The organism is Intrasporangium sp. DVR (assembly GCF_040365325.1).
Taxonomy (GTDB): Bacteria; Actinomycetota; Actinomycetes; order Actinomycetales; family Dermatophilaceae; genus Intrasporangium.
Map to the genome: position 1 here is coordinate 57,672 of NZ_BAABZW010000019.1, position 227,976 is coordinate 285,647.

Consider the following 227,976-nt stretch of genomic DNA (forward strand, 5'->3'; position numbering starts at 1 on the left):
GCCGCCACGACCTCCATCCGTCCCGGCACGGAGGGGGGCACCGCCAGCGCGGCCTCGACCTGCGCCGGGGTGAAGCCGATCGACATGAGACCCACGGCGGCGAGGGCGGTGTTGGCGACGTTGAAGCCCCCGGGCAGATGGGACACGAGCGCGAGGGACAGGTCTCCCGACCGGTGCCTGAGGCTGAACGGCTGCCCGTGAATGCTGTCGGCATCGTCATCCGCACCCCGGGGCGTGGCGACCCAGTCGTCGTCGGACCGGACGTCGAGCCCGGCCTCGGACCGCGTCATCGGCCGGGTCGTCAGCGTCGTCAGGGGGACGGTCGCCTGCGCGACGAGGCGGCGCCCCCAGTCGTCGTCGACGCACACAACTCCCGCACGTGACCGGCTCGGCGTGAACAGGTCGGCCTTCGCCGCGAAGTAGTCGTCCATCGACCGGTGGTAGTCGAGATGGTCCTGCGACAGGTTGGTGAACAGCGCGACGTCGTAGACCACTCCATCGACCCGGTGCTGGTCGAGTGCGTGGCTGGACACCTCCATGACGCACGCATCCACCCCCCGCTCACGCATGAGGGCGAGGAAGGCGTGCAGGTCGGTGGCCTCCGGTGTCGTGTGGGCCGAGTCCAGGCGCTCGTCACCGATGCGCGTCTCGATCGTGCCGATCAGACCGGTGCGGCGACCGAGGGCACGCAGGGCCGACTCGAGCAGGTAGGCCGTCGTCGTCTTGCCGTTGGTGCCCGTGATCCCGATCATCGTGAGGTCAGCGCCGGGCTCCCCGTAGACGGCCGCGGCGACCTGCCCCAAGCGGGCCCTGGGCTGGTCGACGACGAGGACCGGCACGCCGAGCCGGTGCTCGTCCTGATCCCCCGGCTCTCCGCCCGTCTGCGCCGTCTCCCGCGCGCTTTGCCGGATCACGGCCGCGCCTGCCTCGTCGGTGATGACGGCCACCGCACCGAGACGCACGGCATCGGTGGAGAACTCCGCCCCGTGCACGTTGAAGCCCGGCAGGGCGGCGTAGAGGTCTCCGGGCCGAACCACACGGCTGTCGAGCGAGACGCCGGTGACGAGCGCGTCCGATGGGGACTGCAGGGCGGCGCCGATCAGCTCGGCGAGGGCGCGCAGGGACACGCCCGACGTCGAGGGTCGGATCAGGTCAGGTGGCACGTCACCCCAACTTACAGGCCATCGCGCCGGGCCCGGGCGTCGCTCAGCACGTCGGGGTCGGAGGTCGAGAGGCGCTTCTCGGGCCAGACCCGGTAGTCGAGGTCCGACGGCGTGCTCGGCGGGGTGTTCTCCCGCTGCAGCAGGTAGGTCATGACCTGGTTGAAGACAGGTCCCGCGAGCGCCCCACCGAACATGCCGGCCTGCGGCTTGTGGATGAACACCGCGACGACGTACTTGGGTTTCTCGGCGGGGGCGTAGCCGATGAACGATGCGGTGAAGCCGTTGTAGCGGCCCAGCTTGTCGTCATAGCGGTCGGCGGTGCCGGTCTTGCCGGCGACGCGGTAGCCCGCGATCCGCGCGTCGCTGGCAGTGCCGTTCTCGCCCGTGACCTCCTCGAGCATGCGACTCAGCTGGGTGGCGGTCCGGTCCGACAGCACGCGGGCCCCCTTGCCGGCTTGAGCCGGCACGAACGTCCCGCTGTCGTTGTAGACGCCCTCGACGAGCGAGAGCGGCATCCGGACACCACCGTTGGCGACGGCCGCGAAGACGCTCGCAGCCTGCACGGCCGTCAGGGCGTATCCCTGACCGAAGAGGACGGTGTAGCGCTGCGGCGCATTCCAGTCGCTCGCCTTCGCCAGCTGCCCGCTCGACTCGCCCCAGAAGCCGACCTCCGTCTTCCGGCCGACGCCGAACGAGCGGTACGTCTGCTCCATCCGAGCCGCCGGCACCCGCTCCCCCACGAGGATCGTGCCGATGTTCGACGACTTGGCGATGACACCGGTCGCGGTCAGGTACTCGGTCGCGTGGTCCTCGTGGTCCTTGAACTTCATGCCGGCGCGCGGCAGCCGGTTGGGGACGATGACGCCCGTGTCCGGGGTGACGACCCCGTGCTCGAGGGCGGCAGCCATCGTCATGAGCTTGCCCGTCGAGCCCGGCTCGAACGCGTCCTCGAAGGCGTGGTTGCGCAGGCTCGCCTTCGTCGCCCTGGACAGGTCGTTGGGATCGAACGTGGGATAGCTCGCCGCGGCCCGGATCTTGCCCGTGGCCACCTCGACCACGACAGCGGTCCCCGTCTCTGCCTTGACGGCGGTCACCTGCTTGGCGAGCGCGTTCTGCGCGTACCACTGGATGTCGGAGTCGATGGTGAGCCTGACGTTGCGACCATTGGCCACCGGTTGGTCGACCCGTTGCGACCCGGGGATGACCGCGCCGTTCTGCGCCCGCTCCGCGATCGTCGTGCCCGCTCGGCCGGCGAGGGTGGCGTCGAGCATCAGCTCGATGCCGCCACCGGGCGTCTGGTCGGACTGGTTGACGTAGCCGACGAGCTGGCCAAGCGCCATGGACGTCGGGTAGAGGCGCCTGCTCGTGCGCTCCGCAGCCACGCCAGGCACGCGGAGTGCCTGGATCTCACGCCACACGCTGGGGGCCACGTCCTTCTTGACGATGACGTAGCGCGTGTCGGGCTTCGTGAAGAGCGTGGTCAGACGCGCGACGTCGAGGCCGAGCTTCGGGGACAGGTCAGCCGCGGCCTGGTAGACCCCCTGCCAGCCGCACTCGCCCTTGACCTTGACGTAGCACTGGATGGCCACGGGGTCGGCCGACACGGTGAAGCGTTCGACGCTGTCGGCAAGGACCTGGCCCTTGGTGTCCAGGATCTGTCCGCGCATCGCGGGCGTGTACTGCTTGACCGAACGCTTGGACAGCGCCGCCGCCTGGGTGGCCGACGCGTCGAACGCCTGGATCCTGAGCAGCTGCGCCGCAAACAGGGTGAAGACGAAGAGCACGACGATGAACATGGCCCGCGCCCGACCGCGAGGGTTGGCCGCCGAGATCCGCAGCCGGCGGGGCCGGCGCGGGCCCCGCGGGCCCCGCGGGCCGTTGCCACGTCGCGGGGCCGGTCCCCGCCCACGTGGGGTCGGCGTCGAGGAGCGGGAACCCCGCCTCGGGGCCCCGCCCCCTTGCCGTGTCGCGCGTCGGGGGACGTCACCCTGCGACGCCCGCTGCGGCTTGGCGGCCCCTTGACCGGCTCGCGCCGACACCGGTTTGGGCCGCCCCGGTGCCGCGCCACGGCCGGCGCCTCCGTCGGCGCCACCGGCTCCGCGACCGGACACACGCGCCTGACGCGAGGGGGCTGGGCGCCCGGACGTCGCCCGGCCACCGGAGGTCGCAACGGCGCCCGCGCGCCCGGACCGAGCAGGGGCTCCGGCACGGCCGCCCGCTGATGGTCGAGAGTTCGTCACGGCTCACCTCGTGGCGGTCTGGGTGGGTGTTGTCGGGCGTGGGCTGCTCTGGATGGAGGTCGGAACCGTTGTCGGGCTCGGGCCCAGTGTCCCGGTCGACGTCGCCGACGCCGTGCCGCTCGGGATCGTCGGCGTGGCGCCTCGAGTCCTGCTCGCCGTCGGTTGCGGTGTCGCGGGGGCCGGCGTGCCGGTAGCCGGGCGCGAGGCGGCATCGCCGGCCGTCGTCGGGGCTGGTCTGGGCTTCGGCCTGGCCACGGGGGTCGGACTCGTCACGACGGTGAGCGCCAACGCCTTGGTGGCCGGGTAGGCGGTGCCGGTCACCCGGCCGGTCGTCAGGTCGATGTGGGCCCGCTCATTGGCCCGGACCAGGCCGAGCTGGCTGGCCCGCTTGGCCAGTGCCCCGCTGGCCGAGGCCCGGTCGATCTCCTCCTGGAGGTTACCGGCGGTCTCGCTGAGGACGGCTGACTCGCTCTTGAGCTGTCCCAGCTCGATGGAGCCGTGTGCCAGGGCGGTGTTGAGCAGGAGCAGAGCAACGAGTCCCGTCGTCAGCAGGGCCACGCAGATCGATGCGAAGGCGCCGTTGCCGGTCGTCGTGATCCGCGCGGGGATGACGCGCAGAGGTGCCGGCGCCGGTCCGCGCCGGGGCGCACGCGCCGGGGAGCGCAGCGGCCTGGCGGTGGCGGTCGCCTGACTCATCGAGAGCTTCCCTTCCTGGTGGTTCGCCGACCCTGGTGGGCCGTGGTGCCTGAGGTATGGCTGGGGCTCGTCCGCTGGCTCCTGTCGCCGGTGCGGCGCTCCCCCGCGGCGCCGGCACCCGATGCGCGCACCGCGGTGCCGGCGGAGGTGCCGGTGTCCCTGATCCGCTCGACCGCTCGCAGCTTCGCCGAGGCCGCTCTCGGGTTGGCGAGCACCTCGTCGTCGCCCGGCTCCTCCGCTCCCCGTGTCAGGGCTCGGAGGTACGGCGCGTGCTCCGGAAGCTCCACCGGCAGCCCCGGGGGGGTGCTGGACGTCATACCGGCAGCGAAAGCGCGCTTGGTGAGCCGGTCCTCGAGGGAGTGGAAGGACAGCACGGCCATCCGTCCGCCGACGGCGAGGACGTCGATGGCGGCGCCGACCGCGCGCTCCCAACCACCCAGCTCGTCGTTGACCTCGATCCGGAGCGCCTGGAACGTCCGCTTGGCCGGGTGCCCACTCTGGCGCTGCGAGGCAACCGGGATGACGCGGCGGAGCAGCTCGACGAGGCGACCCGAGGTCGCGAACGGCTCGATGTCGCGCTCCCTGATGATCGTCGAGGCGATCTTGCGCGCAAAGCGCTCCTCGCCGTAGTCGCGCAGGATGCGAGTGAGCTCCTCCACGGGATAGGCGTTGAGAACGTCCGCGGCCGTCTGCCCCCGCGACTGGTCCATCCGCATGTCGAGCGGCGCGTCGACCCGGTAGGCGAAACCGCGATCCTCCTCGTCCAGCTGCAGCGAGCTGACCCCGAGGTCGAAGAGGATCCCGTCCACCCGCTCGAACCCCTCGTCCTGGACGACGTGGGCGATCTGGTCGTTGGTGGCATGGACCGGCGTGAACCGACTGCCGAACCGCGCCAGCCGCTCGCCGGCGAGGTCCAGCGCCTCCTGGTCCCGGTCGATCCCGATGACGCGGCACTCGGGGAACCGCGTCAGAACCCCTTCCGCGTGTCCCCCCATGCCGAGCGTTCCATCAACATGGACCGCACCCGGCCCGGACAAGGCAGGCCCCAGCAGGTCGAGGATGCGCTCTCGCATGATCGGGACGTGACGCCCTTGCGCGGGTCCACGGTCCGTCATCTCGCCTCCTCTCCCGTCCCTCGGCGCTGCGCGCCGCCCTGATCCGGCTCTGCCGTGTGGTGCTGCTCTGGTGCCTGGTGCTGCTCGTGTGCCGGTGTTGCCTGCGTGCGGATGATCTGTGCGTTCACGTGGAGGGAGGGAGGTGCTGCGCCGACCGCGTGTGGACCTGGGCACTGGTCCCCATCCGCGTCCCCGCCCGGGGCGGGGGAAGTCGTCTCGGGAGCGGAGCGGCTGGAGGCCAGCGCTCAGGTCTGCGTCGGTGGTCTAGCTGGTCTAGCTGGTCGAGCTGGTCGAGCTGGTCGAGCTGGTCAGTACATGAGCGGGAAGGTGGGGCCTCAGAAGAGCCCCGGGATCACCTCCTCCTCCGTGTCGGCGAAGCTCTGCTCCGTCGCCTCGAGGTAGGCGTTCCACGCCCCGCTGTCCCACACCTCGAGCCGAGAACCTGCTCCGATCACCGTGACCTCACGGTCGAGACCGGCGTACTGCCGGAGGTTGGCGGGAATCGTGAACCGTCCCTGCTTGTCGGGCACCTCGTCCGAGGCGCCGGACAGGAAGACACGCATGTAGTCGCGGGCCGCCCGGCTCGTCGTCGGCGCCTGGCGCATCTGCCCGGCCACCGTGACGAACTCGTCCATCGGATAGATGAACAGGCACCGCTCCTGGCCGCGCGTCACCACCAGGCCACCCGCCATCCGGTCGCGGTACTTCGCCGGGAGGAAGAGCCGACCCTTCTCGTCGAGGCGCGGCGTGTGCGTACCAAGAAACACGGTCCGCCACCTCCCCTACCTCGACCCGTCGGCGTCCCCACAGCCTTCCTTGCTGCTCCACGATACTCCACTTTCCCCCACCGTCAACGAACGAAACCTCGTTCTCGACACTTTCTGACGACGTCGTCGCACGTCAACGCCGTGGAGCGAAGTGGAGTCGGATGCTGCTGGGCCCGGCCCACGCGTCGGCCAGCCGTGCCGCGCAGGGCACCCAGCGGCATACGACGGTGTTGTCTTCGTGCGGGGGAACGCCGTTTTCGGTGACGGCGACGAGCGCCCGGGGGACACTGGTGGGGCAAAGTGGTGGACGCCGCCGCTGGTGGGCCCGAACGTCTCCATCCGGTCACGACTGTCCTCTCACTTTCGATGAACGCAGCTCATGGGAGAAGATCACGAGCAGGTCCGCACCACTGACGCCATGCATCCGGCCGACCGGTGCACGGACGGAAACGGAGCCGACTGCTCGAGGGCTCACATCAGGCACAAACGGAGGACAGCGTGACGACCGACACCACCGGCGTGGGGACCACCGGCGATCTCGATCTGGTCAGGAAGGTCGCCGACCAGCTCTTCGCAGCGATGACCCGGGTCATCGAGGGCAAGCCGGACGTCGTGCGGACCACCATCACCGTCCTCTTCGCCGGCGGCCACCTGCTCATCGAGGACGTCCCCGGTGTCGGAAAGACCATGCTCGCCAAGGCGCTCGCCAGGTCGATCGACGCGTCCGTGCGCCGCGTCCAGTTCACCCCGGACCTGCTGCCCAGCGACATCACCGGCGTCAGCATCTTCAACCAGGACGCGCGCCGCTTCGAGTTCCGGCCTGGGGCCATCTTCGCCAACGTCGTCGTCGGGGACGAGATCAACCGGGCCTCCCCCAAGACCCAGTCCGCGCTCCTGGAGTCCATGGAGGAGCGCCAGGTCACCGTGGACGGCGTCACCTACCCGCTGCAGGCACCGTTCATCGTCATGGCCACGCAGAACCCGATCGAGATGGAGGGGACCTACCCCCTTCCCGAGGCACAGCGCGACCGGTTCATGGCGCGGATCTCCATGGGCTATCCCTCGCCGCGCGCCGAGCTGACCATGCTCGACAGCCACAGTGCTCGCTCACCGCTCGAGACGCTCAGAGCCGTCACCGATGCGGCGACGATCAACAGCGTCGTCGACGCGGTCACCCAGGTGCACGCCAGCCCGGCGGTGCGTCAGTACATCGTCGACCTCGTGACGAGGTCCCGGTCGACCACCGCCCTGCGCCTCGGCGCCTCCCCGCGCGCGGGACTGCACCTGCTGCGGGCCTCCCGGGCGCAGGCTGCCCTCGACGGGCGCGACCACGTGATCCCGGACGACGTCCAGTCCCTCGCCGTCGCCGTCCTCTCCCACCGGCTCATGCCGTCGAGCGAGACGCAGCTGGCCCGCAGGACGACCGCCGAGGTCGTCACCGACCTCTTGCGTCAGGTGCCCGTACCGTCCGGGACCCGCTGAGGCCGAGACGCCATGCGTTCGCTCCGAGGTCTGCTGACCACGCGAGGTCGCGCCTTCGTCGGGGCCGGCATCACCCTCGCGGTCGCCGGTGTCCTGTTCGGGTTCCGCGACCTCACCCGCTTCGGCATCCTGCTCGTCGCCCTGCCCTACATCGGCGCCCTGCTCGTGCGCACCCGCAAGACGCGAATGCGCATCGAGCGGCACGTCTCACCCGACCGGATCACCGTCGGTCAGGACGCGCACGTCGCCCTCGCCTTCGAGAACGTCTCGACGACCACGACGCCGGTCTTTCTCGCCGAGGAGCGGCTCGACTACGTCCTCGGCGACCGGCCGCGCTTCGTCGTCGGTCGCATCCCCCCGGGCCGCGTCAGGATCATCGACTACACCGTCCGGTCGCACCTGCGCGGCCGCCACCACCTGGGTCCGCTGGGGGTGCAGGTGCAGGACCCCTTCGGACTCGCCACCCGCAACGCCCTCCTCGAGGGCACTGCCGACCTGGTCATCCTGCCCCAGGTGCACACCCTGTCTGCGAGCCGGCAGCCGAGCTCCGGAGTCGGGTCGGAGGGCGAGCTCGCCCACCTCATCGCCCTGCACGGGGAGGATGACGTCACGATCCGGGAGTACCGCGATGGCGACGACCTGCGACGCATCCACTGGCCGGCCACCGCTCGGACCGGAGACCTCATGGTGCGACAGGAGGACCGACCTGCCCAACGACGCGCCGTCGTCCTGCTCGACCCGCGCCCCGAGGCGCATGGGGGCAGTGGTGCGACCGGGTCCTACGAGTGGGCTGTGTCCGCGTGCGCCTCCGTCGCAGCACACCTGTGCGAGACCGGCTACGCGGTGCACCTGGTGTGCCCCGAGACCGTCGAGAGCGGGCGGGTCACCGCGACGCTGCAGATCGACGAGATCCTGGATGTGCTGGCCGTCACCCAGCTGCGACCGCAGGGCGGCGACGACCTCATGTTGCGTGCGGCTCAGGGTCTCGCTGCAGCAGGCGGCTTCGTCGTCGCCATCGTAGGTCCGCGTGGCCACGAGGTCACCGGTCGACTTGCGAGCCTTCGCCAACCCGGCACGTCCGGCCTGGCCCTCGTGCTCGACTCCCGGTCCTTCGGCCAGCCGCCGGGTGGGCTGGGCAGCACCGCCCTCGGCCCCGACGGGGTCGACCCCCATGTCGACGCGCTGCGCCTCGCCGGCTGGCGGGCCATTGCGGTCAGACGAGACGACGATGTCCCGCACGCCTGGGCCGTGCTCACCGCGGGGACCGTTGGGGGGATGCGATGACTCGGCGGCGGTGGCGGATCACGCTCCTCGCGGCACTGGCGACGCTCGCAGCGGTCTATCCCATCACCAGCCTCTTCATCAGCGCCGCGTGGCTGCCCGATGCCGCGCTGGTCGTCGGGCTGACCGCTGCGGTGGGCCTGCTGCTGCGGGGGCTCACCCGGTCACGCTTGCTCACCGTGCTCGTCCAGCTGGTCGTTGTCCTCTATGTCGTGCTCGCCCGGTTCACCAGAGACACGTTCGTCTGGGGGCTGCCGACCCCCGACACGGTCGCCCGGTTGAACTCCCTCGGCCTGGAGGCGCTCGAGACCATCCAGCGCAGTGCAGCACCGGCCCCGCTCACCGACGGCGTGCTCTTCTACCTCGTCGGCGCGGTCGCTCTGGTCGCAGTCCTCGTCGACGCCATGGCCGCGACGTGGCGCGCCCCCGCTGCCGCCGGGTTGCCTCTCCTGACGGCCTATCTGATCACGGCGGCCAACAGCGGCACCGAATCGGCCGTGCGGTACTTCATCGTGCCGGTCGTCCTCTGGCTGGTGATGCTCCACACCACCACCCGGGCCAACTTCGGGCGATGGAGCACGACGAGCGTCAGCGACGTCGCCGACGGTGGCCCCGCCTCCGACGACGTCTCCGCCCTTCGGGCTCTCACCGCCGGGGCCGCCCGGCTCGGAGCCATCGCCCTCCTCGCCGCCCTCGTCCTGCCTTCGCTGATCTACCACTTCCCGCCGCGCTACCTCACCGACGGGTTGGGACGCTCGACTGGGCCCGGCGGAGCCGGCACCGTGGGTTTCAACGACACGGTCGACCTGCGCAACAGCCTGCTCAACACCGACGACACGCCGATCCTGCGCTACACGTCGACGGGGCCCGCGAACGTGCCCCTCCGCGTCCTGGCGACGTCGCACTACTCCAACGGCGAGTGGCAGGCTGCGCGTCGCGCCGGAGAGGGGCCGGACCGTCCCGTCGCCCTGCCCCCACAGTCTGACCGCCGCGAGTTCATCATGACGGTGAGCAACAACATCCTGAAGGCACCTCGACTCGCCGCCCCCTACCCCGTCGTGACGCCGGCCATCGACGGGACCCCCTTCAGCATCGATCCCGTGACGCGGGACATCCGGGTGGAGCAGACGGTCGACTCGTACCAGGTGACGTACTCGGACGTGAACCCGCCGCCGTCCAAGCTGCGCTCGGCGGGCACCCCGACCTCACCCGACATCCTCGACGAGGACCTGACCCTTCCTGACGAAGCCGCGGCCCTCATCGAGGACTGGTCCGACGAGGTCACCCAAGGCAGTGACACCGCCTACGACAAGGCCGTGGCGATCCAGGCGCACCTGCGCGACTCGACTCGGTACAGCTACAGCCTCGACCTCGGGCCGGCGCCTCGCGACGAGAACGGGCGCGCACTCGACCCCATCACGACCTTCTATCGCAACCGCCTGGGGTACTGCACCCAGTTCGCGACCGCGATGATCATGCTGGCCCGGGCCCAGGGCATCCCGGCCCGGATGGCGATCGGCTTCGTCCCCGGGACGCGCGAAGGCAGCTCGCACATCGTCAAGGCCTCCGACGCGCACGCCTGGCCAGAGCTGTACTTCGAGGGCTCGGGCTGGTTGCGGTTCGAGCCGACGGCGTCACGCTCCGGGCCACCCACGTACTCCCTCGCAGGAGTGGACTCACCGGGACCGGGCCAGACGACGGACGGGGGGCAGTCCACCAACACCGCTGCACCGACCACTCAGCGTCGCCCGATCGACGAGGGTCAGGAGCTCGGCACGGGCACCAGCACCTCCTGGTGGGAGCCGTGGCTGACCGGCACCAACCTCGTCATCCTCGTCTCAACCCTGGTCGTGGCATTCGCCACGTTCGTCATGCCGCTCACCGCCTGGGTGGTCCGGAGTCTCCGCCGGCGCCGCGCCGCGACCAGACAGGACCTCGTCGAGATCGAGTGGGCGACGCTCATGACGCACCTCGACGACCTCGGACTCTCGGCCCCACCCGGGGCGACCCTGCGGACGGCCCGAGAGCGGTACATCGTCGAGGGCCACCTGGACGACGCGCACGCCACGACGATGCGCCGCGTGACGGCGACACTGGAACGGGCCCGGTACGACCGGCCCGAGCGGACGACGCCGGAGCAGACCGAGGGGCTGCACAGAGACATCCGCTCGATCCGGCGCCAGGTGTCGAGCACGCGTGCCTGGTCAACCCGGCTCAAGTCCTTCCTCTGGCCCACCGAGGGCGTTTCCGCGTGGCGTGCGCTCGGTCGTCGGATCGGCCGGATCCGACGACGCAGCACCTGAGCTGACGTCGCCCCACGGGGCAAACTCTCCCGCTACCCCGCGGAGTCCGGAAGCGGCGACCCCGGGCCGGCCAGCGCGGGAACGATCCTCCCCAGCGCGGCATCGATCTCGTCCGCACACCGTCGCGCGGCCTTGGCACCTCGACGGTGTGGGTCGCTCACGTCCCACGTCATCGAGTCCGGACTGCTCAGCCGGTGGGCCAGGGCAACCAGGTCACGGCGCGGGGTGTCCCGGGGAAGTCGACCGACCGCATCAGCGAACTGGTGGAGCCCAAGCACCTTGGCAGAGTGCTGCGGCCAGGCGTCGAAGATACGCATCCGCACCGCGAAGTCGAAGGTCAGCATGAGGTCCGCTTCCTCGACCAGCTCCGCGCTGAGCGACCGGCTCACATGGCCGTCCGGATCCAGCCCGCGCATCCGGAGCTGCGCAGCCATCTGGTCGTCCATCGGTCGCCCGGGATACCCGGGCATACCGGCGCTGCTGACGACCACCCGGCGAGGTTCGGGGAGGCCAGCGAGCAGTTGGGTGGCCCGCCGCTCGGCGTAGGGAGACCTCGCGATGTTCGCAGTGCACACGAACACCACGCTCAGCGTCGCGGTGCCGTCGTCTGCCAGGGACACGCGCCCGCCTCGGTCAGTGGTTGTGTCGACAGGTCAGTCCAGGTAGTCCCGAAGCACCTGGCTGCGGCTGGGGTGACGCAGCTTGCTCATCGTCTTGGACTCGATCTGGCGAATCCGCTCACGCGTGACGCCGTAGACCTTGCCGATCTCGTCAAGGGTCTTCGGCTGCCCGTCGGTGAGCCCGAAGCGCATCGACACGACGCCGGCCTCGCGCTCGGACAGCGTGTCGAGAACCGAGTGCAGCTGCTCCTGCAGCAGCGTGAAGCTCACCGCGTCGGCGGGCACGACCGCCTCGGAGTCCTCGATGAGGTCCCCGAACTCGGAGTCCCCGTCCTCGCCGAGTGGCGTGTGCAGGGAGATCGGCTCTCGTCCGTACTTCTGGACCTCCACGACCTTCTCAGGGGTCATGTCGAGCTCCTTGGCCAGCTCCTCCGGCGTGGGCTCGCGACCGAGGTCCTGCAACATCTGCCGCTGGACCCGGGCGAGCTTGTTGATCACCTCGACCATGTGGACCGGGATGCGGATGGTGCGGGCCTGGTCCGCCATGGCGCGGGTGATCGCCTGCCGGATCCACCAGGTCGCGTACGTGGAGAACTTGTACCCCTTGGTGTAGTCGAACTTCTCGACCGCACGGATCAGGCCGAGGTTGCCCTCCTGGATGAGGTCCAGGAAGAGCATGCCGCGCCCGGTGTAGCGCTTGGCGAGCGAGACGACGAGGCGCAGGTTGGCCTCGAGGAGGTGGTTCTTAGCCTTCTTCCCGTCCTGGGCGATCCACCACAGCTCACGCTTGAGCTTCATGTCGATCTTCTCGCCGGAGTTGAGCTTCTCCTCGGCGAAGAGACCCGCCTCGATCCGCTTGGCGAGCTCGACCTCCTGCTCGGCGTTGAGGAGGGCCACCTTTCCGATCTGCTTGAGATAGTCCTTGACCGGGTCGGCGGTGGCGCCAGCAGTCACCACCTGCTGGGCCGGCGCGTCATCCTCGTCGTCGTCGCGAATGACGAACCCGGACTCGTCCTCGGCCTCAGTCGCTGCTGCCTTCGCGTCAGTCGCGACCACCACGTCCTCGTCGTCGGTGTCCGCGACGTCACCACCGTCGGCGACGGCGTCAACCACGGTGTCGACATCGACGACCTCGACGTCCTCGAGCTCGCTCTCGTCGGCATCCACCGGCACCACGTCCTCGCCCTCGAGGGCGTCCACGTCGACGGCCCCGGCCGTGCCGGCGGCCTTGCCCGCCCGCTTCGCAGCGGTGGTCTTGGCCGTCTTCTTCGCAGCCGTCCTCTTGGCCGGGCTCGCGGCCGCCTTGGCGACCGCGGCATTGGTCGCCGCCTTCTTCGCGGTGGCGGCGGACCCGGCAGGTCGGCTCGCCCGGGCCGCCTTCTTGGCGGGCTCGGTCGTCGAGGGTGGCTGGTCACCGGCCCCCTTGGCGTCCTTGGCGGTGGAGGACGTGGCGGATGCCGTCTTGCTCGCCGTCTTCGTCGTCCTGCTGGTTGTGGTCCGGGTTGCGGTCTTTGCGGCCGCGGCTGTCGTCTTGCGAGCGGTTGCCACAGTGCCTCCCTTGCTGCCTCTGCGGGTCTGGGTGTTCGTTGCCGCGGTGTCGACGACGATCTCGACGTCGTGGGCTTCGAGAGTCGTGAGGACCGGTTTCATCTGCTTGGGGTCGAGCTGTGCCGCAACCTGCGCCCGGGCGATCTCGGATCCGGTGACCGTGCCGGTCGTCCGGCCCTTGACGAGCAGCTGCATGATCACGTCGTGCTGGAACACCTTTGGAAGGGCAGTCGGAGTTGCAGCTGGAGTTGCCTTCGGCACGGAGGACGTCACCTTTCGGTCGCACGGAGTCGCTGGGTGCATGACCCTCGGTGGGCATGAATCATCAACGAACGAGAATGGGGATTCGCTCCGGAAGTGCTTGGCATGTCGGAGTCGACCCCTCCGTCGATCTCTCGGTGCGCCTCGTGCGATCCGGCTCTCTCGACATTATAAAACGCCAGCGGGTCGCCGGGCGAACGTGCTCCCCCGTGGAGCGCGTCGGTCGCACGCGGCGCGGATGGTTCTGGCCCGGTGGCGTCTCGGTCGGGCGGAGCTGCGGCGCCCCTGGCCGAGTGTCGGACACGGTGGCAAGTGGGGCCCGATCCTCAACGCCCGGTGCCCTCTCGTTGGCCTCACCGCACAGGGGCGAGGCCAACGAGAGGGCGTCACGTAGCGCGATGCGGGTGCTCAGTCGGCCTTGACAGCGAGCACCGGGCAGCTTGCGTCGAGCAGGATCCGCTGTGCGTTGGAGCCCAGGATCAGCTTGCCGACCGGGCTGCGGCGGCGCAGGCCGATGACGATGAAGTCGGCGCCCTCCTGCTCCGCCACGGAGATCAGGTCCTCGGCCGGGTCGTTGCCGCGCACCAGCTGGCGGACCTCATGGTCGAGGCCCTTCTCCTCGAGCACCCCCTTGATGCGCTCCAGCTCGCTCTCGAACCGGGCGGACTCGTCCGCGTCGAAGTCCTTGCCCCCTCTGTGCGAGCTGATCACGATGAGCTTGGTGCCTCGCAGCACGCACTCCTCCGCCGCTCGCTTCAGTGCGGCGCGGCCTTCCTTGGTCGCGACGTATCCAACGACAATGGCCACTGTGCCCGGACCTCCTTGGGACGGAAATGTCTTGTGATCGGACGCTACCCGAAAAAGCACCGTGCGGGAGCCGTCTGCGGTGGCGCGTCGGACACACTCGAGTGAACCCGGGCAGGTCGACGTCAGCCCAGGGCGGAGCGGATGATGACCCCCACCTGCTCATCCTCGATGAGGAAGCCGTCGTGGCCGAACCGCGAGCTGATGTGGGCGCGGACCGACCGTGGCAGCAGGCGGTGGAGCTCGTCCGACAGCTCGGGCGGATACAGCCGGTCGGTGTCGACGGACGCGATCGTGCACTCCGCGGTGATGCGTGACAGGGCCTGCGCGACGCCGCCCCGGTCACGACCCACGTCGTGGGAGTTCATCGCCTCGGTCAACACGAGGTAGGAGTTCGCGTCGAACCGCCGAGCCAGCTTTCCGGCGTGGTGGTCGAGGTAGCTCTCCACCGCGAACCGGCCCCGCTCACCGGAGCGCAGCGGGTCCTCCCCGAGCTGTGCGGTGCGTCCGAAGCGCTCGTCGAGCTCGGCACCCGTGCGGTAGGTGATGTGCGCGATCCGACGCGCAAGGCCCAGCCCTGCCTCCGGGGAGCGGCCGGCGCGGTAGTAGTCGCCACCGGCGAAGTCAGGGTCCTGGCGGATGGCCAGCAGCTGCGGTTGACACCAGGCGATCTGGTCAGCCGTGGCGTAGGCGGTGCTCGCGAGCACGATGCTGCGGTCGACGCGTCCGGGGTGTGAGGCGGCCCACTCGAGGGCGCGCATCCCGCCCATCGACCCGCCGACGACGGCGGCGAGCCGGGTCGCGCCGAGGTGCTCGAGGAGGCGCGCCTCGACCTCGACCTGGTCGCGAATCGTGACGTAGGGGAACCTGCTCCCCCACTCGCGCCCGTCGGGGGCGGTGCTCGACGGTCCGGTGGTGCCCTGGCATCCCCCCAGGACGTTGGCTGCGACGACGAACCACGAGTCGGTGTCGATCGGGCGGCCCCGGCCGACGAGTCCGGGCCACCACCCGGGAGAGGCATGGCCGGCACCTGCCTCGCCCTCGACGTGGCTGTCCCCGGTCAGCGCGTGCTCGATGAGCACGACGTTGTCGCCGGCGGCGTTGAGCGTGCCCCATGTCTCGTAGGCCACGGTGACGTCGGGAAGGATGCCTCCGCGTTCGAGCCGGAACTCTCCGATCTGCGCGAACCGGCGGGCACCGACCGGGTCGCCGAGACGCCACGCCCCGCTGACCCGCGGACTGGTCGGCGCCGCCGCGAACCCGTTGCGCACGGCGTCAGGTCGGAGTCGCAGGCGTCGCGTCGAGGTCTGATGGTTGTCTGTCATCGTCAAGGTCGACTCCCGGAAATCGCGCTTGCCGACCCCGGTCGCGGGGCGGCCTGGTCCTCACCCGGGGCACCCCACCGCGACGGAGGGTTGCCGACCAGCGAGCCGGGGCTTGACGCTGGTACTCATGACCTGGCCCAACTCTACGTCACGGGCGTCCCCGTTTCCTCCCCGTCGTCCACGGTGTGGAATGCGGCCGGTGGCCCGTCCCACGCTGTCCCTGGCTTCGACCGGAGGCTGCCGACGGTCCGGTGGTCACCCGCACCGGGCCGGGGGCGGGCACCGGGGGCGGCGGGCACGGGGGGCCGGCACGGGGGCCGGCACAGGGGGCCGGCACAGGGGGCCGGCACAGGGGGCCGGCACAGGGGGCCGGCACAGGGGGCCGGCACAGGGGGCCGGCACAGGGGGCGGGCACAGGGGGCGGGCACAGGGGGCGGGCACAGGGGGCGGGCACAGGGGGGCATCGAGCGACGGGCATCAGGCCGCGGGCATGCGGACTCCGTGATCGAGGCCCACCCGGATCAGCCTGGCGAGCCGGTACTCCGGATCGAGCTGCAGGGCGCGGTCGACGCACAGTCCGGCGCGCGTGCCGTCACCCCGGCACCAGGCGTAGGCGCCGGCGATGGTGAGGACCGGTGCGGCGAACCGCACAGGAGTCACCCGGCACAGCTCCAGAAGCGCATCCTCGACCCGGCGGGGGTCGCACACCAGGTCGTCAGCCTCGGGTACGAAGCCGTGGTCCACCTCTCCGACCAGGGCGTGGAGTCGCGTCAGCAGGCGATCGTCGACCTCGTCGGTCGGGAGCCAGCCCGGACAGAGCCAACCGATGAGCGCGTCTCGCAGGTCGCGGTCCTCGAGGGGCCCGACGAGCGGCGGGAGGAGGCGGGCCAGGCCCGCGGCCGGCGCCTCGCCGCGAAGCAGCACACCCCACGCGCCGAGAGACTCGTCGGTGAGCTCCTCCCAGCGGGAGGCAGCGGGCCGGCGGTCGGGCGCCGCGACTCCTTCCCCGGAACTGGTGGACTCGTCCACGCCCTCGGCGGGCCCGCCGATCCAGCTGAGGAAGCGGGAGTGCCTGGCCCTGCGATAGCTGTGCCGCCATTCCTCGACGGCCTGGGCCACGTGGTCGTCGTGAGCCTCCGGCAGCGGCTCGACGAGGGACGCGACCGCCCGCCTGCTGCCGAGCACCGATCGCCCTTGCGCGACGTAACCTGCCACCGCGGGCACGTCCGCCGGCGCGGGCAGGAGCCCGCCGTCATCCGGGCAGCCATCCGACCGAAGGCAGTACCAGCGCGCTCCCCGCACGACGAGGTCCTCGACCACCGGGATCCCGGCGAGCCCCAGGGCCACCCCGAGGGCATCGGCCAAGGGGCGCGCCTCGCCCGGCTCGTCCTCGTACGCGACGAGAGCCACCGCGGTGGCGCCGGCGCGCTCGATCGGCTCCATCAGCGCAGCGGCAGCCTGCGCTGCCTGTGGATGGGCGAGGACGTCCATCCGCGCAACGAGCCCGACGGACTTCTCCTGCAGGCAGATGATGACGACACTGCGCTCGGGCTGGAAGCCGAGGTGGAAGGGGACGATGGTGACCAGCTCGGCGGGTCCTGAGACGGAGATCTTCTGCATGCTCCGACAGTGGCGCAGCACCAGTCGGCGGGCCCGTCCATGCCGATGACCTGTGGATGACCGTCGGTCCCCTCCGGGGGGTGTGGATGACTCAGGTCGGCTCAGCGCTCGAGACGCTTGCGCACCGTCTCGAGGACGTAGGTCGTCGCGGCCTCGCGGGCGTGGTGTGTCAGCCGTGGGCCTGCACCGGTGGCCGCCACCTCGTGGACGCCGTCGCTCGCCGGAGACCCGAGCGGCCGGACCCGTCCTGCGGAGGCTCGTTCGGCGCGCGGGGGCGTGCGCCGACCCTGCCCCGCCTCCCACGTGAGGAACCGGTCGGTCTCCTCCACGAGTGTCTTGACCGCCCATGAGATGACCACGGCGTCGTCGGCGGCGCCGACGACCGGCAGCACCGCTTCCGGGACCAGGTCCACCGGCGAGACGATGTAGGCGACGGCCGCGGCGAGCATGCCGAGCCGACCGCGGGTCGTCCCGGCGTACTGGCCGGACAGCGTCGCTCGCACGAGGCGGGGAACGGCCTGGACGCGCACCGTGAGGCTCGGGGCTCCCGGCCGCGTCGAGGCGCGGATCACCGAGGCCGTCGTGGCGAGGAGCTTGAGGCGTGATGCAGCCTTCATGGCCTTACCTGCCACCGGCAGCCGCCCCTCCGCTCCTTGGCCCGCCGTTCATGCGGACATCAGGCGTGCCCGTGGCGCCCTGCCGGGGAAACTCCTCCGTGGCCTGCTTGGCGATCCGCCCCAGGAGATACAGGTCGACGCCGCCACCGACGAGCCCGCCCACGACGGGAACGGCCCGGCCGAGCTTGGCGATGACGCCGGAACCGAGCCGCCCGAGCAGGCGGAACGCGATGGCCTTGTTGAGGACCATGAGGGCGGGGGCGGGCAGGCGCTCGAGCGCGACCGAGGTGAGCCTGCCGCCGGCCGCGAAGACCCCGGCCTTCTTGAGCAGGTCCTCGGTGTCAGCGCCGGCGAGTGTAAGCAGGACAGCGGAGCGGATCTGGGGCTGGTCGATGTCGTAGCCCCGGAGACGGGCCGTCGCGGCCGTCATCCGCGTTCCCAGGAGATAGAACTCCAGGACGTTGGCGGGCAGTGCGACCGGCATCGTGAAGAACCCGCCGAGCCCCGTGACGAAACCACCGGCCGCGCCCAGTCGGCGATGGCTCCGCTCGACGATCCTGATCGCCTCCTCAGGGTCACCACCGGCGTCCTTCAGCGCCTGGTCCGCCACGCTGCGTGCCGAGGCGAACGGCCCCTTGCCGTCGATCCCGACGTCGAGCAGGCGCTCGAGGAACCGGGTGGCGGCACCGCTCAGACCCTCCTCGTCGGCCAGTCTGGCTCGCTCGAGAGCACTGCCGGCGTTGCCTGTCCGCGCGGCCTCCTGGACCTGACGCGCAGCGCGGTCAGAGGCCTCTCGAGTCTCGTCCTTACCCCATCCGAAGATGCCCACGTGGCTCCTCTCCCTGAGACTGTGCGTCTCGTCGACTGACGGCGGCCCGGTTCCGGCACTCGAGAACGGACGTCGCTGACGTTACGCGATGCCGGTCTGCGAGTGGCCAGTGGCCGCCTCCCGTCCCATACCCCGTCCCGTCGGTGTCCTCTCCTAGGCTCGGGCCATGAGCGACGCCACCCTGTCCGCCACCGCTGACGAGCTCCGAGGGTCACGCACCAGCCTCAAGTGGCGCACCTACCCTGCTGACGTGCTGCCGCTGTGGGTCGCGGAGATGGACTGCCAGCCGTGTCCCGCGGTCGTCGCCGCCGTGACGGACGCGGTCCGGCGCGGGGACACCGGCTATCCCTGGACCCGGGACTACGCCGAGGCCTTCGCGGGCTTCGCCGCACACCAGTGGGGTTGGCGCGTCGAGGGCCGGACCGTGCGCGTCGCCGCCGACGTCCTGACCGGTATCGCCCGTCTTCTCGAGGCGGCCACCGACCGCGCGGCGCCGGTCGTCGTCAGCTCACCGGTCTACAACGCCTTCTTCACCGTCATCGACGCCGTCGGACGCACGGCTCTGGAGGCGCCGCTCACCCCGGAGGGACGGCTGGACCCACTGACCCTCGAGGAGGCCTTCGTGCAGGCCACCTCTGGGGGCCGCCCAGCCGCCTACCTGCTGTCGAACCCGCACAACCCGACGGGCGTGGTCCACACGAGGTCCGAGCTGGAGACGCTCGCCCGGCTCGCCCGCGAGCACGGCGTCACCGTGATCTCCGACGAGATCCACGCGGCGCTCGTCTACGAGCCGGGGTCCTTCACCCCGTACCTCACGGTGAACGGCGCCGACCAGGGCATCACCGTGACCTCCGCGTCCAAGGCGTGGAACCTCGCCGGCCTCAAGGCGGGCCTGATCATCCCCGGCCCGGAGACCGGGGCCGTCGTCGACCGCCTCCACGCGTTCGTCGGCTTCGGGGCGAGCCACCTGGGCATCATCGCCCACACGGCGGCCTGGACCGAGGGTGCCGACTGGGTCCGCCGGCTCGTCGGAGAGCTCGACCGCAACCGCCGGCTGCTCGCGGAGCTGGTCGCAGCCCAGCTGCCGGGCGTTCGGTTCCGTCTGCCCGAGGCCACCTACCTCGCGTGGCTCGACTGCCGCGACCTCGGCCTGGGTGATGACCCCGCTGCCCACTTCAGGGAGCGCGGTCGCGTCGCACTGTCCGAGGGGCCGGCGTTCGGGGCCGGAGGCCGCGGCTTCGCGCGGCTCAACTTCGCGACGTCCCCCGCCATTCTCCGCGACGCCGTCGAGCGGATGGCCAGATCCCTTGAGTGACCACCCACCCCCTGCACCGCTCGTCGCGCTCGTCGTCGGACCCCATGAGGCGTATGCCGCCGGGCCGGGTCTCCGGGAGTCGTGGCCGCTCGCTGAGGTCGCCTCCCGTGTCGCCCGGATGATCGGCTCGATCCACCCTCGCTGGGTCGTGTGGTCGGCCGAGAACGCGCTCCGCGGTGTCGTCGCTGCAGGAGTCGACGTGCCCCGCTCCTGGGACCTCGCCGAGGCGCACCGGCTGCTGCACGGCGGCTGGCGCGCCACGCCCGGGGATGTCTGGGCGGGGTGCCGAGGCTTGCGCGTCGACGACGTCCCAGTGCCTCGCCGCGGCCGCCAAGCGGGCTTCGACGGCGACCTGTTCGACCTGGCCGAGAGGTCGGTCGACGAGCTCCTGACCGAGTCGGGACACCTGCGCGCGGACGCGCTCGAGGGGTGGGCCACAGGCTCGGAGCGACTGGGCCGTCTGGCCGACCTCGCCCTCACGTGCCAACGGGAGCAGGAGGGCTCGCTGCGGGCTCGTGGCGGCGACGGCGCGGAGCGCCTCATTCGCACCGTGTGGTCCGAGTCCGCGGCGGCGGTGCTGTGTCTGGAGCTGGAGCGAGACGGGCTCCCCGTCGACCGGCTCGCGGCCGAGGACCTCATCTCCGCGGCCGCCGGGCCACGACCACGGGATGATGCCGATGCGGCGCGCATCCGGGCTCAGCGCGACCACGCGGTGCTGCGACACGCGCCCGGCCGCGAGCGCGCCGACCTCCGCAACCCGGCCCAGGTCAGGACCCTGCTCCAGTCCGTGGGCGTCGACGTGCCCCACACCCGGGCCTGGGTGCTCGAGCCGTACCGTCCCACGCACGCGCTCGTCGACGCACTCCTGACCTGGCGCAAGAACGAGCGGGTCGCCACGACGTACGGGTACCGCTGGCTCGACGAGCACGTGGGCGCGGACGATCGCCTCCGCGGTCGGTGGACTGCCTGCGACGGTGCGGCCGGGAGAATGACCGCGCAGAACGGCCTGCACAACCTGCCGGCGCCGCTGCGGCCCGCGATCCGCGCCGAGCCCGGGTATGTCTTCGTCCGCGCCGACCTCGGCCAGGTGGAGCCACGCGTGCTGGCCGTCGTCAGCGGCGACCGGGCCTTCGCGGAGGCGACCCGCAGTGACGACCTCTACGCCCCCGTTGCCGCCAAGCTCGGCATCGAGCGGTCCGTGGCAAAGGTGGCGGTCCTCGCTGCGATGTACGGCCAACGATCGGGGGCCGCCGGCGAGGCCCTCAAGGACCTCGAGCGCGCCTACCCCGTGGCCATGGACCTGCTCGACCGCGCCTATGCCGACGGCGTGGCCAGACGCTCGCTGCGCACCTATGGAGGCCGTCTCATTCCCTTCGGCATCGAGCCGGTGCCGGCGGACCCGCCCCGAGCGGACGGGGCCGGCGTCCCGGGAAGCGAGCCCAGCGGCATACGGCCTGACGTCGACCGTGGCGGGAGCGACGCGGCACGGGGACGCTTCGCGCGCAACGCGATCATCCAGGGTTCGGCGGCAGAGCTCTTCAAGGCGTGGGCAGCCACGGTGCGCCACGCCGTCCGCCCACTCGGTGGGCAGATCGTGCTGTGCCTGCACGATGAGCTCCTCGTGCACGTTCCGCAGGCTCGTGCCGGAGAGGCGCAGCGTGCCGTGCAGGACGCCCTCGGCCGGGCCTCACACACCTGGGCCGGCACGGACGTCGTCCGGTTCGTCGCCGACGCGAGCGTCATCACCCGCTGGAGCGAGGCGAAGGACTGACACCGCCCGCGGGACCGACCGCGGTCCAGTGGTCCCCGCGCGAGAGGGTCGGATCAGCCGGGCTCGGGTCCGGCTCCGCCCGCAGGACCGGGACCGTCGTCGGCCACGTCCTTGAGGAAGGCCTCGAGCTCCGCGCCGATCTCGTCGGCCGTCGGAAGGTCGGAGAGGTCCGTCGCGAGCAGGCTGCGGTGCCGCCGGCCCTCGAGGAAGGTGTCGTACTGCTGCTCGAGGGCGTGCACGACAGCTGAGATCTCCTCGGACTGCTCCATCTGGCGGGCGATCTCGTCGCGGTCGCGACCGGCAGCGGCTGCCAGCGCCGTCGTGTCGAGGTCGAGCCCGGTCGCCGCGATGACGCGCTGGAGGCCCAGGAGGGCGGCATCGGCGAACTCGCTCTGCCCGAGGTAGTGGGGCACGTGGACGGCGAAACCGAGCGCGTCACGCCCGGCCTCGCCGAGACGCAGCTCGAGCAGGGACGCGAAGCTTCCCGGGACCTGCACCGTGCCGAACGGCGTCTCGTTGCCGGAGAGCAGGCTGCGGTTGGTCCCGTGGGAGGTGAAACCCAGCGGGCGGGTGTGGGGGACGGCCATGGGGATGCCATGGACGTTGATCGTCAGGTCAACCTCAAGGGCACGAATGAGGATCATCACGGCTTCGACCATGCGGGCCCACTGGTAGTCCGGCTCTGGCCCGGCCAGGAGCAGGAAGGGCACACCCTCGCGGTCGAGGACGCGGTGCAGCAGCAGGCTCGGGTCGGCGTAGCTCTCCCAGCGGTCGCGGTCGAAGACCATGGTGGGCCGGCGGCCACGGTAGTCGAGGAGCTGGTCCACGTCGAAAGAGGCAATGACCTGCGACTCGTGCGTCCCGAGCAGGTGCTCGGTCAGAAGGCGCTGCGTGTGCCCGGCGTCGACGAAACCGCCCAGGGCCAGGACGAGCACCGATGCGTGCGTGTCGGCGGGCGACAAGGACGAATCGGTCTCGAACTGGAAGAGCTCGGTGGGGTCTTGCACGGGAGGCCCTTTCGTGACGTCTGTTCAGGGAGTCCAACGCCGTGCGCAGCACCATGATTCCCGCTCAGGGCAGGAGCCGGGAGATCGCCTTGAAGACGCGCTGCGGCGACACGCTGTAGGCGGTCCCGAGGGACTGCGCGAAGAGCGAGACCCGCAGCTCCTCGATCATCCAGCCGATCTCGACGACCTCGGCGGAGCCGCGCTGGGCCGGCCGAAGGGCCTCGAGGAGATCTGCGTAGCGAGCCTCGACGAGATCGACCTGGTCGAGCGCCTGGGCGTCCCGGACAGGGTTGGCGACACCCTTGTCGAGCCGGTGCTCCACCGCGCGGAGATAGCGGTCGAGGTCGCGCAAGCGACCCACACCGGTGTGGGCGACGAAGCCCGGCCGGATCAGCTCGCCCACCTGGGCACGGACATCCGCCAGCATCGGCCGGATCGCTGGGCTGGTCGAACGTCCCAGCTCGGCCAGGCGGTTGGTGATCGTGAGATGGCGGGCCAGGATGGGCGCGACGAGGTCGACCACCTGGACGACACGGGTCGTCGTGTGGCTGCGGACCGCCGACAGCGCCCACTCGAAGTCCTCGCGGCTGCGCACGTGGCCGGGCTCGCTCCGGGGCGCCACCTCGGCGGCGATGGCGTCGACCGCAGCGGCGAGGCAGTCGTCGAGGAGGGCAGGAACACTCCCGTGGGGGTTGTGGCCCAGGGCGAGCTTCTGCGCGTTGGTCAGCCGGGCCAGGATCTGCTTCCACGGAGGAGTGATCGCGAGGAGGAGGAGGCGGCGGACGCCGAGGCGGTGCTCGGCGTCCGCCTCTGCTCGGGTCGGTAGGACCCGAAGGTCCACGGCGTTGCCCGTGTCGACGAGCGCCGGGAAGCCCTGCAGTCCGCCAGCGCTCTCGAACGCCTCGGGAACGACGTCGAAGTCCCACGTGGTCACGCCGGTGCGCTCGATACCGCTGCTGGCGGCCCGGACCTGTCGTCGCAGCTGCGGCGTCGCCCTCTCGCGGACCTCCTCGAGGTCCTTGCCGATGGCAACGGGCTCACCGCGGGGTGAGTCGACGCTGAACGTGATCCGGAGATGGCTCGGCACGCGGTCCCAGTCGAAGTCCGCGGGGCCCAGGGCCACGCCCGCTCGACGACGCAGCGCAGCGGCGAGGGCATCGACGAGCCGACCAGCGGCGGGGTCGAGGTCACCGAGAACGGCACGGGCATGGTCCGGGGCGGGCACCAGATGTCGCCGAGTCGCCTTGGGCAGCGTGCGGATGAGCGCCGTGACGAGCTCCTCGCGGAAGCCGGGGACCTGCCAGTCGAAGCCGTCCGGGGTGACCTGGTTGAGGCGGTCGACGGGGATGTGGACGGTCGCGCCGTCGAGGTCGGACCCCGGGTCGAAGCGGTAGGTGACGTCCAGCGTCAGGTCCCCCTGGGACCACCTCGTCGGGTAGTCGTCCACGCCGAGGCCGACGGAGCCGTCCCGGAGCAGGAGCTCCTCGGTGAAGGTGAGCAGGTCCGGGGTCGCGCGACGGGCCTTCTTCCACCAGGCGTCGAAGTGCCGCCCGGACACGATGTCGGACGGTATCCGCTTGTCGTAGAAGGCCACCAGGACGCTGTCGTCGACCGAGAGGTCTCGGCGTCGGGCCCTTGCCTCGAGGTCACCGATCCGCTCGAGGAGTGCGGCGTTGTCGCGCAGAAAGCCGTGCTGGGACTGCCAGTCCCCCTCGACGAGCGCGTGTCGGATGAAGAGATCCCGGGCCAGCTCGGGGTCGACCTTCGCGAGGGCGACGGTGCGCCCGACGACGAGCGGGACGCCGTAGAGGGTCACCCGCTCCGTGGCGACGGCGGCACCCCGACGACCCGACCACCGAGGCTCCGAGTACTGCCGCTTGACCAGATGCTCCCCGAGCTGCTCCGCCCAGACCGGGTCGATGCGCGCGTTGATCCTGGCCCACAGCCGCGACGTCTCGACGAGCTCCTCGGCCATCACGACCTGAGGCTGCTTGCGGAAGAGGGCGGAGCCCGGGCTGATGCCGAACCGGGCGCCGCGGGCGCCGAGGTACTCACGACGCTGCTCGTCGCGCACGCCGACGTGGGAGAGGAGACCCGCCAGGAGCGACTGGTGGATCGCGTCCGAGTCGACCTCCCCCTCACCGGTGCGCACGCTGCCGCGGGCCACGTCCAGACCGGCCTGCTTGGCCGCCTGCTTGAGCTGGGCGTGGAGGTCCTGCCACTCGCGCACCCTCAGGTAGTGGAGGAACTCCGCCTTGCACATGCGCCGGAAGGCACTGGAGCTGAGCTCGCGCTGCTGCTCCTTGAGGTGCGCCCACAGCTTCAGCCACGACAGGAAGTCACTCGTCTCGTCGGCGAAACGCTTGTGCGCGGCGTTGGCGAGCTCCTGCTTGTCCTGGGGCCGCTCCCGGGGGTCCTGGATCGACAGGGCTGCGACGATGACGAGCACCTCCCGCAGCACTCCGCGCTGGTCCGCCTCGAGGACCATCCTCGCGTGCCGCGGGTCGATCGGCAGCGTGGCGATCGTCCGGCCGTATGCCGTGAGCCTGCGTCCCGGACGTCGCCGGCCCTTGGGGGCCGGCTGGGTCGGGTCCTCGGGTGCGAAGGCCTGCAGCTCCTCGAGGAGTCGGACGCCGTCGGCGACCTGGCGCGAGTCAGGCGGGTCGACGAACGGGAAGCGCGCGAGGTCACCGAGGCCGAGGGAGGTCATCTGGAGGATGACCGAGGCGAGGTTGGTGCGCAGGATCTCGGGGTCGGTGAACTCCGGCCGGGAGAGGTAGTCCTCCTCCGAGTAGAGACGGATCGCGATGCCCTCGGAGACGCGGCCGCACCGGCCCGAGCGCTGGTTGGCGGACGCCTGGCTGATCGGCTCGATGGGAAGACGCTGGACCTTGGTGCGCTGGCTGTAACGGGAGATCCGGGCAGTGCCGGTGTCGATGACGTAGCGGATGCCGGGGACCGTGAGCGAGGTCTCGGCGACGTTGGTGGCCAAGATGACTCGTCGGCCCGTGTGGGGCGCGAAGACCCGGTGCTGCTCTGCCGCCGAGAGCCGGCCGTAGAGCGGGACCACCTCTGTCGTGGGCAGCTTCATCCCGTTGAGCGCGTCTGCGGCATCGCGGATCTCGCGCTCACCGGAGAGGAAGACGAGGATGTCGGAGCTCGAGCCGGTGTGGCGCTCGGTCCACAGCTCCTCGACCGCCTCGCAGATGCCGGTGATCATGTCCTTCTCGTCGTCGCCGTCCCGGCCCCCGGGGCGGTCCGGGTCGACGAGCGGGCGGTAGCGGATCTCCACGGGGTAGGTCCGGCCCGAGACCTCGATGACCGGGGCCGGCTCCCCCGTCGCCGGGTCCGCGAAGTGATTCGCAAAGCGCGCCGGGTCGATCGTCGCCGACGTGATGATCACCTTGAGGTCGGGCCGCCGCGGGAGCAGCTGCCTGAGGTAGCCGAGGATGAAGTCGATGTTGAGACTGCGCTCGTGGGCCTCGTCGATGATGATCGTGTCGTAGCGGCGCAGCTCACGGTCGCGCTGCAGCTCGGCCAGGAGGATGCCGTCGGTCATCACCTTGACCAGCGTGCCCCTGCTCGACTGGTCGGTGAACCTGACCTGGTAGCCGACCGTGGTCCCGAGGTCGACGGCGAGCTCCTCGGACAGCCGCTCGGCGACCGCACGAGCGGCGATGCGCCGCGGCTGCGTGTGGCCGATGAGACCGTCGAGGCCTCGGCCCAGCTCGAGGCAGATCTTCGGCAGCTGCGTCGTCTTGCCGGAGCCCGTCTCGCCGGCGATGACGACGACCTGGTGGTCGCGGATCGCGGCCGCGATGTCCTCCCGTCGGTCCACGACGGGCAGGTGCTCCGGGTACGTGATCGACGGCACCGACGCGGCGCGGGCAGCTCGACGCGCGGCTACCACCTTCGGGCTGAGTGGGCCCCCCTCGGAACGCTGGGCCCCCGAGGTTCGCCTCGGACGCCCCACTCCCCCACCACGACGCCGCCCACCTCCGGTTCGCACGGGCGCGGCGGGACGGTCCTCGGGCATGGGCGACAGGATAGGCGGCGGCAACGAACCCACCGAATCGGTTTCCGGCGGAACCGGTCCGCTCCGCGTAGGGTCCGACCGAGGAAGATCTCTGGAGGAGTGGCGATGGACGCGAGGCCGGCGGCGCCGGATCCCCAGCACGACCGGCACGTCGCGTTCCCCGACGAGCCGGCAGCACCGTCCGCGCGCACGCTCCCACTGACAGCGTGGGCTCCAGCGCCGGTTGAGCGCCACAGGCTGCTTGCCCCGCCACCAGCCCCCTCGCGGAATCCGCAGTGGCCCGGCCGCCGGGTGCGAGCTGCCTGGGTTGCCCTGGCGGGCTGCTTCGCACTCGCCGTCCTGGGAAACCTCTCGGACGTCAGTCAGGACTTCGCTCCGGGAGGCAGTCACATGGAGTGGCCGGGCGACTCCGACGCGTGGGGGGACGGGTCCGCAGGAGCCCTGTCTCCTGACGTCAGCGTCGTGACGGACCCGGGGGTCCCCGGTGTCCAACGCACCGGGGTGTCGACGTCCGAGCCGCCTCCGGGGACGACGGCGTATCGAGTGGAGGTGGTCGGCAGTGAGCCCGGGGCCACCCTCCACCTCATCGGCCGCCACGGGGACACCGCGATCCCCGAGTCGGCCCTGCCGCTCGTCCTCGACGTGCGCACCCACGAGCCGGACAGCCTCGAGCTCGTCCAGGCCTTCGGCGTGCACTTCCAGGACGAGATCCAGTGCCGCGTCTACGTCGGTGAGGAGCTCGTCGCCATCGCCACGGGTCCGGGCGAGGCCGAGTGCGCGCTGCCACCCACCTGACCGGACGGCGACGGCACGCCCCGGGCGCGTCTCGGCCCAGCGGCATACGGCCAGCTCAGACGTCGGCGTCAGACGTCGGCGTCAGACGTCGGCGTCAGACGTCGGCGTCGGGCGTGGCGTCGGCACCTGCCCGACGGTTGTTGATGGCGACCCGGAGCGCCATCGCCTTCTCGAACGCCGTGTGCCAGAACCGGCTGAGCACGAGCTCGCGCTCGCCCACCACCTCGACGACGTCCGCGCCCGCGCCGAGCTTGAAGAGCAGCAGGCCGATGAGCGGCGACGTGGCGCCGAGTGAGGTGTTGAAGCCGCGCAGGTCGTAGGACGTGCAGCCCAGGTCGATCGCGTCCTGGATCGCCTGCCACTGGAGCGCGTTGCTCGCCCGGGCGTCGCGGTTGCGGCTCGTCGAGCCGCCGTAGAGGTAGGAGAAGGTGTCGCCGACGCGCACCATGAGCGCCGAGGCGAGCACGTCGCCATCGACGTGGGCCTCGTAGATCCGTCCGGTGACCTGCTCGCCGGCCTCGGAGAAGGACCGGACCATCTGCTCGAAGTAGGACTTGGCCCGCGGGACGAAATGGTCCCGCTCGGCGGTCTCGACGTAGAGCTCGTGGAACCGGTCGACGCCGTCGACCCCGACGGACCGGACCTGGACACCCGCCTTGTCGGCCTTCTTGATGTTGCGGCGCCACTGCTGGTTCATCGACCTGAGCGCGGCCTCGGTGTCACGTCCCTCGAGGTCGATGACACAGAGGTAGCGAGGCTGCCCGACCGCCGCTGTGCTCCCCCACCCGATCGGGCGCCAGCCGGCGCGGTCGAGCCAGGTCTCCAGGCGACGGGCGACGGGGTTGTCCACCGCCGGCGGCAGGGCGGTGAAGGACATCAGCCCGCCCTCACTGATCTGCTTCTTCACGGTGTCGGGCTCCCAGGACCGCGACACCACGGGGAACCCGAGCCGCAACGCGAACGCCCCGGACGAACGGGCCCAGTCGACGAGCGGGTCGAGCCACGCCGCCGGGTCCTCTGCGACGGCCGCCCAGGGAAGGGCGGGCCCCTCCGGCAGGTAGGCGAACGAGCGTCGCACGCGAGGCAGGCTCCGCGAGAGGATGAGCCCGGCACCGACCCGCGCACCCGTCGCGTCGAACCAGCCCAGGTGCACCGCCGCCCAGTCGGGTTTGGTGCGTGCCCAGGCCGGGGTCTGCAGGAAGCTGCCGTGCAGCTCGAGGAGGGTCGCCTGCGCCTCCTCCGCCGACACGGGACGCACGGTGAACGGACCCACCGGCGAGGTGCGCGCAGTGGGCTCGTCGGGTCCCGTCGCCACAGCGGGTGAGGTCGGTGAGGTCGGGGGGATCGGTGCCTCGTCCATGGCGGTCACCCTATCGGCGCCGTCCGTCGCGACCGCTGGCGCCGGATCCACAGCAGGCCGAGCACCGGCAGGATGAGCGGCACGTAGCCATAGCCCTGTCCGAAGTGCGACCAGACGGTCTTGTCGGGGAAGGCGCCCGGCTCGGCGTAGGAGATCGCACCCACGCCGACGACGCCCAGGAGCTCCACGATGATGGCCACGGAGGCGATCCGCACCCAGGTGCGGTCCCCACGCGCGAGGCCGATGGTCGCGACGATGTAGATGAGGGCAGCAAGCGCCGACAGGAGGTACGACACCGGAGCCCGGTCGAAGTACTCGACGATCTGGAGGACGCTGCGTCCCGTCGCGGCGAGGGCGAGCAGCCCGTAGAGGGCGACGATCAGCCGGCCCGGCCCACGGCCCGTGTGCTCCGCGTCGACCCGCTCAGGCATTGAGGCTCCAGATCTGCTGGATGCGGGCCAGCAGGATGGCGACGACGACCGCCCCGCCGAGCACGACGCCCATCGCCCACCGGGTCTTCTCCTTGATCGCGATGAAGACCGCGGCGGGCACGATGACCAGCACCGTGAAGAGGTAGGCGACGAACGTCGCGCGCTCGGAGCCGTCGACGATGGACCCTGACTGGGAGAGCCCGTAGACGAGCTGGACCACGAGACCGAGCTCGATCGCGGCTCCCACCAGGATGAGCGGGTCGTCGACGAGGCGCCGGCGGATGAGGTGGTGGGCGGCGACCAGTCCGAGCACTCCAGCAGCGACGAGGAGCATCACGGTCAGGGGGACGAGCACGCCGGAATCCTACGGGGCGGGCACCCGGAGTAACGAACCCGTGGCCCCAGCCGTAGATTTTCGCCTGACCGGTCCCTTGACGAAAGGCCTCCCGTGGTCGCGAACCGTCCGATCGCCCTGGATCGCGCCGCCGGCGTCCTGCTCGGCGGAGCGTGCGGCGACGCCCTCGGGGTGCCCTATGAGATGTCCGCCCCACCGGTCGGCGAGGCCGTCATGAAGGGCGGCGGCCTGGGCCCCTACGACCCCGGCGAGTGGAGCGACGACACCCAGATGACGCTGTGCGTGGCGGACGTCGCGGCCCGGGGAGTCGACCTCACCGGCGCCGACGCCCTCGATGCCGTGGCGGAGGCGTTCGCCGGTTGGCTTCTCGACGGCGCGACGGATGTCGGGGCGCAGACCCGCACGGTGCTCATGGACGCCGGGCACCTCGAGGGTCGCCCCCACGAGCGACTCGTCGCGGCCAGCCGCGCCCTGCACGACCGCACCGGCCTCACGGCCGGCAACGGGGCGCTGATGCGCACATCGGTCGTGGGGATCTGGAACGTCGGGGACCGGGTCGCGACCGCCCGGGCCGCACGGTCCATCGCACAGCTGACCCACGCCGACCCGCTGGCGGCGGACTCGTCGATCCTGTGGTCCGAGGCCATCCGGGTAGCCGTCACCGAGGGGCGCCTGGACCTCGCCTCCGGGCTCGACCTGGTCAGTCCGGACCACACCCGCCACTGGGCCGAGTGGATCGAGCAGGCCACCGGCGAGCACCCCGGCCGCTTCGTCAACAACGGCTACACCGTGACCGCGCTGCAAGCGGCCTGGGCTGCCATCACGACGACGGACCGGGGCGACCGTTCCCCCATGCACCTGCAGCGCGGGCTTCAGGCCGCGGTCCGAGCCGGCCACGACACCGACACCGTCGCTGCCATCGCCGGGTCGCTGCTCGGCGCTCGCTACGGCGCCTCGGGAGTCCCGACCCAGTGGCGCCGGATGGTCCACGGATGGCCCGGATACCGGGCCCACGACCTCGTCGAGATCGCCGTCTCCACCTGGTCCGGAGGCCGGGCCCCCGGGACCTGGCCGTCGGTGGCGACCATGGCCGACCCCACCGTGGCTCCGCTCGGCCTACCCCACCCCATCGACCCGGACATCGTGCTCGGGACCGTCAGCGACCTGGCGCGGACCCGCGAGCTCGGGGTCCAGGCCGTCGTCTCCCTCTGCCCGCTGGGCCTGGAGGACATCCCGGCCGCGGGCATCCCGCCCCGCGACCATCTGGAGGCGTGGCTCAACGAGGACGACTCCGAGGAGTCGAACCCCCATCTCGACTTCGTCCTCGATGACGTGTCCTCCGCGCTGCGCCAGTTCCGGGCCGAGGGCAAGCGGGTGCTCGTGCACTGCCGGGACGCGACACGGCGGACTCCCGCCGTCGCCCTGCGCTATGCGGTCGACCTCGGCGTGGCCCCGGAGCTGGCCGAGCGCTCCATCCGGCAGGCGATGTCGGGGATCCGGGCCGAGGGCCGCCTCTGGGAGGTCGCGGCGCACGGGGCGTGAGCCCGCTGGCCGTCCGCCGCGGAGCGGCAAAGACCAGCGACCGCCCCCAGGGAGAAGGGCGGTCGCGGTGAGCTGGCCCCGTCGGGCCAGAGCTCGTGGGTCAGCGCAGGATGCCGTTGCCGACCTTGCGTCCCCACCACTTGCCGACACCCCAGGTGTCGCCCGCGTACGTGGCGGCGACGACGATCAGGGCCAGAGCCTCGACCCAGTGGGAGTCGGTGATCGGGTTGGTGGCCCGCTCCTGGTAGAGCGGGAACTGAGCCAGGTACATGAAGAGCAGGAGCGCCGTGCCGGTCCAGGCGGCGATCTTGAGGCCTGCCCCCGCGAGGAGCGCGACGCCGATGCCGAGCAGGCCGGCCATGAACAGCCAGTCGGACCAGGGGCCGGCGATGTTGGCGAAGAACTGGCCGAACGGGTTGTCTCCCTCAGCGCCGCCCTTCATGAAGCCCTGCGCCGGCGTGCCGCCGTTGATCCAGGCGCGCTCGGAGGGGGTCGCGAAGCCGAGACCGAAGAGCTTGTCGACGAACGCCCACATGAACGTCCAGCCCATGACGATGCGAAGGACGGCGAGGAACCGGCGTGCCCACGCCGAGCGGACGATCTCTTCCTCGAAGGTGACGATGCCGTCAGCGGGGTGCTTCGTGTCAACGTCGTGGACTCGACTGACGTCGTCGTGGTGGATGGTGGCCATGGATCTCATCTCCAGCTGTGTAGGGGATCCGGCAGGGCCTTGTTGCTGTCGGTACTACCGAGTGTAGTAGTGAACCGCTCATATCATTCAAGACCGGACAGTGTGATCTAGCAGTCACTCCCGCGTCAGCCATACCGTGGGGCATGCCCCTCGCGACGTACAAGGACCTGTGCATCGACGCCTCCGACGCCCCCGCGCTCGCCGCCTTCTGGTCGCGCCTGCTCGGGTGGCCGGAGGATCGCCACGGGGACGGGCCGGTCTGCCTTCGCGACCGGGGGCGCGCCATGGTCTGGGTCAACCCCGTGCCCGAGCCGGTCACGGCAAAGAACCGGCTGCACATCGACGTCAACGCAGAGTCGCTAGAGCCTGCCCTCGCGGCCGGAGCACGGGTGGTCGACGACTCGCACCCCTGGACCGTCCTGAGCGACCCTGACGGACAGCTGTTCTGCCTCTTCCGGCGCGATCCCCCGATCGATCACCCCTTCTACGAACTCGGCTGGGACGTGACTGGCGGAGTGGCGGAGTGCCGTCGGCTGGCCGACTGGTGGGCCGGTGCGCTCGGTGCGACCGTCAACCACGACCCCGACATCAGCTGGGTTGCAGACATCAGGAATGCGCCTTTCCAGGCCATCGACTTCGCGCCCGTGCCCGAGGCCAAGGTGACGAAGAACCGCGTCCACATCGACGTGACCACCCCGGACGTGTCAGCCCTGCTCGCTGCCGGGGCCCGCCGCATCAGGGCCAAGGGCGACGGGATCGGCTGGGACGTTCTCGTCGACCCCGAGGGCAACGAGTTCTGCGCCTTCACGCCTGACTGAGCCCAGCGGCATACGACAGCGTCCGTCGACCGGCCGGGAGGCGCCGGTCAGCGGACCCCGGTGCGGATCATCCGCGGCACCTCGAACTCGCCAGGGAACTCAGCGAGCTCGCGCACCAGGTCGGCCAACGCGTCGATCGACCTCGACACCGCGCTGTAGGAGCCGTCAAGGCGGATCGGACGGCAGAGGATGCGCGTGCCGGCGTTGCGGATGACGATCTCGTTCTCCGGCGCACGGTCCGTGTTGCAGTGCACGAGAAGGCCCGTCGGCAAGCCCATCGCCGCCGTGTAGGCGACGAGGTTGAGGTAGTCGCGTGAGGCCAGGTAACCGTCGGCGCCCATGGAGTACGAGGCGTCGCCGACGATGACGACCTCGGCGCCGCGCCGGACGATGAGGTCGGGGGCCATGGTGAGAGCTCGCCCCTCGTCGAGCCAGACGTCCTCGTCCGCGTCGATCCGCAGCTCCGGAGCGAGCCGGTGATCGAGCTCCTGGACGATCCACCGGCGGAACAGGTCGTCCATGTCGACCATGAGGCTGTGGGCCAGCTGGTCGCCGGCCTCGTGGCTCAGCGACATCGCCTGCAAGACGAGGCGGGAGAGGCGCATGGCGTCGGCGTAGTGCTCGTTGAGCCGGGTCACCGGCACGGGGACCGCGTGCTTCGTCGCCGGCGTGTCACAGACCCCGTCGAACCGGCCGAGCACGCGCAACGCCTCACGACGCACCTCGGGAGCCAGCTGGGGCCAGGCGAGCATCGCCTGCAGGGTGCACCGGAACAGCTGGTTCTCGGGGATGTCCGACGTGAAGTCGTCGTAGCGGCACTGCGGCTCGGCCGCCGACCACGGACGCCGGGCGAACTCCTCGACGAGCAGACGCCCCCGGATCGTGCGCAGCTTCTCCTCCCGCCCGACGTAGCCGTGCACCAGTCCCCGCATCGTCGCGGCGTCGATGAGGCGGATCGCGAAGTAGGCGACACCGTCGATGAGCTCGTCGGTGTCCGACCAGGTCACCTGCTCGTGCTCGAACTGCTCCGGCGAGACACCGGCGCTCAGCATCGCGAAGAAGTTGGCGACCGAGACACGCGGCATGACACGCACGACGAGGCCAGGCACCGCCAGGGCGCCCACCCAGCTCGTCGCGCCGATCGTCACGACATCAGGGTCCGCGGTCGCGTGGATGACCAACCGCTCCCCCGCCGCTGCGACCAGGGCCGCCCGGGTCTCGCGGTCGAGCCGCACCGGCCCGGAGCGACCGTGCTCGGCGATCGGTGGCAGCTCGATCGTCACGACGCCGAGGTGGGGTGGGCAGCGGACGGGATGGCCAGGTCGAACTGGCCGTAGCGTGCCCTGACGTTCTCCCAGCGGAACTGGGCGAGCTCGTGCTCGCGGCCGTAGAGCTGGTCCTCGATGAACGGGTAGACGTTGTAGTCCCAGATCCGGCGCAGCGTCGACTCGTCTCCGTCGAGACCGGGCCGCATGAAGTAGGAGTGGCCGATCTGCAGGTGGGGTCCCCGCAGAGCGCGACGCAGGTCCTCGTTGACCCGGTCGACGAGGTCCGCGACCCACACGGGCCCGTCGTGCACCTCCAGCCAGCGCCGGAGCAACCCCTCCATCGGGCCGTCGTGCGGCATGAACGGCACGAAGTCGAAACGGCGCCGCAACGCCGCGTCGACGAGGGCGATCGAGCGGTCGGCAGTGTTCATCGTGCCGATGAAGTAGAGGTTGGGCGGCAGCTCGAACCCCTCGTCGGGGCGGTAGGACGTCTTGACGGAGTGGGAGCGGTACTCGAGCAGGAAGAGCAGCTCGCCGAAGACCCGAGGCAGGTTGGCTCGGTTGATCTCGTCGATGATCATGATGTGCGGCGTCAGCGGGTCCGCCTCCGCCGCCTCGGCGAGCAGCGCGAGAGGACCCTTGCGCAGCTCGTAGACCATCTGCCCCTGGTGGTCGATCTGCGGTCGGAAGCCCTCGAAGAAGTCCTCGTAGGAGCTGCTCGGGTGGAACTGGACGATGTCGCGCTTGGCCGGGTCGGGCTGGACCGCCTGGGCGAACCGCTGGGCGAGGTAGGTCTTGCCCGTGCCGGGTGGACCGTAGAAGATGACCTGCTTCTTCTCCTCGAGCAGGGAGCGGATCTCCCGGAGGAAGTCCTCCTCGATGAGCAGCTCCTTGGCCGCCTCGCCCAGGGCGTCGTGGTCGGGCATGAGGGCCTTGTCCGAGCGGCGCATGAGCCAGTAGGCCAGCTGCGCCTGGCCCCAGGGGTCGCCGGGGAGGAGCGGGTCGAGCACCTGGCGAAGGAGGGCGTTGGTCTCGACGTGCATGCGGCCTCGGGACTTGCCCTCGGTCCAGCGGGCCGGACCCCCGAGGCGGGCCAGCATCGCGATCTTGCCCGACTCGCCGGCCAGCGTGAACAACGGGAGCCAGTGCTCCGGGTGGGCGATGGCGAAGAGCTTCATGACGACGCTCTCGCTGAAGCCCTGGACCGGCAGGTCGTCCGTGCCGAGCACCGAGTTGATCCGCTCCTCGTCGCGCCCTTCCCCCCAGAGCAGCTCGCGGACCATGAGGCGCAGCTCGTCGATGCCGGCGGCGTCGAGCGCATTGATCGAGCTGATCAGCACCGACTGCGCACCGATGTCGCCGTAGCCACGGGTGGAGACGATCCGCTTGAACGTCGGCAGGTCGAACGTCTCCAGGCCTTCACGCGAGAGGGCGGCCGAGAAGACGCGGCGCTGCTCCTGGTGCCAGGCGTCGCGCTCGTTGGGGTAGGGCCGCTCGGCCTTGAAGATCTCGACCTCGGACTCGAGGTCGGCCATCGCGCTCAGCTCGAGGTTGGGGTCCTCGGGCCCCCCGCGCTGGCTGGACGAGATGAACCGCAGCAGCGGCGTGAGCGCCCGGGCCGTGGTGGCCACCTCGTCGGCGAAGTCGGCCCGGCCGAGGGCGCTGTCGTCCTTCCACCACTTGCCGACGAAGGTCTCGCCGCCCGGGTACTCCCGACCGACGGGCTCGATCAGGCCCTCGGCGGCCGGGCGTCCGGCGTCGTGGACCCGCAGGAAGGTGACGCCTCGGGGCAGGTGGCCCTGGAGCAGGGCGCCGACCTCGCGGTGCTGGTCGTCGCTCTCCCCCTCCCAGCCGCCGTGCAGCCCGAACGCGACCCCCGCGGGCGTGACCCACAGCCGGAAGCCCGGGGCGCCGGCACCACCGACGAGGATCCACGCGGCATAGAGGTCGGAGCGGTAGGGCGAGTCGTCGCTCGAGTGCTGCTGCAGCGCGAGGGTGGGCGCCTCGAGGTAGAGACCCGTCTCGGCGGACAGGCGCTCGATGAGGCTGTCGGAGAGATGGTCGGCCTCGCCGCGCAGCTGCCGGGCGAGGTCGGCGGCGCGTTCCTCGTGCTTGGGGTTGGCGTAGCCGGTGGCCGGGCGGTGCTCCGCCGCGAGCTCGGCGGCCTCGACGCAGACGTCGATCGCCTTCGGTGCGATCCCGACGAACGCCTCCGTCTCCTTGAACCACCAGAGGATGCGGGAGGCGTAGCGCGGGTCGTCGGGACGCAACGCCGTGCACAGGGCCGCGAAGGCGACGTAGCGCTCGGCGTGGGACAGGCCGCGCTCGAGCCAGCCGAGCCGCTGGAGCATGTGCGGGGCGTTCTCCCACATGAGTGGCCACTGGCCACCGTCGTCGGTCGACCAGAAGAGGGAGAGGACGTAGGCGGTGTGAGCCGGGCTCGGGCTGCGCTGGCCGCGCGAGCCCGACCGGGCCAGGAAGGCGTCGACCGCATGGAGCTTGTCGGCCGCGTCGTGCGGGGAGGCCGGGGTCTGGAGCGCCGTGGAGAGCAGCTCGATGACCTCCGCGTGCTCCTCCTCGCTGCGTCTCACGAGGGAGGCCACCCAGGGCCCGCCGATGGGACCGAAACCGACGTACGGACCGTCCTTGCGAGCCCAGTGGCCGAGAGACTCCTTGAACGCCATGAGGTCGCCCGAGGCGAGGAGGTCGGCGAGGATCTCTCGCAGCTCGCCGTTGCGCGCCGTGCGCTCCGCGTCCATCTCGGCGAACAGCGCCTTGGCGTCCTGGTCGGCCTCGGCTGCTCGCTCGATGAGCGCGTACTTCGCGCGCCAACGCTTGACGTCGACGCTGTCAGTACGTGTCATGGTGCTCCCTCGTACGCCCCGGGGGCTGGGGCGTTCTTGCTGCTGCACTCGTGGAGGTACGTGCAGGACCGCGGGCTAGGTTACCTGCCGGTCGTCCAGGGAGGAAACGAGGAAACGTCCCGTTTTGCCCATGGGCAGGACCGTCGAGGGCGCTCCGCTGCGACCCTCCGGACAATTCATCGAGTATGCCGCTGGGCCGGCTCGGCGGGGTGAGCGGGGTCCCCCTTCGGCTGGCTGGCCCCCGGTGGCCCCTCAGGGCCGACCGGGACGGGCACGGTGACCACCCATTCGAGCTCCGGGGCGTCGTCGGGGCCGGATCTGCGGCTGGTGTGGACAGCGGGTAGGTCGGCGGCCTGCGGCGCTGCGGCGGCCCGCGGCGCTGCGGCGGCCTGCGGTGCTGCGGCGGCCTGTGGCGCTGTCCTGGTCGGCCGGTCCGGATCCGATCGGTTCTGCGGGCCCGTGGAGGCACCTGAGGAGGCACCTGAGGAGACGACGCGCATCGAGGTGAACCAGGTGAGCAGGAAACCCGCGCACGCCGCGATGGCGACCAGCAGCCCCTTCACGGGTGAGCCCCCGATCCGGGCCCGGCTGGCCGGTGCGGGCGCTGGGGGGTGAGCCGGCGCACCGGCTCCCGTCCACCGATATGAGCAGCGAGCGCGAACGCACCCCAGGAGCCCACCACGAAGGCCACGACAGCCCACAGGAAGACGCTCGGGAAGCCCCCGGTCGCGTCTCGGCCGACGAGGCCGAGGGTCAGGGGCACGAGGAGAAGACCCAGCCACCAGGCCCAGCCCATCTCGGTCACCTCTCGGTCGCCCTGCTGCTCGCGGTCCACGCGTCCGCCGCTGTCGGCGGGGTCAGTCATGGGGTCCTCCCTCGCATCGGGCTCATCGGCACCCGACCGTACCTGCTCTGATGGGGGCGCGCTCGAGACGCCGCGCCTGGAGCCGTCCGTGAGGCCTCGGCGCTGGAGAGCCACCGCACGGCGTCAGCCCCACACCGCGCTTCGAGGCGTTCAGGCGGCCTCGCTGCCGGGCGTGGTGGCCAGCGTTGTCACGCCGCCCGGAACGGCCAGCGCCACGCCCAGCAGTCTGATCGGAGTGCCGCCGCTCGCGCTGACGGACGCCCGCCGCAGGGCCAGGTCATGGTCCGTGGCGCTCCCCGAGCCGGGGCGGGCAATGACGACCACGACTGCCGGGACGCCACTGCCGGCCGCGTCGGCCAGGGCGTCGGTCAGGTGCGACTCCGCCTCGACCGGAGGCGTGGCGGCGTTGACGCTCTCCATCGTCAGGGCCTGCATGAGCCGGCCATCGGCGTGGCACAGGAGCAGAGCGAGCCCGCCAACGGCGCGGACGGTGTCGGGGACGACGAGGTCCACCACCCCCTCGAAGAGGTCCGGATCGGTCATCGGCCGCTGAGCCCAGTCGGCGGGCAGCGTGCGAAAGGTCCCTCGGGCCGTCATGGGCGGCTCGGGCGGAGCACCGCCGGCCCGAGACCCTGGCGCCAGTTCCGGATACGGGCTCGTCGGCTCCCCTGTCGTCATGAACCGAGCATCGCCAGTCCCGCGGGAGCCTCGCAGGAGTTGTCCACAGCCCTGCTGCCCCGTCCCTCCCCTGAAGGGGCTCGGTGGGCCGGCACGCTTCACGGTGACCCGCAAACCTGTCCGCCGGGTGCCGCATCGACGTACGATCGAAGACCAGTCGGGCCGTTGTTCTGCATGGATAACCAGCGGCTCGATGCGGCCCGTAACCATGCAGGCCGACGACCTCTCGTCGGCCGGGTTGCGGCGCCCCCGGGGGCGCTCGGAGGAGGGGACATGGGGTCCTTCGGCGAGACACTTCCCGAGGGCGGCGGTCTTCCGATGGCGGCACCTGCCGCCATCGTCAACGGTCAGCCCCTCCCTCTCGACGGGGTGGCTCCGCACACCTCGGCGCTGGACTGGCTGCGAGAGCACGGGCTCACCGGGGCCAAGGAGGGGTGTGCCGAGGGCGAGTGCGGGGCGTGCGCGGTCCTGGTGGCCAGGCCCGTCATCGGCCCGTTTACCGATGACGGGCCCGCCGCCGGCGCCTCGTCGGTGCAGACCCAGTGGACGGCGATGACCGCGTGCCTCGTCGCCGCGGTCTCCCTCGACGGTCAGGAGATCGTCACCAGCGAGGGACTGGGCGCGCCCGACGCACTCCATCCCGTCCAGCATGAGATGGCGGTCAGGGGTGGCTCCCAGTGCGGATACTGCACACCCGGCTTCGTCTGCAGCATGGCGGCGGAGTACTACCGGGCTGACCGCCCCACCCACCGCGACCCCGACGGCCACGTCGTGGGACCCAACGGCTTCGACCTCGAGGCCCTCTCCGGCAACCTCTGCCGGTGCACGGGGTACCGACCGATCCGGGATGCCGCCTTCGCTGTGGGGACCCCGCCGCGGGAGGACCCGTTGGCGGTCCGCCGTCACCTGCGCGCGCCGGCCCCACGCGCAACCAGGATCACCGGGCCGAGGGGCACGTACGCCCGAGCGGTGGACCTCGCCGAGGCGCTCGACCTCCTTGCCGTCCACCCCGACGCAGTCGTCGTCTCGGGGGCCACCGACTGGGGGGTCGAGGTGAACCTGCGCAGCGCCCGTCCCAGCGTCGTCATCGGCATCGACCGGGTTCCCGAGCTGCGAGCCTGGCGCGTCGCGGAGGACCGGACCGAGCTGGGCGCCGGTCTGACGTTCTCGGAGATCGAGACGGCGCTCGGTGGACGGGTCCCCCTGCTCGCGGCGCTCATTCCCCAGTTCGCGTCGAGGCTGATCCGCAACAGCGCCACGATCGGCGGCAACCTCGCGACGGCGTCTCCGATCGGTGACGCGGCCCCCGTGCTCCTTGCCCTCGAGGCCAGGGTGGTCCTCGCCTCGCGCGGGGCGGAGCGCGAGGTCGCGCTCGCCGACTACTTCACCGGTTACCGCGAGACGGTCCGGCGCCGGGACGAGCTGATCCGATCCGTCCGGATCCCGATGCCCCTGAGCCCGGTCACCGGCTTCCACAAGATCGCCAAGCGCCGGTTCGACGACATCTCGAGCGTCGCCGTCGCGGTGGCCCTCGATGTCAGCGACGGCGTCGTCTCGCGAGCCCGGATCGGCCTGGGCGGGGTGGCGGCCACGCCCGTGCGGGCGCGCGCGACGGAGGCGGCGCTCGAGGGCCGGCCGTGGAACCGCGACACGGTCGCCGAGGCGGCGAGGGTCCTCAGCAGCGAGGGGACACCGATGGACGACCACCGGGCCAGCGCGGCGTACCGCAGGGCGATGCTCGGCACCGCGCTGCTCCGGCTCCACGCCGACGCCGCGACCCCCGGCCGACCGACGGGCAGGAGGGTGGAGGCATGAGCAGGCTCTCCGATCGGCCCGACGACCCCTCCGTCGGACTCGCCATCCCGCACGAGTCGGCCGCCCTCCACGTGACAGGGGCCGCGCTCTTCACGGACGATCTGACGGGGCGGTTCCCGGGCCTGCTCCACGCCCACCCCGTGCAGGCGCCGTACGCCCACGCCCGGATCACCCGCCTCGACCCGAGCCCTGCCCTGGCCGTTCCCGGCGTCGTCCGTGTCCTCACCGCGTCCGACGTCCCCGGCCTCAACGACTCCGGGGTCAAGGGGGACGAGCCGCTCTTCCCGGCCGAGGTGATGTACCACGGCCACGCCGTCTGCTGGGTCCTCGGCGAGAGTCTCGAGGCCGCCCGGATCGGGGCCGAGGCCATCGCAGCCGGTGGCGTGGACTACGACCCGCTGCCAGCCATGGTGACACTTCGTGACGCCATGGCGGCCGGGTCGTTCCAGGGCGCCGTCCTCCATGTCCGCCGTGGGGACGTCGAGGCCGAGCTCCAGCGATCCCGGCACGTCTTCACCGGAGAGGTCGAGTTCGCCGGCCAGGAGCACTTCTACCTCGAGACCCACGCCTCGATCGCCTTCGTGGACGAGGCCGGCCAGGTGTTCGTGCACAGCAGCACGCAGCACCCGAGCGAGACCCAGGGAATCGTCGCCCACGTCCTCGCCCTGCCCGACCATGCCGTGACAGTGCAGTGCATCCGGATGGGCGGTGGCTTCGGGGGCAAGGAGATGCAGCCGCACGGTTACGCGGCCGTCGCGGCGTTGGGTGCGACCCTCACGGGGCGACCGGTCCGGGTCCGGCTCACGCGACCCCAGGACATGACGATGACCGGCAAGCGCCACGGGTTCCACGCATCGTGGCGGGTCGGTTTCGGCGCCGACGGACGCCTGACCGCTCTCGACGCCACCCTGACATCGGACGGCGGCTGGAGCCTCGATCTCTCGGAGGCCGTCCTGGCTCGTGCGCTGTGCCACGTCGACAACGCCTACTTCATCCCCCACGTCAGTGTCCGCGGTCGGATCGCCAGGACACACAAGACCTCCCAGACCGCGTTCCGCGGGTTCGGCGGGCCGCAGGGCATGTTCGTCATCGAGGACATCCTGGGCCGCTGCGCACCCCACCTCGGGCTCGACCCCGAGGTGCTGCGCCGCCGGAACACCTACACGAGGGGCCAGACGACCCCGTACGGACAGGAGGTCCGCCACCCGGACCGCCTCGTCCGGGCGTGGGACACCCTTGCCGAGAAGGCCGGGCTCGAGACGCGCCGGGCAGCCATCACGGCCTTCAACGAAACCCACGAGAACACCAAGCGCGCCCTGGCGGTGACCCCGGTGAAGTTCGGGATCTCGTTCAACTTCACGCCGCTCAACCAGGCCGGTGCGCTCGTCCACGTCTACAAGGACGGCTCGGTCCTCATCAACCACGGCGGCACCGAGATGGGCCAGGGCCTGCACACCAAGATGATCCAGGTGGCCGCAACCGCGCTGGGCGTTCCGCTCTCGCGCGTCCGCCTCGCCCCGACCCGGACCGACAAGGTGCCCAACACCTCGGCCACCGCGGCGAGCTCCGGCGCCGACCTCAACGGGGGCGCCGTCAAGGACGCGTGCGAGCAGATCCGCGCCCGTCTCGCGCACGTCGACGGCGGCTCCGGGCTGGCCTGGGAGAAGCTGGTCGCCAAGGCGTACCTTGAGCGGGTCCAGCTCTGGGCCGCCGGCTACTACCGGACCGAGGGCCTCGAGTGGGACGTGACGACGATGCACGGCTCGCCGTTCAAGTACTTCGCCTACGGCGTGGCGGCGGCCGAGGTGGAGGTCGACGGCTTCACCGGCAGCTACCGGACCCGCCGCGTCGACATCGTCCACGACGTCGGGGACAGCCTCAGCCCCGTCATGGACATCGGCCAGATCGAGGGGGCGTTCGTGCAAGGGGCCGGGTGGCTGACTCTCGAGGACCTGCGTTGGGACGAGGGCGACGGCCCGACGCGCGGCCGGATCACCACCCAGGCGGCCAGCACCTACAAGCTCCCCTCCCTCTCCGAGCTGCCGGACGTCTTCACCGTCACCCTCCTCGACCACGCCCACGAGGACGGCGCCGTCTATGGCTCCAAGGCGGTCGGCGAGCCGCCCCTCATGCTCGCCTTCTCGGTCCGCGAGGCGCTCCGTCAGGCCGCGGCAGCCTTCGGGCCACCCGGCGTCACGATCGACCTCGCCTCCCCCGCTACGCCGGAGGCCGTCTACTGGGCCATCGAGCTGGCGAGGAGTGCCGCGCAGCCAGGCGCCCCCGCGCCCTCGATGTCGTATGCCGCCGGGCTCACTCCCAGCGACGGCTCGCCAGGTGCCCCGGCTGTCCCCGACGCGGTGACGACGTGAGCTGGCTCCGGGCCGTCGAGCACCTTCGCGCCGCGCGACGGCCTGGGGTCCTCGTCACGCTCACGACGGTCCGTGGACATGCGCCCCGTGAGGCGGGCGCCAAGATGGTCGTGGCCGACGACGCCACGTGGGGCACGATCGGCGGCGGCAACCTCGAGGCCACCGCAGTCAGCCGGGCCCGAGGGCTCATCGCAGCGGCGAGCCACGCCCCCGAGACCATCACGATCAGCCTGAGCGACAAGGCTTTCAGCGAGCACGGTCAGCAGTGCTGCGGGGGCGAGGTCGTCGTCCTGCTCGAGCCTCTCGCGGTCGTGCCCTCGGTCGCCGTCTTCGGGCTGGGACAGGTCGGGCTCGAGCTGGCGCGGATCCTCGCGCGCCGCGACATCGATCTCCACCTCGTCGACTCCCGGGCAGACCTCGTCGATCCGGAGCGGTTGCGTCCCCTGGACGACGCTGTGGCGCGCGTCCGGGTCCACCACGCGCCGGTGCCCGAGCTCGTCCTCGGGCAGGTCCCGGCCGGCACGCACGTGCTGATCATGACCCACGACCACGCCGAGGACGCCGCGCTCTGCGACGTGGCCCTCCGATGCCGCCACCTCGGGTCGATCGGGCTCATCGGATCCTCGTCGAAGTGGCGCCGCTTCGAGAGCACGCTCGCTCGCGAAGGGCACTCGCCCGACGCGATCGCACGGATCATCACGCCCATCGGCCTTCCGGACCTGCGCGGCAAGGACCCGTCCACGGTGGCGATCGGCGTGGCCGCAACCCTGGTCCGCGCCCTCGAGGCAGAGTCAGTTCGCCGGACACGTGCGGACTCCGTGGAGCGGCGGTGACGATCTACCGAGGGACGGTTCTCGACACGCCGGACGACGCAGCCATCGGCGCGGTTCGGCTCCGGGCGCAGACCGACGCCGCCCTGGTCGTGGATGACGAGGGCCGGATCGCCGCACGCGGCCCCTTCGGGGACATCGTGGACGGCGGGGCGGGTGGCGCCGAGCACGAGGTGATCGACCTGCGTGAAGGCCTGGTCCTGCCGGGGTTCGTCGATGCCCACGTCCACTTCCCGCAGGTTCGCGTCCTGGGCGCACTCGGGATGCCGTTGCTCCAGTGGCTCCGGGAATGCGCCCTCCCCGAAGAGGCCCGGCTCGAGTCGGTCGACTACGCCCGCGCCGTCGCCGATGAGTTCGTGCACGGCCTCGTCTCGGCCGGCACGACGACTGCCTTGGTCTTCGGGTCGCACTTCGCCGGAGCGATGAACGTCTTCTTCGAGAGGGCTGCGGCCACCGGCCTTCGAGTCGCAGCCGGCCTGGTCGCGAGCGACCGGGGCTTGCCTGAGCCGCTGCTCACCACCCCGGACCGGTTCTACGAGGAGTCCATGGCGCTGGGCCGGCGGTGGCACCACGTCGGGCGCACCCGCTACGCCGTCACGCCCCGCTTCTCCTACTCCGCGAGCGAACCGATGCTCGAGGCCTGCGCGGCGGTGCTCAAGGACCTCGGTGGCAGCCTCTTCACGTCGCACGTCAACGAGAACGTCGCTGAGGTGGCTGCCGTGGCCGAGCTCTTCGCCGGGTCCGAGCACTACGTCGACACCTACGACCGCCACGGACTCGTCGGCCCGGCGACGGTCCTCGCGCACAACGTGCATGCCACCGCCCCGGAGCTCACCCTGCTGGCCGCCCAGGGCGCTGCGGTGGCCCACTGTCCCTCGAGCAACGCGGCCCTCGGCAGCGGCCTGTTCCCCCTGAGACGCCATGTCGAGCACGGCGTTCGGGTCGCCCTCGGCTCGGACGTCGGCGCGGGCACCGGCTTCTCCATGGTCAAGGAGTCGTTGCAGGCCTACCTCATGCAGCGGCTTCTCGGAGCCGACGGTCTCCCCCTGACGGCACCTGACCTGCTCCACCTCGCGACGCGGTCCGGGGCGGAGGCCCTCGGACTCGGTGATGACGTGGGAGATCTCACCGTCGGCAAGCAGTTCGATGCCGTCTGGATCCGTCCGCAGCACCACCAGCCCCTCGGCATCGGACTGCGGCACGCCACGTCACCCGAGGACGCGCTCGCCAGGACGTTCACGTTGGCCGCACCAGCCGACATCGCCGGGGTCTGGGTCGGCGGCGAGCGCATCCACTCGACCTGACCGTCCCTCACCTCACCGTCGAGTGGCCCGGCTATCCCCATGCTCACCGTCGAGTGGCCCCGCTATCACCATGCTCACCGTCGAGTGGCCCCGCCGTGCACAGGCCTGCCCGCCAAGGGGTGTGGGTAGCGGGGCCACTCGAGGGTGGGGGGTGTGGGAACCGGGGCCACTCGAGGGAACGCGCGACGCCTACATCGGCGGGGTGTACCTGCCGTCCACCGCGGTCCAGCCACCGTCGACGAAGAGCTGGGTGCCGGTGACGAACGACGCAGCGTCGGACGCCAGGTAGACGACGGCCCCCGCGAGCTCGTCCGGCCGCGACCACCGGCCGAGGGCGCTCTTGGCCGCATAGGCATCGGCCCACTCCGGCACCGCGCGGATCGGAGCCGTCAGCGGCGTCTCGACGACGCCGGGTGCGATGGCATTGACTCGCACTCCACGCGGCCCGAGCTCGGCGGCCGCAGTGCGGAGCAGCTGCACGAGGCCGGCCTTCGTCGCGGCGTAGACGCCCTGCCCGGGCTCGACGGTGACGGACCGGATCGAGCTGAACGCGATGATGCTGCCCCGACCCCGGGCTGACATTCCGGGTCCGAAGGCACGGATGAGACGGAAGATCGCCCGCAGGTTGAGATCGACCACTCGGTCGAACTCCTCGTCGGAGTAGTCGAGCAGCTTCTTGCGCACGTTCGTGGCCGCGGTGTCGACGAGGACGTCGACCGCGCCGAGCTCATCCGCGGCGCGCCGGACCGCGGCGCCGTCGAGGACGTCGAGGCGGTAGGCAGTCAGAGCCTCACCGAGGCGGGCCGTCGCCTCGGCTGCGTCCAGGTCCCGGTCCGCACAGACGACCTGGGCGCCGTGCGTCGCGAGCGCGAGCGCGCTCTCGCGCCCGATGCCGCTGCCGGCCCCGACGACGACGGCGCGACGCCCGTCGAGCCGGAACAGCTGCGAGTAGTCCACGCGCGCAGGCCGGTCAGGGGCCGGGGAGGCTGTCATGACCGGCTCCGCGCGCTCGGCCGGACGATCGCCATCCGCGTCACCGTCAGCTCCTCGATGGCGAACCGGGGGCCCTCCCGGCCCACGCCGGAGTCCTTCACACCGCCGTACGGCATGACGTCGGAACGGTAGCCCGGGACCTCGTTGACGACCACGCCACCGGTCTCGATGCGGTGGATGGCGCGGAAGGCCGTCTCGAGCGAGGCGGTGAAGATGCTGGCGTGCAGTCCGTAGCGGGAACGGTTGACGACGTCGAAGGCCTCGTCGAGGGACGCCACCGACCGCACGGCCACCACCGGGCCGAAGACCTCCTCGTCCCAGGCCAGCTCGCCGTCGGGCACGTCGAGCAGCACGGTGGGCTGCAGGACACCGCCCCTCACCTCGCCGCCCTGGACCAGCGTCGCACCGGCGGACACCGCCGACTCCACCCAGGCGCGCACCCGACCGGTGGACCGCTCGTCGATGAGCGCCGACACCCTCGTCTCGGGCGCGCGGGGGTCCCCGACCACGACGGCGGCCATCCGCCGCTCGAGTGCGGCGACGAAGACATCGCGAACACCCTCCACCACGACGACACGCTGCACCGAGATGCACGCCTGCCCCGAGGCGTAGTACCCACCACGCACCACCGCATCGGCGGCTGCCTCGACGTCCGCGTCGGCGGCGACGACCAGCGCGGAGTTCGATCCCAGCTCCAGGAGGACCTTCGTCGGGGCGGCATCCTTGGCGATCTGGTGCCCGACAGCGGCTGACCCGGTGAACGACACGGCCCCCACCCGCGGGTCGGTCGTGAGCGCCACGCCGACGTCGACGCCCCCCGTGACGAGCTGGACCAGCCCCCGTGGAGCACCAGCCGAGGCGAGCGCCTCGCGGACGAGATGGACGAGCCAGAGGGTCGCGAGAGGCGTCTGCGGAGCGGGCTTGACCACGACCGGGCATCCGGCCGCGAGCGCCGGTGCGAGCTTGTGCGAGGCGAGCAGCAACGGATAGTTGTAGCCCGCGATCCCCACGACGACCCCGATCGGCTTCCGGACCCAGAACCCGAACAGGCCCTCACCGCTCGGCAGCAGGTCCAAGGGGACCGTCTCACCGTGGAGTCGGGCGACCTCCTCCGCCGCCGTCGTCAGGGTGAGCAGGGTGCGGTCGACCTCCACCCGACAGTCGACCAGGGGCTTGCCGGTCTCGAGGACGAGCAGCTGCTCGAACTGCCCGCGGCGTGCGGCCACCTCGCTCGCGGTCTCGACGAGTGCTGCGCGACGGACGTGGGACGGGAGGGAGGCAGCCCGCTCACGCAACCCAGCGGCATACGAGATGGCTCTGGTGGCAAGCTCGCTGGATCCGCGAGGTGCGTCGGCGACCAGCTCCCCGGTGAAGGGGAAGCGCACCTGGTCCGTCGCTGGGACAGGCACCCACTCGTCCCCGATCGGAAGTCCTGCGGGATGGGTGAGGACATGGAGTCCGGTCATGAGCCACCTCCGACGAGCTCTGCGGTGCCGCCGCCACGCAGGGCCCGGCGCATGGTCGGCGCCGCGCGCAGCAGCTGCTTCGTGTATGGGTCCTGCGGGTCGTCATAGACCTGCGTCGTCGGGCCGAGCTCGACGACCTCGCCGGCGCACATCACGGCGACGCGGTCACAGATGTGCCGCACGACGGACAGGTCGTGCGACACGAAGACCAGGGTCAGCCCGAGGTGGTCGACGAGCTCGGTGACGAGGTTGAGCACCTGGGCCCGCACCGACACGTCGAGGGCGCTCACGGGCTCGTCGGCCAGGAGGATCGAGGGTCGCGGGGCGAGCGCGCGAGCGATCGAGATCCGCTGCCGCTGGCCCCCCGAGAACTGGTGGGGGAACCGGTCGGCCGCCTGCCCCGACAGTCCCACCGCCTCGAGCAGCTCGAGCACCCGGGCGTCACGAGCATCCCGGTCACCCCCGGCTTCATCACCCTGGGCGACGAGCGGCTCAGCGATGATGTCGCGCACGCGCATCCGAGGATCCAGCGAGCCCATGGGGTCCTGGAAGACGACCTGCAGCTGGGAGCGCACGAAGCCGAGGTCGCGCTCGCGGCGACCCGTGATGTCCATACCCTCGATGAGGATCTGGCCGCTCGTCGGTCGGTCGAGGGCGGCGATGAGGCGAAGCAGCGTCGACTTGCCCGACCCGGACTCGCCGACGATGCCGAAGCGCTCGCCACGGCGCACGTCGAAGCTCACCCCCCTCACCGCCTCGACATGAGGACCCTTGCGCAGCAAGGAGGTCCGCGGGCGCCGGAAATGACGAACGACGTCTCGCACGACGATGGACGCGCTCATCGCCCTCCTCCAGCCGGGTGGACGCAGGCGTAGCCGTGGGCGGTCCGCTCGCTCGTCCACGGCGGCACCACGGCGCACTCCGCCGTGGCGTGGGCGCACCGGGTCCGGAACACGCAGCCCTCCGGGAAGGCGCCAGCGGGCGGGACCGAGCCGGGGATCGTCTCGAGCGGCTTGCCCGGCAGCGTGCCCTCGAGGTCCGAGGCCCCGAGCAGGCCCTCGGTGTAGCGGTGCCGCGGCCGGGTGAACACCTCCGCCACCGGACCCGCCTCGACGATGCGGCCGCCGTACATGACCAGGACCCGCTCGCAGACCGTCGCCACGACCGGCAGGTCGTGGGTGATGAAGAGCATCGCCGCGTTGCGGGCCTCGACGCCGCGGACGATCAGGTCCAGCACCTTGGCCTGGACCGTCACGTCGAGGGCCGTGGTCGGCTCGTCGCAGACGAGCAGCGCCGGGTCGTTCGCCAAGGCGATCGCCACCACGACGCGTTGGCGCTGGCCCCCGGAGAGCTGGTGCGGGTAGGCGCGCGCGATCTCCGTGGGCGCCGGGAGCCCCACGTGGTCGAGGAGGGTGGCGACCCGCTCACGGACCGCGCCGCGCGCAGCACCCGGCCTCCCGCGCCGGCCGGCGTGGATGAGGATCGTCTCGGCGACCTGGGCTCCGACGCGCATCGTCGGGTTGAGGGCGGTCATCGGCTCCTGGAAGACCATGGACACGTCGTTGCCGCGCACGGCCGCCATGGCGCGCTCGCCCGCTCCCACGACGTCGTGCTCCACTCCCGCGAGGCGCACCGACCCGCTGACGCGCGCCCCCTCGGGCAGCAGGCCCAGCAGGGCCAGGCTCGTCAGGGACTTGCCCGAGCCGGACTCCCCGATGAGCCCGACCCGCTCACCGCGCCCGATGGAGAACGTCAGGTCGTGGAGCAGGTCGTGCCGGCCGATGCTGACCGACAGACCGCGGACGTCGAGCACGGCCTGCTCGGCGCTCACCGTCGCGGGACGGGCGGCGACCGGCCGGGCACTCATCGGCGGTCCTCCAGCCGGGGGTCGTAGCGATCGCGGAGCCCGTCTCCGAGCAGGTTGAAGCCGAGCACCGCCAGCGCGATGGCCAGGCCTGGCACGAACGCGAGCCGCGGCGCCGAGAAGAGCAGCTCCTGGCTCTCCTGGAGCATCCGCCCCCAGCTCGGCGTCGGCGGCGGCGTGCCGTAGCCGAGGAAGGAGAGGGCGGCCTCGGCGAGCACCGCGATGGCGAAGGCGACCGACGCCTGGACGATGACGAGGCTGCTGACGTTGGGCAGGACGTGCCGCAGCCCGATCCCCCACGGGCTCCGGCCGGCTGCTCTGGCCGCGAGGATGTACTCGGTGCTCAGCACCTGCAGGGCACCACTGCGCACGATGCGCGCGAACGTCGGGACCGTCGCGATCCCGATGGCGATCATCGCGACCAGGGTGCTGCCGCCGTAGACGGCGCTGAACATGATGGCGAGCAGCAGCGCGGGGAAGGCGAGGAGCAGGTCCATCCCCCGCATGACCGTCTCGCCGATCGCCCGTGGCGCCATCGCGGCGACGACGCCGAGCGGAACCCCCAGCAGGCCGGCCACGCCGACGGCGACCACGCCGACGAACAGCGTGGTCCGAGCCCCGACGAGGATCTGGCTGAGGACGTCGCGGCCGAACTTGTCGGTGCCGAGCCAGTGCTGTGGGTCGCCGACGTCGCGCAGGCGGGCGCCGGCGTTGACGAGGGTCGGGTCGTGCGGCGTCCAGACGAACGACACGAGGGCCATGAGCACCACGGCTCCGACGATGACTGCGCCGACCACGAGGCTCGGCCCGGGCGGTCGTCGCACCGGAGGCTGCCCGGCGACCTGGACGGCGGCGACCTCACCCGGCTGGGGTAGGCGCTCGGCCGGCGCGGCCGAGCCGAGGGGATCGCCCGGGCCGACAGGGCCGAGGGGGTCGAGGGGGTCGAGGGGGTCGGGCGGCCGCGGGGTCATGAGTGGCTCACTCGGAGGCGCGGGTCGATCGCGAGGTAGAGGACGTCGACGAGGAAGTTGACCAGCAGAACGGCGAAGACGAGGAGCATGACGATGTCCTGGACGAAGACCAGGTCGCGGTTGGACACCTGGTCGAGGAGCAGGCTCCCGAGGCCGGGGATGACGAAGACCCGTTCGACGACGACCGCACCGATCAACAGGGTGGACAGCTGCAGGGCGAGGACCGTGACGACGGGGATGGCGGCGTTGCGGAACCCGTGGCGCCACAGCGCACGGAACGGCCCGAGACCCTTGGCCCGGGCCGTGCGGATGTAGTCCTCGCGCTGGACGTCGAGGATGGCGCTGCGGACGTAGCGGGTCAGCACCGCGCCCTGGACGAGGCCGAGGGAGAGGACCGGCAGCACGAGCTGTCGCAGGAACTGCACAGGGTCCTCGTTCGGCGGCGTCCAGCCGTTGGCCGGGAGCCAGCCCAGCCGCACGGCGAACACGGTGATGAGCAGGATGCCGGCGAGGAAGGCCGGGACCGCGACCCCGACCTGGGACACGGCCGACAGGACGAGCCCGCTCACGTGCCGGCGTCGCACCGCCATGAGCGTGCCCAGCGGCACGGCGATCACCACTGCGACAACCATCGCGCAGACCACGAGCCAGAGAGTCACCTGCAGCCGGTCGAGGATCTGCGGGGCGATCTCCACCTTGGAGACGTAGCTTCGCCCGAGGTCGAACCGCACCAGCCCCGAGAGCCAGGCCAGGTACTGCTCGACGAGCGGCCGGTCGAGTCCGAACTCCGTGCGCAACCGGGCGACCGCGTCCTCCGAGGCGTTGACGCCGAGGGCGACGCGCGCCGGGTCGCCCGGCAGCAGCACCATGAAGCCGAAGACGAGGACGGAGCTGACCACGAGGCTCGCGACGAGGATCGCGGTCCTGCGGACGAGGTGCAGCAGCATGGTCCCGTCCGACGTCCCGGGTCAGCCGCGGCTGAGGTCGGAGAGGCGGAAGGACTCGGTGATCGCGTTCTTCGGCAGGCCGGTGATGCCCTTATCGGCGACCATGAGGTTGGGCAGGAGGAAGAGGAAGTCGCCCGCGGCGTCCTGGGACAGCTCCCGGGCCGCCTTCTTCATCAGGTCCACCTGCTCCTCCGGGGTGCCTGCGTCGGCCGCGGCCAGGTCCGCCTGGAGCTGCTTGCTGTCGTAGCGCGTGTAGTAGTCCGGGTTGCCGAACACCGCGGGGAGGTCACGGGGCTCGACGTGCGCGACGATCGACATGTCGTAGTCGGCGTCCGTGAAGACGGTGCTCAGCCACACGGCCGGGAACTCCAGCTGGTCGAGGTCGACCCGGAAGCCGGCCTGCTCGAGCTGGCTCTTGACGACCTGCCCACAGGAGGTGGCATAGGGCAGCGACGGCAGCCGCAGCCGCAGCGCGGTGGACGCCACGCCGGTCTCCTGCACGAGGGCCTTCGCCTTCTCGAGGTCATACGGGTAGAGGCCGGTGAGGTCCTCGTACCACGGGTCGGTCGGGGGCACCATGCTGCCGATGAGCGTCCCTCGGCCCGCCCAGCACGTGTCGAGCAGTGCCTGGTGGTCGATCGCGTGGCGGACGGCCTGGCGCACCTTGAGGTCGTTCATCGGCGCCTTGCCGTTGTTGAACGACAGGAGCACCTCGCCGTTCGTCGTGCCCTCGGTGATCTCGTACTTGTCGTTGCCCTCGAACTGCTGGAGCGACTCGGGCGCCTGCACGGTGCCGATGACGTCGATCGTGCCGGTGAGCAGCGCGTTGTTGAGGGCGGACGGGTCCTTGAAGTACTTGAGCATCACGTCCTGGAAGAACGGCTCGCTCCCCCAGTAGTCCGGGTTCGCGGTGAACGAGATCGAGTCGCCGCGGCGCCACTCCTTGAAGACGTAGGGGCCCGTGCCGATCGGCTTGGCGGCGAGGTCCGCGACTCCCTGCTCCGTCATCATCGCGCCGATCCGGGTCGACATCTTGTAGAGCCAGTTGTTGCTCGGCTTGGCCAGGGTCACCTGCAGCTGCGAGTCGCTCAGGGCCTTGGCCTCGGCGACGACGTCCATCGCGGACTTCAGCGACACCGTCCAGTCGCTCTTGACGCGGTTGATCGAGAAGGCGGCATCCTTGGCCGTGAAGGGTGTTCCGTTGCTGAAGGTCGCGCCCTTGACGAGCTCGAAGGTGTAGGTCTTCTTGTCGTCGGAGACCTGCCACGCCGATGCGAGAGCCGGCTTGAGCTCGCCGGACTGGTCGACCTTGACGAGCGTCTCGTAGACGTTGTCGAGCAGCGCCTGCGGAATGGCAGCGCCGTCCTTGGTCGTGAAGTCGAGGCTCACCGGCTCGGCGACCAGACCCACGGTCAGCCTGGTGTCAGCCGCTGCCCGAGGGCCTGTGGTCGAGCCGCCGTCCGAGGTGCCCGACCCCGCGGAGCATGCAGCGGTGAGCGCGAGGAGCAGGGTGCTCCCGGCAGCAGCGATCCGGCTCGGCTTCATCCTGGCTCCATCCTGTGAAGGTCGTCCGGGCTGGTCTGACCAGTGGACAATTCTGCGTTGACCGCTACCGTTTCCGGCAACGGCGCGGATGTCAAGGTTTGACACCACCCTGAGACCGGAAGGCGGTGACAGCGAGTGGAGGTGGACCCGACCGAGCGCCCGGGGAGGCTGACCGCGCAAGCGATCTCAGCGGCATACGCCTCCGGGTCGCTCTCCCCTGTCGACGTCGTCACCGACGTCGCCGCGATCATCGCGCAGCGCGAGGCCGAGCTCAACGCCTTCTGGCGCTACGACCTCGACGCGGCGCTGTATGCCGCTGAGCTCAGTGCCGCTCGCTGGCGCGCGGGTGCCCCGCTGGGTCCGATCGACGGGATCCCGGTGACGGTCAAGGAGAACCTCGCGCGGGTGGGCGTGCCGATGCCCGCCGGGAACGCCGGGGTGGTCCCTCGGACACCTGAGCGCAGCTCCCCCGTGGTCGAGCGCATCGAGGAGTCGGGCGGCATCATCCTCGGCTCCACCGTCATGCCGGACTGGGGCATGCTCTCCTCCGGCGTGTCGAGCCTCCACGGCATCACCCGCAGCCCGTGGAACCCGAGCCTGACGACCGGAGGGTCCAGCTCCGGCGCGGGTGCCGCGGCGGCAGCGGGATACGGGCCACTCCACGTCGGCACCGACATCGGCGGTTCGATCCGCCTCCCCGGCACGTGGCTGGGGCTGACCACGCTCAAGCCGAGCGCCGGCCGGGTCCCGCTCGACGCCCCCTACCTCGGTCGAGTGGCCGGTCCGATGGCCCGCTCGGCGACTGACGCGGCGCTGCTCCTCTCGGTGATCAGCGGGCCCGACCCGCGCGACTGGACGGCCCTGCCGCCCCAACGGCTCGACCTCGACGACCTGACCGTCGGCGGGTCCTTCGACGTCGCAGCCCTGCGCATCGGCCTCCACCTCGATGCCGGGTGCGGCCTGCCCGTCGACCCAGCCGTCCGGGAGTCGGTCGAGTCAGCGGCGGCGGTCTTCTCCGCCGCAGGCGCGCACCTCGAGCTGGTGGAGGCCTTCCTCACCCCTGACCTGCTCAGCAGCCTCGACGAGTTCTGGAGGGTGCGCTCGCTCGTCGACTTCGACGACCTGGAGCCGTCCCGTCAGGACCGGGTGCTGCCGTTCATCCGGCGCTGGGTCGAGGCCGCCCGCGGGGTGACGGCTCAGGAGGTGATGCGCGACTACTCGAGCATCATGCGGCTCCAGCAGCTGACCACTCTCGCAACGGAACCGTACGACCTGGTCCTCTCCCCCGTGGCACCCATGGCGGCCTTCCCCGCCGAGTGGCCCATGCCCTGGGGAGACACGGACCAGGGAATGGCGCACATCGGCTTCACCGCTCCGTACAACATGTCCGGGCAGCCCGCGGCGACGGTGAACTGCGGCTTCCTGCCCGATGGCCGCACCGTCGGGCTGCAGGTCTCGGGACGGCGCTTCGACGACGTCGGCGTGCTGCGCGCGGTGCACTGGTTCGAGGAGCATCGCGGCGCGGGGGCCACCCCGGTCTGGCCCATCCCGGCCCGGGGCGGCGTGTGACCCGGCCGCCCGCCTTCGAGCAGGTCCAGCCGGTGCGTCTCTACGAGCGCATCGTCGACCAGGTGGAGAGCGCCATCGCCCGTGGCGAGCTGGTGCCCGGCCAGCGGCTGCCCAGCGAGCGCGAGCTCGTCACCCAGTTCGGGACGAGCCGCGCCACCGTCCGGGAGGCGCTGCGGGTCCTCGAGAGCAACGGCCTCGTGCGCTCGCGACCGGGTGACCCCAACGGTCCCGAGGTGCTCCCGTTCACCAGCCGCGGACTGAGCAAGCAGCTCCACCGCCTCGCCCGTGTCGAGGAGCTCACCCTGGCCCAGCTGCTCGTGTCCCGGATGATGCTCGACGCGACCGCGAACCGGCTGGCCGCAGTGCTGCGCACGGATGGCCAGCTGGCCGGCATGCAGGCGGCCATCGAGCGGATGCACGAGGCGGTCGACGTGGGGTTCGACGCCTTCAGCCAGGCGGACGTCGCCTTCCACGAGGCGGTCGCGCTCGCCTCGGGCAACGTCCTCATCCAGGTGAGCAACGAGGTGGTCCGCGACACGGTGCTCTCCCTGATCTCCGACAAGCTGGCGAAGTCCCGCAACAGCAGGTCCCTGATGCGGCGATCGCTGCGGCACCACGAGGCCGTGCTCGACGCGATCCGCTCCGGGGACGGCCCGGCCGCCGCGCGAGCCTCCGCGCAGAGCCTCTACGACTACTACTCCGGGTATGTACCCGCCAGCGAGCGACGGGCCCTGCAGTCCCTGCTCGACGGCTGACCGACGCCGACGCGTCCGGAGGACCGCGTGGCACCGTGTCGGTGACGACCGGCAGAATGCGGGGTCCACGCGCTCGAGCGCGTGGAGTGGATGAGCACAGGAGCAGGTGTGGGTGTGGCACAGGGTGTGGGACGTCAGTCGGTCGAGCTGCGGATCGCCGAGGAGCTGGGGGTCCGCGCGGCTCAGGTGCAGGCCGCCGTCGGCCTCCTGGACGGCGGCGCCACGGTGCCGTTCGTGGCGCGCTACCGCAAGGAGGTGACCGGAGGCCTCGATGATGCGCAGCTGCGCACGCTCGAGGAGCGGCTCGGCTACCTGCGCGAGCTCGAGGAACGACGCGCGACGGTCCTCGCCTCGATCGACGAGCAGGGCACGCTGACCGACGAGCTCCGGGCCAGCGTCATGGCGGCCGAGACGAAGTCCCGGCTCGAGGACATCTACCTGCCCTACAGGCCGAAGCGTCGCACCAGGGCCCAGATCGCCCGGGAGTCCGGGCTCGAGCCTCTCGCCGACGGCCTCCTCGGGGACCCGACGGTCGCGCCCCTGGCCGCCGCGGCCGCCTTCGTCGACGCCACGCTGGGCGTCCCCGACGCGCCGGCCGCGCTGGACGGGGCCCGTGCCATCCTCGTCGAGCGCTTCGCCGAGGATCCCGACCTCGTCGGTGACCTCCGAGAGCGGATGTGGTCGCGGGGACACCTGACCGCGACGGTGCGGGAGGGCAAGGAGGTCGACGGGGCGAAGTTCGCCGACTACTTCGACTTCTCCGAGCCGTTCCCCACGATGCCTTCCCACCGGATCCTCGCGATGCTGCGCGGGGAGAAGGAGGAAGTCCTCAGCCTGACGGTCGACCCCGTGCCCCCGGGCGACGAGCCCGTGACCGGGCCGACGGAGTACGAGCGGGCGATCGCGGCGCGCTTCGGCATCTCCGACCAGGGCCGACCCGCCGACCCATGGCTCGCCGAGACGGTCCGCTGGGCCTGGCGCACCAAGCTGCTCGTCCACCTCGGCATCGACCTGCGGATGCGCCTGCGCAGGTCGGCCGAGGAGGAGGCCGTTCGGGTCTTCGCGGCAAACCTGCGTGACCTGCTCCTCGCCGCTCCCGCGGGCAGCCGCACCACGATGGGTCTCGACCCCGGCTTCCGCACCGGGGTCAAGGTCGCCGTCGTCGACGCGACGGGCAAGGTCGTGGCCACCGACGTCATCCACCCCCACGTGCCGCAGAAGCACTGGGACCGGTCGATCGTGACTCTGGCGCATCTCTGCGCCGAGCACCGGGTCGAGCTCATCGCGATCGGCAACGGCACCGCCTCGCGCGAGACCGAGCGACTGGCCCAGGACCTGCTCAAACGTCACCCTGAGCTCAAGCTGACCACCGCCATCGTCTCCGAGGCGGGCGCGTCCGTGTACTCGGCGTCCGCCTACGCCTCGGCAGAGCTGCCCGAGCTCGACGTGTCCCTGCGCGGCGCCGTGTCGATCGCCCGACGCCTCCAGGATCCCCTCGCCGAGCTCGTCAAGATCGAGCCGAAGTCGATCGGCGTCGGCCAGTACCAGCACGACCTTCCCCAGACGTCCCTGTCGCGGTCCCTCGACGCCGTGGTCGAGGACTGCGTCAACGCCGTCGGCGTCGACGTCAACACCGCCTCCGCTCCGCTGCTGCGACGGGTCTCCGGGATCACGGCCGGCCTCGCCGACAGCATCGTCTCCCACCGCGATGCCAACGGGCCCTTCCGGACGCGCTCGGCGCTCAAGGCGGTCCCGCGCCTCGGGGCCAAGGCGTTCGAGCTGGCCGCCGGCTTCCTGCGCATCCCGGGGGGCGACGACCCGCTCGACTCCTCAGCGGTCCACCCCGAGGCCTACCCCGTGGTGCGGCGCATCCTCACCGAGACGGGGTTCGAGCTGCGTCAGCTCATCGGCAACACGGCCGTGCTGCACCGGCTTCGGCCAGAGTCGTTCGTCGACGAGAGGTTCGGCCTGCCAACGGTCACCGACCTGCTCAGCGAGCTCGACAAGCCCGGCCGCGACCCCCGGCCCGCCTTCCGGACCGCCACCTTCAAGGAGGGCGTGGAGGAGCTCAAGGACCTGACGCCCGGCATGACCCTCGAGGGGGTCGTCACCAACGTCGCGGCGTTCGGGGCCTTCATCGACGTGGGGGTGCACCAGGACGGTCTGGCCCACGTCTCGGCCCTGTCGCACACGTTCGTGTCCGATCCCCGCGAGGTGGTCAAGCCCGGCGATGTCGTCAGGTGCAAGGTCCTCGACGTCGACCTCCCCCGCAAGCGGATCTCCCTCACGCTGCGCCTCGACGACGAGGTCCCGCCCGGCGGCCGGACGGCCGGACGGCGCAGCCCCGACAGCGGGGATGAGAGAGGGCCCCGCGGCGGCTCGGGCCAGCGTCGGGGGCCGCGGCCACCACGCCCGCAGGGAGGCCCTGCGCGGCAGAGCCAGCCCCCCGTCAACAGCGCCATGGCTGAGGCCCTTCGCCGGGCAGGCTACGAGGCCTGACCGGGCACCCGCGGCACTCGCGGCGGAAGCCGGCCCAGCGGCATACGTCACCCGAACTGGCTCTTGTCCTCAGGCCGGATCCTTGGTCGACTGTGAGTGGTGGGTCCAGCCCATCCGGGGCCGGACCCGCCGCGGACCGGAGGTATCCATGACCAGTGAGACGCAGTTGATCCCCGAGGACGCAGAACTCGACGGGTCGCCGGCCGGTGTTCACTCCAGCACCACCGTTGCGGCCCCGCTCGAGCGCGTGTGGGAGCACCTGATCAGCCCCCAGGGCACGGAAGCCCTGCTCGGCACGGGTGCCCGCCTGGCGACGAAGGGTGAGCCCTGGCACAGCGCGGAGGGCCCCTGCGGCGTCCTGCGCAGCTACCACCCTCTGGAACAGATCCGCGTCTCCTGGCACCCCCACGAGGACGGCCCCCTCAGCATCGTCGACCTCCAGCTCCGACGCGAGGGCGACGACAGGACGCGCCTGGACGTCTACCACGAAGGGCGCGGCATCGCCGAGGACGGGCCGGGCGACAAGGCGCGCTGGGACGAGGCACTCGGCCGCCTCACCCGCTCGTTCGCCGGGTGAGCTGAGCAGTCGCCGCTGACGCGATCTCGGCCGGATGCCGCTGGGCTCGGCTGCAGCTGCCGCCGGGCTCGGCCGGCTCCGGGAACTTCGGCGTTGCACGCCGAAGGGCGAGGCGAGACGTCCGTCAGCGAACGACCATGACAGGACACACGGCGTCATGGATGACGCGGTGGCTCACCGAGCCGAGCAGCATGCCGGTGAAGCCGCCTCGGCCGCGCGACCCCACGACGACGAGTCCCGCGGCCGACCCGAGCTCGGCCAGGACCGAGCCGGGGTCACCGAAGACGGCCTCCGAGGTGACCTCCAGCGACGGCTGTGCCGCACGGACCCGCTCGGCCTCGAGCTCGAGCCCCGCCCGCATCCAGCTGAGGATGGTCTCGGGATCCTCCAGCCCGTCACCCCCCGCTCCGGATTCGATGATCGTCCACGTGGTCGGTGTCACCGGCTGGGCGATCCGCACGATGTGCAGCCGGGCACCGCTCTGGACGGCGACGTCGGCGGCCGCGTCCACAGCGCGCTCCGATGCAGGGGAGCCGTCGCTGCCCACGAGCACCGGGTGCTGGGCATCCGGCCGGTTGGGCTTCGGCAGGTCGTCGACATCCTTCCCAGCCGGGCCGCGCACCACGACGACGGGGCAGTGTGCATGGGCGGCCACCGCGTACGACGTCGAGCCGAGCAGGCCGCCCAGGATCCGGCCCCGTCCTCGGCTCCCCACGACCACGAGATCGGCGTCCTTCGAGGCCTCGATGATCTGGCCCGCCGGGCTACCCAGCCAGTACTGCGTCTCGATCTGGCTGACCTCCAAGGTCTTCTGTGCGCGGCGCGCGCCCTCCGAGACGATCTCGCGGGCCGTCTGCTCGAAGAACGGCTCTGCCTGGGCGAGGTCCATCGCGGGGTAGCCCGAGCTCGCCGTGCTCATCCCGTGCACGATGGTCAACCGGCGTCCACGCTCGCGCGCCGTCTCGACGGCCCAGTCCAGGGCCAGCACGGAGGCGGCGGACGCGTCGTAGCCCACGACGATCCCGTGAGACGGCCGAGGGCCGCCTGCGTCGCGTGGGTCGGGTGCGGTGGAGACGTCCTTCGCCGTGGCGGCGCCAGCCGGCTCATCGAGGTCGTTCGTCGCGGTCGGGTTCATCGTCAGCATCCTCTCCGGTGAGCCGGCACCAGACGCCGCATGACCCGAGTGGCTGCCCGGGCCCCCTGCCGTGACCGATGCCCCTGCTCGGCTGGCCGGAACGGCCTGCCGGCCACCTCCATCGTCGTCCTTCACTCCGACGGCGCCGTTTCGATGTGAGCGGCCAGACACACCGCGCACCGGACCCCGGGTGCGACCCCGCTGGGGGACTGCCTCAGATGCCGAGCTGCTTGGCGACCGCTTCCCCACCGATGGTCCGGATGACGTCCGGATCCCCGACGACGATCAGACGATCGGTGGCGCGAGACATGCCGACGTACAGCTTCTCCCTGGCCCGGTCAGGGTTGCGCGTATTGATGCAGAGCACGACAGCCTTGCGCTCGAGCCCTTTGCAGCCGAGCACGTGCCCGTAGAACACGTCCTCGTCGTCCCAGAACGACCGCCAGTAGCCGATCTGTCCGTGCATGTCCTGGCGCTCCTTCTGCACCCGGTGACGCGAACCCATGGTCAACAACGCGATGTGCTGGGGCTGCCACCCCTCGTCGAGGAGCGCCTCCACCTCGTCGTCGGCCACGCTGATGGCTGCATCGCTCGGGCACGACACCACAGCCACCTCGGCGCCGTCACCGCCCCTGAGCGTCATGCGCATCGGGGTGAGTGGTCCGAAGGCACGGCCGATCTGACGAGTGTTGCGCAGGTTGTGGTCGAGAACGAGGGGGACGAGAGGCACCGGTGGCTGGCCGTACCGGGCAAAGATGCGCTGGTTCTCGTCGCTGTACACATAGAGGCCGCCGGTCTCCTCGTCCTTGAGCGCCTTCATCAAGGGGTGCCACCAGTGGTCGGCGAAGTCCTGCGCCTCGTCGACGATGACGGCGTCGAACCGCTTGCCCTCGGGAAGGCGTGTCGCGACCTCGGCCATCCGGGCGGCGAGGTCCCGCTCCCAGAAGACGGCATCGTTGCGGTCGTGGTCGGTGGAGATCCCCCACTCGTTCGCGAGGTCCTCGAAGGAGCCGGCGAACGCGGGCCGGTGCCGGCGCGGCATCCCGGCGAGCTGCCGCTTGAAGTACTCCGACAGGCCGATCGAGTAGCAGAGCAGGGCCACCCGTTGCGGTCGGCGCTCTCCCTGCCCCCTCGTCAGGTCCTTGGCCTGCGTCAAGGCGAGGATCGTCTTGCCGGAACCCGCTCCTCCCCGGACCTCCATCCGGCGGATGAGGCGAGTGATCTTGAGCAGCTCTGCCTGCTCCCGGGTGAGCCGGTCAGCAACCGCCTCGCGCTCGTCCGCCTCCGCGGTGATGTCCGGGGCGGGTAGGCAGCGACCCGTGAGGATCTCCAGGATGATGGCGATGTCGTCGTCCGTGGGGGTCCGCTGGTCGTTCTGCTGGTGGGCGACGACGCCGCGGATCCGTCCGGAGAGGTCGTCGAGGTCGCCGCGACCGCTCACCATCCATCGAGGGCAGTCGAGCGTGGCGAAGTCGGGGTCCAGGTCGGTGAACGGCAGGACGAGCGCATGGCCGAACCGGACGCGGCTGCGGCGGTTCTTCCAGCGAGGGTCAGCCTCGATGAAGTCGCGAAGGGCGTACTTCCCGTCGCGGGCCTGGTCCACCGGGCGGATCCGGCTCCGGTGGTTGCGCCCGCCCGACCACCACTGCCCCTGCGCGTCCACTGAGACGCTGCCGCCCTTGACCTCGACGACCACGACACCGACACCGACGACGAGCGCGACGATGTCGAGCTCGTGGTCCTTGCGGGTGCTCGTCAGCCGGACGTTCGGGATGAGCACGGTGTCGGGGTGGGCCTGCTGGACCAGCCGCTCCCAGACCAGCATCTCTGCCTCGCTGGCGAACTGGTGCCTCGCCTCGTCGGTTCCGCTGTGGTCCCCGCGCTCCCAGCTGTCCACAAGGCCGCACCCTAGCCCCGACGCTGCCGTCCCGCAGGCAGATGCGTGGGTTCCGCCGGGTTCGTCGCCGTCAGCGAACCACCATCACCGGAGACGTCGCGTGATGGATGACGGTGTGGCTCACGGACCCGAGCAGCATGCCCGCGAAGCCGCCCCGGCCCCGGGAACCCACCACGATGAGGCCGGCTCCTTCTCCGACGCGGGCGATGGCCAGCCCCGGGCTGTCCTCCAGCACCTCGAAGGAGACCCGCACGCCGGGCTGCTGCTGGCGGACCCGCTCGGCGAGCTCGCGCGTCGCGTCGTCGGCGTACCTGCGCAGCTCGTCGGCGAAGCGGGCGTGATCGATCGCGTAGGTCTCGCCGTACACCATCGGGCCGAGCTCGGGCTGCGTGTGCAGGTCGACGGATGGGTGGATGGCCCGGACGAGGTGAAGCGGGGCTCCCGCCGAGGCGGCGACGTCCGCTGCCCGATCGAGCGCATGAAGGGCCGCCTCGGACTCGTCCACTCCCACGACGACGCGGTGCGCGGCGTCCGGATGCAGTGAGGCCTCACCGCGCACGACGACCGCGGGGCACCGCGCGTGAGCCGTCACGTTGTAGGACGTCGAACCGAGCAGACCGCCGAGCAGCCGGCCTCGGCCGTGCGACCCGGTGACGACGAGATGGGCCGCCTCGCTGGCGGCGACCAGCTCGCCCGCCGCGCCCCCGAGGACGCTCACACCCGTGACGGCCTCGTGGCCGAGGACGACCACGGCGCGCTCCACCGCTGCCGCCACGACCTCGTCGGCCGCGTTGGCGATGAGCTCGCTCTGCCGATCGGGCGGGGACGGGCCGAGCACGGGCACATGGGCGAGGTCGTAGCAGTGGAGGATCGTGAGGGGGCGGTCCTCCCGGCGGGCGGCCTCGATCGCCCACTCGAGAGCCGGATCGGAGCCCTCCGTGCCGCTGTAGCCGACGACGATCCGTCGGCTGTCCGGCGCCTCCGCGGAACCGGTGTGCCCACTCATGGTCGCCCCTTCCACGTCGAGCCGGCCGACGGACCGGCCACCCGACCATTATCGCCTCGTCGCCGCCGCACGTCCCTGAGCCGTCGCACGGTGGGCGCGTCGCTCACCGTGGCCGCTCAGCGTGGCCGCTCAGCGTGGCCGTGGCCGCTCACCATGGCCGCTCAGACGGCTCGCCCGGCCGGAGCGTTGAGCTGGGTCAGCTCGGGGTCACGTTCGACGACGTCGCCGAGGACCTCGTCGACGAGCGCCATCAGCTCGGGCCCGAGGGTCACGCCGGCCGCCTTGACGTTCTCCTCCACCTGCTCCGGCCGCGACGCCCCGATGATGGCGGACGCCACGTTCGGGTTCTGGAGGACCCAGGCCACGGCGAGCTGTGCCATCGTCAGGCCGGCCTGGTCGGCGACCGGCTGCAACCCGTGGACCCGGTGCAGCACGTCGTCGCGAAGGAAGCGCTTGACGAAGTCGGCACCGCCCTTCTCGTCGGTGGCGCGCGACCCCTCGGGCACCGGCTCGCCCGCCACGTACTTCCCGGTGAGCACGCCCTGGGCGACGGGGCTGAAGACGATCTGGCTGACACCGAGCTCTTCGCTGGTGGGTATGACCTCGTCCTCGATGACGCGCCAGAGCATGGAGTACTGCGGCTGGTTGGACACGAGCTGGAAGCCGAGCTCGCGGCTGAGCTTGACGCCCTCGCGGATCTGCTCGGCAGTCCACTCGCTGACACCGATGTAGAGCGCCTTCCCGTGTCGGACGACGTCTGCGAACGCCTGCATCGTCTCCTCGAGGGGCGTCTCGGTGTCGTACCGGTGGGCCTGGTACACGTCGACGTAGTCGGTCTGGAGCCGCTTCAGGGAGCCGTTGATCGACTCCATGATGTGCTTGCGCGACAGCCCGGTGTCGTTCTTCCCTTTCGGGCCGGTCGGCCAGTAGACCTTGGTGAGGATCTCGAGGCCCTCCCGGCGCTCACCCTTGAGTGCCTCGCCGAGGACCACCTCGGCGGCCGTGTTGGCGTAGACGTCCGCCGTGTCGAAGGTCGAGATGCCGACGTCCAGAGCAGCTCGCACGCACTGGACCGCCACATCGTTCTCCACCTGCGAGGCGTGGGTGAGCCAGTTGCCGTACGTGATCGCAGAGACCTTGAGCCCGCTGTTGCCGAGATACCTGTGTTCCATGAGGCAACCGTAGGGCTCGTCCCTCCGCGGAACAGCGCGAGCGCCTACCTCGCGTTGACCGTGCGGGACTCCTGGCCCTCCCGGATGGTCTCCTGCTCCTCGATGATCTGCTCGCGCTTGCGGGCCTTCTTCTCCGACGCCTCCGTGCCGCGAGGGGGCAGCTGGATCGCTTCCTCGGCAGCCATCCCTGCCTGCAGCTCCCTGCCGCGCTCCATCTCGGCATCGACCTCCGCGCCGAAGAGGAGGGCGAGGTTCATCAGCCACATCCACAGGAGGAAGACGATGACGCCCGCGAGCGAGCCGTAGGTCTTGTCGTAGTTGGAGAACCCAGAGACGTAGAAGCCGAAACCCACGGAGGCGACGATGGCGACCAGGATCGCGATGACGGCGCCCACCGACAGCCAGCGGAACCGAGGCTGCTTCACGTTGGGGGTGGCCCAGTAGAGCAGCGCCACCATGACGATGACGAGGAGGAGGATGGCGGGCCACTTCGCGATGCTCCACGCCGTGACGGCGGCCTCGCCCAGGCCGATCGTGTCCCCGACCGCTCGGGCCAGGTCCCCGGTCAGGACCAGACCGAGGAGGATCAGCGCGGCCATGATGACGAAGGCGACGGTGAGGGCGAGGTTGATCGGGCGCAGCCGGATGAAGGGCCTGCCCTCATCGACTCCGTAGATCCGGTTCATCGCCCGACCGAAGGCGCCGATGTAGCCGGAGGCCGACCAGATCGCACCCACGAGCCCGACGGCGAGCGTCAGACCCGCCGCGCCCGAGTTGACCATGTCGGTGATGGGTCCGCGCAGGGTGTCCGCGGAGTCGCCCTGTCCCACGGCCTCGAGGATGTCGAGGAGCGCGTCGACCGTCGACTGGCCCTGACCGAAGACCCCGAGGAGCGACACGAGCGCGAGAAGTCCAGGGAAGATCGACAGTACCCCGTAGTAGGTCAGACCTGCAGCCATGTCCATGCACTCGTCATGGCCGAACTCGTGCGCCGCCCGTTTGAGGCTGACCTTCCAGATGCGCTTGCGCAGGTCAGGCGGCGACTCGGGTTTCCGCGGGTGGTCCGGTGCAATCCCCGTCCGAGACCGCTCCACGCTCTCGCCTTCGTTCATCGTCCGACTCCTTCGACCTCGGGTGCCAGTCGACGCGCCCTTACCCAGCCGCCCCCGCGTTCCACACCCCGTCAGTGCCCGCGCGCCGGCCGGACGAGGGGCTCGCCCGGCTGGTGGGCGCGCAAGGAACACTGCGCCCTCGCCGCACGTTGTAGAACGTGCGTTCGGTTCCGCAACGGTCGGGGCCCGGGCGGCTCCATCCGTCCGGACTGCAGCACGAGGCGACCGGCCCGCGGCACAGAGGTACCCGAGGCACAGGGAGAAGGTGGAATGTCGTGCAGAAGCGGAAGAGATACGTGGAGATCGAGGAAGACAACGGGACTGTCCTGCGGTACTTCCACCACGAGAACGGCGGGGGTCTGGTCGACCCCAGTGCCGATGTCGACCCCACGGCGTGGGTCGAGGCCTCGGCCTACGTCGAGGCGGGCGCGACCGTTCGTCCCCGAGCCCGAGTCCTGACGGGCGCCTGGGTGGACCGCGAGGCGGTCGTCCGAGAGGACGCCGTCGTGGGCAGCTGTGCCCATGTCGGGCCGCGCGCCGTCATCGGTCGTGGCGCTCGGCTGGGGCCTCGCGTCAAGGTGGGCCCGGACGCCCGCGTGGGAGCGGGAGTGCGGCTGGGGCCTGATGCGGTCGTCCCCGCAGGCCGCCGCATTCCGTCACACCGCGTCGGTCGCACCGCAGCCTGAACGACGGGCGCCACAGCCCGATCGCGCTTCGGTCGGGCTGGCGACGACCCTCGCCGTATGCCGCTGGGCCCGCTCCGAGCCCCGAGCCGGCCCTCGTGGTCGGCTGGGTCCGGCGGCGGGACCGCGGGACCGGCCGCGGGCTGCTCGCCGGGCGAGCGTCGGTGGGCGCGGCTAGGGTCGGAAGGACGGTGAAGGGGTGGTCGCGTGGCAGTCACGGTGAGCGTCACGAGCTACGGCGCGCAGGCGCTCGAGGTGTTGCGGACGGTGGTTGCCGAGGTCAAGCGCGACGACCCGATGGCCCCGGTCATGGTCGTCGTGCCGAGCAACATCGCAGGTATCGTCGCGCGCCGGCATCTCGCGCACGGCGTCACACCGCACGGCAACGGTGTCACCGGCATCTGGCTGAGCACGCTCCCCCGACTCGCGGAGCAGCTCGCCGCTCCCACCCTCACCGGCCACGGTCGCCGCCCCGCGACGCGCCCGATCACGACCGCGGCGATCCGGGCCTGCCTCGACGCGGACCCGGGCGTGTTCGAGCGCGTCGCCCGGCACCCCTCGACGGCTCGCGCTCTGGCGCGCGCTCACCGGGACCTGCGTGACCTGGACGACGCGGCGCGAGCCTCGCTCGCCCGGACGACCTCGCTCGTCACGGAGGTCGTGCGCGTCCACCGTGCGACGACGTCGCGGCTGGAGGCGACGCACTACGACCAGACCGACCTGCTCGTCACGGCCACCGGGCTGGTTCGCGGAGGGAGGACCACCACCGACCCCTTCGGTGCGCTGGTCCTCTACCTTCCCCAGGACCTCACCCGCGCAGAGATGGCGTTCGCGCAGGCGCTGGCCGAGCGCGGGGACCTTCACGTCGTCGCTGGTCTCACCGGGGTCCCCCGCGCCGACGAGGCCGTCCTGGCCACGCTCGAGGCCCTCGGCGGCGAGGCCCCGACCCACGTGGTCACCGAGCCGCTCGCCCACCGCGTCCTGACCGCCTCAGACTCCGACGACGAGGTCCGGTGCGTCGTCCGGGACATCGTCCAGACGCTGCGCACCACGCCGGCCCACCGCGTCGCCGTGCTGTACTCCGCCCCGTCGCCGTATGCGCGTCTGCTGCACGAGCACCTCGGGGCGGCCGGCATCACCGTCAACGGGCCCGGCGTGCGCCCGGTCAACGAGCGGGCCGTGTCCCGACTCCTGCTCGGCCTCCTGGAGGCGGCACGCACGGGCTTCCGCCGGGCGGACGTCATGCGCACCCTCGGCGAGGCGAGCACCACCACGTTCACGGGCGAACGCATCAGCGTGACCCGCTGGGAGCGTGCGTCCCGCGAGGCCGGGATCGTCGGCGGCTCCGACTGGCAGACCCGCCTGGACGCGTACGTCCGCCACCAGGAGCTCGACCTGCGTGAGCAGGAGCTCGAGTCGACGCGCGCTCGCGCCGAGCGCAACCGGGACACGGCAGTCCAGCTCCGCGACTTCGTGGCCGAGCTGCGCCTTCGGTTCGAGCACGCGGCGACCCTCACCGGCTGGGGGGACCTCGGCCGGTGGGCGCTCGAGCTCTTCCAGCAGCTCCTTCCGCCCGAGAGCCACACGCGCCTGCCCCTCGAGGAGCAGTACGCCCTCGGCGTCATCGAGCGCACCCTCTCCGGCCTCGGCGCGCTCGACGCGCAGGGACTGACCGCCACGCTCGCCGGCCTCGAGGAGGTCCTGGGCGTCGAGCTCGAGCTGGCCCTCCCCCGGGTCGGTCGGTTCGGTGAGGGGGTCCTGGTGGCACCGATCACCCACGCGATCGGTCTCGAGCTCGACGCGGTCTTCCTCGTCGGGGTGTCCGAGGACCTCTTCCCGGGTCGGCTGCACGACGACTCCCTGCTCCCCGAGCGCGTCCGTGACGTGACCAACGGCCAGCTCCCCTCGGTGCGCACTCGGTTCGACCGCCAGCACCGTTGTCTCCTCGCCGCCTTCGACTCGGCGCCGCGCGTGACGGTCACCTTCCCGCGGGGGGACCTTCGGCGGCATACACACCGGCTGCCGAGCCGATGGCTGCTACCCAGCCTCCGCCGGCTGAGCGGTATCGCAGACCTTGCTGCAACGGAGTGGGAGAAGGGCATCGAGCGGTCCAGCGACCGGCTGTCCAGCTCGCCGTCCTTTGCCGGCTCCCTTCTCCGCACGGAGACGCCCGCCACGGAGCAGGAGTGGCGCGTCCGTGCGGCGACTGCACACCAGCAGCTCGAGGACGGCATCGTCGAGGCTGCCCGAGCGATGCGCGCGGCGCGGGAGTCTGACGAGTTCACCCGCTTCGACGGGAACCTTGCTGGACTGGAAGGACTCCCAGACCTCCGCACCGGTGATCGCGCCGTCTCCCCCACCGCGCTCGAGCACTATGCGAACTGCCCGCACACGTACTTCATCCAGCGAATGCTCGGGGTCGAGCCGGTCGAGGCGCCTGAGGAGGCTGTCGAGATCAGCCCACTCGACGTCGGCAACCTCATCCACGAGAGCGTCGACGCGCTCATCACGGACGCCGGTCAGGCTCGAGAGCTGCCCGACTACGGCGAACCGTGGACGGAGTCGCAGCGCAAGCGCCTCCAGGAGATCGCCAGGGCGAAGGCAGACACCTACGAGGCGGAGGGCCGCACCGGTCATCCCCGGACGTGGCCCCGGATGCGCTCCCAGATCCTCGCGATCCTCGACTGGATGGTCGACGAGGACAACCGCTGGCGTCGCGCAGAGGACGCGAAGGTCGTCGCGAGTGAGCTCCCCTTCGGTCTGCGCGGCGCCGAGCCCGTGACGCTCGTCCTCGGCGACGGTGGCCGGGTGAGGTTCCGTGGCTCGGCGGACAAGGTGGACCAGAAACGCGACGGCACCCTGCTCGTCACCGACATCAAGTCCGGGAGCCAGCGGACGTTCAAGGGCATCGGTGAGGACGACCCGGTCGTCCATGGCGAGAAGCTCCAGCTGCCCGTCTACGCGATGGCGGCCCGCGCCGCGCACGGCGACGACCACACGCCGGCGCGGGCGCTGTACTGGTTCGTCCGCAAGGACCGTGGCCGCATCGAGCTTCCCCTCACCGATGAGGTGAAGGACACGTATGCCGCGACCGTGGGCCTGCTCGTGTCGTCCATGGCCGCCGGGGTCTTCCCGCCGCGGGCTCCCAAGGACCCGGACTTCAAGTGGGTGCAGTGCGCGTACTGCAACCCGGACGGACTGGGCCATGGCGCGGTCCGGGAGCGCTGGGAGAGAAAGCGGCTGACGCCGGAGCTCGCGGCCTATACCGGGCTCGTCGAGCCCGCTGCCACGGCCGCCACTGACGAGGGGGACGAGCAGTGAAGCGCAACGAGGACCTCGTGGACACGCAGGCTCGCCTGCGCATCCAGAACGACACGGCGGCAACGCTGTTCGTCGACGCGGGCGCGGGCTCGGGAAAGACCCGATCCCTCGTCAGCCGCGTCCAGGAGCTCGTCGTCAAGGACGACATCCCGATCGAACAGATCGCGGCCGTGACGTTCACCGAGCGGGCCGCGGCAGAGCTCCGCGACCGGCTGCGCGCCCGTCTCGAGGAGGTGGCACGTCACACGGGCACCGAGAGCAAGCGTGAGGCAGTCGAGCGGGCGCTCGACGGGCTCGACATGGCGGCCATCGGCACGCTGCACTCCTTCGCCCAGCGCATCCTCACCGAGCACCCGATCGAGGCCGGCATCCCACCGCTCATCGAGGTGCTCGACGAGGTCGCCTCCTCCGTCGCCTTCGAGAGCCGGTGGGCCCAGCTGCGGAGCGAGCTGCTCGACGACCCCGAGATGGCCGTGACCCTCGAGATGGCCTGGGCCACCGGGATCACCCTGGACCACGTCCGCGCGGTCATCGCGAAACTCAACTCGGACTGGGACCTCGTCGACTCCCACGTCCTCGGCGTCGGACTGCCCGAGCCCCCGCAGCTGCCGGACGTCGCCCCCGTCCTGGCCGAGGCTCGACGGCTGGTGGACTTCCGGGACCACTGCACGACCGACGGCGACAAGTTCCTTGCTCGCCTGGAGGCCCTGGCCGAGTGGGCCGACGGGCTCGAGGCCCTCGCGGACGACACCTCATCGATCGTCTCCGTGCTCAAGGGGGCTGCACAGCTGAGCTTCGCCCATGGGCAGAAGGGACATTGGGGTGGCCGGCTCGACGAGTTCCGCGGGAGCTGCCAGGAGTGGCAGCGGGAGGTGAAGCGCCTCGTCGACCACGTCACCGAGGCGACGCTGCGCTCGATCGTCCACTGGTGCGGACGTCGCGTGCTCGACTCGGCGCGTGCGAGGCAGGCCGAGGGGCGACTCGAGTTCCACGACCTGCTCGTCCTCACCCGCGACCTGCTGCGCGCCGACGCCGAGGTCCGCGCGGCCCTCCAGCAGCGCTATCGCCGGTTGCTCCTCGACGAGTTCCAGGACACCGACCCGATCCAGATCGAGATCGCGGTCCGGATCGTGGGTGGGGCCTCCGCGAGCCAAGCGTCGTGGGAGGACGTCCCGGTGCCGGAGGGTTCGCTCTTCGTCGTCGGCGACCCGAAGCAGTCGATCTACCGCTTCCGGCGGGCCGACATCGGCATGTACCTCCGCGCCCAAGAGGTTCTCGGCGGCCCCGTGTCGCTGACGACGAACTTCCGCACCGGCGCACCGATCCTCGACTGGGTCAACGCGGTCTTCGGCGAGCTCATCCAGCACGACCACGGGAAGCAGCCCGCCTACCAACCCCTCGACGCCTACCGGCCGGGGCCCACGGTCGGCACGGCCGTGACGGTGCTGGGGGCTCTGGCGCACGACGGGAAGCTGCGGGCCGGGGAGCTTCGCGACCTCGAAGCACGCGACGTCGCTCAAGCCGTCGTCACCGCTCTCGACGAGGGCTGGGAGGCGCAGATCGAGCTCGACGAGAAGGACGCGGGCGGCAGGTCACTCACCGAGTGGCGCCCGTTGCGGCCGGGTGACATCACGATCCTCGTGCCGTCCCGCACGTCCCTGCCGTTCCTCGAGACCGCCTTGGACGACGCGGGCGTGATGTACCGCACCGAGTCGAGCTCTCTGGTCTACCAGGCGCCGGAGGTCCGGGAGCTCTTCGCGGCGGCACGGGCGATCGGCGACCCGTCGGACCAGCTCGCGCTCGTGACGGCGCTGCGCTCGCCGCTCTTCGGGTGCGGCGACGACGACCTGTGGACGTGGAAGCGGTCGGGGGGCGCGTTCAGCGTCATCGCGCCGCCGGTCGAGAAGGCCGAGACCCACCCTGTCGGGCGCGGGCTGGCCTACCTGCGCCGGCTGCACTCCGAGTCGCGATGGCTGACCCCCTCGGAGGTCCTCGGGCGGATCGCGGTCGACCGGCGGATGTTCGAGACCGCTGTCTTCGGGCCACGCGCCCGGGACTCGTGGCGGCGGCTGCGCTTCGTCATCGACCAGGCCCGTGCGTGGTCGGAGGCCGAGCACGGTGGTCTGCGCGCCTACCTCGCGTGGGCGGCGGCGCAGTCAGCGGAGGGCTCACGGGTGGCCGAGTCGGTCCTTCCGGAGTCCGACGTCGACTCGGTTCGGATCATGACGATCCACGCCGCCAAGGGCTTGGAGTTCCCGATGGTGGTCCTGTCCGGGATGACGTCGCGGCCCAACAACGGCAACGGGGTTCGGCTCCTGTGGAAGGACCGCGGGTATGCCGTCCGGATGGGCAGGGACGTCGAGACCGAGGACTTCCAGGAGCAGGTCCCGCTCGACGAGCAGATGAGCGACTACGAGCGGATGCGCCTGCTCTACGTCGCGACGACGCGAGCCCGGGACCACCTCGTGGTCTCGCTGCACCGGTGCGGCAACACCCAGTCGAATGCGAAGCACCTCGCCGGGGCGGGCGGCGCCGACGCTGCCGCGGCGCAACCGGTGACCTTCACGTCCTGGCGCCGGCTCGACGACGCAGCAGCGGCCCCGGTCACCCCTCCTCCGGGCTTCGAGCAGTGGCTCGAGGGCATCCGCGCGGCTGTACGAGCCAGCCGGCGCAAGCCGGCCTCGAGCGCCTCCGGTCTCGAGGGCACGGACCCGGACGCGCTCGAGCTGCCTTCCGGCGAGGACAGCGACGCATCAGTGATGGGCGCCACGGCCGACACACCCGACGCAGCCCCGGCAGGCGGCAGGCCCGTCCCCCCGGGCTCCGCCAAGGGGGCCCGGGACGTCGAGCAACCGGCGTGGGCCAAGGGCCGCTACGGCTCAGCCGTCGGACGTGCCGTGCACGGCACGCTGCAGAGCGTCGACCTGGCGACCGGCGCCGGGCTGGACGACGCACTGGCGGCGCAGTGCCTGGCCGAGGGCGTCGTCGAGCTCCAGTCCCTGGTGTCGGCGCTCGTGCGCTCCGCCCTGTCCTCGGACGTCGTGCGACGAGCGGCCGCGCGGGACCACTGGCGCGAGCCGTACGTCGGGGTGGCGCAGGCCGACGGCACCGTCCTCGAGGGCTTCATCGACCTGCTCTATCGCGAGGACGACGGATCGCTCGTCGTCGTCGACTACAAGACCGACGATGTCCCCGACGGGGCCGTGCCGTCCCGGGCGGCCTACTACGCGCCGCAGCTGCGCGCGTACCGGTCGATGGTCGAGGCCGCGAGCGGACATCAGACCGGAGAGCCCGTCCTCGTCTTCGCCCGCCCCGAAGGGACCGTCGAACGAACCCTGGACCCCTGAGGGCATCCGAGGTCCGACCCCCAGCCTTCTCCCGCCTCCTGCTCCCGGCACCCGCCACCACCTGCACGCGGGCCTCTGCCGATTCCCGTTCGAGCGAGCTGCAGCACGCCTACACTCGGACGGTGATGCTCGTCGAGCGCGACCAGCAGCTCGAAACGCTCGGCTCGTACCTCGACGAGGCGGTGGCGGGTCACGGGCGCCTCGTCTACGTCTCGGGTGAGGCCGGCATCGGCAAGTCGGCCCTCGTCACCTCCTTCGCCGAGTCAGTGGGGGCCCGCGCCCAGGTCTCGATCGCGTACTGCGACGGCTCGGCGACCCCCTCCCCGTTGGGGCCACTGCGCGAGCTCCTCCCGACGCTGCTGCCCCGCCCCCTGCCGGACGCCGCGAGCCGGCAGGAGATGTTCACGGCGGTCCTGGCGGCTCTCCGGGCTCCGAGTGGTCCCGTGCCGAGACTCGTTGTCGTGGAGGACGCCCACTGGGCTGATCAGGCCACCTTGGACTTCCTCCTGCGTCTCGCGCGCCGCGTCCACGACTGCCGTGCGCTGGTGATCGTCAGCTTCCGGCGGGAGGACGTCGACATGGCTCTCGGCCTCGGACAGCTCCTCGGGGACACTGCCTCGGCCGCGGGTACCAGACGGCTGGATGTCCCGCCGCTCTCTCGCGAAGGCGTCGCGACGCTCGTCGCGAGCCGGGCACGTTCGGACCCGGGCCGCAGCTTGGATGCGGCACGCCTCCACGAGATCACCCACGGAAACGCGTTCTACGTGACCGAGGTGCTCTCGAGTGGTCTCGACACCGTCCCCGCGCAGTGCCGAGACGCGATCCTGGCTCGCGTGTCCACCCTCTCGGGCCCGGCGAGGCACGCCATCGAGGTCGTCGCCCTGGCCGGTGCCCGTGCCGAGGTCGACCTCCTGGAGGAGGTCCTGAGCGACGGGTTGTCCGCACTCGACGAGGCTCTCGCGCGCGGCCTGCTCGTCGAGGGGGACGGGGCCATCACGTTCCGACACGAGCTCGCGCGCCTCGTCGTCGCCGAGCAGGTTCCGGTGGGCAGGCGCATCCACCAGCACCGACGGCTGTTCGCCGCCCTCGAGGCTCGAGGTTCGGACCCGGCTCGGCTCGCTCATCACGCGGACGCCGCCGGCCTGAGCCAGGCCACCATCCAGCACGCAGCGGTGGCCGGCCGGCTTGCCTCAGAGCTCGGCGCCCATCGAGAGGCTGCCCGCCAGTTCGAACGGGCGCTGGCCCACAGCGCGCATCTGTCCGGCGAACGCCTGCCGGATGACGAGATCGCTGATCTGCACTGGTCGCTCGGCTACGAGCTCTACATCACCGGTCGGGTTGCCGAGGCCTCCCTCGCCGTCGCGACGGCCCGCGACATCTGGGAGCGACGAGGGGACACCACCCGGGTGGGTGACGCCTGGCGATGCCTGTCGCGCCTGCTGTGGTTCGAGGGACGCAACGCCGAGGCAGAGGTCGCCGCAGAGCGTGCCCTCGAGGTGTTGGAGGGGGCGCCCACCCCTGAGCTTGCCTACGCCTACAGCAACATGACCCAGCTGCGCATGCTCACGAGCGACAGCGAGGCCACCCGCACCTGGGGGGCCCGCACCCTCACCCTGCTTGACTCCCTCCAGGACGGGCGTGCGCGCACCGAGCTGCGGGCTCACGCGCTCAACAACCTCGGATCGATCGAGATCGTGGCCGGGGACCGGCCCGCCGGGATCGCCATGCTGGAGGAGAGCCTCGACCTGTCGCGCCGAGCCGACCTGCACGAGCATGCTGCCCGCGCCTACGTCAACCTCGCCTCCAGCGCGATCGCCCAGCGTCGCCACGACGATGCCCGGCGCCACGTGGCGGAAGGCATCGAGTACTGCGTGGAGCGCGACCTCGACTCCTGGACGAACTACCTGTTCGCCTGCGACTCCGAACTCCAGGTCAACCGGGGGGACCTCGCCGCCGCCGAGAGGCGGGCCGAGGCGGTCCTCGGCCACCCGTCCCTGGCGAGCGCCGCCGCCCTCGTCCCACTCGTCAGCCTCGCTCACGTCCGGGCGCGGCGAGGCGAGGGCGGGCATGAGGACCTCGTCGCCCGGGCTGCGGCGCTGGCCGAGGGGATCGGCGAGGTCCAGGCGGTCGCGCCGGTCGCCGCCCTACGGAGCGAGCTGGCGTGGCTCGCTGGACGCGACGACGAGGCCGGCGACGTCGCCAGTGCCACGCTGGACCTCGTCGATCAGGCTGACTGCCGGTGGAACCGGGGCGCCGTGCTGAGATGGCTGCCGCAGGGCACACGTCGGACGCACCGCGAGGTCGCCCCTCCCTTCGCCGCCGAGCTCGCCGGCGAGTGGCGGCAGGCGGCCGCGCTCTGGCAGGCACTCGGCTGCCCCTTCGACCAGGCACTCGCCCTGGCGCGCAGCGGCGACGTCCAGGACCTGACAGCTGCCGCCGGCATCTTCGACGCCATCAAGGCCCACGCGGCTGCGGCCCGCTGTCGGGCGACCCTGCGCGCGCGGGGCGCGCAGGCACCGCGGGCACCGGGCTCGGCCACGCGAAGCCATCCCGGTGGCCTCACCCGGCGCGAAGCGGAAGTGGCCGAGCTGCTGGCCCAAGGACTGTCCGACTCCGCGATCGCAGAGCGGCTCGTGATCTCGCGGCGAACCGCGGAGCACCATGTCTCGTCGATCCTGGCGAAGGCCGGGGTGCGGTCGCGGCACGAGCTGGGTGAGGGTCCGCCGTCCGCTCGCTGACCTCACGCGACGGTCCGTCGGCGGTCACACCAGGTCGTGGGTGTGCGCGTACGCTCCGGCCGCCGTGCGTGAGCTGACGCCGGTCTTCGTGAAGATGTTGCTCAGGTGCCTGGCGACCGTCTTCTCGCTGAGGAAGAGCTCCGCCGCGATCTGCGGGTTGCTCCGCCCGGTGGCGACCAGCCGCAGCACCTCCACCTCCCGTGCGGTCAGCCCGTCCGGCAGCCCGGTGGCGAGCAGCCGCTCGACCTCCCGTCGGGCCGGCTCGGCGCCGAGCTCGGTGAACGCCTGACGTGCGACGGAGAGCTCCGCGGTGGCCGAGTGGGCGTCTCCGAGGGCGCGCATGGCGAGCGCGACGCGCACGCGAGCGCGGGCGGCGTCGTAGCGCGCTCCCAGCCCGAGCCACTCCCTCCATGCTCGCCGCAGATGGATGAGGGACCCGGCGGGGTCTCCGCGTTCGAGCGCGACGAGCCCAGCGGCATACGACGCAGTGGCTGTGAGCGCTGCGGTTCCGAACGTCGTTGCGAGCGTGAGCAGCTCCGCTGCAGCCCGGTCCGCCTCGTCGAGCTCGCCGGCGGTGACGAGGACCTCGACGGCCGCGTTGAGGCGTCGCGACCGTGTCACGGGGTCGTGGGCCTCGTCGAGCAGCCGTCGCACGGTGGCGACGGCCGCGGTCGTCCGTCCCCGCGCGAGCGACAGCAGCGCGAGCCCGGGTTGCGGCTCGCAGCCCCATCCGGCCGCTTCGTCGTAGGCGGCCTCGGCAGCATCGAGGTCGCCGATGATCCGCAGCACCTCTCCCCGCTCGTACATCGCCAACCCGATGGCCGGGTCCATCCCGTTGGCGGCGTAGCGCTCCGCCGCCAACGACAGCTCGTCGAGCGCGGCGCGGAACGAGCCGTGCGCGCGGAGGATCTGGCCCCGGTGGACGGCGCACTGGCCGGTGAACGCGAGGAGCCCGGGCTGGTCCTCGCACCACCGCACGAGCGCCTCGGTCCACTGGGTCATCCGCTGGTAGTCCGCGATCTCCTGGCAGCCCTCGATCATCGTGCAGTAGACGTGGCCCGCCATGATCGGGGACACCTCCCCCGTCGTCAGGGCGACCATCGCCTCGTCGAGACGGGCCAGCCCTTCGCGCACCTCACCCGTGAGGAGCAGGCACCGGCCGAGGCTCGAGGACGCGAAGGCGAGCAGATCGGCGTCCTCCCACCGGAGCCCGATGGCAGCGATCCGCTCGGATGTCTCTGCAGCCGAGCGGAACTCCCCCATTGCCAGGTGCTGGAACATGTCGTGCATCAGGAGGTAACCGCGCTCGCGGGCGTCGTCCGGTTCCTCCTCGAGGAGCCGGCGAGCCCGGGCGAGCCATCCAGCGCCCACCGCGGGCTCGCCGCCCATGAAGAGGAAGAGGGCCAGCTGGTGGGCGTCGATCGCGGCGGCGCGGTGGTCGCCTGCGGCGACGTGGAGCCGGTGCGCCCGCTGCAGGGCGCGGACCGCTGCGTCCCGGTCACCGGTGAGGTATGCCGCTGAGCTCAGTGCGCGCAGGTCGTCGGCTCCCAGCGTGGCCGGGTCGGCCCGCGTCAGGTGCTCACGGGCCGATGCCCAGGCTCGCTCCGCGTAGGCCTCTCGTCCGGCTGCCAGATCGTCGACGCCCATGACTCCTCCGCCTCTCGACGGTACTCCTCGGTGTCTCCCATGCGCTCCACAATCCGCGCAGCGACGTGGGCCGCGTCGTGGCCGGCCCCGTGGATGAGCATCGAGCGCCCGGAGGACTGGAAGCCGAGGCCGGCGAAGAAGAGCCCCGGAGCGTCGCCGACGACACCGAGCATCTCCTTCGGCCAGCCCCGCTCGTCGAAGACGTCGAGGTCGATCCAGGTGAACCTCTGGCGGAACCCGGTGCACCAGATGACCGATCGCACCTCGGCGGGCCCCCGGCCCGGCAGCACCGGACGGCCGTCCTGCACGGCGGTGAGGCGATCCTTGACCCAGTCGACGCCTCGGCCCTCCAGGTCCTTGGTCTGGACCCGGAGGCGCGGTCCGCCGTGGAACCGGATGTGCTCCATCTGCCTGCGGCCGACCGGGCTCCGTCTCGTCAGCACGTGCCCGAACGCGAACAGCATGAGCCGAAGGACGACCTTGGCCAGGGGCGAGTCGAACGGCACGGGGATCTGTCCGGTGTCGCGTCCGACGAGGACGGTCGGGTGCGTCTCCGCGACCTCGTAGGCGATGTCGCACCCGGAGTGCGAGGCCCCGACGACCAGCACCGGTCCCGGCGGCAGCTCTTCCGGCCGGCGGTACTCACTCGAGTGGAGCTGCACGACGGACGGGTCGAGCTGGTCGGCGAAGTCCGGCACCACCGGGGTGCGTCCGAAGGTGCCGGTGGCGACGACCACGTTGTCCGCGTGGAGCTGTCCTCGGTCCGTGCTGAGGATGTAGCCGCCGGCGCCGGGTGTGAGGCCCGGTGTGGGGCCCGGTGTGGGGCCCGGTGTGAGGCCCGGTGTGAGGCCGGGTGTGAGGCCTGCGAAGCTCTGGAGGGCGACCACGCGCGTGTCGAGCCGGACCGGCAGACGGAACTCAGCGGCATACGCCTCGAGGTAGTCGGCGAACTCGTCCTTCGAGGGGTAGGACCAGGCGGGCGCGCGCTGCGGCCGGCCCGGCAGGGCGTCCGCCCAGGCGGGAGTGAACAGCCGCAGGCTGTCCCACTGGTGACGCCAACCGTCGCCGATGCGGCGCTCGGCGTCCACGATGACGAAGGCCCGTCCCTGCTGCTGCAGGTGGTAGCCGGTGGCGAGTCCGGCTTGACCGGCGCCGATGATCACGGTCTCGATGTGTTCGACGGCACTGCCAGTGGACGCGGCCGGGAAGGGTTCGGGTGTGGCTGGGTCAGGCATGGCGATGTCCCTTGCTTTTCGGTGGTGGACGGGGTGGCGGCTCGCGCCGCGTAACGCAGGCTCCAGAGGAGCATCAGCGCGGACGAGGTGAGGTAGAAGCCGTGCAGCAGCCAGATCGGGCCGGGCGGGAGGTTGAAGACATAGACGGAGTAGAGGACGTTTCCCACGTTGGCCATGACGAGGCTGCTGCGGCTGTATGAAGCGAGGTCCTTGGTCCGGGCCGCCTTGCCGAGCATGGGCAGCGCACTGGCTACGAAGACGGCCGTGGCCAAGGCGCCGGCTGCGATCGGGATGGAGCTGCTCATGCGTCGACGGTAGGAATCCCGGGCCGCACCCCGCGTCGGCCGGAACACCCATTCGAGATCCGCGCGCATGGGTCGGATGACCCATCGCGGCACGACAAGCCGCGTACGTACCGTGTGGTGGGCGCGCAACATGGGTGGTCGTCACCCATGACGTGGTCAGGGCCGCTCGGGAGTCTGGAGAGACACCTCCACCGAAAGGAACGCACCATGCCGCTCTTCATGGATGTCCACTCCCTCGGCGACGGCGTCACCATGGACGCTGTCGCCCAGGCTCACCAGGCTGACCTCGCCACACAGGACGGGCACGGCGTCAGCTACCTGCGCTACTGGGTCGACGAGAACGCCGGTCAGATCTTCTGTCTCGTCGAGGCGCCGAGCGCCGAGGCCGCCCACACCGTGCACCGAGAGGCGCACGGCCTCGTGGCGGACGCGATCTACGAGGTCAAGGAGGGCAGCTGACGTGCGCGCCCTCGTGGCCGCCGCGCTCAGCGCCTGCTCTCTCGCACTGGCCGCCCCGGCTGCTGTGGCCCACGTGGAGTCGACGCAGACGAGGGGGCACACGGCCAAGCTCGCCGAGCTGGACGAGGCGACCAGCGCGCACCGAGACGGGCCGGGTGCCCCGTGGACGACCCAGGTCTTCGACCTGGCGGGGATCACCTGTATCGAGGACCCACACGGTCGGGGGGCCATGGGGATCCACTTCGTCGACGTCGCGAACCTCCTCGACGGAGAGGTGGGCCGCCTGGCCCCGGAGGCCCTGATCTACGAGCCGGGCGCGCGCGGGAGCCTGCAGCTGGTCGCGGCCGAGTACCTCGTTCTCGCCGATGCGTGGGACGCGGCGCACCCGCACCCACCGATCCTCTACGGCCAACGGTTCACCCGCGTCGCGGCCGGCAACCGCTATGGGTTGCCGGAGTTCTACGAGCTGCACGTCTGGCACGAGCGGGCCAACCCGACCGGCACGTTCAACGACTGGAACCCCGACGTCCACTGCAGCTGACGCGACGTTCAGCCGACGGTGTCCCGCCAGGAGTACTGCGGGTCGTAGCCGAGCACGCGGCGCGCCTTGTCGATCGACAGGAGCGTCGCGTGCTCGCCGATCTCGCCCTGGCGCGGCACGTCGGGGAAGACCTCGTCGAGCAGCTCGGAGTTCGGCCGGGTCATCACCGTGTCCGGCGAGGCGATGATGAACCGGTCGAACCCGGGGGCGTCGTGCTCGAGCGCCTTCTCCACTGCCTGGGCGCCGTCGCGGCCGTCGATGTAGCCCCAGAGGTTCCACTTGCGGGCGCGCGGGTCCTCGTCGAACGGGAAGTCGACATAGTCGGCGACGTCCATGACGTTGGAGAAGCGCAGCCCGATGATCTTCAGGTCCGGGTACCAGCGGCAGAGCTCGATGGCGAGCTGCTCCTCGAGGTGCTTGACGAGGGAGTACACCGACTCCGGCCGGGCCGGGTAGTCCTCGTCGACCGGGACGTACGGCGGGGGCGTGTCGAAGGGCAGGCCGAGCACCGTCTCGGACGATGCATAGACGATGTTGCGGATGCCGAGCCGGATCGCTGCGTGGAAGACGCTGAAGGTGGCCACGATGTTGTTGCGGAACGTCTCGATGTCGGGGGCCAGGCCGGGTGCGGGGATGGCGGCCAGGTGCACGAGCGCGTCGACCTGGTCGGCGCCGGCGCCGTCGCGGGCACCGGCGAGGGCGTCGATGACCTGCCCGTAGTCCGTCAGGTCCACCTGGACGAGACCCGCGGCACGTGAGCCCTCGCGATCGAGGTTGACCACCTGGTGCCCGCTGGCAGCCAGTCGTGCGACGACGTGCCGACCGAGCTTGCCCGTTCCTCCGGTGACGGCGATGCGCATGGGCGGACTCCTCGTGTCGGTGGCTCCCCCGTCACCCTACGGCCCGGCTCAGGCCACGTCAGCGGCACTCATGGCATCGGGGAGACGGAGGACGCCGTCGTGGGTGGCGAGGTGGAACCCGAGCAACCTCACCCCGTGCTCCCGGCAGGCCTCGATCGCGCGCTGGTGCCACGCCCGGTCGTCGTCATTGGGTCGCAACCGTCCCGGCCGCCCTCGGGCCATCAGGATCGCGCCGTCGACCTGCGCCACGAGGGGCAGCACGAGGTCGAGAAGGTCGGTCATCTCCTCCGCCGGGGTGCCGGGCGGCAGGCACTTGAGGCAGAGCGGCTGCAGACCGTGGTCGTTGCGGTCACAGAGCATGGCCGTGAAGCAGCCGAGGTCCCGGTCCTCCTCGAAGGTGATGAGGTCGATGACGTCGGCCGCATGGGTGTGGTCGGCGAGGTCCAGGTCACGGGCCCGTCCGGCGGGCAGGTCTTCGAATGACATGCCGCCATGCTGGCGCGAGTCGGCGAATCGGCCGTGGAGTTACCCACAGGGGCGGCGGCGGTCAGTCGCTCTCGCGCTCGAGCGCCCGGCGCGACTCCCGGTCGTTCGCGCGGCCGATGGCCTCGACGAGCTCTTCCTTGCTCATCGTCGAGCGGCCCTTGACGTCGAGACGCTTGGCGACGTCGTAGAGGTGTGCCTTCGAGGCGTTGGCGTCGACGCCGCCGGCGGTCTCCCCACCTCTGCGGGCCCGGGGGCCCTGACGGGCAGCCTGCGCGTCGGACGGACCCTTCTCGGCCTTGGCCTCCCAGTGGTCGCCGACCTTCTCGAAGCTGTGCTTGAGCGCCGCGAACGCCGTCCGGTGCGCCCGTTCCCCCTCGCCGTACTGCTCGACGGCGTTGTCGTGGACCGTGGCCCACAGGTCCTGGGCAGCCTTGGACGAACGTCTGATGGTCGAGGGCATTTCCTCCCTGGCTGGCATGGCGCGCCACCTCCGTGGGCTGCGAACGGGGTCTTGATGTCGATGGCCTCGTACCCACCGGCTCCGGCCGCTACGCCGTCGGGTCACCTCCGACACCCATGCCGTATGCCGCTGGGCTGGCTCCGAGACCGGCGCGACGTCAGCGGGCTGGTCGGCGCGTCAGAGACCCCTATCGGGAGGGCTCGGGGGCCTGTGCGAGGTTGTCCCGGATGCGTTCGATGACGGCTCGGCGTGATCGGCGGCCCTCCGGCACGGGCAGCAGCGGCGGCACGTGGAGGGCTCCCGGCAGCTCGTGGTAGCCGGCCAGCGAGCCGGCGGGAAGCCGGTCGCGGAGCAGCTGGCAGTCGGGCCACGTGATGTCGCGGGTGCCGACCCAGATGTCCACTGGCGGCAGGCCGGTCAGGTCGCCGTTCATCGGGCTCAGGCGCGGATCGCTGACCTCGCAGTCGGCGGCCCACTCCTGTGCAATGGGCCGAAGGCCGGGCCTGGCGAGCCAGGGGTCGACGCGTTCGACGGCGTCGATCCCGGGGTTCGACATGGTCAGGTCGAGCCAGGGAGCGATGGCGGTGACGCCGAGGACGGTGACCTCGGGCTGGTCCCTCACCGCTTGCGCTGCGATGAGGGCGAGGCCTCCTCCGGCCGAGTCACCGACGAGGTGGACAGGCCGGCCCTCCGCTCGCAGCTGGGCAAGGACTGTCGTGACGAACGCGCGCGCCTCGAGGCCGTTGTGCCGGGGGGCCAGCCCGTAGATCGGGACCTGCACCTGACAGCCGGCGACCCGGGCGATGTCCGCGATGAGCGACCAGTGCTGGCTGACGATCTCGTTGCAGTAGGCCCCGCCGTGAAGGTAGACGACGGCCGGTCCCCGCGCGACCGACGGCGACCCACTGCGGCTCTGGACGACGTGCACGTCGAAGCCGGCCACCTGCTTCGTCGTCACCGAGTAGCGCCGGCGCAGTCCTCGGGGTGGGGTCGATGACCTCTTCGGACGCGCCAGCATCGCGTGCCCCCCTGCTTCAGTGGCGAACGCGCGCCTGCGGGTGAGCCGCAGGTACAGCCCGACTCCCTTCATCTGCCAGCTCGCCACCAGCACCTCCACTCATCGACGGCCCGTTCGTGCTGCTCACCCTAGATGTCGACCCTTCACCAGCGAGCGGGCCCCAAGGCGCCGGCGGATGGCGAGTCGGCGCCCTCGGTGGGTATGGGCCGGTCATGGCCATGCACGACCGCACCCCGCTGAACCTCCCCCCAGCGGCCCGCGCCGCCGTCGCCCTGGAGAACGACGACCGGCTGGACCCGGCCGTCGCCAAGGCTGCGCACCTGACGGAGCCGCTTCGGGACTCGAGCACCGGCTCCGCGCTCCGCGGCGACTGGGCGGGTCACGCCCTCCATCCGGCGCTTACCGACCTGCCCATCGGGATGTTCACCGCCACCACCGTGCTCGACCTGTTCGGCGGCGAGTCGTCCCGTCCGGCGGCCCAGAAGCTCTTGGGGGCAGGCCTCTTGAGTGCATTGCCCACCGCGGTCACCGGATGGGCCGAGTGGACCCGAGCCGACCATCGCGCCCAGCGGGTCGGGGTCGCGCATGCAGCGTTGAACGTCGCCTCCCTCGGGTTCTACGCCGGCTCATGGATGGCGCGGCGGGGCGACCGACACCGCCTCGGCACCGCGCTGTCCTTGGCGGGTTCGGGTCTCAGCGGAGCTGCCGCCTACCTGGGCGGCCACCTGACCGCCGTCAGGGAGGTGTCGAGCCGCCACCCGGCCTTCGAGACCCAAGCCGAGGGACCCGACTTCATCACCAGCTCTGCCGGCGCCTACGACACCGATCCCTCGGGGCCCATGCCCTGAAGTCGCGACCTCTGGGGATCGCTCCTGACCACGAGGTCCGCGCGACTGCCTGAGCCTGGGTTCGGGCGATGTCGGTCCGCCAGCGCGCAGGGCCCGGACCGCTTCGGTCCGGGCCCTCGGCGTCAAGCCTGTTGAGAGGTCAGCTGCAGCCGCTGGTGGCTCCGCAGCCCTCGCACACGTAGCACGAGCCAGCCGGCCTCATCTTCGTGCCGCAGGTCATGCAGATGGGCGCGTCAGCGGAGATGCCCAGGAACTTCTCCATCAGCTCAGCGGACGAGTGAACCTCGCTCGATGCTTCCTTCGCGGAAGCCGCACCCGCGCCGAACTTGACCTCGGCGGCTCGGTCAGCGGACTTCTCCGCCTTGGGCTCCTGCTTCTTGACCGGCGCGGACTGCTGCAGCGTCTCCAGCTCGTCCTCGATGTCCTCCTGGGAGGCCTCGTCGCCCTCCGGCTCGTACGAGCCGGTCTCGAGCTGCCGAGCCCGCTCCTCCGCGGTGTGGATCCCCATGAAGGAGCGCGTGTCGAAGTCGAGGTAGTCGAGCGCCAAGCGGCGGAAGACGTAGTCCATGATCGACTGGGCCATCCGCACGTCGGGGTCGTCGGTGAGCCCGGCCGGCTCGAAGCGCAGGTTGGTGAACTTCTCCACGAACGTCTCGAGCGGCACACCGTACTGCAGGCCCACGGACACGGCGATCGAGAAGGCATCCATGACACCGGCCAGCGTCGAGCCCTGCTTGCCGAACTTGAGGAAGATCTCGCCGAGCGTGCCGTCGTCGTACGTACCGGCGGTCAGGTAGCCCTCGGCCCCGCCGACGGCGAACGACGTCGTCTGAGACGTGCGCCGCTTGGGCAGGCGGCGTCGAAGCGGCCGGTACTCCACGACCTTCTCGACCTTCTCGACCTTGACCTCGGCCGCGTCCTTGCCCTTGTCGTCCTTCTTGGCCTTCGAGTCGGACAGCGGCTGGCCGACCTTGGACGACTCGCGGTAGATGGCCAGGGCCTTGAGCCCCAGCTTCCAGCCCTGGAAGTAGACGTCCTCGATCTCCTCGACCGTGGCCGACTCGGGCAGGTTGACCGTCTTGGAGATGGCACCCGAGAGGAACGGCTGCGTGGCCGCCATCATCCGCACGTGGCCCATCGGCGAGATCGCCCGGGCGCCGACCGCGCAGTCGAAGATCTCGTAGTGCTCCTTCTTGAGGCCGGGGGCGTCGATGACGTGGCCCTTGTGCGAGATGTACTCGACGATGGCCTCGATCTGCTCCTGCTGGTAGCCGAGCTTCTTCAGCGCCCGCGGGATCGTCAGGTTGACGATCTGCATGGAGCCGCCGCCGACGAGCTTCTTGAACTTGACGAGCGAGAAGTCCGGCTCGATACCGGTCGTGTCGCAGTCCATCATGAAGCCGATGGTGCCGGTCGGCGCCAGCAGCGACGCCTGGGCGTTGCGGTAGCCGTTCTTCTCACCGAGCTTGACGACGGCGTCCCAGGCCTTCGTCGCAGCCTTGTGGATGTCCTCGTCCATGACACCGACCGTCTTGAGGGTGTCGTTGGCGGCCTGGTGCTTTCGCATGACGCGCTTGTGCGCGTCAGCGTTCCGGGCGTAGCCGGCGTAGGGGCCGACCACCGCTGCCAGCTCGGCGGAGCGCTTGTAGGCGGCACCGGTGAGCAGCGAGGTGATCGCGGCTGCGAGCGCCCGGCCACCCTCGGAGTCGTAGCCGTGACCGGTCGCCATGAGCAGCGCGCCCAGGTTGGCGTAGCCGATACCGAGCTGCCGGTAGTTGCGCGTCGTCTCGGCGATCTTCTCCGTCGGGAAGTCGGCAAAGGAGATGGAGATGTCCATCGCCGTGATGACGAGCTCGGTGACCTTCTGGAAGGTCACCGCGTCGAACGTGTCGTCGTCGCGCAGGAACTTGAGCAGGTTGAGCGACGCGAGGTTGCAGGACGAGTTGTCGAGCGACATGTACTCGGAGCACGGGTTGGAGGCGGTGATCCGGCCGGTCTCCGGGTTGGTGTGCCAGTCGTTGATCGTGTCGTCGTACTGGATGCCGGGATCGGCGCACTCCCAGGCAGCCTCAGCCATCTTGCGGAAGAGCTCGCGGGCGTCGACCTCCTCGATGACCGAGCCGTCGAGGCGGGCCTTCAGGCCGAACGTCGTGCCCTCTTCCACGGCCCGCATGAACTCGGCGTTGACCCGGACGGAGTTGTTGGCGTTCTGGTACTGGACCGACACGATGTCCTTGCCGCCGAGGTCCATGTCGAATCCGGCGTCGCGCAGCGCGCGGATCTTGTCCTCCTCGCGCGCCTTCGTCTCGATGAACTCCTCGATGTCGGGGTGGTCGACGTCGAGCACGACCATCTTCGCGGCACGGCGCGTGGCGCCACCGGACTTGATCGTCCCCGCCGAGGCATCGGCGCCGCGCATGAACGACACCGGGCCAGAGGCCGTGCCGCCGGACGAGAGCAGCTCCTTGGACGAGCGGATGCGGGAGAGGTTGAGGCCGGCCCCGGAGCCGCCCTGGAAGATCTTCCCCTCCTCCTTGTACCAGTTGAGGATCGAGTCCATCGAGTCGTCGACGGCGAGGATGAAGCACGCGGAGACCTGCTGTGGAGACTTGGTGCCGACGTTGAACCACACCGGCGAGTTGAACGAGAAGACCTGGTGCAGCAGCGCGTACGTCAGCTCGTGCTCGAAGATCTCGGCGTCCTCGTCCGAGGAGAAGTAGCCGTGGTCCTTGCCCCCCTTGACGTAGGTCAGCACGACGCGGTCGATCAGCTCCTTGAGGGACTTCTCGCGCACGTCGGTGCCGACGGCACCACGGAAGTACTTGGTCGTGACGATGGTGCTCGCGTTGACCGACCAGAAGTCAGGGAACTCGACGCCGCGCTGCTCGAAGATCGTCTCGCCGGTCTTCCAGTTCTGCTGGACGACGTCACGCTGCTCCCACGTCACCTCGTCGTAGGGGTGGACTCCGGGGGTGGTGTAGATGCGCTCGACCTTGACGCCCTTCTTGACGCCGTTCCTCGAGCGTGCGCTGCGGTTTCCGATCTCCGTCATGCTGCGGCCTCCCTGACCGTTGGTGCGGCTGTGTGTCTTCTCGTCTTCAGTCAGTGTCTCGCCGGGGTCTGACAGAACCCGCTCCCCGGAACCGGGTGGCGAACTGGGGGTGGAGGGCGATTACCGCTTCGCGCCGACCTCGGAGGGAGCGGAAGGCTCCTGCCCGAGCGCGTCACGTTCGGCTCGAAGGACCGCAATGGCTCCTTCGAAATCCTCGAGCGTCTCCCAGGCCTGGTAGACGCTGGCGAACCTGAGATAGGCGATCTCGTCCAGCTCGCGGAGCGGCTCGAGGACGGCCATGCCGACCTCGTGTGCCTCGATCTCCGCGCTGCCCTGCGCCCGGATGGTCTCCTCGACCTTCTGGGCGAGCAGGGCGAGGTCGTCCTCGGTGACCGGACGGCCCTGGCACGCCTTGCGCACCCCCGACAGGACCTTGACCCGGCTGAACGGCTCCGAGGCGCCCGACCGCTTGACGACACTGAGACTGGAGGTCTCGATCGTCGTGAAGCGACGGTTGCACTCGGGGCACTGCCGGCGCCGCCGGATGGCGGTGCCGTCGTCCGTGGTGCGTGAGTCGATGACGCGCGAGTCCGTGTGCCGGCAGAAGGGGCAGTGCACGTGCGCTCACCTCCTCGAGAAGCAGATGTCGTATGCCGCTGAGCTCGCTCTGGGGACAGAGCTGGGGACAGCGTGTGGATGAGCTGTGTGTAACGTCCGATGCGCTGGGGACTACATGTGGACGACTTACAGCCATGTAACTACTAGATGTAGGGGTAACTGTAGGCACGAGACGGTTCCGTAATCAAGCCGGTTGAGGAACTTCGGCGTGGCGTGTCGGACACGAGGCGGTGACCTGCACAAACGTCACAGGCGCCCCACTGGTCTCGCCGACGTCAGTCCAGGTAGGACCAGATGAGGAGCAGCACTATGGCCGGGAAGACCGTGAGGCCGGCCCAGGCGAGCGACATCTCGACCCACTCCCCCAGCTCAGCCCGCGTCGAGGAGCCCACTCCCATGAGCACCGATCCGATGAACCACACCGAGCCGATCACCGCGGCGCCCGTGGCCGACACCAGGGTCCGTCCGTCTTCGTCCTTCATCTCTTCCTTCCATCTCTGCGGGCCGCTTCGGTCTCTTCGGCGTGGCGTACGGCTGACGGATGATCCGTCACGTCGGTGGCTCCGGCATGGTCACCATCGGCCAGTCACTCGGCCAGACACGCAGGTCCGGACGCGCTGCGACGATCGCCGCGAGGTTGAACTCGGCAGTGGTGCCCTCGTCGAGGTAGGCGCTGTGCAGGATCGACTCCGTGAGCATCTGGTCCGTCGTGCCCGGCTTGAGCGCGGGGGTCGCGCCGAGCGTCGTGGCGCCCGGGATGTCGCGGGGGTCCAGGCCGTGCCAGTCCGTCATCGCCACGGGATCGGTGGGAGCCGCGAGGACGTTCAGCGCCCCGGGCTTGAGACCGGCCGCTGCCAGTGAGTCCAGGGACGTCCCCGGCGAGCCGAAGAACGCGACGTCGTCGACCCGCATCACGTGCCGCAGCGCGAACGCGGCGAGCACCGAGCCGTAGGAGTGCGCCATCAGCGTCTGGTGCACCGGCATGTCCCGGCTGGCATCGATGCCATTGGTGAACGAGGCGAGGTCGTCGGCCCAGTCACGCGCGACGTCGGCACGCAGGACCGAACGACTGCTGAAGCCCCCGTCCCGCCCTTGCGGAGCCGGGTAGCCCAGCCAGACGGCAATCGCGACATCGCCGGTCTCGCCCTTCTCCCGGGTCTGCGTCAGGGCGAGTCTGCGCAGACGCACGAACCGCTCGTCGTACGTCCGCAGGTCCTTGCCCGGGCGCGTGGAGAGCCCAGCGACGTAGGTCGCGACGTGGCCGGCGCGATCGATGTCCCCCACGGTGGTGATCGCCCGAACCACCGGGCCGGAGATGTCGATGAGGAGCAGGTGCCGCGTCACTCCGTCACGCTTGGCCAGGAGGGCATCAATGGCCGCGATCGACGTCGCCCGCTCCCACGCCGGGACGTCCGTGCGTTGCGGAATGGCGCCCGCGTTGCGGAGGTCCTCCGACACCTGGCCCCGCAGGCGCGAGAGCAGGATCAGGTTGGCCTGATGGCGGTCCCACGCCGGAATGCCGTCCCGGGGGCCGACCCACTCCGGGTGCTCGGAGATGGCCGAGCGCCGCTCACTGACGGTGAGGCCGCGCCACCACGCTGCGTTGGCGAAGGCGCCGTCCGGTCGCCCCACCCCGCCGTCAGGCGGGGGCGGCACCAGACCCAGCTCGTCCCCGACAGCCAGGACCATCGGCTCGCCAGCTGCCGCGCGCAGACGGCGCCGGACGTCAGCATCGGTCTCCCCGGCCACCCGCATCGCCTCCCTGAGGCACCGACCCACCTCGTCCACCATGAGGGCGTCGAGCCGGGCCACATGCGCGTCCAGGGTGGCATCGCCCGTGCTGAACCGATGCGGCACCTGGACGAGGCCATCCGCGTCGGTCCAGGCGCCGCGGTGCTCGGCCAGCCGATCAGCTCGGCGGACCAAGCCGAGGCACGCTTCCATTCGTTCCGCGAGCCGGTGGAGCACCGAGGCGCTCACCCCGATCCGGGCCGCGAGGTCCCCCAAGACGGCCAGAGCCCGGGCTTGCGCCTCTGCGGCCGAGTCGGCCGCAGGACCCGTCCACGACCGGCGCACGGATCGCGCCCGCAACGCGGCGTCGGTCGCCCCGACCACGCGCCGCCGTTGGACCTCGAGCCGGTGTGCCACCTCGAGCACCAGCGCGGGGCGGAACGCCCTGATGTCGCGGACGGCAATCTGCCCGCTCATGACAGGTCACCGTGTCCGGAGAGCGCTCGCGTGGCGACCTGCTCGACCTCGGCGTACGCCTCCCCCGCGCCGGCCAGGTCAGCCTGGACACCGTGGAGTCCGAGCCGAGCACGCAGGAGCCGATCGGCCCACGCGGACCCGAGCTCCCGGATCGTCGCCGCAGTCAGGCCACCGGGAAACGCCCGCTGCAACGGCGCGAGCGCGCCCGGAACGTCCAGCCGGTCGAGCGCCCGACCTGCCTCCGCATAGTGCCCCGAGTCGCGAACCAACGCCTCGGGATCCACCCCAAACCTCATGTGCAGACTCCTCCCAGCCCCATCTCGTCGAGGCTAGGAAAGGGAGCCGAATCCGGCGTTCGACTTTTCCACAGGGAACTCGATCACCGGGTGCGCACGCACGGACGCCGCACCCCCGTCGCTCACGCGACCGAGATGCGGCGTCCCGGGTGCTCCGGCGGGGTCGAAGCGCCGGCGCACCAGCCGCTGATGGTGGAGCCAACGCGGCCGTCTTGGGAGAGGCTGGCTCAGCGCTCGGACGGAACCGAGCCGAGCGGCATATGCCTCATGAATTGTTCAGAGTTGAGGAATGACGATCGTCTGGCCCGCATGGAGGTGCGACGTGGAGAGGTTGTTGGCGAGCTGGAGCTCGACGACACCCTCAGCGATGGGCAGGTGCGGCAGCTGGCGCGACGCGATCTCGGAGAGTGTCTGACCCGCTTCGACGGTGATCGACTCGGGCCGCCCGGAGGCCGAGGCGAGCTGGCCGGCGACAGCCAGCGCGAGCCCGGCGAGGAGCAGGGCAACGAGGAAGGCGACGACCAAACGGCCCCGGCTCGTGAGCCGATAGGTGGGCTGGGCGACCGGCCGGACGAGCACGAGCCGCGGCCGAGGCGCCGGTGCCGGCCGGACCGGAACGGGAAACTCGAGAACCTGTGCGCCCATGGTGTCCTCCTCGGAGCGAACGGATGTTCGATAGAACGTCTGTACGAATTTCTAGCACGCGCGTTCGAAGATTGTCGAGCGACACGTCGAACATATGTTTGGCAAGTGTGTTCGAAGCGCCATAGGCTTCATCCACAACAGACACCACACCAGTCACCACCGACAGTGGCCGTTGTGACAGCCTGAGACGAGTCGCCACCAAGCAGCGCGTGAGCATGACGAAGGGGATCAGCATGGGCGTGACCGAGCTTCCGGACCGGGACAAGGGAGACCGGCTGACCGTCCGTCAGCGGCGCGTCCTGGAGGTGATCCGCAACTCGGTGGAGCGACGCGGCTATCCACCGAGCATGCGCGAGATCGGCGACGCCGTCGGCCTGTCCAGCCCCTCGAGCGTCTCTCATCAGCTGAACGCCCTCGTCGCAAAGGGCTACGTGCGCCGCGACCCCAACCGGCCCCGGGCCCTGGAGATCGTCTCCCCTGATGCCGGCGCCGAGCCCACCGGCCGCCGGGCCGGCCGGGCCTCCGCGTTCGACGGCCAGGTGACGCAGCACGACACCGAGACCGACTCAGGTGACGCCCGACCCGCGGCGGCCTACGTGCCGGTGCTCGGACAGATCGCGGCCGGCGTGCCGATCCTCGCGGAGGAGGTCGTCGAGGACGTCTTCCCGCTGCCGAAGCAGATCGTCGGCGAGGGCAACCTCTTCCTTCTCAAGGTCGTCGGCGACTCGATGATCGAGGCCGCCATCTGCGACGGTGACTGGGTCGTCGTCCGCCAGCAGCCCACGGCTGACAACGGCGACATCGTGGCGGCGCTGCTCGACAACGAGGCGACGGTCAAGACCTTCAAGCGCAGGGACGGCCACGTGTGGCTGTTGCCGCACAACCCTGACTTCTCCCCCATCGACGGCGACCACGCCACGATCCTCGGCAAGGTCACCGCGGTTCTGCGCCGGGTCTGAGCGGCCACTCCTCACGAGGCCGTCTGCCGCTGCGCGCTCCCACACGCCGGCTGGGTGACGCTCGCCGTGCGTATCACGCTGCGCCGCGCCAGACTCTGACCGTCACCAGGCCTGCACACTCGGGAGGGCAGTCATGAGGCAGTCGCACGAGGCCGCTGTGCTGAACACGTATCGCTACCTGCGGTTGGCAACGATCCCGCTCCTGCTCACGCTTCTCATCGCGGTGGCTCTGGAAACCTTCCGCGGCGAGCCGTGCCTCCTCGGGTCGATCAGCGCGTACTACCACACCCCCGCGCGGGGGGCCTTCATCGGCGGGCTGTTCGCCGTCGGTGCGTGCCTCATCGTCTACAAGGGCAACGACCCGCTCGAGGACGTGTTGCTCGACTTCTCGGGTTTCATGGCCTTCGTCGTCGCGCTCGTCCCGACCGTCGTCGACACCGGGTGCGGCTCCAAGTACCCCGTGCAGAACCTCGATCTCACCGCCGCTGCCGTGCGCAACAACATCACCACGCTCCTCATCGCCACGGCGCTGGCCGTGCTCGCCAAGTGGTTCCTCGTCCGCCGGGACCGTCGGCGCGCCACGAGCGCCCAGAAGGATCTCGAGCTCCCGATGCAGCCCGCCGACGAGGCTCCCACGCCGCTCAACGGTCAGGTGGCTCAGTGGGCACGGCGCGCATCATGGATCTGTCTGGTGATCCTCGCGGTCGAGCTCGGTCTCTTCCTCTTCTGGCCGGACACCTTCAAGGACGTGAGCCACGGCGTGGCCGCGATCACCATGGTGCTGGGTGTCATCGGCGTCATGATCGCCAACGCTCGTGGCCTCAGCCAGGCCGAGCAGGAGTCCGATGAGCTCCGCTCCGCACCGACTCCACCAGGAGGGCGGGAGCCTGAGCAGGGGCCGCGCGCCTGGGTCAACCGGTACAGCCTGGTCGCAGCCGTCATGGTGGCCCTGATCGGCGTGACGGTCGTCCTTCACCTGGTGGGCCTGACCGGGGACTACGTCATCCTCATCCTCGAGGTCGTGGTCATCCTCAGCTTCCTGGTCTTCTGGGGTCTGCAGACGGCCGAGCTGTGGGACCACCCGACCCGCGAGGACAAGATGATCGAGGAGCGGCACGCGAAGGCCGCACCGAAGGTCATCCCCTTCGAGCGCTTCGCTGCGCCCGATCGCCCGGCGAGCGAACGCCGAGTGCCCTAGTCACAAGGCTGTCGCACTGACCCGTCTGGCAGGTCAGTGCGTCAGCCTCGGGCTGGTCAGCCTTCGATGCAGCTGGCCTGCCACGAAAGTCAGCGTTCGTGACCGAGCGCCGCCACCAGGGCGTTCAGCGTGGGTCCGAGAGGTGCGTGCAACCGGATCGTCGCGTCGGCGTCACCCCGGGTCGCCGAGCGGGTCACGATCGCGACGGGCACCCCGCTCCGGGCGGCGTGCCGCACGAAGCGGTAGCCGCTCATGACCGACAAGGACGACCCGAGCACCAGGACCGCGCCGGCCTCCTCGACGAGGCGGAAGCACGTGTCGACGAGGGGCTTGGGCACGGACTCCCCGAAGAACACGACGTCCGGCTTGACCGTGTCGCGGCCGCAGACGAGGCACAGCGGCGGATAGAACGACTCGACCAACGAGTCCGGGACGACGATGTCCCCATCAGGACGGACCTGCTCCCCCCACTGCGACCCGACGGTCTCGGCCTGCGCCGCGAACTGCTCCATGAAGCCCGGGTTGGCCTCCGTGCTCCGCTCGTGCAGCCCGTCCCGGGAGGTGACCTCGCCACAGGTCAGGCAGACGGCCCGGTCCAGCGAACCGTGCAGCTCCACGACGTCGCGGGCGCCCGCCTGTTGATGGAGGCCGTCGACGTTCTGCGTGATGATCGGCCCGACATAGCCCTCGTCCTGCAGGAGCGTCACCTGCTCGTGGCCGGAGTTGGGCCGGGCCTGGTTGAACCGCTGCCAGCCGATGTAGCTCCGAGCCCAGTACCGTCGGCGTGCCTCACTCGACCCCGTGAACTCGCCGAGGGTCATCGGCTCCACCCGGCGCGTCCCGTCCGGGCCGCGGTAGTCCGGGATCCCCGACTCCGTGGACATCCCGGCTCCGCTCAGCACGAGGACCCCTCCGGCGCTGACGAGGTCGACGAGGTCGTCCATCGTGCCGAGGTCCTCCGTGACGAGGGGCAGGGCCCGGGTCGTCGCAAGTTTCACGTCCACAGCCTACGTCTCATGTGGCAAAAGGCTCAAAACCATAATTCTGAGTTATGATGACGGCATGATCGACGCAGCGGGCCTTCGGGTCATGAAGGCCATCGCCGACGAGGGCAGCTTCACCGGCGCCGCCCACGCTCTGGGCTTCTCGCAGCCGGCGATCTCACAGATGGTGCGTCGGCTCGAGCAGCGGACGGGCACGGTGCTCGTCGAGCGCTATGGGCGGCAGGTCCGCCTCACCGAGGCGGGTCAGGTGCTGGCCCGGCACGCGGTCGGGGTGCTCTCCGCGCTCGACGCGGCCGAGGAGGAGATCACCGCCATCGCCGGTCTGCGGGCAGGCCGCGTCCGCCTCCAGGCCTTCCCCAGCTCGTCGGCGACGCTCGTCCCCAAGGCCCTGGCCATCCTCAAGCGGCAGCACCCCGACATCGTCGTGACCCTCACCGAGGCGGAGCCGCCCGAGTCGCTCGCGGCCCTGCGCAACGGTGACTGCGATGTCGCCGTCGCCTTCGCCTACGAGGGCGCCGACCTCGGGGTCCTCGAGGAGGACCTCTCGCTCCTCGAGACGCACCACCTGCTCGACGACGAGGTCCGTGTCGTCGTGCCCAAGGACCACCCCCTGGCCGGCCGGCAGAGCGTGTCCCTCTCCGACTTCGCCGACGAGGAGTGGATCGCCGGCTGCCCCCGGTGTCGCGGCCACCTCGTCTCCCTCGCCGACCATGAGGGTTTCCGTCCCAACGTCGCCTTCGAGATCGAGGACTACGTCGCCCAGATCGGCCTCGTCACGGCCGGTCTCGGGGTGGCTCTCGTGCCCGACCTCATCCTCAACGCCGCCAAGCACGAGGACGTCGCGACCCTGTCACTCTCCCCCGTCTCACGTCGGCAGATCCTGGCCGTCACGACGGGAGACCTCCAGCGGGTCCCAGCGGTGGCGGCGGCACTGCGGGCCCTCGGAGAGGCTGCCGGCGCGCAGGTCGACGTGCCCGAGCCCGCCCTCTCCCCCGCCTGACAGCGCCGGCGAGCCCAGCGGCATACAGTGCCGTCATGGCCGACGACGCACGTATCTCCTTCCTGCCGGTTCCCGCTGCCGAGGACGTCCCGGAGGGCGTGACGAGGCTGTGGGCCAAGTCCGAGGAGGCGTTCGGCTTCGTGCCCAACGTCTTCAAGGCCCAAGCGGTCAACGGCGACCAGTTCCTGGCGTGGTGGAACTATTTCAACCTCCTCGTGAACAAGGAGGGCCACCTGAGCAACGCCGACCGGGAGCTGCTCGCCGTCGTCGTCTCCAACGTCAACCGCTGCACCTACTGCGTCATCTCGCACGGCGCGGCCCTGCGGACCTACACCGAGGACGAACGGACCGCTGACCTCGTCGCCGTGAACTGGCGCCAGGCCAACCTGCCCGAGCGGGAGGCGGCGATGGCGGCCTACGCCGAGAAGCTCACCCTCCAGCCCGCCGACGTCGTCGAGGCGGACCTCGAGCCGCTTCGTTCCGTGGGCCTCGACGACCACCAGATCATGGAGCTCGTCCAGGTCGTCGGCATGTTCAACCTGACCAACCGGGTCTCCTCGGCGCTCGGGTTCGTGCCCAACGCCGAGTACCACTCCCAGGCCCGCTCGTAGCAGCGCGTCGTATGCCGCTGGGCGCGCTCCCGCTGGAAACTCCCGGTGGGCGCGGCGAACGTCATCGCCGGGCTCCCCGCTTCGGCACAATGAGCCAATGACGAAGGTCGCGGTCGCAGCGCCGAGCTCCGCAGCACTCGAAGCCGGCCTGGCCGTGGTCGAGGACGGCGGCAACGCCGTGGACGCGGCCGTGGCGGCCTCGATCGCGGCCATGTGCACCGAGCCGGGCATCGTCAGCATCATGGGCGGCGCCTACGTCAACATCTGGCCGGCCGACGGGTCGCCCGTGGTCATCGACGGAAACGTCGAGATGCCCGGACGTGGGCTGGACCCGAGCCGGTTCGGCCAGGGCATCCGGTTCGTCGAGACCCAGTACGGCGGCGGCATCACCTTGGGTGCCGGCTACGGCTCTGTCGCGAACGCCGGTGCCGTGCAGGCTCTCTCCCGAGCGATAGAGCTGCACGGCCAGGTTCCCTGGTCACGCGTCGTCGAGCCGTCGGAGCGCACCTGCCGCGACGGCTTCGCGGTCGGCGCCAGCTCCGCGCTCTACCTGGGCATCGTTCGCGAGAGCCTCTTCGGTGAGGACCCGGAGGCGCACGCCGTCGTCACCGGCCAGGAGGGCCACACCCTGCGCGCGGGCGAGATCGTCCAGAACAGCGACCTCGCCGACATGCTCGAGCTCCTTGCGGCCCAAGGCCCGTCCCTCTTCACGTCGGGCGCGGTCGGGCGCGTCCTCGTCGAGCAGATGCAGCAGCACGGCGGGCTGATCACCCGGGAGGACCTGCTCTCCTACGAACCCGTGGAGCGGCAGCCGACGCTGCGGCGCCTGGGCGACTGGACCGTCGCCCTCAACCCGCCGCCGTCGGTCGGCGGGCCGATGCTCGCCGTGATGCTGGGCGAGCTGGCAGCCCGCCGGCCGAGGTGGTCGTGGGCGGATGTCATCGAGATCCAGAAACAGGTGCTCGCCTACCGGCTCTCCATCCACGACCGCTCGCCGGACCTGCTCGCTGACGGCCAGGCGCTGCTCGAGTCCGTCGAGCGGCACGGTCTGGCCGGGCTGCCGACGTCGGCGTCGACCGCCCACGTGTCCGCCGCCGACGCGGACGGCACGGCCTGCTCGATCACGATGTCATCGGGATACGGCGCCGGCATCGCCATCCCCGGCACCGGGATCCTGCTCAACAACGCCCTGGGCGAGCCGGAGCTGAACCGCCGCGGGCTCCACGCGCTCGCGCCCGGCACCCGGCTCGCGTCCAACATGGCGCCCACGACGGCCCGGAGCGACGCCGGCGGCTGCCTCGCGGTGGGGACACCGGGAGCCGACCGCATCACCACGGCACTGCTCCAGGTCCTGGGCAAGGCGCTGCTGCTCGGAGTCGACATCGAGGAGGCCATCGAGGCGCCGCGACTGCACGTGCGGTTCCGGGAGGACGGCGCCACGGCTGTGGAGCACGAGCGCGACCCGGGGATCGCGGCAGCAGCCGAGGCCAGCGGGATGGCCAGATACGAGTACCCGTCGAAGCACATGTACTTCGGTGGGGTCGGCGCCGCCCAGCTCGACGGCGACGAGCTCTTCGCGGCGGGTGACTCGCGGCGGGAAGGGGCCGTGGGCGTCGCCTCCTGACGCCCCGTCGGGAGGCTGGTCGCCGGTGCGGGCGGCTCACTCGCGGGTGCGGACCGCGAGCTGCCCGGTTGAGTCGACGACGACGGCCACGTCGCCGTTGACATCGGTCCGGAAGACGGCGAACCCCCTGCTCGCCAGGGTGTCGAGGAGGGCAGGCGCCGGGTGGCCGTAGTCGTTGTCCTCACCGACGCTGATGACCGCCACTCGCCCGGAGATCAGGTCGAGAAGCCGGTCGTCCCGGTTGCTCGAGCCGTGGTGCGCCACCTTGAGGACGTCCACCTCGCCCCATCGCCCAGGGTCTCGGACCGCTGCCCGCAGGACCTGGGCAGCCGCCTCGCGCTCCACGTCCCCCGACAGCAGCAGGCGCACCCCACGGACCGTCACTGTGAGGACGACCGAGCCGTTGTTGGCGACCGAGCCCTCGTTGATGGGGTGGCCCGGCCACCACACGTCGGCAGTCACCGCTCCAGCCCGGACGGTGTCACCTGCTCGCAGCTGCCCGACCCGAATACCTGCCGTGGTGGCCAGCTGGTGAACCTCCCGCACCATCGACTGCGGTTCCTGGACCGGTGAGACGCGGATCTCCGCCACGGCCCGGCCCTCGACGACGCCCGACAGCCCGGCGACGTGGTCGGCGTGGAAGTGGCTCAGGACGACGAGGTCGAGGACGGTGACTCCGAGCCGGTCGAGGCAGCCGTCGATCTGCCGCGGATCCTCCCCGGCATCGATGACCACGGCGTGCCCCTCGACACCCGGCGGCCCGCTGTTGACGACCAGGCCGTCCCCCTGACCGACGTCGCACGCGACGAAGACCCAGCCCGGGGGCGGCCACGACGCGATGCTCGTCGGAGCGGCGGCCACCCCACCGACGAGGACTGCCGCCAGCGCGGGCAGCGGCCGGAGCCGGGCGCGGCGCCAGGCCCACGGCGCCAGCAGCAGGACCGCGGCCGTGACGCCAGCCAGCGCCACGGCCCTGCCGGCGGAGTCGCCCCAGTCGATGCTGCCCAGCGGCACCTCCGCACACGTCCGCGCCACCCAGGCGATGCCCTGGGCCGGGACGCCCGCGAGCCACGCGACCACCGACGCGCCGCCGACCCAGACGACCGAGAGGACGGCCACCGCGACACCGAGCACCGTCGTCGGGGCGACGAGGGGCGCTGCGAGGAGGTTGGCGGGAACGGCGATCAGCGAGACGGTGCCCTGCAGTGGCACGACGATCGGCCCACAGACGGCTTGGGCCGCGAGGGGAACGGCCAGCACGGGTCCGAACCACGCGAGCCGTCTCGGCAGGCCACGGGCGATGACGCGTCCCCACGGCTGCGCGAAGACGAGCAGCCCCAGCGTCGCGACACTCGACAGGGCGAAACCGTAGGACCGGGACAGCCACGGGTCCCAGACCAAGAGGCCGACGACGGCAGCCGACAAGGCGGGGACACCGGCCTGACGGCGGGACGTCGACAGCGCCAACAACCCCACCGCGCCCATCACGGCCGCGCGGATGACGCTGGGCTCGGGCCGCGCCAGGACCACGAAGCCGGCGAGCACCGCGAGCGCAACCCAGGGCCGGGCGGCCCGCCGGACCCCGAGCAGCCGACAGAGTCCGAGTCCGACCGCGAGGACGAGCGTGACGTTGCTGCCGGAGACCGCGCTGAGATGGCTCATGCCGGTGTCGAGCATGGCCTCGGTCAGATCCGGGGGTGTCCGGCTCGTGTCCCCGATGACCAGGGCCGGGACGAGACCCCGGGCGTCCGGGCTGAGCCCCGCTGTCGCCTCCCTGAAGCCGGCACGCACCGAGTCGGCGGCTCGGAACACCGGACCCGGCTGGCCCCTCAGGGCCAGGGGCTGCTTCGGCCGTGCGACCGCCACCACCTGGTCGCCCGGCTCGGCGGCGGAGAGGCGCACCACAGCCTCGACGTCCCCGCGCCACCGGGCCCCTGCCCAGGAAAGGTCCCCCACGACGAGAATGGGGGCGCTCACCACGCTCACCCGCCCCCGACCCTCGACCTCGTGCACGTCGATGTGGACGAGCACCACGGGATCCCGGCTGCCCTCGTCGCGAGCGGCTGAACCCGGTCCCGCAGCCGCCGGGGGCCATTCCCCGAGCGCGCGAGGCTCCAGTGCGACGGTGCCGCGCACCGTGACCACGGCCTGCTCCTCCGCGAGCTCCGTGAGAGGACCCACCTCGCGCAGCGCCCGATGGCCGGAAGCAGCGGCGAGGAGGAGGGCGAGAACTGCGAGGGTGAGACCCGTGAGCCGGAGCCACACCGACCGCGGTTGCGCCAGCGCCACCGCTGCCGAGCCGATCGCCGCGACGAGCGCGGAGGACCAGACCCACGCCGTGGGGACGACCAGGGCGACGAACGCCACCGCCGGCCAGGAGACCAGGACCGGGACCAGCAGCCTGGCGTCCAGTCGTCGGGGCACGCGCACGACCTCGTCGGCCACCTGGCGCCGAACGACGCGCGCGACCGGCTGGCTCACACCGTGACCTTGGGCCGCAGCTGCGCCAGCATCTTGTCCCCGATCCCGCTCACCTCGCCGAGCTCCTCGACGGATGTGAACCGGCCGTTCTCCGAGCGCCAGTCGACGATCCGCTGCCCCAGCACCGGGCCCACTCCCGGCAGGGTCTCGAGGGCGGCCAGGTCCGCCGTGTTGAGGTTGACCAGTCCCGACGCCGCGCCGCTCCCCGGCGCTCCCACCACCCCCGGCCCTCCCCCGGCGCTCCCCGGTGCAGGCGAGCCCGCCGCGGGCGGCGGCTTCTCACCCGGTCTCGGGACGAAGACCTGCTCGCCGTCCACGAGAGCCCGAGCGAGGTTGAGGGCCGCGAGGTCGGCCGTCCGGGTCGCCCCTCCGGCCGCCGTGATGGCGTCAGCGACTCGCGCGCTGCCCGAGAGCCGGACGAGCCCCGGCCGCCGCACCTGTCCGACGACGTGCACCACCAGCTCCGTCCTGGCGCCAGCGGCGGGCCCCCCGTCCGGCCCCCCTCCGGCGAGTCCGGGTGCCGATCCCGGAGGCCAGCCCGTGGCCGACTCCCCCGGCCCCGCAGGCGCGGACCCCGACACCACCTGAGGACTGGCCGGTCCGCCGTCGACCGGCGCGACGACGTCGCGAGCCCCGTGGGCACCGCCCAGCACCTGGCCGTCCTGCGCCGCTCGCTCCGCCCAGAGGATCCGCACGACGAAGGCGCAACCGAGCGCCACGACGAGCGCCAGCACGGCGACGACCGCGCTGCTCGACACCGAGACCCGACCGGCCCGGATCGACGCCGGAACCGTGACGAGCGCGGGGTGCCGGGCTCGCCGCAGGGTGGTCTCCAGGTCGGCTGCCGGAGGACCCGACTCCTCGGGGTCGTCCGAGCCCAGGTCGACGAGCTCCACCGCCCCCGGAGGCGCCGGCACCCAGCCACCGCGCTTCCCCCGCGAGGCACCGTCCTCAGCAGTCCGCCCGCCCAGGACCTGCACCACGCGCTCGAGGTCGGGGGTCCTCGGGACTCGGCTCAGCGGCATACGGCGAAGGTAGGCAGCGCGGCCACGCAGGCCCCGCGAGGTGACCACGCACTGTGGAGGACGACGGCCGGCCGGAAGGGATGTGGACAACCACTTCCCGAGACAGCGCCACCCCGATTGGGAGGGCGGGCACCGGCTGGGCCACAATCCTCGGGTGGCCCGGCACATCATGACCCTGACCTGCGACGACCGTCCCGGCATCGTGGCCGCCGTCTCGACGGCCCTGCTCGACGTCAACGCGAACATCGTCGAGAACCAGCAGTTCTCCGACGAGGACACCAACCTCTTCTTCATGCGGACCGTGTTCGACGCGGCCGAGGGGGAGGTCCAGAGGGTGCTCGACGCGATCGACGCGAGCGCCGCCGTGGAGCACCAGCACCTGGCCGTGCGCCCCGCCGACGAGCGGTGTCGGACCCTGATCCTCGTCAGCAAGTTCGACCACTGCCTGCTCGACCTGCTCTACCGGTGGAAGTCGGGCGACCTGCCCATCGACATCGTCGGCGTGGTGTCCAACCACGAGGACACGCGCGGGCTCGTGGAGTACTACGGCCTGCCCTTCACACACCTACCCGTGACGAAGGAGACGAAGGCCGACGCCGAGGCCCAGCTGCTCAAGATCGTCGATGCCGAGGACGTCGGGCTCGTCGTCCTGGCCCGTTACATGCAGATCCTGTCCAACGACCTGTGCGAGCAGCTCGCGGGGCGCGCGATCAACATCCACCACTCCTTCCTGCCCGGGTTCAAGGGGGCCAAGCCCTACCACCAGGCCCACGACCGCGGGGTCAAGCTGATCGGGGCGTCGGCCCACTACGTGACGGGTGACCTCGACGAGGGGCCGATCATCGAGCAGGACGTCGTGCGGGTCACCCACGCCGAGACCCCGGAGCGGCTCGTCGCCCTCGGACGCGACGTCGAGCGCCGGGTCCTCTCACGCGCGGTGCGGGACCACGCCGAGAGCCGGGTCTTCCTCTCGGGGCGGCGCACCATCGTCTTCTGAGCGGCCTTCCCCGGCGCAGGCACCACGAGCCGGTATGCCGCCGGGCTCAGTAGCCGTCGAGTGTGCAGTCCGTGCCGCGCTCGGACGAGCAGGAGCCAGCACGACGTGCACACTCGACCCGAAGGGTGGGGCACCAAGTGCCCACTCGAGTGGACGGGTGCGGGCGCGGATCAGCGGAGGTGACGCTGGCGCCACCAGCCCAGGACGTTCTTCTGGTGCCGCCACAGGACCACGAGGGCGAGACCGATGAGCCAGGCACCCGTCCACCCGTCGCCCGGTGCCCGCCCCGCCAGGACGACACCGGCGGTGACGAGCAGGGCCAGGGCAGCGAAGATCGAGCCGGCCGCCACCCACCGCGTGAGCACGGCGGCCACGACGAACACGCCCAGGACGACGAGTCCGACCCAGGGGTGCACCCCGAGCATGGCCCCGAGGGTCGTGGCCACGCCCTTCCCGCCGCGACCGCGCAGGAAAGGCGACCAGATGTGGCCGAGGATCGCAGCGAGACCGACGAGGTAGGCGGCGTGGGCGCCGAACCACTGCCCGGCGAAGAAGGTGGGGACCAGTCCCTTGAGCACGTCGAGCACCCCGACCAGCACCCCCCACCTGCGGCCGAGCACCCGGCCGGCGTTGGTCGCGCCGGGGTTGCCCGACCCGGACGCCGTGAGGTCCTGGCCGAGCAGTCGCGCGACGATCGTCGCCGGGTTGACCGATCCGATGAGGAACGCCACCACCACCGCTCCCGCCAGCACCGCGGGGTGGACGCCGTTCACAGCGGGTCGACTCCCGCGTCCGGCGGCTCGAGCACGTCCCCGGGGCGTGGCGACACCGCGACGGCAACCGTGCCCGGACCGACGTGCGCCCCGACCACCGCGCCCAGCTCGACGACGAGCACCGACCGAGCGCCACGGACGCGCTCGCGCAGCTGGGCCGCGACGGACTCGGCGCGGTCCGCGGAGTCGAGGTGATGGACGGCGATGTCCACCGCGACCCCCGACGCGTCCGCCTGCTCCGCGGCGAGGGTCACGAGCCGGGCGATCGCCCGCGCCGAGGTGCGGACCTTCTCGAGCGGCACGATCCGTCCGTCGCGCACCGACAGGATCGGCTTGATCGCGAGCGCCGAGCCGAGCAGGGCGGAGGCTGCCCCGATCCGCCCACCGCGGCGAAGGTGCTCCAAGGTGTGGACGTAGAAGGTCACCGACGAGGGACCGAGACGGTTGGTCACCGCGGCGAGGACCGCTTGCAGATCTCCGCCGCGCGCGGCCCGCTCCGCCCCGGCGATGACGGCGAAGCCCATCGCCATGCCGATGGTCTCGCTGTCGATGACCTCGACGGGCACCGGCGCCTCGCGAGCGGCGACCGCGGCCGCCTCGTAGGTGCCGGACATCTGGCTCGAGAGGTGCACGGAGACGATGTGGGTGGCGCCCTCGGCCGCCAACCGGGCGTAGACCTCCCCGAACACGGCCGGGCTGGGGCGCGAGGTCGTCACGATCGTGTACTCGCGCAGGGCCTCGGCCACCTGGGTCGCGGTGATGTCCCGACCCTCGACGTGCTCCTTGCCGGCCACGACGACGTGCAGTGGGACCACGTCGATGCGGTGCTGCTCGACGAGCTCATCCGGCAGGTAGGCCGTCGAGTCGGTGACGACCCGCACGTCCACCCGGGCCGCCGCCGCCTCGCGCGCGCCCTCGGCCGCCCGGGCGCGACCCCACCGGCGCAGCCGTTCGTTCAGCCGGTCGCTCAGGCGCTCACCCGGCCGATCATCCGGCTGGTCACCCGGTCGGTCCCACGGCCGGCCGCCCCCGGTGGTCACCGTGGGCACCCGGCGAGCTGAGCGGCATACGGCATGGTGGGCTGCCTCAGAGCGGGACGACGTTGACGAGCCGGGGGGCGCGGACGATGACGGTGCGGACCCCGTCCACGGTCGCGGCCTTGACCTTGTCGCGCGCCAGCGCCAGCTCACGCAGCTGGTCCTCGGAGATGTCGGGCGCGACCTCGATGCGGTCGCGCACCTTGCCCCGGACCTGGATGACGCACGTGACCGACTCCTCGACGATCTTGGTCGGGTCGCTCTCCGGGAAGGGGACGTAGGAGACGCCCCCGGAGTGGCCGAGCTTGGCCCACAGCTCCTCCGCGATGTGCGGCGCCACCGGGGCGACCATGAGGACGAGCGCCTCGACGACCTCACGCGGCGGGACGTCGAGCTTCGTCACGGCGTTGTTCAGCTCGATCAGCTTGGCGATGGCGGTGTTGAAGCGCAGCCCCTCGAAGTCCTCGCGGACCCCGGCGATGGTCCGATGCAGCTGGGTCGTCAGGGCCTGGTCCGGCTCGGTGTCGCCGACCCGGACGTCACCGGTCACCTCGTCGACGACGTTGCGCCAGAGCCGTTGGAGGAACCGCTGCGAGCCGACGACGGCGCGCGTCTCCCACGGCTTGGACACCTCGAGCGGGCCCATGGCCATCTCGTAGACCCGGAACGTGTCCGCACCGAAGGCGTCGTACATCTCGTCGGGGCTGACGGAGTTCTTCAGGGACTTGCCGATCTTGCCGTACTCGCGGTTGACGAGCCGGCCGTCCCACACGAAGGTCGGCTGGCCGTCCGTGCCGGGCTCCTCGACGACCTCCGCCGCGGGGACGTACTGACCCCGGTCGTCGGTGTAGGCATAGGCCTGGATGTAGCCCTGCGCGAAGTACTTGCGGAAGGGCTCCTCGCTCTGGACGTGCCCGAGGTCGAAGAGCACCTTGTGCCAGAACCGGGCGTAGAGCAGGTGCAGGACCGCGTGCTCGACCCCGCCGACGTAGAGGTCGACGCCGCCCGGGTCGCGGGTCCCTGCGGGGGCACCGGCCACGGGCGTCGGCTGGGTGGCCAGCCAGTACGCCTCGTTCTCGGGGTCGACGAACTTCTCGTGGTTGGCCGGGTCGAGGTAGCGGAAGTAGTACCAGCACGAGCCCGCCCAGTTGGGCATGGTGTTGGTCTCACGGCGGAACCGTCGCAGCCCACGACCGTCGCCGAGGTCCAGCTCGACGTTGACCCACTCGGGCACGCGCGACAGCGGCGGCTCCGGGCTGCTCGTCGCGTCGTCCGGGTCGAACGTCTTGGGGCTGTAGTCCGGGACGTCGGGCAGGGTGAGGGGCAGCTGGTCCTCGGGAACCGGGTAGCTGACGCCGTCCTCGTCGAACATGATGGGGAACGGCTCGCCCCAGTAGCGCTGCCGGCTGAACAGCCAGTCGCGGATCCGGTAGGTGATCGCCCCTTCAGCGATGCCGTCGAGCTCGAGGGCCTCGACGATCCGGGCCTTCGCGTCATCGACGGCCAGCCCGTTGAGGTCGACGTGGTCGTTGGCCGAGTTGACGGCGAAGCCCTCGCCCACGAAGGCCTCGTCGAGCGGTGCCTCCGCCTCGTCCGGCGAGGCGGCCACGACACGACGGATCGGCAGCGAGAACTTCGTGGCGTACTCGAAGTCGCGCAGGTCGTGCCCGGGCACCGCCATGATCGCGCCCGTGCCGTAGCCCATCAGGACGTAGTCGGCGACGAAGACCGGGATCGCCTCGCCGTTCAGCGGGTTCGTCGCCCACGTCCCGGTGAAGACGCCGGTCTTGTCCTTGCCCTCGGTCTGCCGCTCGACGTCGCCCTTGCGCGATGCAGCGAGCTGGTAGGCCGCGACTGCCGCACGTGGCGTGGGGGCCGATGCAGCGTCCGGGCCCTTCCAGTCCTCGTGGGTTCCCTCCGGCCAGTCCCCGTCGGGGACAAGGGCATCGACGAGCGGGTGCTCCGGAGCGACGACCATGAACGTGGCGCCGAAAAGGGTGTCGGGGCGGGTCGTGAAGACCTCGATGTCGCTCTGGTCGCCCGCGACCGTGACGACGGGAAAGCGCACGCGTGCGCCCTGCGAGCGCCCGATCCAGTTGCGCTGCATGAGCTTGACGTTCTCGGGCCAGTCGACGCGGTCGAGGTCGTCGGCCAGGCGGTCGGCGTAGGCGGTGATCCGCATCATCCACTGCGCCAGGCTGCGGCGGAACACCGGGAAGTTGCCCCGCTCCGAGCGGCCCTCGTTGGTGACCTCCTCGTTGGACAGGACGGTCCCCAGGCCGGGGCACCAGTTGACGGGCGCCTCGGACCGGTACGCGAGCCGGAAGGCGTCGAGGGCCTTGGCCTGCTCGGTCGCCGTGAGGTCGGCCCACGGGCGACCGTCCTCGGTGGGCACAGCCCGGCGGCCGGACTCGAACTCCTCGACGAGCTCGCTGATCGGGCGGGCCTTGCCGCGCCCACCGTCCTCTCGCACGGCCGCCTCGTCGTACCAGGCGTCCCAGATCTGCAGGAAGATCCACTGGGTCCAGCGGTAGTAGTCCTCGTCGATGGTGGCGAAGCTGCGGCGGTTGTCGAAGCCGAGGCCGAGACGGCGAAGCTGCCGCCGCATCACGGTCATGTTCTCCTCGGTCGTCTTCCGAGGGTGCTGGCCGGTCTGGACGGCGTACTGCTCCGCGGGCAGCCCGAACGCGTCGTATCCCAGGGCGTGCAGGACGTTCTTGCCGAGCATCCGGTGGAACCGGCTGTAGACGTCGGTCGCGATGTAGCCGAGGGGGTGGCCGACGTGCAGACCGGCACCGGAGGGATACGGGAACATGTCCAGGACGACGAGCTTCTGGCCTCGCCGCGCGACCTCGTCGGGCTCGGCCCACGGGCCGGCCGGGTTGGGCGCGTTGAACGTGCCCTCCTCCTCCCAGCGGTCCTGCCAGGCGACCTCGATCTGCCCAGCCATCGCGGCGGTGTACCGGAACGGCGTCTCGTTGGTCTGCGTCTGCTCGCTCATGTCTTCTCTCCAGGTCCTGTCAGCCGGCCGCGCGGGTCTTCCGAGGTGCACGGGCGCGGAGCACCCGTGAGGGCAAAAAGAAACCCCTCACGCAGGAGGGGGAGCCGCGCTGATGCCGGGACGCCCGGCTTTGGTCAACGCGGCTGCGGAAGGAGCAGCTGACCAGCCATGGGCCCAAGGTTAGCGCAGGCACCAGCCTGCCTGTCGTGGGTGCCGCTCTGGAGGCGCCGCACCGGGTCAGCTCGACGCGCTCGCGCCGAGCAGCCCGACGACGAGCAGGGTCAGCGCGCCGTGGTAGGCGACCATGACGAGCACCGGTGCCCAGCGGCGCTCGAGGACGAAGCGGTCGTGGCCGAGCAGGAGGTACGCCGCGAGCAGGAGTGCGCTGCCGCCGAGGACCAGCCGGTCGAGCGCCTGCCACGCTGCGACCAGGAAGAGCCCGGCGAGCGTGAGCAGGTGCAGGAGCACCACGCCCCGCTGCCTCCCGGCGGACCGGACGACCTCGCGTCCCCATCGCCGGTGCAGCAGGGCCAGCGCGACCAGCGCGAGCGGAACCCACCAGCGCACGCCGGAGCCGGCCGGCACGCAGATGAAGGCCCAGCCCCAGGCGACCTGGGCCAGGATCAAGATCCAGAGCGCCAGCAGGTAGCGCCGCTCGGTGGCGGTGAGCAGCAGCGCGTCGACCAGCACGTGCAACCCGATCGCCAGGAGCACCGGCCGCAGCGCGGGCGCCCCGTCCGTCGGGACGAGCGAGACGTCCACGCTCCCCTCCGTCGCCAGGGACCAGGCCAGACCGGCCAGGAGGAGGAGAAACGTCGGCCTGGTGATGAGGTCGACGACATGGTCCTGCCGCACGATGGCCAACCAGCTGAGAGCCGCCGTGAAGGCGACCGCCACCGCGAGAACCATGACATGGGTCTCCACAGGCCCAAGGTTCGCAGGGCGGCGCACGTGCACGGGGTGGGACACGCGGGGACGATCAGATCACCTTTTGGGACGCCCGCGCAGCACGCGCCCCGAATCGTGCCAGACTCGACTAATGCCAATGCGCCAGTTTCAGCACACCGTGACACCCGATGACACGGCGGCAAAGCTCGGCACCGGCGACCTCGACGTCGTCGCGACGCCCCGGCTCGTCCAGTGGTGCGAGAGCGCCGCCTTCCAGGTGTGCCAGAAGTCCATCGACGACGACCACACGACGGTCGGCACGATGGTCAAGTTCGAGCATGTCAAGGGCAGTCCGGTCGGGAGCGAGGTCACCATCCACTGCGCCGAGCCGATCAACGACGGGCGCCGGCTCGTGTGCTTCGTCAGCGTCAAGGACACGGACGGCGACGACATCGGCAAGGGCGAGGTGCACCGCGCGATCGTCGACCCCGACCGCTTCATGACGCGCTGCCGCAAGCTCGTCTGAGCCCGCCGCCGCGCTCCCCCGCCGATGAGCGGGCGCGAGCTGAGCGGCATACGGACATCGTTGCTGCCGTATGCCGCTGGGCCGGCTTCACGCCTCACAGCGCGTAGGCCTCGCCCTCCCTGCGGAACCCCAACCGCTCGTAGTAGGGGTCGACCATGTCGGGGGGCGTGAGGACCCGGCGGAAACCGCGGGACCGGAATGGTCCCTCCGGCCCGAAGACGAACTCGCCCGGGGAGAGGTCACGGTACGGCGGCGTGACGTAGTCCAGCAGCAGCTGCGCCCGACCGTCCCCGAGGTCGCGCACGAGCACGACGCCGACGGTCGCGTCACCCCTGAGGACGAGGTAGGACGGGTCCCCGGTGAACGGGTCATGGACGAAGGTCGGGTTGTAGCGCCGGATCTCGGCCTCATGGACCCGCAGCACGTGCCTGAGGTACTCGTCGTCGCCGCCGACCTCGAGCACCTCGTAGGCCGCGGCGTCATGCCGCTGCTGGGACATCCGGACGAGGTGCGCGACGTTGATGCCGACGAGCACGACGTTGAGTCCGACCATGGGCCAGACCCCGATGGCGAGGTTGTAGCCCATGAGGATCAGGGACCCGACGAGGTTGATGATCCGCAGGCGATGCAGCCGGGTCTGCACGAGGGACCAGACCAGAACTGCCGATCCGACCCACCCGACTGCCTCGAGCCACCACCGGTCCATTCCGGGGAGCCTAGCGACCGCGCCTCCCGCTTCGACCGGCGAGCTGCAACCCGAGCACGGCTCCGATGATTCCGGCCATCAGGCAGAGCTTGGTCAGCGAGGTGGGTTCTGCTCCGATCAGCATGGCCCACCCGACGGTCAGCGCGGCGCCCGTCCCGGTCCAGACCGCGTAGGCGGTGCCGATCGGGATGGACCTCGAGGAGACCGCGAGGCCGACCATGCTGGCGACGAGAGCAACGGCGAAGACCGCCGCGGGCCCGGGCCGCGCGAGGCCGTCCGAGGCGCCGAGTGCGGTCGCCCACACCGCCTCGAGGACAGCGCTGCCGAGCAGGACCACCCACGGTGTCATGACGCCGCCTTGAGGCCGATGACGCAGCAGATGAGGACGAGGAGCAGGACGGCACGGGTCACATCGAGGCGTTCGCGACCGCGCGCGACGGAGAGCACGACCGTGCCGACCGCCCCGATGCCCACCCACACCGCGTACGACGTGCCCGTCGGCAGCCCGGTCATCGCGAACGCCAAGCCGCCCATGCTCACGGTCAGCGCGAGCGCGAAGACGACCGCGGGGACGCGACGGCGGAAGCGGTCGGACTCTGCGAGGGCCGTGGCCCAGACCGCCTCGAGGGCTCCCGAGAGGACGAGGGCGAACCAGTGCACGAAGACTCCAGGTCGGCCGTCTTGTCGCAGGGCGGGTACGGCTCCCTCGTCCGCGGGCGCCGGTGGCGCTCCGACTGCGATCCTACGTCGGTTCCGGACGGGCGCGGACGGGCCGGACGGGCCGGACGAAACCGGCGTTTCCCTGAGGTATCACCCCGGCGGGGGCTAGCCTCTGAAGAGGGTCAGGGGGTGGGCCGATCCGATCTGGGTCCCGCCTGTGAGGGGGTCACCGTGGGACGCGACTATCTCGACTTCGAGGTCTCCATCGAGAGCACCCCAACGGGGCAGGTGGCCCGGGTGACGAGCTCGCCCGCAGGCACCGGAGGAGCACCCTTCGCCCTTCCGTTCAAGCCGGTCGAGCTGGCCCAGTTCATGACCGCCGTCGGGCCCCCGCGCGTCGCGTCTCGACGACTCGTGCCCGCCGAGTCGCGCGTGATGGACGTGAAGGACTACGGCAGACGGCTCGGCGACGCGCTCTTCGCCGGTGACGTGGGCAGGCTGTTCCGACAGAGCCTCTCGACCGCGAAGCAGCAGGGGTCCGGGCTCCGGGTGCGCCTGGGTCTCGAGTCCTCCCCGGACCTCGAGCCGATCCCCTGGGAGTATCTCTACGACAGCGAGCTGGGCCGGTTCCTCACGCTGTCCTCGCAGACGCCGATCGTCCGGTCCCTCGAGGCGCTCGACGTCCCGGCTCCCGTCCAGGTCGTCGCGCCGCTCCGCGTCCTCGTCATGATCTCGAGCCCCTCGGACCTACCCCAGCTCGCGGTCGCGCACGAGGAGGAGCTGCTCCGAGCCACCACGGCCGACCTCGTGTCGAGCGGACGACTGGAGCTCGTCGTCCTGACGCAGGCGACCCTGAGCGACCTGCAGCGCGCCCTGCTCGACACGTTCCACGTCTTTCACTTCGTCGGCCACGGCGGCTTCGACAAGGGCGCCGCCGAGGGCGTGCTCGTCCTCGAGCGGGAGGACGGCACGTCCCACCGCGTGGGCGCGTCGCGGCTCGGCACGCTGCTGCACGACGCGAACGGCATGCAGCTGGTGGTGCTCAACGCGTGCGAGGGAGCCCGCACGAGCGGCCGCGACGCCTTCTCCGGGGTGGCCCAGGCGGTGGTCCGACAAGGACTGCCCGCCGTCGTCGCCATGCAGACGGAGATCTCGGACCGGGCGGCACTCGTCTTCAGCCACGAGTTCTACTACTTCCTGACCCGCGGCCTGCCCATCGATGCGGCCATCTGCGAGGTCCGGAAGGCGATGGCCACCTCCGACGAGGCGTCGGAGTGGGGCACGGCCGTGCTCGTCCGGTCCGGTTCCGACCAGCCCTTCGACGTCTCGGCCCTCGGCGCCATGGCGGAGCCTGCTCCCGAGGGCCGGCTGGAGTCGCTCTATGCCGCGGCGCAGTCGTCCCTCGCCTCGGCCGCCCCCCACACGGCGGTTCCGATCCTCGAGCAGATCGCGGCCGAGCGCCCCGACTTCGCCGATGTCACCACGCTCCTGGAGGCGGTCAAGGTCGAGATCGAGACCACCGCCTCCGACGCCCGGGCAAGGCCCGAGGTCGCCCCGGACCGGGGCCGCCCCGTGGACCGGAAGGGCGCCGACACGGCAGCGTGGGAGCGGGAGCAGCAGGACCGGGAGCGCGCGCTGCGAGAGGACCGGGAGAAGCGGGAGCAGGCGCGCCGGCAGCGTGAGCAGGCTGACCGGGACGAGCGCCGACGGGCGCCACGCGCGGCCTCGCATGGACGGCTGCGACCCCTGAGGGCGCTCAAGCTCGCAGTGTGGCTGGTTGTCCTCGTGGCCGGCTTCCTCGCCTGGCGCTTCCTGCCCACCCTGGTGCAGCGGGCAGAGCCACTGGTCGACCTCGCCTGTGGCTCACCGTCCGACTCCTCTGCGCCTCGGACCAGCTTCGTCGTCGGTTGCGCGCCGGTCGCCCCGGTCATCGACGGGGAGTTCGACGACTGGCGCTCGGTGACGACCCACCCCGTCACGGCGGTCGTCTACGACCGCGGCGGGGTTCGTTCCGGGCTGGCCGGCTCGTGGAAGCTGCTGTGGGACAAGGATGCCCTCTACCTTCACGCCTCCGTCACCGACCCGCAGATCACCCCGGTGCGCACGTCGGACCCGAAGAGCTTCTGGAGCGGCGACGGCATCTCGTTCGAGTTCGGCCCCGACCCACGAGCCCTCGACCGGGCCGACCGCCTCCGCACCGGTAGTGACGTGCACGTGCTCATCGGCCTCGTCGAGGACGGCGACCGCCGCGCCCTCGCCGCGATCAACCAGGCCAGCAAGGGCACCTTCGCGACCGGGGCGGCTGCCCCCGAGATCGACGTCGCCAGGCGTGCGACTGCGGACGGCTACCAGCTCGAGGCCCGCGTGCCCTGGTCCGTCCTCGGCCTGTCCATCCCTCCCGCCCGCGGGACCGTGATCGGGATGAACCTCAACGTGAGCGATGCGGCGCGACCCGGGGAGCTGCGGACGATGCTCAGCAGCAACCCGAAGCGGACCCGCGAGGCCCAGCCACATCCTCGGCTGTGGCAGACCGTCCTCCTCGGGGACGGGGGGTGAGCCGGTGCCGGCGCTGCACGCCCTTCTCGTCGGCATCGACACCTACCCCCCGCCGGTGCCTGCGCTGACCGGATGCGTCAACGACGTCGCAGCCATGGCCGAGACGCTGAGGACGCGGGTGCCGCCTGAGGACCTGCACCTGCTCGTCCTCACGAACGAGCAGGCGACGCGACAGGCCGTGACCGACGCCATCCGGACCCACCTCGCCGGAGGAGGGGACGATGCGAACGCCCTGTTCTACTTCAGCGGTCACGGCTCCCAGCAGCACGCCCCGCCCGAGCTGTGGTCCCGGGAGCCGGACCGACGCAACGAGACGCTCGTCCTCGCCGACAGTCGCGGGCCCGGAGGCTGGGACCTCGCCGACAAGGAGCTGAACGGCCTGCTGGCCACCGTGGCGCCCACCGTCGGCCACCTGCTCGTCGTCCTCGACTGCTGCCACTCGGGTGACGGCACCCGCGACGCCAACGGCTCGGTGCGGCTGCGGCTCGCACCGGAGGACCCGCGACCCCGCCCGTGGAGCACCTTCCTGCCCGAGAGCGCAGCCGCACCTGACCCGAGCCCAGGGGTCGCCGGACCGCCTTCCCCGACCACGAGGTCCGCGTGGTCAACGCATCCGGGTCCGCACCACGTGCTCCTCGCCGCCTGCCGGGCGTCCGAGACCGCCAAGGAGCTGACGTGGGGGGGCCGCGGGCGCGGTGCCCTGTCGGCCGCGCTCGAGCGGGCGCTTCGCGACAACGCCGGCAACCTCACCTATCGCGACATCCACCGGTTCGTCACGGCAGGCGTGCTCGCCCGGGTGGAGGACCAGCATCCCCAGCTCGAGACCGCCGACGCAGCAGAGCTCGACCGAGCCTTCCTCGGCGGGGCCCTGCCACCACGGCCGATGCAGCTGACCCTCAGCCGACGTCCCGACGGGTGGAGCATCGATGCCGGCGCCGTCCACGGCATCCCCGAGCCGATCGGGGCGGACACCACCGAGCTCGCCGTGTACGCGGTCGCGGGCGAGACCGACGGGGCACCGCTCGCCGAGGCCTCCGTCACCACGGTCCTGCCAGACCGCTCGATGGTCGACCTCACCCCGGACCTCGACCCCGGCTTCGTCTACCGGGCCGTCATCACCTCCATCCCTCTCACGCCGCTCGACGTCGCGATCGTCGGCGAGCACGTGAGCACGGTCGCGCTGCACGAAGCAGCGGCGTCGGCCGACTCGACCCTGATCCGGGTGATCGAGGAGGCCGGCGGCGCGGACCTCGTGGTGCGGGCTCTGCCGGACGGCTTCGCCATCACGCGCCCCGGCGTCACGCGGCCGCTCGTGCCCGTGGTCGCCGGCCAGCACCGGGAAGAACGCACGATCGTGGCCCTCGAGCGCGTGGCGAGGTGGCTCCGGCTAGCCTCCCTCGGCAACCCCGCGACCCAGCTCCCCCAGGGGTCCGTCCGCGTCGACGTCGACTCGCCGGCCGGTCGAATGGGTGACGACGGGCGTCTTGAGATCAGCTATGACGGTGACCGAGCCCCCACCTTCACCGTCGCCCTGACGAACACGACGACGCGGCCACTCTGGTGCGCCCTGCTCGATCTCACCGAGGCCTACGGCATCTTCACGGACGCGTTCCCGTCGGGGTCCATCTCGCTCGACCCGGGCGCTGCGGTCTCGGTCGCACTCGCCGGCCATCTCTCCGACGAGCTCTGGCAGTCCGGCACGGTCATGATCACGGACCACCTCAAGGTCGTGACGAGCACCGTGGAGTTCGATCCGCGGTCGCTCGAGCAGCCGGAGCTGGACGTGGACGCCGCCCCGGGGCCTCCGGTGGTGCGGGGGGTCGCCTCCCCGCGGTCGACGCTGGACCGGCTGCTGGTGCGCCTCGCGACGCGCGGCGCGGGGACTGCGGGCCCGGGCGCAGTGGCCGACTGGCGCACCGACGACTTCCACATCGTGACGAGACGACCAGCAGACGGTTGACCGCCGGGATGCGGGTCCGTGGCCACTGGTCGGGCGAATTCGCATCGTCGGTGGTGCCGGTCGTACGGTTGGCACGCCTTCCCGGCGCACCGTCGTCCGCGCTGTCCCAGGAGTACCCATGAACCCGTCCCCGAGCCCCGTCCGCGACCTCGCCCTGGTCGCGACCTTCCCCGGCTTCATCGCCGCGCTCGGCCTCGTCCCGGCCTTCTCGCCCTTCGGCTTCCCGGTGCCGATCACGGTCCAGTCCCTCGGCATCATGCTCGCCGGCGCGGTGCTGGGCGCCCGCCGGGGCGTGGCAGCTGTCCTGCTCTTCCTCTTCCTGGTCGCCCTGGGCCTGCCCCTGCTATCGGGTGGGCGCGGTGGTCTCGGGGTGTTCGCGGGACCCAGCGTCGGCTACCTCATCGGCTTCCCCATCGCCGCGCTGGTCATCGGCGCCCTGATCTTCCGGCGCGGCGCGCCCTACCACACGGGCTACGGGCTCGTCGCCATCGTGCTCGGCGGCATCGTCGTCCTCTATGCGATCGGCGTGCCCGCAACCGCCTGGCGGGCGGACCTCAGCCTCCCGGCCGCCATGTCCGGCAGTGCCCTCTTCCTCGTCGGCGACCTCGCCAAGGCCGTCATCGCCACGGTGGTGGCCGGCTCGGTGCACCGGGCCTACCCCGGCCTCCTGCCGCAGCGCCGACCGGCCCGTGAGCCCGCGTCGGCGACCGCCGCGTCCTGACGTCCCCAGCCGGGGCTCAGTCGTCGACGCCACGGGCCACGAGGGCCTCGGCCAAGCGGTCCGCGTGACGGAGCGTTCGGACGACGAGCGGCACGACGAACGCGAGGGGGCTGGAGCCGACCCCGCGGGCCAGCTGGGCCTGCCGGACGTCGCGTGCGAGCTCGATGATGACGGCGACGGAGCGGATGCCCAGCGCGACGAGCAGCCCCACCCGCTCCGGATCGACACCGACTCGTCGCAGCGGCTGCAGCGCACGCACCACGACGTCGACGATCGCCGTGGTGCGGGTCGTCAGGCTGACGAGGGCGGCCAGCATGATGAGCGCGAGCATCCCTCCCAGCACCACCACCGCTCGCTCCCAGCCGACGACGACCAGCTGGAACGCACCCAGCGCGCCCAGGAACCAGACCAGCGGCCGGACCTGGTCCACCGCGGTGCGCACCGGGATCCGGGCGACGCCGTAGAGCAGCGCCACGACGGCGAGCGCCACGGCCACCTGCCAGGCCCGTCCCAGGCTGAGTGTGCCGGCCGCCGCGACGGCGAGCAGGACGAGCTTGACGCCCGCCGGTAGACGGTGGACCACGGAGTCCCGCGGGACGTAGACGGCGAGGGCGCTCACTCGACCAGCCGTCGGTAGGCGTCGACCGCCTCGGCTGGCGGACCGTCGAAGCGCAGCCGAGCGTCGTGGAAGACGAGCACTCGCTCGAAGTCCTCGAGGAGGTCGAGGTGATGGGTGACGAGGACGACCTGCTGGCGCAGCCCCCGCACCACCTCCCGCACTCTGCGGGTGTTGACCAGGTCGAGGAGGGTGGTCGGCTCGTCCATGACCACGACGTCGGGCTCGGTGACCAGGACCGAGGCGAGCGCGAGCAGCTGCTTCTGGCCCCCTGACAGAAGGTGCGCCGGATGCTCCCGGTGGGCCCCGAGGCCGTACCTCTCGAGCGCGGCGTCGACCTTCGCCTCGGCCTCCGGCTTGGACAGCCCTCGTCGCCGCAGGCCGAAGGCGACGTCCTCGGCGACCGTCGGCATGATGATCTGGGCGTCCGGGTCCGTGAAGCAGAACCCCACTCGCCGGCGGATCGCCCGTGCGTCGCGCGCCGTGTCCAAGCCGTCGATCCGCACGGCTCCGCCCGTCGGGACGACGAGGGCGTTGATCATCCTCGCGAACGTCGACTTGCCGGAGCCGTTGGCGCCGATGACGCCGATGCGGTGCTCGGTGAGCCGGAGCGAGATCTCACGCAGCACGGTCCGCTCCATCCCGGAGACGGTGTACGTGTGCCCCACGCTGTCGAACTCGATCAGCGGCATGCTTCCACCACCACGGCGGTCCCCTGCCCACCGCCGGCAGCGATCGCGGCGAGCCCGTAGCGACCACGACCCTGACGGACGAGCTGGGTGAACAGCCGAACCATGAGGATCGCGCCGCTCGCACCCCAGGGGTGCCCGAGGGCCAGTGCGCCACCGCCCGTGCAGACGCGAGCCGGGTCGATCCCGAGCGCGTCACAGCAGGCGAGAACCTGGCCGGCGAAGGCCTCGTTGATCTCGATGACGTCGAGGTCCCGGACCCCGAGCCCCGCCTGGGCCAGAGCCCGCTCGACAGCCGGCACGAGTCCCAGACCGGGCCTGGCCGGCGCCACCCCCACGGAGGCCGCCCCCAGGACCCGGAGGCCGGGGCGGGGACCCGCTGCTCCGCCGGGCACCGGCACGATGCCCACGGCGGCGGCCCCGTCGTTGATACCGCAGGAGTTGCCGACGGTGACCGTTCCTCCGTCCCTGAAGGCCGCTGGGAACCGGGCCAGGCGCGCCGCGGAGAGGCCGGGGCGGGGCCGCTCGTCCGCGGAGAGGCCCGCCACCGGGACGATCTCGTCGTGGAACTCGCCCCGCGCCCCAGCCCGCACGGCGCGCGCGTGGGACTCAGCGGCATACGCGTCCTGTCGCAGGCGTGTCACGCCGCACTCCTGCGCGAGGAGGTCGGCAGCGAGCCCCATGTCGATGTCGTCCGGGGCCGGCGCGAACGGCGCCCGCTCGTAGCGCTCCGGCGCACGGGCGTCGGTGGGCGGCCAGAAGCGCCACGGGGCGGTCGAGGCGCTCTCGACACCGCCCGCGACCACCGGGCCGGAGCCGGCGCTGACGAGTCGGGCGCCGAGCTCGATCGCGGCGAGGCCACTGGCGCACTGCCGGTCCACCGTGAGCGCCGGCACTGCCGGGGGCAGCCCGGCCAAGAGAGCGACGACCCGCGCGACGTCCCCTCCGGGACCCATGCAGTTGCCGAGGATCACCTCCGCCGGGACCGTGCCCAGCTCAGCGGCCACGTCGGCGACCACGACGGCACCGAGCTCAGCCGCTGACACGGCGGCGAGGCCGCGGCCCGCCGTACCGATCGGCGTCCGGAGGGCAGCGACAATCAGCGCGTCGGCCACGCGGTCACCCCCCGAGCGCGGCACGGTCGACCTTGCCGGCGTCGGTCAGCGGCAGATCCGGCAGGACCCGCCACACCCGCGGCCGGTGGCTCACCGGAAGTCGCTCGCGCGCGAGGCGCTCCAGCGGACCCCGGTCGGCCTCATCGGTGAGAGCGACGGCGACGAGCTGGCCCATCGTCGGATGGACGACCCCATGGACCACGACGGCGCCGCGCGCCGCGGGAGCGAGCACGGCCTCGACGTCGGCGACGAGGACGGTGGCGCCGGCCGTGACGACGGCCTCTGCCCGTCCCCGGACCTCCAGGACACCGTCGTCGAGACGCCCGAGGTCACCGACCGAGGCCCAGCCGTCGGGTGTGCGCAGCAGCGACCCGGGTGGCCCGTCGTACCCCTCGCAGACCCACGGGGAGCGCACCCAGATCGTCCCCGGGACCGGCAGGTCGCGGATCTCGACCTGCACCCCGGGGAACGGGCGGAGCAGGTGGTCACCCGAGGATGCTGCGACGAAGCTCAGCTCCGCAGCCCCGTAGTAGTGGTCGAGTCGCAGGCCCCACCTTCGCGCCTCCTCGGCGACCTGCTCGGGCAGCCGCGCACCGGCCACCACCACTCGGGCTCCCCGAGGCAGCTCGGCCCCGCGACGCTCCAGCTGGGCGGGCGTCAAGCACGCATGCGTCGCCGAAACAGGCTCGCGGACCATCTCCGCACCGGCCCACCGGGCATGCACGGCGGCGAAGAGGTTCATCGTCGCCGTGAGCGGGCCGGGCACCCACACCCGAGCGCCCCGCGTGACCCCCGTCAGACGGGAGTAGGCCGGGAAGGACGCCCACCAGGACTCCGTCGTGCGCAGCACCCGGCGAGGAACCGCACACGTGGTCCCCGAGGTGGCGAGCGCCAACCGGGCCCCGGAGCTTCGGGCGAAGAGCACGGCGGCGACGGGGTCGTCGTGCTCGTCCGGTCGGACCTCGCCCGCCATGCAACCTCCTGGGACGGATGCAACGAAGGGCCGGACACCCGGTCCGGCCCTTCGTCGTCTGGTGGAGCTGAGGGGACTCGAACCCCTGACCCCCTCCATGCCATGGAGGTGCGCTACCAGCTGCGCCACAGCCCCGTCGGACCTCACTTCCGTGAAGTGCCTGCGTCACTCTAGCCAATGATGGCGCTCGACCCCAAATCCGTCGTCCCCCCTCGCGGCACGGTCGTTCAGACCTTCCAGGGGCCGAGGTTCCACCCCGAGATCCGCCACCGCGACTCTGCGCTGAAGCTCTTGCTGCTCTCGACCAGCTCGATCCAGTGGCAGTTGTCGATGCCCCGGAAGATGGTGTCGGAGACGTCATGGTCGATCCCGACCAGCTCGGTGGCTGCGATCCGGCCGGAGACGCCGTGCGCGACGATGACGGCCGTCTCGCCGGCGAGCAGCTCGCGCTCGACCTCGCGCACGGACTCCCCCACGCGCTGGGCCACCTCACCCCGGGTCTCTCCCGTGACGCCTCGGGGCACGTCCTCCCCGCGGTCGAGGGCCGCGATCGTCTCGGGATACCGCTCCCTGACCTCATCGGCGTGGAGGCCCTGCCACTGGCCGACGTGGACCTCACGGAGGCGGGCATCGAGGCGGACCTCCAGGCCGGTGAGCGACGCGATGGCGTCCGCCGTCGCAGCCGCGCGCTGGAGATCACTGGAGACGAGCAGGGCGGGCGTGTAGGCCGCGAGATGGGGTGCCGCTGCGGACACCTGCGCGAGCCCGGTCTCGGACAGCTCGGTGTCCTTGTGGCCCTGCCAGATCCGGGCCGCGTTGTCGACCGTCTCCGCGTGGCGCAGGATGACGATGCGGCGCGCCGTCCCCGGCCCGGTGACGCTCACGGGGCCAGGCCGGGGCCACCGTCGTCGGCGGCCTCGTCCCCAGCACCGTCACCGGCAGCGTCGGCCACACCGTCAGCGACCCGGTCAGCGACACGGTCAGCCACACGGTCAGCGGAACCGTCAGCGGAACCGTCAGCGACAAGGCCGGGTCGGGCCGGCGCCTCGATCGTCGCCAGGTCGATCTCCGGACAGTCCTTCCACAGCCGCTCGAGCGCGTAGTACTCCCGCTCGTCCTCGTGCTGGATGTGGACGATGATGTCGCCGAAGTCGATGAGGACCCAGCGGCCCTCGCGCGCACCCTCCCGTCGGATCGGCTTGGACCCGAGCTCGCGGAGCCGGTCCTCGACCTCGTCGACGATGGCGCCGATCTGCCGCTCGGTGGGAGCCGAGGCGATGACGAACACGTCGGTCAGCGGCATCTGGTCGCTGACGTCGATGGCGGTCACCTTGACGGCGATCTTCTCCTCGGCGGCGTCGGCGGCCGCCTTCGCGAGCTGGAGGGCATGCGGTGTTGCTGTCACTGGTCTCCTTGTGACGGGACGGCCTTCGGTGCGGGCGAGATGACGCGCACCCGGAGCGGGTCGACGGGAGGTGCCCCGCACGGTCTGCCGGTGTAGAGGCAGTACTTGTTGATGTACTGGACGACGCCGTCGGGCACGAGGTACCAGACGGGTTCACCGTCGGCGACGCGCGCCCGGCAGTCGGTGGAGCTGATGGCCATGGCGGGCACCTCCTGGAGGGTGACCCGGTCCTCGGGCAGGCCCTTGTCGGAGAGGTGGTGGCCCGGTCGCGTGACGCCGATGAAGTGGGCGAGCTCCCAGAGGAGGTCGGCGTCCTTCCACCCGAGGATGTCGGCCAGGGCGTCTGCTCCGGTGATGAAGAAGAGCTCGTCGTCGGGCAGCTCGGCCCGCAGGTCGCGGAGCGTGTCGATCGTGTAGGTCGGCCCTGGCCGGTCGATGTCGACCCGGCTCACCGTGAAGCGGGGGTTGGACGCGGTGGCGATGACCGTCATGAGGTATCGGTGCTCGGCCGGGGACACCTCGGCGTGTGACTTCTGCCAGGGCTGGCCCGTCGGGACGAAGATCACCTGGTCGAGGCCGAAGAGGGCCTGCACCTCGCTGGCCGCCACGAGGTGGCCATGGTGGATGGGGTCGAAGGTCCCACCCATGACCCCGATGCGGCGGCGAGTGCTCAGTGCTGCGTCCCCTCCACGTGGTGCGGGTGGCTCGGGTGACCCTCGATCTGGATCCGGCCGTGCTGGTCGACGTGGGTCGACAGGGGCACCTTGTGGGCCGTGTTGCGGAAGGACCACGTGACGCCGAGCGCCACGAGGAAGAGGCCGAAGGCGATGAGGAAGTACACGATGGGCGACATCGGAAGCTCGCGCGTGGCTTCCTCGCCCTGCGCGACCAGGGTCAGGAGACGATCAGACATGCGCCCCAGCCTAGCGCCCACGCTCGGCGGCGCCGGCGCGACCGTCCGATCGGTGGCCGTAGGCTGGAGCCCATGGTCCCCGAACTGTCCGTCGTCATCCCGATGTACAACGAGGAGGACGTGCTGCCGCTGCTCGTCCAGCGCCTGCGCCCGCTCCTCGATGGCATGGATGTGACGTACGAGGTCGTCGCCGTCGACGACGGCAGCACGGACCTCACCCCGGCCCTCCTGCACCGGTTCCACCGCGAGTGGCCGGCCCTGCGCGTCCTCCGGCTCCGGGCCAACGCCGGGCACCAGGCTGCCATCTCGGCCGGTCTGGCGACCGCGCGGGGCGACTACGTCGTCACGCTCGACGCCGACCTGCAGGACCCGCCCGAGGTCATCCCGGAGATGCTCGACGCGGCGAAGAAGGACAACGTCGACGTGGTCTACGGCGTGCGCAACGACCGCTCCTCCGACACGTGGTTCAAACGGGTGTCGGCACAGACGTTCTACAAGTTCATCCGCGTGATGTCCGGGACCTCGGCCCACGCCGACGCGGGTGACTTCCGGCTCATGTCCCGGGCGACGGTCGACGCGGTCAACAGCCTTCCCGAGCACAACCGCGTCCTTCGCTTCGTCGTCCCGGCCCTCGGCTTCCCCTCCGACACGGTCGAGTACAAACGCGAGGAACGCGCGGCAGGGTCGACGAAGTACCCCTTGATGAAGATGCTCCGGCTCTCGGTGGACTCCCTCACCGGGATCTCGACGGCACCACTGCGTCTGGCGACGATCGCCGGCTTCGTCGGTGCGGTCTTCGCCCTCCTGCTCATCGCCTACGGTCTCGTCGCGCGCGCCCAGGGCCAGACCGTCGCCGGCTGGACGTCGACGGTCGCCATCGTCGCCGGCGTCGGCGCGGTGCAGCTCGTGTGCGTGGGCATCCTGGGTGAGTACATCGGTCGGATGTACGCCCAGATGCAGGGGCGCCCGACCTACTTCATCGCCTACGACTCCCTGACGGAGAGCGCGCCGAGGCACGGCCCCACGGACACGCCGCTGCCGGCGACGCCTCGCGAGGAGCACATCCCCACGCACGCCGTCCGGGCCGACGTCGACGGCAGCTCCCCCGTGAAGCCGGCGCGCCTCGGCTGAGGGTCGCGCCCGACGCGGGTCGCAGGGTCAGGGCCGAGGTCGGGCCGTGACGAGGAGGCTGACCCCGGGCAGTCCGGCGACGGGCAGGTAGCGCTCGGCCGTGATGATCGCCCTGAGGCCGGCGTTGACGACCGGATGGAGGTCCTCGAGGTCCGACCCGGTCGACGAGCGCCGCCGGAGGGCGACGACGGGGCGCAGCAGGACGTTCCAGGACCGGACGCTGTCGATGACGAAGCCGCCCCGCTCGAGGAGGCCAACCAGCTCGGGGCGGGTGTAGCGCCGCACGTGCTGCACGGCCTCGTCGTGCGCGGACCACAGCCTCGGGTCGGCCGGCACCGCGACGAGGTAGGTGCCGCCCGGCCTGAGGACGCGGTGGACCTCCCGCACGGCGGCGTCGTCGTCGACGAGGTGCTCGAGGATGTCGAACGCGACGACGAGGTCCTGCGAGTTGTCGGCGAGGGGCAGGGAGGTCGCATCGGACCGCAGCACCGGCAGGCCCCGCTCGTGGGCGACCGAGGCCCCCTCGGCGCTGTACTCCAGGGCCGTGGCGTGCCAGCCCGCCTCGCGCAGCACCATGGTGTTGCCGCCCCCGGCCGCACCGATGTCGATGGCTCGGCCGGGCGTCAGCTCACGGATCGCCGCCGCGAGCAGGTGCCTGCGCTCGCGGTACCACCAGTGCTGCCCCTCGAGCTGGGCGAGCTTACGGACCTCAGTGCCCTCCATGGCGGGCCATCATGCCAGTGCCCACCCTCTGGCGCGTCACCGGAGCCCGGACAGCGCGGCGAGTCGTCAGCGGACCTGTCCGTCGCCCTCCACGATCCACTTCGTCGTCGTCAGCTCGGGCAGGGCCATCGGTCCCCGTGCGTGGAGCTTCTGCGTCGAGATGCCGATCTCGGCGCCGAAGCCGAACTCGCCACCGTCGGTGAAGCGGGTGCTCGCGTTGACCATGACGGCTGCGGCGTCGACCTCGGCGGTGAACCGGCGCGCCGCTGCCCTGTCCTCCGTGACGATAGCCTCGGTGTGACCGGAGCCGTGCTGACGGATGTGCTCCATCGCCGCGTCGAGGTCGTCGACGACGGCGACGTTCATCTCGAGGGCGAGCCATTCGGTGTCGAAGTCGTCCTCGGACGCGATGGCGTATGCCGCTGAGCTGGCTTCCGCGTAGGGCCTGACGTCGGGCGTGACGTGCAGCTTGACCTGCGCGTTGGCGAGGTCGGTGAGCACCTTGGGGAGGAAGTCGGCGGCCACGTCTCGGTGGACGAGCAGCGACTCGGCGGCGTTGCACACGCTCGGACGGTGGGTCTTCGCGTTGATCGTGATCGCGGCGGCCTTGCCGAGGTCTGCGGCGCGGTCGACGTAGACGTGGCAGACGCCGACCCCCGTCTCGATGACCGGAACGCTGGACTCCCGGACGACGGTCTGGATGAGGTCCGCTCCCCCGCGTGGGATCACGAGGTCGACGCGGCCCCGGGCCGTCATGAGCGCGCGGGCGGCGTCGCGGCCCCCCTCGGCCAGCAGGGTGATGGCGTCCTCGGGCAGACCCTGCGCGGCGAGCGCGAGGCGGAGCGCGATGACGGTGGTCCAGTTCGTCGCCCCGGCGGCGGAGCCCCCGCGGAGGATGACGGCGTTGCCGGACTTGAGACCGAGACCGGCGGCATCGACGGTGACGTTGGGACGCGCCTCGTAGATCATGCCGACGACCCCCATGGGGACGCGCACCTGACGGATCTGCAGACCGTTGGGCAGCGTTGAGCCGCGGACGATCTCACCGACCGGGTCGGGCAGCGCCGCGATGTCACGAAGACCTTGGGCGGACGCGGCGACCCGCTGCTCGTCGAGGCGCAGTCGGTCCTGGAGCGCCTCGGTCATGCCACTGGCGCGGCCGCGCTCGAGGTCCTGGGCGTTGGCCTGGAGGATCTGGGGCGTCGCGGCGACAAGGGCATCCGCGAGGGCGTGGAGGGCAGCGTCCTTCTCGGCTCGGCTCAGCTGGGCGAGCCGACGGGAGGCGACGCGGGCACGGTCGGCGAGCTCGTTGACGTGCTCGACGACCGCGGGGTCGATGGTCTCGGACATGGTTCAAGCGTAGGCGCCCCGGGCAACCGCGTTTGTCGCACCTCCGACGGGTGGACCCCATCCGACCCTCCCCCCCGGGATGCGGGCCGGCGAGGCGGTCGGTATGGTGGCGACGTCCTTCACGGGAGTCCGGCGCACCGGGCTGAGAGGGGGCTGACGCGGCCCCGACCGTCCCAACCTGATCCGGATCATGCCGGCGCAGGGACCAAGGAGTTGCGATGACGCCGAACCACCGCCCGTTCCCACGTCTCCACGTCCTCACGGACACCCGCGGTGGACGCGACCCGCTGCCGGAGGTTCGCTGCGCGCTCGCGACCGGGCCCGTGGCCATCCAGGTCCGGGCCAAGGACCGGACGGACCGTGACGTGTTCGCCCTGACCACCGCCGTCCTCGAGCTGGCCCGCGGCAGTGGTGCGCTCGTGGTCGTCGACGACCGGGCCGACATCGCGCTCGCCGCGGGCGCGCACGGTGTCCACCTCGGCGGGGCCGACCTGCCCGTCGCCGACGTGCGCCGCTTCGTCCCGGCCGGCTTCGTCGTCGGAGCCACGGTCCGCGATCCCGACATGGCTCGCGACGCGGAACGCTCGGGGGCCAGCTACCTGGGGGCCGGCCCGGCTCATCCCACCACGACCAAGCAGGGTCTCCCCGGGCCGCTCGGGCCCCCCGGCATCCGCGCCGTCACGGCAGCCACCTCGCTTCCCGTGATCGCGATCGGCGGCGTCACCCCCGAGCTCGTCCCCGACCTGCGCGCCGCGGGCGCCCACGGTGTCGCCGTCGTGGCGGCGCTCTCCGAGGCGGCTGATCCCGCCGCCGCAGCGGCAGCCCTGGCCGCTGCCCTCACCGACGGAGCCGGCCAGCAGCTCGGCGTCCCTCGACGGGCCGGCCGTCCTGGGGGCGAAGCGATCGCCGGCGCGCTCGACGTGCCGCTGGATGAGGTGCGGCGGTGACGGCCGCGCGCCCCACGGACCGGCGCCCGGCCCTCGTGGAGTCAGGGGTCTCCACGAGGGTCCGGGTCGCCATCATCGGCGGCGGCATCATCGGCCTCGCCTGCGCCTGGCAGCTCCTGCGGTCCGGCTGCAACGTCACGGTCCTCGACCCGGACGTGGCCGGCGGGGCGACGCACGCCGCTGCCGGGATGATCACGCCGTCGAGCGAGGCGACGTTCGGCCAGGAACCGCTTCTCGCGGCGAGCACCGCGTCCGCGAGCCGGTGGCCCTCGTTCGCCGCCGCGCTGGCCGCCGACTCCGGGCTTCCGGTCGACCTGCGCCGCGCGGGCACCCTCTTCCTCGCTGCCGACCACGACGACGAGCAGGTCCTCGCCCGCCAGGCGCGTCTCCTCGAGCGTCACCATCGCGCCGTCGAGCGGCTCCCGGGCCGGGCGACGCGTCGCCTCGAGCCCGCCCTGTCCCCGCGGCTGGCCGGCAGCCTCCTGATCGCGGACGAGTCGTCCGTCGACCCTCGCCAGGTGGCGCGGGCCCTTCGGGTGGCCATCGCGCGCCGCGGGGGCGAGGTCCTCTCGGCGCCCGCACGTCCTCTGGTCCGCGACGGCCGGAGCATCGGCGTGGAGCGGTTGGAGGAGCGAGGTGCCGCCGGACACGCCGGCAGCGCCGGGCACATCGGGCAGGTGGGGACCACCGGCGCCGACGTCACGGTCATGGCGGCCGGTTGGGCGACGACAGCGCTCGCGGCCGGGCTCGGGATCACCGTGCCGATCCGGCCCCTCAAGGGCCAGGTGCTGAGGCTGCGGCCCTCCGCTCCGGACGTGCTCCGCCACATCGTCCGGGCCTGTGTCCATGGCAGGTTCGTCTATCTCGTGCCTCGTCCCGGCGGCGAGATCGTGGTCGGCGCGACGAGCGAGGACGTCGGGCCGGACTCGACCGTCACCGCCGGCGCCGTCCACGACCTGCTCCACGACGCCATCGAGCTCGTCCCCGAGCTGTCCGAGGCGGCGCTCGTCGAGTCGATCACCGGGCTGCGGCCCGCCACGCCCGACAACTTGCCGATCGTCGGTGCGACCGGCATCGACGGACTCGTCGTGGCGGCCGGCCACGGCCGGGACGGCATCCTCCTCGCGCCCCTGACGGCGGCGGCAGTGGTCTCGCACGTCCTCGGCAGTGCACCCCCCGAGCAGGCGGATGCCTTCACCCCCGAGCGGTTCGCAGTCAAGGAGCGCGCATGACCGTCATCGTCAACGGCGAGGAACGGCTGGTGGCCCCCGGCACGACGGTCACCGCGCTGCTCGACCAGCTGAAGCTGCCGAGCCGGGGCATCGCCGTGGCCCTGGACCGCGTCATCGTGCCCCGGTCGCTGTGGCCCACCGAGGTCCTCAGCCCGGGCGCCGAGGTCGAGGTCGTCACGGCGATGCAGGGCGGCTGACGTGACTGATGCGACCAGCGCCGGCCTCGTCGACCGACTGACCATCGCCGGCACGCGCCTCGGGTCCCGGCTCATCCTGGGCACCGGCGGCGCCACCAGCCACGCCTCTCTCGAGGGGGCGATCCGCGCCTCCGGCACCGAGCTCGTCACCGTGGCGTTGCGTCGCGTGCCGAAGGACGGCGTGGGCGGTCTCCTCGACGTCCTGGCTGACTGCGGCGTTCGCCTGCTGCCCAACACGGCCGGCTGCCGCACGGCACGCGAGGCCGTCCTCACCGCGCGGCTCGGCCGGGAGGCCCTCGAGACCAGCTGGGTCAAGCTCGAGGTCATCGCCGACGACCGGACCCTCCTGCCGGACGTCGTCGAGACCCTCGATGCCGCGGAGGAGCTGGTTCGGGACGGCTTCGTCGTGCTGCCCTACACGACCGACGACCCGATCGCCGCGCAGCGGCTCGTCGATGTCGGCTGCGGCGCAGTCATGCCGCTGGGGGCGCCGATCGGCAGCGGCATGGGGATCCGCAACCCCCACGCCATCGAGCTGATCCGAGAGCTCGTCGACGTGCCCGTCATCCTCGACGCGGGGATCGGGACGGCCTCCGACGCAGCCCTCGCGATGGAGCTCGGCTGCGACGCCGTCCTCCTCGCCTCCGCGGTCACTCGAGCCGAGGACCCAGAGGCGATGGCGCACGCCATGCGGCACGCCGTCTCAGCAGGCTGGCTCGCACGGCACGCAGGACGGATCCCGGTGCGCCGCCTGGCGCTCGCCTCCTCGCCCGCCGAGGGGCTGGTCGACGCATGACGCAGCCGTATGCCGCCGGGCTGGCGATCGCGGTGACCGACCGTTCCCAGGTCCCCCGCGACCGCAGTCTCCTCGACGTCGTGGGTGCGGTGCTCGAGGGTGGCGCCCACGGGGTGCTCGTGCGCGAGCGCGACCTGCCGCTGGAGGCGCGGGCAGAGCTCGTGGCCGCAGTGGGTCGGCTCTGCGCCGCGCACCGCGCCCTGCTCCTCGTCGCCTCACCCGTCCCGCTCCCTCCCCGAGCCCCGGGTCGATGTGATCGATCGAGCGTTGCATCGGTCGATCACATCGACTCGGGCGGGGGGAGGCGCCTCGGCCTGCACCTGCGCCGCGACGAGCCGGTGCCCCCGACCCTGGACCGGGCCTCGACCCGGGTGGGCCGCTCGTGCCACGACCTGGCGGAGCTGAGGCGTGCCGCCGAGGAGGGACTCGACCACGTCACCGTCTCCCCCGTCGCCCTGTCCGCGTCCAAGCCCGGCCACGGCCCCGCCCTCGGACGAGCGGGCCTGCGCTCGCTGACCGACGTCATCCGCAGCGAGTACTCCCGGGTCCCCACGATCCTGGCCCTGGGTGGCGTGGACCGCGTCACTGCCGGGGCCTGGATCGCGGCTGGCGCCGACGGTGTCGCCGTCATGGGGGCGGTCATGCGGGCCGCCGACCCCGCCGCCGAGATGCGGGCCGTCGTCGACTCGGTCGGCGCTGCTCGGGTGGGTGCCCCGTGACCGTGCATCGGCACGCCGACCCGACCGACGACGCGGGGCCGGCCGGCGCACCCGTTGCAACACCACCCGTGGCGCTGACCGTCGCCGGCTCCGACTGTGGCGGCGGTGCCGGGATCCAGGCGGACCTGGCCACCTTCGCGGCTCTCGGCGTCCACGGCACGAGCGCCGTCACGGCTGTGACGGTCCAGGACACCACCGGCGTCCACGCGGTCCACCCCGTGCCCGTCGACGTCGTGCTGGCCCAGGTCGACTGCGTCCTGAGCGACCTGCGCCCGTCCTCCGTCAAGGTCGGCATGCTCGGCGGGGCGGACCTGACCCTGGCCATCGCCCACCTGGCCCGGGCGGGGCGCCTGCCGAACCTCGTCGTGGACCCGGTCCTCGTCGCCACGAGCGGGCACGCGCTCGCCGGCGACGGTGTCGCGGGCACACTGGCCACGGACCTGCTCCCCTGGTCCGCACTCATCACCCCCAACACCGACGAGGCCGCGGCGCTGCTCGGCGCTGCGCCGCCGACCACCATCGAGGAGCAGGCCGAGCTCGCCCTCGCCCTGAGGGGGCTCGGCGCCCGTGCCGTGGTCGTCACCGGCGGCGCGGCGCCCTCCGCGACGGGCACCGACCGGGTGGACGTCCTCGCCGACCCGGACGGGCTCCACGTCCTGGCCGGACCCGAGATCCCCACCGAGAACGACCACGGCACCGGGTGCACGTTCGCGTCGGCCGCTGCGGCCTTCCTGGCCCGGGGCGAGAGCACCCGTGACGCCGTCCTGTCCGCCCGCGCCTACGTCCGGCACGCCTTGCGCACCTCGGCCGGCTGGCGACTCGGCGCCGGACGCGGTCCGGTCGCGCACACCCGCACCGCCTCCTTCGAGACCATCCCGACCCAGCCGACCACCAGCCAAGGAGCCCGACGATGACGCCTGCCAACCCCGCACGGACCAAGGTCTACGTGCCGAGCGAGCCCAGCGGCATACCCGTGCCCTTCACTGAGGTCACCCTCGCACAGGGCAACGCGCCCTTCCGCCTCTACGACACGTCCGGCCCGGGGAGCGTCCCCGAGGAGGGCCTGGCCCCCCTCCGCGCCGAGTGGATCGCCGAGCGAGGGGACGTCGAGGCCTACGACGGGCGCCGGCGCGACCTCGCCGACGACGGACGGTCCGCCGTGCGCCGCGGCGAGGCGTCACGAGAGTGGCGTGGCGAGCGCCGGGCGCCGCTGCGCGGCAAGGACGGCGAGCGCGTGACCCAGATGGCCTACGCGCGAGCAGGTGTCGTGACGAAGGAGATGGAGTACGTCGCCGCCCGCGAGCGCTGCGACGTCGAGCTCGTGCGCAGCGAGGTCGCCGCCGGGCGGGCGATCATCCCGAGCAACGTCAACCACCCCGAGAGCGAGCCGATGGTCATCGGCCGGCGCTTCCTCGTCAAGATCAACGCCAACATCGGCTACTCCGCCGTGACGAGCTCGATCGCCGAGGAGGTCGAGAAGCTCACCTGGGCGACCCGGTGGGGCGCGGACACCGTGATGGACCTGTCCACCGGCGACGACATCCACACGACCCGCGAGTGGATCGTCCGCAACTCCCCCGTGCCCATCGGCACCGTGCCGATCTACCAGGCTCTCGAGAAGGTCGACGGGGACGCGGCAAGGCTCTCGTGGGACGTGTTCCGCGACACCGTCATCGAGCAGTGCGAGCAGGGCGTCGACTACATGACCATCCACGCCGGCGTCCTGCTGCGCTACGTGCCGATGACGGCCCGCCGGATCACCGGCATCGTCAGCCGTGGCGGCTCGATCATGGCCGGCTGGTGCCTCGCCCACCACGAGGAGAACTTCCTCTACACCCACTTCGACGAGCTGTGCGAGATCTTCGCCCGCTACGACGTCGCGTTCAGCCTCGGCGACGGCCTGCGCCCCGGGTGCACCGCGGACGCCAACGACGAGGCTCAGCTGGCCGAGCTGCGCACCCTCGCCGAGCTGACGCAGCGCGCGTGGGAGTTCGACGTGCAGGTCATGGTCGAGGGTCCGGGCCACGTGCCGCTCAACCTCGTCAAGGAGAACGTCGACCTCCAGCAGGACTGGTGCCACGGCGCACCGTTCTACACGCTGGGCCCGCTCGCGACCGACGTCGCGCCCGGCTACGACCACATCACCTCGGCCATCGGCGCCGCGCACATCGCCTGGCACGGCACGGCGATGCTCTGCTACGTCACCCCGAAGGAGCACCTCGGCCTGCCCAACCGCGACGACGTCAAGACGGGGGTCATCACCTACAAGCTCGCCGCGCACGCCGCCGACCTCGCCAAGGGCCACCCCTACGCCCGCGACTGGGACGACGCGCTCTCCAAGGCCCGGTTCGAGTTCCGGTGGGAGGACCAGTTCAACCTCTCGCTCGACCCCGACACGGCCCGCGCGTTCCACGACGAGACGCTGCCCGCCGAGCCGGCCAAGACGGCGCACTTCTGCTCGATGTGTGGTCCGAAGTTCTGCTCGATGCGGATCAGCCAGGACGTCCGCAGGTATGCCGCCGAGCGCGGTCTCGAGGAGTCCGAGGCCGTGGGTGCCGGGCTGGCCGAGAAGAGCCGCGAGTTCGTCGAGCTGGGCCGGTCGGTCTACGTCGAGGCGCCCTGACCACGCCGGCTCCGCAGCCCTGGTGCGAGGCGTGGAACGACGACAGGGGGTCGCTCCACGCCTCGAACAGCGGGTCGGCGACGGCCGCCTCCTCACTAGGCTGGACGACGTGTCCCCCCGCTCGGTCATCAGCAGCGCCCGCCGCCTCGTCGTCAAGGTCGGCTCGAGCTCGCTGACGGGCGTCGACGGCGGCCTGGACCACGCCCGCCTCGTCGCACTGGCCAACGCGTTGGCGCACAAGCACGAGCGTGGCACCCAGATCGTCCTCGTCAGCTCAGGGGCCATCGCTGCCGGGCTCCACCCCCTCGGCCTGACGGCCCGTCCCCGCGACCTGGCGACGCAGCAGGCAGCGGCGAGCGTCGGTCAGGGAGCCCTGCTCGCCGCCTACACCCAGGCCTTCGCGGCCCACGAGATCACCGTCGGGCAGGTCCTCCTCACGGCCGACGACGTGACACGTCGGACCCACTACGCCAATGCCCGCCGCACCCTCGAGCGCCTTCTCGACCTGCGGGTGCTCCCGATCGTCAACGAGAACGACACCGTCGCGACGACGGAGATCCGCTTCGGCGACAACGACCGGCTCGCCGCCCTCGTGGCGCACCTCATCGACGCCGACGCACTCGTCCTCCTCTCCGACGTCGACGCGCTCTACGACGGTCCACCGAGCCGCGCCGGCACGCAACGGATCCCGGTCGTCAGCGGGCCGGAGGACCTCACGCACGTCGAGGTCGGCGGCGCCGGCTCAAAGGTCGGCACCGGTGGCATGGCAACGAAGATCGAGGCCGCGCGGATCGCGACCGCTGCAGGAGTGACGACGTCGATCACCGCTGCTGACCGCGTCATCCAGGTCCTCGGTGGCGAGGACGTCGGCACGGTGTTCCTTCCCATCGGCCAGCGCGGTCGCTCCCGTCGGCTCTGGCTCGAGCACGCGACGTCGGCACGGGGACGGCTGATCATCGACGACGGCGCCGTGCTCGCGCTCACCCACCGCAAGAAGTCCCTCCTCCCCGCGGGCATCACGGCCGTCGAGGGCAGCTTCCACGACGGCGACCCCGTCGACGTCTGCGCCCCGGACGGCACCCCCGTGGCCCGGGGCCTGGTCAACTACGCCTCGAGCGAGCTGCCCACCCTCCTCGGACGGTCCACGAAGGAGCTGGCCAAGGCGCTCGGTCCGGCCTACGAACGAGAGGTCATCCACCGCGACGACCTCGTCATCCTCTGACCCGGCGCGCGCACCGCAGTAGGCTCACGAGGGTGAGCCGAATCTTCACCACGAGCTTCGCCTCGGTCTACCCCCACTACGTGACGAAGGTCGAGCGGAAGGGTCGCACGAAGGCGGAGCTGGACGAGGTCATCGAGTGGCTGACCGGCTTCGACGAGCCGGCGCTCCGCGACCACCTGTCAGCCGGCACGACGTTCGAGGACTTCTTCGCCGCGGCCCAGCTCAACCCCAGGGCGTCGCTGATCACGGGGACGGTGTGCGGCGTGCGCGTCGAGGAGGTCGAGGACCCGCTGATGCAGCAGATCCGCTACCTCGACAAGCTCGTCGACGAGCTGGCCAAGGGCCGGCCGATGGACCGGGTCCTGCGGGCGTAGTCGCCGGCCGACCCCGGTGCCGCCGCACCAGGACTGCGGGAGGGCTGGGACCAGCGGCACGACGTGGGCGAGCCCAGCGGCATACGGAGTCGCCCGTATGCCGCTGGGCTCGCTGTGCGGGAAGGCGGCGGTCAGTGGTGGGTGGCCGCCTCGGCGCCGTGGCCCGTGAGGGAGCGAACCTCCATCTCGGCGTACTTGGCCGCGTTGTACTCCCTGCTCGTCACCGTGCCGATGTAGCCGAGGATGAACCCCAGCGGGATCGAGATGATGCCCGGGTTGTCGAGCGGGAACCAGTGGAAGTCGACGCCCTGCATCATCGACGGGCTCTTGCCGGTCACCGGGTCGGCGGGCTTGCCGGACACGACGGGCGAGAACACGATGAGCGTGATCGCGCTGACCAGGCCACCGTAGATCGACCACAGCGCGCCCCTGGTGTTGAACCGCTTCCAGAAGAGCGAGTAGAGGATCGTCGGCAGGTTGGCGCTCGCCGCGATCGCGAACGCCAGGGCGACGAGGAAGGCGATGTTCTGCCCGAGGGCGAAGATGCCGCCGATGATCGCCACCGCACCGAGCACGAGAGCCGCGATCCGGGCGACCTTGACCTCCTCCTCGGGGGTGGCCTTCCCGTCCTTGACGATCGTGTTGTAGACGTCGTGCGACAGGCTCGCGGACGCGGTGATCGTCAGGCCTGCCACCACCGCGAGGATGGTGGCGAAGGCGACGCCGGAGATGACCCCGAGGAGGATCTCCCCGCCGAGCGCGAAGGCCAGCAGCGGTGCCGCGGAGTTGACGCCACCCGGAGCCGCCTTGATGGTGCTCGCGCCGACGAGCTCGGCCGCGCCGAAGCCGAGGACGAGGGTGAACAGGTAGAACAGGCCGATGAGCCAGATGGCCCAGACCACGGAGCGGCGCGCCTCACGCGAGGTGGGCACGGTGTAGAAGCGCATCAGCACGTGCGGGAGGCCGGCGGTGCCGAGGACGAGGGCCATCGACAGCGAGATGAAGTCGATCGGGTTCTTGTACTGCAGGCCCGGCATGAGCAGGTCGCGGGCGCTGCCGTCCGGGTTCTTCGGTGCCGCGGCGTTGGCCTCCCCGAGGAGCGTGGAGAGGTTGAGCCCGAACTTCGCGAGCACCCACAGGGTCATGACGCCGGCGCCGAGGATGAGCAGGACGGCCTTGATCATCTGGACCCACGTCGTGCCCTTCATGCCGCCGTAGATGACGTAGAAGAGCATGATCACGCCGACGACGACGATGACCGCCCGCTGCCCCCAGTCCCCTTCGACACCGAGGAGCAGGGCCACGAGACCGCCGGCGCCGGCCATCTGGGCCAGCAGGTAGAAGAACGACACCGCGAGCGTCGAGATGGCCGCGGCGATGCGGACCGGTCGCTGGCGCAGGCGGAACGAGAGCACGTCGGCCATCGTGTACTTGCCGACGTTGCGGAGCAGCTCCGCGACGAGCAGGAGCGCGACGAGCCAGGCGACGAGGAAGCCGATGGAGTAGAGGAACCCGTCGTAGCCGTTGATGGCGATGGCACCGGCGATGCCGAGGAACGACGCCGCCGACAGGTAGTCGCCGGCGATGGCGATGCCGTTCTGGCGGCCGCTGAAGGCGCGACCGCCGGCGTAGTACTCGGCGGCGCTGCGGTTGCCGCGGGACACCTTGATGACGATGGCGAGGGTGATGAGGACGAACACCGCGAAGATCGCGATGTTGAGGATCGGCTCGCCGACCTGCGTCCCTGCCGCAGCGAGCACGGAGAACTGAGCGCTCACTTGGCGCCTCCCATCTTGTGGGCCAGCGCCTCGGCGCGGGTGTCGAACTCACGGTCCGCCCAGCGGGCGTAGTACATCGTGATGGCGAAGGTCGTGACGAACTGGAGCAGCCCGAGGACCAGGCCCCAGGAGATGTTGCCGACGACCTTGCTGCCCATGAAGTCCCTGGCGTAGACCGACAGGAGCACGTAGAGGAAGTACCAGATCAGGAAGAACGCGGTCATCGGGAAGACGAACCTGCGGAACCTGCGCCGCAGCTCGACGAAGTCCGGTGAGTTCTGCAGCTCGATGTACGGGTCGTCGGCCACGGGTGCCTGAGCATCGTTGCTCACTTGAAGCCACCTCCGTTGGTGGTTGTCGGGGGTGGGCACACGCTAGGAGGTGTGACGCAGGTAACGGCACCCGCCGGGGTGGCCCCGTCGGTGAACGGTGCCGACGGGTCGCCGTGCGCGCGCGGATTCTGCGACGAGCGGTCGGTGATCAGCGACGAGCGGTCAGTCGATCCGGCCGCGGACCGTGCTGCTCCTCGGGGTTGAACGGTCCCCGGTTGAGGGTCAGGTGCTCGGGGGCATGGAGGCGGACCATCGTCTGCGCCACGTGCGGCGGCTGCCGGTGCCGGGTGGCGATCGAGACGCTGATCATCGTCGCGAAGGCGGCGGGCACGGTGATCGCCGCCGGCTGCGTGAGGATGGCCCCGAGCACACCGTCGGCGTCGACACCGGTCATGGTCGTGAGGACGGCCGTCATCGACAGCGACCCCCCGACGACGAGACCGGCGATGACGCCTGCGGCCGTGAGCCGCCGCCACCAGATCCCGAGGACGAGCATCGGGCAGAACGTCGATGCGGCCACGGCGAAGGCCAGCTCGACGGCGTGGGCGACCGGGACCTGGGCCGCCACGACGGTGAGCCCCAGCCCGAGTCCGACGGCGAGCAGGGTGGCGAGGCGGAACGCGCTCACCCCGTGCCCCAGCTCCGTGCGGCGGCGCAGGACGTCCTGGCTGAGCACGCCGGCGACGGAGACGACGAGCCCCATCGAGGTCGACAGGAACGCGGCGAAGGCCCCCGCCGCGATGAGGGCGGTGAGCAGGTCGGCGAGCACTCCGGAGAAGATCCGGCTCGGCAGCTCGAGGACGACCGAGTCCGCGCGGCCCGAGGTGACGAGGTCGGAGGCGAGCATCCGGCCGAGAATCCCGTAGGCCACGGGCAGCAGGTAGAACGCCCCGAGCAGGGCGAGCACGACGAGCGTCGTCCGGCGCGCCGCGCGGCCGTCCGGGTTGGTGTAGAAGCGGACCACGACGTGCGGCAGGCCCATGGTGCCGAGGAAGGTGGCGAGCACGAGCGAGTAGGTCAGGTAGAGGGCGTAGTCACCGGAGAGCGGCTCTGCCCAGTCCACCGCGTCGAGGCGCCTGACGACCTCGGGAGCCCCGCCCGTGACGAACGCGCCGACGAGGAAGAAGATCGGCGTCAGCAGCGCAGCGAGCTTGAGCCAGTAGTGGAACGCCTGGACGAGGGTGACGCTGCGCATGCCGCCGGGAAGGACGTTGAGCGAGACGATGATGGCGACGACGACCTGCCCGACCCACAGCGGCGCGCCCGTCAGCGTGCGCAGGGTCAGTCCGGCGCCTTGGAACTGCGGGATGAGATAGAGCATCCCGACGCCGACGACGAGCAGGCTGGCGACGTGGCGCGCCTGGCTCGACTCGACGCGCAGCTGGGCGAAGTCGGGCAACGTGTAGGCGCCGGAGCGGCGCAGCGGTGCGGCGACGAAGACGAGCAGGAGCAGGTAGCCGGCCGTCCATCCGACGGGCAGCCAGAGCATGTCGACACCGCGGGCGAGGATGAGGCCGGCGACGCCGAGGAAGGACGCGGCCGAGAGGTACTCACCGCTGATGGCCGAGGCGTTGAGGACTGGGCCCACGACCCGGGAGGCGACGTAGAAGTCGCTCATCGTCCGGGAGATCCGCAGCCCGAACGCGCCGACGCCGAGCGACGCGAGCGCGACGAGGATCACGGCGACGACGCTGGCAGCGGTGCTCACGGGCCGCTCGGGCCGGTCTTCGGTGTGGTGGTCGCTCTGGTCGGCGCTGTGGTCATCGAGGCGTCACCTCCTCCTACCGGGTGTCGAGCAGGTCGCTGAAGGCAGCCTCGTTGCGCTCGGCCCGGCGCACGTAGAACACCCCCAGCGCGACGATCTCGACGAACGCCACGAGGGTGAGGATGACCCACGGGACCGGGATGCCGAGGACGACGACGCGTCCCCAGGCGGGCACCAGATGGAGGACGAGCGGCACGAGCCCGAGAGTGAGGACCAACGCCGCCACGACGGCGAGGGCGAGCCGCAGCTGGCTGCGCATGAGCGAGTCGACGTAGACCTCGCCGAGCCGGCTCTGCGCGTCGATCTCGGAGGCGATCGAGACGCGGCGGGCGCGGGCGGCCACGGTGCGAGGGGATGTGACCGTCACGCGGGTGGGCGGCTCGCTCACCGACGACGCCGTATGCCGCTGGGCTGGCTCCCGGGTCATCGTCGCTCCTTGGCCGGCTGGGCCCGCTTGATGAGCAGGTCGCGCAGGCCCCGGGCGTGGCGGCGGCTCACCCCCAGCTCGTGCCCGCCGACGACGACGGTCGTGCGCCCGCCCTCGGTACGCCACTCGGTGATGTGGCCCAGGGCGACGAGGAGCGAGCGGTGGATCCGGACGAACCCCGCGTCCCGCCACTGGTCGGCCAGCGTGGTCAGCGGGACCCGGACGAGGTGGCTGCCGGTCGCGGTGTGCAACCGGGCGTAGTCTCCCTGAGCCTCGACGTAGAGGACCTCGGAGCGTGGGATGAGCCGACTCACGCCGGCGAGCTCGACGAGGATGCTGTCGTCCTCGGTGCCCGGGGCCGACTCGCGGCCCTCGATCCGGCTGACGACGCGGCGCACCGCCTCGGCGAGGCGCTCGTCGCGGACCGGCTTGAGGACGTAGTCGACGACGTTGAGCTCGAAGGCGTCGACGGCATGCTGCTCGTGCGCGGTGACGAAGACCACCGGCGGCTTCGTCGAGAAGCGTGCGAGGACCCGAGCCAGGTCGAGGCCGGTGAGGCCAGGCATCTGGACGTCCATGAAGATCGCGTCGACCGGACGCTCGTGGAGGATCCGGAGCGCCTCGGCCGCCGAGTCGGAGGCGATGACCTCGCCGATCCGCTCCTCCCGGCCGAGCAGCCACACCAGCTCGTCGAGGGCGGGCGCCTCGTCGTCGAGCGCGAGCACCCGGAGGCGCTCCGGTGCCGCGCCGGCCGGGGCAGGCGTCGCGCTCGTCATCGCAGCGTCCCAGTCATGCGGGCGTCCCGACCAGGTGGGCGCCGCGGTCGCGTGCCGGCCTCATACATGGACCCCGGGCCGGAACTTCGGCAGCCGGACCGTGACCTTGGTGCCGGCCCCCTCGGCGGTCTCGACGACGATCCCGTAGTCGTCGCCGAACGCGGCGCGGAGCCGCTCGTCGACGTTGGCGAGTCCGACGGAGTCGGTGTTGCCGTCGCCGGCAAGGGCGCGGCGCACCTTCTCCGGCTGCTCCCCCACTCCGTTGTCCTCGATGGTGACCACGCACTCGTGGTCGGCGTCCTGGGCGAGGATGGTGATCTCGCCGTCGCCCACCTTGCCCTCGATCCCGTGCTGGACGGCGTTCTCGACGAGCGGCTGGAGGCAGAGGAACGGCACGACGACGGGCAGCACCTCCGGGGCGACGCGCAGGGTGACCCGCAGCCGGTCCCCGAAGCGGGCCTTCTCGATGACGAGGTAGGCCTCGATGGATCGCAGCTCCTCCGCGAGGGTGGTGAACTCGCCGTGCTTGCGGAAGGAGTATCTCGTGAACTCGGCCAGGTCGAGGAGCAGCTCTCGGGCGCGGTCGGGATCCGTGCGCGTGAAGGAGGCGATGGCCGTCAGCGAGTTGTAGATGAAGTGCGGGCTGATCTGGGCCCGCAGGGCACGGACCTCGGCCTCCATGAGCCGGGTGCGCGACGCGTCGAGCTCGGCGAGCTCGAGCTGGCCCGACACCCAGCGCGCGACCTCGGTCGTCGCCCGGACGAGACCGGCTGAGGCGGATCCGGTGAAGACCTGGAGGGTGCCGACGACCTTCTCCTCGACCTCCAGTGGGGCGACGATGGCCTGCCGGATCAGGCAGGACGGCTCGATGCACGCGATGTCCGGACCGTCGACGACGACGGTGCGTCCGTTGCCCAGCGTGCCGGCGGCGATGACGGGAGGCTGGGCCGCGTGGTGGTGGTGGCTGCCGTCCCAGGCGAGCAGGCCGGTCGTGTCGGTCATCGCGACGGCCGGGGCTCCGAGCAGCGCCCGGAGGTACTTGAGGGAGCGTTCGGCCGACGAGGCGTTGAGCCCGGCCCGCAGCGGCGGGGACGCCTGCGACGCGGTGTGCAGCGTGCGGAAGGTGGCCCGGTCGGCCTCGGTGCCGAGGTGACCGCGGCGCAGCAACGCACCCCACGAGCTCATGGGGTCACCCTAGGACACGTGACGCTCAGGCGTCGTCGTCCTCGCGGCGCAGGTGCCACAGGTCCGAGCGGCGCTCCTCGTCGAGCTCCTCCTGCGTGGCAGCCCGCGCGGCATAGCGGTCCTTCATCGCCTCGCGCTTCTCGTCGCGCGTCGGGCGGGCCCCTTCGTCGAGGCGCAGGTCGGTGCCGCGCGCCCCGAGGAGCTCGGCGCCGGACTGGAGGGTGGGCTCCCAGTCGAAGACGACGGCGTCGTCGGAGGAGCCGATGACGACCGTGTCGCCGGCGACCGCTCCGACCTTGTAGAGCTCCTCCTCGACCCCGAGCCGGGCCAGGCGGTCGGCGAGGTAGCCCACGGCCTCGTCGTTGCTGAAGTCGGTCTGCCGGACCCAGCGGATGGGCCGCTCCCCGGTGACGCGGTAGAAGGGGCCGTCGGGGCCGTTCTCGCGGGCGACCGTGAAGCCCTGGTCGTCGACGGATCTGGGCCGCAGCACGACGCGCGGTGGGACGACCGCCTCGATCTCGGCACGCGCCGTCTCGACGTGCCGGGCCATCGCATAGGTGAGCTCCTTGAGCCCGAGGTGGGCCACGGCCGAGACGATGAACACCTCGTAGCCGCGCGCCTCGAGGTCGGGCCTGACCATCTCGGCGAGCTCGCGCGCCTCGGGCACGTCGGCCTTGTTGAGCACGATGAGGCGGGTCCGGTCGCCGAGTGGGCGTCCGCCGAGGTCGGCATCGGGCACGTAGAGCGACAGCTCCCGCTCGATGACGTCGAGGTCGGTGAGCGGGTCCCGGCCCGGCTCGAGGGTGGCGCAGTCGATGACGTGGGCGAGCACCGAGCAGCGCTCGACGTGCCGCAGGAACTCGAGCCCGAGCCCCTTGCCCTCGTGGGCACCGGGGATCAGGCCGGGGACGTCGGCGATGGTGAACCTGCTCGTGCCCGCGGTGACGACGCCGAGGTTGGGGACCAACGTGGTGAACGGGTAGTCGGCGATCTTCGGCTTCGCCGCCGACAGGACCGACACGAGCGAGGACTTCCCGGCGCTGGGGAAGCCGATGAGGGCGACATCGGCGAGGGTCTTCAGCTCGAGGACGACGTCGACGTCCTCGCCCGGCTCGCCGAGGAGCGCGAACCCGGGGGCCTTCCGGCGGGCCGAGGCGAGCGCCTTGTTGCCGAGCCCGCCGCGCCCACCGCGGGCGATGACGTGCTCGGTGCCCATGCCGACCAGATCGACGACGATCCGGCCGTCCGCATCCTTGACGACCGTGCCCTCGGGAACCGGGAGGACCAGGTCGGCGCCGTCGGCTCCGTTGCGCTCGTCGCCCCCACCCGGCTTGCCGTTGTCGGCCTTGCGGTGCGGGTGGCGGTGATAGTCGAGCAGGGTCGTCGCCTGGGGGTCCACCCGCAGGATGACCGAGCCACCATGGCCACCGTTGCCGCCGTCGGGCCCGCCGAGCGGCTTGAACTTCTCACGCTTGACCGAAGCGACACCGTGCCCCCCGCTGCCCGCGGTCAGGTGCAGGACGGCACGATCCACGAAGTTGACTGCCATGGGTCTTCACTCTTCCAGATCTACCGAGCCACAAATCGAAAGAGCAGTTCGCGACGGGGGTGCCCCTGGCGAACTGCTCTTTCGAACGAAAAGGTGTCGCGAACTGCTCTTTCGATGGGTGATCAGGCGATCACTCCGCTGCGACGGCCTCGACTGAGTCGATGTTGACCGTCTTGCGACCGCGCTTGGTGCCGAAGCGAACGGCGCCCGCGACGAGCGCGAACAGCGTGTCGTCGCCGCCGCGGCCGACCCCGTCACCCGGGTGGAAGTGCGTGCCGCGCTGGCGGACGAGGATCTCGCCGGCGTTGACCTGCTGGCCGCCGTAGCGCTTGACGCCGAGCCGCTGTGCGTTCGAGTCGCGACCGTTGCGAGTCGAGGACGCACCCTTCTTGTGTGCCATGTCAGTTGCTCCTTGTGAGTCTGTGTAGCCGTGAGACGCCGGGCGTCGATCAGGCGTTGATCTCCGTGATCTTGACCTGGGTCAGCGGCTGGCGGTGACCCTGGCGCTTCTTGTAGCCGGTCTTGTTCTTGTACTTGATGATGGTGATCTTGGGGCCCTTGGCCGGCTTGACGACCTCGGCCTTGACGGACACCTTCGACAGCTTGTCGGCGTCGGACGTCACCGTGGCACCGTCGACGAGGAGCAGCGGCGTGAGCTCGACGGCGTCGCCGGGCTGACCCGTCACCTTGTCGATGAGCAGGACATCGCCCACCGAGACCTTCTCCTGGCGACCGCCAGCGCGAACAATCGCGTACACAGTGAAACTCACTCTCTGAATCAGGACTGGAGCGCCGCTTTCGGCACCGGCCCGTCAACACGGGCCCGGTGGGCGCACCGAGGATCTAGGCTACCGGCTGGGACGGCTCCGACCAAACCGGCCAGCCAGGCACCCCGGCTCAGGCCTCGGTCGACGAGGTCCGTGGCGGGCCCGCAGGCGCGACGACTCGTCCACGGCGGCGGCGGGTCGGCGCGGCGGTGACCTCTGGAGCCGGCTCCACGACCGGGTGGGGCGCCTCCATCGCGGGCGACTCCACCACGGCCTGCTCGGCCCCAGGCCGGGCCTCGGCCTCAGGCTGGGCCCCGGCCTGCTCGCGCCGGTCGACGTCGGTCCGCTCGACCTCGCGCTCCACCCGGCCGACCTGGCCGACCTGGTCGACCTGGTCGACGTGGTCGACCTGCTCAGGATGGTGCTGCGCGGCGTCGGCCTCGTCGCCCTCCCCCTCGGGGGCGGTCGTGGCCGCGGCGCTCTTCAGCGCCGCCGCATGGGCTGCTGCGGCGATCTGCGCCGCCGTCGGTCCCGCGGGCTTGCTCGGCTCGGCCGGTGCCGGGGTGGGGGTGGGGGTGTTCGAGCCGCTCTTCGAGCCGCTGTTCGAGCCGGTGTTCGAGCCGCTGTTCGAGCCGCCGGAGGCGCCGCGCCGGGCGCGCCGACCGGAACGGGCACCGCCCTGGTCGCCGGTGTCGACGGTCGCCGAGCCTTGGCCCACCGGATCGGAGTGGATCACGTAGCCGCGCCCGTTGCAGTGCTCGCAGGTCTCGGAGAAGACCTCGATGAGCCCGGAGCCGACCCGCTTGCGGGTCATCTGCACGAGGCCGAGCGAGGTGACCTCGGCGACCTGGTGCTTGGTGCGGTCGCGCCCGAGGCACTCCAGGAGCCGTCGCACGACGAGCTCCCGGTTGCTCTCGAGGACCATGTCGATGAAGTCGATGACGATGATGCCGCCGATGTCGCGCAGCCGGAGCTGGCGGACGATCTCCTCGGCGGCCTCGAGGTTGTTCTTCGTGACCGTCTCCTCGAGGTTGCCCCCGGACCCGACGAACTTGCCGGTGTTGACGTCGACGACGGTCATCGCCTCGGTGCGGTCGATCACGAGAGACCCGCCGGAGGGCAGCCAGACCTTGCGGTCCATCGCCTTGGCGAGCTGCTCGTCCACACGGTGGTGGCTGAAGAGGTCCTCCTCACCGGTCCACCGCGTGACCCGGTCGGCGAGGTCGGGGGCGACCGAGCTGATGTAGGGGTGGATCTCGTTCCAGGCCTGGTCACCCGACACGACCAGCTCCTTGAAGTCCTCGTTGAAGACGTCGCGGATGACCCGGACCGTCAGGTCCGGTTCACCGTGCAGCAGCAGGGGCGCCGAGCCGGTCGGGCTCGACCCGGTGCCACCGTTCTTCTTCCGACCCTTCGACTTGCCGGCCTTCGGAGTGGACGAGCCCTCGGCACGGGCCTGGATGTCCTCCCACGTCGCGCTCAGTCGCTCGACGTCGGCCCGCAGCTCCTCCTCGCTCGCCCCCTCGGCGGCCGTGCGCACGATGACCCCGGCGGAGTCCGGCACGACCTCACGCAGGATCTTCTTGAGGCGGGTCCGCTCCGTGTCGGGCAGCTTTCGGCTGATGCCGGTCATCGAGGAGTTCGGCACGTAGACGAGGTAACGCCCCGGCAGCGAGATCTGGGACGTCAGCCGCGCCCCCTTGTGCCCGATCGGGTCCTTGGTCACCTGGACCAGCACCGTCTGGCCCGAGCTCAGGGCGTTCTCGATCCGCTTCGGCTCGTTGGCCTCGAGGCCGGCGGCGTCCCAGTTGACCTCGCCGGCGTAGAGGACCGCGTTGCGGCCCTTCCCGATGTCGACGAAGGCGGCCTCCATCGAGGGCAGGACGTTCTGAACCCGGCCGAGGTAGATGTTGCCGGCCATGGACACGTTGGTCGCCTGGTCGATGTAGTGCTCGACGAGGACGCCGTCCTCGAGGACCCCCATCTGGGTGCGGCCATCCTTGTTGCGCACGACCATGATCCGGTCGACGGCCTCACGACGAGCCAGGAACTCGGCCTCGGTGATGACCGTCCTGCGTCGACCGGCCTCCCGGCCCTCGCGTCGGCGCTGCTTCTTCGCCTCGAGGCGGGTCGAGCCCTTGACCCCGAGCGGCTCGTCCGACTGGACGCGCGGCTGACGGACCCGGGTCGAGACGTTGGGGGCGTCCTCGGTGGCATCGCTCGAGCCGGAGCCGGCCCGCCGCCTCCGGCGCCGCCGACGGCTCGAGGCACCCTCCTCGTCCTCCCCGGACTCGTCCTCGCCGTCCATGCCGGCGGACTCCTCGTCCATACCGCCGTCGCCGGTGTCGGTGGCCTCCTCGGCCTCGTCGTCGGCGCCCTCGGACTCGTTCTCGTCGACGTCACTGGCCCCTCGTCCACGGCGGCCCTTGCCGCCACGACGACGGCGGGACCGGCGCGCGCCGGCACCCTCATCGCTCGGCTCGTCCTCTCGACCTTCCGGCTCGGAGGGCTCGCGGTCGAGGTCCTCGGCCGGCTCGGCCGGAGGGACCTCGACGGCGGGGGCCTCTGCCCGGCGGCGCCGACGGGTCGGGGCGGCGAGCGCGGCCGCGGGGTCCGGCGGCTGGAACAGCACACTGAAGCTGGGGATGACCGCGGCCACCGGTGGAGCGGGGGCAGCCTCGTCGGCCTCGGCCGGCTCCTCCGTGTCGGGCTCCTCTTCGGACGTCGCCGCTGCGTCGACCGGGGCGGCTGCCTCGGTGAGGGCGACCGACTCGAGCACGTCCTGCGTCTCCGCCTCGGCCTTCTTGGCGCGCTTTCGCGGGGCGGCTGCCTTGCGGGCGGCGCGCTTGCGGGCGGGTGCCGCCACGGGAGTGTCGTCCTCGCTCACCGGGGCGGGGGCCGGCTCGCCGGCCGGTTCCTCGGCCGTCGGGTCCGGCGCGGTCATCGCGGTGGTCGCGGCCTTCGTCGCACGGCGCGGCGCGCGCTTGCGCGGAGCCCGCCCCGCTGGGGCTGCAGCCGCGTCGGGGACGGGCTCAGCGGCATACGGCGTGGTCTGGGTCGCCCCCTCGAAGAGGGTGGCGCGCTCCTCGCCCGAGTCGCCCCTGCTGTCGGTCGGTGTGGTGTCGTTGGGTGCCATCCGGCAACCTCCCGTCGGGTGCGGGGTGACCCACACCGCCGGCCGAAGCCGTCACCACCGCACGAGCACGGTCTTGTCGAGTCGGTCGTCGCGCCACGGGTGGCGGACGGAAGTCGTCTTGTTACATCGGAAAATGGTTCGCGCGGGGGCGCGGCCCCATGATCTGATGCCGTCGGCGTTCTCGTCGGCAACCAGTTCGCTGGTCACGCCAGCGGGTCGGTCACCCTCGCGGTTGCGGTGTCGAGCGGTCCCTGGGCCAGTCGCGTCACCAGTGGTGGACGCGGCGGCGCCAAGTCGGCAATCTCACGCAGCGCGGTCAGAATGTCGTCGGGGCGAACGGCAGGTGTGGTGTGCCGTACGACCATGCGCAGTATCGCACAGTCGGCGGCGTTCTCGTGATTCGACGCGGCCGGGTGAGATTCCCGGGACACGTCGGCGGACACGATCGCCGCCCGGACGTCGAAGGTGCGCGGACCCGACTTCGTCATCCTCGTCACCTCTGCGGTCTCGCGTTCGAGGAGCCGTCCGAGCGCCGCAGCGACGGCCGCCACCGCCACCCCGGTGAACTCCACGCGCCACTCGCTGGCCTGGAGCCGGTCGGCCAGCGACCCCGACCCGGCCTCGACGACCTGGACGATGTCGAGGCCAGCCGGCAGGGCTTCGTCCAGGGCGACCCGGAGGGACTCCGGGTCCACGCGCTCGGTGACCTGCAGCTCGACGTACTCGGCTTCGCTCGCCGTGCCCGTGGAGGCCGCGTTGGCGTAGCTGATCTTCGGGTGTGGGTGGAAGCCCGCCGAGAACGCCATGGGGACGCCGGCCCGACGCAGGGCGCGCTCCAGCGCGCGCTGGAAGTCGCGGCTCGACGTGAAGCGCAGCCGTCCCCGCTTCGTGTAGCGGACGCGCAGCTTCTGCACGGCCGGATCGGGTGCCGGTCCCTCCGGGACGCGCTGACGAGGTGGGGCCATGCGCGGCAGGCTAACGGACGGCAGGCCGTATGCCGCTGGGCCGGCTTCCGGTCAGTCGCTTCCTCGGGCGCGTTGCTGGGCGGCACGACGCTCCTGCGCGAGCCGCCGCCGCTCGGCCACGTCGGCGTCGTCGAGCCGGGTCGCCTCGGTCAGGGTCGGCGCGGTTCCCCCCATCGACGCGGGGAGGAACTTGAGGTCGGCTCCGGTGAGCGGCTCGTAGGTGGCGCGCAGCACATCGAGCATCTCCTGCATCACGGCCTTGTAGTCGGCCGTCACCGCGTCGGGATCCGCGTCCGGGGGGACGGGGATCGGCTCGCCGACGGAGACGGAGATCGGGATGTTGGTCCGGCCCAGGCGTTTGGGGTGGCCCTTGGTCCAGACCCGCTGCGAGCCCCAGACCACCACAGGCAGGATCGGCACGCCGGCCTCCGCCGCCATCCGGGCGGCACCCGACTTGAACGCCTTGAGCTCGAAGGAGCGGCTGATCGTCGCCTCCGGGAAGACCCCGACGATCTCACCCCGGCGCAGCGCCTCGACGGCCCGTCGGTAGGACGCGGCCCCCGCGGCGCGGTCGACCGCGATGTGGTGCATGCCGCGCATGAGCGGGCCGCTCACCGGGTGCGAGAAGACCGACTCCTTGGCCATGAAGCGCACCAGGCGCCCCGACTTCTGCGCGGCGAGGCCCGCATAGGTGAAGTCCATGTAGCCGATGTGGTTGATGGCCATGACGGCGCCACCGGACATCGGGACGTTGTCCTCGCCGAGCATGGTGAAACGCAGCCCCTGAAGGGCGAAGATGGTGCGGGCGAACGCGATGACCGGTGAGTAGACGGGCTCCATGGGGACACTCTGCCCTGCCACGGCAGGGACCGTAATCCTCCCTGGGCCACGAGGAGCCGTCAGCCCCGTGACCATCGCCACACGGCGGCTCTCGTCGGCCGGGTCGCCGAGCGGCGGGGCCGCTCGCCGGCGGCACGCGGTCAGGGGCACGGGCAGCCGCATGGAAGGATTGGACGCATGACTGACGCGCCTGCCCCCACGCCCTCGCGGATTCCGGAGCGCCCGACGCTCGACGGCCTCGAGGAGAAGTGGACGCAGGTATGGAAGGACGAGCAGACCTACGCGTTCGACCGGGCCCGCGCCCTGTCCCTGCCGCGCGAGCAGGTCTTCGCCATCGACACACCCCCACCCACGGCGTCCGGCTCGCTCCACGTCGGCCACGTGTTCTCCTACACGCACACCGACTGCATGGCCCGCTACAAGCGGATGCAGGGTCTCGAGGTCTTCTACCCGATCGGCTGGGACGACAACGGCCTGCCGACCGAGCGTCGGGTGCAGAACTACTACGGCGTGCGCGGCGACGCCACGCTGCCCTACGAGGACGGCTTCGAGCCGCCCTTCACCGAGGGTGTCGACGCGAACGGCAAGGCGATCAAGCCCGCCGACCAGCGACCGGTCAGCCGCAAGAACTTCATCGAGCTGTGCGACGTGCTCACGGTCAAGGACGAGGAGACCTTCGAGTCGCTCTTCCGGCGGCTCGGTTTCTCGCTCGACTGGAACATCTCCTACCGCACCATCGACGAGCGGTCCCGGGCCGTGGCCCAGCAGGCCTTCCTGCGCAACTACGCCCGCGGCGAGGCCTACCAGTCCGAGGCCCCCGGCCTCTGGGACGTGACCTTCCAGACCGCCGTCGCCCAGGCAGAGCTCGAGGCGCGGGACTACCCCGGGGCCTACCACCGGGTCGCGTTCCACCGCGACGGTGCCTCCGGCGCGTCGGAGCCGGTGTACATCGAGACGACGCGTCCCGAGCTCATCCCGTCCGTGGTGGCCCTCATCGCCCACCCGGACGACGAGCGCTACCAGCCGCTCTTCGGCACCACCGTGCGCTCGCCCCTCTTCGACGTCGAGGTGCCGGTCCTGGCGCACCCCGCCGCCGAGATGGACAAGGGCGCCGGCATCGCCATGTGCTGCACCTTCGGTGACCTCACCGACGTCATGTGGTGGCGCGAGCTGCAGCTGCCGATCCGGTCGCTGATCACCCGCAACGGTCGCCTCCAGGCCGAGACGCCCGAGTGGGTCGCCGGTGGCCCGGGAGAGTCGCTGTATGCCGCTGAGCTGGCCACCAAGACCACGTTCAGTGCCCGTGAGGCCGTGGTTCGTGCCCTGCGCGAGTCCGGTGACCTCGACGGGGAACCGCAAAAGACGCAGCGCAAGGCGAACTTCTACGAGAAGGGCGACAAGCCCCTCGAGATCGTGACATCTCGCCAGTGGTACATCCGCAACGGCGGCCGCGAGGCCGACCTCCGAGCCGACCTCGTGGCCCGAGGCGACGAGATCGCCTTCCACCCGAGCTTCATGCGGGCCCGGTACCGCAACTGGGTCGAGGGCCTCAACGGCGACTGGCTCATCTCCCGGCAGCGCTTCTTCGGGGTGCCGTTCCCGGTGTGGTACCCCGTGACCGCCGATGGCGAGACCGACCACGACCACCCCATCCTCGCTCCCGAGGCGGCCCTGCCCGTCGACCCCCAGATCGACGTGCCCGAGGGGTACGACGAGTCGCAGCGCGGCGAGCCGGGCGGCTTCGTGGCCGACCCCGACATCATGGACACGTGGGCGACGTCCTCCCTGTCCCCCCAGATCGCTGCCGGCTGGCCGGTCCGGGGCGGCGAGGGCCCCGGGTCCGACCCCGAGCTCTTCGAGGCGCTCTTCCCCATGGACATGCGCCCGCAGGCGCACGACATCATCCGCACGTGGCTGTTCGCCACCGTGGTCCGTGCGCACCACGAGCACGGCACGGTGCCGTGGCGCAACGCCGCGATCAGCGGCTGGATCCTCGACCCGGACCGCAAGAAGATGAGCAAGTCGAAGGGCAACGCCGAGACGCCGGAGGACGTCGTCAAGGCGCATGGAGCCGACGCCGTCCGGTACTGGGCCGCCTCGGGCCGGCTCGGGACCGACGCCGCCTACGACACCGGCCAGATGAAGGTCGGCCGACGCCTTGCGATCAAGGTGCTCAACGCGTCGAAGTTCGCGCTCGGCTTCGGCGAGGTGTCCGGCGAGCTTCGCGCGACCGTCACGAACCCCCTCGACCTGTCGATGCTCGCCGCGCTCGGCGACGTCGTCGACAAGGCGACCCACGGGTTCGAGTCGTGGGACTACACGCGCTCCCTCGAGGTGACCGAGACGTTCTTCTGGACCTTCTGCGACGACTACCTCGAGCTCGTCAAGGACCGCGCCTACGGCGGTCGGGGTGAGAGCGAGGCGGCCAGCGCCCGCGCCGCACTGCGGATCGCGCTCGAGACGCTGTTGCGGCTCTTCGCGCCGTTCATCCCGTACGCCACGGAGGAGGTGTGGTCCTGGTTCGAGCAGGGCTCGGTGCACCGACAGGCCTGGCCGGTCCGCGACGAGCTGCCCGTCGGTGGCGACCCGGCCGTGCTCGCCACGGTGAGCGAGGCCCTGGCCGGCGTCCGCAAGGTGAAGTCCGAGGCGAAGCTCGGCATGCGCGCCGAGATCCGGACGATGACGCTCGTCGGGCCGGCAGCACAGCTCGACCACGTCCGCGTGGCCGAGGGGGACCTGCGGGCCACCGGCCGGATCGGCGACCTCACCTACGGGGAGGGTGACGGCATCGAGGTGCGGGAGGCCGAGCTGATCCCCATGGACCAGCGCCCGTCCCACCCGGCCTGACCTGACCTGACCTGACTAAGGTTGACCCCATGTCTCTCAGGGGGATCAAGGGGATCAAGGGGGTCAAGGGGGTCAAGGGGGTCAAGGCGGTCATGCGGGCCCGGGCCGTCACTGGCGCCGTCGGTGCCGCCGTGCTCGTCATGGGGGCTCTGGTCGTGGCAGCGTCCAGCGGCCCCGCCGACCTCGTGAGCCGACCGAGCGCGCCGGTGAGGTCACCGCTCCCCACGCTGAGCCCCGAGCAGACCTTGACCGACCTCCCCCGTGAGGCAGGCTCGGAGGAGGGCGTCGGGGGTTGGGACCCGGACAGCCTCTTCGCCGTCCTGCTCCAGGTGTTCGTCGTCCTGGTCATCATCGCGGTGCTCGTCCTCTTCGGCCTCGCCCTGCGCGACCTGCTCAGGCGGGTCACGCCCCGGCTGACGACCGAGGCCGAGCCTGACTTCCCCGCCCCCGACGTCCCCAGAGGCATCCTCGACGGCGCCGACACCGGCCTCGAGGCCCTCGAGCGAGGCGCCCCCCGCAACGCGATCGTCGCAGCGTGGGTGGCGCTCGAGCTCGCTGCGACCGGAGCAGGACTCCCCCGCCACCCTCCCGAAACCTCCACGGAGTACGTCGAGCGGGTGTTGCAGGTCTGGGCCGTCGACGCCCGCGACCTCGGTGAGCTGGCCGCTCTCTACCGCGAGGCGCGCTTCTCGACACACCCGCTGACGGAGACGCACCGACGTCGGGCCGTCTCGGCCCTCACCTCGATCCGGGCGGATCTCGGGCGCGCGCCGCAGGGCACTGACCTGGCCGAGCCTGAGCCGACCCGCGCCCACTCCAGGCCGCCGGAAGGTGGCCGGCCATGAGCAGCCAGCCCAGCGGCATACGACCCCTGCTTCGGGTGCTCCGCCCCTGGCGTCGACGGTTCATCGGCATCGCCCTCACCTGGTCGGTCATCGCCCTCTTCACCGCCCTCATCGGGCTCCGTCCCGACGTCCCGCGCCTCGCGGTCGTCCTCGTCGCGGCAGCAGCGGTCGTGTGGTACGCCGTCGACCACTCCGCCAGCCAGCAGCTGGCGGTCTGGCCGCTCACCGACAGCGACCTCACCGGCGGCAACCGGGGCAACGACTCGCAGGTCACCAACCTCGCCGCCCGCCTCGAGGCGGCCAACGGGCACCGGGAGGGCCGAGCCGAGCTCGTCCACCACCTCCACACCCGGCTGAGCGAGATCATCCGGGAGCGCCTCTACTCCAAGCACGGCATCGTCATCGAGGAGGAGCCGAAATGGGCCCAGGGCGTCATGCCACCGGACCTGTGGGACTTCCTCGTGACGCTGCCACCGACCGACCTGTACCGCCCCGACCGACTTGACCAGATCCTCCGACGAATCGAGCAGTGGTGACGCGCATGACCGACTTCAGTGACATGGCCTCCGTGAGCAGCGCGAGCAGCGTGCCCGCCGAGGAGGCCACCGCCATGGACCTCGGCCGGGTCAGCGAGCTCAGCAACGCGGTCCTCACCGAGGTCGAGCGCGCCGTCGTCGGCAAGCGGGAGCCCCTGCGCCTCGTCCTTGCCGGGGTGCTCGCCGGCGGCCACGTCCTCATGGAGGACTTCCCCGGGTTGGGCAAGACCCTCGCCGCCCGCAGCTTCGCCCAGACCCTGGGGCTGGGGTTCAAGCGGGCCCAGTTCACCCCGGACCTCCTGCCGGGCGACATCACCGGCTCTTTCGTCTTCGACCAGCGCTCCGGGGACTTCGAGTTCCGGCCCGGGCCGATCTTCACGGGTCTGCTCCTCGCCGACGAGATCAACCGCACGCCTCCCAAGACGCAGGCCGCCCTCCTCGAGGCCATGCAGGAGAAGCAGGTGACGGTGGAGGGGCGCACCTTTCCCCTGCCGCGGCCGTTCCACGTCCTCGCGACCGCGAACCCGGTCGAGTACGAAGGCACCTACCCCCTGCCCGAGGCGCAGCTCGACCGCTTCCTCATGCGGGTGTCCTTCGGCTATCCGAGCGTCGACGAGGAGTGGCAGATCCTCGCCAACCGGATGGCGCGCCGCCAGGAGGAGCAGACCCTCGACGCCGTCGTCACGCCCGACGAGCTGCTCGCGATGCAGGCGGCCGTGGAGCGCGTCGCCGTGGACGAGTCGGTCGGCCGCTACTGCGTCGCGCTCGCAGCCGCCACCCGCACCCATGGCGAGGTCCTGATGGGTGCCTCGCCCCGAGGTGCCCTGGGTCTGCTCCTCTGCGCGCGGGCGCACGCGATCATCGACGGGCGTGACTTCGTGACGCCCGAGGACGTCAAGGCCGTCGCCAAGCCGGTGCTCGCCCATCGCGTCACGGTCAAGCCGGAGCTCTGGATGAGCGACGTCAGCGGCACCAGCGTCGTCTCGCGCCTGCTCCGGTCGGTGCCGGCGCCGGCACCGCGGGAGCAGCGGGGTGCGGGTTCGACCGTTCCCGCAGGCCGACCCGAGGCCTGAGGTGCGGACGCTCCTGCCCCGCACGACGTCGTCCCGGTCCCTCGGCGAGTGGACGGCCACCGCAGCGCACACGCGGGCGGTCATCCTTGCCACGGCCGCGGCAGTGGCCGCTGTCGCGGGCCGCCGCCCCGACCTGCTCGTGATCTCCGCCCCCTTGGTCGTCGCGGCCGTCTGGGGCCACCTGGCGCGGCCCCGCCACCCGGTGGACGCGGCGGTGACCTTGGGCAGCGGGACACTGCGCGAGGGCGACGTGGCGGACGTCACCGTGCGCATCCGTCCCGCTGCACGCGCGGAGGGCATCATCACGCTGGCCTCGACGCCCTGGGTCGAGCGCAGGCCCGTGAGCGGCATCGCGCGGGTCGAGGACGGCCTCGGGGCGATCGCGCTCCGGACGACCCGGTGGGGGCGGCGGCAGATCGGGACCGTGAGCATCACCCTCTCGAGCGTCTGGGGTGCCTATCGGGTCGGTCCGACCGACGTGCCGGACCTCGCCACGGCGACGCTGCCCGTCCCGGCCGCCTTCGACGCCGCCGCTCCGACGCCGCACCCGCGCGGTCTCGTGGGGCTCAACCGCTCGTCCCGGCCGGGCTCCGGCAGCGAGTTCAACACGATTCGGCAGTTCCATCCCGGGGACCGTCTCCGCCGGATCCACTGGCCCGTCTCGCTGCGCACGGGCGCTCTGCACGTCACGTCGACCTACGCAGACGAGGACGCCCACGTCTTCCTGCTCGTCGACGCGTTCAGCGACCTCGGGCCGCGCGAGGGCATCGACGGTCGCCCGACGAGCCTCGACGTGACCGTCCGCGCGGCAGGGGCGATCAGCGAGCACTTCCTCAGCAGCAACGACCGACTCACCCTGCGCACGGTGGGCGCCGCCAACGTCCCGCGGCTCGGCGTGGGGTCCGGGACCAAGCACCTGCGCCGGGTGCTCGAGACCCTCGCCTCCATCGCCCCCGCCAGCGAGCGCCGCGACGACGGCGAGCGAGCCATCCGCGGCGTCGACCCCAACGCCCTCTGCCTCGTCCTCAGCCCCCTCATCGTGCCCACCACGGTCGGCCTGGCACACACCCTGGCCACCCGCGGGATGACCACGGTCGTCGTCGACACCTTCCCCGACCACCTCGCCGAGGACCCCGGCAACGTCTACGAGGCGCTCGCGTGGCGCATCCGGCTGCTGTCCCGTCAGGCCCAGGTCCACTCCCTCGTCGCCCGGGGCGTGCCCGTCGTTCCCTGGCACGGACCGGGGTCGCTCGACCATGTCCTGCGCGACATCGCCCGGCGGGCGGCGGCACCCCGGATGGGCAGACGGCGATGACGACACCGAGCGGGGAGACAGCACGCGGTGGGTGGCGCACGATCCGATTCGGGAGGGGCCCGCGGTGGTCGCTTCCGCAGCTGGGACTCGCCCTGGTCGCTGCGACGAGTGCGGGGCTCTTCCTGGGCTGCCTCTCTGCGGCCGCCGGCGGCTTCGACCCGGTCTGGTGGTCGCTCGTCATCGTGCCCCTGGTCACGCTGGGCTACTCCGGGTCCGGCGTCCCCCTGGCCTACTGGGGCCTGATGCTGATCGGCTGGTTCGTCCTCACCCCTGATGGCAGCCTCACCCCCTGGTCGGTCCCGGCCGCGCTCGCCCTCGTCGTCGGCCACTCAGCAGCCGCCCTGTCGGCGACGACTCCCCCGGCCGGTGGCTTCTCGACCCGGGTCGTGCGCACCTGGGTCGGCCGGGTGGTCCTCGCCGCCCTCGCCGCGCCGGCCGTCGCGCTGCTCGCCGGAGCGGTCCGCGGCGGTGGGCCGGGAGCCGGCCCAGCGGCATACGTCATCGGTCTCGGCGGGCTCGCCATCGGGATCTTCCTCCTGCGAACCGAGCCACCTGCCCACGCGGAGTAGGCCGGGATCCCCGCGTCACTCGCGCGCGTCGTCCCAGACCGCGCCCCACGGCACGTCCCACCCGGCCATGCGCAGGCGCCGCGTCACGAACGCCTCCCTCGGCAGGTCGACGACGCGGCCGACCGACGGCTCGTAGACGTCGAGCTCCTGTCCCCGGGTCGCCGGCATGACGAGCACGACGTGCCGGGGCAGCCACGCGCTGCCGATGTAGAGGAGCGCGGGCCGCCCTGCCCGGACCCGGCGGCGGAGGTCGGCGTAGGCGTCCTCGAGGACCTTCCTGCTGCCGAAGCGGAACATCGTGACGTCGTAGTCGGCCCACGGCACCGCAGCGCCGTACTCGAGCTCGCCGAGCGCACCCCAGGGCGGCGTGCCGAGCGCCCGCGGCCAGGGCAGCTGGATGCGCCCGCCGGCCCCGACGAGGGCGTTGGTCCGCCGGGCCACCACCTGCTCGTGGGCGGCGAAGCGCTCCTCGACGGTGCGGCCGTCTGCTGCGTCCTCGTCCTTGGCGTCGGGCCCGAGCCCGTCGCGGATCCAGCGGGCAAAACCGGGATTGACGAGCATGCGGGCCACCGTCAGCGACGCGGACCCGCACGTCGTGGTCGACTGCTGGACGGGCACGCGGTCGCCGGCCTGGAGGTGGAAGGGCGCAATCATCGAGACCCCCGTCGAGCCGTCCTACCGGCCTCGGCTCACGCCGATTCCTTGCGCTGGCGCTTGGGCCGCGGCTCGGCCTCGCGCCGCACGATCGTGGGGTTGACGTTGTCGAGGACGACCTCGCGGGACACGACGACGCGCGCGATCCCGTCGTCGCTCGGGACGTCGAACATCACGGGGAGCAGCACCTCCTCCATGATCGCGCGCAGGCCGCGCGCGCCGGTGCCGCGGAGCAGCGCCTGGTCGGCGACCGCCTCGAGGGCGTCCTCGGTGAACTCGAGCTCGACTCCGTCGATGGCGAACATCTTCTCGTACTGCTTGACGAGGGCGTTTCGCGGCTGCGTCAGGATGTTGACCAGGGCCTGCTGGTCGAGCGGGCCGAGGGTGGTGAGGACGGGCAGTCGACCGATGAACTCGGGGATGAGGCCGAACTTGAGCAGGTCCTCCGGCATGACGTCGGCGAAGCTGTCGCCGAGGTCCTTGGCGGTGTGCAGCGGCTGACCGAAGCCCAGGCCCTTGCGCCCCGAGCGGCTCTCGATGATCTTCTCGAGGCCGGCGAAGGCGCCGCCGACGATGAAGAGCACGTTGGTCGTGTCGATCTGGATGAACTCCTGGTGCGGGTGCTTGCGCCCGCCCTGGGGTGGCACCGACGCGGTCGTTCCCTCGAGGATCTTGAGCAGGGCCTGCTGGACTCCCTCGCCGGAGACGTCGCGGGTGATCGAGGGGTTCTCCGACTTGCGGGCGATCTTGTCGACCTCGTCGATGTAGATGATCCCCGTCTCGGCCTTCTTGACGTCGTAGTCGGCCGCCTGGATGAGCTTGAGGAGGATGTTCTCGACGTCCTCGCCGACGTAGCCGGCCTCGGTCAGCGCCGTCGCGTCGGCGATGGCGAACGGGACGTTGAGCATCTTGGCCAGCGTCTGGGCGAGATAGGTCTTGCCCGACCCGGTGGGGCCGATGAGCAGGATGTTGGACTTGGCGAGGTCGACGTGGTCGTCGTCACGCTTGGGCCCCTCCCCCGCCTGGATCCGCTTGTAGTGGTTGTAGACAGCCACGGCGAGGGACTTCTTGGCGGAGTCCTGGCCCACGACGTAGTGCTCGAGGAACTCGAAGATCTCCCGCGGCTTGGGCAGGTGGTCCAGCCCCAGCTCGCTCGACTCGGCGAGCTCCTCCTCGATGATCTCGTTGCACAGGTCGATGCACTCGTCGCAGATGTAGACACCGGGGCCCGCGATGAGCTTCTTGACCTGCTTCTGGCTCTTCCCGCAGAACGAGCACTTGAGGAGGTCTCCACCTTCTCCGATGCGTGCCACCGAATCGCTCCTACCCTCGACGTCAGCTGTCGACAACGACCCCCAATCTAGGGGTCGACTCCTATTAGACGACGGAGCGACCCACCCTCGCGCGTGCAACGCCGTTTGTCCGCTGTCGGCTGACAAACCACCAACGTGTCACTCCGGAGCGTGTCAGGAGCGATCAGGCCGTATGCCGCTGAGTAGTCAGGCCGGCTCGGCGATGTCGTCGGGCTTGCCGGCGAAGTGCCTGCGCCACTCCTCCCCGACGCGGGGGGTGCTCATGCCTTGGTCCCGCATGGCGGCGAGGACGCGGCTGAGGGTGCGGGCGGGCGTGTTGTAGATGTCCTTGGCCCGGATCACGACGAGTCGCCACCGCTCCCCGTCGAGCCACTCGCGCCGTCGGAGGTCGATACCCCACTGCTCGTCGGACTCGGCGTGCTGACGGCCGTCGTACTCGATGACCAGCTTGCTGTCCGGGTAGCTGAGGTCGAAGCGGAACCGGACGCGCCCGTCCGGCCAGAGCACCTTGTGGTTGATCACGGGTTCGGGCAGCCCGGCGAGGACGAGCAGCATCCGCAGCCGGGACTCCATCGGCGAGTCGACCTCGGGCCGGACCAGACCGGCCGCCTGCCGGGCGAGCCGCCGGGATCGGCCACTGAAGGAGCCGGCGGCCTCGACCAGCTGCGCGCAGGTGACACGCCCCGCCTTCACGAGCGAGTCACCGAGCACCACTAGATCCACGAGCGAGAGGTCGTCGCTGAGGTCGAGGAACGTCCACGAGGGCGTCGTCAAGCGAACGCCCTCATGTGTTGTGAACCGGCGCCCCGACCGGCGTGCATGTGCCTTCATCCCTCGGACCTGGCGTCGGTGCCCCAGACACGCGATGTGGGTGAGGCCGTCGTCCGGGACGATGCCGCCCCAGATGCGGGCCGCGGTGTGGTGCGAGGCGACGGCCCCGGGGTCGCGCAGCAGCGCTGCCTCTGCCAGCAGAAGCGGGGTCACCGGTTCCCGGGCGTCGACGTAGACGCCGTGGAAGAGTCGCCGATACCTCGACGAGCGCAGGTCCGCTGGCGTGACCCCGGCTGGCGTCGCCCATTCACGCTTGCCGGTCAGGGGATTCCGCGTCGTCGTGACGCGGAACGGCTCGTGGGTGACCGGTGGCATGTCCCGATGGTGGCGGCTCGGCGTTGCGGAGCGCGGCCGTCATCCACAGGCAACGGCGAGCAGGCGCACCTTTCCCACACGCGCGCAGAAGGCGCGCCGGTCAGCAGCCGAGCCATGCACCTTTTCCACACGCGCGCAGAAGGCGCGCCGGTCAGCAGCCGAGCCATGCACCTTTTCCACACGCGCGCAGAAGGCGCGCCGGTCAGCAGCCGAGCCATGCACCTTTCCCACACGCGCGGAAAAGGCGCGCCGGTCAGCAGCCGAGCCATGCACCTTTCCCACACGCGCGGAAAAGGCGTGCCGGTCAGCAGCCGAGCCATGCACCTTTCCCACACGCGCGCAGATGGCGCGCCGGTCAGCCGACGAGCCCGACGAACCGGGGACGTGGGTCAGGGGGCGGTGAGGTCCTGGACGATGGCGACGTACTGGGCCTCCGCGTCCTCGCGCGACGTGCCGCTCAGCTTGGCCCACGCGTCGTACTTCGCCCGTCCGACGAAGTCGGTGAAGCCCGGCCGCTTGCCCGTCACGTCTCCGTCGGTCGCCTGCTTGTAGAGCGCGTAGAGCTTCAGCTTGACGTCATTGCCGGGGTCCTCGGTCAGGCCCTTGACGGACGCGACGGCCGACTCGAACTCTGTGCTCGCCATGCCCCCAACATAACCGTCATCGAGAGAGCAGTTCGCGACGCATGGCATGTCGCGAACTGCTCTCTCGATCGGACGGGGTCGGTCAGACCTCGAGGGAGGCCTTGCGCGAGGCGAGCACCTCGTCGATGAGGCCGTACTCCTTCGCGTCCACAGCCGAGAGGATCTTGTCCCGCTCGATGTCGTCACGGACCGTCTCGGAGGTCCGGCCGGTGTGGTGGGCCAGGGTGTCCTCGAGCCAGGTGCGCATGCGCAGCACCTCGTTGGCCTGGATCTCGATGTCCGAGGCTTGCCCGTAGTCGCCACCCTGCAGGGCCGGCTGGTGGATCAGGATCCGGGAGTTCGGCAGCGCGAACCGCTTGCCCTGCGCCCCGGCCCCGAGCAGCACGGCTGCCGCAGACGCGGCCTGGCCGATGCAGAACGTCTGGATGTCGGGTCGGACGAACTGCATCGTGTCGTAGATCGCGGTCATCGCGGTGAAGGAGCCACCGGGGCTGTTGATGTACATGAGGATGTCGCGGTCCGGGTCGAGCGACTCGAGGACGAGCAGCTGGGCGATGATGTCGTCGGCCGACGCGTCGTCCACCTGCACGCCGAGGAAGATGATGCGGTCCTCGAAGAGCTTGTTGTACGGGTCGGACCGCTTCATGCCGTAGGAGGTGCGCTCCTCGAACTGCGGCAGGATGTAGCGGCTCTGCGGCGCCGGCGCGGCCAGGCGGTTGCTCGGGGTGATCATCATCGGGTCTCTCACTTCTCGTCGCTCGTGCCGTCGGTCTTCGCGTCGGCCTGACCCACGCCCTCGCCCTCGATGGCCTGGCCGGAGCTGCTGAAGACGTGGTCGACGAAGCCGTACTCCTTCGCCTCCTCCGCGCTGAACCAGCGATCGCGGTCGGAGTCCTTGACGATCTGCTCCACGGACTGACCGGTGTGCTGGGCGATGAGCTCGGCCATCTGGTTCTTGATGTAGAGCATCTGCTCGGCCTGGATCTTGATGTCCGTGGCCGTGCCGCCGATGCCGCCGGACGGCTGGTGCATCATGACGCGGGCGTGCGGGGTGGCGTAGCGCTTGCCCTTGGTGCCCGCCGAGAGGAGGAACTGCCCCATCGAGGCGGCCATCCCCATGGCGACGGTGGCGACGTCGTTGGGGATCCAGTTCATCGTGTCGTAGATCGCCATGCCGGCCGAGATCGACCCGCCGGGGCTGTTGATGTAGAGCCAGACGTCCTTCTCGGGGTCTTCTGCCGAGAGCAGCAGCAGCTGGGCACAGATGGCGTTGGCGTTCTCGTCACGAACGTCGGAGCCGAGGAAGATGATGCGTTCCTTGAGCAGCCGGTTGTAGATGTGGTCGTCGAGACCGCCCGGCATACCGGTGCCGTTGGCGGAGATGTCCGAAGTCACCTTGTCTCCATCGTCGAAGTTGTCCCGCCCGGCCGGAGGGTGGCCCGGTCGGCTGGCTCGTCACTGACCCTAACGCCCGAACCCAGAGTGGGATTTCCCGGACCACGCCGTGTTCGCCCTGAGCGCACAAACAGCCGGCCATCGGGGCCGGGCAGACCGCTGCCGTATGCCGCTGGGCCGGCTCCCATGCATCGGTTCCGACGCCAGCATGGACCGGTTCCGACGCCAGCATGGACCGGTTCCGACGCGAGCATGGACTGGTTCCGACGCGAGCGGGCCGGCGCCCGGGGGCTGCGTGGTGCCCGGGAGCCGGCCCTGATCGGGGGCTCGTGGTGAACGGTCAGCTGACCGCCGGGTCATCCTCCCCGGGACGCGCTTCCTGGTGGGTGGGGACGCCCCGAACGTCACCGGCGTCCTCGAGCGACCCCTCGAGGACCGGGTTCTCCTTGGCGCTCCCGTCGACGCTGCCGCGCTCGACGTCGGTCTCGGTGGGCTCTGGTGGCACCTCGTCGACGGACGGGTCGCCTCCACGCGGCGGCTGGCCGGTGTCCTCCGGGATCTCGCTCGGGGTGTGGTCGAAGTCGCTCACTCGGTGCCTCCTGGGTCCGGTCTGCATCCGCCTGCCGTCCGGTCGCGCCGCACGGGCACCGGTCCCACTACCCACTCCCCCTGGCAGTGCACGTGTGGTGCGGCCGTGCGGGGACGGCGACGGCCGACGCCCTCAGGGCGCCGGCCGTCGTGAGGCTGGGGAAATGGGGTCAGGCCTTGGCCGACTCCTCGGTGGCGAGATCGGCGTCCGTCGCCTCGTCCGCGGTCACGTCCTCGTCGGTGTCGTCGAGGTCCTCGGTCCCGGGGACGGCCTCGTTGAGGTCGACCACGTTGCCGGCCGTGTCCTTGACCGAGACCTTCTCGAGCACCGAGGCCAGCGCCTTGCGGCGGGCCACCTCCGCCACCATGGCGGGGATCTGCCCCTCCTTGTCCAGCGTCTGGGCGAAGGCGTTGGGGTCCATGCCGTACTGCTGGGCGTTCATGACGAGGAACTCGATGAGCTCGGCCTGCTGGACCTGGACCGCTTCCTTCTCCGCGATCGCGTCGAGGACGAGCTGGGTCTTGAGGCCCTTGCGGGTGTTCTCGTCGACCTCGGCGCGGTGCTCGTCGTCCTCGAGGCGGCCCTCGCCCTCGAGGTGGGAGTTGACCTCGGCGTCGACGATGCCCTCGGGGATCGGCACCTCCACGCGCTCGAGGATCGCCTCGAGCAGCTGGTCCCGGGCGGCCACGCCCTGGGCGAACTTCGCATCCACCGCGGCCTTCTCCGTGAGGTCCGCCTTGAGCTCGTCGAGCGTGTCGAACTCGGATGCGAGCTGGGCGAACTCGTCGTCGAGCTCGGGCAGCTCCCGCTCCTTGACGGACAGCACCGTCACGGTGCAGCTGGCCTCCTGGCCCTCGCGGTCGCCGCCGGCCAGCGGTGCGGTGAAGGACTTCGTCTCGTCGGCCGCCATGCCGACGAGGGCCTCGTCCATGCCCTCGAGCATGTTGTTGGTCCCGACCTCGTACGAGACGCCCTTGACCGCGTCGATCTCCTCGCCGTCGATCTCGGCGGACAGGTCGATGGAGACGAAGTCGCCCTCCTGGACGGGACGCTCGACGCCCTTGAGCGTGCCGAACCGGGCGCGGAGGGCGTCGAGCCGCTCGGCGACGTCGTCATCGGACACCACGGCCTCGTCGACCGTGAGCTCGATGTCGGAGAAGTCCGGCAGCTCGATGTCGGGGCGGCGGTCCACCTCAGCCGTGAAGGTGAAGTCCTCACCGTCGGTGGCCGGGACCTTGAGGTCGGTGATCTCGGGCTGGCCCAGCGGGCGGACGGAGTTCTCCTCGAGCGCGCGGCCGTAGAGGTCCGGAAGGGCGTTGTTGACCGCCTCCTCGAGGACCGCGGCGCGACCGACGCGCTGCTCGATGAGGCGCGCCGGGACCTTGCCCTTGCGGAAGCCGGGCACCTGAAGGTGCTCACCGATGTGCTTGATGGCCGCATCGAGGCTCGGCTTGAGCTCCTCGAACGGGACCTCGACGGTCAACTTGACCCGGGTCGGGCTGAGGGTCTCGAGCGCGCTCTTCACTGCGGGTACTCCATGTGGGCTGTGGGAGGTGGACTGGTGGGAGGTGACTCCCGCGGTCGCCGCTGTGGGCGCACCGACGCACCATGCTATCGGTCGCCCTGCCCCGGCACTAAATGCGTGCTCCTATGCTCGGGGCCATGCCCGCGCCTCGGCCGTCGTCGCCACCTCCGGACCCCGCCCTCGCGGCTCTCCGCCCGCTCCAGCTCGTCAGCGTCGCGATCGGCATCGGCGCCCTGATGATCACGGCGATGCGGATCCTCGTCGACCCTGAGCCGGTGCCGCCGTCGTGGCTCGCCGTCGCCATCGTCCTCGCGGCCGTCGTCGCCGCCACCGTGCTGATCACGCTCGTCGGCTACGCCGTGCCGTCCTTGCCCCAGGGGCTGCCCCGGGAGAACGCCGCCCGGACGAGCCTGCGCTACTTCGGCTCGACGACCGTCCTCCGGTCGGCGATCGCGGAGACACCGGTCCTGGTGGCGTTCGCGGTCTCGTTCCTCGTGACGCCCCGCTCGTGGCTCCCGCTGCTCGTCGCGCTCCCCGTCACGGCCGCCCTCTACTGGTGGCACGCCTGGCCCTCCCCCCGCACGGCAGCCGCTGTCGAGAAGGGCCTCGAGGCGGCGGGCGCCGAGAGCCACCTCAGCGAGACCCTCGGTTTCCGCGCGGAGTGAGCTGAGCGGCATACGGCCTCCGGCGAGGGCGTATGCCGCTGGGCCGGGTCACGTGACGGAGCCCCCTGAGCGCCAGTACAGTCCGCCGGCGCGGTCGAGGAAACCCTCCTCGACGAGGTAGCGGCGGAGGGCGGCCACGTCTGCATGGAACGTCCGCAGCCGGTTGTTGACGGTCGTTTCGTCGTACCTCTCCCCGGGCTCGAAGACCTGGACGACGTGGTCGAGGACGACGAGTCGCTTGCGGATCTTCGTCGGGATCCTCGTGAGGGAGCCATCCGCTGCGACGAAGGCTCGGAGCACGGCGTCCTTGTCGCGCAGGGCATCGACGAGGTCAGGTCGGAACACGTCGTCACAGTAGGCGCTGGACGCGCGGAGCGCACCGAGGGAGGTGGAGCGGGCGACGAGAATCGAACTCGCGTAATCAGTTTGGAAGACTGAGGCTCTACCATTGAGCTACGCCCGCAGGGCCGCTGGTTGACCCGGCGATCCGAGGCGCTAGCCTACTGGTTCGCGTCCCGTCCGCAGAAATCGGCCCGCCCCCGCGGGTCTCTTCGTGCCGGTCGGGCACGACGGGGCATGGCGCAGTTTGGTAGCGCGTCCGCTTTGGGAGCGGAAGGTCGCAGGTTCAAATCCTGTTGCCCCGACCGAAGGTCCCCCTCAACAGGGGAGGAGCGAGGCACGAGCGAGCGCGGGCTCAGTCGACGAGGTCGAGGCGCAGCTCGTGGATCTCGCGGCCGGCTGCCCGGCCCTTGGCCTCGAACCCGGCGGCGGGCCGCCACTCGGGTCGCTCGACCCGGCGCGCCTCGAACCGCGGGTGCTCCGCAGTCTCCCTGAGGACGTGCTCGGCGTAGAAGGCCTGGTCGGTGGCGACGAGGACGTGCCCCCCTGACGTGAGGACGCGGGCGAGCAGGTCGAGGTTCGTCGGGGAGATGAACCGGCGCTTGGTGTGCTTCTTCTTGCGCCACGGGTCCGGGAAGAACAGGTGGATCGCGTCGAAGGTCCGATCCCGCACCCGGTCCTCGAGGAACACGATGGCATCGCCCTGCTCGACGCGCAGGTTGGGCACCCCAGCGCGGTCGGCGTCTGCGAGCATCCGGGCCAGTCCCGGGGAGTGGACGTCCATCGCGAGGACGTCCACGTCGGGAAAGGCCGCGGCGAAGGCGATCGCGGCCTGGCCGTGGCCGCTGCCGATCTCGAGAACGACCGGCGCGACGCGGCCGAAGGCCCGCTCGGGCTCGAACGGTCCCCCGGGAAGAGCGCGCGCCGGACCGAGACGCTCGAGACGCGCGACGGTCAGCGCGGAGAGGCGGCCGCGGCGCACGAAGGTGCGGACCCGTGCGGGCGTGACGCCGTGAGGCAGCTCGGGCACCTCATGCGGCTTGCGCCGCGCGTGGGACACGGGCCGGTCGGCGGGATCGTCGGCGGGATCGTCGGCGGGCAGGTTCACCCCGGCATCGTAGTGATGTCGCGGCCGTCCGTTGGCGACCGCTCAGCGCCGCCAGATGGTGACGACCGCGCGGTCGTCGCCATGGCCGGCGAGGGCGTGGTCGCAGAGCCGTTGGGCGAGCCCCTCGAAGCCCTTGGTCACGAAGGACTCGGCGCGCCCGAGCATCCGGTCGATGCCGTCAACCAGGGTCTTGTCCCGGGCCTCGATCACACCGTCGCTGTAGAGGACGAGCGCGTCGCCGTGCCGGAGCGTGCCGGTCTCCCGCGGGTAGTCGGCGTTCTCGACGACTCCGAGGAGGGGTCCGCGCCCGCCGGAGAGCATGCGCCACCGCCCTGACCCAGCGGCGAACTGGGCGGCGGCCGGGTGCCCGGCGTAGCCGATGGAGAACTCGCCCGTCTCGAGGTTGATCGCAACGTGGACGGCCGTGGCGAACCCCTCCGGCCAGCGCAGGCGCAGCAGGTGGGTGTTCGCGGCGTGGAGGAAGCCGTGCTCGCTCATCTCCCCGAGCAGACCCCCCAGGGCGCCCGAGAGCAGCAGCGACCTCGTCCCGGCCTGACGGCCCTTGCCCGACACGTCGACGAGGGCGATCTCGAGGATGGAGCCGTCCGTGGAGCGGCCGGCCACCACGAAGTCACCGGCGAAGCTGTCGCCGTAGGCCGACTCGAGCGCGATCTCAGCCGACCAGTCGGGCGGCAGCTCGGGCAGCTCGCCCTGGGCGCGCAGCCGGTCCCGCATGTCGACGAGCATCGACTCGCCGCTGACGCCGACCACCCCTACCTGGGCGCGGGCGTGCGCGAGCCAGATCATGAGCAGCATCGTCGCGAGGGTCACGAGCTCGGTGCCGAAGGTGGCGCCCTTGCGCGCGCCGAGGGTGGCGCCGACGATCGCCATGGTCGAGAAGAGGGCGACGTAGACGATCACGAGATGTCGCGGCTCGAGGAACAGCCCGCCGACGACGACGAGAAGGGCGAAGATGCCCCACGGCACCTGCTCGGGCCAGGTCGTGATGGCCCAGCCGGCGCCGAGCCCGAGCAGGATCAGACCGACGACGAGGAGCCACGGCGCCCGGGACATCCAGGGCACCAGCATGCGGGCACGGCGAATCGGCCCGGCGGCGATGCTCGGGCGGTGAGAGACATAGCTCTCCTTGAGGGCCACAAGCCTCCATCCCTGGATCGAAGGGGCCGTGGAGGGTCCGGCAGGCACCGATCTCGTTGTGTGCAGTGAGGGTCGTCAGTCGTTTCGCGCCGGCGGCCCGTCGGTGGGGACGTCCGTCAGCCGGCCGAGTCCGGGAGCGGCGGCAGCACCTTGTCGGCCTCGTACGCGGAAACCATACCTATGCGACGGCTGTGCCGCTCATCATCGGAGAATTCTGTGACCAGGAAGGTATCGACGATCTGCTTGGCCGCGTCCTCGGGCGTGAACCGAGCCCCGATCGAGACGATCTGCGCGTCGTTGTGCTCCCGCGCGAGCGCCGCCAGCTCGGTCGAGTAGGCGAGGGCGGCCCGGACGCCGTCGACCTTGTTCGCGGCCATCTGCTCTCCGTTTCCGGAGCCTCCGAGGACGATGCCGCGCGACCCCGGGTCCGAGGCCACCGCTTCGGCCGCTCGCAGCACGAACACCGGGTAGTCGTCCTTCGCGTCGTAGGCGAAGGGGCCGTGGTTGACGACCTCGTGGCCGCCCTCCGCGAGGTGCGCCATGAGGGCCTGCTGGAGCTCGTAGGAGGCGTGGTCGCCGCCGATGTGGATACGCATGTCCGTCCTTGTGCGGTGAGCGGGTGAAGGTGATTGCGATGGCTGGAGACAGGTCGGACCCAGCGACGCGATCGGGTGGGATCAGGTGAAGATCGGGTGCTGCGTGCGGGTCCGCTTCAGCTCGTAGAACCCCGGGGTGCCGGCGACCAGGACGCAGCCGTCCCAGAGCCTCGCGGCGTCCTCGCCCTTCGGCGCCGGAGTGACGACCGGGCCGAAGAAGGCCACGCCCTCGACGGAGATGATCGGCGTGCCGACCTCGGTGCCGACGAGGGAGATCCCGCGCTTGTGGCTCCGGCGGAGGGCCGCGTCGTGGGTCTTGTGGTGGGCGGCGGCGGCGAGCCGCTCCGGCAGCCCGACCTCCACGAGGGACTCCTGGATGACTCGGTCGAGGTCGGTGCGGCGCCCCGGGTGGATGCGGGTGCCCATGGCGTCGTAGAGGGGCTTGACGAACTCCGGGCCGTGCTCCTCGGCTGCGGCCACGATGACCCGGACCGGGCCCCAGGCGCTGTCCATGAGAGTCCGGTAGGCGGCGTCGAGATCGCGGTGCTCGTTGAGCACGGCGAGGCTCATCACCGACCACGTCACGTCGATGTCACGGACCTTCTCCACCTCCATGAGCCAGCGCGAGGTCATCCAGGCCCACGGACAGATCGGGTCGAACCACATCTCCACGGGGGTGCGCTCGAGCGTGCGGTCGGTCGTGCCGTGGGTCGCCATGGGGCCATCCTTCCATCCCCCGCGCCCGGCACGGCACGGCCGGCTGGTGGCCGTGCGAGGATGTCCCCCGCGACGACGCCGTCCCCACCTGCGGGCGGGTCTCACCCCACGAACACCGTCCCATGAGGAGGACTCCGTGCCCGGCAAGAACCTGACCCGCGACGAAGCGGCGCTGCGCGCCAGCCTATTGCGGGTGGAGACGTACGACGTCACGCTCGACCTCACGACAGGTCCCGAGACCTTCCGTACCGTCTCCACCGTCCGGTTCACCTGCTCGGAGCCGGGAGCCGACAGCTTCATCGACCTCATCGCCGACTCGGTCGAGCACGTCAGCCTCAACGGTGTGGAGCTCGACCCGGCGCAGGTCTTCGCCGACTCCCGCGTCGCCCTGCCCGGCCTCGCCGCGGACAACGTGCTGACGGTCGACGCGACGGGTCGCTACACCAACACCGGCGAGGGCCTGCACCGCTTCGTCGACCCGGTCGACAACGAGGTCTACCTCTACACGCAGTTCGAGGTGCCCGACTCGCGCCGGATGTTCGCGGTGTTCGAGCAGCCCGACCTCAAGGCCGCATTCCGCTTCACCGTGACCGCGCCCGCGCACTGGAAGGTCATCTCCAACTCGCCCACGCCTGCGCCCGCGTCGGCCGGCGTCGTCGACCACACCGAGGTCGCCACGTGGGAGTTCGCTCCCACGAAGCGGATCTCCTCCTACATCACGGCGCTCATCGCCGGTCCCTACGACGAGGTCCGCGACGAAGTCGAGACCCGCAACGGCGTCGTGCCGCTCGGCGTCTTCTGCCGGAGGTCGCTGACGCAGTACCTCGACGCGGACAACATCTTCGACTGCACGAAGCGCGGGTTCGCCTTCTTCGAGAAGGAGTTCGACCAGCCCTACCCGTTCGAGAAGTACGACCAGGTCTTCACGCCCGAGTACAACATGGGCGCGATGGAGAACGCCGGAGCCGTGACCTTCACCGAGATCTACGTCTTCCGGTCCAAGGTCTCCGAGGCCAAGGTCGAGCGTCGTGCCCTGACGATCCTGCACGAGCTGGCGCACATGTGGTTCGGCAACCTCGTGACGATGAAGTGGTGGGACGACCTCTGGCTCAACGAGTCGTTCGCCGAGTGGGCATCGACCACCTGCCAGGCGGAGGCGACCGAGTGGACCAGCGCCTGGACGACCTTCGGCACCGCGGAGAAGGCGTGGGCCTACGCCCAGGACCAGCTCACCTCGACCCACCCGATCGCCGCGGACATGCGCCACCTCGAGGACGTCGAGGTCAACTTCGACGGGATCACCTACGCGAAGGGGGCCTCGGTCCTCAAGCAGCTGGTCGCCTACGTGGGGCGTGAGCCGTTCGTCGCCGCGCTCCGGGAGTACTTCGCCAAGCACGCCTGGGGCAACACCACCCTCGCCGACCTGCTCGGCGAGCTGGAGCAGGCGTCCGGGCGTGAGCTGACGTCGTGGTCCAAGCTGTGGCTCGAGACGGCTGGCGTGAACACCCTGCGCCCGGTGTTCGAGCTCGCCCCGGACGGGACCTACCGGTCCTTCGCGGTCGAGCAGACCGCCACCGGGGAGTACCCGACGCTGCGGCCCCACCGGCTCGGCATCGGTCTCTACAACCGGGAGGGCGACTCGCTCGTGCGGGCCGGCTACCACGAGGTCGACATCGAGGGTGGGCGGACCGCGCTCGCAGACCTGGTCGGCCTCACGCAGCCCGACCTGCTGCTCCTCAACGACGACGACCTGGCCTACGCCAAGATCCGCCTCGACGAGCGTTCGCTGCGCACCGCGCTCGCGCTTCCCCGCGGCTTCGCCGACTCGCTCCCACGCTCCCTCGTCCTCGGCGCGACGTGGGACATGACTCGCGACGCCGAGATGCCGGCCAGCGACTTCATCCGCTTCGTCCTCGACTCCCTCCCCGGTGAGAGCGACTCCACCCTGCTGCGGGTGCTCCTCTCCCAGGTCACGACGGCGACGCGCCTCTACACCGCCCCCGACCACCGTGCGGAGACGGCTGCCCTGCTGTCGGCCACGCTCCGAGGGCTCGCCGAGACCGCGGAGCCCGGCAGCGACGCCCAGTTCCAGCTCCTCGAGGCGTGGGCCAACACGACGGTCGACCGCGGGGACGAGACGGAGCTGCGAGGCATGCTCGCCGGTGAGACCGCGCTCCCCGGTCTCGCCGTCGACACCGAGCTGCGCTGGACCCTGGTCCGCGCCCTCGCTGCTCTCGGGGTCGCCGACGCAGCCGAGATCCAGGCCGAGCTCGACCGCGACCCGACCGCCACCGGCCGGGAGCGCGCTGCCGAGGCCCTGGCCGCGCGTTCGACCGCTGAGGCGAAGGCGGAGGCGTGGGCGAAGGCCGTCGAGCGCAACGACCTGTCCAACCAGATGGTCCAGGCCATCGGCAACGGCTTCCTGCGCAGCATCGACCGGACGCTCCTCGAGCCCTACGTCGAGAAGTACCACGACATGCTCCTCGACGCGTGGGCCGCACGCAGCGTCGCGATCGGTGAGCGGGTCGTCGCCGGCTTCTATCCCTTCGGCCTCGCGGACGAGTCACTCAAGGCGGCCTCGGACGCGTGGCTCGCGGCTCACCCGGACGCCCCGGCGGGCCTGGTGCGCACCGTCGCCGAGAACCGCGACACGGTCGCCCGCGCCCTGGTGGCCCAGCAGAAGGACGCCGAGCGCGACTGAGCCGGCGCGCGAGAGCGAGCTGAGCGGCATACGGCTGCATCCGGCGGGGGGGCGGCGCAGCCGTCGGGACGCTTGAAAGGATGGCCTGTATGCCGCTCAGCTCAGTTCCGATGCTCACGTGGGCCCAGGTGGGTGACTGGCTCTTCGGAGTCCCCGTCAGGATCATCGTCACGCTCGCGCTGGCGATCCTCGCCCGTTGGCTGCTCCAGCGCCTCATCGACCAAGTCGTCACCAGCGCGACGAGCCGGCACGCCCAACGGCTGGCCGAGCTGCCCGGCGGTGGTCGCTCGCTGGCCCAGGCGATCGGCCTGGCCCACGAGCGGCACGTCCAACGGACCCGGACGATGGGCTCGCTGCTGCGCAGCATCGTCACCGTCGTCGTCGCCACCGTCGCGATCCTGACGGTCATGGCCCTGCTCGAGATCCCGCTCGCGCCGCTGCTCGCCTCGGCCGGCGTCGGCGGGGTCGCCCTCGGCTTCGGCGCCCAGAGCCTCGTCAAGGACTTCCTCTCCGGGATCTTCATGATCATCGAGGACCAGTACGGCGTCGGCGACGTCATCGACACCGGCGAGGCCGTCGGCACGGTGGAGAACGTCTCCCTGCGGGTCACGCAGCTGCGCGACGCGAGCGGGGTGACCTGGTACGTCCGCAACGGCGAGATCATCCGGATCGGCAACCGGTCGCAGGGCTGGTCGACGGCCATGGTCGACATCCCGGTCGCCTACGACGAGGACATCGAGCGGGCCCAGCGCGTCATCCGGGAGGTCGTCGAGACCATGGACCAGCACTCCCCGTGGGACGAGAAGCTGCTCGGTGCCCCGGACGTCGTCGGGGTCGAGTCCATCGCGGGAGGCGCCGTGACGATCCGCATCCTCGCCAAGACCGTCGCCCAGGAGCACTTCTCCGTCCAGCGGGAGATCCGCGAGCGGGTCAAGGTCGCCTTCGACCGCGAGGGGATCCGATCCCCGGTCCTGCTGCCGCCCGTCCCGCCCTACGGCGGCAAGGCCGGGGCGTCCTGAGCGGTCTGGGAGAATCGGCCCGTGACCTACTACGACGACTTCGGCGGCCACGAGACCTTCGCGAAACTCGTGCGTGAGTTCTACCGAGGCGTCGCCCAGGACGAGGCGCTGCGGGCGCTGTACCCGGAGGACGACCTCGGCCCGGCCGAGGACCGGCTGCGAATGTTCTTCGAGCAGTACTGGGGCGGGCCGACGACCTACTCCGACCAGCGGGGGCACCCGCGCCTGCGCATGCGCCACGTGCCCTTCGCCGTCACCCCGGACATGCGGGACCGCTGGCTGCTGCACATGATGAACGCGGTCGACACCCTGGGCCTGGAGCCCGGTCTGGAGGACCGCCTGCGCGACTACCTGACCCGGGCCGCCTACTCCCTGGTCAACTCGCCCGGTCCGGACGGCGTCTACTGACCCCTGCGGATCGGCGACGATCCTCACAGCGACTCACAGGTTGCTCAGAGGTTCCTGCTTGGTGGTGGGTGTTGTCTGGGATCCAGGACGACACACACCCCGATGCTCGCCGACACGGGCGGGCCGCAGAAAGGACACGGTCGACATGATGCCGATCAACAAGAGAATGGCCGGAATCGCCACGGTCGGCGTTGCCGCAGTAGCACTCGGACTCGGCTTCTCCGGGGCCGCCCAGGCCGACGAGAGCACGCCGACACCCACGACCACCCAGAGCGATGGCACCACCGACGACACCAGTCGGACCGGCCGCGGGATGGGTCATGGCCTCCGGGGTGGCATGCAGGCCGACCTGTCCGAGCTCGCCACGGAGCTCGGCGTGGACGAGTCGAAGCTCACTGACGCCATGACCGCGGCCCGCGACGACGTCAGGGACGAGATGGCCGACCTCCGGGACTCCGCCCAGAGTGGTGACATCGACCACGAGGCGCTCCACGACCAGATTCAGGCCGCGATGGCCAAGGCCCTGGCCGACGAGCTGGGCATCGACGTGAGCAAGGTCCAGGCGGCCCTCGAGAAGGTGCAGGCTGCCCACGAGGCGGAGCGCGAGCAGGCGCTCACCGACCGGCTCGACCAGGCGGTCGCGGACGGCAAGCTGACCCGGGCCGAGGCGGACGCGGTCAAGAAGGCGGTCGACGCCGGAGTCATCGGCGGCGGCATGGGCGGCATGGGCGGCGGCGGCATGGGTCGCGGCATGGGCGGCATGGGCGGAGGCATGGGCACCTGAGCCCGTCCCACCCCGCCGACATTCGAGTGGCCCCGTTGTCCCCGTGGACACCGGGGCCACTCGAATATGGGCGGCGTGCCGGCGTAGGCCGCAGCCCCCAGATCAGAAATTCGAGGCGGTCTGCAAGAAGTTGCAGATCTTGCTTTGATTTTCCGGGCCGGTGGTCAATGATTGACCTTCGTGACGCCGACCTCGACGCCGACCCGAATCGCCCACCCCACCCTCCGCGTGGCACCCACCTCCGCGCACGCCCCCGACCGGGCGGACGCGCCCTGGTGGCGGCACGCGGTCATCTACCAGGTGTACCCCCGCTCCTGGGCGGACTCCGACGGCGACGGCATCGGCGACCTGCCCGGCATCACCGCACGGCTGGACCACCTGCGCGACCTCGGTGTCGACGCCCTCTGGCTCTCGCCCTTCTACACGAGCCCGCAGGCGGACGCCGGCTACGACGTGGCCGACTACCGCGACGTGGACCCGACCTTCGGCACGCTCGCCGACGCCGACGCGCTCATCACCCGGGCGCACGAGCTCGGTCTGCGGGTCATCGTCGACCTGGTGCCCAACCACAGCTCCGACGCGCACCCGTGGTTCCGGGCGGCGCTCGCGGCGCCCGCGGGGTCGCCGGAGCGGGACCGCTACCTGTTCCGGGACGGGAAGGGGGCGGGTGGCGACCTTCCGCCCAACAACTGGGAGTCGGTCTTCGGTGGTCCCGCCTGGACCCGTGTGACCGAGCCGGACGGGACCCCCGGCCAGTGGTACCTGCACCTGTTCGACACCCGACAGCCGGACTTCAACTGGGACAAGCCGCAGGTGCGGGCGGAGTTCGAGTCGGTGCTGCGCTTCTGGCTCGACCGGGGCGTCGACGGCTTCCGCGTCGACGTCGCGCACGGCCTGATCAAGAAGGCCGGCCTGCCCGACCACCGGGCCCGCACGCACATGCTCGGTGACACCGAGGACGCCGCCGTCCACGTCCTCGACGGCGAGAGCCCGGAGCCGACGCACCACACGCCGTACTGGGACCAGGACGGCGTCCACGACGTCTACCGGTCCTGGCGGGCGCTGCTCGACTCGTACGGCTCCCCCGACCGCATCCTCTGCGCCGAGGCCTGGGTCGAGCCGCAGGAGCGGAGTGTCCGATACATCCGCCCGGACGAGATGCACCAAGCCTTCAACTTCGACTTCCTGGGCACCCCCTGGGTGGCCGAGGACCTCGTCGCCGTCATCGACCGCTCGCTGGACGCCGCGGACTCCGTCGGGGCCCCCTCGACCTGGGTGCTGTCCAACCATGACGTCGTGCGCCATGCGACTCGGCTGGGCTACGCGCCGGGGACCAAGCGCCCCAATGGAATCGGCGCCGAGGACCCGCAGCCTGACCGCGAGCTCGGCCTCCGGCGGGCTCGCGCGGCCACGGCCCTGATGCTGGCACTCCCCGGTAGCGCCTACCTCTACCAGGGCGAGGAGCTCGGCCTGCCGGACTCGACGGAGGTGCCCGACGAGCTGCGGGAGGACCCGACCTTCCGGCGCAGCGGCGGCACGGAGAAGGGGCGCGACGGCTGCCGCGTCCCGATCCCGTGGTCCTCCGCCGCCCCGAGCCTGGGCTTCGGCCCGACGCATCGCACCTGGCTCCCCCAACCCGCGGTCTACGCGTCGTACGCCGTCGACCGGCAGGCCGGGGTCGAAGGGTCCACGCTCGAGCTCTACCGGGCGCTGTTGCGGTTGCGTCGAGAGGTGTCCGTCGGGACAGGGTCGCTGGCCTTCGTCGAGGGTTATGGCCCGGACGTCGTGGCGTTCGTCAACGAGGGGGTGTCACGGAGCAGGCTCCTCGTGGTCGCGAACCTCGGGCCGGAGCCGGTCGCCCTCCCCGAGGGCGCCGACCTCCTCGTGTCATCCGGTCCGCTCACGGACGGTCGCGTGCCGATGGACACGACCGTCTGGGCGCTGTGGCCCTGAGCGCGCCGGTGACCACGCGACGACGGCCGGCAGACTAGCCTCGGCGCATGACCAGCCGGCCATACCTCGCCGCGACGCCGGTCGCCTTGGCGCACCGGGGCGGAGCCCTCTACGAGCCGAACCTCGGCTTCGAGAACACCATGACGGCCTTCCGCCACGCCGTCGAGCTCGGTTACACGCACATCGAGACGGACGTCCACGCGACACGCGATGGCCGCCTCGTGGCGTTCCACGACGACCACCTCGACCGGGTGTCGGACATGCAGGGGCGGATCCGGACCTTGGACTGGGAGAAGGTCCGGTGGGCGCGGGTCGGGCACGGCGAGCACATCCCGCTCCTGGCCGAGGTCGTCGACACCTTCCCCGGCATCAAGCTCAACATCGACCTCAAGGCGCCTCGGACCGCCGAGCTGCTGTGGGAGCTGATCGAGCAGCGTGGGCTGCATGACTCCGTGTGCGTCGGGTCCTTCTACCAGCGTGAGATCAGCACCTTCCGCAAGGTGTCGGCAGGACGCGTGGCGACCGCGGCGTCGCACGTGGGCACCGTCCTCATGCGGTTCGGCCCCCGCGCGTTGTCCCGGGTGCTCCGGACGCCGGCCGACGTGTTCCAGGTGCCACCGACGCACGTCGTCGCGGGCCGGGAGGTCACCGTCGTCACCCGCAGTCTGGTCGAGGCCGCGCACCACTTCGGAAAGCAGGTCCACGCCTGGACGGTGGACGACGCGGCCGAGATGCACCGGCTGCTCGACCTCGGGGTCGACGGCCTCGTCAGCGACCGGATCGACGTCCTCAAGGACGTGCTGACGGAACGCAACCTGTGGACCGGAGTCTCCTGACCGCCGACGAGTTGCGCTCGGCTCAGCGCATGAGGACGTGACCGCGGGAGGTGCTGAGCCGCGTCCAGCGGCCGCACGTCGCCACGGCAGCAGTCTCGCCGGCGCGAAGGAAGCCGAGCACGTGACCCCCGAAGGCCAGACCGGCTGCGATGGGCGGGACGGTGTCGCTCATCGCGCCCCAGACCCGCCGGCGCAGGGCCGCAACCGCCGCACCACCGCCGCCCTGGTGCGGCTGCTCCGCGACCTCCGCGATCCCCCGCTCGGCGATGCGCCTGACGGCGGCGCCATCGAGGAGCCCGACTCGCTCCCATCCCTGTCGGGGCGGTGTCAGGCCGGACCAGGCGGGGGCCACGGTGGTCGGGGGCACCCGGAAGGTCGTCTCGTCCTCGCGGTTCCTCGCGAGACGGTCACTGACGGCTGAGAAGCTCACTGTGGCGTCGATCCCCGGGGTGGCCTCGCGGATGGTCACGACCCGCATCCCGAGCACCGTGCCCTCGCCCATGAGGCCGGTGCCCTCGAGGACGGCGACGATCGCGACGAGCAGGCCGGGACCCGGCACCTGGAGCCGCACGGCGCCCTCCGGCACGGCCACGCGCGCGCGGCCGATGAAGGTGGCCAGGTCAGTCAGGCCGTGGGGGTGACCGAAGTCGATCTGCTCGACGACCGCACTCATCGGCGCCGCCTCCTGAAGGGAGCCACCGAGCCGAGCTGTCGCTCCAGGGACGCACGCTCGGAGGGCCGGACCCGCCGCGGCGTCGAGGTGGCGAAGTCGTAGAGGGCCAGCTCCGTCTCCGCAACGGCGTAGACGGTCTCACCATCCCGGTCACGCAAGGGGTTCGGGTCCGTGACGATGTAGGCGACGTCGAAGCCGGCCCCACCGATCCGCGAGACCCAGATGCGGATCTCGACGGGCTCGTGGCGGAAGCCCAGCGGACGCCGGTACTCGATCTCGTGCCGCGACACGAGCACGCCCTCGTCGAGGAGGCTGCGGCCTCCGTGGGGGTTGTCGAACCAGTCGCGGAACGCGATGACGCGAGCGTCCTCGAGCAGGCGGAGGAACTGGACGTTGTTGATGTGGGCGTAGGCGTCCATGTCGGACCAGCGCAAGGACACGTGAGCGGCATACGGCTCCATGCCAGCATCCTTGCAGGGTCGTCCACATCCCCACTCGCGGGTCTCACGTCCTCCACAGCCCGCGTATGCCGCTCAGCCCGGTCAGCGGGTCCACGTAGGTTGGGGTCATGCCGAGCCCACCCCCCGCCCCGACCACCGTCGACCTTCGCGAGCGCGCCACCGTCGCGCTGCGCCGGTTGGTCGGTCGGGATGACGCCGACTTCCGCGACGGGCAGTTCGAGGCGATCGAGGCGCTGGTCGGGGGCCACAGCCGTGTCCTCGTCGTCCAGCGCACCGGGTGGGGGAAGTCCGCGGTGTACTTCGTCGCGACCGCCCTGCGCCGCAACGAGGGGGCCGGCCCGACCGTCATCGTCTCGCCCCTGCTGGCGCTGATGCGCGACCAGATCGCCGCGGCCGAGCGCGCCGGCATCCACGCGGTGACGCTCAACTCGACCAACGCCGACGAGTGGGCGGCGGTGTCGGCATCGTTGGCGAGGGGCGAGGTCGACGTGCTCCTCGTCAGCCCGGAGCGCCTCAACAACCCGCGGTTCCGCGAGGAGCAGCTGCCCGGCCTGGCCGAGACCTGCGGTCTGCTCGTCGTGGACGAGGCCCACTGCATCAGCGACTGGGGGCACGACTTCCGGCCGGACTACCGGCGGATCCGGGACCTGCTCACGACGCTGCCGGCCTCGACCCCGGTGCTGGCGACGACTGCCACCGCGAACGCCAGGGTCGTGACCGACGTGGTCGAGCAGCTGTCGGCGGGTGTCGGCGGTGCGGGCACCGGGCCGGGCGTCGAGGTCGGCTCCCCTCGGGACGTGCTGACCTTGCGAGGACCGCTGGCGCGGGCCTCCCTGCGCCTCGGGGTCATGCCGCTCGCGGCTCCGGAGCAGCGGCTCGCCTGGCTCATCGCCCACCTGGGCGACCTGGCTGGCTCCGGCATCGTCTACGCCCTGACGGTGTCGGCGGCCGAGGACGTGGCGACCGCCCTGCGCGACGCGGGGCACGACGTGGCCGCCTACACCGGACGCACCGAGCCGGCCGAGCGGGTGCGCCTCGAGGAGGCCCTGCGCGACAACCGGCTCAAGGCCCTGGTCGCCACCTCGGCGCTCGGGATGGGGTTCGACAAGCCGGACCTCGGTTTCGTCCTCCACCTCGGCGCGCCCTCGTCCCCGGTCGCGTACTACCAGCAGGTCGGCCGCGCGGGCCGGGCCACGGAGCGCGCCGACGTCCTGCTGATGCCCGGGCCGGAGGACAAGGACATCTGGCGCTACTTCGCGTCGGCGTCGATGCCGAGGCAGGACCAGGCCGACTCCGTGCTGCGGGCGCTCGGAGACAGCCGCGGGCCCCTATCGACGGTCGCGCTCGAGTCGATCGTCGACGTGCGGCGGACTCGCCTCGAGCTGCTTCTCAAGGTCCTCGACGTGGACGGGGCGGTCCAGCGGGTCCAGGGTGGCTGGGTCGCGACCGGTGAGCCGTGGAGCTACGACGCGGAGCGCTACCAGCGGGTGTCGGAGGCTCGCAACCGTGAGCAACAGCTGATGGTCGACTACGAGCGCACCGAGGGATGCCGCATGTCCTTCCTCCAGCGGTGTCTCGACGACGACACCGCGCAGGACTGCGGGAGATGTGATCGCTGCTCCGAGCCGTGGTTCGCCGTGGACATCCCCGAGGCGGCGGTGCTCACCGCACGCTCTCGGCTGGAGCAGCCCGGGGTCGTGCTGGAGCCTCGGGTCCAGTGGCCCCCGGGCATGGATCGGCTCGGCGTGCAGGTCAAGGGGCGGATCGCGGCGGAGGTGGCGATGGCTGAGGGAAGGGCGGTCGCCCGCCTCACTGACCTGGGTTGGGGGCAACGTCTTCGGGAGCTGCTTCGCGCCGGCGCCGGCCCGGACGCTGCACCGTCGGACCGGCCCGTTCCGCCGGAGGTCCTGCGTGCCGTGGTCGAGGTGCTGCGGGCGTGGTCCTGGGCGGAGCGCCCCGCCGCCATCGTCTCCGTGCCCTCCCGGCGCCGCGAGCAGCTGGTCACCTCCCTCGCCACCGGCCTCGGCGAGCTGGGTCGGCTCCCTTATCTGGGTGCGCTGGACCTCGTGGACGGCGGGCCGGTCGGCGAGCCGGGGGGCAACAGCGCCTTCCGGCTGGCCAACCTCTGGGGGCGCTTCGCCGTCGGGGTGGACCTGCACGACCGGCTTCGCGGCATCCCCGGCCCGGTGCTGCTCGTCGACGACGTCGCCGACTCGCGGTGGACCCTCACGGTGGCCGCTGCGCTGCTTCGCGAGGCGGGCGCACCCGCCGTCCTGCCCCTCGTCCTCGCCCTCGAGGGCTGAGCGTCGGCGTGGTGCTTGCCCGCGGGCGGCCTGGGACTAGGGTCGTCGCTGTGACCGACGACCTCAAGCCGACGCTCTCGCCGATCGAGGACCTCATCGACGTCCTCACGCTGGAGGAGCTCGGCACCGCCAAGATCTCCGTCACGGGAATCGAGGGGCAGGACGCGGCGTCCTCCATCGGTGCGACCGAGGCCCGGGTCTTCGAGGGACGCAGTCAGCGGATGCCGCACAACCGCGTGTTCGGCGGTCAGGTGCTCGCGCAGTGCGTCATGGCGGCGGGGCTCACCCTCCGGGCAGTCGAGGCACGCCACGGCCCGCGACCGATCCACTCCCTCCACGGCTACTTCATGCGGCCCGGCGACGACACCTTGCCGATCCGGTTCGCGGTCGAGGAGATGCGCGACGGTCGGTCCTTCTCGACCCGGCGTGTCCACGCGATCCAGAAGGGCGCACCGATCATGTCGTTCACGGCGTCCTTCCAGCAGCAGGCCCCCGGCCTGGAGCACCAGCTGCCCGTGCCCGACCTGCCCGGGCCCGATGGGCTGCGGTCCCTGGCCGACCTGCTGGGACGCATCGACCACCCCGCGGCTCGGCACATCGCGACGCAGCGGCCCATCGAGCAGCGGCCCATCGACGAAACCACGTTCCTCACGCCGGCTCCCGGCTCCCCCGCGGAGCAGCAGGTGTGGATGCGGGCCGTCGGCACGCTCCCCGAGGACCCCCTCATCCATGCCGCCGTCCTGGCCTACGCGAGCGACTACTCGCTGCTCGACCCGGTGCTCCGGCGGCACGGCCTCATCTGGGGTGACCCGCGGCTTCGGGTCGCGAGTCTCGACCACTCGATGTGGTTCCACCGTCCGGTCTCGGGCGACGACTGGTTCCTCTACCTGCAGGAGTCGCCATCTGCCTCCTACGGTCGCGGCCTGGGGATCGGTCAGATGTTCCAGGGCGGGCGGCTCGTCGCGACCGTGGCGCAGGAAGGCATGGTCCGCGTCAAGGAGTGACCGCCTCAGACCGAGCGGATCACTGCCACGTCGTGGCCGTCGAGCCGGACCCCGTGCTCGTCGACGACGGGAGCGCGCCCCCAGGACGCGAGGACCTTGTCGACGAGCAGCCCGTGGAGGGGCACCGTCTGTGACCTCGCCGCGAGGTTGCAGACGACGTGCACCCGGCCCCGGTGCATGATGAGCCAGTTCGCCTCCTCGTCGAGGTCCACCGTGGTCGCCAGCAGGTCCCCGGAGGCGACGTCCGGCTCGCGACGACGCGTCTTGATCAGCTCCCGGTAGAACTCCAGCATCTCGGTGTGCCCGGGAATGTTCCGCTCGGGCCAGTTGAGCACGCTCGCCCCGCGCGTCGCCGGGTCCTGCGGGTCGGGAACCTCCTCGGCCGACCAGCCGTGCGCGGCGAACTCCGCTCGCCGGCCCTGGCGCACCGCCTCGGCCAGCCACTGGTCGTCGAAGGCGGTGAAGAACTGGAAGGGAGTGCTCGCCCGCCACTCCTCCCCCATAAAGATCATGGGCGTGAAGGGCGAAAGGAGGTAGAGGGCCGCGCCGATCGCCTGCTGCCCGGGCGAGATCGTCGCGTTGATCCGGTCTCCGGTCGCCCGGTTGCCGATCTGGTCGTGGTTCTGCAGGTAGGCGTGGAACCGGTGCCCCGACACGGCGCGGCGGTCGACCGGCGCACCCCAGACCCTGCCGCGGAAGGTCGACATCCGTCCGTCGTGAAGGAAGGCCTCGGTGAGGGTCTTGGCCAGGACGCGAAGCGGGGTCCCGTCCGGCCACGCCTCGGTGCCTCCGGCGAAGTCGGCGTAGTAGCCCTGCTGCTCGCCCGTGAGCGTGACGTGCAGCGCGTGGTGAACGTCGTCATCCCACTGGGCGGTCATCCCGCGGCCGCCTGCTGCCGTCGCAGTGACCATGACGGGGTCGTTGAGGTCGCTCTCCGCGATGAGGTCGAGCGGCCGCCCGAGCCGCTGGGACAACGCGGCCGTCTCGTCGCTCAGCTCGGCGAGAATGTGCCGCGGGGACTCGTCGTGCAGCGCGTGGACCGCGTCGAGGCGCAAGGCGTCGACATGGAAGTCGCGGAACCAGCGCACGGCGTTGTCGACCACCCACCGGCGCACCTCCCCGCTGCCCGGCCCGTCGAGGTTGAGGGCAGCCCCCCAGGGCGTGGGGTACTGGTCGGTGAAGTAGGGGCCGAAGACCGGCAGGTAGTTGCCGACCGGCCCGACGTGGTTGTAGACGACGTCGAGGCACACCCCGAGACCGCGCGCGTGGCAGGCGTCGACGAACACCTGGAAGGCGACCGGACCACCGTAGGCCTGGTGCACGGCATACGGTTGTACGCCGTCGTACCCCCACCCATGGTTGCCGCCGAAAGCGGCGACGGGCATCAGCTCCACGACGTCGACACCGAGGTCGACGAGCTGGTCGAGATGGGCGATCGCACTGATGAGGGTCCCAGGGCGGGTGAACGTCCCGAGGTGCAGCTCGTAGAAGACCGCCCCGAGGGTGCCCTGGCCGTCGCGCGGGCCACGCCAGTCGGTGTCGGTCCAGTTGAAGGCGCCCGGGTCGAAGGTGCGGCTCGGTCCGTGCACCCCGTGAGGCAGCCAGGCGCTGCGGGGGTCGGGGGCCGGGTCGCCGCCGTCGACCGCGAAGCCGTAGTCGACGGGGCCCTCGGTGTCCGGCGTCCACGACCACCAGCCGCCTGCCTCCTCGGACATCGGGTGGCGCTCGGCGCCGACCACGCACTCGACACGCCCTGCGTCCGGTGCCCAGACCCTGATCGGCGCCATGGTCAGCTGCTCCTTCCCCGGTCGCGGACCAGAATGGCGACCGGCCAACCGCCGGATGGCAGGAGCTGGGCGAGCCCGGCTCGGCCTCCCTCGACCACCTCGCCGCTCAGCAGGTCTCGCCATGGGCCGGCTGGAAGGTCGACCATCTCGTCAGCCCAGCCGCCGCGGTCGCTGAGCCTCCCGGCCAGGCGAGTCGCCAGGACGCAGACGTCCTGTGCTCCTCCATCGCCGCGCCGGAAGCCGATGACGTGGTCGCTCGTCGCCGCGAGCGGAACGTAGCCAGCGTGCGGTCCGACGAAGATGCCGGGCCGCTCACGGCGCAACCGGAGGGCAGTCGCGGTGACCAGCAGCTTCTCGTCGTCCAGATCGCTCGGAGGGTCTCCGTGATCCAGCCGGGCGAGCCGCCTGCTGCGCTCGGCGTGGTCGACCGGCCTCCGGTTGTCCGGGTCGACGAGCGACAGGTCGACCAGCTCGGTGCCCTGGTAGACGTCCGGCACACCGGGCATGAGCAGCTGCACCACCTTCTGCCCCAAGGTGGTGGCCCGAGTCTCGACCGTGGTGCCGTCGAGCCATTCGTCGACCGCGCTGCGGATATCCGGATCCTCGATGACGGCGGCGCTGAAGCGACGGATGGCGTCCTCGTAGGTGGGGTCCCCGTCGACCCATGCGGTGTGCGTCTTCGCCTCCCGCACGGCCTTGGTGGCATAGCCGGTGATCCGGTCCACGTCGATCGGCCAGGCCCCGACGAGGTTCTGCCAGAGGAGGTACTCGGTCTGAGCGTCGACGCGTTGCCCCCGGTGGGCTGCCGCACGCTCCCAGACGGCGCCGATCCACTCGGCCCACCGCTCGGGACGTTCGGCCAGCACGGCGAGACGAGCGCGGACGTCCTCGGACCGCTTCGTGTCGTGGGTCGACAGGGTCGTCATGGTGTGGGGCCAGACGGTCGCCAGATGCGCCGCGAAGGCGTGGAAGTCGGCGACCGACACGCCGACGTGGCCGGGGTCGCCGCCCACCTCGTTGAGGGCCACGAGCCGCACGTGCCGGTAGAAGGTCGTGTCCTCGACCGCCTTGGCCATGACGGGCCCGCAGGTCTGCTGGAACCGCACCACGAAGTCCCGTTGGGCAGCGGAGTCCGCCACGCCCTGGGCCCGCCCCAGTGCGAGGTCGATGACCGTCCGCAGGACCCCCTGGTCGAGGGAGTCGTCGGCCTTCCCTGCCCCACGGGCCGCGGCGGACTCCAACGAGGCGGCCAGGCTGCTCTGAACCGGACCGTCGGGGTTGATGTAGATCCGGTAGCGGTCCATCCCGACGAGGAGTCCGACGACCACCCGACGGGCCTCGTGCAGGTCGGTGCCGGGCAGGGCGCGAGCGACGAGCCGCAGGAGCCGCTCGACCTCCGCGCCGAGCACGTGCGCCACGACGTGCCGTTTCGCCGCCAGGCTCATCTCCTCGAGGTCCTGGTGCTCCCCGAGCAGCTGGTCCGCGAGGGCGGCGAGCGGATCGGCCCCGTGCGGGTCGACGAACAGGCCCCCCACCCGCGCGAGCGCGTCGTACCCGGTCGTCCCGGCACACGGCCAGTCAACGGGGAGTCGCTCCTGCCCCTCGAGGATCTTCTCGACCACCGTCCAGGCGTCTCCCGTGGCAGCGGCCAGCCGCGCGAGATAGCCCTGCGGGTCGGCCAGGCCGTCAGGGTGGTCGATGCGCAGCCCGTCGGTGTCACCGGCACGCACCGCGTCGATGATCAGCCGGTGCGTCGCGTCGAACACGGCCGGGTCCTCGACGCGGACACCGATGAGCGAGGTGACGTCGAAGAACCGTCGGTAGTTCAGCTCGGTGGCAGCCGCTCGCCAGGACGCCAAGCGGTAGTGCTGTTGCGCGAGAACCGAGCCCAGCGGCATACGGCCGACGGTATCCGTTTGTCGGGACTCCGGCGACAGCGGCAGGACGTGGTCGAAGTAGCGCACCACGGTCTCGCCGGCGACCACGTCGAGCGACAGCTCGCCGGCGGCGAGCGCCGCCTCCAGCGTGTCGCCGAGCACGGGCCACAGCACCTTGCCGTCCTGGGCGGGCCAGTCGATGTCGAACCAGCTGGCGTAGGGCGAGCCCTGACCATGCTTGAGCAGTGACCACAGCGGCTCGGCGAGGCTCACCGGCACCGGGGTCGTCATGTGGTTGGGGACGACGTCGACGACCAGCCCGAGCCCGGCCGCGTGGGCGGCAGCGACGAGGCGACGGAACCCCGCCTCGCCTCCCGGCCCCGCCGCGATCCGTGAGTGGTCCACGACGTCGTAGCCGTGCGTCGACCCCTGCGACGCCTGGAGGATCGGGGACAGGTAGAGGTGGGAGACCCCGAGGTCGGCGAGGTGCGGAGCCAGCGCCGCCGCACCGTCGAACGAGAGGTCCGGCCCCAGCTGGAGCCGGTAGGTCGAGACGATGCGGCGGGGGGCAGTCACTCGTCGGCCTCCCGCGGGCTCCGCAGGACCACGACGCTGCGGGCGTCCACCTCGATCTGCCAGCCGGGCTCGAGCTCCTCGGCGCTCACCTCTCGTGCCGCGGTGTCGACCTCGGGGATCCACACCCGGCCGTACTCCTCATCGGGGAGCGTGAACGTGATCGGCTCGGAGTGGGCGTTGAACATCACGAGGAAGGAGTCACCGAGGATCTTCTCTCCCCGACGGTCGGGCTCGGGGATCGCCGAGCCGTTGAGGAAGACCATCACCGACTTCGCCAGGGCGTTGTGCCAGGCCTGCTCGTCCATGTGCTCGGCGTTCGGCATGAACCAGGCGATGTCGCCGAGGTCGCTCTCCCCGCCATGGTCCGGGTTGCCGGCGAAGAACCGGCGACGGCGGAAGACCGGGTTCTCCTGGCGCAGCGTGATGATCGACTGGGTGAAGGCGAGCAGTCGCTGCTGGTCGTCGTCGAGGTCCCAGTGGACCCAGGTGACCTCGTTGTCCTGGCAGTATCCGTTGTTGTTGCCGAGCTGCGTGCGACCGAGCTCGTCGCCATGGCTGATCATCGGCACGCCCTGCGAGAGCATGAGCGTGGCCAGGAAGTTGCGTTGCTGTCGGGCCCGGACGGCCAGCACCTTCAGGTCCTGCGTCGGCCCCTCGACTCCGCAGTTCCACGACCGGTTGTGGCTCTCGCCGTCGACCCCGCCCTCGCCGTTGGCCTCGTTGTGCTTGTCGTTGTAGGACACGAGGTCATGCAGGGTGAAGCCGTCGTGACACGTGACGAAGTTGATCGAGGCGATCGGCTTGCGGCCCGAGTGCTCGTAGAGGTCGCTCGAGCCGGTGAAGCGCGAGGCGAACTCGGCGAGGGCGCCGCCGGCACCGCGCCAGTAGTCGCGCACGGTGTCCCGGTACTTGCCGTTCCACTCGGTCCACAGCGGCGGGAACCCGCCCACCTGGTAGCCGCCCTCGCCGACGTCCCAGGGCTCCGCGATGAGCTTGACCTGGCTGACGACGGGATCCTGCTGGATGAGGTCGAAGAAGGCCGAGAGCTTGTCGACCTCGTGGAACTGGCGAGCCAGCGTCGCCGCGAGGTCGAAGCGGAACCCGTCGACGTGCATCTCGGTCACCCAGTAGCGCAGCGAGTCCATGATCAGCTGCAGGACGTGCGGACTGCGCATGAGCAGGGAGTTGCCGGTGCCCGTCGTGTCGTAGTAGTGGGCCAGGTCGTCACTGACGAGCCGGTAGTAGCTGCTGTTGTCGAGCCCGCGGAAGGCCAGCGTCGGCCCGAGGTGGTTGCCCTCTGCCGTGTGGTTGTAGACGACGTCGAGGATGACCTCGATGTCCGCCTCGTGGAGCGCCTTGACCATCCCCTTGAACTCGAGGACCTGCTGGCCGCGCTGCCCGCCGGCCGCATAGCCGTTGTGCGGGGCGAGGAACCCGATGGTGTTGTAGCCCCAGTAGTTCGACAGGCCACGGTCGAGCAGGTGCGCGTCCTGGACGAACTGGTGCACCGGCATCAGCTCGATCGCCGTGATGCCCAGACCCTTGAGGTGCGCGATCATCGCCGGGTGGGCGATGGCGGCGTACGTGCCGCGGATGGCCTCCGGGATGTCGGGGTGGAGCTTCGTCAGGCCCTTGACGTGCGCCTCGTAGATGACGGTGTCGTGGTACTCGTGCCGCGGCGGCCGGTCGTTGCCCCAGTCGAAGAAGGGGTTGGTGACGACCGAGAGCATCGTGTGGGCGACGCTGTCCTCGGTGTTGATCTCCGTCGTCGTCGCCGCCTCCGGGTCGCCGAAGCTGTAGGAGAAGAGGGACTGGTGGTTGTCCGTCTGCCCCTCGATCGCCTTGGCGTACGGGTCGAGCAGCAGCTTGCTCGGGTTGCAGCGGTGACCCTGCGCTGGGTCGTAGGGCCCATGAACCCGGAAGCCGTAGCGCTGGCCCGGCTGGACGTAGGGCACGTAGCCGTGCCACACGAAACCGTCGACCTCGGGCAGGTCGACCCGGGTCTCGTTCAGGTCCTCGTCGACGAGGCAGAGCTCCACCCGCTCGGCGACCTCCGAGAAGACGGCGAAGTTGACGCCTGTCCCGTCATAGGTCGCTCCCAAGGGGTAGGCCTGTCCGGGCCAGATATCCATGGTTGGTCATTCTGTCCTGTGCCCCGGGCAGGCGCGAAAACCCCCGCGTGTCGTGGTGCCCACGGTGCGGTCACGCGTCCCCGCAGCGCCAGACAACTGTGACCCAATCGCATCCAACCGGACATGCGGCGGGGAGTGAGCGGCCCTAGGGTGTCGCCTGCACGGTGCCGTCGGCACCCACACGAGGAACCACTCACACGTCATGAAGCGTACCTACGCCCTCGCCGCCGCAGCCACCGCGCTGGCCCTGTCCGTCGCCGCGACCCCTGCCCACGCCGAGACCGACGACCCCCTCGACCAGCTGACCCCGAGCCGGGCGTCCAGCGACCTGCCTGCGCGAACGGCGGGCACGTCAGGGACCGTCGACGTCCTCCGAATCTCCGGCTCCACCCGCATCACCACGGCGGTCAAGGCGTCGGTGAACCGGTTCGGCGATGCCGGCAGCGAGACCGCCGCCGGCGCCGTCGTGCTCTCTCGCAGCGACGCCTACGCGGATGCGCTCGGCGGCTCCGCGCTCGCCGGGGCGGCCGGCGCGCCGCTGCTGCTCACCCCCGGCGACGCCCTGCACCCGGCCGTGGAGACGGAGATCATCCGCCTCCTCGGCACGGGGGCCCCGGGCGGACCGGTCTACGTCCTCGGCGGCGTCGCCGCCGTCTCGACAGGCGTCACGGACCGCCTCGTCGAGCTCGGCTACACGGTCGTGCGCCTCGAGGGCATCGATCGCTACGCGACGTCCGTGGAGATCGCCAGGCAGACGGCTGCCCTGGTCCCCGCCGGGCAGCCGCAGATCGTCTTCGCGACCACCGGGCTCAACTTCCCGGACGGCCTAGCCGCCGGTGCCACCGCGGGAGGCTACTGGTCGAGCGTCGTCCTCACGAAGGACGCCAGCATTCCAGCACCGGTCGCGGCCTACCTCGACGAGATGAACGCCCTCACGGTGCCGCTCGTCGCGGTCGGCGGGGCGGCGGCACGGGCCAGGTATGGCTGGACGGCGGAGATCGTCGGAGCCGACCGCTACGAGACGGCCGCCATGGTCGCCGACTTCTTCTGGGCCGACCCCGACACCACGAACGACGACCCGACGGTGATCGGACTCGCGACCGGCCTCAACTGGCCTGATGCGCTCGCCGGCGGCGCCAACGTCGCCGGCGGCGGACCGCTGGTCCTGACCCGCACCGACTCACTGCCCGGCTCGACGAGCTTCGCCATCACGAGCATCGTCACCTCTGGCAGCCCCTCTCCCGTCCAGTGGGGAGCAGTCTTCGGGGGCACCGAGGCCGTCTCGTACGGCGTCAAGCTGAAGTTCAAGGCGCTCCTCAACCAGTGACCGCCCGGCAGTCCTGAACAGCCCGCTGGGCCGGGTCCACGCGATCGTGCGGACCCGGCCCAGCGGCATACGGGCGCGTGTGGGGCGCTCAGAGCGCACCGCCGAGCGTCACTCCCCCGTCGATCGTCAGCGTCTGCCCGGTGATCCAGGCCGCATCGCGGCTGAGCAGGAAGCTCACCGCGCCCGCGATGTCCTCCGGAGTCCCCAGCCGCTTCATCGGATAGGCGCGGCTGACCTTCTCCTCCCGACCCTCGTAGAGGGCCTCGGCGAAGCGCGTCTTGACCACGGCGGGGGCCACCGCGTTGACCCGGGTGTCGGGGCCGAGCTGGTAACCCAGCTCTGTCGTGAGGTGGATGAGGGCCGCCTTGGACACGCCGTACCAGCCGATGACACCGGAAGCACCCTGGCCGGCCACCGAGGCGAGGTTGACGACGGCACCGGGATGGTCCTGGTCCCCGAGGCCGCTCGCGACCGCCTTCTTGATCCACGAGAACGCGGCGACGACGTTGACGTCGAGGACCTTGCGGGCCACTTCCACGTCCGCGTCGAGCATCGGTCCGTAGACCGGGTTGATCCCGGTGTTGTTGACCAGGTAGTGCAGCCCACCGAACGTCGTGCGGGCCGCGGCGATGACCTCGTCCTGGTGTGCGTCGTCCGCTGCGTTGCCCGCGATGCCGAGGGCGTGCTGGGAGCCACCCAACAGCTCCACCGCCTCCGCGAGCGGCTCCGGCTTGCGGGCCGTGATGACGACCTTGGCCCCCTCGGACACGAGCCGCTCGGCGATGCCGAGGCCGATCCCGCGGCTAGCCCCCGTGACGATGGCGACCGCGCCCTCGTGCGCCCCCATCAGAAGCCGAGGTCCCGGCCGATGAGCTCCTTCATGATCTCGTTCGACCCGGCCCAGATCTTGGTGACGCGCGCGTCACGCCAGGCCCGAGCCACGCGGTACTCGTTCATGAAGCCGTAGCCGCCGTGCAGCTGGACGCAGGAGTCGAGGACGTCGTTCTGCACCTGCGAGCTCCACCACTTGGCCTTGGCGGCGTCGATCGCGGTCAGCTCGTGCTTCGAGTGGGCCAGCACGCAGTCGTCGATGTAGGCCTCGGCGACCTCGATCGTCGTGACGAGCTCGGCGAGCAGGAACTTGTTGTGCTGGAACGCACCGATCGACTGCCCGAAGGCCTTGCGGTCCTTGGCGTACTGGATCGTCTCCTCGAGGATCGCCTTGGCGTGGGCGACGTTGGCGATACCTGAGCCGATGCGCTCCTGGGGCAGGCGCTGCATCATCGCGATGAAGCCGAGCCCCTCCTCACCGAGGCGGTTTTCGTCGGGCACCCGCACGTTGTCGAAGAACAGCTCGGCCGTGTCGGACTCGTCCATGCCGACCTTGTCGAGCTTGCGGCCGTTGACGAAGCCGTCCATGCCCCGCTCGACCATGAAGAGCGTGATGCCCTTGGCGCCCTTCGAGGCGTCGGTGCGGGCGGCCACGATGACGAGGTCCGCCTGGTAGCCGTTGGTGATGAAGGTCTTGGATCCGTTGAGGGTCCAGCTGTCGCCGTCACGGACGGCTGTCGTCTTCAGCGCGGCGAGGTCGGAGCCACCGGACGGCTCCGTCATGGCGATGGCGATGATGAGCTCTCCACTGGCGATGCCCGGGAGCCATCGCTGCTTCTGCTCTTCCGTGCCGAGGTCGACGATGTAGGCCGGGCACACGTCGGAGTGGATTCCGAAGCACGAGCTCGTCGCCATGTTGAACCTGGCCCACTCCTCGGCGACGACCGCGTTGAACCGGTAGTCGTCGACCCCGGCGCCGCCGTACTCCTCGGGGATGTCGAACCCGAAGAAGCCCTGCTTGCCCGCCGCCTGCCAGATGTCCCGAGGAATCACCTTGTCGCGGATCATCTCCTCGGCCCGCGGCCGCATGACCCGGTCGATGAACTCGCGAGCCGAGGACCGCAAGGCCTCGTGGTCGTCGTCGTAGATGTTGCGCGGCATGGGACCTCCAGGCTGAACTCACGGGTAACTAAGCGCTTGCTTAGTGTTGCCCCTCTCGGGCATGCTGTCAACGTGCCGCCCCCGCCTCCGACGTCCCCCCTCACCCGGACCGACCGGGACACCACTGTCGACCGACTCATGCGAGCCGCGGCCCAGGCGTTCGCCGAGAAGGGCTTCCATGCCACGACCACCCGCGACATCGCCTCGGGTGCCGGCCTCTCCCCCGCCGGGGTCTACGTCCACTTCGGGTCCAAGGAGGAGCTGCTCTTCAACCTGAGTCGCGGTGGGCACCAGTCCGCTCTCCGTCTGCTGCGGGACGCGCTCGCCGGTGCCGACGGACCGGTTGAACGGCTCGCCGTGGCGATGGCCCGCTTCTCCGCCTGGCACGCCGAGCAGTACCAGCTCGCCAAGGTGGTGCAGTACGAGCACCAGCACCTGACCCCGGAGCACCGTGCCGAGGTCCTGGCCCTGCGCAAGGACATCGACTCCCTGATGCGCCAGGTGCTCGAGCGTGGCGTGGCCGAGGGAGTCTTCAGGGTCACCGACGTCGGCGACACAGCCCTGGCCCTCCTGTCGATGGCAGTGGACGTCGCTCGCTGGTACTCGCCCACGATCAAGCGAACCCCGGAACAGATCGGGGCAACCAATGCCGCCTTGGCACTGCGCCTCGTCGGCGCCCGCACCTGACCCCGCAGTGATTCGCACGTGACCCGGGGGCACACCGTCCTGCAGGTGCCGGTGCCTGCCCTCGAGCCGTTCGTCCTCGGTCGGTACCACCACTACGACCCCACCCTCGTCTCGGCGGACCCGCACTTCGTCCACGCCCACGTCACGGCCCTCGGACCGTTCCTCGACCCGCTCCACATCGGCCACTCCGCCCGCGTCACGATCGGCCGGATCGCTTTCGAGACACAACCGTTCGCCTTCCGGCTCGCCCGGCTGGACACGTTCCCGAACGGCATCATCCACCTTTTACCCGAGCCCGACGACGCCTTCCGCGGCCTCACGAGGCGTTTGTGGCAGGCGTTCCCGAACTGTCCGCCGTATGCCGGTCAGTTCCCGAGCGCTCGACCCCACCTGACGCTGGACGCCCGTTCTCAGACCGTCTCGGAGGAGTCGACGCGCCGGCTGCTCGGTGGGCTGGTCCCGGTCGACTGCCGGGCCGAGCGCCTGGAGCTCGTGTGGTACGAGTCGGGCGGAAGCCGGGTGCTGATGAGCTGGCGGCTCGGACTGGACGACCTCACCGACCAGCAGCGGTGAGACCGGCCACCTGGCGAACCACCTCGGCGACGAGCCGATAGGCGTCGGGATCCGTCTGGTTGCCCATCCCCAGGATGGCGTCGTCGATTCCGGCCTCGGCCAGGGACCCGAGCTTGTCCACGGCTGCAGCGACGCTCATGGTCGGCTCGCCCGAGGGGGCCGGTCCGCCGGACTCCGAGAGGCTCATCCGGGTCAGCACCGTCTTGGTGATCTCGTCGTAGTCGCGCCCCACCTGGGCGCAGTGGTCGCGCAGCAGGTCGCACGTGGCTCGCAACCGCTCGGTCCCCACATCGAAGAAGTTGGACGCGTCGGCGTGGCTCGCCACGAGGCGAAGCGTCTTGCGCGGGCCCATCCCTCCGATGAGGACCGGCGGATGCGGTCGGCGAATCGACTGAGGGCTGTTGAGGGTTCGCTCCAGGGTGTAGTGCTTCCCCCGGAAGGGTCCGTCGTCATCGGACCACATCTGCCGCACGATCTGAAGCGTCTCCTCCAGCCGCTCGAACCGCTCAGTCACGGCCGGGAACCGGACGCCCAGTCCGCGGTGCTCCTCCTCGTTCCAGGCGGCACCGATGCCGAGCCAGGCCCGGCCGCCCGAGAGCACGTCGAGCGTCGTCACGGTCTTGGCCAGGATGCCCGGATGCCGGTAGGTGACACCCGTCACGAGGGTGCCCAGCTCGATCCGCGAGGTCTGGGCCGCTGCGAAGGCGAGGGCGGTGTAGGCCTCGGGCATCTCCAGCTCCGGGGGACCGATGCCCCTGATCTGGAAGAAGTGGTCCATCACCCAGAGCGAGGCCATGCCGGCCGCCTCGGCGTCGCGAGCGATCCGGCCGAAGGTCGGCCCGATGGACCCGGGCGCGCCGGGCCAGCTGAAGTGGGAGACCTGGAGGCCGAGCCGCATGGACCGATCCTAGGTCGAGACGGGACGTGCCGCAGGGGCCAGGTCGTGGGACGCGACGTGCGCCTCGAGGTGCACGGTGACCCGCGGCAGGAAGAACTGGACCAGCGGCCCGATGGCAACGGCATAGAGCACGGTCCCGAGCCCGACCGGCCCACCGAGGACCCAGCCGGCCGCGAGGACGGTGAGCTCGAGCGAGGTCCGGACGAGGCGGAGGCTGAGCCCGGTCCGCCGGGAGATGCCCGTCATGAGGCCGTCCCGAGGTCCCGGGCCGAGCTGGCTCCCGATGTACAGCCCACCGGCCAGACCGTTGAGGACCAGGCCCCCGGCGAGCAGGCCCAGCTGTGCCGCGAGACCGGAGGGGGTGGCCATGAGAGCGAGGCCGGCGTCGGCCGCCAACCCGATGACCACGACGTTCGACAGGGTCCCGAGCCCGGGCCACTGCCGCAGCGGGATCCAGAGCAGCAGCACGAGGGCTCCGACGACGATCGTCACCTGGCCGAAGGTCAGCGGCACCCGGAGGGTGACGCCGGCGTGGAAGACGTCCCACGGGTCAAGGCCCAGGGTGGCCCGCACCAGCATGGCCATGGACATGCCGTAGAGCGTCAGACCGAAGAGGAGCTGGACCACACGACGCGGCAGCTTCCCGGCCCGCAGCTGGTCGCGGGGAGACAGGTTGAGCAGGGGAACGGAGCGACGCATGGCCCCACTGTCGACAGGATTGGACTCACTTTCCATAGCCAGTTCTGTGACACTGGCTTGTATGCGCACCATCTCCGCTCGCACCGTCGCCCAGCTGCTCGGTCCCGCTCCGCTGACGCGACCGGCCTACCGCAGCCTCGCCGACGGCCTGCGCCGACTGGTCTCGGACGGGCGCGTCCTCGTCGATACCCGCCTGCCCAGCGAGCGGGCTCTCATGTCCGAGCTCGGCCTCAGCCGCACCACGGTGGGAGCCGCACTCGACCTGCTCCGCGACGAGGGCTTCGTCGTCACGCGACGCGGCTCCGGGAGTGTGACGGCGCTTCCGGAGGGACCATCTGGCCTGGCGGTGTCCGGAGCGGGCCTGGTGCCCACCGACCTGCCGGACGACGTCATCGACCTCACCTATGCCGTCCTGCCCGCTGCTGCCGGCCTCACCGCCGCCTACGAGCGGGCCCTCGACCACCTGCCCAGGCACCTGGCCACCTCCGGCTATCACCCCAGAGGTCTCCCCGAGCTGCGTGAGGCGCTCGCGGGCTGGTACGACGGTCGCGGACTGCCGACCGATCCACGGGACATCGTCGTCACCGGCGGAGCGCACGCTGCCCTGTCAGCGGTCCTGCGCGCCGTCCTCGACCCTGGGGACCGGGTCCTGCTCGAGACCCCGACCTACCCCAACGCCATCGTCGGCGTGAGGCGCTCCAGCCTGCGGCCGGTTCCCTTTCCCATCGACCCCCTCGGCTGGGACCCCGAGCACCTCGAGCTCACCCTGAGACAGGGCGGGACACGGATGGCCTACCTCGTGCCCGACTTCCAGAACCCGACCGGTCGGCTCATGTCCTCCGAGGATCGCGTCGCGGTCGCCGACGTCCTCCGGCGGACGAGGACCATCCCCATCATCGACGAGACGTTCGTGGAGCTGGGTCTCGACACCCGGCCCCCGGCCCCCTTCGCGACCGCATCCCAGGAAGCGATCACCCTCGGCAGCTCCGGCAAGGCGTGGTGGGGCGGCCTGCGGGTCGGATGGGTCCGCGCGCCGCATGAGCTGGCTGCCCGCATCCTGGAGGCGCGCCACAGCCTCGACCTCGGCACCGCCGTGCTCGAGCAGCTCGTCCTCGTCGAGCTGCTCCGGGCGGGCGACGACCTCCTCGACGAGCGGCGCAGGGAAGCGCGACGGCGTCGCGATGCCATGGTCGCAGCCCTCCGGACCCACGTCCCCGACTGGCGGTTCTCCGTGCCACCCGGCGGCCTCAACCTGTGGTGCCAGCTGCCCGTCGACCGAGGAGACGCCCTCATCCGAGTGGCCGAGTCGGCCGGGGTCCGGCTCGCCCGCGGCGCACAGTTCGCGACCGACGGCGGTATGGACCGCTTCGTCCGCATCCCCTACAGCTCTCCGGCGGACGAGGCCGACGAGGTGGGCCGCCGCCTCGCCGTCGCGTGGGAGAGGGCCCTCGACAGCCGCTCCACTCGCGAACCGGCCACTCCCCTCATCGCCTGACCGCCCCTCATCAGAAGCGGGACCGGGCGTCGCCGCGACTTCCGCATCCGTGGTGAGCCAGACAGGGCTACGGCCCTGGTCACGATCCGGAAGGCAGCAGCCCGAGGCAATCCTGGTCCGGGCGTTCGTCCTGACCGGCCTGCGCGTGTGAGCACGGGGCACGGGAGCCCGCGACGTGACCCGGTCACCGCCCCGTCAGCCGGAGCCGCATCACCGGCCGCGTGGCGCCGGTCCGACCCACCACCTCGAACCCGGCCGCGGCGAACGTCGACGCGGTTCCGTGATAGAGCTCGCTCCCCCCGATCCGGCTCCCGCGTGCCGCCACGTCAACCGGGTGACCGACGATGGCCGACGCGCCCTGCTCCCGGACGACCTCGATGGCGCGCGCGAGCAATGCCGTGGCGATGCCGTGACGACGCCAACCGACCTTGACGACGAAGCAGGTGACCGCCCAGACCGACTCGTCGTCAAGGTCGTCACCGGCGTCGACCGCGACAGGCCGGAGCGAGCGGCTCGCGGTGATCCGCGGGAAGGTGGGACGCGGGCCGACCTGCACCCACCCCACCGGCTGCGCAGCCCCTCTCGACGGTGGCGACCCGTGCCCGGCGCGAGGGACACCCTTCCGGGGAGCCGGCCCAGCGGCATACGCGATGAGTCCCACGGGCGCCGTCGCGGACTGCACCTGCGAACGCAACCGGCTCCGGTTCCGCGCCGCCGACTGCTCGTACGAGCGGCCCGTCGTGAGGAAGTACTGGCACCAGCACCACGAAGGGGCGCCCCGGGTGCCGAAGAGCTCGACGAGGTCGTCGAAGCGCTCGCTCGCGAGGGGTTCGATGCGCAGCTCGGTCACCCTGAGAGTCTGCCTCCCACACGAGCCCCCGTCACTGTCACACTGCTGCAGTGACCTCGCAGCGAGCCGACGTCCTGGTCATCGGCGCCGGGCAGGCCGGCCTCTCCGCCGCCTACCACCTACGCCGGCGTGGGTTCGGCCCAGCCGGGGGGTCCGGCGGCGAACGAGAGTATGCGGTGCTCGACTCCGAGGTCGGGCCGGGCGGTGCCTGGCGGCACCGCTGGCAGTCCCTCCGGATGGCGACGGTCAACGGCATCAGCGACCTGCCCGGCATCGCCCAGCCCGAGGTGGACCCGTGCGAACCCAGCTCGGAGTTCCTCACCCGCTACTTCGGGGCGTACGAGCGTGAGCTCGGCCTGCACATCGTTCGCCCGGTCCGCGTCGCCGCCGTGCGACGGGAGGACGCTGACCCGCGCGGGCGCCTCATCGTCGAGACCGACCACGGTGACTGGAGCACCCGCGGGCTCATCAACGCGACCGGCACGTGGACCAAACCGTTCTGGCCGATCTACCCGGGCCAGGCGAGCTTCCGCGGACGCCAGCTGCACGTGGCGGACTATGTCGCGGCCGACGAGTTCCGCGGCAAGCACGTCGCCGTCGTCGGCGGTGGCATCTCGGCGGTGCAGCTCCTCGATGAGATCTCGCAGGTGACGACGACCTCCTGGTTCACCCGCCGTGAGCCGGTCTGGCGCGAGGACGAGTTCACGCCTCAGGCCGGGCACGCGGCCGTGGCGCTCGTCGAGGAGCGCGTTCGGCAGGGGCTGCCTCCGCAGAGCGTCGTCTCCGTCACCGGACTCATCTGGACACCGGCGCTCCGCGCAGCAGCGCGCCGTGGGGTGCTGGACCGCAAGCCGATGTTCACCGCCATCGAACCCAGCGGTGTGCGCCTCGCCGACGGAGGTTTCCTCCCTGCTGACGTCATCCTCTGGGCCACCGGCTTCCGGGCCGCACTCGACCATCTTGCGCCGCTGCACCTCCGCGCCCCCGGCGGAGGCATCGTCATGGAGGGCACGCGGGTCGCGGCCGAGCCGAGGGTGCACCTCGTCGGCTACGGCCCGTCGTCGTCGACGATCGGGGCGAACCGCGCGGGGCGAGCCGCCGTCGCCTCGCTCGGGACGTGGCTCGCGAGCGAGGGCGACCGCGCCGGTCAGTCCCGGGTCAGCTTGCGGTAGGTCACCCGGTGCGGCCGCGCCGCCTCGGGCCCGAGTCGCTCGACCTTGTTGGCCTCGTACGCCTCGAAGTTGCCCTCGAACCAGTACCACTTGGCTGGGTTCTCGGCGTCGCCCTCGTAGGACAGGATGTGCGTCGCGACGCGGTCGAGGAACCACCGGTCGTGTGAGATCACGACGGCGCAGCCCGGAAACTCGAGCAGGGCGTTCTCGAGCGAGCCGAGCGTCTCCACGTCGAGGTCGTTGGTCGGCTCGTCGAGCAGCAGCAGGTTGCCACCCTGCTTGAGGGTGAGCGCGAGGTTGAGACGGTTGCGCTCCCCTCCCGAGAGCACACCGGTCGGCTTCTGCTGGTCGGGTCCCTTGAAGCCGAACTGCGAGACGTAGGCGCGGGACGGGATCTCGACCTGGCCGACCTTGATGTGGTCGAGGCCGTCGGAGACGACCTCCCACAGGGTCTTCTTCGGGTCCAGACCCGAGCGTGCCTGGTCGACGTAGGAGATCTGGACCGTGTCGCCGACCCGCACCTCGCCCGCATCGGGCTGCTCGAGGCCGACGATCGTCTTGAAGAGGGTCGTCTTGCCGACACCGTTGGGCCCGATCACCCCGACGATGCCGTTGCGCGGCAGGCTGAACGACAGGTCGTCGATCAGCAGCCGGTCGCCGAAGCCCTTGCGGAGGTTGTTGACCTCGATGACCACCGAGCCGAGCCGCGGACCCGGCGGGATCTGGATCTCCTCGAAGTCGAGCTTGCGCGTGCGCTCGGCCTCGGCAGCCATCTCCTCGTAGCGGGACAGACGGGCCTTCGACTTCGCCTGCCGGCCCTTGGCGTTGGACCGGACCCACTCGAGCTCGCTCTTGAGGCGCTTGGCCAGCTTGGCGTCCTTCTTGCCCTGGATCTGCAGCCGCTCGGACTTCTTCTCGAGGTAGGTCGAGTAGTTCCCCTCGTAGGGGTAGAGACGGCCGCGGTCGACCTCGGCGATCCACTGGGCGACGTTGTCGAGGAAGTACCGGTCGTGGGTGACCGCGATGACGGCGCCGGGGTAGCTCTCGAGGTGCTGCTCGAGCCACTGGACCGACTCGGCGTCGAGGTGGTTGGTCGGCTCGTCGAGCAGAAGCAAGTCAGGCTTCTGCAGCAGCAGCTTGCACAGGGCGACCCGACGGCGCTCCCCACCGGACAGGTTGGTGACGGGCAGGTCCGGCGGCGGGCAGCGCAGGGCATCCATCGCCTGCTCGAGCTGGTTGTCGAGGTCCCACGCGTCCGCGTGGTCGATCTGCTCCTGGAGCTTGCCCATCTCCTCGAGGAGTGCGTCGTAGTCGGCGTCCGGGTCGGCCATCTCGGCGCTGATCTCGTTGTAGCGGTCGAGCTTGGCCTTGATCTGGCCCGCCCCCTCCTCCACGTTGCCGAGGACTGTCTTCTCCTCGTTGAGCGGTGGCTCCTGGAGGAGGATCCCCACGGTCGCGCCGGCCGCGAGCCGCGCCTCGCCGTTGGACGGCTGGTCGAGTCCGGCCATGATCTTGAGGATGGTCGACTTGCCGGCGCCGTTGGGGCCGACCATGCCGATCTTCGCCCCGGGGTAGAAGGACATCGACACGTCGTCGAGGATGACCTTCTCGTTGTGCGCCTTGCGCGCCCGGGTCATGGTGTAGATGTACTCGGCCATGCGCAGAAGGCTATCTGCGATCGGCCGTGCGACCGAATCCGCCCGCCGTCGCCCCAGGCAGCGCACGACGGGCGTCTCCAGACCCTCAGCGCCGCGTCATGCAGCGGGCTCCTCCAGGCTGTAGTCGTCGGTCTCCGGGTCACCGGGGAAGTCGCCCGGCAGGTCACCGGGAAATCGAGCGGGCGGGCCTCCCGGGTAGCCGTCGTCCGCCACCGCCGGCGCGAGGCCATCGTGCACCTCACCGTTGGCGTCGACGTGGTGGGGTCGGCCCACCGAGTCTCCGGGCGCGCCGGCGCGACCGGCCTCGCTCCCTCTGCCCGCGGTGCCGTCCATCTCCTCGAGGGCCTTGCGGACCTCCTCGGAGGCGGTCGGGTCGAGGCCGAGGGCGGCTGCCTTGCTCAGGCGCAGGAACGAGGCCCTCCCCCACTTCAGGTCGTGCCCGATGTGGTCGGCCTCGATCTCGGAGGAGGTCCGGCTCACGCCGTCGCTGCCGAGATAGGTCTTCGTCGACAGGTTTCCCTCGACGATGACCGGCTGGCCCTTGCTCAGCGAGGAGGCGGCGTTTGCCGCCAAGGCGTTGAAGGCGATGACGTTGTAGAAGCTCGTGTCCAGGTCGAGGAACTTGCCGTCGCCGGTCCGTCGGTAGGGCGTCGTCCCGATGCGGAAGGTCGTGAACACACTGCCGTTTCGACCGGACCTGGTGATGGGCTCGTTCACGACGTTGCCGTGAACGGTGATGCGGGTCTCGTTCATGCTGCCTCCTCCTGCCGATGCCGGCGGGTCGCTCGCGACGGCTGCTGCAGTCGCGCACGACCACCGTGCCGGGGCGAGGGTGATCGCGCAGGCCTCGACGGCAGTCCTGTGGACGACGCGGCGTCCTGCGGAGGGTTGTGGACGGGTCCACCACAGCCCTCGGGCCGGTCAGCGCAGGACCGACTCGAGCTGTTCGCGCGTCTGCCGGTGCCGGTCGAGGACCTCGTCGATCGGGATGAGGATCCGCTCGTCGGCCACCTGGGAGACCGCGTCGGTGAGTCGCCTCCCGACCATCGACTTGCGGCGCCGGGCCCCCACCTTCGCCCACCACCGGGACAGGATGCCGAGGAGGAGTCCGGCCAGGACCCCGCCGACGAGCATGAGCAGCGGGACCGGCAGGATCCCCACGGTGGGCGTGTCGGGAGCCGGGATCTGGAGCAGCCCGAGCACCCACAGCCCGACGAGCCAGAGCAGGCCGAGCGCAGCGGTGATCCCGAGCACCCACTGGATGACGTTGACGAGCAGCCACCAGAGCGGTCGACGCGCCCGCAACGACGTGCCGACGATGGCCTGGTCGAGCGCATCGGAGAGAGAGCCGCCGCGGTCGTCCACGGCCTCCTCGACCGCCTGCGCCCACCTGACCGGGAGCCCGTCGGAGGCCTCTCGGACGAACCTGCGCGTGGCGATCTCGACGCCCGACGTCGCCGAGGCGCTCGGCGCGGGGATCGACGAGCGACCGAGCACTGCGCGCACGTCGGAACCGTCGATGTCGACGGGGATCGGCGGGCGGCCTCCCGTGCGGTCGAGGCGCAGCCGCCGCAGCGGGTCGGCCGCGAACCCGCGCGTCCACCTCGCGTAGAGCCACCCGGTGTGCGCGAAGGCCTCCCTTCGGTAGTCGCGGGCCACGGCGTCGAGGACGATCGGGACACCGGCTGCGCGGGCGAGCGACTCGTCGAGCTGGGTGCGGTCGAGCCGACCCACGTCGGCCTCTTCATCGGCGACGCCCTGCCGTAGCCGGCGCGCAGCCGCGACCACATCCGCGTTGAGTCGTTGCCGCGACGCGGCCTGCCCCGCAACGGCATTCGCCAGACGCTGCTTGAGCTCCGGAACTCCGGTCCCGGACGTGGCCGACGTGGCGAGGACTGCCGCGCCGCGGATGCCGTCGGCCTCCAGGAGCTTCGTGAAGTCCGCTCGCAGCGCCTTGACGGCCTCGACCTCGAGGCGGTCGGTCTGGTTGAGCACGGCGAGGGTGACCGCGTCGTGATGCGCCATCAGGGAGACGAACTCGTCGTGCAGTCGGGCGTCTGCGTACTTCTGTGGGTCGGTGACCCAGACGAACATGTCGACGAGCTCGAGAATGCGCTCGGCTTCGCGCCGGTGCGACAGCTCACGGGAGTCGAAGTCGGGCAGGTCCAGCAGGACGAGCCCGTCGAGGTCGACCGGCTCGGGGGGTCCGGTCGACACGGCGCGAGCGTCCGCCGAGCCATCGTCCGCACCAACTCCGGTGGCATCGTCGGCGCTGCGCCCCACCAGGTGACGGGCGTCCACGTGCAGCCAGTCGAGCAGCTCGGACGCGTCGGACGTCCCCCAGACCGCTGCGGTGGGCTTCGCCGTCGTGGGACGTCGCGCACCGATGGCCGAGACGGGCTCGCCCACCAAGGCGTTGAAGAGCGACGACTTGCCGCTGCCCGTTGCCCCGGCCAACGCGACGACGGTCTGGTCGCCTGCGATCGCCGACCGCTCGTGCGCCCGGTCGAGGACGCGTCGCGCGTCGTTGACGGCGGTGTCGTCGAGCTCCTCGGCGCCGGACATGAGCGCGAGCGACAGCGCCGCCGTGCGGTCCGCGAGCTCGGCAGCGCTGGGCGCCTTGACCTTGGCCTTGCCCATCCTGATGGGACTCATCGGGCCGACCTCACCTCCGCTGCCGCCTGCTCGAGCTCCGTGGCCTGACTGGTCCGCACCGCGAGGCCGGCCACGGCGTCGTCGTACCGTCTCCGTTCGGCCTCATAGAGGTCGGTGACCCTCTCGACGAGGCGGACTCGCGCCTGCCGGGCGAGCTCGCGCACCGCCTGGTCACCGAAGACGGCCTCGAGCAGCTTCTGACCCACGAGAGCGGTACCCCCTGCGATGCCGACCTCGGCACCCGTGATGCCGGCCGTGGAGGCGAAGGTGACGAGCATGAGGACGACGCCGAGCCCGTTGACGCCGTAGGCCATGATGCGGGCCGTCGTCCGCCGGTCGCGCCCCTCGTTGCGGACCATCTCGAGGATGTCGCCCTGCCAGTCCCGCACGAGGCGAGCCGTCTGGGCGTTGAGGTCCGGGCTGGACCGCAGCAGGCCGTCGGTCGTCGCGAGCAGGTGCGCGCCGCCGGGCAGCGTGCGCCAGGTCCGAGCCGTCTCGCTCGCCGCGAGGTCGGCACGGTTCGTCACGAGGGCCTCCACCCCTGTCTGGAGGGCCTCGCCCAGGTGCTCGGCCTTCGCCGGCTCGCCCTTGAAGAAGGCGGTCACCCGGTCACGGACGCGCGAGACGGTGGACTCGACCTGTCGGAAGAACTCGCCGGTGCCGACGAACTCCTGCCATCGGGCGAGGACCTCGCCTCGCAGGAGCGTCCCGTCGTGCATTCCCCGCTGCACCTGGGCGAGCCCCTCCTCGTACGTCGTCCGGGCGGCCACGACGAGCGCATCTGCCGCATCGACCTGGACCGCAGAGGCGTCCACCAGTGCAGCGGTGCGCGAGTCGAGGGAGGCCAGGGCCCCGGTGAGGGTCTGCCGCACGACCTCGGCGCGAGCCTGCGCATCGCCGGCGAGGGCGTCGAGCCAGTCGCGGAGGCGCTTCGTCTGGGCGGCCGGGAGCATGCCGTCCTCCAGCTGGGACTCGAGGACCGTGAAGATCGGTGCCTCGTGCAGCTCCTGCTGCCGAAGCATGGCCGCGAGGTGGGTCCGGATCTCCTCGAGGCTCTCGGCCGGGACCCGGTCGAGGACGACAGCCACCGCGGTCCCTCGCTCGGCCGCCTGGCGGAGGAGGTCCCACGGCACGGCGTCGGCGTAGCGGGCCGCAGTGGTGACGAAGAGCCAGAGGTCCGCGGCCGCCAGCAGCTCCGTGGCCAGGTCTCGGTTGGCCGCCACGACGCTGTCGATGTCAGGGGCGTCGAGGAGCGCCAACCCGGGCGCGATCGCGTCGGTGCCGACGAGGCGGACCGCGCCGGGCCCGTCGGAGGACGAGTGCTTCCCGGTGATCCTGGCGAGTCTCGGGAGGATGCGCTGGTTGGCGAACCACCTTGCGTCATCGGGGTGGTGGATCAGAACCGGCGAGCGGGTCGTCGGGCGCAGAACGCCGGGCAGGGAGACCTCTCGCCCGACGACGGAGTTCACGAGGGTCGACTTCCCGGCGCCCGTCGAGCCGCCGACGACCGCGAGCAGGGGCGCGTCGAGCGAGGAGAGTCGCGGGATCACGTAGTCGTCGAGCTGGTCGAGCAACCGCTCTCGCTCGGTGCGCGCCATGGCGACACCCGGCACGTCGATGGGCAGGGAGGCCCCATCGACCGCGTCGCGCAGCCGCGTGACGGCCGTGAGCAGCGGGTTGCTGCCCTCCCCTGAACTAGACACGCGCCTCATCCTCTCGTGTCCCCTCGGACCTATCAAAACTCATCAGTGGTGCGGTCGTGGAGGGACACGCAGGTCGTATGCCGCTGGGCCAGGTTTTGCTCCGACCGCCAGGGAGTGGGTGGCGGGGAGCTCGACGCCCTCGCGCCTATCATAGGAGCGCCCGACCCGGGCAAGCCCCTGTAGCTCAGTGGATAGAGCAAGAGCCTTCTAATCTCTTGGTCGCAGGTTCGAGTCCTGCCGGGGGCGCGATCGCGCGGCGGCGTCGGTGAGGTCGCTCAGGTGAAGAGCATGAACGCCTGTTCGGGCAGGTCCGGCAGGGCGCTGAGCAGCCAGGTCGCCGCAGCGCCGGACGTCACCAGGATCACGACGAGAACGGCCGCGCCCCAGCGGAGTCGGCTCATCGCCAGCGCGAGCAGGACCGCTGCCGGAGGTGCCGCCACGAAGACGAGGCGGATGGAGACCTGGAAGATCAGGACGGACTGGAGCAGGTAGAAGAGGAGAGCGGACGCCACCGCCGCGACCGGCAGGACGAGGTCCGGCCGAGCAACTCGCACCGCCCCGGCTTCTCGGCGACCTCGCAGGCGCGCCACGAGAACCGCGCCCACGACAGCTCCACAGAGGGCGAGGGACAGCACCGCGAGCGCCTTGATCGGCAGGGGCGCGCGGAGGCTGTTGCGGTAGTACTCGACGGGGACGAAGAGGTACGAGGTGATCTCGCTCGCGCGCGCCACCCACGCCGACACCGAGTCGACCGGCATCGGGGCGAAGCCGAAACCTGCCGACTGCACGGCCGACCCGCCGGTGAGGTCCCCGTAGAGCGACAGGTTGCGCACGAACCACCAGCCGGACGTCACGACGGCGCCGACGAGCACCGCGGCGGCTCGGGCCCAGCGCCGCCGGACGAGGCCAGGCCGGACGAGGACGGCAATGAGCACGGCAGGCAGGAGTGACACGGCCACCACCTTGGTGAGGACGGCCGCACCGATGACGACACCGATGGCGAGGTGGGCCAGTCCACCTCGGCCGCTCGCCTGGGTGCGAGCGGCCAGGACCAGGGCCAGGGCGCACAGCGTGATCGTCAGGTGGTCGTTCTGGACGGATCCGCTGATCCCGAGGAGCAGCGGGTTGAGCGCGATGAGCGCCGTCGCCGCCCAGGCCACGGGTTCGGAGGCTCGGAGAGCGCGGGCGAGCGCCAGCCCGAGGAGGACCAGGACGGGCGTCAGCAGGGTCCAGAAGAGGCGCACGCCGTGAAAGGCCTCCTCGCTCCCAGCCGCGCCGAAGAGGCTTCCGACCATGGCGGACAGCGCGTAGTAGACCGGCCCCATCTGCGCCTGGTAGGAGCTGCCCGGCTCCCCGATGACCGGCATCCGGCCGTGCTCGGCGTAGAAGGTGACGTTGTTCCAGTGAGCCGGCTCGTCGTAGGGCTGGCCGGGCGGAGTCAGCAGGGCGAAGCCGATCGACCCCGCGAGGGCCAGCGCGACCAGGGACGTCAGGACGGCGCTCCGGGAAAGCGTCGGCGAGGACCAGTGGTCCCTCATGCCACGGGCGTCCCGATGAAGTCCCTGCGGTGGGCGGTGATCGCTTCGAGGAGAACCAGCTCGCGTTGGGCCGCGTCCCGCTCAGCAGTGCCGTGCACCAGCCGGGACCGAAGCAGTGCAAGGTCGCTGGCGCTGTCCTGGAAGGCATCCATGGAGCGTTGCGCCGCGGGGCCGCCGCGGCGCCGGGCCCATCCTCGGGCCGCCCGCCGAGTCCCCAGGTGCGAGAGCATCCCCACCTCCGCGTGGGTGAGCCAGCCTGCGTCGGCATAGGGCGAGAGGTACTGCCCGATGAGGCGCCCCTCGCGGCGCCGCAGCCAGACGAGGAACACGATGAAGCCGATGAAGAGCGGGACCTGATAGGTGATGTAGGCCGTGAGGAAGCCCTCGATGCCGGCGATGGCGGAGAGGTTCCACCCGCCGTGGAGCAGGACCGCGGAGACCCAGCCGCCGATGATCGCGACGGTCCGCACGGTGGCGCTCCGGGTGGAGACGGCGATCCCGATCCCGATGCCGATGAGCGATGTGAAGAGGGGGTGCCCGAACGGGCCCATCAGCCCTCTGACGATGAACGTCGCGGTGAGGCCCTCGTTGCCCATCTCGGTGTAGGCCTGGCCGAGGTAGAGGATGTTCTCGCTGAAGGCGAAGCCGGCGCCGATGAGCCCGGCGTAGACGATCCCGTCGATGATGCCGTCGAACTCGTGCCGGCGCAGGAGGTAGAGGAGGAAGATGCCGAGGCCCTTGAGCGTCTCCTCGGTGATCGGAGCGAGGTAGACCGCACCCGTGGCGAAGGGGTCGACCCAGTGGGCCTCGACGAGGAGCGTGAGGCCGAGCGTGTTGAGCCAGAAGGCGCCGACCACGGCGATGAGCGCGCCCCAGAGGAAGGCGGCGACGAGGTAGCGGACGGGTTCGGCCTCGTAGCGGTCGAGCCAGAGGTACGTCGGCACGATGATGACCAGGGGGATGAGGGCCATGAGACCGGCCAGGACGGCGACGCGCGCCTCCAGCTGGGCGCCGATGATCCCGAGCAGGATGAGCAGCGCGACGAGGAGCAGGGTGGCGGCGACGCCGATGGTGAGGATCCTGCGGAGCATCGGCCGCCACGTGGGGTTCGGCTCACGGCTCCACTCGCGGGCCTCCAGCCGCTCCAGCTCTCCTGCGGGATCCCCTGGACTCATGACGGCAGGCTAGTGCAGGACCCGATCCTCCGGCGCCTCTATGGTGGACCGGTGACGACGACGAACGACGCGACCAACCAGCGCGCCACCTCCGACCGAATCATCTGGATCGACTGCGAGATGACGGGTCTGTCCCTCCGTGCAGATGCGCTCGTCGAGGTCGCTGCGCTGGTCACCGACTTCGAGCTGACGGTGCTCGGTGAGGGCGTCGACGTGGTCATCAAGCCGCCGGCCGCGGCGTTGGAGCAGATGGACGAGTTCGTCCGCGACATGCACACCACGTCGGGGCTGCTCGACGAGCTGGACAGCGGCGTCACCCTGGCGGAGGCGGAGGCACTCGTCCTCGACTACGTCCGCAGCTTCGTCCCCGAGCCGCGGAAGGCCCCGCTGGGGGGCAACAGCGTCGCGACCGACCGTGGGTTCCTCTCTCGCGACATGCCCGACCTCGAGGCGCACCTCCACTACCGGATCATCGACGTGTCCTCGATCAAGGAGCTGTCCCGCCGGTGGTACCCACGCGTGTACTTCAACGCCCCCAGGAAGTCCGGTGGCCATCGCGCGCTGGCCGACATCAAGGAGTCCATCGCGGAGCTGAGGTACTACCGCGAGGCGGTGTTCGTGCCCCAGCCGGGTCCGGACAGCGCGACCGCGAAGGCACTCGCTGAGGGACACGTCGTCGAGCACTGACGAGCACTGACCAGCACTGACCAGCACTGACGAGCACTGACCCGGGGCGCGCGCCGGTCCCGGTCGGGGGTGTCACGAGCACCCCTTCGGAGGCTGTACGATTGGCGTCGCTGTCTGCAGCGACTTGGTGGGTGTAGCTCAGCTGGTAGAGCACCTGGTTGTGGTCCAGGTGGTCGCGGGTTCAAGTCCCGTCACTCACCCCAGATGATCCCCGCACGTGACCTCACGAGCGGGGATCCTTTCTTTCCGGGCCGTATGCCGCTGAGCTCGTTCCGTCCGCCGGTCCCTTGAGCGCCTCCCGGGGTCGCGGCCGGTCACGACCGCGGCATGGGCCAGAATGGGCCCGTGATGCTCGGGAAGAAGCGGATGCAACGAGTCACGGTCGGAGTCCTCATCGGGCTCGTCATCGTGAGTCTCGCGTTGACCCTCGTCGGTGGCGCCCTGGCTGCGGCTCCCGGGGCAGGAGCCGCGCGGCCGCAGGCCGGGGCCTGGGCCGTGGACGAGCAGGCCACCACTCCCGGTCTTCCGGGTGTCGTCAGCAGCGGGGATCCCAGACCGGTGACGGAGACCCCGCAGGGGACCTCCACCCAGGTCACCGACGAGGAGCACATCGGGGGCCTGCTGGCCTACATCGCCTTCATGCTCGGCGGGGTGCTGCTCCTGGTCCGGGCGAGGCGCCGCGAGCGCCGCGAGAGGGCGGCCTCCCAGGGGTCCGAGTCGATTTTGTCGGCCCAATGACTGCCTGCTAATGTTTCCCCTCGTTGCGCCGCTAGCTCAATTGGCAGAGCAAGTGACTCTTAATCACTGGGTTCGGGGTTCGAGTCCCTGGCGGCGCACTTGTCCAGCAGCACCAAGGGCCCCGGCGACACTGTCTCCGGGGCCTTTGCCATGCCCCCGCCATGCCGCACAGGCTCCTCCAAGGTCTCGTCCATAGGGTGCACCCTGTGACTCCTGGCCCCACCGACACCAGCCTCTTCCTCGAGGTCAACGGCTTCGCCCAACGCACCGGCTGGCTCCACACTCCGATGGCCCTCTTCGCGCGCTACGGAATCCTCCTCTTCGGCGCGCTCCTCGTCGCCGGCTGGTTCGTCGCGCGCCGGGGTGGGTTCGGACGGATGGCCGCGCTCGTCTGGGCCGGCCTGGGCACCCTGGTGGCGGTAGCCGTGAACCAGCCGCTCGTCCGGTTCTTCCACGAGACCCGTCCGTACCAGGGGCTGCACCAGATTCTCGTGCTCGCCCAGCCGACGACCGACTTCGGCTTCCCCAGCGACCACAGCACCGTGGCGGGGGCCGTGACGGCCGGGCTGTTCCTCGTCGACCCGCTCCTGGGCTGCGTGTCGCTCGTGCTCGCCCTCGTCATGGCCTTCTCCCGGGTCTACATCGCCGCCCACTACCCGTACGACGTCGTCGCCGGCCTGGCGGTCGGCGCAGCGGTGGTGCTCCTCGGGCACCTGGTGGTCCGCAGGGCACTGACGCATCTCGTCGCCCTGCTGGCCGGAACGCGCCTGCGCCCGTTGGTCACCGACATCGGTGCGCCGGGCGAGGCGCAGGTATGAGCTGGTACCACCCGACCACCCTGCTCGACAGGGTCTTCGAGGGCGGCATCATCATCAAGGGGGTCACCGGGCTGCTCGAGCTCACCGGCGGGCTGTTGCTGCTCTTCGTGAGCCCGGCGCAGCTGCACGACTTCATCGCGCTCGTCACCCAGCGCGAGCTGCTCGAGGACCCGAACGACCGGGTCGCCAACCTGCTGCTCCAGGCCACGTCCCACTTCACCGCCGGCGGCCACGTCTTCGCGATCGCGTACCTGTGGATCCATGCCGTCATCAAGCTGGTCGCCGTGATCGGGATCCTCAAGAACCAGCTGTGGGCCTATCCGTTCTCCCTGGTGACCCTGGGGCTGCTGATGGTCTACCAGACGTACTCCATCGTCTTCGTCACGGTGTCCGTCGGCATGGTCCTGCTCACGATCTTCGACGTGTTCATCCTGTGGCTCATCTGGCGGGAGTACGGGAAGGTCAGGGACGAGACACGGACAGCCCCGGTCGCAGGGGTGTCCGCGAGCTGAGGATGCCTGGGGCCACCCGTTCGGCCTGACGAACGCCGCCACCCCGGGAGCCTGCCCGCCCTGGTGACCCGGCCCAGCGGCATACGCCGGGTGGGGTCGTCGGTGCGCCGACTACAGGTAGAGGCCGGTCTGACCGTCCTCCACGCGGGAGGCAGCGACGGCGTGGATGTCGCGTTCGCGCAGGAGGGCATAGTCATGTCCTTGGAGCTCCACCTCGGCCCGCTCCTCGGGGTCGAGGTGGACCCGGTCCCCGAGCGTGACCTGGCGGACGTTGGGCCCGGTGGCGACGACCTCCGCCCACACGAGGCGCTTGCCGACGGTGGCGGTGGCCGGGATCAGGATGCCACCCCGCTGCGTCGCTCACCCTCGTGCTCGAGGCTGACGAGGAGCCGGTCGTGAAGCATGCGGATCGGCAGCCGGGCGGCTGCCGATCCGCTCGTCGACGTGCTCTTGCCCATGGGGGGTGCTGGCCTCCCGGACCGGGGGCTCAGCGGTGCCGACGTCGGCGGATCAGCCCGGCGACGACGACCAGGGCGACGGCCGCGGCGACGACCGCGCCGATCCGCTCGACACGCAGGTCGCCCTCGGGCGTGTGGGTGGCCTCGTTCAGCTTCAGCTTGAGGCTCTGCGCCTGGCGCTGGGCGATGACCTGGGGCTGCGCCCGGTACGCCAGCTCGTTGACGGTCCCCTCGAGACGCGCGCGGGCCGCCTCGATGTCCTTCTCGATTCGTGCGGTGTCGGTCATGACGCTTCCTTTCGGCAGGCTGGTGACGACTCTAGTCGGGCCTCTACCCCACTGGGCTCAGGCGACCAGGCCGAGGTCGCGGCGCAGCTTGGCGACGTGACCGGTCGCCTTGACGTTGTAGAGGGCGTGCGACACGACGCCGTCCTCGTCGATGACGAACGTCGAGCGGATGACCCCCTCGACCGTCTTGCCGTAGAGCTTCTTCTCGCCGAAGGCACCGTAGGCCCGGTGCACGTCGAGCGACTCGTCCGAGAGGAGGGGGATGGTCAACGCATCACGCTCGCGGAACCTGGCCAGCTTGGTGGGCTTGTCCTTGCTGATGCCGATGACCTCGTACCCACCCTGGCGGAGCGACTCGAGCGACTCACTGAAGTCGCACGCCTGCTTGGTGCACCCCGGCGTCATGGCCGCCGGGTAGAAGTAGACGATCACCTTGCGGCCGCGGAAGTCGCTCAGGCTGACGGACTCTCCGGTGTCATCGGGAAGCGTGAAGTCCGGTGCCTGGTCGCCGGGCTCGAGTCGGTCGCTCACGGGGTCTCCTTCGTCGGATCGTTCTCCAGAGTGCGGACGGCGGGACTCGAACCCGCACGCCGAGGCACAGGAACCTAAATCCTGCGTGTCTACCAGTTCCACCACGTCCGCCTGGGGCTCTTCCGGGGCCTTCCGTGGCCTTCCGGGGCAGTGCCGGAGCCCAGCCTAGTTCCCTACGCTGGGGGCATGCGTCACCAGGTGAGCACGGGCAGTGCGTGGGAGAGTGTGGTCGGGTACTCGCGTGCAGTGCGGGTCGGGGACACGGTTCACGTCGCTGGGACGACTGCAGTTCGCGACGGAGAGGTCGTCGGGGTGGGCGACGCCTACCGGCAGGCCACGGTCGCCCTGGAGATCGTCGTCGCCGCCCTGGCCGAGCTCGGCGCTTCCCCGGCGGACGTCGTGCGCACGAGGATGTTCGTCACCGACATCACGCGCTGGGAGGAGGTCGGGCGGGCGCACGGAGAGGTCTTCCGCGATGTCCGGCCGGCGACGTCGATGGTCGAGGTGGCTGCGTTGATCGAGCCGGACCTGCTCGTCGAGATCGAGGCGGATGCCGTCATCTCGCGCGCGGAGTCGTAGACCCGGCCCAGGGTGGCCAAGCCGCACGAGCGCGCCGGTCAGTCGACGCGCACCGTGATGGTGTGGAGCCCTTCCGCGCCGTCGGGAGCGGGAGGGCGTTCGACGGCCGACTGCTCGTTTCCCTCGAGGTCGCGGGCACGGACACGCAGCGTGTGGCTACCCGGCTGTGCGTCCCACTGAAAGACCCACTGGCGCCAGGCGTCGATGCTCGCGTCGGTGGCGAGCGTTGCTGCGCCCCAAGGCCCGTCGTCGACCTGGACGTCGACCGAGGAGATGCCGTGATGCTGTGCCCACGCCACCCCCGCCACGGCGACCCGGCCAGCGGCCACCGTCGCACCGGACCGAGGGACATCGATCCGCGATGACGTCTTGACGGGTCCCTCAGCGGACCAGCCGCGCGGGGTCCAGTAGCCGACGTCCTCGGCGAAGGTGGTCACCCTGAGCTCGGTCACCCACTTGCAGGCGGAGACGTAGCCGTAGAGTCCGGGCACGACGAGCCGCACCGGGAAGCCGTGCTCGAAGGGAAGGGGCTCTCCGTTCATCCGGACGGCGAGGAGCGCGTTGCGGTCGTCGGTCAGCGCCCCGAGAGGGGTTCCACACGTCCACCCGTCGGCGCTCGTCTGCAGGACCATGTCGGCTCCCGGCCGCGGGCCGGCCAGGGCGAGCAGCTCGCGCACCGGCCACCCGGTCCACACGGCGTTGCCGATGAGGTCGCCACCGACCTCGTTGGACACACAGGCCAAGGTCACCAGGGCTTCTCGCATCGGCTTGCCCTGCAAGGCGTTCCAGTCGAGCTCCACCTCACGCTCGACCAGGCCGGTGACTTTCAGCCGCCAGTCCTCCGCGGTGAGTCGTGGGACGACGATCGCGGTGTCGATCCGGTAGAAGTCGTCGTTGGGGACGATGAAGGGGGCCGCCCCGGGAACCCGCAGGTCCGATCCGGCGGGAACCTCGAGCGTCGTCGCCCTGGCCGGCTCCCGGGCGAGCGCCTCACGGGAGGCGGTCGCCTCCACGGAGTCGCCCCCCAGCCACGTTCCCACGTATGCCGCTGAGCCGCCTACCGCGGCGCCGAGCAGCAGGCGCCGTGCCGGGTTCGCGGCCCCCCGGGCTGCGCCGCCGAACGAGGAGCGGCTCAGGAACCAGAGGCCGGCCACCGTGCCGAGGACGGTCGGCACCACGTCGGCGACCGAGGCGTCGGGTCGGGAGAGGACCGCCGCGACACCCACGGCCCCGAGCAGCGAGAAGGCGACGAGGGCCGGGCGCATCCGGGTCCGCGCGAGGAGGCCGATCGATGCACACAGGATGCCGAGGACCACGACGACGCCGACGAGGAGGGCGCGTTTGTCGTTGGTGCCGAAGGCGGCGATGGCGACGTCCTTGAGCCACGGAGGGGTCCGGTCGACGAAGGCGCCACTGACGGCTGCGACCGGAGCCGGCACCCCGGTGGCCGCCCCGACCTGCTGCTGCACGCCCGCGACGAGGGTGGCCAGCCCGACGGACAGCAGGCCGGCGACCAGCCCGTGCGCGGCCGCGAGAGCGCTCGCGCCTCGCGCCGGGACGCCGGCCGGTCCGTCTGCCGTCGGGCTCGTCGAGCTCATGGCCGGAGCAGCTCCCTCAGCCGCGGAACGAGCGCGCGGAACGCGAGGTAGCGGTGCGACACGACGTTCTTCTCCTCGGGTGAGTACTCCGCCAGCGTCCGCTGCTGCGTCGCGTCGTGCTGCCCGTCCGGGACGAAGATGGGGTCGTAACCGAAGCCGCTCGTGCCCCGTGGCTCCCGACCGACCTTGCCCGGGAAGCGGCCCACCTCGACCGCGGTCCGGCCGTCCGGCAGCACCAGCGCGGCCGCACAGACGAAGGCCGCCCCCCGGTGCTCGTCGCGCACATCGCTCAGCTGGGAAAGCAGCAGCTCGAGGTTCGCGCGATCCACGCCCGGGCCTGTGGCTCCTGACCAGCGGGCGCTGAAGATGCCCGGGGCCCCGCCCAGCACGTCCACGGTCAGACCCGAGTCGTCCGCCAGCGCCGGCAGGCCGGTCGCATCGGCGGCGGACTGGGCCTTGAGCACGGCGTTGGCCGCGAAGGTGACCCCGTCCTCCACGACGTCAGGGGCGTCGGGGAACTCGTCGAGGCCGACGATCTCGAGGTCGAGCTGGGTGCAGACATCGGAGAGGATCTCGCGCATCTCCTCCACCTTGTGGTGGTTGCGCGTGGCCAGAACGAGCTTCGTCACGAGGCCGCCCCCTCTGCTCCCGAGGCGAGGGCTGCCTGCTGGACGGCGGTGAGGTCGGCACAGCCCTGCGCCGCCAGCTCGAGCAGCTCATCCAGCAGCGCCCGGTCGAACGGGTGGCCCTCAGCGGTTCCCTGGACCTCGATGTACCGACCATCACCCGTCATGACGACGTTCATGTCGGTCTCGGCAGTCGAGTCCTCGGGGTAGTCGAGATCGATCACCGCCTGTCCTCCGACGATCCCCACGGACACGGCGGCCACGGAGCCGACCAACGGCTGGGCGCCCTTGGCGATGAGCCCCTGGCTCCTCGCGTACTCGATGGCGTCGGCCAACGCCACCCAGGCACCGGTGATCGCGGCGGTGCGGGTGCCACCGTCGGCCTGGAGGACGTCACAGTCGAGGACGATGGTGTTCTCCCCCAGCGCTTTCGTGTCGATCACCGCCCGCAGGCTGCGACCGATGAGTCGCGAGATCTCGTGGGTCCGCCCGCCGATCCGTCCCTTGACGCTCTCGCGGTCCGAGCGGGTGTTCGTGGCGCGGGGCAGCATCGCGTACTCCGCCGTGACCCAGCCCGTCCCCTTCCCCTTGAGCCAGCGAGGCACTCCCTCGGTGAAGGAGGCGGCGCACAGGACCCGGGTCCGGCCGAACTCCACGAGGACACTGCCCTCGGCGTGGTCGAGCCAGCCCCGGGTGATCCGGACCTCCCGCGTCTCGTGGGGGGCCCGGCCGTCATGTCGTGTCGCAGTCATGCCCCTGAGGCTAGCCATGCGTCAACGGTAGGTCGCGGGCCGTCCACCCGCCCCGCCACGCGCCCTGAGGTCACCGAACCGTAAGACCGAGCCCAGCGGCATACGGAGACGTCGTCAGATGGCGTAGGTGGCACCCGGCTTGGCGAGCTCCACCTGACCCGGCCACACTGCGGCCGCCTGAGCCCGGCACTGCTCCGGGTCGTTCCACGAGGGCAGGTGGGTCAGCATCAGCCGCTGGACTCCCCCGGCTCGGACCGCGGCCTCCGCGGCGCGACTGCCGGACAGGTGGATCCCGCGGATCTCGTCACGCCCGTCGACGAACGCGGCATCCGCGAGAGCGAGGTCGGCCCCGGTGAGGAGCGGTGTCAGGGAGTCGCACAGGTCGGTGTCGCCCGTGTAGGCGAGGACCCGCCCGTCCGCCTCCACGCGGAACCCGTAGGCCTCGATCGGGTGCTCCACCCGGACGGGCGTGATCGTGAACGGACCGACGACGATCGGCTCGCGGTCGCGGATCGTGCGGAAGTCGAAGACGCCGGGGACGTCCTCGATCTCCTCGTTGCCGTAGGCCCGGGCCAGGTGGTCGCCCGTGCCCACTGGGCCATAGGCCGGCAGCCCTTGGCGGCCCGAGCCGCCCGGGACGTACTTGAGCATGACGTACAGACCGCACAAGTCGATGCAGTGGTCGACGTGCAGGTGGCTGACCAGCACGGCATCGACCGTGAGCGGGTCGAGGTGCCGCTGCAGGTGGCCGAGGGCACCATTGCCCAGGTCGAGCACGATGCTCCACGTGCGGCCCTCGTGCTCGCTGCGCACGAGGTAGCTCGACGCAGGCGAGTCAGGCCCCGCGAACGATCCGGAGCAGCCGACGATGGTGAGGTCCACGCAACGAGCCTAGGTCTCACGCCCGCCGACCACTCGCGACTCGCGCGTCGGGTGTGTCACATGACCCGTCCTGCCCCCGGCCCGCTGACGTGCCCGGGTCAGTCCTCGCCCATGAGGGACTGGGTGAGTGTCTCCTGCAGCCAGGTGAGGAAGTCGTACCACGCCATCGCGTAGCCGAGCGGGTCGTCGTCGTCCATGACCTCCATGGCCGCATGGAGCCGCTCCGCGTCCTCCTCCGTGCGCATCCCCATCCGCTCGCCGAGGAGCAGCCGGACGTCGGTCAGCGCCATCAGGAAGGCGGGCGCCTGCGCCGCGTCGAGCTCGACCCGGTCACCCGAGGCCTGGGCGAGCCGCTCCATCGCCACGTCGAGGTTCGCGCTCTTGCGCTGGCGCAGTCCCTCCTCGGTCAGGCGACGGAACTCCGCCGCGACCGCGTCATCGCCGCGATGGGCATCAGGGAGCAGCCGGTCCAGGGCGGGATCGCGCTCCTGGCCCGGACCCGGCTCCGGCTCCTCCCCGTCGCCGGCCGCGCCACCGGTCTGGTCCTCGTGGGCCACCGACACCCCCATCGAGGCGACGAGGTCGGCGAAGGCGTCGCCGGTCGACTCCACCTCCGGCGACAGCACGGTGCGGGTCTGCTCCATGAGGCCGTGGACCATGAAGCGCTCGGTCTCGTCGAGGAGCGCAACATGGCGTCCACCCTCGGGCAGGAAGGCGCGGGCCATCACTCGTCCTTCTCGAACGTCGCCCAGAGGCCGTAGCCCTGCAGGGACTCGGCGTCGCGTTCCATCGACTCGCGTGGTCCGCTCGACACGACCGCGCGACCCTTGGTGTGGACGTCCATCATCAGCTTCTCAGCCTTGGGCCGCGGGTAGCCGAAGTAGGACTCGAACACCCACGTCACGTAGCTCATGAGGTTGACCGGGTCGTTCCAGACGATGGTGACCCAGGGAAGGTCCGGGGCCACGACCTCGTCGGTCTCCGTCGCCTCCTCCGTCTCGGGGCTGCGGACCGGCGCCACCGGTGCGAGGGACATGCTCGTCGACATCACCCAACCACCCTATGGCCGCCCGTCCTCCGGCCACGCACGGAGCGGGACCGTAGGCTGGCCACCGTGAGCACCGCACTGCTGACCGACCACTACGAGCTGACCATGGTGCAGGCTGCGCTGGCCTCGGGCGAGGCCCACCGCAGGTGCGTCTTCGAAGCCTTCTCGCGTCGCCTGCCCGACGGGCGCCGCTACGGCGTCGTCGGAGGCACCGGGCGGTTCCTCGAGGCGTTGGAGCACTTCCGCTTCGGCGACGACGAGCTGCGCTTCCTCGCCGACGCCCGGGTCGTCGACCGGGAGACGATCGACTGGCTGGGGAGCTACCGGTTCAGCGGGAGCATCAGCGGCTACGCGGAGGGCGAGTGCTACTTCCCCTACTCCCCCGTCCTCGTCGTCGAGTCCACGTTCGCCGAGGCCGTCCTCCTCGAGACCCTGATCCTCTCGATCCTCAACCACGACACGGCGATCGCCTCGGCCGCCTCACGGATGACGTGCGCCGCCGGCGATCGACCCTGCATCGAGATGGGGTCGCGACGCACCCAGGAGGAGTCGGCCGTGGCGGCCGCCCGAGCCGCCTACATCGCGGGTTTCCAGGCCACCAGCAACCTCGAGGCCGGGCGTCGCTACGGGGTGCCCACGGCCGGGACGGCCGCGCACGCGTTCACGCTGCTCTACGACTCGGAGCGGGAGGCCTTCACCGCTCAGGTCGAGTCGCTCGGCAAGGGCACGACGCTGCTCGTCGACACGTACGACGTCAGGGCAGCGGTCGAGCTCGCCATGGAGATCGCCGGCCCGCAGCTCGGTGCGGTGCGGCTCGACTCGGGCGACCTGCTCATCCAGGCGCAGGAGGTCCGCGCCCAGCTCGACGCGGCGGGCAACACCGGGACGCGGATCATCGTCACCTCCGACCTGGACGAGCACGCCATCGCGGCGCTCGCGGCCGGTCCGGTGAGCGGCTACGGCGTGGGCACGGCCCTCGTCACGGGATCGGGAGCACCGACGGCGTCCATGGTCTACAAGCTCGTCCAGCGCGAGAACGGCGCCGGTGAGATGGAGAACGTCGCGAAGAAGAGCAAGGACAAGGCCTCCGTGGGCGGTCGCAAGTGGGCGCTTCGACGGCTCAACGCGCGGGGCGTGGCCGAGGCCGAGGTGATCGGGGTGCGGGAGCGCCCCCGGGACGACGGCAACGACCGGCCGCTCATGGTCGAGCTCGTCCTCGACGGCGACGTCGTGAACCACCAGGACATCCACGAGGCGCGGGCGCGGCACGCCGCCTCCCGGGCCGAGCTGCCCCGCGCCGCCACCCAGCTGTCCCGCGGTGAGCCCGTCATCCCCACGATCTACGAGGAGGGCTGAGCGATGTCCCCGCAGACGACTCCCGGCGGAGGCCGTGGCCGACGCAAGGCACTCATCATCGTCGACGTCCAGAACGACTTCTGTGAGGGAGGATCGCTCGCGGTCCCCGGGGGAGCCGAGGTGGCCCGAGAGATCTCGACGCACGTTGCCGACCACCGTGACGACTACGACGTCGTCGTCGCCACGGCCGACTGGCACGTCGACCCCGGCAGCCACTTCTCTGCCGCGCCCGACTACGTCGACTCGTGGCCCGTCCACTGCGTGGCCGCGAGCCCTGGCTCCGACTTCCATCCCGACCTCGCTCCGGCGCTTCACGCCGTTCAGGCGGTCTTCCGCAAGGGCGAGCACGCGGCCGCCTACAGCGGCTTCGAGGGCCGCAGCGACGACGTCGCACAGGCGCCGCTCGCGGACTGGCTCACCGAGCGCGGTGTGTCCGACGTCGACGTCGTGGGGATCGCCACCGACCATTGCGTGCGGGCCACGGCACTGGACGCCCGACGGGAGGGTTTCGCGACGACCGTCCTGCTCGGCCTCACCGCGGGCGTGGCGCGGAGCACCACGGAGGCAGCTCTGACGCAGCTCGACGAGGCCGGCGTCCGCCTGCTCGGAACGCCGGTCCTCGCCGACTGATCAACGGCTGCGTTCGACCCACAGCAGCTCAGTGGACCCCAGTGGGGAGCGACGTCCGGGGAGAAGCAGTCCCGGCAGAGTCCGGGTCAGCGCAGCACGGCCGCCAGTGCCCGGGCCGCGCGCTCGAGGCGCGGCTTGGCCGTGGCCGGGTCGATCGGGCCGAGGGCGACAACCCCGACGGAGGCCTCGACCACGCGCTCCGGCTCGCGGCCCTCGCTGACCGGCGGGAGGACGGGCAGCGCCAGGCCGTGCGCGCCGGGCTGGATCTCGCCGCCGGAGACGACGAGGTCGGACGACCCGGAGCGACCGGCGAGGATGGCCCGGCCCGCCGCCCCGAGGTGGAGTGGGTGCCGGGCACCCGAGCGGTAGGCCACGTGGAAGTCGGTCCACGTCGGCTCGACGACGACGAGGGCCAGCGCCTCGTCGCCCTCCGCCACCGTGAGGTGCGCCGTGGCCCCGACCGCATCGGCGAGCTCCTGGAGGATCGGTCGGGCCTCGGACCGGACGAGCGGTCGGATCGCCGCAGCCAGCCGGCTGACACCGAGGCCGAGACGGACCCGCCCGTTGGCTCGGCGGGCGACGAGATGGTGGGCCTCGAGGGCGGTGACGAGGCGATAGACGACAGGACGGCCGACGCCGAGCTCAGCCGCGAGCTCCGTGATGGTCAGCCCACCGCCGAGGTCAGGCCGAGCGAGCAGCTCGAGCAGCTGGATCCCCCGGTCCAGGGTCTTCGAGCTCTCCGGTCCCCGGGAGGCACGCCCTCCCGGCGACGCAGCCGACCCGGAACCCGCGTCGGCTGGGTCAGCAGTGCGGCCCGAATCGTCCATCAGCCCTCGGAGTGGGCCGCGCCGGGGCCCGGCGCACCGCCTCGCGGGCGCCCGGTCGCACGCGACCACGAGAGGGCGTAGACCCCGTCATCGGCGGCGACACCGGCCTCACCGAGCTCCAGCGGCCGGAAGGTGTCGACCATGACCGCCAGCTCGTCGAAGTAGTCCACGCCGATCGAGCCCTCGGTCGCCCCCGGTTGCGGACCGTGCGCGTGGCCCCCCGGGTGGACCGAGATGGAGCCGCGACCGATGCCGGACCCCTTGCGCGCCTCGTAGTCGCCGTCGACGTAGAACATGATCTCGTCGCTGTCGACGTTCGAGTGGTAGTAGGGCACCGGAATCGCCAGCGGGTGGTAGTCGACCTTGCGCGGGACGAAGTTGCAGACGACGAAGTTGTATCCCTCGAAGACCTGGTGCACCGGCGGCGGCTGGTGGACCCGGCCCGTGATCGGCTCGAAGTCGCGGATGTCGAAGACGTACGGGTAGAGGCACCCGTCCCACCCCACGACGTCGAGGGGGTGGAAGGGCAGCGTGTGGACGGTGCCGACGATGCCGCCGGGACCGTGCCCCCGGTGTTTGATGTACACCTCGGTCTCCTCGTCGGCGGCCGCGCCGACATCCTCTGCGAGCAGCGGCCCCTCCGGCCCCCTGAGGTCGCGCTCGCAGTAGGGCGCGTGCTCGAGGAGCTGGCCGAACCGGCTGAGGTAGCGCTTCGGCGGCGTGATGTGGCTGTTCGCCTCGATGCAGTACGCCCGAAGCGGGTTCGCGGGGTCGTCGACCGGCAACCACCGGTGGGTGGTGGCCCGCGGGATGATGACGTAGTCGCCCTCGCTGACGTCGAAGGCCCCGAACACGGTCTCGACGCGGCCGGCCCCACGCTCGACGTAGACACACTCGTCGCCGATGGCGTTGCGGTACCACGGGCTGGGTCGGGCCGCGACGGCGTACGAGATCCGGACGTCGCCGTTGCCCAGGACGAGTCGACGGCCGGTCACGACGTCGGTGGCGGCCACCGCGGCCTCGTCGAAGAGGTCGTGCAGCTTGAGGTGCCGCGGGGTGAGCGGATGGTTCGGCGTCGTCGACTGGTCCGGCACGTCCCACACGCGTGAGGCCGAGACCGTCGAGGGGATGTTGCGGTGGTAGAGCAGGGACGAGTCGGACGAGAACCCTTCCTCCCCCATGAGCTCCTCGTAGTACAGCTCACCGTCATCGCGACGGTGCTGCGTGTGTCGCTTCGGCGGGATGTTCCCGGCTGCTCGGTAGAACGCCATCTCTCCCTCACTGTGCTTCCGACGCTGTGCCCCCGACGTCCTCGCGTCCGTTTTGCGGACGCGAGCGTCTCTCCATTGACACATTGGAGTACGCTCCCCGACATGTCAAGGTCGAGCGGATTCCCTCACCAGGCGCGGATCTTCGACCACCTCGTGGACGACGCCGCGGTCTTTCCTCCCGGGCTGGCCCCGGCCGACGTGGCGGTCCGTGAGCACCTCGATCGAAGAGACGGGCCGTATGCCGCTCAGCTCGGTCCGCTCCTCCTGCCGGCGTCCGCGGCGGCTGAGGTTGCCGCCCTCGTCGCTCCCGACCCTCGTGCGAGCGAGCGTCCGCTGCGGGTGGGCCTCATCGTCCGACCGGGAGGATCCCTCGATCCGCTGGTCGAGGGGGTCGACCTGCTCCGCGACGAGCCCGCCGTTGCCGTTGCCAGCGTGGACGTGGGCTGGGGCGACGACTGGCGTCGCACGATGGACCTCCGGGTGCCCGTGGTCGTCGAGGTGGGCGTCGGCGCCGAGCAGCAGGCGGCGCTGGACGACATCGCCCGCGCCGTCGACGACGGTGCGGATGTCCGGGCCAAGTTCCGCACCGGCCAGACCCCGACGTGGGCGTGGCCCGACGAGGCCACCCTGGCCGGGTTCCTCGACGCGACGGTCCTGCGCGGTCTCTCGTTCAAGCTCACGGGCGGGCTGCACCACGTCGTGCGCGGCGAGTACGCCGACGAGGCGATGCACGGGCTGCTCAACGTCCTCGTCGCAACCCACGACGCCCTCGACGGCGCGGAGGCCCCCGACCTCGCGGAGCTCCTGGCCGCGACCGACGTGGAGCACCTCGTCCGCCGCGTCACCGCCCTCGACGACCAGGATGTCGACCGACTGCGTGCCTCGTTCACCGGCTTCGGCTGCTGCGGCGTCCTCGATCCCCTGACCGAGCTCGAGGCCCTCGGCCTCCTTCCCGAAAGGACCACTGCGTGAGCACGTGGCTCGACCTGCCCGCCGACCACCCCTTCGGGGTCCACAACCTGCCCTACGGCGTATTCTCGCTCGACACCGGGAGGCGGCGGGTCGGGGTCCGGATCGGTGACCTGGTGCTCGACGCGGGCCCGGTCGCCGCCGGCGACGGCGACCGGGGGGCCGGTGGCGTCTCGCACCTCGCGACCGCGTGGCAGACCCCGAGCCTCAACGCGTTCCTCTCGCTGGGGCGGCCGGCGTGGACGGCTGCCCGCGCCTGGCTGACCGAGCTGCTCACCGACGAGCGGCACCGCGCAACGGTGGAGCCGCACCTGCACCCTCTCGGTGACGTCACCCTCCACCTGCCCCTGGCGGTGGCCGACTACGTCGACTTCTACGCCAGCGAGGACCACGCGTCCAACGTCGGCCAGATCTTCCGACCCGACAATGCGGCCCTGCCCCCCAACTGGAAGCACCTGCCCATCGGCTACCACGGCCGCTCCGGGACCGTGGTGGTGTCCGGCACGGACGTCGTCCGGCCCAGCGGCCAGCGCAAGGCCCCGACCGACCCCACCCCGAGCTTCGGCCCGAGCATCAGGCTCGACATCGAGGCCGAGCTCGGTTACGTGGTCGGCGGCGCCACCGAGCTCGGCTCCCGAGTGCCGCTCGACGAGGCGGAGGACCACCTCTTCGGCGTCGTCCTCCTCAACGACTGGAGCGCTCGGGACATCCAGGCGTGGGAGTACGTGCCCCTCGGCCCGTTCCTCGGCAAGTCCTTCGCGACCTCGATCTCGGCGTGGGTCACTCCTCTGGAGGCGCTCCGCGAGGCACGGGTGCCGCTGCCGGGTCAGAGCGATCCGCCGGTCCTGCCCTACCTCGCCGGCGACGCTGCCGGCTTCGACATCCATCTCGAGGTCGCGCTCAACGGCACCGTGGTGTCGCGCCCTGAGTACGCCGGAATGTACTGGGCTCCGGCCCAGATGCTTGCTCACCTCACGGTGAACGGCGCCTCGCTCCGCGACGGCGACCTGTTCGGTTCCGGCACGATCAGCGGACCGGCGAAGGACTCCCGCGGCAGCCTCCTCGAGCTGACCTGGAACGGCACCGAGCCGCTCACCCTCGAGGACGGCTCGACCCGCGGCTTCCTCGAGGACGGCGACAGCGTCACCATGACCGCGTGGGCGCCCGGTCCCGAGGGGTGCCGCATCGCACTCGGCGAGGTGACCGGGACGATCCGCCCCGCACGCTGACCGCCCGGACCGAGCCGAGTCGACAGCAGCCGGGCCGGCCGGCTCGGAGACGGGCGTCAGTGGATCACGACGGGTGCCACGGTCGGGTCCGGCTCGTCGCTGCTGTTCCCGGGCGCGTCATCGAGCAGGTGGGACACCTCTCGCCGGCGCGGCAGGAACAGCGCCGGGATGAGGGTGAGGCTCACGAGGACGGCCGCCACGAGGAAGGTGTCGGCGAAGGCCTCCGCAGCCTGGCTGAGCCCCTGCGCCACGCCGGCCGGGCCCCCGATCTGGTCGGCGATGGACGGGTTCTGCCACGAGGCGATGGCCGGACCCGCCAGCGGCTGCTCAGCCAGCAGGTTGGTGTAGACGACCGAGATCACCGCGATGCCGATGGAGCTGGCGACCTGTTGCGTGATGTTGAGCAGGGTCGAGCCGCGGGCGACCTGGTGAGACGTCAAGGTCTTCAGCGCGGACGTCATGATCGGCATCATCGTCGCGCCCATCCCGAGGCCCATGACGAAGAGGACCGGGATGAGGTAGCCCCAGTACGAGGTGTCCGCCGTCACCTGGGTCAGGGCGAACATTCCCCCAACGATGAGCAGCAGACCGAAGGGGGCGATCCGCCCCACCGGGAAGCGATCCGCCAAGGCTCCCGCGATCGGCATCGTGACCATGGCCCCGAGGCCTTGGGGCGCCACGAGCCAACCCGAGTCGACGGGCAGCTCACCGCGGACCAGCTGGAAGTACGTCGGCACGAGGAAGAGCGCCCCGAAGAACGACGCAGCGAAGAGGAACATCGTGATCGTGGCGACGGTGAGGTTGCGGTTGGCGAACAGCCGCAGGTCGAGCAGCGGGTGCACCGGCCTGAAGCTGTAGAGCACGAAGGAGAGCAGCATGAGCACGCCGATCGTCGCGGGCACCCCGACCTTCGCGGAGAAGAACGTGCCTTCCTCGGGGATCGAGCTGACGCCGTAGAGGAACGCCGCCAGACCCGGTGACATCAGGAGCATGCCGATGACGTCGAACGACTCCGACGGCTCAGGACGGTCCCTGGGAAGAGCGAACCACGCATAGCTGATCGCCACGATCCCGATCGGCAGGTTGATGAGGAAGATCCACTCCCACGAGTAGTGGTCGATGAGCCATCCGCCGATGATGGGACCGAAGATCGGCCCCAGGAGCATGGGGACGCCGAGGATGGCCATGAGCCGTCCCATCCGCTGGGGGCCAGCGGCCCGCGTCAGGATGGTCATGCCAAGGGGCATGAGCAGCCCACCGCCGAGGCCCTGCAGGATGCGGAAGAGGACGAGCATGCCGATCGAGTCAGCCGTCGCGCAAAGGGCCGACCCGAGGGTGAACAGCGCGAGCGCGAGCATGTAGAGACGCTTGGTCCCGAACCGGTCAGCAGCCCAACCGGTGAGCGGGATCACCGTCGCCAGGGCCAGCGTGTAGGCGGTGATCGTCCACGCCACCGTGGAGTAGGGCAGTGGGTCGGCGGGGTTGGTGGAGAACACCTCGACGAACGTCGGCAGCGCGACGTTGACGACGGTGATGTCGAGGATCGACATGATGGAACCGAGCACGACGACGCCGGCCACCTTGAGGACGGCGGCGTCGATCTTGTCGGGGTAGTCGGGTGCGGAGCGGGCAGTCGCCGTCGAGTCGGGTGCAGGTGACACGAGTCCCCCTGTGTCGTGGAAGGTGTCGTGGAAGGTCTGGAGTGGAGGGTGTGCCGGGCCGGCCGACGACGTCAGCGCCGCGGCAGCGGATGCCCGCGCACCGAGCCATTGTGCACTGACGTCAGGGCGTCCCCGCAAAGGGTTATCCGCCGATCGGGGCGCCCCTGCCGGCGATCACCGGGGGCGTCGCGGCTGCTTGCCCTCGACGACCTGCGTGCCGGCGACCTTGTCGTGCAGGGCCTGACGCTGCCCGTCCCACAGCGGCCACAGACCGTCGAGCAGCCAGACGATGGTGTAGATGCCACTGATGAAGGGGATCACCTGGATCAGGCTGAGGAGACGACGGCGAAGTGCAGTCGACAGGTCGAGGGCGCCGGGCCGATCCGCTCTCCTGACGCTGATGCGCAAGGCCATCTTTCCGGGAGTCTGGCTCGTGGTCGTCCAGAACGCGACGCAGTAGGCCGTGATCGTCAGCCACGTGACCAAGGATGCTCGCAGCGACTCGGCGGTCAGCTCACCCACCCGGCTCTGTATTGCGACCTCGTCGCCCGTGCTCACCACATCAAGGAACCGCTGCACGTCGTCGAAGTAGCCGGGCGCGGCGAGCTGCAGCGCGAAGTAGGTCAGGGCCGCGAGGATGAGGCCGTCGACGAGCCACGCACCGAACCGTTTGCCCCACGATGCCAGCGGCACGCCATCGAGCGTGACCGGGCCTCGCATCCACGCCTGCGCCTGGGGAGCCCCTGCATACTGCCCGCCGTAGGGGTACTGCTGCTGACCGCCCCCGGGGTACTGGCCTGGGTACTGGCCTGGGTACTGCACCGGCGGCTCACTCCCGCCCGAGTGCTGCGGGCCTTGCGCCTGCCAGCCGCCTTGCGGCAGGGGCGCCGTGGGGGCCTGCGCCTGCCCGATGGTGGACTGCGACGCGGTCGGCGACTTCCTCGGCGAGGTGTGGCTGGTCCACGTCACCCCATCCCAGTACCGGAGCATGTCGGGATCGCTGGGGTCGTCGTACCACCCTGAGGGCTGCTGCGTCATACGCCCAACTCTGCCACGAAACGCACCCCCCGCTGCACACGTGGCGCTGCCCCGGCATCGAGGCTCCGGCCGGTCAGGGTCGCGCCGCGACCTGGGCGACCGCCTCGAGGACGACCGCGAGCTCGGTGGCGAGTGCGGCTCCCGCAACCTCTGTGGGCCAGTAGAGGCAGATCTCGTCGAATCCGGCGGCCTCGGCGCTCGCCGCCTCATCGAGGAAGCTCGCGACCGACTCCACGGGCCGGTAGGCCGCGTAGCCGACGAGGACCGATCTCTCCAGCGTCGCCGGGTCCCTTCCGGCCCTCTCGCAGGCCGTGGTCAGGGCCTGGGCCTGTCGGTGCAGCAGCGCCCAGAACTCCGATCGACCGAGTCCGACGACAGCCGGCCCTCCGTACGTGCTCCAACCATCTCCTTCATCCGCGACCAGGGCCAGGCCCTGCGGGCCATGCCCCGCGAGGACGAGCGGAGGGGCATCACGACCGGGTGCCTGGGGCAGGAGGTCGAGCTCCCCGAAGCTGAGCACCTGCCCCTCGTGGCTCCTCTCCCCGGCCCAGACGGCGCGCAGCCCCTTGACGACGTCGACGAAGCGGGCGTGTCGTTCGGCCTGCTCGGTGGGTTGCCCGCGGTCAGCGATGCCGTCCAGCGCGACGCCGGCACCCAGTCCGAGGACGAACCGCCCGCCGCTGATGTCCTGGACCGTTGCGGCCATCCGGGCCAGTGTCGCCGGCGTGCGGAACACGGCCGACGCGACGAGGGTCCCGAGGCGCAGCCGCGTGGTCACCCCGGCGGCTGCGGCCAACGTCGTCCACGGGTCAGCGAGCCAGGCCCCGGTCAACCGTGGATGCGTCAGGTGGTCGGCGACGTACGCGGTCTCCACTCCGCTCGACTCGATGGCCCGCCACGTGTCGGCAGCAGACGGCCACGTCTGGCTCTGGAGCACGAGCGCCGACACTCTCACGAGTTCATGATGCCGGGACACCGGTGCGCCCGGTGGGCGAACGCCACAACGCAGCTGGGCCCGCGTCCGAGCGTTCGCGGGCCCAGCGGCATCCGGCTGCTGGCTGAGCAGTGGCTAGAGGTTGCCGCGGCGCTCCTGCTCACGCTCGATCGACTCGAAGAGGGCCTTGAAGTTGCCCTTGCCGAAGCCGAGCGAGCCGTGGCGCTCGATGACCTCGAAGAAGACCGTGGGCCGGTCGCCGAGCGGCTTGGTGAAGATCTGGAGCAGGTAGCCGTCCTCATCACGGTCGACGAGGATCCTGCGCTTCTTCAGCTCCTCGATCGGCACGCGCACCTCGCCGATCCGGGCGCGCAGCTCGGGGTCGTCGTAGTAGGTGTCCGGCGTGTCGAGGAACTCGACGCCCTCTGCCCGCAAGGCGTCGACGGTCGTGAGGATGTCGTTGGTCGCGAGCGCCAGGTGCTGCGCCCCGGGCCCCCGGTAGAACTCGAGGTACTCGTCGATCTGGCTCTTGCGCTTGGCGATCGCCGGCTCGTTGAGCGGGAACTTGACCCGGTGGTTGCCGTTGGCGACGACCTTCGACATGAGGGCCGAGTAGTCGGTGGCGATGTCGTCACCGATGAACTCGGCCATGTTCACGAAGCCCATGACCTTGTTGTAGAAGCCGACCCACTCGTCCATCCTGCCGAGCTCGACGTTGCCGACGATGTGGTCGAGAGCCTGGAAGAGCCGCTTGGGCGACCCCGCGCGCTTGACGTAGGTCGACGTCGCGGGCTGGTAGCCGGGGAGGTACGGGCCCCCATACGTCTGACCGTCGATGGTCCGCTGGACCAGGCTGTGGCGGGTCTCCCCGTAGGTCGCGATGGCGGCGACGCGCACGGTGCCGTGCTCGTCGGTGAGGTCGTGCGGCTCCTCGAGGACGGTCGCACCCGCCCGTTCGGCCTGGGCGATGCACCGGTCGACGTCCGGGACCTCGAGGGCGATGTCGACGACGCCGTCGCCGTGCTTCGCCTGGTGCTCCACCAGGGGGCTGTCGGGGCTCACGGCTCCCTTGACGACGAAGCGGATCGAGCCGGACTTGAGGACGAACGCCTTGTGATCCCGGTTGCCGTTCTCCGGGCCGGAGTAGGCGACGAGCTCCATGCCCCACGCGCTCTGGTAGTAGTGGGCCGCCTGGGTGGCGTTGCCGACGACGAAGACGATGGCATCCCATCCGGTGACGGGGAAGACGTCCTTGGCCTCGTCGTACTCGACGAGCCCGACGAGCTGCTTGAGCTGCTCGAGGTCGAGGTTCGCCTCGCGCTCCTGGTCGGTGAGGTCGAGGTGCGTGTCTGTGGTCATGCGCCGGAGAGTCGCAAACCGCTCATCCGTGGTCAACAGAATCAGCTGAAAGTGGGCAGGATGCACACAATGCTGGCCGTATGCCGCTGAGTACCGGACACTTTGTGCATGACCTCCCAGCCGTCCCCACCTCCCCCGACTCCATCCAAGGCCCCGGTCGACGCCCTCGACTGCCGCATCCTGCTCCTGCTCCTCCAGCAGCCGGGGATCGGTGTCCTCGGTGCGTCACGACGGCTCGGGGTCGCCCGGGGCACCGTGCAGGCCAGGCTCGACCGGCTCCAGTCGCGCGGCGTGCTGCGTTCCCTCGCGCCCGACGTGGACCCGGCCGCTCTCGGCTATCCCGTCACTGCCTTCTGCACGCTCGAGATCCGGCAGGGCCGAGGGGGCCACTCCCCCGTCGTCGACCACCTGGCGGCCATCCCGGAGGTCCTCGAGGCCCACACCATCACCGGCTCGGGAGACGTGCTCATCCGCATCGTCGGCCGGGACAACGCAGACCTGCAACGGGTCATCGACCAGGTGGTCGACGACACCCACGTGACGCGCGCCTCGACGGTGATCTCGCTCGCGACCCGACTCGACCACCGAGTCGTGCCGCTCGTGGAGCACCTGCTCCACGAGCGGCAGGCTGGGGGCTGAACGGTTACGGCGTGATCGTCAGCGGCGTCGTGCCGGCGACGAGACGCCAGTCGATGCTCTCGAACGACGGGGGGTCGACGACCCCGCGAGCCGTGACCCAGTCGATGATCAGCTGGCGGATCTCGACCTGTCGGTTGTAGACCACCGGAGCCGTCGTGACGTGCGGGAAGCTCCCACCCCCCGACTGGCGGTAGTTGTTGATCGCCACGACGAACGCGGCAGCAGGGTCGACCGGTGCCCCGTCGTAGGCGAGCCCGGTGATCCTCGACCCGACCGGCTGCGTCAGGTCGATGTCGTAGGTCAGGGCCGCGTCGAGGCCGCCCATGATGTCGTAGTTGTAGTCCGGGGTGCCGTTCGGCGCGTTGGTGGTGACGGCGTTGGTGACGGCGTCCGCAGGGTAGGTGCCCGGCCCCGGAACGGGCTTGAAGTAGACCGCGCTCTGCTCGAGGTAGTCCTTGACCTGGGCCCCGGTGAGGACGATCCCGAGGAGGGTGTTGTCGTAGATGTACAGCCCGGCGACGTCCCGGACCGTGACGTCGCCGGCGGGGATCGCCGCGTTCTTGTTGAACGGCGCCGCGATGGACAGGACCGGCAGGCCGTCCCCAGCGGTGCCGGCCAGGCTGGCCTTGACCGTCTCGGCCTGGACGAGGTTGATGAAGTCCATCGCCGCCGTGTCCTCGTAGCGCGACGTGGACGCGGACATGGCCTCGGTGCACGTGCCGATGACGCTGTTGACGTAGGTGCGCACCGTCTCGTGCGAGGACCGGAGGAGTGCGGCGATCTGGGCGTCCTCGGGCGCGGTGTTGGAGTTGAGCGTCGTGGCCGACGAGGAGGCCACCCGCCACTGTCCGCGGACCTTCACCAGGTCGAGGTCCATGACGGTGACCCGCATCCCCCAGTAGAGCGGCTCCGAGAGAAGAACGTCTCGCCCGGTCTGGGCGTTGGGGACGAGGCGCTGCGGGATCTCCCGGTGAGCGTGGCCGACGAGGATCGCGTCGATGTCGGGCACCTGCTCGGCGAGGAGCGTGCTGGCGTTCTCCGGGAAAGGCAGTGCGTCACCGTAGGACGACGACGTGTCCGCGCCGGAGTGCGCCGAGACGATGACGATGTCCGCTCCGGCCGCCTTGAGGCGGGGGACGAAGATCTTGGCCTGCTCGACGATACCCGGGAACCGCACGCGGCCCTCGACGTTGGCCTTGTCCCAGATCGCCACGCCGGGAGTGACGAGGCCGAGGATGCCGACCCGGACCGGCTTGGACCCCGGCACCTGGATCGTCTTGATGACGTACGGGCGGAAGACGGGTTGCCCCGAGTCCCAGTCGACCGAGTTGGCCGACAGGAGGGGGAAGTTGAGCTGGCCCTCGAAGGTGTGCAACGTGTCGAGGCCGTAGTTGTACTCGTGGTTGCCGAGCGCTGCGGCGTCGTAGCCGACGAGGTTCATCGCCTCGGCCATGGGGTGCTTCGAGCCCCCGGTGATGGGGTCGATCTTCGCGAAGTAGTAGGCCAGGGGCGTGCCCTGGATGGTGTCCCCGGCGTCGAGGGTGATGCACGTGTCGGCGCCGCGCTCGACCCGGACCGCCTGGATGAGCGTGGCGGCCTTGGCGAGGCCCACGTGGTTGCCCTTGGAGTCGCTGTAGCTCGCGTCCTTGAAGTAGTCCCAGTTGAAGACGTTGCCGTGCAGGTCCGTCGTGCCGAGAACCGTCAGGCGGAACGGCTTGCCGTTGCTGCCGCCGCCGCGCCCTTGCGCGGCCGAGGTGGAGGCCCCGGCCACGGTGAACAGTCCGGCGCCGCCGACAGCGGCCAGGGTGAGCAGTTGGCGTCGCGTCGTCTCGGACTCGAACAGGTCGTTCGTCATGAGCATCCCTTGCATCTCGCCGGCAGTGAACGGGCTCGACGCTAGTCCTCAGGGCGGTCGTCAGGGGATCTGCGTCATGGCAGAACCTGACGAGGCTGGACCCGTGTTCTTGGTGAGACTCAGCGACGACCGACGAGCCAGTTGCGGACCTTGTCGATCCGCTCGGCGACCTGCTTGGAGGACGCCGCCGCGAGGTCGGGGCCGCCGCACGCCCGTCTGAGGTCGAGGTGCACGTTCGCGTGGGGGTAGCCCTTCTGCCGGGCGTAGGCCGCGACGAGCTTGTTGAGCTCCTTGCGCTGCGCGGCCAGCGCGCGGTGCTGGGCCACGGGGGCCGGACCGTCCGGCTTCGGGGCCTTCTTGACCTGGCGGCGCTGGCGTTCGTGGAGCAGCGCCGAGACCTGATCCGGCTCGAGCAACCCCGGGAGGCCGAGGTAGTCCTCCTCCTCCTGGGAGCCCACCTGGGCGTGCATCCCCCACTGCTGCTTGTCGAAGAGCACGTGGTCGAAGTGGGCATCCGACTCGAGCGCCTCGAAGACGCCCTCGTCCTGACCGGGGGTCTTCGCCTCGCGGTTGGCGGCGTCGAGGAGCGCCTGCTCCTCGGCCCACATCGCGGCGACGTCGTCCTCGCCGGCCGGCTTGCGGTCGAGCGCATGGTCGCGCTGCTCCTCGAGCCGCGCGGCGTGGTCGAGGACGACCGGCACGGAGGGCAGGAACACCGATGCCGTCTCGCCACGCCGGCGAGCCCGGACGAACCGACCCACGGCCTGGGCGAAGAAGAGGGGCGTCGACGTCGAGGTCGCGTAGACCCCGACGCACAGCCGAGGCACGTCCACACCCTCGGAGACCATGCGCACCGCGACCATCCATCGCGACGTGTCGGTCGCGAACGACTCGATGCGCTGCGAGGCCCCGGCGTCGTCCGACAGCACCACGGTGGGAGCCTCGCCGGTGAGCGCTCGGAGGTGAGCGGCGTACGCCCTCGCCTGGGTCTGGTTGGACGCGATGACGAGGCCACCCGCATCGGGCACCCCGCGCCTGACCTCGCTGAGCCGTCGGTCGGCGGCCGCGAGGACGGACCCGATCCACTCGCCCTTCGGGTCGAGGGCGGTGCGCCAGGCCTGCGCGATCTGGTCCTTGGTCATCGGCGTGCCGAGACGTGCGGAGATCTCGTCCCCGGCCTTCGTGCGCCAGCGCATGTTGCCGCCGTACGCCATGAAGAGGACCGGTCGGACGACGCCGTCCCGCAGTGCCTCGGCATAGCCGTAGGCGTAGTCGCTCGAGGACGTCAGGACCCCTTCGGCGTCCAGCTCGTATCGCACGAACGGGATCGGCGAGGTGTCCGAGCGGAACGGTGTGCCCGTCAGCGAGAGCCGTCGCGCCGCGGGCTCGAAGGCCTCACGGATGCCGTCACCCCAGGACCTGCTGTCGCCGCCGTGGTGGATCTCGTCGAGGATGACGAGCGTGGGACGCGCCAGGGTCAGCTCCCGGTGCAACGCCGGACGCGACGCCACCTGGGCGTAGGTCACTGCGACGCCGTGGTAGTCCTCCGAGTGCCTCCCGACCGAGTTGCTGAACCTCGGGTCGAGGCTGATCCCCACCCGCGCTGCGGCGTCAGCCCACTGGGTCTTGAGGTGCTCAGTCGGAGCAACGACGGTGACGCGCTGGACGGTGCCGCGGGAGAGCAGCTCGGTGGCCACCCGCAGCGCGTACGTCGTCTTGCCGGCACCGGGGGTGGCGACGGCGAGGAAGTCCTGAGGGTCATCGCGCAGGTAGACGTCGAGCGCCTCCTGCTGCCACGCGCGCAGCTTGCTCGCGGTGCCCCACGCAGCCCGCTCCGGGAAAGCGGGTGACAGATGAAACGCAGCCCCAGAACTCATAGGCCCCCAACCGTAAGGGATTTCGCCGGACGACATGCCGAGGCCCCGCCTCGCGGGCGGGGCCTCGGGACCGTGGTATCAGGACGGGTCGGACAGGCCGCGGGTCAGTCGCTGCCGCCGCCGGTGCCGCCGTCGCCACCGTCCTGCGGGTCGCGCAGTCCGTCGTAGATCTCCTTGCAGACCGGGCACACCGGGAACTTCTGCGGGTCGCGGCCGGGGACCCAGATCTTGCCGCAGAGCGCGACCACCGGCTCTCCGCTCAGGGCGCTCTCGAGGATCTTCTCCTTGCGGACGTAGTGCGAGAACCGCTCGTGGTCCCCGGGCTCCTGGAGCTCCTCGCGGACCTCTTCGCGCTCGATGGTCGTCGTACCCGTGCTGCGCAGCGGCTGCGGCTCGTTCTCGAAGGGATCGGGAGGCATCGTGCTCATGACGCGAGTGTAGGCCGAGTCGTCCGGCCCGAACTGCCACGGGACAGCAGCCGGGCGCCCTGGGGGTACATCCGGAGTCGCTCCGGCAGCTCGCCCCGTCGGCCGCTCAACAGCACGGTCGGTCGGACCTCGGTCGGCGTCGCGCGCTCATCGGGAGCGAGGCCGATGCGGCGGAGCGTCTGTCGCGCCACGGCGATCGGCGAGTCGAAGATCGGCACCTCCGACCCGCGCGCCCTCCACGCCGCGGCGATCCGGTCGGCCACCAGGCCGTAGTGGGTGCACCCCAGGACGAGGGCCTCGGTGTCCTCGGGTGTCCATGCCAGGGCCGCACCGATCGCCTGGTCGATCGCCTCCGGATCGGCCGCCTCGACGGCCTCGGCCAGGCCCAGTGCCGCGATCGAGTGCGTCTCGATGTCCGAGGCGAAGGCATCGACGAGCCCGCGCAGGTAGTCGCTCGACGACGTCGCCGCCGTGGACCAGATCGACACCGGGCCTCCCGTCGAGGCAGCCGGACGGATGGCAGGAACCGTCCCGATCACCGGCACGCCAGGCTCGAACTCGGCCCGGAGCGCGTCGAGCCCGTGGACGGACGCGGTGTTGCACGCCACGACGATGGCGGCCGGCTCGAGCTCGGCCGCGGACCGGGCGGACTGCAGGATCAGCTCCCTCACCTCCGCCGGCGTGCGAGGGCCGTAGGGCATGTTGTCAGGATCGAGCGCGAGGACCAGCTCGAGGTCCGGCCGAAGCGCATGCAGCGCGTCCGCGTAGCCGAGCAGGCCGATGCCACTGTCGACGAACGCCACCCGAGCGGGAGCGCGGTTGGTCATGGGAGGCGGGTCAGCGGCATACGACATGGGTTCAGTTCATCGAGGGGTCGTCGGGGAAGTTGGCGACGTAGGCGAGGCTGTCGCGCTGCCGGCGCAGCACGGCCCGCCAGAGGCGACCGGGATCCGGCGTGAAGGCGTCGCGGACCTCCGCATCGACGACGTACCAGTCACCCCGACGGATCTCCGCCTCGAGCTGGCCCGCCTCCCAGCCCGCGTAGCCGGCGAAGATCCTCATGCCGGCGAGCTCAGCGGCCACGACGGGCGTCGGCACGTCGAGGTCGACCAGCCCGATCGACCCGAAGAGGCGTTTGACCCCGAGGGGCTCGGGCTCGTCCCCCGGCACCGTGACCAGGCCCAGCGCGGACGACGTCGCCACCGGCCCGCCCTGGAACAGGACATGCGGTGCGGTCACGACACGCTGCCACCCCGGCAGGACCGAGTCGACCTCCGCGGCGAGGGGCTTGTTGAGAACGACGCCCTGGGCGCCGCCCTCGTCGTGGTGCAGGACGAGGATGACCGACCGGTGGAACACGTCCCCTTCGACGGACGGGGTGGCCACGAGCAGGCGGCCGGTGTGGAAGGTCGAGCTCACGAAGGCCAGCCTTCCACACCGACGTCACCAGCGGCTGCGGGAATCAGAACCCCCGGCGTGGACCCCGCGGACGGTCCTCGTCACCCCAGCGACCGACGAGCGGCTCGCCGGCGCGGGCGTCACGCCCTCGACCGCGACCGCGGTCGTCGCCGCGCCCGTGATGGGGCCGATGGCCGCCGCCTGCGCCGGGGCGCGGTCCACGCGGGCCGGCCGGGCCGCGCCGGTGGGACTTCGGCCCCTCCACGAGACGGGCGAAGTCCTCGTCAGCGATGGGGACGCCGGACGGCGTCGTGGCTCCGGTCGCCGCGATGATCGCGTCGCCCGGTGCCGCCTTGACCGGGGAGATGCCGACGCCGGCGTCACGGAGCTGTCGCTCCATCGTCCGGCGCTGGTGCGGGAGCGCGAGCGTGACCACCGTGCCGCGGTCGCCGGCCCGAGCGGTGCGTCCGGACCGGTGCAGGTAGTCCTTGTGGTCGGCAGGCGGGTCGACCTGGAGCACGACCGAGACGTCGTCGACGTGAATTCCACGCGCGGCGACATCGGTCGCGACCAGAACCGGGAGCGAGCCGTCACGGAAGGCTCCCAGCACGCGGTTCCGGGCGCCTTGGCTGAGACCGCCGTGGAGCGCCGCCGCGAGCACCCCCTGCTCACGCAGCTGGGTGGCGACCCGGTCGGCCCCCAGCTTGGTGCGGCAGAAGACCACGGTGCGACCCGGGCGGTTCGCCACCTCGGCGGTGATGAGCTTCTTGTGCTGCGGGTCGATGAGCAGCACGTGGTGCTCCATCGTCTCGACCGAGGCAGTCGCGTCGTCGGTCGAGTGGACCACCGGGTCGGTCAGGTAGCGCGCGACGAGCTCGTCGATCCCGTTGTCGAGGGTGGCCGAGAAGAGCAGCCGCTGGCCCCCCGCCGGGATCTTGTCGAGGCTGGTCGTGATCTCGGCCATGAAGCCCATCTCCGCCATGTGGTCGGCCTCGTCCAGGACCGTGATCCGCACGTCGTCGAGCTCAACGGCTCCGCGCTCGAGCAGGTCGTTCAGCCGGCCCGGCGTGGCGATGAGGACGTCGATGCCCTTGTTGAGGGCGTTGATCTGGGTCGTGTAGCTGAGGCCACCGGCCACGAGCTTGTGCCGCAGCCCGGCCACGTGCACCAGCGGCTCCAGGGCGTCGGACACCTGCATGGCGAGCTCGCGCGTCGGGACGAGCACCAGGGCGTGCGGTCGGCGCGGAGCCCGGCGCTCACCGGCCTCGACGAGGCGGGTGATCATCGGCAGACCGAAGGCCAGGGTCTTGCCGGAGCCGGTCTGGCCCCGCCCGAGCACGTCCTTGCCGGCGAGGGCATCGGGGATCGTCGCAGCCTGGATCGGGAAGGGGTCGGTGATGCCGTCCCGTGCCAGCCGTTCGACGAGCCGCTCCGACAGCCCGAGGGCGGCGAAGCCGTTGTCGGCTGCGACCTCCACGGGTCCGTCGGCCACCGGCTTGCGCGTCGCCTTCGTCCAGGTGTCGGCATCGAGCCGCTCGGCCTCCGCCTCGTCGAACGAGCTCGGGGCGAAGCGGTCGCGGTCGGTGCCGCGTTGACGCCACGCGTCCCTGCCGTCGTTGCGGCGGTCGTCCCGCCGGTCATCACGACGCTGGAAGCCGCGGTCGTCGCGGCGCTCGAACGGGCGCCG

At 71.1% G+C, this 227,976-nt stretch carries 206 protein-coding genes, 7 tRNA genes and 3 riboswitches (2 of these 216 running past the window's edge); of the genes, 78 read left to right on the forward strand and 135 right to left on the reverse strand.

What is annotated here, in order from left to right:
• The 5 genes from ABWV20_RS14280 to mraZ form a co-directional block, all read right to left on the reverse strand.
• Positions 1-1,163 carry the 5' portion of a UDP-N-acetylmuramoyl-L-alanyl-D-glutamate--2,6-diaminopimelate ligase gene (locus tag ABWV20_RS14280; RefSeq protein ID WP_353356175.1) on the reverse strand. Its footprint begins 514 nt before the window's first position, so 1,163 of the gene's 1,677 nt are visible here — the first part of the coding sequence; its start codon is at positions 1,161-1,163; its stop codon lies off the left edge, out of view.
• Positions 1,164-1,174: 11 nt separating this feature from the next.
• On the reverse strand, positions 1,175-2,959 hold the full coding sequence (locus ABWV20_RS14285; RefSeq protein WP_353356177.1) for a peptidoglycan D,D-transpeptidase FtsI family protein: 1,785 nt from the start codon (positions 2,957-2,959) through the stop codon (positions 1,175-1,177).
• A 447-nt stretch (positions 2,960-3,406) separates the two neighbouring features.
• Positions 3,407-4,099, reverse strand: coding sequence for a cell division protein FtsL (gene ftsL, locus ABWV20_RS14290; RefSeq protein WP_353356179.1), 693 nt, complete (start codon positions 4,097-4,099; stop codon positions 3,407-3,409).
• Positions 4,096-5,214, reverse strand: a complete 1,119-nt coding sequence (gene rsmH, locus ABWV20_RS14295) for a 16S rRNA (cytosine(1402)-N(4))-methyltransferase RsmH (RefSeq protein ID WP_353356181.1) — start codon at positions 5,212-5,214, stop codon at positions 4,096-4,098. The genes ftsL and rsmH overlap by 4 nt, the downstream gene beginning before the upstream one ends.
• Before the next feature lie 335 nt (positions 5,215-5,549).
• On the reverse strand, positions 5,550-5,981 hold the full coding sequence (gene mraZ, locus ABWV20_RS14300; protein WP_353356183.1) for a division/cell wall cluster transcriptional repressor MraZ: 432 nt from the start codon (positions 5,979-5,981) through the stop codon (positions 5,550-5,552).
• 498 nt (positions 5,982-6,479) lie between these two features.
• Here mraZ and ABWV20_RS14305 point away from each other — a divergent pair, with 498 nt between their 5' ends.
• From ABWV20_RS14305 to ABWV20_RS14315, 3 genes are read left to right on the forward strand one after another with little or no spacing between them, the layout of a single operon-like run.
• Complete coding sequence (locus ABWV20_RS14305) at positions 6,480-7,463, forward strand: AAA family ATPase (protein WP_353356185.1); 984 nt, start codon at positions 6,480-6,482, stop codon at positions 7,461-7,463.
• 12 nt (positions 7,464-7,475) lie between these two features.
• A complete protein-coding gene (locus ABWV20_RS14310) occupies positions 7,476-8,747 on the forward strand; it encodes a DUF58 domain-containing protein (RefSeq protein WP_353356187.1) in 1,272 nt (423 codons plus the stop codon).
• Positions 8,744-11,047 (forward strand): transglutaminase TgpA family protein, encoded by a 2,304-nt coding sequence (locus tag ABWV20_RS14315; RefSeq protein ID WP_353356189.1) that lies wholly within the window; start codon positions 8,744-8,746, stop codon positions 11,045-11,047. The genes ABWV20_RS14310 and ABWV20_RS14315 overlap by 4 nt, the downstream gene beginning before the upstream one ends.
• A gap of 32 nt (positions 11,048-11,079) precedes the next feature.
• On the opposite strand, the gene ABWV20_RS14320 is transcribed toward ABWV20_RS14315, so the two are convergent.
• The 7 genes from ABWV20_RS14320 to ABWV20_RS14350 all read right to left on the reverse strand — a co-directional run bounded on the left by ABWV20_RS14320 (position 11,080) and on the right by ABWV20_RS14350 (position 18,671).
• The gene (locus ABWV20_RS14320; protein ID WP_353356191.1) at positions 11,080-11,667 is read right to left on the reverse strand and encodes an arsenate-mycothiol transferase ArsC; all 588 of its coding nucleotides are present in this window, start codon (positions 11,665-11,667) and stop codon (positions 11,080-11,082) included.
• Between the two features lie 33 nt (positions 11,668-11,700).
• Positions 11,701-13,431, reverse strand: a complete 1,731-nt coding sequence (locus ABWV20_RS14325) for an RNA polymerase sigma factor (protein ID WP_502901791.1) — start codon at positions 13,429-13,431, stop codon at positions 11,701-11,703.
• A 453-nt stretch (positions 13,432-13,884) separates the two neighbouring features.
• Positions 13,885-14,283 carry a universal stress protein gene (locus tag ABWV20_RS14330; protein ID WP_353356193.1) on the reverse strand — a complete coding sequence of 133 codons (399 nt, stop codon included), beginning with the start codon at positions 14,281-14,283 and terminating at the stop codon, positions 13,885-13,887.
• A gap of 122 nt (positions 14,284-14,405) precedes the next feature.
• Entirely contained in the window at positions 14,406-15,605 is a 1,200-nt protein-coding gene (metX, locus tag ABWV20_RS14335; RefSeq protein WP_353356195.1) for a homoserine O-acetyltransferase MetX, read from the reverse strand.
• Positions 15,606-15,624: 19 nt separating this feature from the next.
• A riboswitch (SAM riboswitch) is annotated at positions 15,625-15,738 on the reverse strand.
• Between the two features lie 344 nt (positions 15,739-16,082).
• On the reverse strand, positions 16,083-17,225 hold the full coding sequence (locus ABWV20_RS14340; protein WP_353356197.1) for a DUF4192 domain-containing protein: 1,143 nt from the start codon (positions 17,223-17,225) through the stop codon (positions 16,083-16,085).
• A gap of 101 nt (positions 17,226-17,326) precedes the next feature.
• Positions 17,327-17,842, reverse strand: coding sequence for a YkvA family protein (locus ABWV20_RS14345; protein WP_353356199.1), 516 nt, complete (start codon positions 17,840-17,842; stop codon positions 17,327-17,329).
• Positions 17,843-17,846: 4 nt separating this feature from the next.
• The gene (locus tag ABWV20_RS14350) at positions 17,847-18,671 is read right to left on the reverse strand and encodes an EcsC family protein (RefSeq protein WP_353356201.1); all 825 of its coding nucleotides are present in this window, start codon (positions 18,669-18,671) and stop codon (positions 17,847-17,849) included.
• A gap of 166 nt (positions 18,672-18,837) precedes the next feature.
• Between ABWV20_RS14350 and ABWV20_RS14355 the strand changes: the two genes are divergently transcribed.
• Together ABWV20_RS14355 and ABWV20_RS14360 are read left to right on the forward strand one after the other, a co-directional pair.
• Complete coding sequence (locus ABWV20_RS14355) at positions 18,838-19,986, forward strand: MalY/PatB family protein (RefSeq protein ID WP_353356203.1); 1,149 nt, start codon at positions 18,838-18,840, stop codon at positions 19,984-19,986.
• Positions 19,979-21,757, forward strand: a complete 1,779-nt coding sequence (locus ABWV20_RS14360) for a DNA polymerase (RefSeq protein WP_353356205.1) — start codon at positions 19,979-19,981, stop codon at positions 21,755-21,757. The genes ABWV20_RS14355 and ABWV20_RS14360 overlap by 8 nt, the downstream gene beginning before the upstream one ends.
• A gap of 53 nt (positions 21,758-21,810) precedes the next feature.
• Here ABWV20_RS14360 and ABWV20_RS14365 read toward each other — a convergent pair whose 3' ends face one another.
• Together ABWV20_RS14365 and hrpA are read right to left on the reverse strand one after the other, a co-directional pair.
• Positions 21,811-22,764 (reverse strand): PAC2 family protein, encoded by a 954-nt coding sequence (locus ABWV20_RS14365; protein WP_353356207.1) that lies wholly within the window; start codon positions 22,762-22,764, stop codon positions 21,811-21,813.
• Between the two features lie 64 nt (positions 22,765-22,828).
• Positions 22,829-26,800, reverse strand: coding sequence for an ATP-dependent RNA helicase HrpA (gene hrpA, locus ABWV20_RS14370; protein ID WP_353356209.1), 3,972 nt, complete (start codon positions 26,798-26,800; stop codon positions 22,829-22,831).
• Between the two features lie 390 nt (positions 26,801-27,190).
• On the opposite strand from hrpA, the gene ABWV20_RS14375 reads away from it, so the two are divergent.
• Positions 27,191-27,595, forward strand: a complete 405-nt coding sequence (locus ABWV20_RS14375; protein ID WP_353356211.1) for a hypothetical protein — start codon at positions 27,191-27,193, stop codon at positions 27,593-27,595.
• 94 nt (positions 27,596-27,689) lie between these two features.
• Here ABWV20_RS14375 and ABWV20_RS14380 read toward each other — a convergent pair whose 3' ends face one another.
• From ABWV20_RS14380 to ABWV20_RS14390, 3 genes are read right to left on the reverse strand one after another with little or no spacing between them, the layout of a single operon-like run.
• Positions 27,690-28,955 (reverse strand): lipid II:glycine glycyltransferase FemX, encoded by a 1,266-nt coding sequence (locus ABWV20_RS14380; protein ID WP_353356213.1) that lies wholly within the window; start codon positions 28,953-28,955, stop codon positions 27,690-27,692.
• Between the two features lie 5 nt (positions 28,956-28,960).
• Positions 28,961-29,386: a hypothetical protein gene (locus ABWV20_RS14385; protein WP_353356215.1), complete on the reverse strand. Its 426-nt coding sequence runs from the start codon at positions 29,384-29,386 to the stop codon at positions 28,961-28,963.
• Positions 29,379-29,741 carry a hypothetical protein gene (locus ABWV20_RS14390; protein ID WP_353356217.1) on the reverse strand — a complete coding sequence of 121 codons (363 nt, stop codon included), beginning with the start codon at positions 29,739-29,741 and terminating at the stop codon, positions 29,379-29,381. The genes ABWV20_RS14385 and ABWV20_RS14390 overlap by 8 nt, the downstream gene beginning before the upstream one ends.
• A 93-nt stretch (positions 29,742-29,834) precedes the next feature.
• Here ABWV20_RS14390 and ABWV20_RS14395 point away from each other — a divergent pair, with 93 nt between their 5' ends.
• Entirely contained in the window at positions 29,835-31,283 is a 1,449-nt protein-coding gene (locus tag ABWV20_RS14395) for an ADP-ribosylglycohydrolase family protein (protein WP_353356219.1), read from the forward strand.
• Positions 31,284-31,383: 100 nt separating this feature from the next.
• Here the strand turns inward: ABWV20_RS14395 and ABWV20_RS14400 are convergent, their stop codons facing one another.
• Positions 31,384-31,974 (reverse strand): DoxX family protein, encoded by a 591-nt coding sequence (locus ABWV20_RS14400; RefSeq protein ID WP_353356221.1) that lies wholly within the window; start codon positions 31,972-31,974, stop codon positions 31,384-31,386.
• A gap of 143 nt (positions 31,975-32,117) precedes the next feature.
• Between ABWV20_RS14400 and ABWV20_RS14405 the strand changes: the two genes are divergently transcribed.
• Positions 32,118-32,792, forward strand: a complete 675-nt coding sequence (locus ABWV20_RS14405; RefSeq protein WP_353356223.1) for a VOC family protein — start codon at positions 32,118-32,120, stop codon at positions 32,790-32,792.
• 47 nt (positions 32,793-32,839) lie between these two features.
• On the opposite strand, the gene ABWV20_RS14410 is transcribed toward ABWV20_RS14405, so the two are convergent.
• From ABWV20_RS14410 to ABWV20_RS14430, 5 genes are all read right to left on the reverse strand, one after another.
• Positions 32,840-34,075, reverse strand: a complete 1,236-nt coding sequence (locus ABWV20_RS14410) for an McrC family protein (RefSeq protein ID WP_353356225.1) — start codon at positions 34,073-34,075, stop codon at positions 32,840-32,842.
• On the reverse strand, positions 34,072-36,924 hold the full coding sequence (locus tag ABWV20_RS14415; RefSeq protein WP_353356227.1) for an McrB family protein: 2,853 nt from the start codon (positions 36,922-36,924) through the stop codon (positions 34,072-34,074). The genes ABWV20_RS14410 and ABWV20_RS14415 overlap by 4 nt, the downstream gene beginning before the upstream one ends.
• A gap of 176 nt (positions 36,925-37,100) precedes the next feature.
• Complete coding sequence (locus ABWV20_RS14420) at positions 37,101-37,487, reverse strand: hypothetical protein (RefSeq protein WP_353356229.1); 387 nt, start codon at positions 37,485-37,487, stop codon at positions 37,101-37,103.
• A complete protein-coding gene (locus tag ABWV20_RS14425; protein ID WP_353356231.1) occupies positions 37,484-37,789 on the reverse strand; it encodes a hypothetical protein in 306 nt (101 codons plus the stop codon). The genes ABWV20_RS14420 and ABWV20_RS14425 overlap by 4 nt, the downstream gene beginning before the upstream one ends.
• A gap of 150 nt (positions 37,790-37,939) precedes the next feature.
• Positions 37,940-38,332: a hypothetical protein gene (locus tag ABWV20_RS14430; protein WP_353356233.1), complete on the reverse strand. Its 393-nt coding sequence runs from the start codon at positions 38,330-38,332 to the stop codon at positions 37,940-37,942.
• Between the two features lie 453 nt (positions 38,333-38,785).
• Here ABWV20_RS14430 and ABWV20_RS14435 point away from each other — a divergent pair, with 453 nt between their 5' ends.
• From ABWV20_RS14435 to ABWV20_RS14450, 4 genes are read left to right on the forward strand one after another with little or no spacing between them, the layout of a single operon-like run.
• On the forward strand, positions 38,786-40,282 hold the full coding sequence (locus ABWV20_RS14435) for a xanthine dehydrogenase small subunit (protein WP_353356732.1): 1,497 nt from the start codon (positions 38,786-38,788) through the stop codon (positions 40,280-40,282).
• A complete protein-coding gene (gene xdhB / locus ABWV20_RS14440; RefSeq protein ID WP_353356235.1) occupies positions 40,279-42,651 on the forward strand; it encodes a xanthine dehydrogenase molybdopterin binding subunit in 2,373 nt (790 codons plus the stop codon). Before ABWV20_RS14435 ends, xdhB begins: the two co-directional genes overlap by 4 nt.
• Positions 42,648-43,484, forward strand: a complete 837-nt coding sequence (xdhC, locus tag ABWV20_RS14445; protein ID WP_353356237.1) for a xanthine dehydrogenase accessory protein XdhC — start codon at positions 42,648-42,650, stop codon at positions 43,482-43,484. Before xdhB ends, xdhC begins: the two co-directional genes overlap by 4 nt.
• A complete protein-coding gene (locus tag ABWV20_RS14450; RefSeq protein WP_353356239.1) occupies positions 43,481-44,785 on the forward strand; it encodes a guanine deaminase in 1,305 nt (434 codons plus the stop codon). Before xdhC ends, ABWV20_RS14450 begins: the two co-directional genes overlap by 4 nt.
• A gap of 189 nt (positions 44,786-44,974) precedes the next feature.
• On the opposite strand, the gene ABWV20_RS14455 is transcribed toward ABWV20_RS14450, so the two are convergent.
• From ABWV20_RS14455 to ABWV20_RS14485, 7 genes are read right to left on the reverse strand one after another with little or no spacing between them, the layout of a single operon-like run.
• Entirely contained in the window at positions 44,975-45,778 is an 804-nt protein-coding gene (locus ABWV20_RS14455; protein ID WP_353356241.1) for an SDR family NAD(P)-dependent oxidoreductase, read from the reverse strand.
• On the reverse strand, positions 45,775-47,244 hold the full coding sequence (locus ABWV20_RS14460) for an aldehyde dehydrogenase family protein (RefSeq protein ID WP_353356244.1): 1,470 nt from the start codon (positions 47,242-47,244) through the stop codon (positions 45,775-45,777). The genes ABWV20_RS14455 and ABWV20_RS14460 overlap by 4 nt, the downstream gene beginning before the upstream one ends.
• Positions 47,241-48,086 carry an ATP-binding cassette domain-containing protein gene (locus tag ABWV20_RS14465; RefSeq protein WP_353356246.1) on the reverse strand — a complete coding sequence of 282 codons (846 nt, stop codon included), beginning with the start codon at positions 48,084-48,086 and terminating at the stop codon, positions 47,241-47,243. Before ABWV20_RS14465 ends, ABWV20_RS14460 begins: the two co-directional genes overlap by 4 nt.
• Entirely contained in the window at positions 48,083-49,111 is a 1,029-nt protein-coding gene (locus ABWV20_RS14470; RefSeq protein WP_353356248.1) for an ABC transporter ATP-binding protein, read from the reverse strand. The genes ABWV20_RS14465 and ABWV20_RS14470 overlap by 4 nt, the downstream gene beginning before the upstream one ends.
• Complete coding sequence (locus ABWV20_RS14475; protein ID WP_502901792.1) at positions 49,108-50,079, reverse strand: ABC transporter permease; 972 nt, start codon at positions 50,077-50,079, stop codon at positions 49,108-49,110. The genes ABWV20_RS14470 and ABWV20_RS14475 overlap by 4 nt, the downstream gene beginning before the upstream one ends.
• Positions 50,076-51,026, reverse strand: a complete 951-nt coding sequence (locus ABWV20_RS14480) for an ABC transporter permease (RefSeq protein ID WP_353356250.1) — start codon at positions 51,024-51,026, stop codon at positions 50,076-50,078. Before ABWV20_RS14480 ends, ABWV20_RS14475 begins: the two co-directional genes overlap by 4 nt.
• A 21-nt stretch (positions 51,027-51,047) precedes the next feature.
• Entirely contained in the window at positions 51,048-52,571 is a 1,524-nt protein-coding gene (locus ABWV20_RS14485; RefSeq protein ID WP_353356252.1) for an ABC transporter substrate-binding protein, read from the reverse strand.
• 141 nt (positions 52,572-52,712) lie between these two features.
• Here ABWV20_RS14485 and ABWV20_RS14490 point away from each other — a divergent pair, with 141 nt between their 5' ends.
• The 4 genes from ABWV20_RS14490 (at position 52,713) to ABWV20_RS14505 (ending at position 57,971) form a co-directional block, all read left to right on the forward strand.
• The gene (locus ABWV20_RS14490; protein ID WP_353356254.1) at positions 52,713-54,140 is read left to right on the forward strand and encodes an amidase; all 1,428 of its coding nucleotides are present in this window, start codon (positions 52,713-52,715) and stop codon (positions 54,138-54,140) included.
• Entirely contained in the window at positions 54,137-54,895 is a 759-nt protein-coding gene (locus tag ABWV20_RS14495; RefSeq protein WP_353356256.1) for a FadR/GntR family transcriptional regulator, read from the forward strand. Before ABWV20_RS14490 ends, ABWV20_RS14495 begins: the two co-directional genes overlap by 4 nt.
• A gap of 90 nt (positions 54,896-54,985) precedes the next feature.
• On the forward strand, positions 54,986-57,394 hold the full coding sequence (locus ABWV20_RS14500) for a Tex family protein (protein ID WP_502901793.1): 2,409 nt from the start codon (positions 54,986-54,988) through the stop codon (positions 57,392-57,394).
• Between the two features lie 148 nt (positions 57,395-57,542).
• Positions 57,543-57,971 carry an SRPBCC family protein gene (locus ABWV20_RS14505; protein ID WP_353356260.1) on the forward strand — a complete coding sequence of 143 codons (429 nt, stop codon included), beginning with the start codon at positions 57,543-57,545 and terminating at the stop codon, positions 57,969-57,971.
• Between the two features lie 124 nt (positions 57,972-58,095).
• On the opposite strand, the gene ABWV20_RS14510 is transcribed toward ABWV20_RS14505, so the two are convergent.
• The 5 genes from ABWV20_RS14510 to ABWV20_RS14530 all read right to left on the reverse strand — a co-directional run bounded on the left by ABWV20_RS14510 (position 58,096) and on the right by ABWV20_RS14530 (position 64,293).
• Complete coding sequence (locus ABWV20_RS14510; protein WP_353356262.1) at positions 58,096-59,106, reverse strand: universal stress protein; 1,011 nt, start codon at positions 59,104-59,106, stop codon at positions 58,096-58,098.
• A gap of 214 nt (positions 59,107-59,320) precedes the next feature.
• A complete protein-coding gene (locus tag ABWV20_RS14515; protein ID WP_353356264.1) occupies positions 59,321-61,003 on the reverse strand; it encodes an NERD domain-containing protein in 1,683 nt (560 codons plus the stop codon).
• 70 nt (positions 61,004-61,073) lie between these two features.
• On the reverse strand, positions 61,074-62,009 hold the full coding sequence (locus ABWV20_RS14520) for a universal stress protein (protein ID WP_353356266.1): 936 nt from the start codon (positions 62,007-62,009) through the stop codon (positions 61,074-61,076).
• A gap of 161 nt (positions 62,010-62,170) precedes the next feature.
• Positions 62,171-63,181, reverse strand: coding sequence for an aldo/keto reductase family protein (locus tag ABWV20_RS14525; protein WP_353356268.1), 1,011 nt, complete (start codon positions 63,179-63,181; stop codon positions 62,171-62,173).
• Between the two features lie 44 nt (positions 63,182-63,225).
• Entirely contained in the window at positions 63,226-64,293 is a 1,068-nt protein-coding gene (locus ABWV20_RS14530; RefSeq protein WP_353356270.1) for a YihY/virulence factor BrkB family protein, read from the reverse strand.
• A gap of 275 nt (positions 64,294-64,568) precedes the next feature.
• Here ABWV20_RS14530 and ABWV20_RS14535 point away from each other — a divergent pair, with 275 nt between their 5' ends.
• From ABWV20_RS14535 to ABWV20_RS14550, 4 genes are all read left to right on the forward strand, one after another.
• Positions 64,569-64,979, forward strand: a complete 411-nt coding sequence (locus ABWV20_RS14535) for a transferase (protein ID WP_353356272.1) — start codon at positions 64,569-64,571, stop codon at positions 64,977-64,979.
• 204 nt (positions 64,980-65,183) lie between these two features.
• Positions 65,184-68,297, forward strand: coding sequence for a PD-(D/E)XK nuclease family protein (locus ABWV20_RS14540; RefSeq protein WP_353356274.1), 3,114 nt, complete (start codon positions 65,184-65,186; stop codon positions 68,295-68,297).
• Positions 68,294-71,644, forward strand: coding sequence for a UvrD-helicase domain-containing protein (locus tag ABWV20_RS14545; RefSeq protein WP_353356276.1), 3,351 nt, complete (start codon positions 68,294-68,296; stop codon positions 71,642-71,644). The genes ABWV20_RS14540 and ABWV20_RS14545 overlap by 4 nt, the downstream gene beginning before the upstream one ends.
• Before the next feature lie 125 nt (positions 71,645-71,769).
• Positions 71,770-74,382, forward strand: coding sequence for an ATP-binding protein (locus tag ABWV20_RS14550; RefSeq protein ID WP_353356736.1), 2,613 nt, complete (start codon positions 71,770-71,772; stop codon positions 74,380-74,382).
• 24 nt (positions 74,383-74,406) lie between these two features.
• On the opposite strand, the gene ABWV20_RS14555 is transcribed toward ABWV20_RS14550, so the two are convergent.
• From ABWV20_RS14555 to ABWV20_RS14565, 3 genes are read right to left on the reverse strand one after another with little or no spacing between them, the layout of a single operon-like run.
• Complete coding sequence (locus ABWV20_RS14555) at positions 74,407-76,029, reverse strand: LuxR C-terminal-related transcriptional regulator (RefSeq protein WP_353356278.1); 1,623 nt, start codon at positions 76,027-76,029, stop codon at positions 74,407-74,409.
• Positions 75,954-77,264, reverse strand: coding sequence for a flavin-containing monooxygenase (locus ABWV20_RS14560; protein ID WP_353356280.1), 1,311 nt, complete (start codon positions 77,262-77,264; stop codon positions 75,954-75,956). Before ABWV20_RS14560 ends, ABWV20_RS14555 begins: the two co-directional genes overlap by 76 nt.
• Positions 77,189-77,569, reverse strand: coding sequence for a hypothetical protein (locus ABWV20_RS14565; RefSeq protein ID WP_353356282.1), 381 nt, complete (start codon positions 77,567-77,569; stop codon positions 77,189-77,191). The genes ABWV20_RS14560 and ABWV20_RS14565 overlap by 76 nt, the downstream gene beginning before the upstream one ends.
• Before the next feature lie 207 nt (positions 77,570-77,776).
• On the opposite strand from ABWV20_RS14565, the gene ABWV20_RS14570 reads away from it, so the two are divergent.
• Complete coding sequence (locus ABWV20_RS14570; protein WP_353356284.1) at positions 77,777-78,028, forward strand: DUF4242 domain-containing protein; 252 nt, start codon at positions 77,777-77,779, stop codon at positions 78,026-78,028.
• Between the two features lies 1 nt (position 78,029).
• A complete protein-coding gene (locus ABWV20_RS14575) occupies positions 78,030-78,569 on the forward strand; it encodes a hypothetical protein (RefSeq protein WP_353356286.1) in 540 nt (179 codons plus the stop codon).
• Positions 78,570-78,577: 8 nt separating this feature from the next.
• Here the strand turns inward: ABWV20_RS14575 and ABWV20_RS14580 are convergent, their stop codons facing one another.
• The 4 genes from ABWV20_RS14580 to ABWV20_RS14595 all read right to left on the reverse strand — a co-directional run bounded on the left by ABWV20_RS14580 (position 78,578) and on the right by ABWV20_RS14595 (position 81,480).
• Complete coding sequence (locus ABWV20_RS14580; RefSeq protein WP_353356288.1) at positions 78,578-79,429, reverse strand: NAD-dependent epimerase/dehydratase family protein; 852 nt, start codon at positions 79,427-79,429, stop codon at positions 78,578-78,580.
• Positions 79,430-79,477: 48 nt separating this feature from the next.
• Positions 79,478-79,915 carry a hypothetical protein gene (locus tag ABWV20_RS14585; RefSeq protein ID WP_353356290.1) on the reverse strand — a complete coding sequence of 146 codons (438 nt, stop codon included), beginning with the start codon at positions 79,913-79,915 and terminating at the stop codon, positions 79,478-79,480.
• A 61-nt stretch (positions 79,916-79,976) separates the two neighbouring features.
• A complete protein-coding gene (locus tag ABWV20_RS14590; RefSeq protein WP_353356292.1) occupies positions 79,977-80,393 on the reverse strand; it encodes a ChaB family protein in 417 nt (138 codons plus the stop codon).
• A gap of 169 nt (positions 80,394-80,562) precedes the next feature.
• Positions 80,563-81,480: an alpha/beta hydrolase fold domain-containing protein gene (locus ABWV20_RS14595; RefSeq protein ID WP_353356294.1), complete on the reverse strand. Its 918-nt coding sequence runs from the start codon at positions 81,478-81,480 to the stop codon at positions 80,563-80,565.
• A 125-nt stretch (positions 81,481-81,605) separates the two neighbouring features.
• Between ABWV20_RS14595 and ABWV20_RS14600 the strand changes: the two genes are divergently transcribed.
• Positions 81,606-82,241 carry a DUF2231 domain-containing protein gene (locus tag ABWV20_RS14600; protein WP_353356296.1) on the forward strand — a complete coding sequence of 212 codons (636 nt, stop codon included), beginning with the start codon at positions 81,606-81,608 and terminating at the stop codon, positions 82,239-82,241.
• Between the two features lie 139 nt (positions 82,242-82,380).
• Here the strand turns inward: ABWV20_RS14600 and ABWV20_RS14605 are convergent, their stop codons facing one another.
• The 6 genes from ABWV20_RS14605 to ABWV20_RS14630 form a co-directional block, all read right to left on the reverse strand.
• Positions 82,381-85,293 carry a vitamin B12-dependent ribonucleotide reductase gene (locus ABWV20_RS14605; protein WP_353356298.1) on the reverse strand — a complete coding sequence of 971 codons (2,913 nt, stop codon included), beginning with the start codon at positions 85,291-85,293 and terminating at the stop codon, positions 82,381-82,383.
• A gap of 120 nt (positions 85,294-85,413) precedes the next feature.
• Positions 85,414-85,911 (reverse strand): transcriptional regulator NrdR, encoded by a 498-nt coding sequence (nrdR, locus tag ABWV20_RS14610; protein ID WP_353356300.1) that lies wholly within the window; start codon positions 85,909-85,911, stop codon positions 85,414-85,416.
• Positions 85,912-86,186: 275 nt separating this feature from the next.
• Positions 86,187-86,393, reverse strand: coding sequence for a hypothetical protein (locus tag ABWV20_RS14615; RefSeq protein WP_353356302.1), 207 nt, complete (start codon positions 86,391-86,393; stop codon positions 86,187-86,189).
• A 67-nt stretch (positions 86,394-86,460) separates the two neighbouring features.
• Complete coding sequence (locus ABWV20_RS14620) at positions 86,461-88,119, reverse strand: alpha/beta hydrolase (protein ID WP_353356303.1); 1,659 nt, start codon at positions 88,117-88,119, stop codon at positions 86,461-86,463.
• Positions 88,116-88,415 (reverse strand): hypothetical protein, encoded by a 300-nt coding sequence (locus ABWV20_RS14625; protein WP_353356305.1) that lies wholly within the window; start codon positions 88,413-88,415, stop codon positions 88,116-88,118. Before ABWV20_RS14625 ends, ABWV20_RS14620 begins: the two co-directional genes overlap by 4 nt.
• 276 nt (positions 88,416-88,691) lie before the next feature.
• Positions 88,692-89,060, reverse strand: coding sequence for a LysM peptidoglycan-binding domain-containing protein (locus ABWV20_RS14630; RefSeq protein WP_353356307.1), 369 nt, complete (start codon positions 89,058-89,060; stop codon positions 88,692-88,694).
• Positions 89,061-89,275: 215 nt separating this feature from the next.
• Here ABWV20_RS14630 and lexA point away from each other — a divergent pair, with 215 nt between their 5' ends.
• Together lexA and ABWV20_RS14640 are read left to right on the forward strand one after the other, a co-directional pair.
• Positions 89,276-90,019 (forward strand): transcriptional repressor LexA, encoded by a 744-nt coding sequence (lexA, locus tag ABWV20_RS14635; RefSeq protein ID WP_353356738.1) that lies wholly within the window; start codon positions 89,276-89,278, stop codon positions 90,017-90,019.
• A 133-nt stretch (positions 90,020-90,152) separates the two neighbouring features.
• Positions 90,153-91,217 carry a hypothetical protein gene (locus ABWV20_RS14640; protein ID WP_353356309.1) on the forward strand — a complete coding sequence of 355 codons (1,065 nt, stop codon included), beginning with the start codon at positions 90,153-90,155 and terminating at the stop codon, positions 91,215-91,217.
• A gap of 89 nt (positions 91,218-91,306) precedes the next feature.
• Here the strand turns inward: ABWV20_RS14640 and ABWV20_RS14645 are convergent, their stop codons facing one another.
• On the reverse strand, positions 91,307-92,221 hold the full coding sequence (locus ABWV20_RS14645; RefSeq protein WP_353356311.1) for a Sir2 family NAD-dependent protein deacetylase: 915 nt from the start codon (positions 92,219-92,221) through the stop codon (positions 91,307-91,309).
• Between the two features lie 58 nt (positions 92,222-92,279).
• On the opposite strand from ABWV20_RS14645, the gene ABWV20_RS14650 reads away from it, so the two are divergent.
• The 3 genes from ABWV20_RS14650 (at position 92,280) to ABWV20_RS14660 (ending at position 95,456) form a co-directional block, all read left to right on the forward strand.
• A complete protein-coding gene (locus tag ABWV20_RS14650; protein ID WP_353356313.1) occupies positions 92,280-93,221 on the forward strand; it encodes a LysR family transcriptional regulator in 942 nt (313 codons plus the stop codon).
• A gap of 35 nt (positions 93,222-93,256) precedes the next feature.
• Positions 93,257-93,832 carry a peroxidase-related enzyme gene (locus ABWV20_RS14655; RefSeq protein ID WP_353356315.1) on the forward strand — a complete coding sequence of 192 codons (576 nt, stop codon included), beginning with the start codon at positions 93,257-93,259 and terminating at the stop codon, positions 93,830-93,832.
• Between the two features lie 97 nt (positions 93,833-93,929).
• A complete protein-coding gene (locus ABWV20_RS14660; protein ID WP_353356317.1) occupies positions 93,930-95,456 on the forward strand; it encodes a gamma-glutamyltransferase in 1,527 nt (508 codons plus the stop codon).
• Between the two features lie 36 nt (positions 95,457-95,492).
• Here ABWV20_RS14660 and ABWV20_RS14665 read toward each other — a convergent pair whose 3' ends face one another.
• Complete coding sequence (locus tag ABWV20_RS14665; protein WP_353356319.1) at positions 95,493-97,937, reverse strand: ComEC/Rec2 family competence protein; 2,445 nt, start codon at positions 97,935-97,937, stop codon at positions 95,493-95,495.
• The gene (locus tag ABWV20_RS14670; protein WP_353356321.1) at positions 97,934-98,962 is read right to left on the reverse strand and encodes a ComEA family DNA-binding protein; all 1,029 of its coding nucleotides are present in this window, start codon (positions 98,960-98,962) and stop codon (positions 97,934-97,936) included. Before ABWV20_RS14670 ends, ABWV20_RS14665 begins: the two co-directional genes overlap by 4 nt.
• Positions 98,963-99,116: 154 nt before the next feature.
• Here ABWV20_RS14670 and purU point away from each other — a divergent pair, with 154 nt between their 5' ends.
• Positions 99,117-99,959, forward strand: coding sequence for a formyltetrahydrofolate deformylase (gene purU / locus ABWV20_RS14675; protein ID WP_353356323.1), 843 nt, complete (start codon positions 99,117-99,119; stop codon positions 99,957-99,959).
• A 170-nt stretch (positions 99,960-100,129) separates the two neighbouring features.
• On the opposite strand, the gene plsY is transcribed toward purU, so the two are convergent.
• The 4 genes from plsY to ABWV20_RS14695 all read right to left on the reverse strand — a co-directional run bounded on the left by plsY (position 100,130) and on the right by ABWV20_RS14695 (position 105,694).
• Positions 100,130-100,732, reverse strand: coding sequence for a glycerol-3-phosphate 1-O-acyltransferase PlsY (gene plsY / locus ABWV20_RS14680; RefSeq protein WP_353356325.1), 603 nt, complete (start codon positions 100,730-100,732; stop codon positions 100,130-100,132).
• Positions 100,729-101,772, reverse strand: a complete 1,044-nt coding sequence (locus ABWV20_RS14685) for a DegV family protein (protein WP_353356327.1) — start codon at positions 101,770-101,772, stop codon at positions 100,729-100,731. The genes plsY and ABWV20_RS14685 overlap by 4 nt, the downstream gene beginning before the upstream one ends.
• Before the next feature lie 46 nt (positions 101,773-101,818).
• On the reverse strand, positions 101,819-104,770 hold the full coding sequence (leuS, locus tag ABWV20_RS14690; RefSeq protein WP_353356329.1) for a leucine--tRNA ligase: 2,952 nt from the start codon (positions 104,768-104,770) through the stop codon (positions 101,819-101,821).
• Between the two features lie 237 nt (positions 104,771-105,007).
• The gene (locus ABWV20_RS14695) at positions 105,008-105,694 is read right to left on the reverse strand and encodes a lysoplasmalogenase family protein (protein WP_353356331.1); all 687 of its coding nucleotides are present in this window, start codon (positions 105,692-105,694) and stop codon (positions 105,008-105,010) included.
• Positions 105,695-105,815: 121 nt separating this feature from the next.
• Here ABWV20_RS14695 and ABWV20_RS14700 point away from each other — a divergent pair, with 121 nt between their 5' ends.
• Positions 105,816-106,184 (forward strand): thioesterase family protein, encoded by a 369-nt coding sequence (locus tag ABWV20_RS14700; protein ID WP_353356333.1) that lies wholly within the window; start codon positions 105,816-105,818, stop codon positions 106,182-106,184.
• Positions 106,185-106,278: 94 nt separating this feature from the next.
• Here ABWV20_RS14700 and ABWV20_RS14705 read toward each other — a convergent pair whose 3' ends face one another.
• Genes ABWV20_RS14705 through ABWV20_RS14715 form a run of 3 tightly spaced genes read right to left on the reverse strand, consistent with a single transcriptional unit; the run spans position 106,279 to position 107,550 of the window.
• Positions 106,279-106,890 (reverse strand): YgjV family protein, encoded by a 612-nt coding sequence (locus ABWV20_RS14705; protein WP_353356335.1) that lies wholly within the window; start codon positions 106,888-106,890, stop codon positions 106,279-106,281.
• A gap of 10 nt (positions 106,891-106,900) precedes the next feature.
• Positions 106,901-107,239, reverse strand: coding sequence for a DMT family transporter (locus ABWV20_RS14710; RefSeq protein ID WP_353356337.1), 339 nt, complete (start codon positions 107,237-107,239; stop codon positions 106,901-106,903).
• Entirely contained in the window at positions 107,236-107,550 is a 315-nt protein-coding gene (locus ABWV20_RS14715; protein ID WP_353356339.1) for a DMT family transporter, read from the reverse strand. Before ABWV20_RS14715 ends, ABWV20_RS14710 begins: the two co-directional genes overlap by 4 nt.
• An 11-nt stretch (positions 107,551-107,561) precedes the next feature.
• Positions 107,562-107,624, reverse strand: a riboswitch (guanidine-III (ykkC-III) riboswitch).
• A gap of 157 nt (positions 107,625-107,781) precedes the next feature.
• Between ABWV20_RS14715 and ABWV20_RS14720 the strand changes: the two genes are divergently transcribed.
• From ABWV20_RS14720 to ABWV20_RS14730, 3 genes are all read left to right on the forward strand, one after another.
• Complete coding sequence (locus ABWV20_RS14720; protein ID WP_353356341.1) at positions 107,782-110,106, forward strand: CHAT domain-containing protein; 2,325 nt, start codon at positions 107,782-107,784, stop codon at positions 110,104-110,106.
• A 4-nt stretch (positions 110,107-110,110) separates the two neighbouring features.
• Positions 110,111-112,066, forward strand: a complete 1,956-nt coding sequence (locus ABWV20_RS14725; RefSeq protein ID WP_353356343.1) for a caspase family protein — start codon at positions 110,111-110,113, stop codon at positions 112,064-112,066.
• Positions 112,067-112,184: 118 nt separating this feature from the next.
• Entirely contained in the window at positions 112,185-112,787 is a 603-nt protein-coding gene (locus tag ABWV20_RS14730) for a biotin transporter BioY (RefSeq protein ID WP_353356346.1), read from the forward strand.
• A gap of 16 nt (positions 112,788-112,803) precedes the next feature.
• On the opposite strand, the gene ABWV20_RS14735 is transcribed toward ABWV20_RS14730, so the two are convergent.
• The 9 genes from ABWV20_RS14735 to ABWV20_RS14775 form a co-directional block, all read right to left on the reverse strand.
• On the reverse strand, positions 112,804-113,406 hold the full coding sequence (locus ABWV20_RS14735; protein WP_353356348.1) for an energy-coupling factor transporter transmembrane component T family protein: 603 nt from the start codon (positions 113,404-113,406) through the stop codon (positions 112,804-112,806).
• On the reverse strand, positions 113,403-114,095 hold the full coding sequence (locus ABWV20_RS14740; protein WP_353356350.1) for an energy-coupling factor ABC transporter ATP-binding protein: 693 nt from the start codon (positions 114,093-114,095) through the stop codon (positions 113,403-113,405). Before ABWV20_RS14740 ends, ABWV20_RS14735 begins: the two co-directional genes overlap by 4 nt.
• A complete protein-coding gene (locus ABWV20_RS14745; protein ID WP_353356352.1) occupies positions 114,086-115,207 on the reverse strand; it encodes a thiolase family protein in 1,122 nt (373 codons plus the stop codon). Before ABWV20_RS14745 ends, ABWV20_RS14740 begins: the two co-directional genes overlap by 10 nt.
• Positions 115,208-115,211: 4 nt before the next feature.
• Positions 115,212-116,180: an AMP-binding protein gene (locus tag ABWV20_RS14750; protein WP_353356354.1), complete on the reverse strand. Its 969-nt coding sequence runs from the start codon at positions 116,178-116,180 to the stop codon at positions 115,212-115,214.
• A 59-nt stretch (positions 116,181-116,239) separates the two neighbouring features.
• A tRNA-Ala gene (locus ABWV20_RS14755) sits at positions 116,240-116,315 on the reverse strand.
• Positions 116,316-116,407: 92 nt separating this feature from the next.
• Positions 116,408-117,064, reverse strand: coding sequence for a histidine phosphatase family protein (locus ABWV20_RS14760; protein ID WP_353356356.1), 657 nt, complete (start codon positions 117,062-117,064; stop codon positions 116,408-116,410).
• Positions 117,061-117,585, reverse strand: coding sequence for a ribosome silencing factor (gene rsfS / locus ABWV20_RS14765; protein WP_502901794.1), 525 nt, complete (start codon positions 117,583-117,585; stop codon positions 117,061-117,063). The genes ABWV20_RS14760 and rsfS overlap by 4 nt, the downstream gene beginning before the upstream one ends.
• Positions 117,582-118,259: a nicotinate-nucleotide adenylyltransferase gene (gene nadD / locus ABWV20_RS14770; protein ID WP_353356740.1), complete on the reverse strand. Its 678-nt coding sequence runs from the start codon at positions 118,257-118,259 to the stop codon at positions 117,582-117,584. Before nadD ends, rsfS begins: the two co-directional genes overlap by 4 nt.
• Positions 118,256-118,498 carry a hypothetical protein gene (locus tag ABWV20_RS14775; protein ID WP_353356358.1) on the reverse strand — a complete coding sequence of 81 codons (243 nt, stop codon included), beginning with the start codon at positions 118,496-118,498 and terminating at the stop codon, positions 118,256-118,258. The genes nadD and ABWV20_RS14775 overlap by 4 nt, the downstream gene beginning before the upstream one ends.
• A gap of 72 nt (positions 118,499-118,570) precedes the next feature.
• On the opposite strand from ABWV20_RS14775, the gene ABWV20_RS14780 reads away from it, so the two are divergent.
• Entirely contained in the window at positions 118,571-119,629 is a 1,059-nt protein-coding gene (locus ABWV20_RS14780) for a glycosyltransferase family 2 protein (RefSeq protein ID WP_353356360.1), read from the forward strand.
• Between the two features lie 27 nt (positions 119,630-119,656).
• Here ABWV20_RS14780 and ABWV20_RS14785 read toward each other — a convergent pair whose 3' ends face one another.
• The gene (locus ABWV20_RS14785) at positions 119,657-120,352 is read right to left on the reverse strand and encodes a class I SAM-dependent methyltransferase (protein WP_353356362.1); all 696 of its coding nucleotides are present in this window, start codon (positions 120,350-120,352) and stop codon (positions 119,657-119,659) included.
• Positions 120,353-120,418: 66 nt separating this feature from the next.
• Complete coding sequence (locus ABWV20_RS14790) at positions 120,419-121,702, reverse strand: glutamate-5-semialdehyde dehydrogenase (protein ID WP_353356364.1); 1,284 nt, start codon at positions 121,700-121,702, stop codon at positions 120,419-120,421.
• A 111-nt stretch (positions 121,703-121,813) separates the two neighbouring features.
• Positions 121,814-121,925, forward strand: a riboswitch (TPP riboswitch).
• Here ABWV20_RS14790 and thiE point away from each other — a divergent pair.
• From thiE to ABWV20_RS14835, 9 genes are all read left to right on the forward strand, one after another.
• Positions 121,921-122,649 (forward strand): thiamine phosphate synthase, encoded by a 729-nt coding sequence (gene thiE / locus ABWV20_RS14795; RefSeq protein ID WP_353356366.1) that lies wholly within the window; start codon positions 121,921-121,923, stop codon positions 122,647-122,649. It overlaps the preceding riboswitch by 5 nt.
• Complete coding sequence (gene thiO / locus ABWV20_RS14800; RefSeq protein ID WP_353356368.1) at positions 122,646-123,881, forward strand: glycine oxidase ThiO; 1,236 nt, start codon at positions 122,646-122,648, stop codon at positions 123,879-123,881. The genes thiE and thiO overlap by 4 nt, the downstream gene beginning before the upstream one ends.
• Positions 123,878-124,078, forward strand: a complete 201-nt coding sequence (gene thiS, locus ABWV20_RS14805; protein ID WP_353356370.1) for a sulfur carrier protein ThiS — start codon at positions 123,878-123,880, stop codon at positions 124,076-124,078. Before thiO ends, thiS begins: the two co-directional genes overlap by 4 nt.
• A 1-nt stretch (position 124,079) precedes the next feature.
• Positions 124,080-124,874 (forward strand): thiazole synthase, encoded by a 795-nt coding sequence (locus tag ABWV20_RS14810; protein WP_353356372.1) that lies wholly within the window; start codon positions 124,080-124,082, stop codon positions 124,872-124,874.
• Positions 124,871-125,593 (forward strand): thiamine phosphate synthase, encoded by a 723-nt coding sequence (locus tag ABWV20_RS14815; protein ID WP_353356374.1) that lies wholly within the window; start codon positions 124,871-124,873, stop codon positions 125,591-125,593. Before ABWV20_RS14810 ends, ABWV20_RS14815 begins: the two co-directional genes overlap by 4 nt.
• The gene (gene thiD, locus ABWV20_RS14820; protein WP_353356376.1) at positions 125,590-126,507 is read left to right on the forward strand and encodes a bifunctional hydroxymethylpyrimidine kinase/phosphomethylpyrimidine kinase; all 918 of its coding nucleotides are present in this window, start codon (positions 125,590-125,592) and stop codon (positions 126,505-126,507) included. The genes ABWV20_RS14815 and thiD overlap by 4 nt, the downstream gene beginning before the upstream one ends.
• Entirely contained in the window at positions 126,504-128,216 is a 1,713-nt protein-coding gene (gene thiC / locus ABWV20_RS14825) for a phosphomethylpyrimidine synthase ThiC (protein WP_353356378.1), read from the forward strand. The genes thiD and thiC overlap by 4 nt, the downstream gene beginning before the upstream one ends.
• A gap of 109 nt (positions 128,217-128,325) precedes the next feature.
• Positions 128,326-129,438 carry a glutamate 5-kinase gene (proB, locus tag ABWV20_RS14830; RefSeq protein ID WP_353356380.1) on the forward strand — a complete coding sequence of 371 codons (1,113 nt, stop codon included), beginning with the start codon at positions 128,326-128,328 and terminating at the stop codon, positions 129,436-129,438.
• 32 nt (positions 129,439-129,470) lie between these two features.
• Positions 129,471-129,812 (forward strand): DUF2200 domain-containing protein, encoded by a 342-nt coding sequence (locus ABWV20_RS14835; RefSeq protein WP_353356382.1) that lies wholly within the window; start codon positions 129,471-129,473, stop codon positions 129,810-129,812.
• A gap of 131 nt (positions 129,813-129,943) precedes the next feature.
• On the opposite strand, the gene ABWV20_RS14840 is transcribed toward ABWV20_RS14835, so the two are convergent.
• The 13 genes from ABWV20_RS14840 to ABWV20_RS14900 form a co-directional block, all read right to left on the reverse strand.
• Positions 129,944-131,590 carry a monocarboxylic acid transporter gene (locus tag ABWV20_RS14840; RefSeq protein WP_353356384.1) on the reverse strand — a complete coding sequence of 549 codons (1,647 nt, stop codon included), beginning with the start codon at positions 131,588-131,590 and terminating at the stop codon, positions 129,944-129,946.
• Positions 131,587-131,922, reverse strand: coding sequence for a DUF485 domain-containing protein (locus ABWV20_RS14845; protein WP_353356386.1), 336 nt, complete (start codon positions 131,920-131,922; stop codon positions 131,587-131,589). The genes ABWV20_RS14840 and ABWV20_RS14845 overlap by 4 nt, the downstream gene beginning before the upstream one ends.
• 148 nt (positions 131,923-132,070) lie before the next feature.
• Complete coding sequence (locus ABWV20_RS14850; RefSeq protein ID WP_353356388.1) at positions 132,071-133,630, reverse strand: sodium/solute symporter; 1,560 nt, start codon at positions 133,628-133,630, stop codon at positions 132,071-132,073.
• 73 nt (positions 133,631-133,703) lie between these two features.
• Positions 133,704-134,114, reverse strand: coding sequence for a hypothetical protein (locus ABWV20_RS14855; RefSeq protein ID WP_353356390.1), 411 nt, complete (start codon positions 134,112-134,114; stop codon positions 133,704-133,706).
• A complete protein-coding gene (locus ABWV20_RS14860; RefSeq protein WP_353356392.1) occupies positions 134,111-134,890 on the reverse strand; it encodes a LytR/AlgR family response regulator transcription factor in 780 nt (259 codons plus the stop codon). The genes ABWV20_RS14855 and ABWV20_RS14860 overlap by 4 nt, the downstream gene beginning before the upstream one ends.
• A 60-nt stretch (positions 134,891-134,950) precedes the next feature.
• On the reverse strand, positions 134,951-136,075 hold the full coding sequence (locus tag ABWV20_RS14865) for a sensor histidine kinase (protein WP_353356394.1): 1,125 nt from the start codon (positions 136,073-136,075) through the stop codon (positions 134,951-134,953).
• Positions 136,076-136,100: 25 nt separating this feature from the next.
• The gene (gene obgE, locus ABWV20_RS14870; RefSeq protein ID WP_353356396.1) at positions 136,101-137,624 is read right to left on the reverse strand and encodes a GTPase ObgE; all 1,524 of its coding nucleotides are present in this window, start codon (positions 137,622-137,624) and stop codon (positions 136,101-136,103) included.
• A gap of 130 nt (positions 137,625-137,754) precedes the next feature.
• Positions 137,755-138,024 (reverse strand): 50S ribosomal protein L27, encoded by a 270-nt coding sequence (gene rpmA / locus ABWV20_RS14875; RefSeq protein ID WP_353356398.1) that lies wholly within the window; start codon positions 138,022-138,024, stop codon positions 137,755-137,757.
• Between the two features lie 49 nt (positions 138,025-138,073).
• On the reverse strand, positions 138,074-138,382 hold the full coding sequence (rplU, locus tag ABWV20_RS14880; RefSeq protein ID WP_353356742.1) for a 50S ribosomal protein L21: 309 nt from the start codon (positions 138,380-138,382) through the stop codon (positions 138,074-138,076).
• 139 nt (positions 138,383-138,521) lie between these two features.
• The gene (locus ABWV20_RS14885) at positions 138,522-141,527 is read right to left on the reverse strand and encodes an Rne/Rng family ribonuclease (protein WP_353356400.1); all 3,006 of its coding nucleotides are present in this window, start codon (positions 141,525-141,527) and stop codon (positions 138,522-138,524) included.
• 51 nt (positions 141,528-141,578) lie between these two features.
• Complete coding sequence (locus tag ABWV20_RS14890) at positions 141,579-141,734, reverse strand: hypothetical protein (RefSeq protein WP_353356402.1); 156 nt, start codon at positions 141,732-141,734, stop codon at positions 141,579-141,581.
• The gene (locus ABWV20_RS14895) at positions 141,731-142,492 is read right to left on the reverse strand and encodes a TIGR03936 family radical SAM-associated protein (RefSeq protein ID WP_353356404.1); all 762 of its coding nucleotides are present in this window, start codon (positions 142,490-142,492) and stop codon (positions 141,731-141,733) included. The genes ABWV20_RS14890 and ABWV20_RS14895 overlap by 4 nt, the downstream gene beginning before the upstream one ends.
• Before the next feature lie 51 nt (positions 142,493-142,543).
• Positions 142,544-143,332 (reverse strand): lysophospholipid acyltransferase family protein, encoded by a 789-nt coding sequence (locus tag ABWV20_RS14900; RefSeq protein WP_353356744.1) that lies wholly within the window; start codon positions 143,330-143,332, stop codon positions 142,544-142,546.
• Positions 143,333-143,509: 177 nt separating this feature from the next.
• Here ABWV20_RS14900 and valS point away from each other — a divergent pair, with 177 nt between their 5' ends.
• From valS to ABWV20_RS14930, 6 genes are all read left to right on the forward strand, one after another.
• A complete protein-coding gene (valS, locus tag ABWV20_RS14905; RefSeq protein WP_353356406.1) occupies positions 143,510-146,179 on the forward strand; it encodes a valine--tRNA ligase in 2,670 nt (889 codons plus the stop codon).
• A 29-nt stretch (positions 146,180-146,208) separates the two neighbouring features.
• Positions 146,209-147,024, forward strand: a complete 816-nt coding sequence (locus tag ABWV20_RS14910; RefSeq protein ID WP_353356408.1) for a DUF4129 domain-containing protein — start codon at positions 146,209-146,211, stop codon at positions 147,022-147,024.
• Positions 147,021-147,560, forward strand: a complete 540-nt coding sequence (locus ABWV20_RS14915; protein ID WP_353356410.1) for a hypothetical protein — start codon at positions 147,021-147,023, stop codon at positions 147,558-147,560. Before ABWV20_RS14910 ends, ABWV20_RS14915 begins: the two co-directional genes overlap by 4 nt.
• Positions 147,561-147,634: 74 nt before the next feature.
• Positions 147,635-148,633 (forward strand): AAA family ATPase, encoded by a 999-nt coding sequence (locus tag ABWV20_RS14920; RefSeq protein ID WP_353356746.1) that lies wholly within the window; start codon positions 147,635-147,637, stop codon positions 148,631-148,633.
• Complete coding sequence (locus ABWV20_RS14925; RefSeq protein WP_353356412.1) at positions 148,593-149,948, forward strand: DUF58 domain-containing protein; 1,356 nt, start codon at positions 148,593-148,595, stop codon at positions 149,946-149,948. Before ABWV20_RS14920 ends, ABWV20_RS14925 begins: the two co-directional genes overlap by 41 nt.
• Entirely contained in the window at positions 149,945-150,517 is a 573-nt protein-coding gene (locus ABWV20_RS14930; protein ID WP_353356414.1) for a hypothetical protein, read from the forward strand. Before ABWV20_RS14925 ends, ABWV20_RS14930 begins: the two co-directional genes overlap by 4 nt.
• Before the next feature lie 15 nt (positions 150,518-150,532).
• Here the strand turns inward: ABWV20_RS14930 and ABWV20_RS14935 are convergent, their stop codons facing one another.
• The 8 genes from ABWV20_RS14935 to tig form a co-directional block, all read right to left on the reverse strand.
• Positions 150,533-151,171, reverse strand: coding sequence for a hypothetical protein (locus ABWV20_RS14935; protein WP_353356416.1), 639 nt, complete (start codon positions 151,169-151,171; stop codon positions 150,533-150,535).
• Positions 151,172-151,206: 35 nt separating this feature from the next.
• Complete coding sequence (gene clpX, locus ABWV20_RS14940) at positions 151,207-152,484, reverse strand: ATP-dependent Clp protease ATP-binding subunit ClpX (protein ID WP_353356418.1); 1,278 nt, start codon at positions 152,482-152,484, stop codon at positions 151,207-151,209.
• Positions 152,485-152,670: 186 nt separating this feature from the next.
• On the reverse strand, positions 152,671-153,630 hold the full coding sequence (locus ABWV20_RS14945) for a DUF559 domain-containing protein (RefSeq protein WP_353356420.1): 960 nt from the start codon (positions 153,628-153,630) through the stop codon (positions 152,671-152,673).
• 389 nt (positions 153,631-154,019) lie between these two features.
• Positions 154,020-154,274, reverse strand: a complete 255-nt coding sequence (locus ABWV20_RS14950) for an acyl-CoA-binding protein (protein ID WP_353356422.1) — start codon at positions 154,272-154,274, stop codon at positions 154,020-154,022.
• Between the two features lie 82 nt (positions 154,275-154,356).
• Positions 154,357-155,010 carry an ATP-dependent Clp protease proteolytic subunit gene (locus ABWV20_RS14955; protein WP_353356748.1) on the reverse strand — a complete coding sequence of 218 codons (654 nt, stop codon included), beginning with the start codon at positions 155,008-155,010 and terminating at the stop codon, positions 154,357-154,359.
• A gap of 8 nt (positions 155,011-155,018) precedes the next feature.
• On the reverse strand, positions 155,019-155,636 hold the full coding sequence (locus ABWV20_RS14960; protein WP_353356750.1) for an ATP-dependent Clp protease proteolytic subunit: 618 nt from the start codon (positions 155,634-155,636) through the stop codon (positions 155,019-155,021).
• 373 nt (positions 155,637-156,009) lie between these two features.
• Positions 156,010-156,258 carry a hypothetical protein gene (locus ABWV20_RS14965; RefSeq protein ID WP_353356424.1) on the reverse strand — a complete coding sequence of 83 codons (249 nt, stop codon included), beginning with the start codon at positions 156,256-156,258 and terminating at the stop codon, positions 156,010-156,012.
• Positions 156,259-156,427: 169 nt separating this feature from the next.
• The gene (gene tig / locus ABWV20_RS14970) at positions 156,428-157,783 is read right to left on the reverse strand and encodes a trigger factor (protein ID WP_353356426.1); all 1,356 of its coding nucleotides are present in this window, start codon (positions 157,781-157,783) and stop codon (positions 156,428-156,430) included.
• Between the two features lie 137 nt (positions 157,784-157,920).
• Here tig and ABWV20_RS14975 point away from each other — a divergent pair, with 137 nt between their 5' ends.
• Complete coding sequence (locus ABWV20_RS14975) at positions 157,921-158,448, forward strand: hypothetical protein (RefSeq protein ID WP_353356428.1); 528 nt, start codon at positions 157,921-157,923, stop codon at positions 158,446-158,448.
• 48 nt (positions 158,449-158,496) lie between these two features.
• Here ABWV20_RS14975 and ABWV20_RS14980 read toward each other — a convergent pair whose 3' ends face one another.
• On the reverse strand, positions 158,497-158,793 hold the full coding sequence (locus ABWV20_RS14980) for a DUF2087 domain-containing protein (RefSeq protein ID WP_353356430.1): 297 nt from the start codon (positions 158,791-158,793) through the stop codon (positions 158,497-158,499).
• A 44-nt stretch (positions 158,794-158,837) separates the two neighbouring features.
• A tRNA-Gly gene (locus tag ABWV20_RS14985) sits at positions 158,838-158,911 on the reverse strand.
• Positions 158,912-159,018: 107 nt separating this feature from the next.
• Here ABWV20_RS14985 and ABWV20_RS14990 point away from each other — a divergent pair.
• A tRNA-Pro gene (locus ABWV20_RS14990) sits at positions 159,019-159,092 on the forward strand.
• 50 nt (positions 159,093-159,142) lie between these two features.
• Here ABWV20_RS14990 and trmB read toward each other — a convergent pair.
• The 4 genes from trmB to ABWV20_RS15010 all read right to left on the reverse strand — a co-directional run bounded on the left by trmB (position 159,143) and on the right by ABWV20_RS15010 (position 162,366).
• Entirely contained in the window at positions 159,143-159,895 is a 753-nt protein-coding gene (trmB, locus tag ABWV20_RS14995) for a tRNA (guanosine(46)-N7)-methyltransferase TrmB (RefSeq protein ID WP_353356432.1), read from the reverse strand.
• 42 nt (positions 159,896-159,937) lie between these two features.
• Positions 159,938-161,053, reverse strand: a complete 1,116-nt coding sequence (locus tag ABWV20_RS15000) for a PP2C family protein-serine/threonine phosphatase (RefSeq protein ID WP_353356434.1) — start codon at positions 161,051-161,053, stop codon at positions 159,938-159,940.
• 116 nt (positions 161,054-161,169) lie between these two features.
• Positions 161,170-161,649 carry a ribose-5-phosphate isomerase gene (locus ABWV20_RS15005; protein ID WP_353356436.1) on the reverse strand — a complete coding sequence of 160 codons (480 nt, stop codon included), beginning with the start codon at positions 161,647-161,649 and terminating at the stop codon, positions 161,170-161,172.
• An 81-nt stretch (positions 161,650-161,730) separates the two neighbouring features.
• Entirely contained in the window at positions 161,731-162,366 is a 636-nt protein-coding gene (locus ABWV20_RS15010; RefSeq protein ID WP_353356438.1) for a mycothiol-dependent nitroreductase Rv2466c family protein, read from the reverse strand.
• A 136-nt stretch (positions 162,367-162,502) separates the two neighbouring features.
• Between ABWV20_RS15010 and pepN the strand changes: the two genes are divergently transcribed.
• The 6 genes from pepN to ABWV20_RS15040 all read left to right on the forward strand — a co-directional run bounded on the left by pepN (position 162,503) and on the right by ABWV20_RS15040 (position 170,067).
• The gene (pepN, locus tag ABWV20_RS15015) at positions 162,503-165,067 is read left to right on the forward strand and encodes an aminopeptidase N (protein ID WP_353356440.1); all 2,565 of its coding nucleotides are present in this window, start codon (positions 162,503-162,505) and stop codon (positions 165,065-165,067) included.
• A gap of 89 nt (positions 165,068-165,156) precedes the next feature.
• Positions 165,157-166,086, forward strand: a complete 930-nt coding sequence (locus ABWV20_RS15020) for a mechanosensitive ion channel family protein (RefSeq protein ID WP_353356442.1) — start codon at positions 165,157-165,159, stop codon at positions 166,084-166,086.
• Between the two features lie 21 nt (positions 166,087-166,107).
• Positions 166,108-166,494 (forward strand): globin, encoded by a 387-nt coding sequence (locus ABWV20_RS15025; protein WP_353356444.1) that lies wholly within the window; start codon positions 166,108-166,110, stop codon positions 166,492-166,494.
• Between the two features lie 145 nt (positions 166,495-166,639).
• Positions 166,640-167,278: a hypothetical protein gene (locus tag ABWV20_RS15030; protein ID WP_353356446.1), complete on the forward strand. Its 639-nt coding sequence runs from the start codon at positions 166,640-166,642 to the stop codon at positions 167,276-167,278.
• A gap of 180 nt (positions 167,279-167,458) precedes the next feature.
• The gene (locus ABWV20_RS15035; RefSeq protein WP_502901795.1) at positions 167,459-169,231 is read left to right on the forward strand and encodes a glycoside hydrolase family 13 protein; all 1,773 of its coding nucleotides are present in this window, start codon (positions 167,459-167,461) and stop codon (positions 169,229-169,231) included.
• A gap of 47 nt (positions 169,232-169,278) precedes the next feature.
• Positions 169,279-170,067: a glycerophosphodiester phosphodiesterase family protein gene (locus ABWV20_RS15040; protein WP_353356448.1), complete on the forward strand. Its 789-nt coding sequence runs from the start codon at positions 169,279-169,281 to the stop codon at positions 170,065-170,067.
• Between the two features lie 22 nt (positions 170,068-170,089).
• Here ABWV20_RS15040 and ABWV20_RS15045 read toward each other — a convergent pair whose 3' ends face one another.
• Both ABWV20_RS15045 and ABWV20_RS15050 read right to left on the reverse strand, forming a co-directional pair.
• Entirely contained in the window at positions 170,090-170,740 is a 651-nt protein-coding gene (locus ABWV20_RS15045; RefSeq protein ID WP_353356450.1) for a DUF8185 domain-containing protein, read from the reverse strand.
• Positions 170,737-171,201: an acyl-CoA thioesterase gene (locus ABWV20_RS15050; protein ID WP_353356452.1), complete on the reverse strand. Its 465-nt coding sequence runs from the start codon at positions 171,199-171,201 to the stop codon at positions 170,737-170,739. The genes ABWV20_RS15045 and ABWV20_RS15050 overlap by 4 nt, the downstream gene beginning before the upstream one ends.
• A 107-nt stretch (positions 171,202-171,308) precedes the next feature.
• On the opposite strand from ABWV20_RS15050, the gene ABWV20_RS15055 reads away from it, so the two are divergent.
• Together ABWV20_RS15055 and ABWV20_RS15060 are read left to right on the forward strand one after the other, a co-directional pair.
• On the forward strand, positions 171,309-173,504 hold the full coding sequence (locus tag ABWV20_RS15055; protein ID WP_353356454.1) for a RecQ family ATP-dependent DNA helicase: 2,196 nt from the start codon (positions 171,309-171,311) through the stop codon (positions 173,502-173,504).
• A gap of 50 nt (positions 173,505-173,554) precedes the next feature.
• The gene (locus tag ABWV20_RS15060; RefSeq protein ID WP_353356456.1) at positions 173,555-174,508 is read left to right on the forward strand and encodes an acyl-CoA thioesterase; all 954 of its coding nucleotides are present in this window, start codon (positions 173,555-173,557) and stop codon (positions 174,506-174,508) included.
• Positions 174,509-174,513: 5 nt separating this feature from the next.
• On the opposite strand, the gene treZ is transcribed toward ABWV20_RS15060, so the two are convergent.
• Genes treZ through glgX form a run of 3 tightly spaced genes read right to left on the reverse strand, consistent with a single transcriptional unit; the run spans position 174,514 to position 180,880 of the window.
• Positions 174,514-176,295 carry a malto-oligosyltrehalose trehalohydrolase gene (treZ, locus tag ABWV20_RS15065; protein WP_353356458.1) on the reverse strand — a complete coding sequence of 594 codons (1,782 nt, stop codon included), beginning with the start codon at positions 176,293-176,295 and terminating at the stop codon, positions 174,514-174,516.
• 2 nt (positions 176,296-176,297) lie between these two features.
• Positions 176,298-178,748, reverse strand: coding sequence for a malto-oligosyltrehalose synthase (treY, locus tag ABWV20_RS15070; RefSeq protein ID WP_353356460.1), 2,451 nt, complete (start codon positions 178,746-178,748; stop codon positions 176,298-176,300).
• On the reverse strand, positions 178,745-180,880 hold the full coding sequence (gene glgX / locus ABWV20_RS15075) for a glycogen debranching protein GlgX (RefSeq protein WP_353356462.1): 2,136 nt from the start codon (positions 180,878-180,880) through the stop codon (positions 178,745-178,747). The genes treY and glgX overlap by 4 nt, the downstream gene beginning before the upstream one ends.
• A gap of 202 nt (positions 180,881-181,082) precedes the next feature.
• Between glgX and ABWV20_RS15080 the strand changes: the two genes are divergently transcribed.
• Complete coding sequence (locus ABWV20_RS15080) at positions 181,083-182,207, forward strand: cell wall-binding repeat-containing protein (RefSeq protein WP_353356464.1); 1,125 nt, start codon at positions 181,083-181,085, stop codon at positions 182,205-182,207.
• A gap of 88 nt (positions 182,208-182,295) precedes the next feature.
• On the opposite strand, the gene ABWV20_RS15085 is transcribed toward ABWV20_RS15080, so the two are convergent.
• Positions 182,296-183,054: an SDR family oxidoreductase gene (locus ABWV20_RS15085; RefSeq protein WP_353356466.1), complete on the reverse strand. Its 759-nt coding sequence runs from the start codon at positions 183,052-183,054 to the stop codon at positions 182,296-182,298.
• Positions 183,054-184,199, reverse strand: a complete 1,146-nt coding sequence (locus ABWV20_RS15090; protein ID WP_353356468.1) for an acyl-CoA dehydrogenase family protein — start codon at positions 184,197-184,199, stop codon at positions 183,054-183,056. Before ABWV20_RS15090 ends, ABWV20_RS15085 begins: the two co-directional genes overlap by 1 nt.
• 72 nt (positions 184,200-184,271) lie before the next feature.
• Between ABWV20_RS15090 and ABWV20_RS15095 the strand changes: the two genes are divergently transcribed.
• Together ABWV20_RS15095 and ABWV20_RS15100 are read left to right on the forward strand one after the other, a co-directional pair.
• Positions 184,272-184,886 (forward strand): TetR/AcrR family transcriptional regulator, encoded by a 615-nt coding sequence (locus tag ABWV20_RS15095; protein ID WP_353356470.1) that lies wholly within the window; start codon positions 184,272-184,274, stop codon positions 184,884-184,886.
• A gap of 18 nt (positions 184,887-184,904) precedes the next feature.
• Positions 184,905-185,459 carry a 2'-5' RNA ligase family protein gene (locus ABWV20_RS15100; RefSeq protein WP_353356472.1) on the forward strand — a complete coding sequence of 185 codons (555 nt, stop codon included), beginning with the start codon at positions 184,905-184,907 and terminating at the stop codon, positions 185,457-185,459.
• Here the strand turns inward: ABWV20_RS15100 and ABWV20_RS15105 are convergent.
• Both ABWV20_RS15105 and yczE read right to left on the reverse strand, forming a co-directional pair.
• Entirely contained in the window at positions 185,440-186,357 is a 918-nt protein-coding gene (locus ABWV20_RS15105) for an LLM class F420-dependent oxidoreductase (protein WP_353356474.1), read from the reverse strand. The two genes, ABWV20_RS15100 and ABWV20_RS15105, sit on opposite strands and share 20 nt — an antisense overlap.
• Before the next feature lie 9 nt (positions 186,358-186,366).
• Entirely contained in the window at positions 186,367-187,056 is a 690-nt protein-coding gene (gene yczE, locus ABWV20_RS15110; protein WP_353356476.1) for a membrane protein YczE, read from the reverse strand.
• A 61-nt stretch (positions 187,057-187,117) separates the two neighbouring features.
• Between yczE and yczR the strand changes: the two genes are divergently transcribed.
• Positions 187,118-188,551 carry a MocR-like transcription factor YczR gene (gene yczR, locus ABWV20_RS15115; protein WP_353356478.1) on the forward strand — a complete coding sequence of 478 codons (1,434 nt, stop codon included), beginning with the start codon at positions 187,118-187,120 and terminating at the stop codon, positions 188,549-188,551.
• Positions 188,552-188,735: 184 nt separating this feature from the next.
• On the opposite strand, the gene ABWV20_RS15120 is transcribed toward yczR, so the two are convergent.
• The gene (locus ABWV20_RS15120) at positions 188,736-189,401 is read right to left on the reverse strand and encodes a GNAT family N-acetyltransferase (protein ID WP_353356480.1); all 666 of its coding nucleotides are present in this window, start codon (positions 189,399-189,401) and stop codon (positions 188,736-188,738) included.
• A gap of 50 nt (positions 189,402-189,451) precedes the next feature.
• Here ABWV20_RS15120 and ABWV20_RS15125 point away from each other — a divergent pair, with 50 nt between their 5' ends.
• Complete coding sequence (locus ABWV20_RS15125; RefSeq protein WP_353356482.1) at positions 189,452-190,573, forward strand: NAD(P)-binding domain-containing protein; 1,122 nt, start codon at positions 189,452-189,454, stop codon at positions 190,571-190,573.
• Here the strand turns inward: ABWV20_RS15125 and ettA are convergent.
• The 4 genes from ettA to ABWV20_RS15145 all read right to left on the reverse strand — a co-directional run bounded on the left by ettA (position 190,549) and on the right by ABWV20_RS15145 (position 196,598).
• Positions 190,549-192,231, reverse strand: a complete 1,683-nt coding sequence (gene ettA, locus ABWV20_RS15130) for an energy-dependent translational throttle protein EttA (protein WP_353356484.1) — start codon at positions 192,229-192,231, stop codon at positions 190,549-190,551. The genes ABWV20_RS15125 and ettA overlap by 25 nt on opposite strands.
• Positions 192,232-192,327: 96 nt before the next feature.
• Positions 192,328-192,984 carry a single-stranded DNA-binding protein gene (locus ABWV20_RS15135; RefSeq protein ID WP_353356486.1) on the reverse strand — a complete coding sequence of 219 codons (657 nt, stop codon included), beginning with the start codon at positions 192,982-192,984 and terminating at the stop codon, positions 192,328-192,330.
• A 168-nt stretch (positions 192,985-193,152) separates the two neighbouring features.
• Positions 193,153-194,886 (reverse strand): dynamin family protein, encoded by a 1,734-nt coding sequence (locus tag ABWV20_RS15140; protein WP_353356488.1) that lies wholly within the window; start codon positions 194,884-194,886, stop codon positions 193,153-193,155.
• The gene (locus tag ABWV20_RS15145; RefSeq protein ID WP_353356490.1) at positions 194,883-196,598 is read right to left on the reverse strand and encodes a dynamin family protein; all 1,716 of its coding nucleotides are present in this window, start codon (positions 196,596-196,598) and stop codon (positions 194,883-194,885) included. Before ABWV20_RS15145 ends, ABWV20_RS15140 begins: the two co-directional genes overlap by 4 nt.
• A 164-nt stretch (positions 196,599-196,762) precedes the next feature.
• Here ABWV20_RS15145 and ABWV20_RS15150 point away from each other — a divergent pair.
• Positions 196,763-196,835 (forward strand) — tRNA-Arg (locus tag ABWV20_RS15150).
• Positions 196,836-196,864: 29 nt separating this feature from the next.
• Here the strand turns inward: ABWV20_RS15150 and ABWV20_RS15155 are convergent.
• Together ABWV20_RS15155 and ABWV20_RS15160 are read right to left on the reverse strand one after the other, a co-directional pair.
• A complete protein-coding gene (locus tag ABWV20_RS15155) occupies positions 196,865-198,127 on the reverse strand; it encodes a phospholipid carrier-dependent glycosyltransferase (RefSeq protein ID WP_353356492.1) in 1,263 nt (420 codons plus the stop codon).
• Positions 198,124-199,302, reverse strand: a complete 1,179-nt coding sequence (locus ABWV20_RS15160; RefSeq protein WP_353356494.1) for a PrsW family intramembrane metalloprotease — start codon at positions 199,300-199,302, stop codon at positions 198,124-198,126. Before ABWV20_RS15160 ends, ABWV20_RS15155 begins: the two co-directional genes overlap by 4 nt.
• A 51-nt stretch (positions 199,303-199,353) precedes the next feature.
• Between ABWV20_RS15160 and orn the strand changes: the two genes are divergently transcribed.
• The 6 genes from orn to ABWV20_RS15190 all read left to right on the forward strand — a co-directional run bounded on the left by orn (position 199,354) and on the right by ABWV20_RS15190 (position 202,057).
• Positions 199,354-199,989 (forward strand): oligoribonuclease, encoded by a 636-nt coding sequence (orn, locus tag ABWV20_RS15165; protein WP_353356496.1) that lies wholly within the window; start codon positions 199,354-199,356, stop codon positions 199,987-199,989.
• Positions 199,990-200,116: 127 nt separating this feature from the next.
• Positions 200,117-200,192 (forward strand) — tRNA-His (locus ABWV20_RS15170).
• A 142-nt stretch (positions 200,193-200,334) separates the two neighbouring features.
• Positions 200,335-200,727, forward strand: coding sequence for a hypothetical protein (locus ABWV20_RS15175; protein WP_353356498.1), 393 nt, complete (start codon positions 200,335-200,337; stop codon positions 200,725-200,727).
• A gap of 25 nt (positions 200,728-200,752) precedes the next feature.
• Positions 200,753-200,825, forward strand: a tRNA-Lys gene (locus ABWV20_RS15180).
• Between the two features lie 108 nt (positions 200,826-200,933).
• Entirely contained in the window at positions 200,934-201,545 is a 612-nt protein-coding gene (locus ABWV20_RS15185) for a phosphatase PAP2 family protein (RefSeq protein WP_353356500.1), read from the forward strand.
• Entirely contained in the window at positions 201,542-202,057 is a 516-nt protein-coding gene (locus ABWV20_RS15190; RefSeq protein WP_353356502.1) for a DUF2127 domain-containing protein, read from the forward strand. Before ABWV20_RS15185 ends, ABWV20_RS15190 begins: the two co-directional genes overlap by 4 nt.
• 111 nt (positions 202,058-202,168) lie before the next feature.
• On the opposite strand, the gene ABWV20_RS19360 is transcribed toward ABWV20_RS15190, so the two are convergent.
• The 5 genes from ABWV20_RS19360 to ABWV20_RS15210 form a co-directional block, all read right to left on the reverse strand.
• Positions 202,169-202,360: a hypothetical protein gene (locus ABWV20_RS19360; protein WP_502901796.1), complete on the reverse strand. Its 192-nt coding sequence runs from the start codon at positions 202,358-202,360 to the stop codon at positions 202,169-202,171.
• Between the two features lie 32 nt (positions 202,361-202,392).
• Positions 202,393-202,515 carry a hypothetical protein gene (locus ABWV20_RS19365; protein ID WP_502901797.1) on the reverse strand — a complete coding sequence of 41 codons (123 nt, stop codon included), beginning with the start codon at positions 202,513-202,515 and terminating at the stop codon, positions 202,393-202,395.
• Positions 202,516-202,544: 29 nt separating this feature from the next.
• Positions 202,545-202,802, reverse strand: coding sequence for a DUF3618 domain-containing protein (locus ABWV20_RS15200; protein ID WP_353356504.1), 258 nt, complete (start codon positions 202,800-202,802; stop codon positions 202,545-202,547).
• Positions 202,803-202,859: 57 nt separating this feature from the next.
• Complete coding sequence (gene bcp, locus ABWV20_RS15205; protein WP_353356506.1) at positions 202,860-203,333, reverse strand: thioredoxin-dependent thiol peroxidase; 474 nt, start codon at positions 203,331-203,333, stop codon at positions 202,860-202,862.
• A gap of 31 nt (positions 203,334-203,364) precedes the next feature.
• Positions 203,365-203,444: transfer RNA gene (locus tag ABWV20_RS15210), tRNA-Leu, on the reverse strand.
• A 75-nt stretch (positions 203,445-203,519) separates the two neighbouring features.
• On the opposite strand from ABWV20_RS15210, the gene ABWV20_RS15215 reads away from it, so the two are divergent.
• Entirely contained in the window at positions 203,520-203,912 is a 393-nt protein-coding gene (locus tag ABWV20_RS15215) for a RidA family protein (protein ID WP_353356508.1), read from the forward strand.
• 38 nt (positions 203,913-203,950) lie between these two features.
• Here ABWV20_RS15215 and ABWV20_RS15220 read toward each other — a convergent pair whose 3' ends face one another.
• The 6 genes from ABWV20_RS15220 to clpS form a co-directional block, all read right to left on the reverse strand.
• Positions 203,951-205,510: a molybdopterin-dependent oxidoreductase gene (locus ABWV20_RS15220; protein ID WP_353356510.1), complete on the reverse strand. Its 1,560-nt coding sequence runs from the start codon at positions 205,508-205,510 to the stop codon at positions 203,951-203,953.
• Positions 205,507-206,139, reverse strand: coding sequence for an RdgB/HAM1 family non-canonical purine NTP pyrophosphatase (gene rdgB / locus ABWV20_RS15225; RefSeq protein WP_353356512.1), 633 nt, complete (start codon positions 206,137-206,139; stop codon positions 205,507-205,509). The genes ABWV20_RS15220 and rdgB overlap by 4 nt, the downstream gene beginning before the upstream one ends.
• Positions 206,136-206,888 carry a ribonuclease PH gene (gene rph, locus ABWV20_RS15230; RefSeq protein WP_353356514.1) on the reverse strand — a complete coding sequence of 251 codons (753 nt, stop codon included), beginning with the start codon at positions 206,886-206,888 and terminating at the stop codon, positions 206,136-206,138. The genes rdgB and rph overlap by 4 nt, the downstream gene beginning before the upstream one ends.
• Positions 206,889-207,002: 114 nt before the next feature.
• Positions 207,003-207,770, reverse strand: coding sequence for an MBL fold metallo-hydrolase (locus tag ABWV20_RS15235; protein WP_353356516.1), 768 nt, complete (start codon positions 207,768-207,770; stop codon positions 207,003-207,005).
• 98 nt (positions 207,771-207,868) lie between these two features.
• Entirely contained in the window at positions 207,869-208,495 is a 627-nt protein-coding gene (locus tag ABWV20_RS15240) for a DUF2017 domain-containing protein (protein ID WP_353356518.1), read from the reverse strand.
• Positions 208,495-208,818, reverse strand: coding sequence for an ATP-dependent Clp protease adapter ClpS (gene clpS, locus ABWV20_RS15245; RefSeq protein ID WP_353356520.1), 324 nt, complete (start codon positions 208,816-208,818; stop codon positions 208,495-208,497). Before clpS ends, ABWV20_RS15240 begins: the two co-directional genes overlap by 1 nt.
• Positions 208,819-208,923: 105 nt before the next feature.
• On the opposite strand from clpS, the gene ABWV20_RS15250 reads away from it, so the two are divergent.
• Both ABWV20_RS15250 and ABWV20_RS15255 read left to right on the forward strand, forming a co-directional pair.
• The gene (locus ABWV20_RS15250; RefSeq protein ID WP_502901800.1) at positions 208,924-210,174 is read left to right on the forward strand and encodes a nicotinate phosphoribosyltransferase; all 1,251 of its coding nucleotides are present in this window, start codon (positions 208,924-208,926) and stop codon (positions 210,172-210,174) included.
• Between the two features lie 3 nt (positions 210,175-210,177).
• The gene (locus tag ABWV20_RS15255; RefSeq protein ID WP_353356522.1) at positions 210,178-210,804 is read left to right on the forward strand and encodes an isochorismatase family protein; all 627 of its coding nucleotides are present in this window, start codon (positions 210,178-210,180) and stop codon (positions 210,802-210,804) included.
• An 86-nt stretch (positions 210,805-210,890) separates the two neighbouring features.
• On the opposite strand, the gene ABWV20_RS15260 is transcribed toward ABWV20_RS15255, so the two are convergent.
• Positions 210,891-211,631 carry an IclR family transcriptional regulator gene (locus ABWV20_RS15260; RefSeq protein ID WP_353356524.1) on the reverse strand — a complete coding sequence of 247 codons (741 nt, stop codon included), beginning with the start codon at positions 211,629-211,631 and terminating at the stop codon, positions 210,891-210,893.
• Positions 211,631-212,902 (reverse strand): homogentisate 1,2-dioxygenase, encoded by a 1,272-nt coding sequence (locus ABWV20_RS15265; RefSeq protein WP_353356526.1) that lies wholly within the window; start codon positions 212,900-212,902, stop codon positions 211,631-211,633. The genes ABWV20_RS15260 and ABWV20_RS15265 overlap by 1 nt, the downstream gene beginning before the upstream one ends.
• A gap of 102 nt (positions 212,903-213,004) precedes the next feature.
• On the opposite strand from ABWV20_RS15265, the gene ABWV20_RS15270 reads away from it, so the two are divergent.
• A complete protein-coding gene (locus ABWV20_RS15270) occupies positions 213,005-213,874 on the forward strand; it encodes a hypothetical protein (RefSeq protein WP_353356528.1) in 870 nt (289 codons plus the stop codon).
• Positions 213,871-215,100 (forward strand): fumarylacetoacetase, encoded by a 1,230-nt coding sequence (fahA, locus tag ABWV20_RS15275; protein WP_353356530.1) that lies wholly within the window; start codon positions 213,871-213,873, stop codon positions 215,098-215,100. Before ABWV20_RS15270 ends, fahA begins: the two co-directional genes overlap by 4 nt.
• A 56-nt stretch (positions 215,101-215,156) precedes the next feature.
• Here fahA and ABWV20_RS15280 read toward each other — a convergent pair whose 3' ends face one another.
• The 4 genes from ABWV20_RS15280 to hppD all read right to left on the reverse strand — a co-directional run bounded on the left by ABWV20_RS15280 (position 215,157) and on the right by hppD (position 220,092).
• Positions 215,157-216,761, reverse strand: coding sequence for a DHA2 family efflux MFS transporter permease subunit (locus ABWV20_RS15280; RefSeq protein ID WP_353356532.1), 1,605 nt, complete (start codon positions 216,759-216,761; stop codon positions 215,157-215,159).
• A gap of 174 nt (positions 216,762-216,935) precedes the next feature.
• Positions 216,936-217,799, reverse strand: coding sequence for an RDD family protein (locus ABWV20_RS15285; protein WP_353356534.1), 864 nt, complete (start codon positions 217,797-217,799; stop codon positions 216,936-216,938).
• 73 nt (positions 217,800-217,872) lie between these two features.
• Entirely contained in the window at positions 217,873-218,754 is an 882-nt protein-coding gene (locus tag ABWV20_RS15290; RefSeq protein ID WP_353356536.1) for an LLM class flavin-dependent oxidoreductase, read from the reverse strand.
• A 114-nt stretch (positions 218,755-218,868) separates the two neighbouring features.
• The gene (gene hppD, locus ABWV20_RS15295) at positions 218,869-220,092 is read right to left on the reverse strand and encodes a 4-hydroxyphenylpyruvate dioxygenase (protein ID WP_353356538.1); all 1,224 of its coding nucleotides are present in this window, start codon (positions 220,090-220,092) and stop codon (positions 218,869-218,871) included.
• Between the two features lie 108 nt (positions 220,093-220,200).
• On the opposite strand from hppD, the gene ABWV20_RS15300 reads away from it, so the two are divergent.
• Complete coding sequence (locus tag ABWV20_RS15300) at positions 220,201-220,731, forward strand: Lrp/AsnC family transcriptional regulator (protein WP_353356540.1); 531 nt, start codon at positions 220,201-220,203, stop codon at positions 220,729-220,731.
• Positions 220,732-220,735: 4 nt separating this feature from the next.
• Here the strand turns inward: ABWV20_RS15300 and ABWV20_RS15305 are convergent, their stop codons facing one another.
• From ABWV20_RS15305 to ABWV20_RS15330, 6 genes are all read right to left on the reverse strand, one after another.
• A complete protein-coding gene (locus tag ABWV20_RS15305) occupies positions 220,736-222,592 on the reverse strand; it encodes a bifunctional metallophosphatase/5'-nucleotidase (RefSeq protein ID WP_502901798.1) in 1,857 nt (618 codons plus the stop codon).
• A gap of 113 nt (positions 222,593-222,705) precedes the next feature.
• Positions 222,706-224,463: a DEAD/DEAH box helicase gene (locus ABWV20_RS15310; RefSeq protein WP_353356544.1), complete on the reverse strand. Its 1,758-nt coding sequence runs from the start codon at positions 224,461-224,463 to the stop codon at positions 222,706-222,708.
• Between the two features lie 104 nt (positions 224,464-224,567).
• A complete protein-coding gene (locus ABWV20_RS15315; protein ID WP_353356546.1) occupies positions 224,568-224,891 on the reverse strand; it encodes a DUF3039 domain-containing protein in 324 nt (107 codons plus the stop codon).
• The gene (locus ABWV20_RS15320; protein ID WP_353356548.1) at positions 224,888-225,718 is read right to left on the reverse strand and encodes a glutamate racemase; all 831 of its coding nucleotides are present in this window, start codon (positions 225,716-225,718) and stop codon (positions 224,888-224,890) included. Before ABWV20_RS15320 ends, ABWV20_RS15315 begins: the two co-directional genes overlap by 4 nt.
• Positions 225,719-225,749: 31 nt before the next feature.
• Positions 225,750-226,310 (reverse strand): YqgE/AlgH family protein, encoded by a 561-nt coding sequence (locus tag ABWV20_RS15325; RefSeq protein WP_353356550.1) that lies wholly within the window; start codon positions 226,308-226,310, stop codon positions 225,750-225,752.
• 43 nt (positions 226,311-226,353) lie between these two features.
• Entirely contained in the window at positions 226,354-227,781 is a 1,428-nt protein-coding gene (locus ABWV20_RS15330) for a DEAD/DEAH box helicase (RefSeq protein WP_353356552.1), read from the reverse strand.
• 99 nt (positions 227,782-227,880) lie between these two features.
• Between ABWV20_RS15330 and ABWV20_RS15335 the strand changes: the two genes are divergently transcribed.
• Positions 227,881-227,976: the beginning of a hypothetical protein gene (locus tag ABWV20_RS15335; RefSeq protein ID WP_353356554.1), read on the forward strand. 534 nt of this gene lie beyond the right edge of the window; the window shows 96 of its 630 coding nt (coding positions 1-96); the start codon lies at positions 227,881-227,883; the stop codon falls past the right edge of the window.

Bases quoted from the DNA above. Each gene is read 5' to 3' on its own strand.
- ABWV20_RS14475 (WP_502901792.1), bottom strand. From the start codon at position 50,079: ATGACCCCGCGGCCGCCCGACCCCCTCGACCCCCTCGACCCCCTCGGC.
- ABWV20_RS14400 (WP_353356221.1), bottom strand. From the start codon at position 31,974: ATGGCCACCATCCACCACGACGACGTCAGTCGAGTCCACGACGTTGAC.
- ABWV20_RS14460 (WP_353356244.1), bottom strand. From the start codon at position 47,244: ATGACCGGACTCCATGTCCTCACCCATCCCGCAGGACTTCCGATCGGG.
- ABWV20_RS14525 (WP_353356268.1), bottom strand. From the start codon at position 63,181: ATGGAACACAGGTATCTCGGCAACAGCGGGCTCAAGGTCTCTGCGATC.
- ABWV20_RS14310 (WP_353356187.1), top strand. From the start codon at position 7,476: ATGCGTTCGCTCCGAGGTCTGCTGACCACGCGAGGTCGCGCCTTCGTC.
- ABWV20_RS15270 (WP_353356528.1), top strand. From the start codon at position 213,005: ATGTCAAGGTCGAGCGGATTCCCTCACCAGGCGCGGATCTTCGACCAC.
- thiS (WP_353356370.1), top strand. From the start codon at position 123,878: ATGACCGTCATCGTCAACGGCGAGGAACGGCTGGTGGCCCCCGGCACG.
- ABWV20_RS14650 (WP_353356313.1), top strand. From the start codon at position 92,280: ATGATCGACGCAGCGGGCCTTCGGGTCATGAAGGCCATCGCCGACGAG.
- ABWV20_RS14700 (WP_353356333.1), top strand. From the start codon at position 105,816: ATGCGCCAGTTTCAGCACACCGTGACACCCGATGACACGGCGGCAAAG.
- ABWV20_RS14315 (WP_353356189.1), top strand. From the start codon at position 8,744: ATGACTCGGCGGCGGTGGCGGATCACGCTCCTCGCGGCACTGGCGACG.
- ABWV20_RS15155 (WP_353356492.1), bottom strand. From the start codon at position 198,127: ATGAGGGACCACTGGTCCTCGCCGACGCTTTCCCGGAGCGCCGTCCTG.
- ABWV20_RS14285 (WP_353356177.1), bottom strand. From the start codon at position 2,959: ATGTTCATCGTCGTGCTCTTCGTCTTCACCCTGTTTGCGGCGCAGCTG.
- ABWV20_RS14480 (WP_353356250.1), bottom strand. From the start codon at position 51,026: ATGCTGCTGCACCTCGTCCGCAGGACCGCGATCCTCGTCGCGAGCCTC.
- ABWV20_RS15260 (WP_353356524.1), bottom strand. From the start codon at position 211,631: ATGGACGATTCGGGCCGCACTGCTGACCCAGCCGACGCGGGTTCCGGG.
- ABWV20_RS14710 (WP_353356337.1), bottom strand. From the start codon at position 107,239: ATGACACCGTGGGTGGTCCTGCTCGGCAGCGCTGTCCTCGAGGCGGTG.
- ABWV20_RS14435 (WP_353356732.1), top strand. From the start codon at position 38,786: ATGGCGGCACCTGCCGCCATCGTCAACGGTCAGCCCCTCCCTCTCGAC.
- ABWV20_RS14455 (WP_353356241.1), bottom strand. From the start codon at position 45,778: ATGACAGCCTCCCCGGCCCCTGACCGGCCTGCGCGCGTGGACTACTCG.
- ABWV20_RS15220 (WP_353356510.1), bottom strand. From the start codon at position 205,510: ATGAGCTCGACGAGCCCGACGGCAGACGGACCGGCCGGCGTCCCGGCG.
- rph (WP_353356514.1), bottom strand. From the start codon at position 206,888: ATGACTGCGACACGACATGACGGCCGGGCCCCCCACGAGACGCGGGAG.
- ABWV20_RS14885 (WP_353356400.1), bottom strand. From the start codon at position 141,527: ATGGCACCCAACGACACCACACCGACCGACAGCAGGGGCGACTCGGGC.
- ABWV20_RS14430 (WP_353356233.1), bottom strand. From the start codon at position 38,332: ATGACCGATCCGGACCTCTTCGAGGGGGTGGTGGACCTCGTCGTCCCC.
- ftsL (WP_353356179.1), bottom strand. From the start codon at position 4,099: ATGAGTCAGGCGACCGCCACCGCCAGGCCGCTGCGCTCCCCGGCGCGT.
- ABWV20_RS15265 (WP_353356526.1), bottom strand. From the start codon at position 212,902: ATGGCGTTCTACCGAGCAGCCGGGAACATCCCGCCGAAGCGACACACG.
- ABWV20_RS14415 (WP_353356227.1), bottom strand. From the start codon at position 36,924: ATGACACGTACTGACAGCGTCGACGTCAAGCGTTGGCGCGCGAAGTAC.
- ABWV20_RS14900 (WP_353356744.1), bottom strand. From the start codon at position 143,332: ATGGAGCCCGTCTACTCACCGGTCATCGCGTTCGCCCGCACCATCTTC.
- ABWV20_RS14945 (WP_353356420.1), bottom strand. From the start codon at position 153,630: ATGCCACCGGTCACCCACGAGCCGTTCCGCGTCACGACGACGCGGAAT.
- ABWV20_RS14570 (WP_353356284.1), top strand. From the start codon at position 77,777: ATGCCGCTCTTCATGGATGTCCACTCCCTCGGCGACGGCGTCACCATG.
- ABWV20_RS14625 (WP_353356305.1), bottom strand. From the start codon at position 88,415: ATGAGGTTTGGGGTGGATCCCGAGGCGTTGGTTCGCGACTCGGGGCAC.
- ABWV20_RS15040 (WP_353356448.1), top strand. From the start codon at position 169,279: ATGACCAGCCGGCCATACCTCGCCGCGACGCCGGTCGCCTTGGCGCAC.
- ABWV20_RS14530 (WP_353356270.1), bottom strand. From the start codon at position 64,293: ATGAACGAAGGCGAGAGCGTGGAGCGGTCTCGGACGGGGATTGCACCG.
- ABWV20_RS15320 (WP_353356548.1), bottom strand. From the start codon at position 225,718: ATGACCAACCGCGCTCCCGCTCGGGTGGCGTTCGTCGACAGTGGCATC.
- ABWV20_RS14585 (WP_353356290.1), bottom strand. From the start codon at position 79,915: ATGTCATTCGAAGACCTGCCCGCCGGACGGGCCCGTGACCTGGACCTC.
- ABWV20_RS15050 (WP_353356452.1), bottom strand. From the start codon at position 171,201: ATGGAGCCGTATGCCGCTCACGTGTCCTTGCGCTGGTCCGACATGGAC.
- treZ (WP_353356458.1), bottom strand. From the start codon at position 176,295: ATGGCGCCGATCAGGGTCTGGGCACCGGACGCAGGGCGTGTCGAGTGC.
- ABWV20_RS14375 (WP_353356211.1), top strand. From the start codon at position 27,191: ATGGAGTGGCCGGGCGACTCCGACGCGTGGGGGGACGGGTCCGCAGGA.
- ABWV20_RS14785 (WP_353356362.1), bottom strand. From the start codon at position 120,352: ATGGAGGGCACTGAGGTCCGTAAGCTCGCCCAGCTCGAGGGGCAGCAC.
- ABWV20_RS14385 (WP_353356215.1), bottom strand. From the start codon at position 29,386: ATGCCTGAGCGGGTCGACGCGGAGCACACGGGCCGTGGGCCGGGCCGG.
- ABWV20_RS15140 (WP_353356488.1), bottom strand. From the start codon at position 194,886: ATGAGTCCCATCAGGATGGGCAAGGCCAAGGTCAAGGCGCCCAGCGCT.
- ABWV20_RS15045 (WP_353356450.1), bottom strand. From the start codon at position 170,740: ATGAGTGCGGTCGTCGAGCAGATCGACTTCGGTCACCCCCACGGCCTG.
- hppD (WP_353356538.1), bottom strand. From the start codon at position 220,092: ATGACCACAGACACGCACCTCGACCTCACCGACCAGGAGCGCGAGGCG.
- ABWV20_RS14345 (WP_353356199.1), bottom strand. From the start codon at position 17,842: ATGAAGGCTGCATCACGCCTCAAGCTCCTCGCCACGACGGCCTCGGTG.
- ABWV20_RS14510 (WP_353356262.1), bottom strand. From the start codon at position 59,106: ATGAACCCGACCGCGACGAACGACCTCGATGAGCCGGCTGGCGCCGCC.
- ABWV20_RS15215 (WP_353356508.1), top strand. From the start codon at position 203,520: ATGCGTCACCAGGTGAGCACGGGCAGTGCGTGGGAGAGTGTGGTCGGG.
- leuS (WP_353356329.1), bottom strand. From the start codon at position 104,770: ATGAGCGAGCAGACGCAGACCAACGAGACGCCGTTCCGGTACACCGCC.
- ABWV20_RS14935 (WP_353356416.1), bottom strand. From the start codon at position 151,171: ATGATTGCGCCCTTCCACCTCCAGGCCGGCGACCGCGTGCCCGTCCAG.
- ABWV20_RS14580 (WP_353356288.1), bottom strand. From the start codon at position 79,429: ATGCGCATCGCCGTCACCGGAGGAACGGGCAAGCTCGGTCGGCACGTC.
- valS (WP_353356406.1), top strand. From the start codon at position 143,510: ATGACTGACGCGCCTGCCCCCACGCCCTCGCGGATTCCGGAGCGCCCG.
- rpmA (WP_353356398.1), bottom strand. From the start codon at position 138,024: ATGGCACACAAGAAGGGTGCGTCCTCGACTCGCAACGGTCGCGACTCG.
- ABWV20_RS15285 (WP_353356534.1), bottom strand. From the start codon at position 217,799: ATGACGCAGCAGCCCTCAGGGTGGTACGACGACCCCAGCGATCCCGAC.
- ABWV20_RS14655 (WP_353356315.1), top strand. From the start codon at position 93,257: ATGGCCGACGACGCACGTATCTCCTTCCTGCCGGTTCCCGCTGCCGAG.
- ABWV20_RS14555 (WP_353356278.1), bottom strand. From the start codon at position 76,029: ATGGGCGTCGACGATCTGGCAGCCGGACGAGAGGCCTACGCGGAGCGA.
- ABWV20_RS19365 (WP_502901797.1), bottom strand. From the start codon at position 202,515: ATGGGCAAGAGCACGTCGACGAGCGGATCGGCAGCCGCCCGGCTGCCG.
- ABWV20_RS14865 (WP_353356394.1), bottom strand. From the start codon at position 136,075: ATGAGCTCGTGGGGTGCGTTGCTGCGCCGCGGTCACCTCGGCACCGAG.
- ABWV20_RS15030 (WP_353356446.1), top strand. From the start codon at position 166,640: ATGATGCCGATCAACAAGAGAATGGCCGGAATCGCCACGGTCGGCGTT.
- ABWV20_RS14560 (WP_353356280.1), bottom strand. From the start codon at position 77,264: ATGCCTGACCCAGCCACACCCGAACCCTTCCCGGCCGCGTCCACTGGC.
- ABWV20_RS14600 (WP_353356296.1), top strand. From the start codon at position 81,606: ATGGCCATGCACGACCGCACCCCGCTGAACCTCCCCCCAGCGGCCCGC.
- ABWV20_RS14500 (WP_502901793.1), top strand. From the start codon at position 54,986: ATGAGCACAGGAGCAGGTGTGGGTGTGGCACAGGGTGTGGGACGTCAG.
- ABWV20_RS15105 (WP_353356474.1), bottom strand. From the start codon at position 186,357: ATGCGGCTCGGCCTCCAGGTCTCCCACTTCAGCTGGCCCGGCGCGCCC.
- ABWV20_RS14660 (WP_353356317.1), top strand. From the start codon at position 93,930: ATGACGAAGGTCGCGGTCGCAGCGCCGAGCTCCGCAGCACTCGAAGCC.
- ABWV20_RS14550 (WP_353356736.1), top strand. From the start codon at position 71,770: ATGCTCGTCGAGCGCGACCAGCAGCTCGAAACGCTCGGCTCGTACCTC.
- hrpA (WP_353356209.1), bottom strand. From the start codon at position 26,800: ATGCCCGAGGACCGTCCCGCCGCGCCCGTGCGAACCGGAGGTGGGCGG.
- ABWV20_RS15135 (WP_353356486.1), bottom strand. From the start codon at position 192,984: ATGAACGAGACCCGCATCACCGTTCACGGCAACGTCGTGAACGAGCCC.
- metX (WP_353356195.1), bottom strand. From the start codon at position 15,605: ATGACAGACAACCATCAGACCTCGACGCGACGCCTGCGACTCCGACCT.
- ABWV20_RS14630 (WP_353356307.1), bottom strand. From the start codon at position 89,060: ATGGGCGCACAGGTTCTCGAGTTTCCCGTTCCGGTCCGGCCGGCACCG.
- ABWV20_RS14620 (WP_353356303.1), bottom strand. From the start codon at position 88,119: ATGAGCGGGCAGATTGCCGTCCGCGACATCAGGGCGTTCCGCCCCGCG.
- ABWV20_RS15305 (WP_502901798.1), bottom strand. From the start codon at position 222,592: ATGCTCATGACGAACGACCTGTTCGAGTCCGAGACGACGCGACGCCAA.
- ABWV20_RS14910 (WP_353356408.1), top strand. From the start codon at position 146,209: ATGTCTCTCAGGGGGATCAAGGGGATCAAGGGGGTCAAGGGGGTCAAG.
- ABWV20_RS14780 (WP_353356360.1), top strand. From the start codon at position 118,571: ATGGTCCCCGAACTGTCCGTCGTCATCCCGATGTACAACGAGGAGGAC.
- thiC (WP_353356378.1), top strand. From the start codon at position 126,504: ATGACGCCTGCCAACCCCGCACGGACCAAGGTCTACGTGCCGAGCGAG.
- ABWV20_RS15010 (WP_353356438.1), bottom strand. From the start codon at position 162,366: ATGGCGACCCACGGCACGACCGACCGCACGCTCGAGCGCACCCCCGTG.
- ABWV20_RS14670 (WP_353356321.1), bottom strand. From the start codon at position 98,962: ATGCCGCTGAGCCGAGTCCCGAGGACCCCCGACCTCGAGCGCGTGGTG.
- lexA (WP_353356738.1), top strand. From the start codon at position 89,276: ATGACGAAGGGGATCAGCATGGGCGTGACCGAGCTTCCGGACCGGGAC.
- ABWV20_RS14915 (WP_353356410.1), top strand. From the start codon at position 147,021: ATGAGCAGCCAGCCCAGCGGCATACGACCCCTGCTTCGGGTGCTCCGC.
- ABWV20_RS15315 (WP_353356546.1), bottom strand. From the start codon at position 224,891: ATGAGCACGATGCCTCCCGATCCCTTCGAGAACGAGCCGCAGCCGCTG.
- ABWV20_RS14705 (WP_353356335.1), bottom strand. From the start codon at position 106,890: ATGGACCGGTGGTGGCTCGAGGCAGTCGGGTGGGTCGGATCGGCAGTT.
- ABWV20_RS14775 (WP_353356358.1), bottom strand. From the start codon at position 118,498: ATGTCTGATCGTCTCCTGACCCTGGTCGCGCAGGGCGAGGAAGCCACG.
- ABWV20_RS14855 (WP_353356390.1), bottom strand. From the start codon at position 134,114: ATGACCCGGGAGCCAGCCCAGCGGCATACGGCGTCGTCGGTGAGCGAG.
- yczR (WP_353356478.1), top strand. From the start codon at position 187,118: ATGCGCACCATCTCCGCTCGCACCGTCGCCCAGCTGCTCGGTCCCGCT.
- glgX (WP_353356462.1), bottom strand. From the start codon at position 180,880: ATGGATATCTGGCCCGGACAGGCCTACCCCTTGGGAGCGACCTATGAC.
- ABWV20_RS15080 (WP_353356464.1), top strand. From the start codon at position 181,083: ATGAAGCGTACCTACGCCCTCGCCGCCGCAGCCACCGCGCTGGCCCTG.
- ABWV20_RS14485 (WP_353356252.1), bottom strand. From the start codon at position 52,571: ATGAAGCCGAGCCGGATCGCTGCTGCCGGGAGCACCCTGCTCCTCGCG.
- ABWV20_RS15255 (WP_353356522.1), top strand. From the start codon at position 210,178: ATGTCCCCGCAGACGACTCCCGGCGGAGGCCGTGGCCGACGCAAGGCA.
- ABWV20_RS14730 (WP_353356346.1), top strand. From the start codon at position 112,185: ATGAACCCGTCCCCGAGCCCCGTCCGCGACCTCGCCCTGGTCGCGACC.
- ABWV20_RS14790 (WP_353356364.1), bottom strand. From the start codon at position 121,702: ATGTCCGAGACCATCGACCCCGCGGTCGTCGAGCACGTCAACGAGCTC.
- ABWV20_RS15160 (WP_353356494.1), bottom strand. From the start codon at position 199,302: ATGAGTCCAGGGGATCCCGCAGGAGAGCTGGAGCGGCTGGAGGCCCGC.
- ABWV20_RS14640 (WP_353356309.1), top strand. From the start codon at position 90,153: ATGAGGCAGTCGCACGAGGCCGCTGTGCTGAACACGTATCGCTACCTG.
- ABWV20_RS14405 (WP_353356223.1), top strand. From the start codon at position 32,118: ATGCCCCTCGCGACGTACAAGGACCTGTGCATCGACGCCTCCGACGCC.
- obgE (WP_353356396.1), bottom strand. From the start codon at position 137,624: ATGGCAGTCAACTTCGTGGATCGTGCCGTCCTGCACCTGACCGCGGGC.
- ABWV20_RS14740 (WP_353356350.1), bottom strand. From the start codon at position 114,095: ATGCCGCTGATCGAGTTCGACAGCGTGGGGCACACGTACACCGTCTCC.
- ABWV20_RS15145 (WP_353356490.1), bottom strand. From the start codon at position 196,598: ATGAGGCGCGTGTCTAGTTCAGGGGAGGGCAGCAACCCGCTGCTCACG.
- ABWV20_RS15240 (WP_353356518.1), bottom strand. From the start codon at position 208,495: ATGGCCCGCGCCTTCCTGCCCGAGGGTGGACGCCATGTTGCGCTCCTC.
- ABWV20_RS14465 (WP_353356246.1), bottom strand. From the start codon at position 48,086: ATGAGCGCGTCCATCGTCGTGCGAGACGTCGTTCGTCATTTCCGGCGC.
- ABWV20_RS14565 (WP_353356282.1), bottom strand. From the start codon at position 77,569: ATGAGCAGCTCCATCCCGATCGCAGCCGGCGCCTTGGCCACGGCCGTC.
- ABWV20_RS14340 (WP_353356197.1), bottom strand. From the start codon at position 17,225: ATGCAGAAGATCTCCGTCTCAGGACCCGCCGAGCTGGTCACCATCGTC.
- clpS (WP_353356520.1), bottom strand. From the start codon at position 208,818: ATGTCGACGAGCATGTCCCTCGCACCGGTGGCGCCGGTCCGCAGCCCC.
- ABWV20_RS14950 (WP_353356422.1), bottom strand. From the start codon at position 154,274: ATGGCGAGCACAGAGTTCGAGTCGGCCGTCGCGTCCGTCAAGGGCCTG.
- ABWV20_RS14520 (WP_353356266.1), bottom strand. From the start codon at position 62,009: ATGAGTGGGCACACCGGTTCCGCGGAGGCGCCGGACAGCCGACGGATC.
- ABWV20_RS14605 (WP_353356298.1), bottom strand. From the start codon at position 85,293: ATGACGGAGATCGGAAACCGCAGCGCACGCTCGAGGAACGGCGTCAAG.
- rsmH (WP_353356181.1), bottom strand. From the start codon at position 5,214: ATGACGGACCGTGGACCCGCGCAAGGGCGTCACGTCCCGATCATGCGA.
- ABWV20_RS14505 (WP_353356260.1), top strand. From the start codon at position 57,543: ATGACCAGTGAGACGCAGTTGATCCCCGAGGACGCAGAACTCGACGGG.
- ABWV20_RS14815 (WP_353356374.1), top strand. From the start codon at position 124,871: ATGACGCAGCCGTATGCCGCCGGGCTGGCGATCGCGGTGACCGACCGT.
- ABWV20_RS15085 (WP_353356466.1), bottom strand. From the start codon at position 183,054: ATGGGGGCGCACGAGGGCGCGGTCGCCATCGTCACGGGGGCTAGCCGC.
- ettA (WP_353356484.1), bottom strand. From the start codon at position 192,231: ATGGCCGAGTACATCTACACCATGACCCGGGCGCGCAAGGCGCACAAC.
- ABWV20_RS15310 (WP_353356544.1), bottom strand. From the start codon at position 224,463: ATGAGTTCTGGGGCTGCGTTTCATCTGTCACCCGCTTTCCCGGAGCGG.
- ABWV20_RS15090 (WP_353356468.1), bottom strand. From the start codon at position 184,199: ATGCCGCGCAACATCTACGACGACGACCACGAGGCCTTGCGGTCCTCG.
- ABWV20_RS15300 (WP_353356540.1), top strand. From the start codon at position 220,201: ATGACCTCCCAGCCGTCCCCACCTCCCCCGACTCCATCCAAGGCCCCG.
- ABWV20_RS14615 (WP_353356302.1), bottom strand. From the start codon at position 86,393: ATGAAGGACGAAGACGGACGGACCCTGGTGTCGGCCACGGGCGCCGCG.
- ABWV20_RS15005 (WP_353356436.1), bottom strand. From the start codon at position 161,649: ATGCGTATCCACATCGGCGGCGACCACGCCTCCTACGAGCTCCAGCAG.
- ABWV20_RS14920 (WP_353356746.1), top strand. From the start codon at position 147,635: ATGGACCTCGGCCGGGTCAGCGAGCTCAGCAACGCGGTCCTCACCGAG.
- ABWV20_RS14930 (WP_353356414.1), top strand. From the start codon at position 149,945: ATGACGACACCGAGCGGGGAGACAGCACGCGGTGGGTGGCGCACGATC.
- xdhB (WP_353356235.1), top strand. From the start codon at position 40,279: ATGAGCAGGCTCTCCGATCGGCCCGACGACCCCTCCGTCGGACTCGCC.
- ABWV20_RS15250 (WP_502901800.1), top strand. From the start codon at position 208,924: ATGGTGCAGGCTGCGCTGGCCTCGGGCGAGGCCCACCGCAGGTGCGTC.
- ABWV20_RS14955 (WP_353356748.1), bottom strand. From the start codon at position 155,010: ATGATGATCACCCCGAGCAACCGCCTGGCCGCGCCGGCGCCGCAGAGC.
- ABWV20_RS14590 (WP_353356292.1), bottom strand. From the start codon at position 80,393: ATGCCAGCCAGGGAGGAAATGCCCTCGACCATCAGACGTTCGTCCAAG.
- ABWV20_RS14860 (WP_353356392.1), bottom strand. From the start codon at position 134,890: ATGACGAGCGCGACGCCTGCCCCGGCCGGCGCGGCACCGGAGCGCCTC.
- ABWV20_RS14750 (WP_353356354.1), bottom strand. From the start codon at position 116,180: ATGGCGGGCGAGGTCCGACCGGACGAGCACGACGACCCCGTCGCCGCC.
- ABWV20_RS14960 (WP_353356750.1), bottom strand. From the start codon at position 155,636: ATGCCGGGCGGTCTCGACGACCACATCTACAACCGGCTGCTCAAGGAA.
- yczE (WP_353356476.1), bottom strand. From the start codon at position 187,056: ATGCGTCGCTCCGTTCCCCTGCTCAACCTGTCTCCCCGCGACCAGCTG.
- thiE (WP_353356366.1), top strand. From the start codon at position 121,921: ATGACGCCGAACCACCGCCCGTTCCCACGTCTCCACGTCCTCACGGAC.
- ABWV20_RS15020 (WP_353356442.1), top strand. From the start codon at position 165,157: ATGCCGCTCAGCTCAGTTCCGATGCTCACGTGGGCCCAGGTGGGTGAC.
- ABWV20_RS15055 (WP_353356454.1), top strand. From the start codon at position 171,309: ATGCCGAGCCCACCCCCCGCCCCGACCACCGTCGACCTTCGCGAGCGC.
- ABWV20_RS14380 (WP_353356213.1), bottom strand. From the start codon at position 28,955: ATGGACGAGGCACCGATCCCCCCGACCTCACCGACCTCACCCGCTGTG.
- ABWV20_RS15200 (WP_353356504.1), bottom strand. From the start codon at position 202,802: ATGACCGACACCGCACGAATCGAGAAGGACATCGAGGCGGCCCGCGCG.
- ABWV20_RS14425 (WP_353356231.1), bottom strand. From the start codon at position 37,789: ATGACTGACCCCGCCGACAGCGGCGGACGCGTGGACCGCGAGCAGCAG.
- ABWV20_RS14470 (WP_353356248.1), bottom strand. From the start codon at position 49,111: ATGAGTGCCCGGCCGGTCGCCGCCCGTCCCGCGACGGTGAGCGCCGAG.
- ABWV20_RS14355 (WP_353356203.1), top strand. From the start codon at position 18,838: ATGAGCGACGCCACCCTGTCCGCCACCGCTGACGAGCTCCGAGGGTCA.
- ABWV20_RS14895 (WP_353356404.1), bottom strand. From the start codon at position 142,492: ATGGCCCCACCTCGTCAGCGCGTCCCGGAGGGACCGGCACCCGATCCG.
- ABWV20_RS14975 (WP_353356428.1), top strand. From the start codon at position 157,921: ATGCCCGCGCCTCGGCCGTCGTCGCCACCTCCGGACCCCGCCCTCGCG.
- ABWV20_RS15190 (WP_353356502.1), top strand. From the start codon at position 201,542: ATGAGCTGGTACCACCCGACCACCCTGCTCGACAGGGTCTTCGAGGGC.